The sequence below is a fragment of the Ekhidna lutea genome, from assembly GCF_900188325.1.
Classification (GTDB): Bacteria; Bacteroidota; Bacteroidia; order Cytophagales; family Cyclobacteriaceae; genus Ekhidna; species Ekhidna lutea.
Genome location: NZ_FZPD01000001.1, coordinates 344,608 through 575,293, shown reverse-complemented (window position 1 = coordinate 575,293; position 230,686 = coordinate 344,608). Strand labels below are relative to the sequence as shown.

General features: G+C 41.1%; 202 protein-coding genes and 1 tRNA gene (2 of these 203 running past the window's edge). 114 read left to right on the top strand and 89 right to left on the bottom strand.

Features of this window, described 5'->3' with window-relative positions:
* Positions 1-135, bottom strand: the beginning of a protein-coding gene (mutS, locus tag CHB71_RS02500) for a DNA mismatch repair protein MutS (protein WP_089355295.1). It extends 2,487 nt beyond the left edge of the window; only the first 135 of its 2,622 coding nucleotides appear in the window; its start codon is at positions 133-135; its stop codon lies beyond the left edge, outside the window.
* 56 nt (positions 136-191) lie between these two features.
* Here mutS and CHB71_RS02495 point away from each other — a divergent pair, with 56 nt between their 5' ends.
* From CHB71_RS02495 to CHB71_RS02485, 3 genes are read left to right on the top strand one after another with little or no spacing between them, the layout of a single operon-like run.
* On the top strand, positions 192-722 hold the full coding sequence (locus tag CHB71_RS02495; RefSeq protein WP_089355294.1) for an RNA methyltransferase: 531 nt from the start codon (positions 192-194) through the stop codon (positions 720-722).
* A 48-nt stretch (positions 723-770) separates the two neighbouring features.
* The gene (locus CHB71_RS02490; protein WP_089355293.1) at positions 771-2,369 is read left to right on the top strand and encodes a L,D-transpeptidase family protein; all 1,599 of its coding nucleotides are present in this window, start codon (positions 771-773) and stop codon (positions 2,367-2,369) included.
* A gap of 4 nt (positions 2,370-2,373) precedes the next feature.
* Positions 2,374-3,285: a D-Ala-D-Ala carboxypeptidase family metallohydrolase gene (locus CHB71_RS02485; protein WP_089355292.1), complete on the top strand. Its 912-nt coding sequence runs from the start codon at positions 2,374-2,376 to the stop codon at positions 3,283-3,285.
* A gap of 86 nt (positions 3,286-3,371) precedes the next feature.
* Here CHB71_RS02485 and CHB71_RS02480 read toward each other — a convergent pair whose 3' ends face one another.
* From CHB71_RS02480 to CHB71_RS02435, 10 genes are all read right to left on the bottom strand, one after another.
* Entirely contained in the window at positions 3,372-3,899 is a 528-nt protein-coding gene (locus CHB71_RS02480) for a ferritin (protein ID WP_089355291.1), read from the bottom strand.
* A gap of 44 nt (positions 3,900-3,943) precedes the next feature.
* Positions 3,944-4,279, bottom strand: coding sequence for a hypothetical protein (locus CHB71_RS02475; RefSeq protein WP_089355290.1), 336 nt, complete (start codon positions 4,277-4,279; stop codon positions 3,944-3,946).
* Between the two features lie 305 nt (positions 4,280-4,584).
* Positions 4,585-5,037 (bottom strand): hypothetical protein, encoded by a 453-nt coding sequence (locus tag CHB71_RS02465; protein WP_089355288.1) that lies wholly within the window; start codon positions 5,035-5,037, stop codon positions 4,585-4,587.
* Complete coding sequence (locus CHB71_RS02460) at positions 5,034-7,511, bottom strand: TonB-dependent receptor (protein WP_089355287.1); 2,478 nt, start codon at positions 7,509-7,511, stop codon at positions 5,034-5,036. The genes CHB71_RS02465 and CHB71_RS02460 overlap by 4 nt, the downstream gene beginning before the upstream one ends.
* Positions 7,492-8,919: an HTTM domain-containing protein gene (locus CHB71_RS02455; protein WP_089355286.1), complete on the bottom strand. Its 1,428-nt coding sequence runs from the start codon at positions 8,917-8,919 to the stop codon at positions 7,492-7,494. Before CHB71_RS02455 ends, CHB71_RS02460 begins: the two co-directional genes overlap by 20 nt.
* Before the next feature lie 64 nt (positions 8,920-8,983).
* Positions 8,984-10,105 (bottom strand): imelysin family protein, encoded by a 1,122-nt coding sequence (locus CHB71_RS02450; RefSeq protein WP_089355285.1) that lies wholly within the window; start codon positions 10,103-10,105, stop codon positions 8,984-8,986.
* Positions 10,106-10,164: 59 nt separating this feature from the next.
* The gene (locus tag CHB71_RS02445; RefSeq protein ID WP_245811204.1) at positions 10,165-11,385 is read right to left on the bottom strand and encodes a DUF4856 domain-containing protein; all 1,221 of its coding nucleotides are present in this window, start codon (positions 11,383-11,385) and stop codon (positions 10,165-10,167) included.
* A gap of 189 nt (positions 11,386-11,574) precedes the next feature.
* Positions 11,575-12,810, bottom strand: a complete 1,236-nt coding sequence (locus CHB71_RS02440) for a tetratricopeptide repeat protein (protein WP_144017306.1) — start codon at positions 12,808-12,810, stop codon at positions 11,575-11,577.
* Positions 12,811-12,890: 80 nt separating this feature from the next.
* The gene (locus CHB71_RS18780) at positions 12,891-13,052 is read right to left on the bottom strand and encodes a hypothetical protein (protein WP_179213286.1); all 162 of its coding nucleotides are present in this window, start codon (positions 13,050-13,052) and stop codon (positions 12,891-12,893) included.
* A 57-nt stretch (positions 13,053-13,109) separates the two neighbouring features.
* Positions 13,110-13,745: a response regulator transcription factor gene (locus CHB71_RS02435; RefSeq protein ID WP_089355283.1), complete on the bottom strand. Its 636-nt coding sequence runs from the start codon at positions 13,743-13,745 to the stop codon at positions 13,110-13,112.
* A gap of 135 nt (positions 13,746-13,880) precedes the next feature.
* Here CHB71_RS02435 and fumC point away from each other — a divergent pair, with 135 nt between their 5' ends.
* From fumC to CHB71_RS02405, 6 genes are all read left to right on the top strand, one after another.
* Positions 13,881-15,284 carry a class II fumarate hydratase gene (fumC, locus tag CHB71_RS02430; RefSeq protein ID WP_089355282.1) on the top strand — a complete coding sequence of 468 codons (1,404 nt, stop codon included), beginning with the start codon at positions 13,881-13,883 and terminating at the stop codon, positions 15,282-15,284.
* A gap of 76 nt (positions 15,285-15,360) precedes the next feature.
* On the top strand, positions 15,361-15,978 hold the full coding sequence (locus tag CHB71_RS02425; RefSeq protein ID WP_089355281.1) for an SPOR domain-containing protein: 618 nt from the start codon (positions 15,361-15,363) through the stop codon (positions 15,976-15,978).
* An 82-nt stretch (positions 15,979-16,060) separates the two neighbouring features.
* Positions 16,061-16,852, top strand: a complete 792-nt coding sequence (gene map / locus CHB71_RS02420; protein ID WP_089355280.1) for a type I methionyl aminopeptidase — start codon at positions 16,061-16,063, stop codon at positions 16,850-16,852.
* Between the two features lie 48 nt (positions 16,853-16,900).
* Positions 16,901-18,694, top strand: a complete 1,794-nt coding sequence (locus tag CHB71_RS02415) for a chloride channel protein (protein WP_089355279.1) — start codon at positions 16,901-16,903, stop codon at positions 18,692-18,694.
* 399 nt (positions 18,695-19,093) lie between these two features.
* Positions 19,094-19,564: a TlpA family protein disulfide reductase gene (locus CHB71_RS02410; RefSeq protein ID WP_089355278.1), complete on the top strand. Its 471-nt coding sequence runs from the start codon at positions 19,094-19,096 to the stop codon at positions 19,562-19,564.
* Between the two features lie 15 nt (positions 19,565-19,579).
* Positions 19,580-20,203 carry a thioredoxin family protein gene (locus CHB71_RS02405; RefSeq protein ID WP_089355607.1) on the top strand — a complete coding sequence of 208 codons (624 nt, stop codon included), beginning with the start codon at positions 19,580-19,582 and terminating at the stop codon, positions 20,201-20,203.
* 71 nt (positions 20,204-20,274) lie between these two features.
* On the opposite strand, the gene hpf is transcribed toward CHB71_RS02405, so the two are convergent.
* The 4 genes from hpf to CHB71_RS02385 form a co-directional block, all read right to left on the bottom strand.
* The gene (hpf, locus tag CHB71_RS02400; protein ID WP_089355606.1) at positions 20,275-20,574 is read right to left on the bottom strand and encodes a ribosome hibernation-promoting factor, HPF/YfiA family; all 300 of its coding nucleotides are present in this window, start codon (positions 20,572-20,574) and stop codon (positions 20,275-20,277) included.
* Positions 20,575-20,600: 26 nt separating this feature from the next.
* A complete protein-coding gene (locus CHB71_RS02395; RefSeq protein WP_245811203.1) occupies positions 20,601-21,488 on the bottom strand; it encodes a tyrosine-type recombinase/integrase in 888 nt (295 codons plus the stop codon).
* A 63-nt stretch (positions 21,489-21,551) separates the two neighbouring features.
* Positions 21,552-21,746, bottom strand: a complete 195-nt coding sequence (rpsU, locus tag CHB71_RS02390; protein ID WP_089355604.1) for a 30S ribosomal protein S21 — start codon at positions 21,744-21,746, stop codon at positions 21,552-21,554.
* Between the two features lie 52 nt (positions 21,747-21,798).
* Entirely contained in the window at positions 21,799-22,959 is a 1,161-nt protein-coding gene (locus tag CHB71_RS02385) for an acyl-CoA dehydrogenase family protein (RefSeq protein ID WP_089355277.1), read from the bottom strand.
* A gap of 129 nt (positions 22,960-23,088) precedes the next feature.
* Between CHB71_RS02385 and CHB71_RS02380 the strand changes: the two genes are divergently transcribed.
* Positions 23,089-24,399 (top strand): UDP-glucose dehydrogenase family protein, encoded by a 1,311-nt coding sequence (locus CHB71_RS02380; RefSeq protein ID WP_089355276.1) that lies wholly within the window; start codon positions 23,089-23,091, stop codon positions 24,397-24,399.
* A gap of 75 nt (positions 24,400-24,474) precedes the next feature.
* On the opposite strand, the gene CHB71_RS02375 is transcribed toward CHB71_RS02380, so the two are convergent.
* Positions 24,475-25,218, bottom strand: a complete 744-nt coding sequence (locus tag CHB71_RS02375; RefSeq protein WP_089355275.1) for a DUF547 domain-containing protein — start codon at positions 25,216-25,218, stop codon at positions 24,475-24,477.
* Between the two features lie 171 nt (positions 25,219-25,389).
* Here CHB71_RS02375 and CHB71_RS02370 point away from each other — a divergent pair, with 171 nt between their 5' ends.
* Genes CHB71_RS02370 through CHB71_RS02360 form a run of 3 tightly spaced genes read left to right on the top strand, consistent with a single transcriptional unit; the run spans position 25,390 to position 29,066 of the window.
* Complete coding sequence (locus tag CHB71_RS02370; protein ID WP_089355274.1) at positions 25,390-26,937, top strand: glycine--tRNA ligase; 1,548 nt, start codon at positions 25,390-25,392, stop codon at positions 26,935-26,937.
* A complete protein-coding gene (locus tag CHB71_RS02365; protein ID WP_089355273.1) occupies positions 26,934-27,725 on the top strand; it encodes a zinc-dependent peptidase in 792 nt (263 codons plus the stop codon). The genes CHB71_RS02370 and CHB71_RS02365 overlap by 4 nt, the downstream gene beginning before the upstream one ends.
* A 9-nt stretch (positions 27,726-27,734) precedes the next feature.
* Positions 27,735-29,066: a deoxyguanosinetriphosphate triphosphohydrolase gene (locus tag CHB71_RS02360; protein ID WP_089355272.1), complete on the top strand. Its 1,332-nt coding sequence runs from the start codon at positions 27,735-27,737 to the stop codon at positions 29,064-29,066.
* On the opposite strand, the gene CHB71_RS02355 is transcribed toward CHB71_RS02360, so the two are convergent.
* The 4 genes from CHB71_RS02355 to CHB71_RS02340 form a co-directional block, all read right to left on the bottom strand.
* A complete protein-coding gene (locus CHB71_RS02355; protein ID WP_089355271.1) occupies positions 29,063-29,428 on the bottom strand; it encodes a hypothetical protein in 366 nt (121 codons plus the stop codon). The genes CHB71_RS02360 and CHB71_RS02355 overlap by 4 nt on opposite strands.
* 94 nt (positions 29,429-29,522) lie before the next feature.
* The gene (locus CHB71_RS02350) at positions 29,523-33,701 is read right to left on the bottom strand and encodes a LamG-like jellyroll fold domain-containing protein (protein ID WP_089355270.1); all 4,179 of its coding nucleotides are present in this window, start codon (positions 33,699-33,701) and stop codon (positions 29,523-29,525) included.
* 97 nt (positions 33,702-33,798) lie between these two features.
* A complete protein-coding gene (locus tag CHB71_RS02345; RefSeq protein ID WP_089355269.1) occupies positions 33,799-34,548 on the bottom strand; it encodes a LytR/AlgR family response regulator transcription factor in 750 nt (249 codons plus the stop codon).
* A gap of 18 nt (positions 34,549-34,566) precedes the next feature.
* Positions 34,567-36,516 carry a tetratricopeptide repeat-containing sensor histidine kinase gene (locus tag CHB71_RS02340; RefSeq protein ID WP_089355268.1) on the bottom strand — a complete coding sequence of 650 codons (1,950 nt, stop codon included), beginning with the start codon at positions 36,514-36,516 and terminating at the stop codon, positions 34,567-34,569.
* A 215-nt stretch (positions 36,517-36,731) separates the two neighbouring features.
* On the opposite strand from CHB71_RS02340, the gene CHB71_RS02335 reads away from it, so the two are divergent.
* The 6 genes from CHB71_RS02335 (at position 36,732) to CHB71_RS02310 (ending at position 44,963) form a co-directional block, all read left to right on the top strand.
* Positions 36,732-39,056 carry an efflux RND transporter permease subunit gene (locus tag CHB71_RS02335; protein ID WP_179213285.1) on the top strand — a complete coding sequence of 775 codons (2,325 nt, stop codon included), beginning with the start codon at positions 36,732-36,734 and terminating at the stop codon, positions 39,054-39,056.
* 5 nt (positions 39,057-39,061) lie between these two features.
* On the top strand, positions 39,062-42,421 hold the full coding sequence (gene ileS, locus CHB71_RS02330) for an isoleucine--tRNA ligase (protein WP_089355266.1): 3,360 nt from the start codon (positions 39,062-39,064) through the stop codon (positions 42,419-42,421).
* Between the two features lie 30 nt (positions 42,422-42,451).
* Positions 42,452-43,078 (top strand): lipoprotein signal peptidase, encoded by a 627-nt coding sequence (locus CHB71_RS02325; RefSeq protein ID WP_089355265.1) that lies wholly within the window; start codon positions 42,452-42,454, stop codon positions 43,076-43,078.
* A gap of 3 nt (positions 43,079-43,081) precedes the next feature.
* The gene (locus tag CHB71_RS02320; protein ID WP_245811202.1) at positions 43,082-43,828 is read left to right on the top strand and encodes a DUF1835 domain-containing protein; all 747 of its coding nucleotides are present in this window, start codon (positions 43,082-43,084) and stop codon (positions 43,826-43,828) included.
* Positions 43,829-43,896: 68 nt separating this feature from the next.
* Entirely contained in the window at positions 43,897-44,619 is a 723-nt protein-coding gene (locus CHB71_RS02315) for a hypothetical protein (RefSeq protein ID WP_089355263.1), read from the top strand.
* A 41-nt stretch (positions 44,620-44,660) separates the two neighbouring features.
* On the top strand, positions 44,661-44,963 hold the full coding sequence (locus CHB71_RS02310; protein ID WP_089355262.1) for a hypothetical protein: 303 nt from the start codon (positions 44,661-44,663) through the stop codon (positions 44,961-44,963).
* 3 nt (positions 44,964-44,966) lie between these two features.
* Here the strand turns inward: CHB71_RS02310 and CHB71_RS02305 are convergent, their stop codons facing one another.
* Complete coding sequence (locus CHB71_RS02305; RefSeq protein WP_089355261.1) at positions 44,967-46,172, bottom strand: bifunctional alpha/beta hydrolase/OsmC family protein; 1,206 nt, start codon at positions 46,170-46,172, stop codon at positions 44,967-44,969.
* Positions 46,173-46,251: 79 nt separating this feature from the next.
* Between CHB71_RS02305 and CHB71_RS02300 the strand changes: the two genes are divergently transcribed.
* Both CHB71_RS02300 and CHB71_RS02295 read left to right on the top strand, forming a co-directional pair.
* A complete protein-coding gene (locus CHB71_RS02300) occupies positions 46,252-46,887 on the top strand; it encodes a DUF6134 family protein (RefSeq protein WP_089355260.1) in 636 nt (211 codons plus the stop codon).
* Between the two features lie 67 nt (positions 46,888-46,954).
* Entirely contained in the window at positions 46,955-48,142 is a 1,188-nt protein-coding gene (locus CHB71_RS02295; protein WP_089355259.1) for a GAF domain-containing sensor histidine kinase, read from the top strand.
* Positions 48,143-48,148: 6 nt separating this feature from the next.
* Here CHB71_RS02295 and ftsY read toward each other — a convergent pair whose 3' ends face one another.
* The 7 genes from ftsY to CHB71_RS19245 all read right to left on the bottom strand — a co-directional run bounded on the left by ftsY (position 48,149) and on the right by CHB71_RS19245 (position 53,363).
* Entirely contained in the window at positions 48,149-49,102 is a 954-nt protein-coding gene (ftsY, locus tag CHB71_RS02290; RefSeq protein WP_089355258.1) for a signal recognition particle-docking protein FtsY, read from the bottom strand.
* Positions 49,103-49,198: 96 nt separating this feature from the next.
* The gene (locus tag CHB71_RS02285) at positions 49,199-49,348 is read right to left on the bottom strand and encodes a DUF4295 family protein (protein ID WP_089355257.1); all 150 of its coding nucleotides are present in this window, start codon (positions 49,346-49,348) and stop codon (positions 49,199-49,201) included.
* A gap of 2 nt (positions 49,349-49,350) precedes the next feature.
* Positions 49,351-49,533: a 50S ribosomal protein L33 gene (gene rpmG, locus CHB71_RS02280; RefSeq protein WP_089355256.1), complete on the bottom strand. Its 183-nt coding sequence runs from the start codon at positions 49,531-49,533 to the stop codon at positions 49,351-49,353.
* Positions 49,534-49,658: 125 nt separating this feature from the next.
* Positions 49,659-51,299 (bottom strand): M1 family metallopeptidase, encoded by a 1,641-nt coding sequence (locus CHB71_RS02275; protein WP_089355255.1) that lies wholly within the window; start codon positions 51,297-51,299, stop codon positions 49,659-49,661.
* 27 nt (positions 51,300-51,326) lie between these two features.
* On the bottom strand, positions 51,327-52,772 hold the full coding sequence (locus CHB71_RS02270) for an aminopeptidase P N-terminal domain-containing protein (protein WP_089355254.1): 1,446 nt from the start codon (positions 52,770-52,772) through the stop codon (positions 51,327-51,329).
* A 150-nt stretch (positions 52,773-52,922) separates the two neighbouring features.
* Complete coding sequence (gene rpmB / locus CHB71_RS02265; protein WP_089355253.1) at positions 52,923-53,162, bottom strand: 50S ribosomal protein L28; 240 nt, start codon at positions 53,160-53,162, stop codon at positions 52,923-52,925.
* Positions 53,163-53,222: 60 nt separating this feature from the next.
* Positions 53,223-53,363, bottom strand: a complete 141-nt coding sequence (locus tag CHB71_RS19245) for a DUF5522 domain-containing protein (protein ID WP_179213284.1) — start codon at positions 53,361-53,363, stop codon at positions 53,223-53,225.
* Positions 53,364-53,425: 62 nt separating this feature from the next.
* On the opposite strand from CHB71_RS19245, the gene rocD reads away from it, so the two are divergent.
* The 16 genes from rocD (at position 53,426) to bioA (ending at position 72,326) form a co-directional block, all read left to right on the top strand.
* Positions 53,426-54,703, top strand: coding sequence for an ornithine--oxo-acid transaminase (rocD, locus tag CHB71_RS02260; RefSeq protein ID WP_089355252.1), 1,278 nt, complete (start codon positions 53,426-53,428; stop codon positions 54,701-54,703).
* Positions 54,704-54,779: 76 nt separating this feature from the next.
* The gene (locus tag CHB71_RS02255) at positions 54,780-56,636 is read left to right on the top strand and encodes a tetratricopeptide repeat-containing sensor histidine kinase (RefSeq protein ID WP_089355251.1); all 1,857 of its coding nucleotides are present in this window, start codon (positions 54,780-54,782) and stop codon (positions 56,634-56,636) included.
* Positions 56,637-56,726: 90 nt separating this feature from the next.
* On the top strand, positions 56,727-58,511 hold the full coding sequence (locus tag CHB71_RS02250; protein WP_089355250.1) for a tetratricopeptide repeat-containing sensor histidine kinase: 1,785 nt from the start codon (positions 56,727-56,729) through the stop codon (positions 58,509-58,511).
* Positions 58,512-58,617: 106 nt separating this feature from the next.
* Entirely contained in the window at positions 58,618-59,235 is a 618-nt protein-coding gene (locus CHB71_RS02245; RefSeq protein ID WP_245811201.1) for a response regulator, read from the top strand.
* Positions 59,236-59,445: 210 nt separating this feature from the next.
* Entirely contained in the window at positions 59,446-61,359 is a 1,914-nt protein-coding gene (locus CHB71_RS02240; RefSeq protein ID WP_089355248.1) for an outer membrane protein assembly factor BamB family protein, read from the top strand.
* A 69-nt stretch (positions 61,360-61,428) separates the two neighbouring features.
* The gene (locus CHB71_RS02235) at positions 61,429-64,617 is read left to right on the top strand and encodes a caspase family protein (RefSeq protein WP_089355247.1); all 3,189 of its coding nucleotides are present in this window, start codon (positions 61,429-61,431) and stop codon (positions 64,615-64,617) included.
* A gap of 65 nt (positions 64,618-64,682) precedes the next feature.
* Positions 64,683-65,447: a hypothetical protein gene (locus CHB71_RS02230; RefSeq protein ID WP_089355246.1), complete on the top strand. Its 765-nt coding sequence runs from the start codon at positions 64,683-64,685 to the stop codon at positions 65,445-65,447.
* Positions 65,448-65,450: 3 nt separating this feature from the next.
* A complete protein-coding gene (locus tag CHB71_RS02225; RefSeq protein ID WP_144017305.1) occupies positions 65,451-66,623 on the top strand; it encodes a CHASE2 domain-containing protein in 1,173 nt (390 codons plus the stop codon).
* 160 nt (positions 66,624-66,783) lie between these two features.
* The gene (locus CHB71_RS02220; protein ID WP_089355244.1) at positions 66,784-67,272 is read left to right on the top strand and encodes a hypothetical protein; all 489 of its coding nucleotides are present in this window, start codon (positions 66,784-66,786) and stop codon (positions 67,270-67,272) included.
* A gap of 109 nt (positions 67,273-67,381) precedes the next feature.
* The gene (bioB, locus tag CHB71_RS02215) at positions 67,382-68,371 is read left to right on the top strand and encodes a biotin synthase BioB (RefSeq protein ID WP_089355243.1); all 990 of its coding nucleotides are present in this window, start codon (positions 67,382-67,384) and stop codon (positions 68,369-68,371) included.
* 47 nt (positions 68,372-68,418) lie between these two features.
* Positions 68,419-69,519 carry an aminotransferase class I/II-fold pyridoxal phosphate-dependent enzyme gene (locus CHB71_RS02210; RefSeq protein ID WP_245811200.1) on the top strand — a complete coding sequence of 367 codons (1,101 nt, stop codon included), beginning with the start codon at positions 68,419-68,421 and terminating at the stop codon, positions 69,517-69,519.
* Positions 69,520-69,521: 2 nt separating this feature from the next.
* Complete coding sequence (locus CHB71_RS02205; protein WP_089355241.1) at positions 69,522-69,725, top strand: hypothetical protein; 204 nt, start codon at positions 69,522-69,524, stop codon at positions 69,723-69,725.
* The gene (gene bioD / locus CHB71_RS02200; protein WP_221406662.1) at positions 69,722-70,324 is read left to right on the top strand and encodes a dethiobiotin synthase; all 603 of its coding nucleotides are present in this window, start codon (positions 69,722-69,724) and stop codon (positions 70,322-70,324) included. The genes CHB71_RS02205 and bioD overlap by 4 nt, the downstream gene beginning before the upstream one ends.
* Before the next feature lie 31 nt (positions 70,325-70,355).
* The gene (locus CHB71_RS02195) at positions 70,356-70,628 is read left to right on the top strand and encodes a DUF6364 family protein (protein WP_089355239.1); all 273 of its coding nucleotides are present in this window, start codon (positions 70,356-70,358) and stop codon (positions 70,626-70,628) included.
* The gene (locus tag CHB71_RS02190) at positions 70,621-71,040 is read left to right on the top strand and encodes a type II toxin-antitoxin system VapC family toxin (protein WP_089355238.1); all 420 of its coding nucleotides are present in this window, start codon (positions 70,621-70,623) and stop codon (positions 71,038-71,040) included. Before CHB71_RS02195 ends, CHB71_RS02190 begins: the two co-directional genes overlap by 8 nt.
* Complete coding sequence (gene bioA / locus CHB71_RS02185; RefSeq protein ID WP_179213283.1) at positions 71,037-72,326, top strand: adenosylmethionine--8-amino-7-oxononanoate transaminase; 1,290 nt, start codon at positions 71,037-71,039, stop codon at positions 72,324-72,326. Before CHB71_RS02190 ends, bioA begins: the two co-directional genes overlap by 4 nt.
* 6 nt (positions 72,327-72,332) lie before the next feature.
* On the opposite strand, the gene CHB71_RS02180 is transcribed toward bioA, so the two are convergent.
* Complete coding sequence (locus tag CHB71_RS02180) at positions 72,333-73,724, bottom strand: DUF4403 family protein (RefSeq protein ID WP_089355237.1); 1,392 nt, start codon at positions 73,722-73,724, stop codon at positions 72,333-72,335.
* A gap of 120 nt (positions 73,725-73,844) precedes the next feature.
* Positions 73,845-74,942, bottom strand: a complete 1,098-nt coding sequence (locus CHB71_RS02175) for an aminotransferase class V-fold PLP-dependent enzyme (RefSeq protein WP_179213282.1) — start codon at positions 74,940-74,942, stop codon at positions 73,845-73,847.
* 114 nt (positions 74,943-75,056) lie between these two features.
* Between CHB71_RS02175 and CHB71_RS02170 the strand changes: the two genes are divergently transcribed.
* Both CHB71_RS02170 and CHB71_RS02165 read left to right on the top strand, forming a co-directional pair.
* On the top strand, positions 75,057-78,299 hold the full coding sequence (locus tag CHB71_RS02170) for a S41 family peptidase (RefSeq protein WP_089355235.1): 3,243 nt from the start codon (positions 75,057-75,059) through the stop codon (positions 78,297-78,299).
* A gap of 21 nt (positions 78,300-78,320) precedes the next feature.
* The gene (locus CHB71_RS02165; protein ID WP_089355234.1) at positions 78,321-78,650 is read left to right on the top strand and encodes a hypothetical protein; all 330 of its coding nucleotides are present in this window, start codon (positions 78,321-78,323) and stop codon (positions 78,648-78,650) included.
* A gap of 130 nt (positions 78,651-78,780) precedes the next feature.
* Here the strand turns inward: CHB71_RS02165 and CHB71_RS02160 are convergent, their stop codons facing one another.
* On the bottom strand, positions 78,781-82,077 hold the full coding sequence (locus tag CHB71_RS02160; RefSeq protein ID WP_089355233.1) for a VPS10 domain-containing protein: 3,297 nt from the start codon (positions 82,075-82,077) through the stop codon (positions 78,781-78,783).
* 206 nt (positions 82,078-82,283) lie between these two features.
* Between CHB71_RS02160 and CHB71_RS02155 the strand changes: the two genes are divergently transcribed.
* The 17 genes from CHB71_RS02155 (at position 82,284) to CHB71_RS02075 (ending at position 99,189) form a co-directional block, all read left to right on the top strand.
* Positions 82,284-82,679 carry an endonuclease domain-containing protein gene (locus CHB71_RS02155; protein ID WP_089355232.1) on the top strand — a complete coding sequence of 132 codons (396 nt, stop codon included), beginning with the start codon at positions 82,284-82,286 and terminating at the stop codon, positions 82,677-82,679.
* A gap of 9 nt (positions 82,680-82,688) precedes the next feature.
* A complete protein-coding gene (locus CHB71_RS02150) occupies positions 82,689-83,420 on the top strand; it encodes a DUF6090 family protein (RefSeq protein ID WP_089355231.1) in 732 nt (243 codons plus the stop codon).
* A gap of 40 nt (positions 83,421-83,460) precedes the next feature.
* On the top strand, positions 83,461-85,308 hold the full coding sequence (locus tag CHB71_RS02145) for a potassium channel family protein (protein ID WP_144017304.1): 1,848 nt from the start codon (positions 83,461-83,463) through the stop codon (positions 85,306-85,308).
* A 154-nt stretch (positions 85,309-85,462) separates the two neighbouring features.
* Complete coding sequence (locus CHB71_RS02140) at positions 85,463-87,259, top strand: ion channel (protein WP_089355229.1); 1,797 nt, start codon at positions 85,463-85,465, stop codon at positions 87,257-87,259.
* Between the two features lie 142 nt (positions 87,260-87,401).
* Positions 87,402-89,099 (top strand): potassium channel family protein, encoded by a 1,698-nt coding sequence (locus CHB71_RS02135; protein ID WP_089355228.1) that lies wholly within the window; start codon positions 87,402-87,404, stop codon positions 89,097-89,099.
* A 154-nt stretch (positions 89,100-89,253) separates the two neighbouring features.
* Positions 89,254-90,993, top strand: a complete 1,740-nt coding sequence (locus CHB71_RS02130) for a potassium channel family protein (protein WP_089355227.1) — start codon at positions 89,254-89,256, stop codon at positions 90,991-90,993.
* 72 nt (positions 90,994-91,065) lie between these two features.
* Complete coding sequence (locus tag CHB71_RS02125) at positions 91,066-91,806, top strand: DUF6090 family protein (RefSeq protein WP_089355226.1); 741 nt, start codon at positions 91,066-91,068, stop codon at positions 91,804-91,806.
* A 45-nt stretch (positions 91,807-91,851) separates the two neighbouring features.
* Positions 91,852-92,562, top strand: a complete 711-nt coding sequence (locus tag CHB71_RS02120; RefSeq protein ID WP_089355225.1) for a hypothetical protein — start codon at positions 91,852-91,854, stop codon at positions 92,560-92,562.
* A complete protein-coding gene (locus tag CHB71_RS02115; RefSeq protein ID WP_089355224.1) occupies positions 92,559-93,305 on the top strand; it encodes a hypothetical protein in 747 nt (248 codons plus the stop codon). Before CHB71_RS02120 ends, CHB71_RS02115 begins: the two co-directional genes overlap by 4 nt.
* A 42-nt stretch (positions 93,306-93,347) precedes the next feature.
* Positions 93,348-94,028 (top strand): hypothetical protein, encoded by a 681-nt coding sequence (locus tag CHB71_RS02110; RefSeq protein WP_089355223.1) that lies wholly within the window; start codon positions 93,348-93,350, stop codon positions 94,026-94,028.
* Positions 94,025-94,753 (top strand): hypothetical protein, encoded by a 729-nt coding sequence (locus CHB71_RS02105; RefSeq protein WP_089355222.1) that lies wholly within the window; start codon positions 94,025-94,027, stop codon positions 94,751-94,753. Before CHB71_RS02110 ends, CHB71_RS02105 begins: the two co-directional genes overlap by 4 nt.
* Before the next feature lie 45 nt (positions 94,754-94,798).
* Positions 94,799-95,323, top strand: a complete 525-nt coding sequence (gene yjjX, locus CHB71_RS02100; RefSeq protein ID WP_089355221.1) for an inosine/xanthosine triphosphatase — start codon at positions 94,799-94,801, stop codon at positions 95,321-95,323.
* Positions 95,324-95,417: 94 nt separating this feature from the next.
* Positions 95,418-96,170 carry a DUF6090 family protein gene (locus CHB71_RS02095; RefSeq protein ID WP_089355220.1) on the top strand — a complete coding sequence of 251 codons (753 nt, stop codon included), beginning with the start codon at positions 95,418-95,420 and terminating at the stop codon, positions 96,168-96,170.
* Between the two features lie 35 nt (positions 96,171-96,205).
* A complete protein-coding gene (locus CHB71_RS02090) occupies positions 96,206-96,916 on the top strand; it encodes a DUF6090 family protein (protein ID WP_089355219.1) in 711 nt (236 codons plus the stop codon).
* Between the two features lie 32 nt (positions 96,917-96,948).
* Entirely contained in the window at positions 96,949-97,677 is a 729-nt protein-coding gene (locus CHB71_RS02085; protein ID WP_144017303.1) for a DUF6090 family protein, read from the top strand.
* Between the two features lie 6 nt (positions 97,678-97,683).
* Positions 97,684-98,442 carry a hypothetical protein gene (locus CHB71_RS02080; RefSeq protein ID WP_089355217.1) on the top strand — a complete coding sequence of 253 codons (759 nt, stop codon included), beginning with the start codon at positions 97,684-97,686 and terminating at the stop codon, positions 98,440-98,442.
* A 3-nt stretch (positions 98,443-98,445) separates the two neighbouring features.
* Positions 98,446-99,189 (top strand): DUF6090 family protein, encoded by a 744-nt coding sequence (locus CHB71_RS02075; protein WP_089355216.1) that lies wholly within the window; start codon positions 98,446-98,448, stop codon positions 99,187-99,189.
* A gap of 95 nt (positions 99,190-99,284) precedes the next feature.
* Here CHB71_RS02075 and CHB71_RS02070 read toward each other — a convergent pair whose 3' ends face one another.
* Positions 99,285-100,745 carry a helix-turn-helix domain-containing protein gene (locus CHB71_RS02070; RefSeq protein ID WP_089355215.1) on the bottom strand — a complete coding sequence of 487 codons (1,461 nt, stop codon included), beginning with the start codon at positions 100,743-100,745 and terminating at the stop codon, positions 99,285-99,287.
* 92 nt (positions 100,746-100,837) lie between these two features.
* Here CHB71_RS02070 and CHB71_RS02065 point away from each other — a divergent pair, with 92 nt between their 5' ends.
* The 5 genes from CHB71_RS02065 to hemB all read left to right on the top strand — a co-directional run bounded on the left by CHB71_RS02065 (position 100,838) and on the right by hemB (position 107,768).
* Positions 100,838-102,736, top strand: coding sequence for an aldolase/citrate lyase/malate synthase family protein (locus CHB71_RS02065; protein ID WP_089355214.1), 1,899 nt, complete (start codon positions 100,838-100,840; stop codon positions 102,734-102,736).
* Complete coding sequence (locus tag CHB71_RS19120) at positions 102,733-104,997, top strand: isocitrate lyase/phosphoenolpyruvate mutase family protein (protein ID WP_089355213.1); 2,265 nt, start codon at positions 102,733-102,735, stop codon at positions 104,995-104,997. Before CHB71_RS02065 ends, CHB71_RS19120 begins: the two co-directional genes overlap by 4 nt.
* 142 nt (positions 104,998-105,139) lie before the next feature.
* Positions 105,140-105,766 (top strand): hypothetical protein, encoded by a 627-nt coding sequence (locus CHB71_RS02055; protein WP_089355212.1) that lies wholly within the window; start codon positions 105,140-105,142, stop codon positions 105,764-105,766.
* A complete protein-coding gene (locus tag CHB71_RS02050) occupies positions 105,763-106,797 on the top strand; it encodes a beta propeller repeat protein (RefSeq protein WP_144017302.1) in 1,035 nt (344 codons plus the stop codon). The genes CHB71_RS02055 and CHB71_RS02050 overlap by 4 nt, the downstream gene beginning before the upstream one ends.
* Positions 106,794-107,768, top strand: coding sequence for a porphobilinogen synthase (gene hemB / locus CHB71_RS02045; RefSeq protein ID WP_089355210.1), 975 nt, complete (start codon positions 106,794-106,796; stop codon positions 107,766-107,768). The genes CHB71_RS02050 and hemB overlap by 4 nt, the downstream gene beginning before the upstream one ends.
* On the opposite strand, the gene CHB71_RS02040 is transcribed toward hemB, so the two are convergent.
* The 4 genes from CHB71_RS02040 to CHB71_RS02025 form a co-directional block, all read right to left on the bottom strand.
* Positions 107,719-108,555, bottom strand: a complete 837-nt coding sequence (locus CHB71_RS02040) for a hypothetical protein (RefSeq protein ID WP_089355209.1) — start codon at positions 108,553-108,555, stop codon at positions 107,719-107,721. The two genes, hemB and CHB71_RS02040, sit on opposite strands and share 50 nt — an antisense overlap.
* A gap of 76 nt (positions 108,556-108,631) precedes the next feature.
* Positions 108,632-109,009 carry a co-chaperone GroES gene (locus tag CHB71_RS02035; protein ID WP_089355208.1) on the bottom strand — a complete coding sequence of 126 codons (378 nt, stop codon included), beginning with the start codon at positions 109,007-109,009 and terminating at the stop codon, positions 108,632-108,634.
* A 29-nt stretch (positions 109,010-109,038) separates the two neighbouring features.
* On the bottom strand, positions 109,039-110,388 hold the full coding sequence (locus CHB71_RS02030) for a DNA recombination protein RmuC (protein ID WP_089355207.1): 1,350 nt from the start codon (positions 110,386-110,388) through the stop codon (positions 109,039-109,041).
* 39 nt (positions 110,389-110,427) lie between these two features.
* Positions 110,428-111,144 carry a pyridoxine 5'-phosphate synthase gene (locus CHB71_RS02025; protein WP_089355206.1) on the bottom strand — a complete coding sequence of 239 codons (717 nt, stop codon included), beginning with the start codon at positions 111,142-111,144 and terminating at the stop codon, positions 110,428-110,430.
* Positions 111,145-111,196: 52 nt separating this feature from the next.
* On the opposite strand from CHB71_RS02025, the gene CHB71_RS02020 reads away from it, so the two are divergent.
* The 10 genes from CHB71_RS02020 to CHB71_RS01975 all read left to right on the top strand — a co-directional run bounded on the left by CHB71_RS02020 (position 111,197) and on the right by CHB71_RS01975 (position 120,311).
* Positions 111,197-111,646: a GatB/YqeY domain-containing protein gene (locus CHB71_RS02020; protein ID WP_089355205.1), complete on the top strand. Its 450-nt coding sequence runs from the start codon at positions 111,197-111,199 to the stop codon at positions 111,644-111,646.
* A 1-nt stretch (position 111,647) separates the two neighbouring features.
* Positions 111,648-112,205: a CvpA family protein gene (locus CHB71_RS02015; protein WP_089355204.1), complete on the top strand. Its 558-nt coding sequence runs from the start codon at positions 111,648-111,650 to the stop codon at positions 112,203-112,205.
* Positions 112,206-112,208: 3 nt separating this feature from the next.
* Complete coding sequence (locus CHB71_RS02010; RefSeq protein WP_089355203.1) at positions 112,209-112,871, top strand: CBS domain-containing protein; 663 nt, start codon at positions 112,209-112,211, stop codon at positions 112,869-112,871.
* Positions 112,868-113,743 carry an NAD kinase gene (locus CHB71_RS02005; protein WP_089355202.1) on the top strand — a complete coding sequence of 292 codons (876 nt, stop codon included), beginning with the start codon at positions 112,868-112,870 and terminating at the stop codon, positions 113,741-113,743. The genes CHB71_RS02010 and CHB71_RS02005 overlap by 4 nt, the downstream gene beginning before the upstream one ends.
* Before the next feature lie 159 nt (positions 113,744-113,902).
* Positions 113,903-115,000, top strand: a complete 1,098-nt coding sequence (locus tag CHB71_RS02000) for a hypothetical protein (RefSeq protein ID WP_089355201.1) — start codon at positions 113,903-113,905, stop codon at positions 114,998-115,000.
* 3 nt (positions 115,001-115,003) lie between these two features.
* Complete coding sequence (porG, locus tag CHB71_RS01995) at positions 115,004-115,693, top strand: type IX secretion system protein PorG (protein ID WP_144017301.1); 690 nt, start codon at positions 115,004-115,006, stop codon at positions 115,691-115,693.
* Between the two features lie 84 nt (positions 115,694-115,777).
* A complete protein-coding gene (locus CHB71_RS01990) occupies positions 115,778-116,497 on the top strand; it encodes an isoprenyl transferase (RefSeq protein WP_089355602.1) in 720 nt (239 codons plus the stop codon).
* Positions 116,494-119,148: a BamA/OMP85 family outer membrane protein gene (locus CHB71_RS01985; RefSeq protein ID WP_089355199.1), complete on the top strand. Its 2,655-nt coding sequence runs from the start codon at positions 116,494-116,496 to the stop codon at positions 119,146-119,148. Before CHB71_RS01990 ends, CHB71_RS01985 begins: the two co-directional genes overlap by 4 nt.
* 24 nt (positions 119,149-119,172) lie before the next feature.
* Entirely contained in the window at positions 119,173-119,706 is a 534-nt protein-coding gene (locus CHB71_RS01980) for an OmpH family outer membrane protein (RefSeq protein WP_089355601.1), read from the top strand.
* Positions 119,707-119,777: 71 nt separating this feature from the next.
* Entirely contained in the window at positions 119,778-120,311 is a 534-nt protein-coding gene (locus CHB71_RS01975; RefSeq protein ID WP_089355198.1) for an OmpH family outer membrane protein, read from the top strand.
* 52 nt (positions 120,312-120,363) lie between these two features.
* Here CHB71_RS01975 and chrA read toward each other — a convergent pair whose 3' ends face one another.
* The 6 genes from chrA to CHB71_RS01945 are packed head-to-tail and all read right to left on the bottom strand — an operon-like array spanning position 120,364 to position 126,269.
* Positions 120,364-121,545: a chromate efflux transporter gene (gene chrA / locus CHB71_RS01970; protein ID WP_089355197.1), complete on the bottom strand. Its 1,182-nt coding sequence runs from the start codon at positions 121,543-121,545 to the stop codon at positions 120,364-120,366.
* 3 nt (positions 121,546-121,548) lie between these two features.
* The gene (locus tag CHB71_RS01965; RefSeq protein ID WP_089355196.1) at positions 121,549-122,511 is read right to left on the bottom strand and encodes an isopenicillin N synthase family dioxygenase; all 963 of its coding nucleotides are present in this window, start codon (positions 122,509-122,511) and stop codon (positions 121,549-121,551) included.
* Between the two features lie 53 nt (positions 122,512-122,564).
* Positions 122,565-123,242 carry a DNA repair protein RecO gene (gene recO, locus CHB71_RS01960; protein WP_089355195.1) on the bottom strand — a complete coding sequence of 226 codons (678 nt, stop codon included), beginning with the start codon at positions 123,240-123,242 and terminating at the stop codon, positions 122,565-122,567.
* Positions 123,242-125,410, bottom strand: coding sequence for a type IX secretion system anionic LPS delivery protein PorZ (gene porZ, locus CHB71_RS01955; protein WP_144017300.1), 2,169 nt, complete (start codon positions 125,408-125,410; stop codon positions 123,242-123,244). The genes recO and porZ overlap by 1 nt, the downstream gene beginning before the upstream one ends.
* Positions 125,361-125,948, bottom strand: a complete 588-nt coding sequence (locus CHB71_RS01950; RefSeq protein WP_089355193.1) for a thymidine kinase — start codon at positions 125,946-125,948, stop codon at positions 125,361-125,363. Before CHB71_RS01950 ends, porZ begins: the two co-directional genes overlap by 50 nt.
* Complete coding sequence (locus CHB71_RS01945) at positions 125,949-126,269, bottom strand: 2Fe-2S iron-sulfur cluster-binding protein (protein WP_089355192.1); 321 nt, start codon at positions 126,267-126,269, stop codon at positions 125,949-125,951.
* Positions 126,270-126,287: 18 nt separating this feature from the next.
* Here CHB71_RS01945 and CHB71_RS01940 point away from each other — a divergent pair, with 18 nt between their 5' ends.
* Positions 126,288-127,550, top strand: coding sequence for a hypothetical protein (locus CHB71_RS01940; protein WP_089355191.1), 1,263 nt, complete (start codon positions 126,288-126,290; stop codon positions 127,548-127,550).
* A 77-nt stretch (positions 127,551-127,627) separates the two neighbouring features.
* On the opposite strand, the gene CHB71_RS01935 is transcribed toward CHB71_RS01940, so the two are convergent.
* Complete coding sequence (locus CHB71_RS01935) at positions 127,628-129,844, bottom strand: TonB-dependent receptor (protein ID WP_089355190.1); 2,217 nt, start codon at positions 129,842-129,844, stop codon at positions 127,628-127,630.
* A gap of 200 nt (positions 129,845-130,044) precedes the next feature.
* Between CHB71_RS01935 and CHB71_RS01930 the strand changes: the two genes are divergently transcribed.
* The 3 genes from CHB71_RS01930 (at position 130,045) to CHB71_RS01920 (ending at position 131,802) form a co-directional block, all read left to right on the top strand.
* Complete coding sequence (locus CHB71_RS01930) at positions 130,045-130,599, top strand: RNA polymerase sigma factor (protein WP_245811199.1); 555 nt, start codon at positions 130,045-130,047, stop codon at positions 130,597-130,599.
* Positions 130,596-131,405, top strand: a complete 810-nt coding sequence (locus tag CHB71_RS01925; RefSeq protein WP_089355189.1) for an anti-sigma factor — start codon at positions 130,596-130,598, stop codon at positions 131,403-131,405. The genes CHB71_RS01930 and CHB71_RS01925 overlap by 4 nt, the downstream gene beginning before the upstream one ends.
* Positions 131,406-131,556: 151 nt before the next feature.
* A complete protein-coding gene (locus tag CHB71_RS01920) occupies positions 131,557-131,802 on the top strand; it encodes a hypothetical protein (protein ID WP_089355188.1) in 246 nt (81 codons plus the stop codon).
* Positions 131,803-131,815: 13 nt separating this feature from the next.
* On the opposite strand, the gene CHB71_RS01915 is transcribed toward CHB71_RS01920, so the two are convergent.
* From CHB71_RS01915 to CHB71_RS01835, 17 genes are all read right to left on the bottom strand, one after another.
* Positions 131,816-132,208, bottom strand: coding sequence for a DoxX family protein (locus CHB71_RS01915; protein ID WP_179213281.1), 393 nt, complete (start codon positions 132,206-132,208; stop codon positions 131,816-131,818).
* A 47-nt stretch (positions 132,209-132,255) separates the two neighbouring features.
* Positions 132,256-133,122 (bottom strand): LytTR family DNA-binding domain-containing protein, encoded by an 867-nt coding sequence (locus tag CHB71_RS01910; protein ID WP_089355186.1) that lies wholly within the window; start codon positions 133,120-133,122, stop codon positions 132,256-132,258.
* Between the two features lie 77 nt (positions 133,123-133,199).
* A complete protein-coding gene (locus CHB71_RS01905) occupies positions 133,200-133,718 on the bottom strand; it encodes a hypothetical protein (protein ID WP_089355185.1) in 519 nt (172 codons plus the stop codon).
* 16 nt (positions 133,719-133,734) lie between these two features.
* Complete coding sequence (locus CHB71_RS01900; RefSeq protein ID WP_179213279.1) at positions 133,735-134,580, bottom strand: tetratricopeptide repeat protein; 846 nt, start codon at positions 134,578-134,580, stop codon at positions 133,735-133,737.
* Positions 134,552-135,664, bottom strand: a complete 1,113-nt coding sequence (locus tag CHB71_RS01895; protein WP_144017299.1) for a hypothetical protein — start codon at positions 135,662-135,664, stop codon at positions 134,552-134,554. Before CHB71_RS01895 ends, CHB71_RS01900 begins: the two co-directional genes overlap by 29 nt.
* 364 nt (positions 135,665-136,028) lie before the next feature.
* Positions 136,029-137,315: a tetratricopeptide repeat protein gene (locus tag CHB71_RS01890; protein WP_089355182.1), complete on the bottom strand. Its 1,287-nt coding sequence runs from the start codon at positions 137,313-137,315 to the stop codon at positions 136,029-136,031.
* An 83-nt stretch (positions 137,316-137,398) separates the two neighbouring features.
* Positions 137,399-138,214, bottom strand: coding sequence for a DUF4331 family protein (locus CHB71_RS01885; RefSeq protein ID WP_179213278.1), 816 nt, complete (start codon positions 138,212-138,214; stop codon positions 137,399-137,401).
* 30 nt (positions 138,215-138,244) lie between these two features.
* Entirely contained in the window at positions 138,245-138,979 is a 735-nt protein-coding gene (locus CHB71_RS01880) for a DUF4331 family protein (RefSeq protein ID WP_089355180.1), read from the bottom strand.
* A gap of 217 nt (positions 138,980-139,196) precedes the next feature.
* Positions 139,197-140,120 (bottom strand): DUF4249 domain-containing protein, encoded by a 924-nt coding sequence (locus tag CHB71_RS01875; RefSeq protein ID WP_089355179.1) that lies wholly within the window; start codon positions 140,118-140,120, stop codon positions 139,197-139,199.
* A gap of 3 nt (positions 140,121-140,123) precedes the next feature.
* Positions 140,124-142,496 (bottom strand): TonB-dependent receptor, encoded by a 2,373-nt coding sequence (locus tag CHB71_RS01870; RefSeq protein ID WP_245811198.1) that lies wholly within the window; start codon positions 142,494-142,496, stop codon positions 140,124-140,126.
* Positions 142,497-142,607: 111 nt separating this feature from the next.
* Positions 142,608-143,108 (bottom strand): thiol peroxidase, encoded by a 501-nt coding sequence (tpx, locus tag CHB71_RS01865; protein ID WP_089355178.1) that lies wholly within the window; start codon positions 143,106-143,108, stop codon positions 142,608-142,610.
* A complete protein-coding gene (locus tag CHB71_RS01860; protein ID WP_089355177.1) occupies positions 143,101-143,667 on the bottom strand; it encodes a 5-formyltetrahydrofolate cyclo-ligase in 567 nt (188 codons plus the stop codon). The genes tpx and CHB71_RS01860 overlap by 8 nt, the downstream gene beginning before the upstream one ends.
* Before the next feature lie 12 nt (positions 143,668-143,679).
* A complete protein-coding gene (locus tag CHB71_RS01855; protein ID WP_089355176.1) occupies positions 143,680-143,874 on the bottom strand; it encodes a hypothetical protein in 195 nt (64 codons plus the stop codon).
* 120 nt (positions 143,875-143,994) lie between these two features.
* Complete coding sequence (locus CHB71_RS01850) at positions 143,995-144,531, bottom strand: transposase (RefSeq protein WP_245811197.1); 537 nt, start codon at positions 144,529-144,531, stop codon at positions 143,995-143,997.
* 46 nt (positions 144,532-144,577) lie between these two features.
* Positions 144,578-146,116: a YifB family Mg chelatase-like AAA ATPase gene (locus CHB71_RS01845; protein ID WP_089355175.1), complete on the bottom strand. Its 1,539-nt coding sequence runs from the start codon at positions 146,114-146,116 to the stop codon at positions 144,578-144,580.
* A gap of 93 nt (positions 146,117-146,209) precedes the next feature.
* Entirely contained in the window at positions 146,210-146,566 is a 357-nt protein-coding gene (locus CHB71_RS01840) for a hypothetical protein (protein ID WP_144017298.1), read from the bottom strand.
* Positions 146,567-146,676: 110 nt separating this feature from the next.
* Positions 146,677-148,317, bottom strand: a complete 1,641-nt coding sequence (locus CHB71_RS01835) for a hypothetical protein (RefSeq protein WP_089355173.1) — start codon at positions 148,315-148,317, stop codon at positions 146,677-146,679.
* 97 nt (positions 148,318-148,414) lie between these two features.
* Here CHB71_RS01835 and CHB71_RS01830 point away from each other — a divergent pair, with 97 nt between their 5' ends.
* The 10 genes from CHB71_RS01830 (at position 148,415) to CHB71_RS01785 (ending at position 156,080) form a co-directional block, all read left to right on the top strand.
* On the top strand, positions 148,415-148,660 hold the full coding sequence (locus tag CHB71_RS01830; protein ID WP_089355172.1) for a type B 50S ribosomal protein L31: 246 nt from the start codon (positions 148,415-148,417) through the stop codon (positions 148,658-148,660).
* 91 nt (positions 148,661-148,751) lie between these two features.
* A complete protein-coding gene (locus CHB71_RS01825; RefSeq protein WP_089355171.1) occupies positions 148,752-149,933 on the top strand; it encodes a GlmU family protein in 1,182 nt (393 codons plus the stop codon).
* Between the two features lie 3 nt (positions 149,934-149,936).
* Entirely contained in the window at positions 149,937-151,052 is a 1,116-nt protein-coding gene (locus CHB71_RS01820) for a DNA polymerase III subunit (RefSeq protein ID WP_089355170.1), read from the top strand.
* Positions 151,045-151,470 carry an ATP-dependent zinc protease family protein gene (locus CHB71_RS01815; protein ID WP_089355169.1) on the top strand — a complete coding sequence of 142 codons (426 nt, stop codon included), beginning with the start codon at positions 151,045-151,047 and terminating at the stop codon, positions 151,468-151,470. The genes CHB71_RS01820 and CHB71_RS01815 overlap by 8 nt, the downstream gene beginning before the upstream one ends.
* Positions 151,471-152,397: a hydroxymethylbilane synthase gene (hemC, locus tag CHB71_RS01810; RefSeq protein WP_089355168.1), complete on the top strand. Its 927-nt coding sequence runs from the start codon at positions 151,471-151,473 to the stop codon at positions 152,395-152,397. It begins immediately after the preceding gene.
* Between the two features lie 76 nt (positions 152,398-152,473).
* Positions 152,474-152,917, top strand: a complete 444-nt coding sequence (locus tag CHB71_RS01805; protein ID WP_221406661.1) for a nuclear transport factor 2-like protein — start codon at positions 152,474-152,476, stop codon at positions 152,915-152,917.
* A gap of 76 nt (positions 152,918-152,993) precedes the next feature.
* A complete protein-coding gene (locus tag CHB71_RS01800; protein WP_144017297.1) occupies positions 152,994-153,842 on the top strand; it encodes a peptidylprolyl isomerase in 849 nt (282 codons plus the stop codon).
* Positions 153,839-154,741, top strand: coding sequence for an SDR family oxidoreductase (locus CHB71_RS01795; RefSeq protein ID WP_089355166.1), 903 nt, complete (start codon positions 153,839-153,841; stop codon positions 154,739-154,741). Before CHB71_RS01800 ends, CHB71_RS01795 begins: the two co-directional genes overlap by 4 nt.
* Entirely contained in the window at positions 154,734-155,630 is an 897-nt protein-coding gene (locus CHB71_RS01790; RefSeq protein ID WP_221406660.1) for an ATP-grasp domain-containing protein, read from the top strand. The genes CHB71_RS01795 and CHB71_RS01790 overlap by 8 nt, the downstream gene beginning before the upstream one ends.
* Positions 155,631-155,705: 75 nt before the next feature.
* Complete coding sequence (locus CHB71_RS01785; RefSeq protein WP_089355164.1) at positions 155,706-156,080, top strand: hypothetical protein; 375 nt, start codon at positions 155,706-155,708, stop codon at positions 156,078-156,080.
* A 1-nt stretch (position 156,081) separates the two neighbouring features.
* Here the strand turns inward: CHB71_RS01785 and CHB71_RS01780 are convergent, their stop codons facing one another.
* The 7 genes from CHB71_RS01780 to CHB71_RS01750 all read right to left on the bottom strand — a co-directional run bounded on the left by CHB71_RS01780 (position 156,082) and on the right by CHB71_RS01750 (position 162,912).
* Positions 156,082-158,076, bottom strand: a complete 1,995-nt coding sequence (locus tag CHB71_RS01780) for a choice-of-anchor B family protein (protein ID WP_089355163.1) — start codon at positions 158,074-158,076, stop codon at positions 156,082-156,084.
* Positions 158,077-158,153: 77 nt separating this feature from the next.
* A complete protein-coding gene (locus CHB71_RS01775; protein WP_089355162.1) occupies positions 158,154-158,996 on the bottom strand; it encodes a 5-oxoprolinase subunit C family protein in 843 nt (280 codons plus the stop codon).
* Positions 158,984-159,673: a 5-oxoprolinase subunit PxpB gene (gene pxpB / locus CHB71_RS01770; protein ID WP_144017296.1), complete on the bottom strand. Its 690-nt coding sequence runs from the start codon at positions 159,671-159,673 to the stop codon at positions 158,984-158,986. Before pxpB ends, CHB71_RS01775 begins: the two co-directional genes overlap by 13 nt.
* On the bottom strand, positions 159,639-160,388 hold the full coding sequence (gene pxpA, locus CHB71_RS01765; protein ID WP_089355160.1) for a 5-oxoprolinase subunit PxpA: 750 nt from the start codon (positions 160,386-160,388) through the stop codon (positions 159,639-159,641). The genes pxpB and pxpA overlap by 35 nt, the downstream gene beginning before the upstream one ends.
* Before the next feature lie 123 nt (positions 160,389-160,511).
* A complete protein-coding gene (locus CHB71_RS01760; protein WP_089355159.1) occupies positions 160,512-161,711 on the bottom strand; it encodes an Nramp family divalent metal transporter in 1,200 nt (399 codons plus the stop codon).
* On the bottom strand, positions 161,708-162,145 hold the full coding sequence (locus CHB71_RS01755) for a PaaI family thioesterase (RefSeq protein WP_089355158.1): 438 nt from the start codon (positions 162,143-162,145) through the stop codon (positions 161,708-161,710). Before CHB71_RS01755 ends, CHB71_RS01760 begins: the two co-directional genes overlap by 4 nt.
* A gap of 8 nt (positions 162,146-162,153) precedes the next feature.
* Positions 162,154-162,912: an NRDE family protein gene (locus CHB71_RS01750; RefSeq protein WP_089355157.1), complete on the bottom strand. Its 759-nt coding sequence runs from the start codon at positions 162,910-162,912 to the stop codon at positions 162,154-162,156.
* 60 nt (positions 162,913-162,972) lie between these two features.
* Here CHB71_RS01750 and CHB71_RS01745 point away from each other — a divergent pair, with 60 nt between their 5' ends.
* The 3 genes from CHB71_RS01745 (at position 162,973) to CHB71_RS01735 (ending at position 165,244) form a co-directional block, all read left to right on the top strand.
* Positions 162,973-163,911: a CPBP family intramembrane glutamic endopeptidase gene (locus CHB71_RS01745; protein WP_089355156.1), complete on the top strand. Its 939-nt coding sequence runs from the start codon at positions 162,973-162,975 to the stop codon at positions 163,909-163,911.
* A 104-nt stretch (positions 163,912-164,015) separates the two neighbouring features.
* Entirely contained in the window at positions 164,016-165,149 is a 1,134-nt protein-coding gene (locus tag CHB71_RS01740) for a hypothetical protein (protein ID WP_089355155.1), read from the top strand.
* 20 nt (positions 165,150-165,169) lie between these two features.
* A tRNA-Pro gene (locus CHB71_RS01735) sits at positions 165,170-165,244 on the top strand.
* Positions 165,245-165,799: 555 nt separating this feature from the next.
* Here the strand turns inward: CHB71_RS01735 and CHB71_RS01730 are convergent.
* Complete coding sequence (locus CHB71_RS01730; RefSeq protein WP_089355154.1) at positions 165,800-166,246, bottom strand: SRPBCC family protein; 447 nt, start codon at positions 166,244-166,246, stop codon at positions 165,800-165,802.
* A gap of 89 nt (positions 166,247-166,335) precedes the next feature.
* Here CHB71_RS01730 and CHB71_RS01725 point away from each other — a divergent pair, with 89 nt between their 5' ends.
* Complete coding sequence (locus CHB71_RS01725) at positions 166,336-166,833, top strand: dioxygenase family protein (RefSeq protein ID WP_089355153.1); 498 nt, start codon at positions 166,336-166,338, stop codon at positions 166,831-166,833.
* A gap of 1 nt (position 166,834) precedes the next feature.
* On the opposite strand, the gene yaaA is transcribed toward CHB71_RS01725, so the two are convergent.
* Genes yaaA through CHB71_RS01695 form a run of 6 tightly spaced genes read right to left on the bottom strand, consistent with a single transcriptional unit; the run spans position 166,835 to position 172,612 of the window.
* Complete coding sequence (yaaA, locus tag CHB71_RS01720) at positions 166,835-167,611, bottom strand: peroxide stress protein YaaA (RefSeq protein WP_089355152.1); 777 nt, start codon at positions 167,609-167,611, stop codon at positions 166,835-166,837.
* A 4-nt stretch (positions 167,612-167,615) separates the two neighbouring features.
* Positions 167,616-168,518 (bottom strand): alpha/beta fold hydrolase, encoded by a 903-nt coding sequence (locus CHB71_RS01715; protein WP_089355151.1) that lies wholly within the window; start codon positions 168,516-168,518, stop codon positions 167,616-167,618.
* A 25-nt stretch (positions 168,519-168,543) separates the two neighbouring features.
* The gene (locus CHB71_RS01710; protein WP_089355150.1) at positions 168,544-169,509 is read right to left on the bottom strand and encodes a polyprenyl synthetase family protein; all 966 of its coding nucleotides are present in this window, start codon (positions 169,507-169,509) and stop codon (positions 168,544-168,546) included.
* A gap of 37 nt (positions 169,510-169,546) precedes the next feature.
* Positions 169,547-170,635 (bottom strand): chorismate mutase, encoded by a 1,089-nt coding sequence (locus tag CHB71_RS01705; RefSeq protein WP_089355149.1) that lies wholly within the window; start codon positions 170,633-170,635, stop codon positions 169,547-169,549.
* On the bottom strand, positions 170,632-171,795 hold the full coding sequence (locus CHB71_RS01700; protein ID WP_089355148.1) for a pyridoxal phosphate-dependent aminotransferase: 1,164 nt from the start codon (positions 171,793-171,795) through the stop codon (positions 170,632-170,634). The genes CHB71_RS01705 and CHB71_RS01700 overlap by 4 nt, the downstream gene beginning before the upstream one ends.
* Complete coding sequence (locus CHB71_RS01695; RefSeq protein WP_089355147.1) at positions 171,788-172,612, bottom strand: prephenate dehydratase; 825 nt, start codon at positions 172,610-172,612, stop codon at positions 171,788-171,790. The genes CHB71_RS01700 and CHB71_RS01695 overlap by 8 nt, the downstream gene beginning before the upstream one ends.
* Positions 172,613-172,875: 263 nt before the next feature.
* On the opposite strand from CHB71_RS01695, the gene CHB71_RS01690 reads away from it, so the two are divergent.
* Positions 172,876-173,067: a hypothetical protein gene (locus CHB71_RS01690; protein WP_089355146.1), complete on the top strand. Its 192-nt coding sequence runs from the start codon at positions 172,876-172,878 to the stop codon at positions 173,065-173,067.
* On the opposite strand, the gene CHB71_RS01685 is transcribed toward CHB71_RS01690, so the two are convergent.
* Genes CHB71_RS01685 through CHB71_RS01675 form a run of 3 tightly spaced genes read right to left on the bottom strand, consistent with a single transcriptional unit; the run spans position 173,053 to position 176,148 of the window.
* Positions 173,053-173,400, bottom strand: coding sequence for a hypothetical protein (locus tag CHB71_RS01685; RefSeq protein ID WP_144017295.1), 348 nt, complete (start codon positions 173,398-173,400; stop codon positions 173,053-173,055). The genes CHB71_RS01690 and CHB71_RS01685 overlap by 15 nt on opposite strands.
* 52 nt (positions 173,401-173,452) lie before the next feature.
* Positions 173,453-173,638, bottom strand: a complete 186-nt coding sequence (locus CHB71_RS18915) for a hypothetical protein (RefSeq protein WP_089355144.1) — start codon at positions 173,636-173,638, stop codon at positions 173,453-173,455.
* A gap of 50 nt (positions 173,639-173,688) precedes the next feature.
* Positions 173,689-176,148, bottom strand: a complete 2,460-nt coding sequence (locus CHB71_RS01675; RefSeq protein WP_089355597.1) for a zinc-dependent metalloprotease — start codon at positions 176,146-176,148, stop codon at positions 173,689-173,691.
* Positions 176,149-176,198: 50 nt separating this feature from the next.
* On the opposite strand from CHB71_RS01675, the gene CHB71_RS01670 reads away from it, so the two are divergent.
* Genes CHB71_RS01670 through CHB71_RS01660 form a run of 3 tightly spaced genes read left to right on the top strand, consistent with a single transcriptional unit; the run spans position 176,199 to position 178,387 of the window.
* Complete coding sequence (locus tag CHB71_RS01670; RefSeq protein WP_089355143.1) at positions 176,199-177,053, top strand: alpha/beta hydrolase; 855 nt, start codon at positions 176,199-176,201, stop codon at positions 177,051-177,053.
* A 7-nt stretch (positions 177,054-177,060) separates the two neighbouring features.
* The gene (locus CHB71_RS01665) at positions 177,061-177,861 is read left to right on the top strand and encodes an alpha/beta hydrolase (RefSeq protein WP_089355142.1); all 801 of its coding nucleotides are present in this window, start codon (positions 177,061-177,063) and stop codon (positions 177,859-177,861) included.
* Positions 177,851-178,387, top strand: coding sequence for a 2'-5' RNA ligase family protein (locus CHB71_RS01660; RefSeq protein WP_089355141.1), 537 nt, complete (start codon positions 177,851-177,853; stop codon positions 178,385-178,387). The genes CHB71_RS01665 and CHB71_RS01660 overlap by 11 nt, the downstream gene beginning before the upstream one ends.
* Here CHB71_RS01660 and CHB71_RS01655 read toward each other — a convergent pair whose 3' ends face one another.
* Entirely contained in the window at positions 178,388-178,873 is a 486-nt protein-coding gene (locus tag CHB71_RS01655; protein ID WP_089355140.1) for a DUF6702 family protein, read from the bottom strand.
* A 104-nt stretch (positions 178,874-178,977) separates the two neighbouring features.
* On the opposite strand from CHB71_RS01655, the gene CHB71_RS01650 reads away from it, so the two are divergent.
* The 5 genes from CHB71_RS01650 to CHB71_RS01630 all read left to right on the top strand — a co-directional run bounded on the left by CHB71_RS01650 (position 178,978) and on the right by CHB71_RS01630 (position 184,431).
* Entirely contained in the window at positions 178,978-179,565 is a 588-nt protein-coding gene (locus CHB71_RS01650) for a HupE/UreJ family protein (protein WP_089355139.1), read from the top strand.
* 24 nt (positions 179,566-179,589) lie between these two features.
* Positions 179,590-181,827, top strand: a complete 2,238-nt coding sequence (locus tag CHB71_RS01645; RefSeq protein ID WP_089355138.1) for a M1 family metallopeptidase — start codon at positions 179,590-179,592, stop codon at positions 181,825-181,827.
* Between the two features lie 91 nt (positions 181,828-181,918).
* Positions 181,919-182,716 carry a hypothetical protein gene (locus tag CHB71_RS01640; RefSeq protein WP_245811196.1) on the top strand — a complete coding sequence of 266 codons (798 nt, stop codon included), beginning with the start codon at positions 181,919-181,921 and terminating at the stop codon, positions 182,714-182,716.
* 12 nt (positions 182,717-182,728) lie between these two features.
* Positions 182,729-184,105, top strand: a complete 1,377-nt coding sequence (locus CHB71_RS01635) for a sensor histidine kinase (RefSeq protein WP_089355137.1) — start codon at positions 182,729-182,731, stop codon at positions 184,103-184,105.
* Positions 184,106-184,149: 44 nt separating this feature from the next.
* Positions 184,150-184,431 carry a DUF427 domain-containing protein gene (locus CHB71_RS01630; RefSeq protein ID WP_221406659.1) on the top strand — a complete coding sequence of 94 codons (282 nt, stop codon included), beginning with the start codon at positions 184,150-184,152 and terminating at the stop codon, positions 184,429-184,431.
* Here the strand turns inward: CHB71_RS01630 and CHB71_RS01625 are convergent.
* Entirely contained in the window at positions 184,428-185,627 is a 1,200-nt protein-coding gene (locus CHB71_RS01625; RefSeq protein WP_089355135.1) for a lipoprotein N-acyltransferase Lnb domain-containing protein, read from the bottom strand. The genes CHB71_RS01630 and CHB71_RS01625 overlap by 4 nt on opposite strands.
* A gap of 145 nt (positions 185,628-185,772) precedes the next feature.
* Here CHB71_RS01625 and CHB71_RS01620 point away from each other — a divergent pair, with 145 nt between their 5' ends.
* Genes CHB71_RS01620 through CHB71_RS01605 form a run of 4 tightly spaced genes read left to right on the top strand, consistent with a single transcriptional unit; the run spans position 185,773 to position 189,445 of the window.
* On the top strand, positions 185,773-186,081 hold the full coding sequence (locus CHB71_RS01620; RefSeq protein ID WP_089355134.1) for a nucleotidyltransferase family protein: 309 nt from the start codon (positions 185,773-185,775) through the stop codon (positions 186,079-186,081).
* Entirely contained in the window at positions 186,071-186,406 is a 336-nt protein-coding gene (locus CHB71_RS01615) for a HepT-like ribonuclease domain-containing protein (protein ID WP_089355133.1), read from the top strand. Before CHB71_RS01620 ends, CHB71_RS01615 begins: the two co-directional genes overlap by 11 nt.
* Before the next feature lie 9 nt (positions 186,407-186,415).
* Positions 186,416-187,438, top strand: a complete 1,023-nt coding sequence (locus CHB71_RS01610) for a radical SAM/SPASM domain-containing protein (RefSeq protein ID WP_089355132.1) — start codon at positions 186,416-186,418, stop codon at positions 187,436-187,438.
* Between the two features lie 33 nt (positions 187,439-187,471).
* Positions 187,472-189,445: an alpha-ketoacid dehydrogenase subunit alpha/beta gene (locus CHB71_RS01605; protein WP_089355131.1), complete on the top strand. Its 1,974-nt coding sequence runs from the start codon at positions 187,472-187,474 to the stop codon at positions 189,443-189,445.
* On the opposite strand, the gene CHB71_RS01600 is transcribed toward CHB71_RS01605, so the two are convergent.
* From CHB71_RS01600 to CHB71_RS01585, 4 genes are all read right to left on the bottom strand, one after another.
* Positions 189,442-199,707, bottom strand: a complete 10,266-nt coding sequence (locus CHB71_RS01600) for an FG-GAP-like repeat-containing protein (RefSeq protein WP_089355130.1) — start codon at positions 199,705-199,707, stop codon at positions 189,442-189,444. The two genes, CHB71_RS01605 and CHB71_RS01600, sit on opposite strands and share 4 nt — an antisense overlap.
* Positions 199,708-199,941: 234 nt before the next feature.
* A complete protein-coding gene (locus CHB71_RS01595; protein ID WP_144017294.1) occupies positions 199,942-204,810 on the bottom strand; it encodes an Ig-like domain-containing protein in 4,869 nt (1,622 codons plus the stop codon).
* A gap of 12 nt (positions 204,811-204,822) precedes the next feature.
* On the bottom strand, positions 204,823-205,920 hold the full coding sequence (locus CHB71_RS01590; protein WP_089355128.1) for a hypothetical protein: 1,098 nt from the start codon (positions 205,918-205,920) through the stop codon (positions 204,823-204,825).
* A gap of 148 nt (positions 205,921-206,068) precedes the next feature.
* Positions 206,069-206,683 (bottom strand): outer membrane beta-barrel protein, encoded by a 615-nt coding sequence (locus tag CHB71_RS01585; RefSeq protein WP_089355127.1) that lies wholly within the window; start codon positions 206,681-206,683, stop codon positions 206,069-206,071.
* Between the two features lie 99 nt (positions 206,684-206,782).
* Between CHB71_RS01585 and gldB the strand changes: the two genes are divergently transcribed.
* Entirely contained in the window at positions 206,783-207,760 is a 978-nt protein-coding gene (gene gldB, locus CHB71_RS01580; protein WP_144017293.1) for a gliding motility lipoprotein GldB, read from the top strand.
* A 3-nt stretch (positions 207,761-207,763) separates the two neighbouring features.
* Here gldB and CHB71_RS01575 read toward each other — a convergent pair whose 3' ends face one another.
* Together CHB71_RS01575 and CHB71_RS01570 are read right to left on the bottom strand one after the other, a co-directional pair.
* A complete protein-coding gene (locus CHB71_RS01575) occupies positions 207,764-208,555 on the bottom strand; it encodes an aspartyl/asparaginyl beta-hydroxylase domain-containing protein (RefSeq protein ID WP_089355125.1) in 792 nt (263 codons plus the stop codon).
* 98 nt (positions 208,556-208,653) lie between these two features.
* A complete protein-coding gene (locus tag CHB71_RS01570; protein WP_089355124.1) occupies positions 208,654-209,856 on the bottom strand; it encodes a glycosyltransferase family 4 protein in 1,203 nt (400 codons plus the stop codon).
* A 112-nt stretch (positions 209,857-209,968) separates the two neighbouring features.
* Here CHB71_RS01570 and CHB71_RS01565 point away from each other — a divergent pair, with 112 nt between their 5' ends.
* Positions 209,969-210,487 (top strand): hypothetical protein, encoded by a 519-nt coding sequence (locus CHB71_RS01565; protein WP_089355123.1) that lies wholly within the window; start codon positions 209,969-209,971, stop codon positions 210,485-210,487.
* Here the strand turns inward: CHB71_RS01565 and nth are convergent.
* The 3 genes from nth to CHB71_RS01550 form a co-directional block, all read right to left on the bottom strand.
* Entirely contained in the window at positions 210,484-211,128 is a 645-nt protein-coding gene (gene nth / locus CHB71_RS01560; RefSeq protein ID WP_089355122.1) for an endonuclease III, read from the bottom strand. The genes CHB71_RS01565 and nth overlap by 4 nt on opposite strands.
* 107 nt (positions 211,129-211,235) lie before the next feature.
* A complete protein-coding gene (locus CHB71_RS01555) occupies positions 211,236-211,463 on the bottom strand; it encodes an anti-sigma factor (protein WP_089355121.1) in 228 nt (75 codons plus the stop codon).
* Positions 211,438-212,037 (bottom strand): RNA polymerase sigma factor, encoded by a 600-nt coding sequence (locus tag CHB71_RS01550; RefSeq protein ID WP_089355120.1) that lies wholly within the window; start codon positions 212,035-212,037, stop codon positions 211,438-211,440. Before CHB71_RS01550 ends, CHB71_RS01555 begins: the two co-directional genes overlap by 26 nt.
* Before the next feature lie 179 nt (positions 212,038-212,216).
* On the opposite strand from CHB71_RS01550, the gene uvrA reads away from it, so the two are divergent.
* The gene (gene uvrA / locus CHB71_RS01545) at positions 212,217-215,009 is read left to right on the top strand and encodes an excinuclease ABC subunit UvrA (RefSeq protein WP_089355119.1); all 2,793 of its coding nucleotides are present in this window, start codon (positions 212,217-212,219) and stop codon (positions 215,007-215,009) included.
* On the opposite strand, the gene CHB71_RS01540 is transcribed toward uvrA, so the two are convergent.
* Complete coding sequence (locus CHB71_RS01540) at positions 215,010-215,411, bottom strand: tellurite resistance TerB family protein (protein WP_089355118.1); 402 nt, start codon at positions 215,409-215,411, stop codon at positions 215,010-215,012.
* A gap of 174 nt (positions 215,412-215,585) precedes the next feature.
* Here CHB71_RS01540 and tpiA point away from each other — a divergent pair, with 174 nt between their 5' ends.
* The 9 genes from tpiA to CHB71_RS01495 all read left to right on the top strand — a co-directional run.
* Positions 215,586-216,350, top strand: a complete 765-nt coding sequence (gene tpiA, locus CHB71_RS01535) for a triose-phosphate isomerase (RefSeq protein ID WP_089355117.1) — start codon at positions 215,586-215,588, stop codon at positions 216,348-216,350.
* A complete protein-coding gene (gene prmA / locus CHB71_RS01530) occupies positions 216,350-217,174 on the top strand; it encodes a 50S ribosomal protein L11 methyltransferase (protein ID WP_089355116.1) in 825 nt (274 codons plus the stop codon). Before tpiA ends, prmA begins: the two co-directional genes overlap by 1 nt.
* Before the next feature lie 53 nt (positions 217,175-217,227).
* Complete coding sequence (locus CHB71_RS01525) at positions 217,228-222,201, top strand: hypothetical protein (protein ID WP_089355115.1); 4,974 nt, start codon at positions 217,228-217,230, stop codon at positions 222,199-222,201.
* Positions 222,202-222,530: 329 nt separating this feature from the next.
* Entirely contained in the window at positions 222,531-223,898 is a 1,368-nt protein-coding gene (locus tag CHB71_RS01520) for a dipeptidase (RefSeq protein ID WP_089355114.1), read from the top strand.
* Between the two features lie 3 nt (positions 223,899-223,901).
* On the top strand, positions 223,902-225,842 hold the full coding sequence (locus tag CHB71_RS01515; protein WP_089355113.1) for a protein-disulfide reductase DsbD family protein: 1,941 nt from the start codon (positions 223,902-223,904) through the stop codon (positions 225,840-225,842).
* 18 nt (positions 225,843-225,860) lie between these two features.
* Entirely contained in the window at positions 225,861-227,168 is a 1,308-nt protein-coding gene (locus CHB71_RS01510) for a peptidoglycan DD-metalloendopeptidase family protein (RefSeq protein ID WP_089355112.1), read from the top strand.
* 97 nt (positions 227,169-227,265) lie between these two features.
* Positions 227,266-227,943 (top strand): OmpA family protein, encoded by a 678-nt coding sequence (locus CHB71_RS01505; protein ID WP_089355111.1) that lies wholly within the window; start codon positions 227,266-227,268, stop codon positions 227,941-227,943.
* Positions 227,944-227,953: 10 nt separating this feature from the next.
* Positions 227,954-230,002 carry an OmpA family protein gene (locus CHB71_RS01500; protein ID WP_089355110.1) on the top strand — a complete coding sequence of 683 codons (2,049 nt, stop codon included), beginning with the start codon at positions 227,954-227,956 and terminating at the stop codon, positions 230,000-230,002.
* Positions 230,003-230,062: 60 nt separating this feature from the next.
* Positions 230,063-230,686, top strand: the 5' end (the start) of a protein-coding gene (locus tag CHB71_RS01495; protein WP_089355109.1) for an aldehyde dehydrogenase family protein. Its footprint extends 777 nt past the window's final position; 624 of the gene's 1,401 nt are visible here — the first part of the coding sequence; its start codon is at positions 230,063-230,065; its stop codon lies beyond the right edge, outside the window.

Sequence of the window (230,686 nt, the reverse complement as noted above, 5' to 3'; positions counted from 1 at the left end):
GACTGCATCTTCACCGAAGGTCTCATAAAAGTCACCCACTCTGAACAAAAGCAATGCGCCCGGGTATTTGGTTTTGATGGCATTGTACTGCTTCATCAAAGGGGTTTCTTTCGCTTTCGTCTTGGTGCCTGCCATGCAGATCGTTCGGTTTAATTTTGAGGTTTAGTTTGCAATATTAACTTGAATAATTGATGCGAAAAATTAAGAACGAAGAGCTTAACCGTCTATCTCCGGAGGAATTTAAGGAAGCAGAAAAAATACCGGCTGTTTTGGTACTGGATGATGTGCGCAGCGCTATGAATGTAGGCTCGGCTTTTCGTACTTCTGATGCTTTTCGCTTGGAGAAAATTTATCTCTGTGGGATTACGGCTCAGCCACCACATCGGGAGATTAACAAGACGGCCCTTGGCGCTCAGGATTCGGTCGAATGGGAGCACAAAGAAACCATTATCGAATGCATTGATGATTTGAAAAAAGGAGGCTATCAGATTGTCGCCGTTGAGCAGGCTGATGAAAGCACTTCACTTCTCGACTTTCAGGTTGAGAGTGATGCAAAGTATGCATTTGTGTTTGGCAATGAAGTTTTTGGGGTGAATGATACGGTAGTGGAAATTGCTGATACCGTCTTGGAAATACCGCAGTATGGCACCAAGCATTCGCTGAATATCTCGGTAAGTATCGGGGTTGTGCTTTGGGATTTTGTGAGTAAGTATAAAAAGTAAACTTATTCTCCAATCAAAAGAATATCTTAGATCTCTACCTTTAGAGGTATGAATCTATTTCTCAAATCCTTTCTCTTCTTCTTATTACCTTTTTTGAATTCTCCTCCTCAGGACGAATTCTTGAGACAGAAAGTGGAAATGATCTCATCCGGAATACCAGTAACCATACAGGGAGAAGCTATCTATTGTAAGACAACACTTCCGGCCTTCTATCAAGAGAATCAATTTCTAAAGGCTTGGAATGAACAAAATACTAAGCAACTAATTTCAGTATTGGAAAATGCTGATGACGAGGGGTTAAATTCTGCTAACTATCACTTAAGTGTCATTAAAGATTTACGGATAAGAAATAAAGATTCAATAGAAGAAGCCGAATTAGATCTGTTGCTTACTGATGCCTTTCTTCTCTATTCGAGTCATTTACTCAATGGTAAAGTGAATCCGGAAACTGTAGATAGTGAATGGCAGGCCATACGCAGAGAAGGTGACGCAAAGGCAGTACTGATTGAAGCACTGAAATCAAATGATATAAGTGACGCACTTAAGGATCTGGCTCCTGATCACGTAGGATACAAGGGTTTAAAAAACGCTCTTAAAGAATACCGGAATATTGTTAAAAATGGAGGATGGGAAGAGATTCCATCAGGTGAAACATTGAAACCAGGGATGACGGATAGTGTCAGGGTTCCTCTTTTGATTAACCGACTCCAAAAAACTTTTGACCTAAATAAAAACTTTTCAAAAAGTTATTCGTATTCGGATCAACTCGCTGAAGCTGTGAGAAAGTATCAAGTCAGAAATGGACTGGAATCCGACGGAAACCTCGGCAAACTAACCACTGCATCACTCAATATCACAGCAGAAAAAAGGGTTGAGCAAATAATTACAAACATGGAACGCTACCGCTGGGCGGCAGAAGAGATGGGAGATCACTATGTGATTGTCAACATCGCAGATTATCAATTACAGGTTTACAACAACCGAAAGAAAACATTTGAGGAAAAAGTAATTGTCGGAAAGCCATTTAGAAAAACTCCTGTTTTTAGCAGTAAAATGTCATATCTGGTATTCAACCCCACATGGACAGTGCCTCCTACCATACTTTTCAACGACATGCTTCCTGAGCTGAAGAAAGATCCGGGTTATGCTAAATCAAAAAATATCCGCGTACTTCAGGGTCAGGGGAGTAATGCGGTAGAGGTCGATCCATACGTTTTGGATTGGTCATCATTATCAAAGACGAACTTTCCATATACGCTTCGTCAAGATTCAGGCCCCCCCAATGCTCTTGGAATTGTGAAATTCATGTTTCCAAACAAATACAACGTTTATATCCACGACACGCCAAGCAAGGAGCTGTTTAACAAAACAGATCGAGCATTTAGTTCTGGATGTATCCGAGTTAATAACCCATTAAAGCTCGCTGAGTACATTTTAAAAGAACAGCAAGGGTGGAATAAAGACAAAATTGATCAGACTATTAAAGATGGCAAGGAACAATCCGTAATTCTTAAACAGCCTTTTCCGGTTCACATTTTGTATTTGACATCCTGGGCAAGTGAGGGGCAAGTACACTTTAGAAATGATCTGTACGATCGTGATGCCGCAGTAATAAAATCCTTAAACTCAACACCTCCTAGTATCTAAATCGATGAAAAAATTATTACTTCTCATCTGCATTTCATGGCTTTCAGTGCATGCCTTTGACTCACAAAGGGCTGGATTTTCGGTCACAGTCAATGGCGAAATAAATCCATATAAGCTTTTTTCAACTTTCATCATGCCAGGGGCAGAGATCGTGATAAGTAGCACTGAAGCAATCACTGTAAAAAGCTCAGAGGTCACTGTAAATGCTACTGCTTTTAACACTCGCTGGAAGTTATCGGCTCCCATTACACCCGGGGTATATGTAGCTAATGTTACCAATAAAAGCGGAAACGTGATCACGGTAAATGTTTTGGTGCTTACTCCGCTCAGTCAAATGAGTGGTGAATATTTAAATAAATACAGGATAGGAAGTTACCCTTCTCAACCGTTAAGAGGTAATCAAATATATAACCCTCCAAAAGGACTGTTTGAGGTAACTCAAAAAAACCTACATTTAAAGCTGACGCCACATTTTACCCTGAGTCAATTCCTTTGTAAACAAGCAGGCGACTTCCCAAAATATGTAATGGTCAGAGAGCGGCTTCTGCTCAAACTCGAATTCATTCTGGAACGAGTAAATGAGAAAGGGTATGAAGTTGAAACATTTGGGTTTATCAGCGGATACCGAACGCCTTTCTACAACAAATCAATAGGAAATGTTCAGTATAGCCGTCACGTTTACGGTGGCGCTGCAGATATCTTTATAGATCAGAATAAAGATGGTAGGATGGATGATTTAAACAAAGATGGAACTGTCGATGAAAAAGATGTTCGGATATTCTATAACATTGTTGAGAGTGAATACTCGAAAGATCGTTACAGCTACTTTGTTGGGGGTCTTGGTTTCTATCGTAAAAACAGCCGTCACAGTGGCTTTATTCATGTAGACGTGAGGGGTAGCAAGGCAAGGTGGTAGCTACAAAAAAAGCTTCCTAAATAGGAAGCTTCAAGCTATCAACGCTGTTAGGGTTTGGAACCCCTAACAGCGTTTTGACTAAGGGGTTATCCCTCGTCGTACTTGATCTCAAGGATTCTTTCCTCGAACATGCCAAGAGCAATTTTGTCTTCGCCAAGCACATCAAATAATTCGAGTGCACGTCTGGCTACATACTCTTCTTCAATCTGCTCCTGTACGAACCAGCGCATGAATTCTTCCGTTGCAATGTCATTGTATTTTCTGCATTCGCCTACAATCTCATGGATCGCGTCAGAAACTGCGATCTCGTGCTCCAATGCTTTTTCGAAAACTTCTCTCAACGAACCAAAGTCATGCTGGCTTTCACCAACCGTTGGAGAAACAGCATCGCACTCCATGTCGCATAAGTAATGAAACAATTTCATCTGATGCTTCCGCTCTTCATCTGATTGCTGGAAGAAGAAGTCAGCGCTATTATCATACCCTCTCACATCACACCATGCCGCCATTGCCAGATAAGCTGCGGATGAGTGTGCTTCCATTTTTATTTGTCTGTTAAGCACATCAACAATCTCGTCTTTCAATACGTGATGTCTTCTTAAGATATCTTTCATGTGAATTGTCTTTTTCGGTTTTTGACTTCCTTTAATACAACTGATCAAAAGTTGAATACGTTCTTTCGTAGAATCCTCTGAACAGCACTATTAAGTGCTAAGGTATCGAACGTTCCGTTTAGAAGCTCTCTAAATTCCAGTATCTCACGAAGAGAAAGAACCAAAAAACGATCACAGTGAGGAAGGTGCACAATCTCTACATCAGGAGCAGAACTTTCCAGCAATTCCATAATATCAAAACCCATGATGCTCTTGCGGAAAACATACAAATCACACAGCTTAAATGCGATCTCTTCCTGATCGTACATCAGCAAAAACGAGTCTGTATGCTCGCATTGCGCGATTGAAGCGCTTTTCGTTTTATATATCTCTTCCTGCATTCTTGCACATTGCGTGTAATGTTGGACATGACTTGCAGTATTTTCCTTTCTTTTTCATGTACTTGAAACAGCACTCAGCTTTCAACTTTTTACCCTTCTTTTTATTCTTTTGAAGGTGCTCTTCATAGAGCTTGGAAACCGGAAGCTGTAAAGGGATACTACTCATTCAATTAATCCTTATTTAGAATCTATCTAAATACAACGCAAACGTAAATCCAGTTCACCAATGTTCCAAGCTTATTTAGAATTATTCTAAAGTCGCCAGCGGCGACAGGCACTTATTAGAACATTTCTAAAAAATACATTTAGTCAAGTGAAAAATTCTGATTCCAAATCGAGGAATCATTGGGCGTGGTGATTTTGATGAAATTGTGCTTTGTGGTATTGTGGCACAGGTTACAGGAGCTGATCATTAGCTTGTAATTGTCTAAAAAGAGTACTTCGTCTTTTTGTCGAATGGCCTCCTCTACTTTCTCAATTTTTGGTAGCAACATTTGTACTGTGAGATTGCTGAGATTGTAGTCATCGTGAATTACATCTCCCTCAATTAAATGCTCCGTCACCTCCTCCAGTTCATGGGTATAAAAGTCAGCCAATTCCCAGTTTTTATTGATGCCTGCAAGCCAAAGCTTTTGAGAAAAACGCTGATAATATCCCATGGTTTCGAGGACAGGATATGCCTCCACTTCCTTTTTCTTCTTTTTTTGAGAACAGGAAAACAGGGATACTACCAGAAACAAGAGACTTGCATATTTCATAACTTCAATTGCAGCGTTAAGTAATAATTTCTTGGTTCAGATGGGATAATCCCCGGGCCCGGATAACCTGTCGCTCTCCGAGTAAAATACTTCTCGTCCAATAAATTGTTTACTCCTGTTTCGATCTTGAAACGATCAATGACATAGGAAAGTGATAGGTCCATTATGCTGTAAGCCGGAATTTCTCCAATCAGTCCATTCCGATTATTGCTCCCATCAGGAATCGGTGAATTTTCTACATCCGTGTATTGCTCAGACAAGTAAGTAAACTGAAAACTACCTAACAAATTCCTGTAGCCAAATCTCAAACCTGTTTTCATATTGACCTGTGGAATGAATTCCACTTTCTTGCCAGCCACATTGTTGTCGTCAGATTGCAGGTATTCTGATTCTGTTGCCGCAGCATTCACAAACAAGTTCAATTTATAAGTGTCTGTCGGAAGTTTAATCGGTTTAGCCAGGTTTACGTCAGCAAAAAATTCCAGGCCTATAATCAGTGCATCTCCAATATTTCCCCGAACTCTTTTAGCCCGATCATCAAAAATTACTCCTATTCGATTTTTGTAGAGCATGCTGAAAAGACCCACATCATAGGAAATTAATTCATGCCATTTTCCACGAATACCCATATCAAATGTGTAGCCCTCCTCATCGCTGATATTAGGGTCAATCGAGAAGGTAGGATTTGTGATTCTGATATCGGAAAATGTCACGGATCGATAGTTCTCAGACACGTTTGCGTACAATTCAAAATTATCAGAAGGTGAGTAGCTAAGTCCTATTCCCAGTAATACAAAAGATCGTTCAAATGTGCGATTATCCGTACTATCTCCTAAAGGTGTCACATTACGAGCCAGGTCTATATCCTCTACATTGTAGGTTCCCTTGCTAGCCGTTCTAATGAACTCATATCGAAAACCTGGTGTGATTGAAAGACGGTCGTTGATGAAGAGTATATTTTCTCCGAAAATGGCCAGGTTTCTATTTGGAAACTCAAAATCTGATTGGTTAACATAATTTGGATTCTCCTCGAGAGTAAAATCAAAATCTGCGCCAGTGCCTCTGCTTCCCGGCCCCTGTCGACTCGTGTTATTTGCATGATAATACTTGGAACCTAAAAGCAAAACCGCATCTTTTCTTCCTAGGGCGTAACGGGTGAGAAAGCGCGCTTCTGCACCCCAATTTTGAAATTGTCCCCGGATCAGATCTCTGGAATACACATAGCTTCCATTGGGCTCTTGTTCATCTTCCTGAGTGATGGGGTTCGCATTGAGTTCACGTGGATCGCCTCTGAATCCAACCGCATTACGCTCGGCATCCAAACCAAATAAGGTGAGACTCAAATCGGTTCTAGTTGTCAGTTTGTGTTCAAGCTTTAGCGCGTAAAGCTTCCAGTTTACCTCAAACCAGTTTCGGGATCGGTTACTGACCGTATAGGCAGAATCTGACTGAAACCACGGATCAGTAAGTCCGCCAGGCTGCTGAGCAAGGTAATTCAGTGAGGTAAATTCCAAGGTGGCAGATGTACGCTCCGAAAACGCATAACCAAAGCTTCCAAAATAATTTTTAGAATCGAATCCTGCGTTGGACCTGAATCCATCCCCGGTCTTGTAGTTGAAATAAGTGTAATAGGAGAAGTTACCCATAGTACCGCTCAGTGAATTAAACGAATTGAACAGTCCGAATGAACCTACCGATTGCCGTGATACCAACTCAATTGGCTTGTCGGCCGGTTGCTTCATTTTGAAGTTGATCAGGCCACCAAATTGGGTTCCATACTGTAAGGATGCAGCCCCTCTTACCACTTGAATTTCACTAAGTGCTTCGGCCGGTGGAGTGTAGTAGCTTTCGGGATATCCCAGCACATCTGCACTGATGTCATATCCATTTTGCCTGGTATTGAAATTGGATGTTCGGTTTGGATCCAGCCCCCGCCCTCCAACATTCAATTGTAATCCCGCGTCGATACTTTCGTAAATGTTCAGCCCAACCACCTGCGAATAAATTTGTCGGGCGTTGTTAGTTGCTGCATTTCCTACCATCTGATCAAGCAGCACAACTTCCGATTTCTTTCCTGCATAAATGGCCGTTCCTTCTACAGGCTGAAGTCGATTCAATGCAAAAATTTCTTCCCGCTTTCGACTGATCACCACCTCGGAAAGTTCTTGCTGAAAGACTTCCATCGGAATAGTGATTTCACGATCTCCATTTAGGACAATTTCACTTTCCAGTGTTTGATATTCCAGAGACATCACTACTATCTGATGATTCCCCGGCTCGAGATTGTGAATCTCAAAATATCCGGATCTGCTGGTGCTGGTCAGCTGGCTGGAGTTGCGATCATAAACCTCCGCTTTGCTTATTGGATTTCCGCTCTCCGCATCTACGATGGTTCCTGACAAAGTAAACTGAGCCATAAGTGGGCCAGTCATCAAAGTCCATACAAATGCCAGCTTAAATCCCTTTAATCTCATCCTTGAATGGAAGTATCCAGTTTTTGTGTTTGAAAGATTTTTTTTGGTTTGCCAAATCAACTGAAGGGTCGATATATGGTTGGCTCCTACGTCCATTTAATGCAACATAGCTTTCCACATAGACCTCCACTTCCTTTCCCTGCGCAGCAAAATGATCGCGAAGATAGTGCGCATAATCCAGGATAAAATCCGGCTGAAATGACATTTGTTTCTCCTGAAAAGAGGTCAAAAAGTCACTGTTGTCAATGTAAAAAGTTTCATTGTTTGTCCGATCTACTATTTTGAAGTTGGCATAGCCTGCCTTTTCCATCAGCATCACTCGCCATGAAAACCGAAAGCCTTCTTCGGTCCAGAATAGCTCTCCCGGATACATAAGGTATCGCCAGGGAAGGAGGAGTTGGATGGTGAAGAAAATAGCGAGGATGGTCAGTTTCCATTTTGGAGACTCCTTTTCTTTTTCAACCGTCATTTCGACCGAAGGGAGAAATCTTTCTTGGGATTGATAATGTTTTTCCAATGGAATGGGATTTCTCACCTGACCAGCCTGACGGCTGGTCAGGTGAGAAATGACGTTAAAAACAACACTGATCTTTCTAATAATCCACTCATGCACGCTCGCATCAAAGAAGATGAGTGCGCTAACGATCATAATATATGGGAACATGCCGATTGGGAACAGCACTCGGGTGAGAACATGAAAGACAACCACTAAAACAAATGCAAAGAGTCTCGACCGCTTCCAAAGCAATAAGAATGGAATGGTTAGATCATATAGAGCTCCTCCCCAGCTAAATGCATAGATGACCCATTCCTGATGGAGAAAGTCTCCCAGTATAGGTATGTCGTATCGTCCGGGCAACCATATCTTCAATGGCATGGCTCGAAATAACCAGTCTGAGTTCAATTTGGCTAAGCCTGCATAGAAGTATACAATTCCTAACAGTAGTTTGACGCTATCGATACTCCATTTCGGAACTAATTCTGATGCTCCACCTTTTTTAGCATCCCATGAAAAGTATTTTTCTGCGGGCAAAAAGATCATCAGGAAGCTAAGCACACTTACAAAATAATAGTGATTGAGATAGGTGGTTTTATCCATCAGCTCGATGTAGGTGAAGCTGAGGAAGAAGATCACAATGGCTATTCTATAGCGAAAACCAACCGCAACCGCCAATGCAGATATGCCGCATAAGGTGAACAGTACATAAGTGAAATCACCCAGTGGCTTCACCCACTCAAAACCGTAATAGGAAAAGAAGAAGGTCGGTTCTATGTATAGTTTTTCAATCCATCCATTCGCCCAAAATCGAATGATACTGATGAACATCATCAAGCCAAAGAAAATGCGAAAGACTGCCAGTGGGGCAGCCTTTGTTGTTTGGTTGATATATGTTTGAATTGATGTCATTTGTTAGGGCCAATTGTCGGACTTGTTCCGGCATCTTCCGAATACCTTGCAATAATGTGATGAGTTAATCACCATCGGCATCCACATAGTCCACCCGAATATTGAGTGCTTGCAGCATGTCCACCTTCATGTTAATGACATTCTTTTGGAGCTCATCGTATGCTTCCAACATGAGCATGTTGTCACTCTCAATCTGCTGAGCAAAATCATCATTCAATGCTTCAGCTTTGGTTTTTGCCAAATCAAATTGCGCGTTAATCAATTCTCCAATATCCTCTCCTTCATTTATGCCCTGTACAAAATCCAGATACGTTTTTAGCCCTTCTCCTTCTACTGCAAGGTTAGAATCCGGCGACTTTCCATTAAAAAATGCACTCATTGCATCCAATCCGGCCATGAAAAGCTCTTTTGATTTCCCACTGTAATAACCTTCCACTTTTTCTGGAGCAACAGTTCCAGTGAAAACACCAGCCGGAATTCCGATTTTACCTGCTCTTAGATGTTTCTCGTAATAGAAGATGTAATCGTTTACCAGCTTGTTGACCGAAGAGGTTGCTTCTGAACCACTATTGTTAACGAAGGTGTCTCTGTAGCCATTTTTCCAGTCATCCAATACTGATTGGGCAAGTGTCTCTAACCGATTAGTGAGATCAAGTAAAAAGATCTTATACGGATGATTGACCATTTCCTGAGCATACAAATCCACTATGGCCTGATCAGTATCACGAACTCCATAAATCAAATACTCAATGGCTGGAAATCCTTGTTCATCCTGCTTGCTGATGGATGTCAGGTCGTAATCCCCTGATTCTATGGTTTTAAGTAGGTCTTCAGTGTTAGTCGGATAAATATTGGTGAAATTGATCAACGTGATTGCCTCTGCCTTCCCGATCTCGAACATAGCTACCTTTTGCCAAGCAAGATTTGAGTTAAGCCATGCACCTTTTAAAGATGTCAAATTTTCAAGTGTTGGAGTAGTGGTGAAGGTTTCAGCCTTTGCATTCAGCTCCCCTAAAGATGAAACATACGATTCATAGCCCGGGACAATGATATGATCTGCCCAGTTTTCCAACATGGCCTTGCGATCAAAATTGTCTGTTGCCGGCCCATTTTCATCTTCGGAGCATCCGATTAGTATCATGCCTGCAAGAGCAATCAGTTTAAAAATCACATATGTTTTCTTCATTCTTCCCAATTTTCTAAAACACTTAAAGGGAGTCTTTCAACCCCCCTATCATTCTTTTTTTAGCTCCCGGCTTCCTCCACAGTGAAGGAAAATTTAGCAGCAATGTCGTTTGAAATATCATCGAGTGTGGTTGTTGACACGTCCCAGAATCCATTTCTTGTCATCAAATCGTCCATCATTGCATTTACTTCCGCATTGGTGAAGTAGGGCGATTCGCTATTTGGCTGACGGGTAAACTGAAGACCGTATACAAACCCAAGACCTTCTGACAAACTGTGAAAAACAGAAGCGTAATCAACCGTTTCCTGTTCCAGTCCAGCTTTTCCTTGCTGCAGGTAGTAAACCGCTCGAACAGCAATCACAGTTGATATTTTTTCCCGGATTATTTCAGCCTGGACATCTCTTACCTCATAGTCACCGGCAACAATTGCCGCTCGACCGAGCTTGAAGGCATTGTAGATTTCGTCCGCAATTCCTGTAAAATCTTCGTCTCCTTCAACTCTTCCAATGTATTTGTACAGGAAGCTGTCATTCTCACCAAGAGTAGCATTTGGATCTGTTTCGTCCGCGGCTTTCGCATAGGCATAACCATAGGCTTCATCCCACTTGTGCTCCATGTTGGTGTACGATTTTCCTTCGGACAAGACTCCAGCGTTATTCTCAGGAACATTGTTACCTGCATCAAGTACCGAAGTACTCACATAATTGTTGACAATCTGATCTACGAACAATGCACCGATCAATCCTTTGTTAAAAGCCTGATTTAGCTCAAGCCCCTTTCCGTTCACATATCGAATAGAACCCCCGCCAGCCTCTTGAATTTGTCCGGCCACCCCGACACTTGCTTCAAGTTCCCAGTTGGGAAAAACTGTATCTACTTGCTCTGCAATCCAGCTATCAAAATCAGACTTTATTTCAGCTGATAATGCTGTGTTTGAAGAAAACAAGTCACTAGATGCAGCTGTTTTGCTGCGAACGCTTTTATCTGAGACATTAAGGTCAGCATTGGTAAAGTCAGCGCTTCCTTCCGTATGAGCAAACATTGCATCAATTGTCTGCTGAGACTTGGTTGGATCCTTGAATGCAGACAAAATCTCTTCTGCCATTAAAGTTCTTGTTGTTTGCCCACTAAAAGAAACTGTTGATTCACCATTTCTCTCAAAGACATAAGTCGCAGGCTCATTGATGACGATACCCGGATCATCATCCCCACAGCTAGTTAATATTGTAATTGAAAAAAGGGCCACCGCCCAGTTTTTTATTGTAGTAATGTTCATCATTATTTGAGTTTGCAAAAATATGTTAGTCAATTCTATTTAGAACGATTCTAAACAATGCAAATGTGGTTGTAGTGGCGATTTCAGACAATCGCTATAGATGGGGAATTTTTACTCACTAAAATTGGCGAGTATAATCACTACTTATAGTGAGGGGTTCATTACTACTAGTGATTAGAGGAATGTATAAATCTATATATTAAGTTCTCCTTCGAGAGCACTCATTGCTTGTCTGATTGTCCGCTTTAGCATGATTCTGCGGATATAAAGAAGAGATACCGTAAACAAACTCATAACCAACAATGCATAAATCCAGGTAAGCATAGCAGCTCTCTGCTCTTCTGCTCGCAATTCCTGCTCAAAACCCGCCACGATCAAATCTGTTTTAAATTGGTCTTTTAGTCTTATCAGTGTGTTCTGCTTATCAAAAAATAACTTAGATTCCTGAACGTACTTGCTTGAATATTGCTGAGCTTTCTGGTAATCCCCTTTAGAGTAGTAAATGGTATCCAATAAATGGAAAACTTCAAAGGCATCAGGTTGATTGACAATATGTTTATACAGTTTTTCACTCCTTAAAGCAAAGATTTCAGCCTGGCTCCAATCTTCTGTGTAAATATAAAGTCTGGCCAACTCTTTGGTAGTTCGAAATGTGGACTCTGGATTCTCATTCTCTTGTTTAAGTGAAAGCGATTTGTGGTAAAGATTGCCTGCTTCGTCATAATTATTCTCTAGAAAATAAGTGACCGCTTTATTATGATATGCCTTGGCTATCATTTCACTTTGCGCTTGTGGGAATTTGATTATTTTATTGTAATAAAATCTGGACTGATCAAAGTCTCCATTGTCCTTTAGAATCCAACCCAATAAGTTCCAGGATTTAACTAGCATCCAGTCGTATTCATGAGTTTTAGCCAACTCAATGGACTTTAAAAGGTAGGAAGAGGCAAGTGCTAAATCCCCTTTATCATGCAATGCTGAGGCAATATTGTAGTATAAATTCATCCTACGTTTTGGGTATGAATTTTCTGTTGCCAGCTGCAATCCTTTTTGATAATACTTTATTGATTCATCATATTTATTATTTCGTCTTAAGATGCTTCCTATGTTTACAATAACCATCATATTGCTTTTTACGGCATCATGATCTTTCAATTTATCGTATTCATTCGAAGCTTTCAGATAAAACAAAAGCGCTTCATCTAATTCATTCTTTTCGTCGTACAGATAAGCCTTTATGAAAAAAGAATTTGCGACACCCTTTGCGTATGAAATCTGATTCGACATTTCCAGTGCCGAATCAGCTAGAGACATTGCAAGACTTGGATTTGTCTCAAGAAACTCATAAGCACTCTCATGTAATTCGTCCACTTCTTTCTCTCCAAAACCAAAAATGATGGAGAAAAGGCCAAAAAATAAATACGTCACGAAAGCATACACCTTTCAAACATAAAAAAAGACAGATTAAAATCATCTGCCTTTCCTGAAAAATTACTGATAACGCAAGTTCAATTTGAACCGGGCTTTTCTTTTACATCATCCTTATCGCCATCCGGATCCATCCTTGTATCTTCCACTACTACATCTTCAAGGTTTGAGGTTGTTTCACATGAGATAGTTGCCATTCCTAGAATAACAATTGCTCCTACTGTCCATAGTGCTCTTTTCATAACGTTAAAATTTTATTGGTTTTAAAATTGAAAGATAACGAAATGTAAGAGGTGATATTAGGAATTTTTAACTAATCCTGTCTCTAAAGCGTAGACAACCAGCTCAGTAGGTGAATTGAGATTTAATTTTTTTAGTGTGTTTTTCCTGTGTGAATTAATGGTGTGGATACTCAAATGTAGGTGATCTGCTATTTGAGCAGTCGTGAGCCCTTTGGTAATCAATTCAAGCACTTCAAATTCCCTGGGGCTTAATGTAGTCGGCTCACAATTGTCTTCTTCGGAAGGATGCTCCACTACCAAATCCAGAATATTATTGCAAAAGAAGCGGTTGCCCAGAGCTACTGCCCGCAATCCACTAATAATTTCCTCCTCACTGCAGTTTTTAGTCAGAATGCCTTTAATACCCATTGTTAACAACTCCTGAATCGAATCTTTTGTCTGGCTATTGGAGATAACCAGGAAATGACTGGACAGGGAATCTTTCAGTAATCTTAATTTGGGAATGAGCTCTTTATCCTTATCTGTAATATCAATTATAATCAGGTCAGGATTGATTGATTCAGCTTGTTCAATCAATTGATTTTGTGTATCAACCATCTTTATAAGCTCAAATCCAGGCATTGCTTTGATCAATGACGCAATTCCCTGGCGGGTTAAATATTGAAAGTCTGCTAAAAGAACAGAAGTTGCCAAATGCTATTATTTAGAATGATTCTAAACAAAAGTATCCCGAGAAATTTGATTACGCAAAATTCATTTCATTTGAAATTGAAAAGAGTCCTCAGGTGTTAATTTTGTAGATGTAAATCAGAATAAATTAAAAACAAGATGGAATACCGAATAGAACATGATACGATGGGTGAAGTAAAAGTACCTGCCGATAAATACTGGGGAGCACAGACGCAACGATCCAGAGATAATTTCAAAATCGGTGGAGAAAAAAATCAGATGCCTATTGAAATCACCAGGGCCTTTGCCATCCTCAAAAAATCTGCTGCTGAAACTAATGCAGAGCTAGGTGTTCTTTCAAAGGAAAAAGCTGAGTTGATTGGGAAAGTTTGTGATGAAATTCTTGAAGGTAAGCTGGATGATCAGTTTCCGCTTGTTGTTTGGCAAACAGGTTCGGGTACTCAATCAAACATGAACTCGAACGAGGTAATCGCCAATCGTGCTCACGTATTGAATGGTGGCTCACTTTCTGATGATAAAAAAGTCATTCATCCGAATGATGATGTAAATAAGAGCCAGAGTTCAAATGACACTTTTCCAACTGCCATGCACATTGCCAGCTATAAAATGGTTGTGGAAAACACAATTCCAAAAGTTAAAAATCTGCGGGAAACGTTAGACAAAAAATCTAAATCATTTGAGTCTTGTGTTAAAATTGGACGTACGCATTTCATGGATGCAACTCCACTTAGCCTTGGACAAGAGTTTTCAGGTTATGTTTCTCAGTTGGATCATGCCCTGAAGGCACTTAATAATACACTAGATCACCTTTCTGAATTAGCACTGGGTGGAACGGCTGTAGGAACAGGACTAAACACCCCAGAAGGATATGATGTCCTTGTAGCTGAAAAAATTGCCAAGTATTCCGGTATGCCAATGCGAACGGCAGAAAATAAATTCGAAGCGTTAGCCGCTCATGATGCTATAGTGGAAACACATGGTGCGCTGAAGCAACTCGCAGTAAGCCTAATGAAAATTGGAAATGACATTCGAATGCTTTGCTCCGGACCAAGAAGTGGTATTGGAGAAATAATTATTCCTGAGAATGAACCCGGCTCCTCAATCATGCCCGGTAAAGTGAATCCTACTCAGTGTGAAGCTCTCACCATGGTGTGTGCTCAAGTGATTGGAAACGATGTAGCCATCTCTGCCGGTGGAATGACCGGCCACTTTGAATTGAATGTATTCAAGCCGATGATGGTGTTCAACCTACTCAATTCTGCCAGATTATTGGGCGATGCATGCGAATCATTCAATGATAATTGTGCAATAGGAATCGAGCCAAATCATGAGGTAATCAAAGAAAAACTCGAAAATTCATTGATGCTGGTAACTGCTCTCAATACTCACATCGGTTACGAAAATGCAGCTAAAATTGCCAAAAAGGCTCACAAAGAAGGTACAACTCTCCGAAAAGCAGCTATTGAATTAGGACTTGTTACGGATGAACAGTTCACGGATTGGGTTAAGCCTGAAGATATGATTGGGTCGTTAAAAAAGTGATTCATTATCCATTATCAAGAGATTTTTGTACTTTAGTAACATTAATGATTGCAGAAAAAACCAATTTCACAGGAAGATGAAAAAATCAATATCACTTATCGCACTGGCACTCTGCTGTGTGTTTGCTTTTGAAGCAAATGCTCAAATGGATAAAAAAGAAAAGAAAGAGTGGAAGAAAAGAATTAAAAAATTAGAGCCGGAGCAGTACAAGCAGCTTCTGGATGAGAATAAATCTTTGAAAGGTCAGGTTACAAGTTTAAAAACTGAGCTTGGTAATATAGATGACAGGATTGCAGATAAAGATGAGCAAATACTCACTTATCAATCTCAAATTGGAGATTTAAGGGAGGAGCTCTCAAGATTGCAGAGCGCAAAACCTGCTGAGAATATTGCAAGTAATAATACGGGTGGAAATATTGAGGAGAATAAGGGTGTAGTCTTCAAGGTACAACTTGGAGCTTATGGCAAGAAGGAAGATCTATCTAAGTATGACAACTCAGCAAATTTTGGAGCTGAAAATAAAGACGGCTTGCAAAAATTTACCATCGGCGTATTCAGAGATTATTGGGAAGCTGACACATTCAAGAAACACTTGAGAGCAATGGGTGTGAAAGACGCTTGGGTTGTATCATATAAAGATGGTGTCCGAGTACCAATCAAAGAAGTACTTGAAGGAGTGACTAAAAAGTCGTAAAAAATCCAATTAAGTTAAAAAATATAACCCTGGTCAAAGCTAAGCCTTGACCAGGGTTTTTTGTTTGTATTTTTGCGGAAGCATGATAAAGTATAAGACTAGAGAAGAGATAGAAATAATGAGGGAGAGCGCCCTCATTGTATCCAAAACTCTTGGAGTGATGGCTGAAAAAATAGAGCCAGGTGTTACTCCTCTGGAATTGGATAAAATTGCAGATGAGTTTATTAGGGATCATGGAGGAGTGCCCGCTTTTCTTGGATTATATGACTACCCCAAATCAATAATCACCTCGGTAAATGAGCAAGTGGTTCATGGAATCCCAACAGATAGGCCACTAGAAGAAGGTGATGTTGTAGGTGTGGATATTGGGGTGCTAAAAAATGAATATTATGGAGATCATGCCTACACATTTGCTGTAGGTGAGATAGCTGACGATGTGAAAAAATTGTTGCGTGTCACCAAAGAATGTTTGGATAAGGGCATTGAACAACTTGTCGTTGGCAATAGAATCGGTGACCTGAGTTTTGCAATCCAGCAGCATGCAGAAAATCATGGATATGGAGTTGTAAGAGAGTTGGTTGGGCATGGGCTAGGAAGAAAAATGCACGAATCTCCTGAGGTACCGAATTTTGGTAAAAGAGGACGTGGCAGTAAAATTCAAGAAGGTCTTGTAGTCGCAATTGAACCAATGATAAACATGGGTACCAGAAGGGTTATTCAGCTTAATGACGGCTGGACGATTATAACAGCAGACAAAAAGCCTTCTGCACATTTTGAGCATGATGTAGCAGTTGTTGATGGCAAACCGGAGGTGTTATCTACATTTAAGTACGTAGAAGAGGCGCTGGAAAAGAAAAACGCTGTGATCGTCTGATGCTTTTTGCAGGCTGGATCTTAGGTATACCTTTGCTTCAAATTAATAATGGCTAACCAAAGTAAAGGCACCTTCAGTACTGTAATGATGAAGTTTCTGGTATGGCGTATTAAGCATATCAGTGATAATAACTTTTTGCTCATTACCGCCGGCCTGATAGGTCTTTTTTCAGGTCTTGCAGCAGTTATTCTTAAAAGCGCAGTACATGCTATCATTCACTACCTGGAACTCAATTTAAACCTCTTCGGCTTTAACTATCTATACCTGGGCTATCCGCTTGTCGGGATTCTTCTTACCGTTTTTGTAGCTAAGTATCTATTCAAAGAAAGCCTTGGACATGGAATCACTCAAATACTATATTCGATTTCCAAGAACTCGAGTATTATGAGACGGACCAGAATGTACTCCAGGATGGTCACGAGTGCAATTACAGTTGGTTTTGGTGGGTCTGTAGGCCTGGAGGCACCAATTGTTGTTACCGGATCGGCCATTGGATCAAACCTGGCCAAGCTTTTTCACCTGGGTTATAAAAACAGAACTGTGCTTCTTGGGTGCGGGGCTGCCGGAGCAATTTCCGCCATCTTTAACTCACCAGTGACGGGTGTCATATTCGCCATGGAAGTTATTCTCACTGAGGTCAAAATAAGTCGATTCATTCCATTATTAATTGCCTCTGTCTGTGGGCAACTGGTAGCGCTTGTTTTGTTAGGCGAGGACATTTTGTTTTCATTCAAACTAACAGAAAGCTTTATAGCTGGTGAGACGGGTTATTACCTGATTTTTGGAGCAGCTTGTGGCCTGATATCACTTTACTTTACTCGAATTATGTACGTATTTGAGGGGGGGATCAAAAAGCTTAAGAACGACTTTGGAAGAGCAGCAGTTGGTGGTCTTTCATTGGCTTTAATCATCCTTACTTTTCCACCCATATATGGAGAAGGATACGACACGATCAAAAGTTTGCTAGTGGGTAACACTGCTGATGTCTTTCATCATAGCTTTCTTTATGAATTTTCAGAGTATCAGGCTTCAATAATAATCTTCCTAATCCTCATTCTGCTAGTTAAGCCAATGGCTACAGCATTGACCATCGGCGCAGGAGGTAGTGGAGGAATATTTGCACCGTCATTATTCATGGGAGGCCTATCTGGATTTGTATTTAGCACTACTTCCAATTCACTTCTTAATACCTCTTTAAGTACAAGCAATTTTACGTTAGTAGGAATGTGTGGAGTTATGAGTGGTGTTTTACACGCTCCACTTACCGCAATATTCCTTATCGCCGAGATCACCAGCGGTTATGAATTGTTCGTTCCGTTGATGCTTGTATCGGCTATCTCATTCAGCACCATTTCATATTTCGAAAAGCATAGCATCTATACAAAGCGATTGATTGAAACGGGTGATCTAATCCAGTACGATAAAGATCAAATTGTCCTGAGTTTGATTGACCTCAAGAAAATAGTAGAGAAAGACTTATTAATCATTCATCCTGAAGCAACTCTTAATGATCTGGTTAGTCTGGTTATGAAGAGTAAAAGAAACATATTCCCAGTAGTGAATGATCAAAAGGAACTTGAAGGAATTGTAACCCTTGATGATATCAGGGAGATGATGTTTGATGATGAATCCAGGCAAAACGTGATTGTAAAAACGATAATGCAGAAACCTCCTGCAAGAGTTTCACCTCAAGAAAAAATGCAATCGGTGATGAATAAGTTTGAAGTCACCCAAGCATGGAATTTGCCAGTTATCGATAATGGAAAATATGTTGGTTTTATTTCAAAGTCACGCATATTCAATGCTTATCGTAAAAAGCTGATAAGACAAACTGCTGAATAATTTATCATCTGATAAGCTGCTGGTATTCAGTGTTTTAAATGCATTCATCTATAGTTATCAACAAAATGAAATTATTCATAATTATTCATAATTAATTGATTGTCAATTAATTACAATGAATCAGTAAATAATTGTGGATAAGTGGTCGGTTTTGTGGATAAGTTTAACTAGAATCATTTGGAGGCCTGGTATCTGCTAAATCGAGAATTTTCGTAACTGGCAATTACTGCTGCTACTCGTGAAATTACTGTATTACCAAGTTCATTCTTTAGAATATGACATGTCATGCGTCATATGGCGATTCATGATGGTAAATTCGAATGATCATCTATGATTTGTTCAATTTAAAAAAACAGCAGGACTTCTAAAAAACCTGATTATAGTAATTTCGTATGTAGAATGATGAAGAAAGCAATTTTTACAATCTTCGTGTTGATCTCATTGCAACTATCCGCTCAAAATGTTGAAGTGGTGAAGTTTTCAGACCTGCAAAAAAAGATGCTATACACTGAAGCACCTTTAACTGTTTTTAATTTTTGGGCAACATGGTGTGGGCCGTGTATCAAAGAATTACCACATTTTGATAATTTAGAATCGAACAATAATAATGTCAAGGTTTACCTTGTAAGTATCGATTTTCAGAATGAGCTGGAAAGGGTGCAAAAATTTGTAAGCAAAAAATCCTTACAATCGGATGTTCTCTTCCTGGATGAGAAAGATCCGGATGACTATATGGGAAAGGTTAGCCAGGAATGGTCCGGAGCAATACCTGCAACATTATTTGTTACTGACCTTGGGAAAACGTATTTCCATGAAAAAGCGTTTACAAAAGAAGAACTAGAGAAAACTGTTAAAAAATATTTGAATTAATCAATGTCTAAAACCATGAAACGAACTTTTATTTTACTCGTGGGAGTGATGGCTGTTGTTGCTGTCCTTTTTATGAATGCGTCTGAACCAGTGGCTGGTTATGACGTTGGTGATTACGCCAAAGATTTTAAACTCCCCAACATCGATGGGAAAATGGTGTCAATGTCTGACTATTCTGATGCTAAGGGATTTGTTGTCATTTTCACGTGCAACACCTGCCCTTACGCAAAAGCATATGAATCCCGTATTGTGGATCTGGACAAAAAATATGCAGCCCAAGGTTTCCCTGTTATTGCTATCAATCCAAATGATGTTTCTCAGCAGCCAGGTGACACCATGGATGAAATGAAAAAAAGAGCGAAAAATAAAGGCTATACCTTTCCATATCTTAGAGACGACAGTCAGGAGGTTGCTAAAGCATTTGGTGCTACAAAAACGCCTCATGTCTATGTTTTAAGCAAGGAAGCTAATGATAAATATAAGGTTGAGTTTATTGGTGCAATTGATAACAGCCCTAATGACCCATCTGATGTTTCAGAAACTTATGTTGAAGATGCGATTGATGCAGTTATGGCAGGGAAGTCGCCTGAAATTACGGAAAAGAGAGCGATCGGCTGCACGATCAAATGGAAAAGCTAATTTAAAAGAATAAATAAAAAGCCCCATCCGCAATTGCAGATGGGGCTTTTTATTTGGGTTTATGTTGTTACTTAATGCGCCAATACTTTCTCTTTATGTTTTTTAAGCTGTCGCCTGAGGGCTTCAACCGCAGCGTCTGCACCTGCCTCAAATGAGCGTGACTTTTCCTTCGAGAAAAACTGGTTTTTCGGACCATTCAGTTTAATCTCTACGATTTTATTTTCCTTGGAATCGTCTTTTTCAACTCGGAGAAATACCTCCCCGTCGATGATTCTGTCATAAAAAGTCTCAAGTTTATCAACTTTTTTCTGGATAAAATCGAGCAGCTTAGCGTCTGCGTCGAAGTGAATGGAATGCATCTGTAACTTCATGTCTGTCACGTTTAAAAGGTTATACATTAAGCTTTAGGGTGTGCCTGATCAAAGGCAGCCTTAAGCTTATCTATTGAATTGTGGGTATAGACCTGTGTTGCTGCTAAACTGGTGTGACCCAGTAAATCCTTCACAGCATTCAAGTCTGCCCCTTTGTTTAATAAATGAGTTGCAAAAGTGTGTCTCAGTACATGAGGACTCTTTTTGCTAAGCGTAGTAACCGCACTTAGGTACTTTTTGACCTTACGGTATATGAACATTGGGTATAGAGGAGTTCCGGCATCTGTAACCAATAATATATCCCCACTAATGCCCATTTGATCTTTTTGGTTTTGATAGATTCGTATTAATTGTACTAACGAATTTCCAACCGGTATGATACGTTCTTTATTCCTTTTTCCTAATACTCGAATCGTATTTTCATAAAAATTAACATCTGTCTCCTTAAGACCCTGGAGTTCGGCCAATCGTATTCCAGTAGAGTACAGTAATTCAAGTAATAGCTTATCGCGCTGACCAGCAAAATCATCTGAAAATTCGATTCGATCCAAAAGATTGGTTATCTCATCTTCCTTAACAAAAGTCGGGAGCTCCTTCTTGGTTTTTAAGGGTTTAATCTGGGCTGCTGGATTCTGTTCAATGTACTCTCTCCCCAACAGAAATTTGTAGAAGGATTTTAGGGTAGCAATTTTTCTATTTACAGATTTAGCTGATATTCCTAAATCCATTAAAGAAACAACCCAACCTCGAATTTGAATGTGCTTGACTTCCAACAAGTCGCTAATTTCAAATTCCGCAAGAATGAATTCTGAAAACTGTAGTAAATCTTTCCGATAAGCCTGTACAGTGTGGGGACTGTAGCGTTTTTCGAAGGAAAGATATTTTAGGAAGGTCTCCACCATAAGCAGCACCATCCCGATATTTCGGGATGAATACTAAACTTATTAAAATCTTAGGTGAAGAAGAAGGAGATGAGGCTATTTATTTTCCTCGTCTCTGATTTGCTGGATATACCTTGCTTTGATAACCTCTTCTCTTCTAGCAACTGAAGGCTTTTTGAAGTGGGTTCTAGATCTTAGCTCTCTAAGTACGCCAGTCTTCTCGAATTTCTTCTTGAATCTTTTAAGTGCTCGGTCTATTGACTCGTTCTCTTTAACGTTGATTATTAACATTTCAGAATTTTTAATGGGCCGCAAATATAGCAGCATTTTTTATGCATTACAATTATTGATTCAATAAGGTTCTAGCAATTACAACCTTTTGAATCTCTGATGTTCCTTCACCAATGGTGCAAAGCTTAGCATCACGATAGTACTTTTCGGCCGGATAGTCTTTCGTGTATCCATATCCACCAAAAATTTGTACTCCGTCATTTGCTACCTCAACAGCTATTTCTGAAGAATACAGCTTTGCCATTGCTGATTCACGATTCACATCCTTACCTTGATTTTTAAGTTCCGCAGACTGATATGTCAATAATTTTGCCGCTTCTACTTTCATTGCCATGTCTGCTATTTTGAATGATATGCCCTGGAAAGCTGATATTGGTTTACCAAATTGTTCTCGTTCCTTTGAATAGGCTATAGCCGCTTCAAGAGCTCCTTCAGCAATCCCACACCCTAATGCTGCGATTGATATTCTTCCTCCATCAAGAACTTTTAGTGCCTGGACAAATCCCTGGCCCACTTCACCAATCAGGTTTTCAGAAGGAATTCGGCAATCTTCAAAGATCATCTCTGAGGTTTCAGAAGCTCTCATCCCCAGTTTGTCCTCTTTTCTTCCTTGTTTAAATCCAGGGTTTGTTCGTTCCACTATAAATGCACTAGCATTCCTTGACTTGCCTGCCTCTCCGGTCCGGGCAATTACTACAGCTACATTTCCGGAATTTCCATGAGTGATAAAATTCTTGGCGCCATTAAGAACCCACTCGTCACCATCTTTTTCAGCAACAGTCTTCATATTCCCAGCATCAGAACCAGTATTTGGCTCAGTTAACCCCCAGGCTCCTATCCACTCACCTGTTGCCAGTTTTGGTAAATATTTTTTCTTCTGTTCTTGACTACCATGCTGCAAGATGTGACCTGTACATAATGAATTGTGTGCAGCCATAGAAAGACCAATCGACCCATCCACCTTAGACAACTCTATGATTGCAGTCACATATTCATGGTAGCCAAATCCAGCTCCACCATATTCCTGAGGAACCAGCACCCCTAGCAATCCTAATTCACCCATTTTTCGAAACGTCTCAATTGGGAATTCTTGTGATTCATCCCACTTCATTTTGTTAGGCTCTATTTCCTTGGCACAAAAATCTCGTACCATTTGGGCGATCATCTCCTTATTCTCATTCACTTCCTCGGGTTGGGTCGTTGCTGTTGACATGCTGTTTTTAATATTTGCTTATTTGGGAACGCAAAATTACTAATCTTGTTCGTCTAAAAATAACATTAACCTGTTCCCATCTAAAAATCCCTCGTTACTTTTGCGCCCGTTTAGATTAATTATATACTTATGAAAATAGCAGTTGTTGGAACTGGGTATGTCGGATTGGTAACTGGTACCTGCTTTGCAGAAACAGGCAATCATGTTACATGCATTGACATTGATGAAAAGAAAGTAGAAAAGCTTAACAATAAGCAAATCACCATATATGAGCCCGGCTTGGAAGCTCTTTTTGAAAGGAACATCAGACAAGGGCGTCTTGAGTTCACAACTAGCCTCGAAGAAGGTATCAAAGGAGCTCAAATAATCTTCCTTGCACTTCCTACTCCTCCTGGAGAGGACGGGTCAGCTGATTTGCAATACGTACTTAGGGTAGCAGAGGATCTTGGCCCTATGCTGGAAGACTACACGGTGATAGTTGATAAAAGTACAGTCCCGGTCGGAACGGCTGAAAAAGTAACCGCTAAGGTCAAAGCTGGAGCTAAGGTGGATTTTGAAGTGGTTTCTAATCCTGAATTCCTTAGAGAAGGTGTGGCAGTTGATGACTTTATGAAACCTGATCGTGTTGTGATCGGAGCAGAATCAGAGAAGTCGATTAAGCTAATGGAGAAGCTATATGCTCCATTTGTAAGACAAGGAAACCCAATCATTTTCATGGATGTACGCTCTGCTGAGCTCACTAAGTATGCTGCAAATTCATTCTTAGCCACAAAAATCACCTTCATGAATGAAATCGCCAATCTATGTGAGCTCCTTGGAGCAGATGTAGATAAAGTGAGAAAAGGAATAGGAACAGATACACGAATTGGGAATCGTTTTTTGTTTGCAGGAATCGGATATGGTGGCAGCTGCTTTCCGAAAGATGTTCAGGCCCTAGCCAGGTCATCAAATGAAGTAGACTATGATTTCAGAATTCTTAATTCCGTAATGGAAGTCAATGAAAACCAGAAACAAAGGTTAGTAGACCCTTTGAAAAATTACTTTGGTGGTGATCTAAAAGGAAAAACCATCGCTGTTTGGGGTCTGGCCTTTAAGCCATACACAGATGACATCAGAGAAGCACCAGCTCTTGAAAACATCAAGACACTTTTGAGCCTTGGAGCAAAAGTGAATGCATATGATCCTGAAGCTATGGAAAATGTAAAAGGAGTATTTGGAGATGATATTCATTTCGCAGATGATCAATATGATGCATTGAAAGATGCAGATGCACTCATGATTATGACTGAGTGGCCTATTTTCAGGACACCTGAGTTTGACAAAATCAATTCAGCATTAAAGAATAAAGTGATCTTTGACGGTAGGAACCTTTATGACCTCCAACAAATGGAAGAGCTCGGTTTTGAATACCACAGCATCGGAAGAAGAATTGTTAAGTAAAAGCGATAAACTTTTTTTTTTAAAAATGCCCAACCATGATGGTTGGGCATTTTTTTTTGGTGTTTTTATGTCTACTTATTTCTGTTCATTGAGCGCCCAATCATAATCTTTCCATTCAATATCTGCGTCTTTGCTCAACTTGGTGGAAGAATACTGATTGATGTATTCAATCAGTGTACCATTATTGTTAAAGTCACCTCCATACCAATTGAAAAGTTTGGAGAGAGTGGCCTGATTTGAGTTCTTGAATTCGTTCTTAGCAGGATTTGCCAAAAACTCTTTGGCCGCTTTAGTTAACTGGCTATCAAGCTGTTCAGGCGTATACGCACGATTCTGCAATTTTGGACAGGAAACTGCTGCACAAACCAGGGCAAAATGAATTCGAGGTTCGTCAAATTCTTTTCGTATAATTCCATGCTCGAGGTTGTTCAGGTCATATTCTTCATCACCGATATTGATAAACTTGATATCCCATGCGGTACTGACAAACGGTATCTTAATTGTAGAACCAATATCTTTTATGCTAGCTACCGGATAATGTTCCAAAATCAGCTCAAGGGTAAAAGCATTATATGCATTGATCCAATAAGCCAATTTTTGATCTCTTGTCCAGGACTTTTGCGGAGGATTGTTTTCAAGTATACTTAAATAGGATTTTAGCTTAGAACGGTCAGCCTTTAGCCCTTTGTAATCAACCATTCCTTCCTCATCAACATATTTCTGAAGTAGTTCATCGTATGATTTATGCGATACCCCTCTTTGAGCAAATAGGCTGATCGTAAGAAAAGTTGTAACTATAAATACGGCTAGATTCATCATATTAATTTGTATTTAATGCTTAACAAACGTCATTGACAGATGTTTAGATTCCTATCTACACTCAAGATATGCAAGATGTACGCCAAAAGACACATGAAGAATTTTTTGCCAGCCAGAAAAAGCTAAACATCGAAAGCTAAAAGATTGGCTGGAAATATATCTTTGCGGGCTATGAGCAATACACCTGAAGGAGGATCACTTAAAAACATTGTTTCTCACTGTAAAGAGTACGGGTTTATCTACCCATCAAGCGATATTTATGATGGTTTGGCAGCTACCTACGATTATGGTCCAAATGGATCAGAGCTGAAGAACAACATCAAGGAGTACTGGTGGCAGGCGATGGTGCGCATGCATGAGAATATTGTCGGAATTGATGCCGCTATATTTATGCATCCAACCACGTGGAAAGCATCTGGCCATGTAGATGCCTTCAATGATCCTTTAATCGATAATAAAGATTCGAAAAAGCGATACAGAGCAGATGTACTGGTTGAGGAATACATAGCGAAGATTGAAGGGAAGATTGCGAAGGAAGTAACAAAAGCAGCAAAAAGATTTGGAGATTCTTTTGACGAGGCTCAGTTTGTTTCTACCAACCCAAGAGTAGTAGGATACAAGGAAAAAATCGAGTCCATTGAGAACAGACTAGGTACAGCTTTGGGGTCTGGTGATCTTGCTGATGTAAAGGCACTAATCGAAGAATTAGAAATTGCTGATCCTGTTTCAGGCTCTAAAAACTGGACCGATGTTCGCCAGTTCAACCTAATGTTCTCAACGGAAATGGGATCGTTAGCAGATGGGGCAGATAAGATCTACCTACGTCCAGAAACGGCACAAGGCATTTTTGTGAATTACCTAAATGTGCAGAAAACGGCCAGAATGAAGCCTCCATTTGGTATCGCTCAAATTGGTAAGGCCTTCAGAAATGAGATCATTGCACGACAGTTCATATTCCGAATGCGTGAATTTGAACAAATGGAGATGCAGTTTTTCGTGAAGCCTGGTGATGAGATGAAGTGGTATGAGCACTGGAAGCAAAAACGCATCAACTGGCATAAAGCTTTGGGCATGAAAGAGGAAAATTACCGGTTTCATGATCATATAAACCTGGCGCATTATGCAAATGCAGCTGCTGATATCGAATTCAATTTTCCAATGGGCTTCAAAGAGCTGGAAGGAATCCATTCTCGAACAGATTTTGACCTGAAAGCACATGAGGAGCACTCTGGCAAGAAACTTCAGTTCTTTGATCAGAATACGAATGAAAGCTATGTACCATATGTAATTGAAACCTCAATCGGTCTTGATAGAATGTTCCTGGCAATAATGTCAGCAGCATATACGGAAGAGAAACTTGACGATGGAAGTGAGCGAACGGTGTTAAAAATACCTCCGGCACTCGCTCCTAATAAAGTTGCAATACTCCCATTGGTAAACAAAGATGGCCTTCCTGAAAAAGCTGAGGAAATCCTGAATGAAATTCGATTTGATTTTTCTTTTCAGTATGATGCTAAGGATGCAATTGGAAGACGGTATCGACGACAGGATGCGATTGGAACACCGTATTGTGTTACCATTGATCATCAAACATTGGAGGATAATACCGTGACTATTCGAGAAAGGGATTCGATGAGTCAGGAACGGGTGTCAGTTCCAGAACTGATCCAAAAACTACATGATAAGGTAGATATGAAGCATCTGCTAAAAATGCAATGATTATCCTGATAATATTTATTGGGTTCATTGCATTTCTAGTGATGGGAATATTTCGTGATCTGATTGTCTTTTTCTTTCTTGAAGCAAAATCTTACTTATCACCCTATTTTTTCCCTGAAAAGCATGTTTCTTTTCTAGAAAATCATTTTGAATACTTTCAAAAATTACCTGAAAAATCGAAGCGAATATTCATCCATAAAGTAGCCCGTTTTATGTCGAGTAAGGAGTTTATTGCTCGTAATATGGAAAGGGTAACCGATGAAATGAAGGTTTTAATATCAGCTTCTGCGGCTCAACTTACTTTCGGGTTTAGAGGGATTACGTTTCCATATTTCTATAAAATTTTTGTCTTCCCGGAATCATTTTATAATCGTTCCAACAAGGCATTTCATAAAGGTGAAGTCAACCCTCGCGCAAAGGCAATAGCTCTTTCATGGAAAGATTTTGTTGAGGGGTATTTGAAGAATGATGGCAGAAATCTTGGCCTTCATGAAATGGCGCATGCGCTCAGACTTGAAAATCGCATTATGAACGATCAGTATAATTTTCTGGATCAAAACCTCCTCCATGAATGGGAGGTACACGCTAAAAGAACGATGCAGGAAATTATTGATGGGACAGAAACTTTTTTTAGAAAATACGGCGGTGTTAACAATGAGGAATTTTTCGCGGTAGCAGTAGAAAATTTCTTCGAAAGACCTGGCGAATTTCTTACTAAACACCCAAAGACTTATCGTACCTTGTGCAAGCTTTTGCACCAAGATCCGGTATTACTAGAAAACAGCTAATTTTTCGTCATGAACTGGCTTCAACTACTTTCTCACAAACGACCGGGCGAAACAAAGACAGTAGCTCATGATCAGACCAGGAGTCGCTTTGAGCAGGATTATGATCGGATTATTTTCTCACATCCATTCAGAAAACTTCAAGACAAAACACAGGTTTTTCCACTCCCGGAAGATGATTTTGTCCATACAAGGTTGACCCATAGCTTAGAAGTCTCTGTAGTAGGCCGGTCACTGGCTAAAATTGCCGGAAATTATCTTTTAGAAAAGTATCCTGAACTTCAGGAAGAAGGATATTCAGTCAACGACTTTGGTGGTATTGTGGGCGCAGCTTGTCTGGCACACGATCTTGGCAATCCTCCATTTGGTCATTCGGGTGAAGATAGTATTTCATCCTTTTTTCTAACTAATAAAAAAGGGCAATTCTTCAAGGAAAAGGTCACCTCAAAAGAATGGCAGGACTTAATCACATTTGAAGGGAACGCACAAGGGTTAAGGATTTTGAATAGCAAAGGAAATGGCGGATTAAAGCTAACCTACGCAACCCTGGGAGCCTTTACCAAATACCCGATATCCTCCTCCTGTGAAAAAGAGGAAGGGAGGAAGAGTCAAAAAAAATTCGGCTACTACCAATGCAATGCGAATCTTTTCAAAGAGATGGCAGATGAAATGGAACTGGCATCCAATGGAGAATCAAAGTGGTGCAGGCATCCATTGGCATTTTTAGTCGAAGCAGCAGATGATATATGCTACCATATCATTGATCTGGAAGATGGTTGCCGGCTAGGGTTGGTTCCTTTTGAAACCGTGAAGGAGTTGCTTGCTGAAATCATTGGTGACTCTTACTCTGAGGAAAAGGTTCAGAAAATCGCTTCGCAACATGAACGATTAGGCACTCTTCGAGCCATGGCTATAGGACAATTAATTCAAGAATGTTCTGAAGCATTTATAGCTAATGAAGAAGCAATGCTGACAGGATCTTTTGATACTGATCTAACCAGCACGATTCCCTCTGCAAAAGCAATGGATAAAATCATTAAGCTATCTATTGATAAAATATATCGATCGAAGCTGGTTTTAGAGAAAGAGGCAGGTGGCTATGAAGTAATCGACAACTTGATTGACGCATTTGCCACGTCTGTTTATGCAAAGTATTTTGATCAACCATTACCAAAACATAAGTCTATTCTACGGCTTCTACCTGAGGAGTATGAAGTTCAACTGCAAGGTGTTAATTCCGTATATGATGCATTACAAATCGTTATCGACTTCATAAGCGGTCTTACTGATTCACATGCAGTAAGACTGTACAAAACCATAAAAGGGTATCGACTTCCCGTTTAGTCATCGACTGACTTACCATCCTTATCCAGTATTTCCCAGAAAAGCAGATAGCTCGCAGTGCTATTTCTCTCTAGGAGCGTCATTGAAGTTGAATATTTCCCCGGACTGGAATCCACCTTGAATTTAAAGACTCCTAACTTATCATTCAGACTTACAAAATCAAAATCCCAAACCTCCACTTCATTCCAGCCTTCCTCAACTTCAAGTGTTAGTCCAACCTGCTCCACATCACCAGTATCTACCCGGTGATAGCGCTCACCTTCAGGCCAGATTTTATGACCGTCTTTCTTCAAATACATTTCATCTTTATCTATTTCGTCCGGAGTGGTGCACTGGACGGAGTTTATTCTGATTTTGGGCATAGCTGTACTTTTCGTTTATTAAAAATAGCCAGTATAAAATAAAAAAAGCGACCCCCTGGGAGTCGCCTTTGCATAAGCCTAAGCTAATGCTGCCTTAGTTTGCCTTTATAAATCGCTTTGTAATTTTTTCGTCCTTAAGTACAATCTCTACTATATAACTGCCCGGAGCTAACTCCGAAACATCAACCCTCCCCATAGTAATACTTACAGCCTTCTTCATTTTCCCATCTATTGAGAAGATTCGTACTGTTGAAATTTCAGATTGGCCAAAATATAGATAGTCCACAGTAGGGTTTGGATAAACTTCAATCTGTTTAGCATTCTCGGTTCCAAGCGGTAGCGCTACATTAAATGATACACTTGCTGTCGCTTCATTGTGATTTATATCACCTGCCTGAGAAACTGTCAATGATACAACTCCCTCTTCACCATTCAATGTAATAGTTGTCCCAGAGATTGATGCTGGACCATCTACTTCGAATGTCAGCGGTAAATTCGAATCCACGCTCGCCACCACATCGAAGGGACCATCTGTTGGTTCTTTATCAGCAATTGGATCTAAACTTATAACCTGATCAACTTTATTAATGGTTAAAGTCCCGTTTACGTAAACGAATTCATAATTCTCCGACAAGCCACCGGATACTACTATATCATAAACTCCGGCATTTGGTTGTTCTTCCTGACCTCCCAAATCTGCAAATGTAGATGGTAGTCCATCAAGGTTTTGCTCTGTATCACCATTTACAAAACCCGCGTAAGTAATCGTTAGTGCAGGGATAGCATCACCATACGTTAGAGTATGATTGTCCGCGGTGACAGTCAGTGTTGCTTTAGACACCTCAAAGCTTTGCTGCACTGTTACTGCTTCTGCATAAATCGCATCTCCTTCTTGATTCGCGTTTACTATTACTAAACCAACCCCAGTAATTGTGAGAGTGTTATCAGAGAGAGTGGCTGGTCCACTTTCGATAGAGAAAGTAACAGGTAATTCTGATGTAGCGCTTGCAGAAAGTTCTATTGGTGCATCGCCATACACCTTGGATGGGAGTGATTCAAACGAAATTGTTTGTTCAATCTTGTATTCAAGAACTATAACAACTGCTGATGCGGTGCTGATGTTTCCAGACTCATCTGTGACTGTAAGTGTTACATCATTTTCACCTAAATCAGCTTCTGTAAATGTAACAGAACTGGCGGTTGTTGTCCGGCTTAATGATGAAGCTCGTTCAATTTCTAAAGTCACCTCACCACAATTATCAGATGACCCATTATTTATTTCAGAGGCTGTAACGACTACTTCATTATTCTCATTTAGACGAACTTCAAGGTTCTGAGCTACTACTAAAGGAATAGAATTGTCTACGACATTGACAGTTACAGTGCTTGTTGCTGTGTTACCACTTTCATCCTCAACAGTGAAAACAACTGAATTTGCCCCAATATTTGTACATGTAAAATCACTTTGAGATACACTTTTCAACAGATTCGCCGTTGCTGTACAGTTATCTGACGAACCATCGTCAAGATCATCTGGACTTAGTGATGCATTCCCATCTTCGTCCAACTCAAGATCTAAACTGCCAATTGTGGCTACTGTTGGTGCTAGATTATCAACAACGGTAACAATTGCAACAGCGGATGCTTGATTCCCTGAATCATCTTCTACTGTTAAGGTGATTTCATTCTCTCCTAAATCAGCACATGAAAAATTGGATTGACTAAGAGAAAACGTCATGATTCCACAATTGTCAGTGGAGTTGTTATTCATTTCAGCAGGGTTAAGGGTTGCCTCTCCATTAGCGTCAAGTATAAGTGTAATGTCAGTTGCAAAAACGTCTGGAGTGGTGTTATCTTCAACTGTTATTAACACTTCCACAGAATCAATATTACCTCCGCTATCCTCCACTTTGAACATCACCTCGTTGGTGCCTAAATCATCACATGTAAATGTCTCCTGGCTTAAACTTAAGGTTAGAGACAGAGAAGTACAGTTATCTGATGATCCATTGTCCACATTTTGAGGATTAATGCTTGCTTGCCCGGAATTATCTAATGAAATAGTAAGGTTTTGACCTATTGCTTCTGGGGGGGTATTATCTCCAATAGTCACTTCTGTTGACATTTGAACTTCACAAGTTGGTGATGAGGTTGTTGTCACACCTTCTATTATGTTTGTTGAAGTATATGTCCCTTTCATTGTTCCATTATTCCCATTAGATGACCGGTCCGGAATAACCATATTTGAAGATTCAAATGTCATATCGTCAAAATCATAGTAGGCAACCAAGCCTGACTCACTTCCAGAAAGGGTTACATCTTTAGCGTTACTAATTTCTTGGGCTGATCGTTCAATATTCCAAATCCTCACCTCATCCTGATACATTCCCTGCTGAACCTGATTGTCATCGCCTCTTGCACCTAGTTTTATGGTATGTGTACTGCCACGTTGATCAATGGTGGCGTTTGCATTTGTTGCATTCAATACACCGTTAATATAAATCTTCAATTCATTGGTCGTTTCATTGAAAGTAGCTGCTACGTGGTTCCAATCCTGGTTTACTAATGGGGTACTTGAAGTGACAGTGTGATAGCTGCCTGAGCTAAACATGGCATATGCCTGAAAATACCCAGAGGTAGTAGTTCTTAAGATGTATCCACCACTAGAATTATAGGTCTCCACAATGCTATAGAACTGATTTCCCTCCATCGGCTTAACCCATGCCTCGATAGTCCAATTTTCGTTCAATTTTAGTGACTCTGAATTGGGTATTTCTACATAGCTAGTTGTGCTTGTAAAACCACCAACTGCAAGTCCTTCACCATCCAAAGACTGAGTTGAATTAAGTTCTCCAATTACGTTAAAAGTGGTAGTTTCAGAAAGATTGCCAGTACTAAAATCCAATGAACCACCTGTTCCAGTAATCGGGCCATCAACAACAGAATTGTCTTCGCTGTTTCTTAGATAGTAATCGATTCCGGAAACGGATGAGCCTGTAGAAATTGTTGTCCCTGTAGTACCATCTAAACAAAACTCAGTTTGTGCTGCTGTAACCGTTTCGTCTTCAATGATTGAATTGATGGTGATAATAACATCCCCTGTAGCAATATTTCCGTGCTCATCTTCAGCAGAAAAAGTAATTGTATTTTCGCCAATATCTTCACAGGTAAAAACTGATTGCGAAATCGCTAAATCCAAAGATGCGGTACAATTATCAGTTGTTCCATTATCAACCATTACAGTGGTTATCTCTGCTACTCCGGTTGTCTCATCAAGCTGCACCGTTAGATTTTGGGCATTGATTGCTGGGCTTGTACTATCATAAACATTTATACTCATAGAAGAGGTATGAGTTAAACCCGAGCCATAGGTTGCTGTAATGCTCACATCATGAAATCCTGTCTCGGTACAATCAAAAGTTGATTGATCAAGTGAATAGGCAATTGCAGAACATATGCTTGATCCTGTTTTATCGATATCATCAATGGCAATTGTTACACTGCCAGTTTCATCAAGATAAAGATCGGTCGCAGCGAATAAAATTGTTGGTTTTACAGTTACTGTGGCACTCGATGAATGGGTATTCCCTTCAGTATCTTCGGCAGTTAGTACTACTGTATTATCTCCTAAATCATCGCATGTAAATGATGAAACATCCAAGCTTAGTGTAACAGGATCACCACATGAATCTGCTGATCCATCATCAACATCTTCTGGAGTAATTATCACTTGTCCAGTTTCATCAAGAAAGACGGTAATATTTTTAGTTACTGCGGTTGCTCCTGTACTTGATGCACACTGACTCCTGTAGTATACATTATCAAAATTTGCACGTCCTCCGGAGTTATACCCTGGAGATCGCAATGCGATGTATTGATTGGAGCCGGTATAGCTCGATAGATCAAACGTGTAACTGGTAGGTGTTGTCTCTGTTGGAGTAAAACTTGTGATCGTCTGAAATGACGGATAACAGGTGGGACAAGGCATTGTTCCAACATCAATTGTACCTGCTCCAAAGAAAGAATTAAATCTTCTTGCATCAAGTGTCAAAACACCTTGAGCATTATTTACAGCTGGTAGTACTGCTACTTGCTCAAAGTTTCCAGACGGCCACATCCTTAATTCACCTGTACTGACATAAGCTCCACCGGCTAAATTCCAGCATGGGTCAGCAGTGCTAAAGTCATCTTCTACAACAGGACTAACCGTACATTGCGAATTGCCTTTAATCGAAATTGTGATTAGAAAGGCAGCTATAAGTAAATGTTTCATTTTGATCTTTTTTTAAGGCTTCAGATCAAAAATGAGAGATATATATAGGCAATTTTTACCTCAACTTCCGAACCACATGACTGAACTTCCGAATGAACTAAGTATTCTGCATTACCTCAAAAAACTCATCCTTCTTATCCCTGGAGATACTGACATTTTCATCGTTATCCATGACAATGTAACCTCCATCCTGAGTGACATACTGTTTGATGAATCTGAGGTTTATGATAAAAGATCGATGAGGGCGATAAAATTCTTTGGCATCCATGAGCATGTCTTCGAAAAATTTCATGGGCTTACTTACAAGAATTGGGTCTTTATCCTTTAAATGTACTTCGGTGTACATTCTGTCTGCTTTTAGTAAAACGATATCGTCAAACTTCACAAATAATACCCCATCAGCTACCGGGAGACCTATTTTTCTAATATTGGATGACTTAAGGGTATTCCTTAGCTCTTCTAGTCGTTCACTCACCTGAGATTTGCCGTGGTGCACGCAAGCCTTCTCGACAGCTTGAGCAACTTGTTCATCACGCAGCGGTTTTAACAGGTAGTCAATCGCATTGAGTTGAAAGGCTTTGATTGCATACTCACTATAAGCGGTAGTGAAAATGATCTCAAAATTGATTTGGCTAGGCGCAAAGAAGTCGAGCAATTGGATGCCGGAATACCCTGGCATTTCGATATCCAGGAACACAATTTGAGGCTGAAACTCATTGATAAGTCTTACGCCTTCCGGAAGATTGCTGGCTTCTTTAAGTTCTTTGATTTGTGGACAGTTTTCTTCCACTAAAACTCTAAGAAGTCTTTTAGCTTTTTCTTCATCATCAATGATCACTGCTTTCATTGCAAATCAAAAATATATTCAGTCAATCACTTTTTGAGTTCCAACTTCCGAAGGGTCACTTTGGGCTTCCATAGCCAGTGGTATCCTTATGATGACTTTTGTACCCTCCGCGTTACCTTTTTCATCAACCAAATCGAATACTTCCTCCTCAATTGGTTTTTCCCTATCTAAATTCAAAAGCCCTAACCGATTAGTAGTTGCTTGTGTTGCAAAGGATTTATGTCCGGGGTTTCGCATTTTATTGATTTCCTGAGATTTCTTTCTGCCAACCCCATTATCGATTATCTCGCAAATCAAGACCTCTTGATGGTCTGATTTAATATTGATCGTCAAAACTCTTTCCAATTCTTTGTGTAGCAGCCCATGCTTCACTGCATTTTCAACATATGGCTGCAATAGCAGAGAGGGTATCAGTTGTTCCGTATTTACATTATCGCCAATATTGATTGAATAAGTAAGCGAATCCTCAAACCTCAATTTTTCCAGTTCAAGGTATAGATTTAGCGCCTCAGTTTCTTCACGGATTGTTACGGTTTTTACCTGGCTATGCTGAAGGTAGATTCGCATCAGGTCGGCGAATTTTCCCAAATATTTCCCGGCAAGTTTGCGTTCGTTGGTCATGATATACTCCTGGATGGAATTCAACGCATTGAACACAAAGTGTGGATTCATTTGAGAACGTAATGCTTTCAACTCAGATGCTCGATACTGACGCTCTAGATCCAATAGTTTTTGTGTTTCCGCAAGTTCCAGATCAGACAGTGTTTTTTGCTTTTTCAGTTTTCTCTGGCGATATACCAGAGCCAGAGCGACAACTAATAGGAAAACGATTACAACCATTCCAAAAATCAAATAACGCTGCTGATCCAATTCCGCTTTTTGAAGGCTTGTCAGTTGTTTTTCAGCTTTTAACTCCTGATCCTTTAGGTTAGAGTCAAATTTAGCTTCTAAGGTAGATAGCTTGGATTCATTTCTTCTTCGTTGAACTGAATCAGTTTTAGCTTTGTATGCCTCATATGCCTCTAGCGCGCTTTTGTAATTGCCCTGATCTTTATAGACTAAATACTTTAATCTGAAATGATCAAAACTTTGTGGTCTCATCTTGGAGGCAACCTCCATAATGCTAAGCGCAGAATCGTATTTACCAAGTTCCTGATAAGCAAAAGCCTGATTAAGGACTAAATAATACCTTGTTTTTAGTGAGAAGTTATACTTATCAGCATAGTTAAGAGCTTCTTTTGACAACTCCAGTCCTCGCCTAAATTCACCCTTTCTAATAATAGGCGCACTGGCGATAGATATAGCATTTGCATAGCCAAATTCATAATCAGCCTCTTTTGAAACGTTAATCGCTTTTTCACCATAGTAAACTGATGAATCCAAGTCTAATGTGATCCATCCATTATAAACCTTGCACATTTGAATGTACGCTCTAACCTCTAAATCAAGGTTCTTAATCTCTTGTGCTTTTTCAATAGCAAATCGATAATACTGTGTGCAATTTTTAAGATCATTATTCTCTCTTAACACCCCAGCTAATTCAAAATAAATTTCTGGTACCAGCTGTTCTATTTTATTGATCTTACTTAACTCCAGTGCCTTGTACAATTGCACTAATGCCTTATCGTTTTCCAATCGTTCGTTAAGTATTCGTCCACGTATGCGATGTAGATGGATTTGATCAACTTTACCTAATGGGTCTTCGACAAGATTCGCGACACTATCCGCCTTGCTAAATGAGTTAAAGTTGATGAAAGCATAAGCTAATTTTATCAACACCTCATTTTTGAGAAATGCATTTTCTGAACCCTCGATCTCTTGAATTATGTATGCTGAATGGGTAATAGCAGAGTCAAGGTTACTTGTACTAAATGAATCTAGCTTATTTAGAAACTCTGAGCTACTTTGATCTTGTGCTGAAGTAATAAGCATGATCAAAAAGGCTGCTATAAAAAAAACGGCTTTCATTCGAGTTGGTCATATTTACTAAGTCAATTTACTACTTTAGGAATACTTCACATTTCAATTGCATAAAGTGGCCATGATAACTCCCTGAAAATCTTGCCCCTAAGCCTGATCTCATTACCTTTGCGCACTATTTTATTATGTGGTCCAAACTAGCTCATAACATCCTTCGATTTCGTGTTCCCCTGATGGTCCTTCTTGGGCTTGTAACTGTGTTTATGGGGTACAAGTCTCAAAACATTAAATGGTCATATGACCTGGCCAATATTGTTCCTGAGAAAGATTCAGATATGGTCTACTTCAGGCAGTTTCGGGAGACCTTCGGCGAAGATGGAAATATCATGGCCATTGGGGTTAAAGATAGCGCTATCTATAAGCTTGAAACCTTCAAAAAGTTCAGTGATCTCACATACAAGCTAGAAGCACAAGAAGGTATAAGAAACGTTCTAGGACTACCTAACCTTCAAAAGCTGGAAAAAAACAATCAAAAACGAGCCTTTGAGTTAAAGCCAATTTTTGATGGGGTACCGGAAACACAAGATGAACTAGATAGCCTATTGAAAGGTGCTGCCAGTCTGAAATTTTATAGTGGACAGCTGATCAATTCCGACAATGGTGCCACATTAATTCTGATAACTATCAGAAAAGAAGTCCTTAATTCAAAAAACCGGGACCAACTTGTCAATGATATCATTGATGCCGGCAAAGCATTCGAAGAGGAGTCCGGAGTAGATGTTCATTTTGCAGGGCTCCCGTACTCACGTTCGATCACTACAAGCAAAGTAAAGGCCGAACTAAACATGTTCCTGGCGCTTTCATTAGTGGTTACAGGGATCATCCTTTTTCTTTTCTTCCGATCTTTCAAAGCAGTATTCTTCCCTTTAATAATCATTGGTGTAGTGGTGATTTGGGTAATGGGTACGCTTGCTTTATTAGAGTATAAAATCACACTGCTAACCGGGCTAATTCCGCCAATCATAGTTGTCATAGGTATACCAAACAGTGTATACATGCTCAACCGGTACCACCACGAGTTTAGCGAACATGGTGATCAGATGAAGGCACTGAGTAGAATCATTAGAAAAATTGGTGTGGTAACCTTCATCACCAACCTGACAACAGCGGTTGGGTTTTTTGTTCTGGCTACCACCCAGATCAATGTATTGGTAGAGTTTGGCATTGTGGCAGGCATCAACATTATGGCCACTTTTGTCGTCAGCATCATTCTTATCCCAGGCGTATTCTCACTCTATAAGCCGCCAACTCAAAAGCATTTAAAGCACTTGAAGTTTAAGATGCTAGACTCAGTCATTAAGTGGCTGGATGTGATTGTTCATAAATATAAGCCGGCTATTTTCATTGTTACAATTGTTGTTGCTGGTGTATCTGCATATGGGCTCAGTCAAATAAAGGCTGTATCATATATGGTTGATGATATCCCTGAGAACAGCCCGCTGAAAAAAGATCTCCGCTTTTTTGAAAATAATTTCAGTGGGATTATGCCATTAGAAATCATTGTGGATACTGGGGCCAAAAAAGGAGTTCAAAACCTGAGAAATCTCCGAAAAATTGATGAGCTGGAATCCTTTGTTTCTTCCATCGATTATATCTCTCAGCCCGTTTCCGTTGTTAGCTTCGCCAAAGCTGCCAGACAAGCATTTTACAATCAAAGCCCGTCTTTCTATTCTCTTCCTACCAATCGAGATATGGCTTTCATCATGCGATATCTAAGTGAAGGAGAAACAGAGGAGCTATCACAATCTTTTATAGATTCAACTGGAAGATATGTAAGGGTGTCATTAAAAATTGCCGACATAGGATCCAACCGATTGGATTCACTCGTTAATGGTGTAATAGCACCGAAAATCGATTCCATTTTCGTTGATTCCAAAATGGATGTAAATCTGACAGGCACAACGTTGATGTTCATCAAGGGCAATAAATTCCTGATCGAAAACCTACTGACTTCAATGATCATGGCTTTTTTCATTATTGCCATAATAATGGGATTGCTTTTTAGAAACCTGAAAATGATCATCATTTCGATCATTCCTAATATCATTCCACTGTTGGTTACAGCAGGTATCATGGGCTATTTTGGGATTCCGTTGAAGCCAAGTACAGCTTTAATATTCAGTATCGTTTTTGGTATATCCGTTGATGATTCCATTCACTTTTTAGCGAAGTACCGGCAGGAGCTTTTCGCAAATAAATTCAACGTATCAAAGGCCATCAGTAAAAGTATCCGAGAGACCGGGTCAAGTATGATCTATACCTCTATCATCTTGTTCTTCGGTTTTATCATATTCGTTTTATCAGAGTTTGGAGGAACCATTGCACTGGGAAAACTTACCTCCATCACACTCTTTTTTGCCATGATCACAAACGTGGTGGTATTGCCTGCGTTGATTTTACAGTTTGATAGTGGTAAGCGTGACAAAACGAAGCATCCGTTGATCGAAAGTGTTCCTGAGCTTGCGGAGGGAATTGATGAAGATGGAAAGCCCAAAAAGAAAAAGAAGTCAAGTAAAGTAAGTAATTAAGGACCGTGAAATATCCTGAGTTTAAAAAAGTCAGCTATTCAGAAATCGCCAAAGACACCCTCAAATTCTGGGAAGACAATAAGATTTTTGACAAATCTGTGAGTACCAGAGAAGGTAAAGACACATTCACCTTTTATGAAGGGCCGCCCTCAGCGAATGGCACTCCCGGTATTCACCATGTGATGGCTCGTACGGTAAAAGATATTTTTTGCCGATACAAAACCCTTCAAGGTTTTCAGGTAAAAAGAAAAGGAGGGTGGGACACCCACGGCCTCCCTGTTGAATTGCAGGTGGAAAAGCAACTAGGTATCACTAAAGATGATATTGGTAAAAAAATCTCGGTTGAGGATTACAATGCCAAATGCCGAGAAGCAGTAATGAAATTCAAAGGTGAGTGGGATGACCTTACTCGCCAAATGGGCTACTGGGTTGATTTGGACAATCCATATGTGACTTTCGAGAAAGAATACATTGAGTCGGTTTGGAATCTGCTGAAAAGACTATTTGACAAGGACCTTCTTTACAAAGGGTATACGGTACAGCCCTATTCTCCTGCAGCAGGTACCGGACTTAGCTCACATGAGTTGAACCAGCCCGGCACCTATCGAGATGTCAAAGACACCTCAGTAATTGCCCAGTTTGAGGTAAAAAATGATGATCGCTCATCATTTCTTTTTGATGATGACAATGAAGATGTAAGAATCCTCGCATGGACTACCACTCCATGGACGCTTCCATCCAACTGTGCATTAGCTGTTGGTGAGAAAATCACATATGTCAAAGTTAAAACCTTCAATCAATATACAGGAAAGCCCATCTCAGCGGTGCTTGCAAAAGATTTAGTTGGTAAGTTCTTTTCAGAGAAAGCTAAAGACATTGCGCTGGAGGACTATAAGTCAGGTGATAAGTTGATCCCCTTTGAGATTGTTCAGGAATTTAAGGGCACTGACATTTTAGAGGTTCGATATGAGCAATTAATGCCATATGTAACCAATGCTGAACTGGAAGAAAAAGCATTTCGGGTGATCCCGGGAGATTTCGTCTCAACTGAAGATGGTACTGGAGTTGTACATACTGCTTCTGTTTTTGGAGCTGATGACTTTAGAGTGACACAGCAAGCGGGTGTGCCATCGATCATGGTCAAAGATGAGAAGGATCAGGATGTGCCACTTGTTGATAAGCAAGGCCGATTTGTTGAAGAGGTCACTGATTTTGCCGGGAAGTTTGTCAAAGAAGAGTACTACAGCGATGAAGAAAGGAGCAACCCTGACTTTAAGCCCACCGATGTGCTTATCGCCATCAAACTAAAAGAAGATAACAAGGCATTTAAAGTTGAAAAATACGAGCATTCCTATCCACACTGCTGGAGAACGGACAAGCCGGTGCTTTACTATCCATTAGATTCCTGGTTTATCAAAACCACCGCTCTAAAGGATCGGTTGGTTGACCTCAACAAAACCATCAACTGGAAGCCGGCCTCAACAGGTACTGGACGTTTTGGGAACTGGCTAGAAAATCTCGTAGACTGGAACCTCTCGAGATCCAGATTTTGGGGTACGCCTTTACCAATATGGGTGACTGAGGATCGTACAGAGATGAAATGCATCGGTAGCATTGAAGAGCTTCAAAATGAAGTGCATAAATCAGCAGAAGCTGGTTTTATGAAAGCTGACCTACCAGAAGATTTTGATCTGCACAGACCTTACGTGGATGATGTGGTATTAGTGAGTGATTCCGGGCAGAAAATGATGCGCGAGCCAGACCTTATTGATGTTTGGTTTGACTCTGGCGCCATGCCTTATGCCCAATGGCATTATCCGTTTGAAAATGAGGAGACCTACAAGGCAAATTACCCGGCAGACTTTATTGCCGAAGGAGTAGACCAAACACGTGGATGGTTTTTTACCCTCCACGCCATTGCTGTACTGCTTAATGACTCAGTGGCTTACAAGAATGTAATTGCGAATGGGCTTGTGCTTGACAAGAACGGAAACAAAATGTCCAAGCGATTGGGCAATGCGATCAATCCGTTCGAGACTTTAGATAAGTATGGTGCTGATCCTACCAGATGGTACATGATCGCCAATGCAAATCCATGGGACAACCTTAAGTTTGACCTTGAAGGGGTAGCAGAGGTTCAACGAAAATTCTTTGGTACGCTAACCAACACCTATTCCTTTTTTGCTCTTTATGCGAATCTTGACGGGTTCCAAATGGACGAATCGAATGTGCCTCCAGTTTCTGATCGTCCAAGATTTGATCGATGGATTATTTCTGAGCTTCAGATTTTGATTAAGGATGTGACTTCATTCTATGAAGATTACGAGCCTACAAAAGCTGCTCGGGCGATCCAGGATTTTGTCAATGACCAACTATCCAACTGGTATGTTCGCTTATCAAGGAAACGGTTTTGGAGGAGTGAGCTAAATGAAGACAAAAAAGCAGCATACGAAACACTATATGAATGCTTGTCGGCCGTAGCACAGCTCATGAGCCCAATTGCTCCGTTTTATGCGGACTGGATGTACAAGAACCTTTCCAAAGGAAGTACTTCAAATACGGAAGAATCAGTTCACTTGAGTTTGCTTCCTAAGGCTGACGAAAGTAAAATTGATCAGGCTCTTACGGAGAGTATGCACTTTGCTCAGAGCATTTCTTCTTTGGTGCATTCATTGAGGAAGAAGGAGAAAATCAAAGTTCGGCAGCCGCTTCAAAAGGTGCTGATTCCGATTCTCAAACCTGAAGTGAAAGAGCGAATCGAGGCAGTGGAAGAGTTGATCAAAACCGAGATCAACGTAAAAGAGGTTGAATATGTAGATGATGCATCAGGAATATTGGTGAAAAACATCAAGCCTAACTTCCGTAAACTAGGACAACAATACGGCCCTAAGATGAAAGCTATTTCCGGAATCATCAATGGCTTTAGCAAGGATGACATTGCGGCAATCGAACAAGATGGTAGCTTTGAGATAGAAGTTGACGGAGAAAAAATCAACCTTTCACTGGAGGATGTGGAGATTACATCTCAGGATATTCCAGGATGGTTAGTGGCTTCTGAGGGAGCCTTAACTGTGGCATTGGACATCACCATTAGCGAAGAGCTTAAGAAAGAAGGATTGAGCAGAGATATGGTAAATCGTATTCAAAACCTGAGAAAGGATAAAGGCCTTGAGGTTCAGGATAAAATTGCGATCAAGTACGCCACAGGGGACGATATGATGAGTGCAGCACTTTCAGACTTTGCAGATTATATAAAAACAGAAACGCAAGCAACATCTCTAGAATCGAACGGTGCAGCGGGTGGTGAGAAGTTTGATATTGACGGTATTGAAATAGATGTTAAAATAGAAGTGGTAAAAAGCTAAGCCTGCTATTTTGCAGACAAAAGGATATTAATGAAAAATCAGATACTTAAATACTTCCTGATCACACTCCTAATAATCATTATTGATCAGATTGTAAAAGTGGTCGTCCATTACAATATGGATATGGGCACTAAAGGTCAGATCATGATTTTTGGTGATTGGTTTAAGCTGCATTATCTGACCAATCCTGGAATGGCATTCGGGATGAAGTTAAATTTTGAATATGGTAAGCTCATACTTACAGTATTTCGAATTGGTGCAATGTTCGCGATAGGATACTATCTATATAGCCTCATCAAAACAAAGGCGAATTCAGGTTTAATCATTTGTATTGCCTTGATTTTAGGAGGTGCCATCGGCAACCTAATCGATTCAGTTTTTTACGGTATTTGGTTTGATAATGCGCCGTATGACGCACCCAGTCCCTGGTTTCACGGACAGGTAATCGATATGTTCTACATCGATATTTGGGAAGGATATCTGCCCAACTGGATTCCACTCTTAGGTGGAGATTACATGGCACTTTGGCCGGTCTTCAACATCGCTGATGCGTCCATTTTTGTTGCCATTTGCTTTATTATTATCTTTCAAAAGAGGTATTTCAAGAAAGAAGAAGAAAGCGCGGAAGCCAGCAAACTGGAAACTGAAAACGCATAAATTTTGGCTACATATCACATTCTCAATGGGGACGCACTAAAGGATCAATTTCCTTCTGATCAAATTGGTGGTGAAATCCTTGTGGCACGGGAGTGTTTGATAGATGGCCCGGTTCATGGAGGCACACTTGACGAATTCTTCAAAATCAGATCAGCTTTTATTGCAGAAGCTTACGGTGATCCTGAAGACCGATATACCAATTCGACCATTACGGAAATAAATAAAATAGCTCAGATTCAATCAGGTGAAGTCAACCTTTGGTTTGAAGACGACCTCTTCTGCCAGGTCAATTTTTGGTTTGTTTGCAGTCTCCTTTATTCAAAAAATGTAAAAGTATTTCTAGTCCGACCCAATTCATCTCTTCAGTATGGGTTTGGCGGTTTAAGTAAACAGGAGCTGGTCGAAGCACTTGATCAAAGGCAAGCGCTTACGCAGATCAATGTGAATCAACTTGCTATCTTATGGTTTGCTTATAGAAAAGATAACATTGAGAGACTTTTAAAGTTGGGTGTCCAACTGCATGGTGGTTTCCCCTTTGTGATGGACGCAATAACTGCTCATTTCGAGCGACTTCCTGACGGGGATAATCCTGGAAAACCTCACAAGCTGATCGAAGGAATTTTAAAGGAAAATTCCTCTGCCGATTTTGGAATGGTTTTTCAGGAATTTACAAAAAGAGCACCAATCTATGGATTTGGAGATCTGCAGGTAAAGCGGATTTACGATCAGGTACGAAAATCTAATCAGTAAACAAGTCGATTTCCATTTTCACTCCTATTTAGTTCTGAAGATATATTTTTGGATAAAATCCACAACGTATGTCTAACAACAAAATCAACTTAAAGCATATCCTAATAGAGGCCATCTTGATTGTGTTTACAGTCTCACTTGCGCTGGCGCTCAGTGAGTGGCGACAACAAATCAAAACAGAAAACCTGGTAGATCGAGTACTTATTAGTCTCGGAGAGGAAATGAAAAAGAATGTTGAAAGTCTGAAGACTGCTATCGACTATCATGACACGCTCTTAAATAATCTCCGTTCTGGTAGACATCCCATGGTTGCCGCGTCCCTCGAGGGAATTCCTTTTGATCCACGAAATGACAACCAGTTGACCTCCTTTGTGAAAGATGCCATTGTCTCCTCTTCCTCTACTTTTATTGAGCCTATTGAGGTCATTCATTCGAATGAAAAAAGGTATTTACGGTTAGATAAAACAGTCGGAGAAATCATTGTCACTGATGACTCAGTTTTTGTTTATGGAAACGGAAATATCATTCTGAGATCCGCAGATGTTAGCATAAATTCCTGGGAGCTTGCACAAGCTACAAATACACTTATCGAGATGGACTATGAGATGATTAAGCTGCTGGGAGAGACAACTTCAGCGGTGATTCAATATCAACAGACCACAGATAAAGCCGTAGCTCTATTGTATGGTGATGGAAGTGGTATTCGGTCAGCACTGGAAGATATGTTTTGGATGGAAAAAAATTTACTCGCGAAATGTGAAGAAATTTTGAATTCTTTGGAAGTCAATTAGAGATGCATCAAATTTTTCAAAAAAATTTCTAGATTAGTCCCATGAACAATAAGCCGCGTGTCCTCAAAGCTTTTGAAGCGTTAGATATTGAAATTCAGGAGCAGATCAAATTAGCTTACCCAGAAGGGTTCAAAGAGCACCTCATTAAATTCGTGAATAAGGATGGTGAATATCAAAGCGGCCTTCCTTTTGAGACCGAAGAAAAATATTACCTGGTAAAGATGACCTCAGAAGAAGCCCGTACACTCATCGCTGAAGATGATGATTACGACGATGATGGAAATCTCAGGGATGAGGTTAGAGAGGATTTTGAGGATAAATACGAAGATGATGATGACTTGTAGACGTTAAGCCTCCTCCGTCAAAATCTCAGGTTTCCCTTCTAATGTCTTATGCACAGGACACTTGTCCGCTATTTCAATTAGCCTCTTACGCTGCTCATCAGTTAAATCACCCGTCAATTTTATCTTCCGCTTGATCTGATCAATCTTCCCTTTCGAGCTTTCGCTATTTTCACCATCCTGCTGATGAATTTTATCATGAGTCAGCTTCACTTCTACTTCCTGGAGATCTATTTTCTTATGGTCCGCATACATCCGTAACGTCATTGCTGTACAAGCTCCCAGACCCGACAATAAATAGCCGTAAGGCGTAGGCCCTTCATCCGCACCACCGACACTTGGTGGCTCATCAGCAATCATCTGGTGCCGACCAGCAATTACCTCTGTTGTAAAACCTTTCTCGCCTACTCTTGTCCAAACTTCCCCTTCAGGTGCTTCTTCTTGTACTTTCACATCGATGTATCGGCTTGCCCAACTGGCAATCATAGATCCAGCATACTTAGCATCCGCTTCCTTCATCATGAGGTGATCAGCACCATCCAATGTGATAAAGCTTTTTGGGTGCATGGCCTCCAGATAGATTTCCTGGGCGTTATTGATCCCCACAATATTATCTTGAGGCGAGTGTAGGATAAGAAGTGATTTTCCTAAATTCTTAATGACTCCTTCATCTTTCTTATTTTGAATGTCATCCAGAAATTGTTTCTTCATTTTAAACGTTCGTCCTCCAATATTCACTTCAGCCTCTCCATTTTTTTCCAGTTCTTCTCTACCACTATCGAGCAGATGCGCCACATGATCCGGGGTAGACGGAGCTCCAATAGTTGCCACTGCCTTCACATGCTCGAGTTCACCCGAAACATGCAAGACTGCTGCTCCTCCCAATGAATGACCGACCATGATTTGAGGTGCTTCAAAGTTTTTCTCAAGGAAAGTATAAGCATCTTTCAAGTCAGAGAGGTTGGAGGAAAAATTTGTGTCTGCAAAATCACCCTTACTCTGCCCCAGTCCGGTAAAATCAAAGCGAAGAATCGCCATCCCTTGCTGGGTAAATGCCTGACTAATGTGGTCTACCGATTTCAAATTTTTTGAGCAGGTGAAACAGTGTGCAAAAAGCACAAAAGCCTTTGGTTTTCCGATTAATGGGAAGTCCAGGCGTCCGGAAAGTTCTTGTCCGTCTGTATTTTTGAAACTAACTTTTTTAAATCGCATGAGTTGGGTGTTTTTAATCTATCTTAATGCGGAAACAATTTGAAACCATTTGTGTCATTAAACTAATGATTTCTACTCTGTGAAAAGAATCTTTACCATAGTATACTTATCGATTGTCTGCCAGGCAGCTCTTGGACAAACACTTCATTATGACGTGATAAAGGGCAGCAAAAACCTTGGGAATATGACGGTAGAGCGGATTCAGAAAGAAAATGCGGTCAAGTACGAAATTAAAAGTGAAGTAACTTTTAGGATTCTCTTTTCTTTTACGGTGGACTATGAATCATCCAGTGAATATAAACATGGAAAGCTGATCAAAGAATACACCCACAACGAGTTAAATGGATCTACACAAAAAGAATCAACCATATGGTTTGATGGTGAAAAATATACGTTGGACCTGAATGGAAGCAGGTCAACATTTAAAGGGCCCATCAAATATTCAGTAGCAACCATTTATTTTCAGGAACCAAAAGATGGCCAGAAAGTATATTCCCCCCAGTTTGGCGATTACCTGACCTTCAATGAAGTTGGCAACCATCAATATGAATTAGAATCACCTGACGGCATGAACCTTTACTCGTACCGCAATGGACTTTGTACTGAAGTGAAGGTTTCCAGAGATTTTGCCAAGTTCTATTTTAAGATGACCCCTGAGTCACTGAAAAAAGTCGAAGATAAGAATATCGTTGGCGGCTCACCTGTTGTAGATTAATTCGCTTCCAAGAAAATTTTTCTAACAAGTTTTTACGTAGGTTGTTTAAGCTATAACCAAACAGCATATGTCAAAACCAGAAACGCCTGCTAATGAGCAGGAAAGATTGGAGGCCCTGAAGGAGCTATCCATTCTTGACACACTTCCCGAAAAACAATATGATGACATCACTAAACTGGCATCAGAAATATGTGAGACACCTATTTCTCAAATTACGCTGGTTGATTCCAAACGGCAGTGGTATAAATCCAATTATGGAATAGATGTCAAAGAAGTCTCGAGAGAGATCGGTTTTTGCTCCCATACAATAAATCAGCCAGACCAGATCCTGGTAGTGCCAGACATGCGAAAAGACGATCGCTTTGCCGATAATCCATTTGTGGCAGGGGACCCACATGCTAAGTTTTATGCAGGAATTGCCCTTACTACGCCGGAAGGTCATCCTGTAGGGTCTATTTGCGTCATTGACATGGTGCCAAAAATGCTCACCAAGAATCAGCTCGATTCACTGAAAACGCTCTCTTCCATCATCATTGATTTGTTTATTCTAAATCGCACCAGACAACAATTAGACCTCCATACTCAGGAGTTAAAAACCAGAAATAATGAACTTGAAAAATTTGCCAGCATCGCAGCTCACGACATTAAGTCACCACTGAATAACATTTCTTCTGCCTCAAATCTTATTCAGGTAAAGTATGGTGATGAGCTGAATGAGGGTGTAATTGACCTACTCAATTTAATAAATCGATCATCGCAAAGCCTCTCTGATATGATCAATGACATACTCGAGGTAAGCAAGAATTCATACTTGCTGCAAAATAAACGAGAAATCATCTTCCTCGATAAGTTTGTTCCGGCTGTATTTGAATTGATCGGTGACTCTGAAAATATTTCCTATTCATTTCCAGAGGGTAAGCTGATCTTCACCAATAGAACCGCACTTCGACAAATATTTATCAACTTAATAACCAATGCGCACAAGCACAATGATAAAGATCGAACGGAAATCAAGATTGCTTTCATTGAAAATGAAACCAGCTATAAGTTTAGTGTAAGTGACAATGGGCCGGGGATTGATCCAACGGAATCCAAAAAGATCTTCGACTTATATAGAATGGCGGGTAAAAAAGATAAAGGTCACGGAATAGGTCTGGCTACCGTGAAAAGGCTGGTTGAAAATATGGCGGGTTCCATATCGGTAGATTCGTCTCCTGAAAAAGGAGCGACTTTTACTTTCACTATTGGGAAGTAAGCTTTGCTAATTCTTGAAGAAAGAGTCTACAAACTCCGTCTTATTAAAGACCTGCAGGTCTTTCACTTTTTCACCTACACCAATGTATTTCACAGGGATTTTAAATTGATCCGAAATACCAATCACAACTCCACCCTTGGCTGTTCCATCTAATTTGGTTACAGCAAGTGAAGTAACTTCTGTCGCTTTGGTAAATTCTTTGGCCTGGATAAACGCATTTTGACCAGTGCTTCCATCGAGCACCAGCATTACATCATGAGGAGCTTCAGGAATAAATTTTTGAACCACGTTTTTGATCTTCGATAACTCATTCATCAGGTTCACCTTGGTATGAAGTCTCCCTGCAGTATCAATGATAACAACATCGGCATTTTCTTCTTTGCCACGTTTTGCAGCTTCAAAAGCAACCGCCGCAGGATCGGTGTTCATTCCCTTAGAAACGACAGGCACATCTACTCGCTCACCCCACATAATCAATTGCTCCACCGCAGCAGCTCTAAACGTATCTGCAGCTCCTAAAATAACATTCTTCCCTAATGCTTTGAACTGTGCAGCCAACTTGCCGATGGTTGTGGTCTTACCCACACCATTTACTCCAACTACCAGAATAACATATGGGCCATCTACCTTGGGGATGTCAAAATCCACTAAGTCTTTGGTGTTGTTTTCTGAAAGGAGTCCTGCTATTTCTTCCCGAAGTATTTGATTCAATTCCGAAGTATTCAAATACTTGTCCTTGGCCACTCGTTCCTCAATTCGATCGATGATCTTCACAGTGGTTTCAACACCCACGTCGGAGGTGATCAGCACTTCTTCCAATTCATCCAGCACATCAGCGTCGACAGTAGATTTTCCAACTACTGCTTTATTGAGCTTAGTGAAAAAGTTCTGTTTTGACTTTTCCAGTCCTTTATCAAGAGACTCTTTTTTGTCTTTAGAGAAAAAGCTTTTTAGACCCATAGGATTTACTGGATAAGATGTAAGTGGTGAATATAAAAAAAGCCACTCTGACGTGTGCGTCGGAGCGGCCTTTCCTTTCTTTTAGGATTTAATTTCTTACTTCGCCAATGTATCCTTCACATCACCTTCGAGAACCATCTCTTCCCGGTATGTATAAGATCCATTGTCGCCTTTGATCGCTTTGATCACCTTAGCGTATTTCGCTCCACCTGGTTGCTTAAGGGTTGCTACTACTTTCTTTGCCATGGTTACTTAATTTCTTTGTGTACGGTATACTTTCTCATGATCGAGTTGTATTTCTTCAACTCAATTCGATCAGGAGTATTTTTTCTGTTCTTGGTAGTGATGTACCGGCTTGTACCAGCAAGACCACTGTTTTTGTGCTCTGTGCACTCAAGAATTACCTGGACTCTATTTCCTTTCTTCGCCATTTTATTTTGTCTTTTCCAAAAAATGCCTTCGCAAATGCTACAGCTTTTAAAAAGGAGTGCAAATGTAGAAAATTTCAAGCTTCTAAAGAAACATTAATCGAAATTAATATTTTGACTCCTGAACCCTACATAATCCGATTCGCATAGATGTAAAAATTATTGTCTACATCTAACTCCTTACTCTCAACCTCCATGACCTGATGACTCGTGGTAGGTTTAAGCCACACCTCTTCTTCACCGATTAAAACCTTGACAGGCATATCAAATGATTCAATACAATTTGTCCATCGGTAGATCATTTGGTTTTCTCTTATTGCATATTCCAATACCGGCACACGCGCATCTCTCAAATATTGGTCAAATACATCCGAAAGGTCTACACCAGATTTTTCAGAGATATATGATTCAACCTCTTGAGAGGAAACCATCTGATGATAAAAGTCTTTGTTCAATCCCCTTAAAACAGAACGCCATTTTTCATCGTCATTGACTAACTGTCTCACAGTGTGAAGCAGATTGTTTCCTTTCGGATACATATCCTTGGATCCTTCACTGTTCACATCATAATCTCCAATAATCGTCTCCCGATTGTTTATTCCCAGTCTCAATCCACGGGTATATTCGGATGCAGCTTCCTTGCCATAGAAATACTCCACAAATAAGCTTTCTGAATAGGTAGTAAAACCTTCATGCACCCACATGTCGGCCATATCTTTATAGGTGATATTATTTGCAAACCACTCATGGCCCGTTTCGTGAATAATAATGTAGTCCCATTTTAGGCCCCAGCCAGTACCACTAATATCTTGTCCCAGATATCCTTTTAGGTATTGGTTACCATAGGTTACCGAACTTTGATGCTCCATGCCCAGATATGGAACCTCCACTAACTTATAGCTATCCTCATAAAACGGGTAAGGCCCAAACCAATGCTCAAAAGCTTCAAGTGTTCTGTATGCGTCCTCAAAGTGATCTTTCGCTTTCTCCTTATTGTAGCTCAACACCCAAAAGTCAACATCCAGATTGCCTTTCTCTCCTTTATATTTTGAAGAAATATTTACGTAATCACCAATGTTTACATTCACTCCGTAGTTGTTGATTGGGTTCACCACTTTCCAAATAAAAGTACGGGTGCCGTCCTTATTCTTCTTGATTTTTTCAAGGCGTCCGTTTCCCACCGCAGTAAGTTCTTCCGGAGCTTGAATGCTTAAGGTCATTCCATTGTCAGGTTCATCATACATATGATCCTTGCATGGCCACCACAGACTTGCACCTATCCCTTGATTTGATGTTGCAATAAAATGATTGCCATTCTCATCTTTCTTCCAAGAGTAGCCCCCATCCCATGGCGCACGAATCGCTTCTCTAGGATTACCTTCAAAGTGAATGGTCACACTACCAGTGGTGCCCTTTGTTTGAACAGGTAGCTTAATGAAGTGAGCATTTCCTTCATGTGTAATCTCAAGCTCCTTTTCACCCTGAGTCACTTTGGTTATTTGCATTGGCTCTTGCAGATCAATTTGCATTAAATCAGCTTCTTCCAACACTGCATAAGTTACTTTATTGGTGCCCGAAATAAACTTCTTCTCAGGATCCACAGCAACAAATAAATCGTAATATTTCAGATCCCACCAAACACGCTCAGGCGTAATCGATCCCCTCAATGAATCTTGTCTTGTATAAGATTCTTGCTTGTCAAAAAGTCCTGTTTGAGCACTTGCCTGAATACAGACTAATATGATCAAAATGCTGAGTGATTTTTTCATATTGACAATTTAGCGATCAAAAACCTTTTAATCCTTACCTAATTCGGGCAGAACGAATGACCCTAATGGACTGGTCTCCTGCATCATTTTTTCAATTTCTTCGCTTGTGCGAGGAGCAATATCTGATAGCAGTTCGAATCCATCTTCTGTTATCAATACATCATCCTCTATTCGCACGGCAATCCCCCACCATTTTTCATCACATTTCGCTCCTTCGGGAATATAAATACCCGGCTCAATGGTAATGGCCATATTGGGTTCCAGGTACTCATAGTTGCCTTTATCATGCACATCCAGGCCTATATGGTGGCCCAGTCCATGCGGATAATATAGGTGACGCTGATCAACACTGTCGATGATTCCCAATTCAACCAATCCCTCATTGATGATTCGTCTTGCAATGCCGGCATCCAAATCTCTGGCTATGTTCACGCCAGGCTTACACGCTTGTATTGCCGCCTCCTGAGCCTTATAGACCAAGTCATAAATGGCCTTTTCTTCCGGTGAGAACTTGCCGTCTACAGGTATGGTTCTGGTAACATCTGCAGTATATCCATGATACTCAGCTCCCAAATCCATCAGGATCATTTCGTCGCTATCTATAGAAGGCTTATAATTTTCAATGTAGTGTAGGATGCATCCGTTGTGGCCGGCACCTACTATTGATGGGTATCCTTCATACTCAGCCTGATATTTCTTAAAAATAAACTCATGCATCCCCTGCACTTCAAATTCACTCATTCCCGGACGCATCGCTTTCATCACTTCTACCTGAGCAATACACGAGATATCTACGGCCTTTCTCAAAAGATCCAACTCATCTTCCGTTTTTATCCCTCTCAAATCCTTCATGATCTGGTCGAGGGTTTCCATATCCAGGTTATTCGCCGTTGATTCGATGGTTAAGTCTCCTTCTGTTGGGTAACCTGCTTTTTGCTTAAATGAAACAATCAGGTCGTAAAGATCTCCTTCGGCATTTGTGTCTCTTACATCATTGAAGAAGTCATAAAAAAGCACCTTATCAAATTTTGAAAAATCAATATTGTAGTCTTCAAACTCAGTGTTATTGAAAACTTCGTTGAATGCGAGTTTTTCTTTCACTCCACCGATTCCCATTCTTCGGCCGGTCCACATCTCGGCCATTGCATTTCTAGGCTGAATAAAAATGATTTCATCGTAATTTCCTTCAGGGCCTTCTTGCTCACTTTTAAAAATCATTAAAACAGCATGAGGCTCCTTGTACCCTGTGAGGTAATAAAAGTTCGGGTCCTGATGGTAGATGTAGTCCACATCGTTGGCTCGGTTTCTTACCGGATTGGCGAAAAATACTGCAACTGAATTATCAGGCATTTTTTCTCTTACAAGAGATCTTCTCTCCTGGTGAAATTCACTTGACAAAAAGTCATCTGGTTCGTTTTGACCGTAGGTGGCGAATGTAAATGCTGCTAAAATCAGGGTAAAAAACTTCTTCATCTTGCTTGTGATTTTTTTGGAAGGTTAAATATAGCAAGCAAGCGATCGACAAGTGCAACTTCAATCCAACACTGGTTGGATAGCTGGATAAAAGGCAAAAAAAATCCCGGCGATTAATCGTCGGGATTAAAAATTCTTTTCTAAATCAATTTACTTGATCACCATGCCATTGGCACGTGCTTTTTTCAGCACAGAAGTGATGCCGTTTTTGTTGATCGTTCTAATCGCTGAAGTAGAAACCTTCAACGTAATCCACTTATCCTCTTCAGGAATGTAGAAACGCTTCTTTTGAAGATTCGGATTGAATCTTCTCTTTGTTTTATTATTAGCGTGAGAAACGTTGTTTCCTACTTGTGGTCTCTTACCGGTTATATCGCAAACTTTTGACATCTTTCTAGTCCGTTTTCAAAAATGGAGTGCAAATATCGGGATTTCAACCCAATATGCAAACTATCTCTGCACATTTTCATGATTATATGGACAGTGTAAACAAGCATTGCCACAGCAGTACCCTCTTTTGCGATGATACATTTCTGTGAACACCAGCAGCCCATCTTTGTTAATATAGTAGTCCTCTGGGTGTAATTCCACTTTAAATTGTGCCTCAGCGGTTAAATTATTAATCTTGTAATTATTAGATAAACAGCAAAATTATGATAGAAAACAAAACACTTTCGAGTGAAGAATTAATAAAACTGGAAGATAAGCATGGTGCCCATAACTACCATCCGCTACCAGCAGTATTGGCGAAGGGAGATGGTGTGTATGTCTGGGATGTAGAAGGAAAACAATATTTTGATTTTCTATCTGCTTATTCTGCTGTAAACCAGGGGCATTGTCATCCTGCAATCGTGGGAGCTATGAGCAAGCAAGCTGAGACGCTCACGCTAACTTCAAGAGCTTTCTATAATGACGTGCTTGGACCTTATGAAAAATTCATAACTGAGTACTTCGGTTTTGACAAAGTACTGCCCATGAATACAGGCGCTGAAGCTGTTGAAACAGCCATTAAGCTTTGTAGAAAATGGGCGTATGAGAAAAAAGGAATTGATGAAAATAAAGCCCAAATCATCGTTTGCGACAACAACTTCCACGGAAGAACGACCACAATTGTCTCATTCTCAAACGATCCGGTAGCAAATAAAAACTTTGGGCCATTTACCCCCGGGTTTATCCGAATTCCCTACAATGACCTGGCAGAGGTTGAGCGAGCCGTTCAGGGCGAAAATGTGGCTGGTTTCCTTGTTGAGCCTATCCAGGGAGAAGCAGGAGTAATGGTGCCAGATGAAGGGTACATCAAAAAAGTGAAAGAAATTTGTGAAAAACACGGTGTGCTGTTCATAGCTGATGAAGTTCAAACAGGAATTGGAAGAACAGGCGCATTGCTTAGGGTTTGTGGCGATTGTTCATGCGAAGGCCATTGCGAAAAACAATCAACTTACACTGAGCCTGATATTCTCATTTTAGGCAAAGCACTTTCCGGAGGAGCCTATCCTGTTTCTGCTGTATTGGCAAATGATACCGTGATGGAAGTGATTAAGCCTGGTCAGCACGGCTCTACCTTTGGAGGAAATCCAGTAGCAGGGGCTGTTGGGATGGCTGCTTTAAATGTCATTAGAGATGAAAAATTAACTCAGAATGCCAGAAGGTTGGGTGATATTTTCAGAGATCGCATGAATAAAATGATCGAGAAATCAGAGTTGGTGAACCTGGTGAGAGGAAAAGGCTTATTGAATGCCATTGTGATCAACGACGGTGAAGAAAGCTCAACAGCATGGGATATTTGTGTGAAGCTGAAAGAAAATGGACTTCTAGCTAAACCTACTCATGGTAATATCATTCGATTCGCCCCTCCTTTGGTCATGACAGAAGAACAGCTACATGAATGCTGTGATATTATAGAAAAGACGATACTGGAATTTGAGAAGTAAATCTTTAGTGCCATTAAATACTGAGAGCGAATGTCTTAATTGACATTCGCTTTTTTATTTTTAATAGTTTTAACCCATGGCAAAAAAGCTGTTAATATTTCTTGCTCTCTCTGGACTGTTTTGGAGCAGCTTTTCTCAGGACAATAGCACCTCAGAGATAGAAAAAGAATTAGCCAATTTGTCAGGACTGGATTTGGTTGACTATATCAACAATAATTTCTACGCCATTTATAGTGCTGACTTTGCCCATTCGCTTCAGCTTACACGCAAAGCCGTGAAACTCTCAAAAAAGCTAAACTCTCCCCATAAAGAAGCGCTGGCTCAAAAAAATTATGGAATCATACTGTATCTCATAGGTGACTATGAAACAGCATTACCTGCATATTTACGGTCATATGATCTGTATGACTCGCTAAATGATAAAAGTGGTTTGGCTCAGCTATGCAATGAAATGGCCAACTACTACCAAAAACAAGGAGAAATTGAAAAAGCACTGAGCCTCTGGACAAAGTCGGAACATCTCGCCAAAGAATCAGGTGACTTAAGGACGCTAGGAACTTCCTATGGCATGCAGGCTGCTTTTCATTGGGTTAGAAAAAATTACAAAAAATCAGATCCCCTTTATCTGAAATGTCACGCAATCAGGCTCCAACAAAAAGATAGTGTTGGATTGGGTTATACCTACCTTGATCTTGCTGATATGGAAAGAAGAAAAAGCAATTTTGAAAAAGCAATTTCCTATTTCGATCAATCCACTGAAATAAGAAAAGCCATTAATGACAATCAAGGAGTACTGGAAAACTATAAGGCAATAGCTGATTTTTATTTTCAGACCAAAGATGTTCAATCTGCTATTTCATTCTACACTAAAGCCATTAATGAAAGTAGGGCTTTCGGATACCCGGATTTAGTTCGCAAGTCATTAGACTCATTATCATCGGTACTTGCCATGGCGGGTGATTTTGAGAAATCGTTGTTGGTAAAAGTGCAAGCCGAAAATCTCGAGGACAGTTTATTCAACCTAGAGCGAGCCAAGGTGATTTCGACGCTTCAGGCTAAATACGAAACACAGAAGAAAGAGCAGCAGATTGAACTGCAACAAGCACTACTTGAAGAACAAGAAGCTACCATTTCCAGAAATAGAATCGCTTTAATAGCTTCAGCCACAGTACTTGCGCTCCTAATAGTCATTGGAGCACTTTGGAGAAATAGAATTCGAAAAAAGCAGGAGCTCAAGCTCCAGCAAGTGAAGCTACAAACAAAGGAAGCTGAAATCACAGCTACTATTTCATCACAAGAAAAAGAAAGGGCCAGATATGCCAGAGATTTACATGATGGATTTGGGCAGATGATCTCTATTCTCAATATGAATCTCAAAAGCCTCGAAAACGGATCAAAGCCTGATGAACGACAAAAAGTTTTTGCCTCATCTTCTCAGGTAATTGAGGATATGTATAAAGAACTTAAAAACATCTGTTTTGACCTAATGCCACAAACTTTAATTAAACACGGATTAGAAAGCGCATTAAGGGAATTTGTAGATCGGATCAATGAAACGAGTAAAATAAGCATCGAGCTAAATGTCTTCGGGCTTGATGAGCGCTTAATAGACCTACAAGAAATTTCACTTTATCGTATATCTCAGGAATGGATAAATAATATTTTGAAGTACTCCGATGCAGAAAAAGTGACTTTGCAGATCACAAGAGATGAAGATGAAATTACTTTGTTGATCGAAGATAATGGGACTGGTTTTGATTCCAGATTACTCACCGCCGGAAAAGGTAACGGGTGGAAAAATCTGAATACGAGAGCAAATTTGATTAAGGGAGAGTTGACTCTTGAAACAGAGCATGGAAAGAAGGGTAACGTTTTAATCGTAAACGCACCAAGCAAACTATTAATAAAAAATCAGGAAGAGGTTATTGCTTAGTCATCATCAATTATCCTAAAAAATCCTTATTTAAACGAAAAGACCGAAAGTGGACTTCTACCCAAGAAATTATTTTATCATCTTAGGTAGATGAAACCGTCCGCCTATTTTACACTTATCGTATTGTCAGTCAGCGTATTCGCTCAGGAAATAGATCAAAATCTACTTGAAAAAGTAGCAGAAATCCGCAAAACCAATTGTGACAGTGCACTAGCACTAATCCTTCAGACGAAACTGAAATCCATGCCTGATAGCCGGCTAAAAGCATGGGCATTTCTTGAACTCGGATACACCCACTATTGTCTGGGTTCATTCGATAGTGCTCTAGAGAGCTATCAAACTTCACTAGATTTGTATGTTAGTCTCAATACAAAATCAAAGCCTTCTGAAATTCTCAACTTAATTGGCACATTGCAGAAAAAGCAAGGTGATTTTGACCTTGCTCAAGACTACTTTAATCAAGGGTTAGATTATGCGATTGCTCAGAATGATTCGATAGGTATTGGAAACAGCCTCAACAACATTGGAGTACTGTTATTTCAGCAAGAAAAATTTCAGGAATCCCTTGACTACTACCTCCGCTCTACGGAGGTTAAATCTGCCATTAGCGATACCATTGGCCTAAGTTACAATTATGATAATTTGGGTATGGCCTACACCAAGCTGAATAAAATTGACAGTGCTCAATACTATTTTGAGTTGGCAGCAGAATACAAGCTGCTGATTGGAGATGAAGCAGGCTATGGAATTGTCAAAAATAACATCGGCGAGATGTTCTTCGAACTACAAGAATATGATCAAGCAGAAGTTTATTTCTTGGAAGCGTTAAAGATTGCTCAGAAAGTTTCATACGCTGATTTCGAACAATACGTACTTTCGATGATCGCTACTGTGCAAGAGCAACGAGGTGATTACAAAAAAGCCCTTGCCTATTTTAAAGATCACGTCTCACTAAAGGACAGCCTTTTTAATGACCGCAGAAGCAAACAGGTAGCCGAGCTGGAAACTAAATATCAAACCGAAAAGAAAGAAGCTGAAATTCAAACACAACAAGCCGAAATTCAACAAAAAAATAGTTTTCTCATCGGTGCAGGAACAGCTATTTTCCTCCTTATACTTCTCTTCCTCCAAAATCGACAGAGGACTAAACTGAAAGCTGAAAAATTAGTGGAAGAACATAAGCGGATGGCACGTGAAGCAGAAATCAGAGCAACCATTACATCGCAGGAAAAAGAGCGATCCCGTTATGCCCGTGACCTTCATGATGGATTTGGGCAAATGATTTCAATTTTAAACATGAATCTGAAAAATTTGAACGATGGAGCCAAGCCCAACGAACGCCAAAAGGTGTTTGAAGAGTCTTCAAAAGTGATCGATGACATGTACGGAGAACTAAAAAACATCTGCTTTGATCTAATGCCTCAAACCCTGATCAAAAATGGATTGGAAAGTGCTCTTCAAGAATTTGTAGGTCGTATAAATCAGGCTGGAAATATGAGCATAGAATTAAATGTGTTTGGGCTAGACCAACGCCTTTCCGAGCTGCAGGAAATTTCGCTTTATCGCATTTCTCAAGAGTGGATCAACAACATCCTGAAATACTCAGATGCTAAAAAAGTAACATTGCAAATCACTAAGGATGAAGATGAAATAACACTACTCATCGAGGATGATGGTGCAGGTTTTGACAGGAACCTCCTTACGTCTGGCAAGGGGAATGGATGGAAGAATCTTAATACCAGGACAAACCTCATTAGAGGTAAGTTGGAGCTTGAAACACACCCTGAAACCAGAGGTAATTCCTTAATCATCAACATACCAGTTCAAACTGAACTTCAGAAAGAGGTAGAGCAAAATACCATGGAGATGGTATAGCTTTCAACTCATTCCTTCAACTTCTTTGAACTTATAATTATTGAGGGCTTAGAAGGGAAACCCAATGAATTTGCTATCTTTCATGGGCAGAGACAAACCTGCCAAAATGAACATATTTTTAACCGACGATCACGCCATCCTATTAGGTGGGTTAATTAAAATTCTTTCCGCTGAAGATGATCTTGAAGTCGTTGGCTCTGCTGGCACAGTTGGTGAGACTCTTGATGATTTAACTCGAAAGAAGGTTGACCTACTCATAACCGATTACAACCTGCCGGATGACGATGGACTGACATTAGTTCGGAGGGTGAAGCAGAAATACCCCAACACAAAAATCATTGTGCTGAGCATGCATGATGAAGCACATCTTATCAAAGAAATCCTGAAAGAAGGCGTGGATGGGTACATCCTGAAAAAGGATTCACACGAAGAGTTAGTAAATGCAGTTCGGGCGGTGAAAAATGGAAAAGTGTACCTAAGCTCTGATGTGAATACCATGCTCATGAAAGGTCTGAATGGTACTGAAGAGCAAAAGCTTTTGACCGACAGAGAGCGGGAAATCCTCAAGCTCATCGCTAAAGAATTTACCAACAAACAAATGGCCGAAGAGCTGTTCATCAGCGAACGAACGGTAGAAACTCACCGCAAAAACATCTTTCGCAAAACCAAAACCAATAACCTGGTTGGGCTCATCAAATTCGCCTACGCAAACAACCTTATCTAGTACCTTTTAAAAATCTGGCAGTATTACCTGGGAGGACTAACACAGTAGCCCGAGTCACTCGAAAGGGGATAAGGAATACTCCTACTAGTTATTTATCCATCTACGGGTTTCACGGTATATAAATATCCCATCTGTAGTGGATTTCATGGAAGGTCATATTCGATAAACTTTGATTTAATAAAAATTAACCGCGAATAAACTCGATCAGACATGAAACAATTATTCAAAACAATTTTAAGCTTATTGCTACTTGTAGCACTAAGTCACACAAATGCGCAAGATGCCCTCTGGCAACTTGACTTTGACAGTGAAGTAGAGTGGAACAGTGTTACTGAAAGTGGAATTCTACTAGTAGGCACCAAAGACTTCAAACTTCACGGCGTAGATAGCCGGGATGGTAATATTTTATGGACCAGTGAGGCATTTGAACAAGCCAAGAAGATGAAAGGTCCTGATGGTAAAAAGGTAGAGCCTAAATATGCCTTTGAAAACTTTATAAGAGTACTTACTGATGATGAATATGAGGAAGTATCCGATTATGTGGAACTAAAATTCACCGATGGATATCAATACAGACAATATGCTGTGATCAATATCCAGACAGGCGAAGAAGTAATAAGTCCTCAAATCGCTGAAATGCCAATTATTAAGGTTCCATTATTCGGAGAAATGGCTCAGTTTAACTTTAATGGAACAGGCTACATTCCTGAACTAAGAATGGTGATCATCTCTACCAATTTCGAAGATTACTCTCAAAAAGGAACCCCTACGATTACAATTACAAAAATGGTAGATCTCCTTTCCCAAAAGATCATCTGGACCAATGAAGAAATTGCCGTTAATGGTTTTCCTGCACTACTTGAAGATGGTGATATCGTACTTCCAGGAACTACTCAGATCGCCAAAATGGACCCAAAGACAGGAGATGTAAAATGGGCTTACAATACAGAGCATAGAAAGCAAGTATTCGAAAGTTTCGATTTAAGCCTGGATTTATCAACTGGATATTTCTTTGAAAAAAAGAAAAATAGTGGAACACTATCTGCATTGGACATGAAGTCTGGAAAAAAACTATGGGAGCAAGAATTAAAGCTGAAAGTAGTACCTACCATGTCTGCGATGAGTGATGGAGTAGTTGTGATTGATGACAAGTGGTTCACCATGTATGATCTTCAAAATGGAAGCGTGAAATGGGAGGTGAAGAAAATTGATGGGTATGTTGTTGATCTAGGTGAAAAAGGGATTTTAGCCACATCGAAAGGCAAACAGCTTTTACTTCTCAACAGAAAGAATGGTAATGTTATCTGGGATCAGAAAATCAAAGGGATCAATATTGATCAGATTGCTGCTACAGGAGTTATGTACACCGATATTAAAGGTAGACTTGGCTACATACAATACGATGGAGAACTGATCTGGGATAAGAAAGGGATGCTAGAAGTGCCATCACTTCGATACAAGCCAGAGCTCACAAAAGAGATCATGGTTGTTGATGGAGATCTTTTCGAAATCGATCTTTTGACCGGTGACTATAAGGTGCTCCACAAAGGACTTGCAAAGAAGTTTGAAGGTGAAAATGCTTCACCAGAAAGTGTAGAATCGGTTGCCGGTGGATACCTCTTCATGGATGGCAATAACCTTGTCATGCTTGAGCCCGATGGATCAGTGAGGTTTGCTAAATACTGGGAAGCACCCGGACTGAGTCTGGCAGCTAAGATTGCGTTGAGAGCTGCTCAGGTATCGGTTATGGCAATGGGAGCTGCGGCTCAAATGCAATCTTCTCATGTGGCAGCATATTCAAGGTACGGGACAAATGACTACTACAGTAAAATGTATGCTCAGCAAGCTCAAGATCTTTTTAATGCTGCAGGCCAGGTAGGCGCTGAAGCGAAGAAAAAGTTTCAGGCTACAGTTAGCAAGGGAGACATTCGAATGATCTTAACACGCGTTGGTGAAGGTGGTCAGGGTAAAAGTGCTGGATTAGTGAAAGTAGATCGAAGAACGGGCGAGGAGCTTGGCACTTTATTACTAAGCGACAAGGAGCCAATTTATGACTATGATCAGGTTTCCGGTCAGGTTTTCTTCAAAGCTGACAAAAAGCAAATCATTAGTTATAGTTTCTAAGATTCTCATTAGGGTTAGCGATCAGTCATTTTCCGGCTGATCGCTTTTTATTCTAAAGTCTCCACTGCCATGAAAACCATTTTAGCACTTCTATCCATTCTCATTTCCTGGACTGCTCTCTCACAGCAAAGTGAGTTGATCATCCGACAGGGGCATACCGCAGGGATCAACATGGTTCAATATTCGCCAACCGGTAAATATGTCTATTCTGCCAGCGATGACAAGTCTATCAAAATGTGGGATGTACAAACTGGTATTGATGTAAACACTTTCAATGCGCACGAAGCTCCCGTCAATTCTATCCATTTGTCACAGGATGGAAAGCTCTTGGTAAGTGGTGACCGTAGTGGGACCATCATTCTGTGGGATGCCATTACCGGTGAGGTGAAAACCCAAATTCAGGCGCATGAGGGTTCCGCTAATACGGCGAAGCTTTCAAACGATGCAACTATGATTATTTCAGGAGGTGAAGATGAGATTTTGAAGTTATGGAATACTTCGGGAGACACCATTAAAACCATTTCAGGATTTACTGCACCAATTATGAACCTGGCCATTTCTCCAAGCGGAGACCGAATTGTCACAGGTGGAGGCAAAAACAATGGGGTAGAGGTAAAGCTTGTAGATCCAGAAAAAGGAAAAATTCTTGCTGATGCACTGGATAATGTGAAAGGATCCGGAGCAGCTATCGCTTACACTAAAGCGATCATGACCGGATTTGCTGTGATTGGAAATGTAGCTAACGGGCGGATAGGCAAAGAGTCAACCACCATTTTTGTAATGACCTACTCCAACATTGAGTTCACCAATGATGGAAAAAGAATTCTTTTCTCTCAAAATGTTTTCACACCATTTTTAGCAGAAAAAGGTGAAGAGGAAGAAACCGGTAGCGCCAGTGTTTCCCTTGTGGAGCTAAGCGAGAACCGGAATCATTTTGGTGAAGTATCCAAACCTATCCGATGGCAAATCAATAACCCCAGAGGAGTAGCTGTTCTGAGTCAGGATCAAACCAAAGTCATTGTAAATGAGCAACGATCCATAAAAGTCTATGATATTGAAAATGCTGATTTTCCCGAACCGGGAAATAAAGAGGCCATAAACTATGTGCCTCCGGTCGTAAAAGAAATCAAGAACATCACCAAAAACACCAACTGGCTTGCCTTATCTCCGGATTACCGAACCATTGTTACATCAGATCAAAAGCGACAGCTCAAGCTTTGGGACTATGAAACCGGACGAAAAATCAGAGACATGGAGGGCTATGTTCAGCCGGCACTGGCTGTAGACGTGATGCCTGACGGAAAACACATTTTAGTTGGATCGCTGGATCGGGACATGACCATGTGGGACATTACAACAGGTACTTTGGTCAGAACTTTCGACAGATCATCCGATATCAATCACATCGATGTATCCAAAGATGGAAAGTATATGGCTACCACTGCCGTTAACACGTCCTTTATGAAAATTTGGAATTTCAAAACCGGACGACTTTACAAGACATTAAAAGAGAAAAAAGACAACATCGTATGGGTGAAGTTCAACCCTGAAGATGAAGATAAAATCTGGGCACTCACCGACGCGAATGACCTAAATGAATGGTCTGTCACGGATTACAAAAGCAAAAAATCAAAAGAGGATTTTCAATCATTAGAAGACAAATTCAGTCGAGGAGACTACTCTATTCGGTTTGATGGATATGATGTGACCATCAAAAAAGGCAATCAGAAAATTATCAACGACACTCAGCAAGGTATAATTACCGATGCTGTTTTTAGCATGGATTCAAGGTTTGCCATTACCACCAATGAATCAGGAGAAATAGCACTCTATAACCTTCAGCAAGGCAAAAAAACCATAAGCATGGCTCTTATTGAAGAGGGTGGATTTATCGCTTACACCCCCGACTTTCATTATACTTCTTCAAAAAATGCTGCTAAGGCGATTGCATTCAAAGAAGGGAACAACGTATTGCCATTTGAGCAATTAGAGCTCAAACACAACCGACCTGATGTCATTGCTAAAACACTTGGCTATGCTTCAGAAAAACTTATCGCCTCCTACGAAGCTGCATATAATAAACGCTTAAAGCGATTAGGTTTCAACCCGGCCGATCTATCTACTTCAAATGAACTACCAAAAATGGATGTTGATATGCTTTCCATTCCGTTGGAAACAGATCAGCGAACACTGACTTTTTCGGCTAAAGCAACTGATGAAAATCAATCCATAAATCGACTACAGGTTTACATCAACGATGTTCCGGCTTTTGGTTCGAACGGTATTTCGGTTGCACCATCAGCCTCTATTACAAAAGATATCTCCGTCGAGTTGGGCAAAGGGCTGAATGAAATCAAAGTCACAGCTATTAACAGTAAAGGATTGGAGTCTCTGCCAGAAACTTTCGAAGTACAGCTAACCACCGATTTTGATAAGCCGGATCTTTATCTGGTTTCCATTGGAGTATCTCAATATCAGCAATCCCAACATAACCTGGCATTTGCTGCCAAGGATGCAGGAGACATCATTTCAACCATGAAAGGTTCATCTGAATATGAAAATGTGTTCGAAAAACTCATAGTCAATCAAAATGCAACGGATGCCAACATTCAGGCCATCCGAAGTTTTGTAGAGCAAGCGCAAGTGGATGATGTAGTTATGATATTCATTGCCGGGCATGGCGTGTTGGATAAAGATTATACCTACTATTTCGCTACCCACAACATGGATTTTAACAATCCATCAAGTGGTGGGCTATCCTACGAACAACTACAAGCATTGATTGACGGGATCAAATGCAGAAACAAACTCCTGATGATGGATACGTGCCATGCAGGTGAATTAGATGAAGATGACATAGAGGAAGCTGAAGAATCCATTAGCTCCGTGGGTTCTGTAGCCTTTCGCTCTGCCGGATCACTTGTGAAGTTGAAAGAAAACAGCTTTGGACTGGACAATACCCTGGAGTTATCCAAAGCACTTTTTAGTGACATGCGAAAAGGAACAGGAGCAACAGTCATATCTGCTGCTGGAGGTACCGAGTTTGCTGCTGAAGGAGTAAACTCTGAGAATGGGCTTTTTACCAGCTGCCTGATTCAGGGTTTTTCAACCAGACGTGCTGACATCAATAGAGATCGTGACTATCGGGTATCGGAAATCAGGCAATATGTAGGTGAGCAAGTAATCTTATTGAGTAATGGCAAACAGGTGCCTACCTCAAGAGAAGAAAATATTAGAAACGATTTTAAGGTTTATTAAAAATGAAATGAGTCCCGAGCATTCGGGACGAATTCCATGTGACCGCTGAAAACAAATAACTACACATGAAATACACATTCGTCATACTTGTACTAATTGCCTTTCAAGGCCAAAGCCAGTCGTACACGGTCATCCATACTATCGGAAAAATCTATGATACCCAGTCAGGTTCTTATCTTTCTAAGGGGACCAAAATTTCAGAGGATGCGAATCTGAAATTTGAAACGGATGATGCAAGAGCTGCAGTTTTAAGCTCGGAAAGAGGTCGCTTTGTGATCCAACAAAACAGCTCTTCCACCTCACAAAGTGATGCGGTTTACGCTTTGACTTCAGTGATCTCACCGGTGAGAGGACGCTTGAGTACCAGAGCCGGATCCATCAACAACACATTAGATTTTCAAAAGCATTTCAATGAAGGCCCGATTGCACTGCTTGGCGATTCATATTTCGTGAGTGTTTCTTCCTCTGCTTTCCCAATGTCAGAAAGCAAGTTCTTCTATGTACAGTATCAGTATGCGAATGAAACGATCAATAAAAAGCTTGATAACGATGGAGAAAACCTTGTATTTGATTTGAAAGAATTCTTTTCCATAGATGGAAACTCTATCAATCCTGAAATGGTGAAAGATGCTAAACTCCTCTATTACAATACCGAAGAGCAAGCTTCCACTTTCATTACAAAAATGGATTTGGCTTATGTATCAGATGAGCAGCTCAAGTCACTAAATGAGCAGTTTCCTGATGATGCAAACGCCTTACTGGAAATTATCAATTCGATATACGGAAAGTGCACAGAAGAACAGCTTAAAAAGGCAATCTCCAATTTCTAAATTTTGAAAAAGCCGATACTCATATTGCTGATTGTGGTGAATACCATCATCATGATGGCTTTCACATTCTACTTGATGAAGCTACCGTGGCTGGCCGGAGATGAGAAGTTTCTAATATGGAGCACTACGGCACTAAATTTTGCCAATCGTGAACGTCCGGATTCGGAAGACTTTGCATTAATTAATACTTCGTATGATTTACAGTTAATTGATCGATACGATGAATTTGGGTTCCCTGTCGGCAATCAGGCAATCACAGATCGTCAAAAATTAGCCCAACTTCTCAAAGTGATTAATGATGGTGATTCCAAGCCCAAATATGTCATCATCGACGTTCATTTTGTAGACTCTTCATCGTACGATGATGAACTGGAGCTAGAGCTAAACAAGCTGGACAATGTCATTCTATCTGCTCATATCAACGAATACGATGAGGTGGAAAAGCCATTATTTCAAGACGTCAATTTCGGAATCTCAGACTACCTGATCGGGAGTGCTTTTGATGGAGTTTATAAATACCAACTCATCTACAACGATACTTCCAAGCTACTCCCTCTTAAGGTCTATGAGACCATTAATAATATAGAGGTCAGCAAAAGAGGACCATTTCTAAACGTGGGACGGGAATGGACGCTAAATAATTTTATCATGAACTATCGTATTCTTCAAAAAGATATTTACGATCTCGAGGCTGGATTCAATCCGGTAAGTCTTGGTGAATTACTCTATCTCACTGACCAGGACATTCAGCAGTTCGTTGCTGATAAAGTGATCGTGATTGGTGATTTCTTTGAAAACGACATGCATGAGACGGTGCTGGAAATAACTGCCGGCCCTCTCATTCTCCTTAATGCCTTTCTTTCGTTAATCCACAACGATACCATCATCAATCCATGGTTTTTTCTCCTTCTCGCTGCTGCCTATGGCTACTTAAGTTACATGGCCTTTGCCGAAGGAGACCTAATTGAACAAAAAATTAAGAAACTTAAAAGTTTAAAAATGACCCGGTATCTGGCAGGTTTTGCAAGCTATTTTTTGATTTTGACGATCACCTCAATCCTTACCTTCTGGCTTTTCAATATTCACATCAATGTCTTCTTCATTGCCATCGCATTTTATATCCTGGATCGATTGTCAGCACTAATTTTTTACAGAACCAGCCCCTCAAAAAGTTAATCATGAATTTTTGGTGAGACTGATTCATGACTGAGGCCCTGGTTCCGAACATTGTGGAATCGGGGTTTTTCATTTCATATACCAATTATCACGGATATTCAAATACCGTCTGAAAGGGATTGAAAAACCTATCCATTGGTTTGACATTTGAAATAAAAAAATGAATTGGAAAGCAATAACGTTTATAGCGTGTGCTCTTTTTTTCGCTTGTGGAGAAGACGAGTCATGCGGTGAAAAAGGAAATGCCAATGGAGAGTGTCTTGATGTAGCCATTGATTATGATGTATTCGATTTAGGTGGAAATAGACCTACACCAACAAGCTCAGAATACATGCTGATAACGTATCAATTTGGACCAGGAAGCCCGCGATTTAGTTTTGCAATATGGGCGAATCAATACAACGATAATACCTTCGATTCCGAAGGTGAGAATTATGTGTTTGAACTAGGTAAAGGATACAATTCTGCCACTATGACATTTAATGGTGATTTCAATACAACAGGAAAAGTAACCACTACTTTTTCAAAAATAGATAGAGGTCAAGGGCTTGTGTCAGGGTCATTTACCTGGGTTCAGGATGCAAATGATTTTGTGGATGCAGATTCCTTTACAGGAACATTTACGGATGTCTCTGTGAGCTTTGATTAGCGACCAATTTTAAAGTCACAAAATAACTCCAACCCTCATCAAATTTTGAAGAGGGTTTTTTATTGCTCTGCCTTGAGTATTATTGCATCTAATCACAATTTGAAGATTTATGGCAGACGTAAGGCACAACTGGACACTGGAGGAAATCTCTGAAATTTATCATAAACCACTCATGGAATTGGTATTCGAAGCAGCTACCATGCATCGAAAATATCATGATCCAAAAGAGGTGCAAGTAAGTAGCTTGATCTCCATCAAAACCGGTGGGTGTCCCGAAGATTGTGCTTACTGTCCACAAGCAGCTCGTTACCATACAGACGTGAAAGTGCACAAGCTCATGGAGGTAGAAGAAGTGCGTGCTCAGGCCGAGTCTGCCAAAGCAAACGGTGCTTCCAGAATGTGCCTGGGTGCGGCTTGGAGAGAGGTGAGAGATAATAAAGACTTTGATAAAGTACTGGACATGGTGAAGACCGTGAACAGCATGGATATGGAGGTTTGCTGCACACTGGGAATGGTGTCTGAAGAGCAGGCAAAAAGATTAGCTGATGCAGGCCTCTTCGCTTACAATCACAACATAGATACCTCTGAAGCATTTTACGATGATATCATCAGTACACGGGAATATGATGATCGTTTGAAAACCATTGATAATGTGCGTAAAGCGAAGATTAGTGTATGCTCAGGCGGTATCATCGGAATGGGAGAGTCTGCAGAAGACCGAATGGGAATGCTATTGACGCTAGCGAATATGGATCAGCACCCTGAGTCTGTTCCGGTAAATGCATTGGTACCGGTAGAAGGAACACCACTTGCCGAACAGCCACGAGTTGCCGCTCACGAATTGATCCGCATGATCGCAACCGCACGATTAGTGATGCCGGCTTCTGTGGTAAGACTTTCTGCTGGGCGAGAAGGCATGAGCCTGACCGAGCAAGCGCTGTGCTTCATGGCCGGAGCGAATTCCATTTTCGCTGGAGACAAATTGCTTACCACTCCAAACCCTGACTTCAACGACGATAAGGAAATGTTTGACCTATTAGGATTGCAGCCAAGAGAAGCATTTAAAGAAGTCAAAAAAGAAACTGAAGTCGAGGCATAATTCCCCCTTGAGGGGACAACAGGGTGTCAACAAAGGAGGGTTAAATTTTGAACAACTACCAAAAAGCACTCGAAGAACGAAAACAGCAACACCTGTTGCGCACCCTTCCGCTCCCGCCGGAAGGAATTGATTTCTATACCAATGACTATTTGGGGCTTGCTCAATCTCAAAGCCTGAGTCTGGCTATCGAGGATGAATGCAGAAATGCACCTAAACTCAACGGAGCTACCGGATCACGTTTACTCGGTGGCAATAGTGAATACGCAGAACAGGTAGAACAAGAAATCGCAGAATTCCATCAGGCCGAAAGCGCTTTAATCTACTCATCCGGATACATGGCCAATCTTGGCTTGATCTCCAGTCTGGCAACTAAAGAAACCACCTTCATTTGTGACGAGTTGATACATGCAAGCCTGATCGATGGAGTACGATTAGGACATGCCAAAAAGATTCGCTTCAAGCACAATGACCTGGAAGACTTTACGGATAAACTAAAAAAAGCCGAAGGTCAGATAATTGTATTGGTAGAGTCCGTGTATAGCATGGATGGTGATATCTGTCCATTGAAAGAGGTGGCTGACCTTTGTCACAAAAACGAGTCGCTCCTAATAGTGGATGAAGCACATGCCTTTGGCGTATATGGAGAGGATGGAGAAGGCTTGGTTCAAAATCTTGGATTACAGGATCGGGTTTTTGCTAGGATTATGACATTTGGAAAAGCACCCGGTATTCACGGGGCAGCCGTTGTGGGGCCAAAGTGGCTTAAAGATTATCAGATCAACTTTTCAAGATCCATGATTTTCTCAACAGCCCCTTCCAATCATCATTTCGCAAGCATTGCTGCGATGTATAGCCACATATCCAAGTGTGTTCCTGATCGGAATGAACTCAAAGAAAACGTGGAATATTTTGTGCAAAAAAGAAAGGAGTCAAATGGTCAGTGGATTGATTCGGAATCACAAATTCAATCGCTCATTGTGCCTGGAAATAAAGAGGTCATAGATCTGGCTGAAAAATTAAAAGAGGTCGGTATCAACGCCCTTCCGATCAGAAGACCAAGCGTGGCTGAAGGAAAAGAACGCATTCGTTTCTGCCTCCACTCCTACAATACCAAAGAGGAGATAGATTTGTTATTTAAAGAACTCTAAAAATGAAATATACTTTTGAAGGCAAAACAAAGCCTTGGAATCAAATGGAAATGTCACTTAGGGATGAAAAAGAATCTCAAGGGATCGATTTCAAAGCAATTGAGCAAAATCAACCAGAAAAAGGAATTTTTCTTACACTTGATTTAAAGGAGGCTAAAGACCTTTATAATCATTTGGGATTTCTAATTCAGAAATTAGAAGAGTGAAAATCATCATTGCAGGCATTGGCACAGACACTGGAAAAACAGTGGCCTCAGCAATCTTATGCAAAGCGCTCAAAGCAGACTACTGGAAACCAGTGCAAGCAGGAGACCTGGAAAACACCGACTCGCATAAAGTCAAAAAATGGTCGCCGGAAACCATTATACATCCAGAAGCTTATCGCTTGACACAGCCTATGTCGCCACACGCTGCAGCTACAATTGATGATGTAACAATCGAGGAGTCAAGACTTCAAATACCAACAACCGATAATAACCTAATCATCGAACTAGCAGGCGGGCTCATGGTACCAATTAGAGAGGATTATTTAAATATAGATTGGGTTGCCTCTACAGGGTTGCCGGTTATTCTCGTTTCTAATTATTATCTGGGAAGTATTAACCACACGCTGCTTTCACTTTATGCTTTGAAAAGCAGGAATATTCCTTTACTCGGCCTCATCTTCAATGGAGAAAAGAATCCATCTACCTTTGATGTAATCATGCAACGGTCAGAGGTTAAGTGCCTATTAGAGATAGAGAAAGAAGAGGAAATAACTTCTAAAATGATCGAAAAAAATGCCGCCAAGCTAACTTTTGTTTAAAAAACACGTATTTTTATTAAAACACGTATAAATGAAAACGAAGGATAAAAAAACAAAACTTACATTAACCGTAAGAAAGGATATTATCCTACTAGCTAAGAAGAAAGCCAAGCAGCAAGGGGTATCCGTTTCAAGGCTTTTTGAAGATGTATTCAAAGAAAAATTAAAATCTAAAAATAAAAGTAAGGAACAAATTGCCGGAGAAGCGCTTATTGAGTTTTTAGACAACCAACCCTACACTGAACCGAATGAGCAGAGTGATAAAGAATTAATTGTTGAGCATTTAAAAAAGAAGCATGGTTAATATTTTTCTCGACACCAATGTTGCGGTTGACATTATTACTAAAAGAGCTCCCTATTATGATACTTCAATAAAACTCATTCAATATTCCAACGAAAATGATGTTCAGCTTTATCTTTCTGAAGGCAGTGTATACACATTGATATATTTGGTTTACGAGTCGTTTCCTATAAAAAATCCTGAAAAGGCTCTTTCATTGATAATTTCTAAATGCAATATTCTTACTTCCGAAAAACAGCTGCTTTTGAGAGCAATTAAGTCCTCATTCAAAGACAAAGAAGATGCTTGCCAATACTACACAGCGCTTAATCATGAAGTAGACTACTTTATCACCAGAAACAAAAAGGATTTTGTTTCCCATGTTTCATTGGTACCGGTTTATACCCCAAATGAATTTTTAGAAATCATTTCATGATAATACAAGAAGACCTAGCCTTCGACCAAAGCAACATTTGGCACCCCTATACCTCGCTAACCAATCCCTTGCCCACCTATCCGGTGGAATCAGCTTCAGGTGTGAGGCTAAAACTTGCAGACGGCACAGAGTTAATTGACGGAATGTCCAGCTGGTGGACAGCCATCCATGGATACAATGTACCTGAGCTGAACGAAGCAGCTAGTGATCAGCTATCGAAAATGTCTCATGTGATGTTTGGAGGCATTACCCACGAACCCGCTATCAAGCTTTGCCAAAAGCTGGTGGAAATCACACCAGAAGGACTGGAAAAAGTTTTCCTGGCAGACTCAGGGTCTGTATCCGTTGAGGTGGCTATGAAAATGGCCATCCAATACCAGCATGCAAAAGGGAATGCTGGCAAAAGTAAATTCATGACCATCCGAAACGGCTATCACGGAGATACCACGGGGGCCATGTCCGTGTGTGATCCAGATGGTGGCATGCATCATTTGTTTGCTGAGTTTCTTCCTAAACACTTTTTTGTAAATCAGCCGAAAAAGCGATTTGAGGAAAAGTATGTGGATGAAGAACTGGGTCAACTCGAGCAATTCTTCCGACTCAACAGCGACAAGTGTGCCGCATTTATTCTCGAGCCTATAGTTCAGGGTGCCGGTGGCATGTGGTTTTATTCACCCGACTATCTAAAGAAAATCCGGCAGCTCTGCGATGAACACGATATGTTGTTAATTGCTGATGAAATTGCTACGGGATTTGGAAGAACGGGGAAGCTTTTTGCATGTGAACATGCTGCCATTACACCCGATATCATGTGTGTGGGAAAAGCATTGACAGGTGGCTACATGACTCTGGCAGCAACGCTCACCACCCAACATGTGGCGGAAACCATTTGTAACGGCGAGGCAGGGGTGTTTATGCATGGGCCAACCTTTATGGGTAACCCGCTGGCATGTGCCATTGCAAACAAGAGTCTGGAGCGTTTGCTTTCATCCAATTGGCAGGACAGAATCCTGGCTATTGAAAAGCAATTAAAAAGAGAATTACTCCCACTCGGAAATGCCTTAAATGTAAAAGACGTACGTGTACTTGGTGCGATTGGAGTAGTGGAAATGAAAGAACCCGTAGATGTCCCTAAAGCACAGAAATTCTTTGTGGAAAATGGCGTGTGGATTCGACCGTTTAGAAACTTGATTTATATCATGCCTCCTTATGTGATTATAAGTGCTGATTTGGGTAAACTAACAGCTACCATTGGTGAATATGTGGTCGGTGAAAAGGTCCGCTAATAAATCTCAATTATTCACAATCTCATCAGTTAGGTATGCATGAGCATTTCCATCCACATCAAATAGCCACTGTAAGCCATCATCTGTGAAAATAAGTGTATCTGATTCCAACTTGCTAAAAGCTATATTCAAGTCTACCTTTCGACCGATCTTAGATTTGTTCAAAGCTTTTACAATTTTGAAATCGAGAGAATCTAAAATATGTGATAAAGGAATGGTCGCATTAGATTTAAGAAATTCAGTGAGTCGGTCACTAGCTACCCAGTTGGCCAGGTGGACAAAACTATTTTCACTGTTGATATCATAGTCAATACTGTCTATTATCAGATTTTTCTCTTCATCCAAAATGGGATAAGCATAAGCATCAATTGTCGCATTAAAACTACCAAGCACGTCAAATTTCAAATGAAGCTTACCATTTTTAGTATCGGCCAAAAAATTGGCAGTTATGATGGACGCACCTTCAAATGAAAACGCTGTGCTGTCGAACTTTGATTTTAGCAACTTATTTATTTGATCATATGGTAAGTAGACATCTACCTTAATATCCAGTTCATTATCTGAATCAGTTGGAGTAAATGAATTTGATGGCATTGGCTTTTCTTGGTATTCCATCCCTTCCAATGGTGTGATGAATATCTCAGACTCTGTGTGAATAATTACGCGTAAAGTGTCGTTCACTTCTTTCGAAAAATGAGCTGAAAAAAAGCTTGGATTACCTGACAACCAGATGTCTATTGGCTTCTTCCCAATTCTATGCGGCTCACTCAAAATCGTCCAGATTTTCTCCACCTGCTGTCTTAATGGAACCAGACTTTGAACGGCTGTACAAACTTTGTTCTCGATTACTCCCGCTTTTTCTAAAAGTTTCTTTTCGATCTTTTTTTCAAGGTTAACCTTGATCCCAAGCAGTTCAATTACCGGCGGTTCTATCCAATGGATTTGCTGAATTTTGCAATGACTGCTTAAATTCCAATTCTCTGCGATAGATAGCTGTGTATGCATATCCACACGAACCAGAAATTCAATCGGTTTATGAACCTTTATGCCCAACACCTTCTTTTCAATCTCTGCTGTAATCTTCATTGGGATGGATGCATCTAAATTATCAGCATAAGATGCCAGTAGCATATCGCCAATCGGTTCAATTTTAATCGTTAGGTATTCTCCCTCTTTTTTTAACTGAAGGGTATCATTCAATAAAACATCAGGCAATGATTCATTGATTAAGTTGGTTAATTCATTGATTGGGAAATCAAGTGGGAAAGTAAGCCTTGATGACTCTATGCTCTGAATATTTTCAACAGCGGTCTTACCAATAGCTTCTTGAGGCTGTTCTTGAGACTTCTGCTGGCAAGACCAAACCAGACCCAATAAAAATAGCTGTTTCCAATTCATACGATCTGTGGAATACCAGTTTCAATCCTAAGTATCTAAATTTCAACAAAAATTCCCCTAAACGAAAACATGTTAGGCTGCTTTGTGAGTATCAATCCAAAATTCGGCTCATATGACAATTTAGATTGCTGACATTTCTTTCAACAAAATTTTTACCTCCTCCTCCGTATTCATTGGCCCTACGCTTAATCGAAAGGTGCCTGCCTCTTGCGTGCCCAGTGCTTCATGTGCCAGCGGTGCACATTGGAATCCGGCGCTCCCCAGGATTTCATGATCGTTCCACAGGGTTTCTTTCAGTTCTTTGATAGAAAGAGAAGCACTTCTGATGGAGACCGCTGCTGTATATCTACCATAGGTCTGGCTGCCAATAACCTCAATATCATCGATGGATGCAAGTCCGCTCCTTAATTGGGACACCAGCTTCTGTCGATGCGCTATTAATTGATCCCATCCCTTACTTTCCAGCCATTTTATCCCGGCCGTCAAGCCGGCTATCGTCATCATGGGTGCTGAACCGACATCACAGTACGTTGGAAAAACAGATGATTTTTTATCACCGGGTGTGATTTCACACGCCGCACTTGGACATGTCATCGGGACCCGCTCGGATATGTATAATCCTCCGATTCCTTGCGTTCCAAACGGGCCCTTATGGCCTGCAAAAACAAAAATGTCCGGATCCAGATCCGCAATATCTATCGGAATAATCCCTGCAGTCTGTGCTCCATCCAACAAACAGAAAGCGCCGTATTGTTTGGACAGTCGCACAATATCTTCAAAAGGAAGAATCTCTCCACTCACATTGCTTGCCATGGATACTGCCACCACGCGTGCACCTTTCATGAGTTCACTTTCAAATAGCTCCAGATCAAACGGACTGTCGGCTCCTCGGGGAATAATCACTCCCTCCACTCCCCGCTCTTGCTGAAGCTTATAAAACCATCGAGATAATGCGTGATGCTCCATCGTGCTCATAATCAACCGATCGCCTGGTTGCCAGGCAAAATCACTAAAAGTTGTAGTCAGTGCCTGGGTACAGCTTTGAGTAAACAAAAACCGATCAGGATTTGAGATGCCAAAAAAGGAGGAGACTGTTTCGATTCCTTCTTCAAAAACAGCTAGCCATTGACTTGGAGGAAGTTCATTAAACCTGACGATTGCTTCGGCTACTGCTTCGGGCTTTGGCCAGGTCGTGCCGGCATTGTTGAGGTAAATCATTGATGTTGAATTAAATCTTAATTTAAAAACTTTCCTTGTTCCGCTTATCAAATCCTTCATTGAAACTCACATCAGATTAGTTTAAATTGAGATACTCAATTAACCTATCCGATCATGCTAAAGAAAACCAACCTCCTCCTGATTTGTGTAATCATTTCATTATCAGCAATCGCTCAGGGAACTCAGCTCCTGCGTCAGCCAACTATTTCCTCCACAGACATTGTATTTGTATACGCCAACGATCTCTGGAAAGTGAGCAGGGAGGGCGGAGATGCCATTCGAATGACGACCAATGAAGGTTATGAATATTCGCCTCACTTTTCACCCGATGAAAAGTGGATCGCTTTTTCTGCGCAATATGATGGCAACACGGATGTGTATGTGATTCCATCAGATGGAGGCTCTCCAAAAAGATTGAGCTTCCACCCTCGTGCTGATATTGTACAAGGGTGGACACCAGATGGTGATATTATTTTTAGATCTACCAGAGATGCCTACCCAACAAGACTGAACCGATGGTACACCATTGGCATGGATGGTGGTCTTCCAACACAGTTTGAAATTCCAAGAATTGCGAGCGGTGAGCTTTCACCTGATGGCAAGTTTGTAGCTTATGAACCAATCACCTATTGGGATCCGGAATGGAGAAACTATAGAGGTGGACAAGCGCAACCCATCTGGATTGTTAATATGGATAGTAAAGAATTGATTCGTACCCCGCGTACAGATAATGAAAGACATTTAAATCCAGTATGGTACGATGGGAAAGTGTATTACCTCTCGGAGAGGGATTTTCTCAGCAACATCTGGTCATTCGATCCGGAAACGAATGAAGAGAAACAAGTAACCTTTCTCAAGCAGTTTGATGTAAAATCAATGGATGCTACTGAAGATGCAATTGTGTATGAAATGGGAGGATACTTACACGTGTTAGATCCTGTTTCAGGTAATTCAACCCAGCTGAAAGTCAATGTTTCAGGGGACATGAACTTTGCTCGCGCCCGATGGAAAGATGTGAATGGAAATAGCCTCAACAATCCGAATCTCTCTCCAAATGGAGAGCGTGCCATTTTCGAATACCGTGGAGAAATTTTTACTTTCCCTAAAAAGGAAGGGAGCTGGAGAAACCTGACAAACACACCAGGCATAGCCGACAGATACCCAATATGGTCGCCAAAAGGAGAAAAAGTAGCATGGTTTTCAGATGCCAGTGGTGAATATCAACTTGTGGTTGCTGATCAATACGGGGGTAGCCAAAAGACATACGCTTTAAATAACCCAACTTTCTATTTCCAGCCCGACTGGTCTCCTGATGGAAAACACATTGCATACACAGATACCGATTACAACATCTGGTACATAGAGTTAGCAACAGGAAATGTGAAAAAAGTAGACACAGATAGATACGCACACCCAAACAGAGCCATGAATCCAATCTGGTCACCCGATAGTAAATGGATCACCTACTCCAAGCAACTCGAAAGTCACTTCAAGGCGGTCTTTGCCTATAATATTTCTACAGAGGAAAAAATCCAATTGACGGATGGTATGGCGGATGCCATTACGCCAGTATGGGATCAAAACGGAAAGTATCTCTACTTTCTGGCAAGCACAAATTATGGACTGAACTCTGGCTGGTTAGACATGAGCTCCTACGATCCACAAGTGACCAGAAGTCTTTACTGCCTGATTCTGTCCAGCGATACGCCCTCTCCTACCATGGCTAAAAGTGATGAAGAAGAATCGGAGCAACCAGAAGGTGATAAAAAGGAAGATAAGAAAGACGACAAGGCGGAAAACCTGAATGTTGTGATTAGCAAAACAGGCCTTGCTGATCGAATCGTTTCGTTGGCCATGCCAAACAGAAACTATGTTGGTCTAATAAAAAGTTCGGAAAAATCAGTTTTAGTCTTAGAGGCTATTCCAAATGAAAGTGGAGTAAAAATTCACAAGTATGATCTGGAGAAAATGAAAGCTGAAGACTATGCAGATGGGGTCAATGAAGGTGTCTCATCTTACAATGGAGAATATATTTTGCACAGAAAAGGAGGAAGCTGGTCTATTTCAGGTACCAAAGGAAACCCTTCGGGAGATGACAATATCAGCACTAGCGGAAAGATTAAAATTGATCCGCAAGCAGAGTACAAACAAATCTTTAAGGAAGGTTGGAGATACATGCGTGACTTTCTGTATGTTGATAATGTTCATGGAGCTCCATGGGAAAAAGTGTATGAATGGTATGCACCATGGATTGAATCCATTCGACACAGAACGGACTTGAACTACGTTGTAGATATTCTCAGTGGTGAAGTTGCTGTAGGTCACAGTTATGTTTCCGGTGGTGACATGCCTGATATCGATCGCGTTCCTGTTGGGTTGCTGGGATGCGATTTTACCCTTTCTAACAGCTATTATCAAATCAGTAAAATCTATGATGGTGAAAGTTGGAACCCCAACTTAACAGGTCCTCTTAGTGTTCCGGGTCTGAATATCGATGTTGGAGACTATATCACCAGCATCAATGGACAAACACTTTCATCGGATGACAACATCTATCAGCTGCTGGAACAAACAGCCGGGAGAGCTACCCGCTTAACCGTTAACAATCAACCCACACCAGGCGGCAGAGATGTACTTGTTGAACCTGTAAGCAACGAGTACCAGTTGCGAACCGCTGACTGGATTGAAAACAATCGAAGAAAAGTCTCTGAGATGTCTAACGGTAAACTGGCATATGTCTATATTCCAAACACCGGAGGAGGTGGGTTCACCAATTTCAACCGATACTATTTTGCGCAACAGGATAAAAAGGGTGTGATTCTGGATGAACGAAACAATGGAGGTGGGTCTGCTGCTGATTATATGATTGACATCATGGCTCGCGAACTATTTGGTTATTTCAATAGCAAAACCAATGACAACCGACCATGGACTACTCCGATGGCAGGCATCTGGGGACCAAAAGTCATGTTGATCAATGAACGGGCCGGATCCGGCGGAGACTTACTTCCTTATATGTTTAGAGCTAAAAATTTGGGGCCACTGGTTGGCACATTAACCTGGGGAGGCCTGGTGGGAACCTGGGACACCCCACGCTTTATTGATGGTGGTCGAATGGTCGCTCCACGTGGTGGCTTTTATGATGTCGATGGAAATTGGGCGGTAGAAGGAGAAGGAATTGCACCGGATATTGAAGTTATTCAGGAACCAAAAGCATTACTCGAAGGGCGTGATCCCCAGTTGGAAAGAGGCGTACAGGAAGCATTGAAGTTATTGGAGACACAGGAATTCCAGATGAAGCCTGAACCGGATGCTCCAGTAAGATGGAAGCGGCCGGAAGGCTGGGATAAGAATTAATTAAATATAGAACTTACTACTATGCCTAAACTAAAACTGGTTTCAATCACCTGTATGCAAACCGATGAAACCGACAAAGATGAGATTTACCTAAAGGTGCACGACAAAAAAATCTGGCCGGTAAAGCAAAAGTTTTACCCCATTGATACGGATGAAGAAGCAAGCATCGGACTCAGCTTCAATGTAACACCTGGAAAAAGTACCATCGACCTATGGGAATACGACTTTATTGGCAGCAATGAAATCTTAGGGTCATTCATTTTCAAAATCGATCAGCCCGGCAGCTATTCAGAAATGATGAGCAACCTGAAAGGAGAGGCTTCCTACATACTGAATTATGAAGTAAGCTGATACCAAATGAAACGTATCCCTGCTTTCGGCAGGCAGGCTCACCACCCTCTCCCAAAAAATGGCTCGAATACCCTGTTGATAAGCACTACAAAAAATATAGCAGCAGGATATGAATCCTGCTGCTCATCAATTAGTCTTTGTTTTCAACAATTCTTCCAGGTGTCCATGGTGCTTGATTTGCATCCAGCTCTGCATTGATCGCCGGAACGTCCTCGCTCATGATTGTTTTCAAACTAGCAATTACAGGTTCCAGATACTTCTCGGCAATATTTTTTACCTGCTTCGAGGTTTCCGTAGGGTTTGACAAACTAGAAGTGCCTGTCCATATAGCTGTGTTTACTCTACTCGCCAATGATGGTGCCTGATCTATTTCCAACTGCCGCTTGATCGGATCTCCGAACATGATGGTCCGAACTTCTTCAAGCTTTCCTTCGAGCTCATCCAGCCTTTCATTCAATGATTGGCTGTCTACAACCCGAGCTGCTGCTCGATAATATTTCAATGCCTCTTGCAATTGATTATATGCATTCCTTGCACCGTTTGCTGATTTTGACAGCTTCATTAGCTGTTGGTGAAAGGTCAACATGGCAGCCGGATCAGAAAGAGGAACGGTTTGATTATCTAGCGTTTTCACTTCAAACAAAACCGGCTCCACCAGCTGTGTTACCTCACCATTGATGCTTTTTGCCAACTCCACAGTATAAGTTCCAGGAAGTACCATAATGCCAGAAGAAAGGTTTTTCGTTGGATCCGCTAAGTTCGTTTTTACTTCATCTATCGCAGGATATTTCAAATCCCAGTGCACCCGGTTAATTCCATCTGATGCGCTGCTTCTTATTTCGTTTACGAATTCCCCATTCGCATCTTTTATAGTAAAAATTAAGAAGGGCTTTTCCTCGTCTTTCTCAGCCTGAAGTTGTTCATAGCTTGGGTAATAAACGGTCTCCCCATCTTTTCTTTTCTCGCCTTCCTCTCTTTCTCGCTTGTCTTCAAGCGTCTCGTATTTTTCTTTTAGATAATAGGTAAAAGCTGCACCGAACGGAGGGTTTTCTCCCAGGTAATAGGTCTCACCCTGAAATCCTTTTGGCCCCAACCATGAGATGGTTTTGCTTGCGGCAATCGGACTGTATGGATCATACTGCAAGGCCTCTGAAACTGGGAAAATATGTGCTTCTTTATTCAATAGCTCATTGGATAGCTCACGAAGAGCAGAGTAATCATCCATGATGTAAAAGCCACGTCCGAAAGTACCCAGTACCAAATCCTTTTCTCGTTTCTGGATATTGATATCACGAACCGCAATGGTTGGTAATCCTTTGGATAACTTTTGCCAGAATGCTCCTCCATCAATCGTGGCAAAACAACTAAACTCAGTACCCACAAAAAGCAGATTCCGAGCCTCGGGATCCTCAGCAATCGCGTAAACCGACCCTCTTTCAGGCAAATTGGCATTGATAGAGGTCCAGCTACCTCCAAGATTGGTACTTTTCAATAGATACGGCTTAAAATCACCTCGCTTGTGATTATTGAAGGCGACATAGACGGTATTTCTATCATGGGCCGAGGCAATGATTTCATTCACATATGTCATATCAGGTACTCCCGGAAATGAGCTATACCGCGTCCAATTCTCGCCTGCATCCGTAGAGATGTGTACTAGCCCATCATCCGTACCAGCAAAAAGAAGGTTTTCATCCAATGGCGACTCAGCAATAGCAACAATATTTCCGTACTCGGTAGTTGATTGATTCTTCGCTACCGCATCCATCGGCCAAACTTTACCCATGACCGGCAGCTTGTTTCTATCGAGTTGCCGGGTCAGATCTCCGCTTACTTCTCTCCAGGTTTGCCCCATGTCATCGCTGCGATGCAAGCGATCAGAAGCATAATAAAGTCGTTTGTTATCGTGATTACTTATAAGGAGCGGAGCATCCCAGTTCCAGTTATAGGAATAGTCTCCATCAGGTGGCTGAGGCACAATATTCTGGGTCTGTCCGGTCTTCCGGTCGAAGCGCGACAGGTTGCCGTATTGCGACTGACTGTAAATAATATCCGGATTTTCAGGATCCACATGTGGCTCAAAACCATCACCTAATGTCGTCACAAACCAGTTTCGGTTGGTTATGCCTGTGGTCTCCGTCGTTTGAGAAGGGCCGCCTAGTGTAAAATTGTCTTGCGTACCACCGTACACATAGTAAAACGGGTAATCTGTACTTACGCCCAGCTTATAAAACTGTGTGACAGGAAGGTTGGGGAAGAAGCGCCAGGTTTTTCCCTGATCCCACGATTCATAGACGCCACCATCATTGCCGTTGAGCAGGTAGTTGTTGTTAGTTGGATCAATCCATAAAGCGTGGTTGTCTATGTGCTTATTCTTTTCTCCAACATTCTCAAAGGTTTTACCCCCGTCATCAGAAACGCCGGCAAACGTATTCATCACATACACTCGATCCACATCTACCGGATCGGCAATCACCTCCTGATAGTAATTCCCACTGCTAGAATAGTCACTTCGTCGCTCCCATGATTCCCCAAGATCCATGGATCGATAAAAACCTCCCTTATCCTCCTGTGCTTCAACAACTGCGTAGATCACATCCGGATTGGCAGGAGAGATGTCCAGCCCGATTCTACCCAGATCACCGCCCGGAAGTCCCTTGACAATTTTTCTGAAGTTCTTTCCTCCATCGGTTGACTTATATACCGATGACTCGGGTCCGCCACTGATGTAGGTGAAGACATGGCGTCTTCGTTGGTGTGCCACAGCATAAATGACGTTGGAGTTTCTGGGATCGAGATGTACCTCATGAATTCCGGTATGCTCACTAATATCCAGAATCTTCTCCCAATTTTCACCACCATCGGCGGTCTTATACAATCCGCGATCACCTCCTGCGCTCCAAACCGGTCCGGTAGCAGCCACATAAACCACATCCGAATTGGTTGGATCAATGGCAATCATTCCGATGTGTTCCGAATTTTTCAATCCCTTGTGCTCCCAGCTTTTTCCACCATCCATACTCTTATAGATGCCATCGCCATAAGCCACACTTCGCTGGTTGTTATTTTCACCGGTACCTACCCAAATAACATTGTGATTGTTAGGGTCCATCTCTACCACGCCAATGGAGTAAGAGCCCTGGTCGTCAAAGACAGGGTCGAAGTTGATCCCACGGTTGGTTGTTTTCCATACTCCGCCTGCCGCAGTGCCTACATAAAACTCACTTGGGTTGTCAGGGTTGACAGCAAAATCTGCTATCCGTCCGGAGGTAAAAGCCGGGCCTATGGAACGGAAGGATAAACTGTTCCAGGCCACCTCATAAACAGGAGGTTTCTTTTCTTCGTCTTTTTTCTGAGCATTTACACTGACAAAAGACAGGGTTAGAATGAATAACAGTGCGGGGGTAAAAATCGATTTTCGTAACATGGAAATAATTCGGGTTAGTTGGATTAAGAAAGGTAGAGAAAAACCGAGAAAGTAACAGACCTGCTTACATGAATGGCACAGTCAGGTTGACATTGGCTATATTTATTTCAGCCTATGAAACGAATCTTATCCACCCTCTCCCAAAAATGGTGTAACCAATTCCCCTCCTTGGAGGGGTTAAGGGTGGGTAATTACTACTAACGATCATGAGAAAAGTAATTCCATATAATCCTCGACTAGTCCCTCTAGCGAAAAAACTCAGAATGGACATGACTTTTTCTGAGGTATTACTTTGGAATGAACTGAAGCAGAAGCAATTAGGGATTCGATTTAGCCGTCAGGTTCCAATTGACGAATATATTGTGGATTTTTATTGTAAAGATTTAATGCTGGCAATTGAAATCGATGGAGAAAGTCATTATCACGATGATCAGCCGGCAAAGGATTTGGTACGCCAGGAAAGACTTGAGTTTCTAGGTGTTAATTTTTTACGGTTTGACGATATTGATATCAAAAGAAATATAAACTGGGTTTTGGAACAGATTATTTATTGGATGGCTGATAACAAACCCACCCCTGACCCCTCCAGGGAGGGGAATTAATTACTCAAAATGAAACGCATCCTAACCACCCTCTCACAAAAATGGCCGGAATACCTCCTTGAAATCCTCGTGATCACCATCGGTATATTAGGCGCTTTTGCACTCAACAGCTGGAATGAAAATCGAAAAGAAGCACAACTTGAACGGCAATTCCTTGAACGACTCAGTGATGACCTGACCAAGGATATCGAGGAAATAGATGTTTCATTGAAATCGGTGATAGCCAGAAAGGAATGTACGGAGTTTTTGATGAAGGTTGTAGAAAATCCAATGTTGTTGGAAGAAAACCCACATTACTTCATCACTTCCATAGAATATGCCGGGTACACCAATAAGCCCAGTATATCCGATCACACATTCGAGGAAATAAAATCAAGCGGACGATTGTCTGCTATCTCCAACATTGAGATTCGAAATGCACTTGCTGTCTATTATGACGAAATCGAAAACCGTAAACAGTATGATTTCATCAGTCAGGACATACAGCTACAGTATTTAAACAAACGGTATGGAATTCTTTCTCCGGAGCAACAAATCGCAGTTGGTAGTTTCTCATTTGAAACAGATTTCACCCTGGAAGACGCGCTACCAGTTTATGATCGTATGATTGGGAACAAAGCTTTCGTTGCATGGCTCCCGGCAATCGCTCAATCTCAAACGCGGAGTATTCAGGTCTTCAGAGCTTTACATAAAAGAGCATCGGAGTTGAAGTCTCAGGTAGATGAGGAATTAGACAAATAGTAATTTCCTGATTATCTTAAGCTAACCAACCTGACCGCCGATGAAATACCTGCTTGCTTGCTGCTTGTTGTTTACGCTCATGCTTTCAGCTTATTCCCAGAAGGAAATCGAATTTAAACGACATTCCTATTCGGAGTTTCTTCAGATGATTCAGCAGGAAAAGGATACACTTTTTGAGTATTCGGATGCGATCATTGAATTTAACCCGGAAACCGATCAACGATTCAAGATCTTTTATAAATCCAAAGATTCGGTGTGGACAAAGCAGCCGGTTGATACGATCCGGATCGATAAGTATGTGATGCTTGAAAATGTACATTTCGACCATACCTTGACAATGGACAGCCTGAACGGAGAACTCGTCAATGCTTTAGGCGGGGTTTGGTACAAATGCCGGTTTGATGGAATGGTGGACATGCAACAATCTGTATCCTTTCGCATCTACAATTCGGCCATTGATAACCATTTTAGGGTAATTACAAGGGGCTTTAAAATGCCTGATCCATTAAGGTTGGAACTGACAGAACCACGATTGGAATTTCGAAACAATCGGGTGGTAAAAGATTTCAATGTTAATTCCGGATGGGTGGAAAAGGATAATAGAAGCAGGGTCAATGTCGATTCCAACGAATTTCATATTGAAGATCATAAAGGGAATTATGCTTTTAGTATTTGGGTGGAAAACTGCTTTCGGATTTCTATCGCTGACAATACGATATGGAGTGTTGCCCCTAATGAAGTAGAAATTAAAAGTGCGCAATGGGCTAACATTCAGAACAACCGCTTTTTAAGTTATATAATAGTTGATCTGACTGAATTTTATGGGTTGGAAAGGGTTCAGTTTACCCGTAATTCATTCGACAATTTCATGCAGTTCAGCCTGACCCCTGACCTTCCGCCATCTGCATTTATTGATTGGAGTCAATTCAAGGGAAAAATGATTTCTGATAATGGTTTTGGTCCATACATAAGTGTTCTGATGCTGAAAGATCAGGCCTACCTAGAGGCTAACCAACACAAAAAGGTCTTTTTGCAACAGTATTACGATTCGGTCCGCATCGCAAATGCTGACGCATTTTTAGGTGAGATGGCCATAAGAGGTAGGTTACGTGAGCACTTCAAGGCCAAATACGATACAGAACAGGCCAATGCAGTTTTCATTGATCTCAAAGATCTTGAAACGAAGAGACTGGCCTATCTCTATGGACAATACCCCACATTCAAAACGTATTTTAAATGGAAGATCAATCAGTTTCTTAAGCTCTTTGTAGACTATGGAACCGAGCCAGCAAAAGCCATCGTCTTTGCCGTTTACGTCATAGCCTTCTTTGCACTCATCTACCTCTTCTTCCCCAACTCCTGGGATAGCCATGGTCGCACCCGCATCATGGATCGGTATCGGTTTTTCCTGAAATATCTGAATCGAAACGAAGGCGCTAGTGAGGTCTATCAGGAAGAAAAGGAAAAAGAGCTGATGCCTTTTCATGAATTCAGAGAAGTGCTGGAAAGAGAAGGCAAAACAGCGCCTAAGTTTTTCTATGCCACCGCTTTGCCGCTTTACAAATGGTCAGTATCAGGCTCACGACTTTCAGGTTGGTTTCTCTCTAAGATTGATGTGCTTAATGGCAAGTGGAGTGAAGTGCCTGAAAAAGGAAGATTCTTTAAATCAGCGCTTGTTATCGGCGCGTTTCTCATCGCTCTGCTCTACGACCTCTTCATCAAAGTCCTGAACGCTGTGATGCTCTCGATCAATACCTTCACCACACTGGGGTTCGGTGAGATTCCGATCAAAGGCTTGCCTAGATATTTGGCGATTATTCAAGGGTTTATTGGGTGGTTCATGTTGACGATCTTTAGTGTGTCATTGATTAGTCAGTTGCTGAATTAGTCTGAAACGCTGATAAACCGGATTAGCGGATAATCGCGGATTTCAATCAGTCTCCATCAGTGCAATCCCATATCTGCCAAATCAGTGGTTCAGACATTAGGTTAATTGCCCGTCTCACCCTTTTTCGGTATCTTCAGGAACTAACCTGATCACTATGCGCCTATTCTTATTGCTATTTTTATGGGGAATTGTTTTCCCTGCTTTTTCTCAAAAAAATCAGATCAGTTTTACAGAATACTCCTTTACAGAGTTGATAGAACTGATAGAAGCTGAAGAATCCGAAGTTTTCACTTTAGAAAATGCACTAATTAGGTTTCAGTTGACTGATACTTCAAAATTTAGTTATTCAAATACCGGAGACGGAAAGAATGTCAACCGAGATACTATACATATTTATAAAAAACTGGACTTTAAAAATGTTCAATGGAGTAATCGGGGATTTAGAATTGGAAATGGATGGATTCATGTAGACTTCCGCCTTTTTCGATTTCACGAGACAGTACGTTTTGAAGATGCAATAAGCCTTAGCTTTTCAAATTCGGTCTTTGATAAGATCGTCCGATATCTATTCACTTCTAAAAGCCCTCAAATTATTTACAGCGATCCTGAAAAAATAATTACTCCAATGGTAGCTGTTGACAGTTGTGTTTTTAAGGAAGGAGTTTATTTGTCACAAAATGGCGTATTTGATTGTATTGATTGTTCAATCTATTTCACCAACAATAAGTTTTACGGAAATATTGACCTTCCAGGTAATGATGGTTTTTATGGAAACATATTCCGATTTGATTCTTTTGGATACTTAACAATAAATAATTGCTACTTCGATAAGCAAGGAGTTGTTTGGTTGCAATACTTAAAAGGAGATCTACTCTCCATCACCAATAATACCTTTAATGGTACGGTTGTATTAATGCTGCCAGCAGATGCACGAGAACTAGAAGTTTCAAAGAATCATTTCAAAGAATATATCTCGATGGATTTTTTAACTCTCAACGTTAATAATTCCATTGATTGGACTGATTTGGAGAATAAGCTTATTTCTTTTGATCTAGTATACAACTATCTACCATTTCCAGCTGATATTGATCATTTCAATACATATTATAATGAAGTCAGAATTCAGGATTCACGATTCTATAAGGCGGAGATCAAACTCATGGGACAGCTGTATCAACTATATAAAAGCCAGCATGACAATGAATTTGCAAATGGAGCCTTTCTTGGTAAAAAAGATTTGGAAACAAAAAGATTGGCTTATGTATTTAGTCAAAACCCCTCTTTTGACACCTTTTTTACGTGGAAAATCAATCAGTTTTTAAGGCTATTTTCAGACTATGGTACAAAACCCTCCAAAGCAATCATATTTGGATTCTATGTAATTCTATTTTTTGCCTTGATCTACCTCTTTTTCCCTAACTCCTGGGATAGTCACGGGCGCATGCGCATCATTGATAGATACAAATTCTTTTTAAAGTACCTGAATCGAACCGAAGGAGCCAGTGAAGTATATCAGGAAGAAAAAGAAAAGGAACTACTCCCATTTCATGAGTTTAGAGATTACTTAGAGCAGCAAGGCAAAACTGCGCCTAAGTTCTTTTATTCCACCGCATTGCCGCTTTACAAATGGTCTGTTTCCGGTTCACGACTCTCCGGTTGGTTTCTATCCAAGATCGATGTACTCAATGGCAAATGGAGCGAGGTGCCGGAAAAGGGGAGATTATTTAAATCAGCGCTGGTTATTGGCGCTTTTCTTATCGCACTGACATACGATCTCTTCATCAAAGTGTTGAATGCCGTGATGCTCTCTATCAACACCTTTACGACGCTTGGTTTTGGAGAGATTCCGATCAAGGGGTTGCCCAGATATCTCGCGATTATTCAGGGCTTTATCGGGTGGTTTATGCTGACGATCTTCAGTGTGAGTTTGATTAGTCAGTTGTTGAACTAGAACCCACCCCTGACCCCTCCGAGGAGGGGAATCGTTGAATTGAATGAGAATCCAATCCCCTCCCGGGTGGGGATAAAGGGGTGGGTCACAAATTGCCCTTCTCCCCATTTTCCGGTAATTTCAAGACACTAACCTGATCACCATGAGAATTACCGCATTGCTCGCATTGCTGTCACTGGGACTTGTATGCCACGCCCAGGACGAAGAATATCGAGTCATTCCTTCCTTAACAGACTGGATTGAAGAGATCAACCACTGGCCCGATTCGATTTATCAAGTTGAAAATATCAAGGTCATCATTGATGGGGAGAAAGATTCCCTGATTGCTGAAAACTATTTTATATCCCATGATACGGTTGAAGAAATAGCTGCAACGGTACATAAACCTGTAGAAATCAACGGCTTGATAATTGACAATGATTTTGGTAGGCATAATGGAAGTTATCTCACAGGCAACTATAGACTAAAGAACATACGATTTAAAAAGAGGTTCAGAATTCAGGATTACCAAAGTCTTGTCCTGCACACCTACCATTTGGTTTTTGAGCAAGAATTCATTATTTCCTATCAACAAAATCCCTCTTATTTTAATTTCATTTCCTGCCACTTCAAATCCTGGGTGGCCTTCTTTGATATACAGGATGAACTATTTGTGAACATTCAGGACTCCAAAATCAACGAACATATTCAATTTACCCGAACCCCCAGTTTGCCCTCCTTGATTGTGGAAAATAGTGATATATATCGGGCCGACTTGGGCTGGAGTAAGTTCTCTCAGTTGCACATAAGAGATTCCAGGCTATCCGAAATATCTCTACAAAGCTCGCTGTTTGATGCGTCCGTTCATTTGGTAAGGAATCAGATAGATTCGATAGAAGTTTCTGGTGCTCAATTTCCCGCAAATAATACCTACATACCCTTTGATCAGGTGAGCGAAAAACTGTTTGTTCTCCCTATTTCAATGACAAATCCAAACAGAGCAAAATATTTCGCAACGGACAACATGGATTTTGCGCTTAGCGAAGAATATGACAACTTAATTGCTTCCTATAAACTTTTGCTGAGTGGTTACCAGAATCGAGGAGATCGTCAGAGCTATGGCGCCTGTTTTGTGGAAATGAAGAATCTTGAAACCCGGCACCTTGCCTATCAATATGAAAACAACCCAAGTTTCAAAGGTTTCTTCACCTGGAAGATCAATCAGTTTCTGAAAATCTTTTCTGCTTATGGCACAGAGCCTGCCCGGGCGATCATTTTTTCTTTCTACGTCATCATCTTCTTCGCACTCATCTACCTCTTCTTCCCCAACTCCTGGGATGCCCACGGCCGTACGAGGATCATGAACAGGTATCGTTTCTTTCTAAAATATCTAAACAGAAACGAAGGAGCCAGTGAAGTGTATCAGGAAGAAAAGGAAAAGGAGTTGATGCCATTTCATGAGTTTAGAGATTATCTGGAGCAGCAAGGAAAAACAGCTCCTAAGTTTTTCTATGTCACAGCACTTCCCCTTTACAAATGGTCTGTTTCCGGTTCACGACTCTCAGGGTGGTTTCTATCCAGGATCGATGTGCTGAATGGCAAGTGGAGTGAGGTGCCAGAGAATGGTAAGTTCTTTAAATCAACTCTGGTCATCGGAGCATTTATCATGGCTCTCATCTACGACATTTTCATAAAAGTATTGAACGCTATTATGCTCTCGATCAACACCTTTACTACACTCGGTTTTGGGGAGATTCCGATTAAAGGTTTGCCGAGATATTTGGCAATTATCCAGGGGTTTATTGGGTGGTTTATGTTGACGATTTTTAGTGTGTCACTGATAAGTCAGTTGCTGAATTAGTCTGAAACGCAGATGAACCGGATTAGTGGATAAACGTGGATTTCAATCCGGTTTAAATCTGCGCAATCCCATAATCAGCCTAATCAGTGGTACAGAATTGATATTGCCCTTCTCCCCGTTTTCCGGTATCTTCAGGACACCAACCTAACCGCCAATGAGAATAGCCGCCTTGCTCATATTGCTGTCGCTACGTCTTGTGTGCCATGCGCAGGAAGAAAACTGGCGTACCATACCATCCGTCACCGACTGGATCGAAGAGATTAATAACTGGCCGGATAGCGTTTATCGACAGAATAAGATTGAGGTTCGCATTGATCCTGTCAAAGACCGACACATTGCATGGCAGACCATGGATGTTTTTGATTCTATATTGGCCAGTTCGGTTAAACGAACTCATATTACGAAGCATATCGTGGTTTATGATATTAGATTTCGATGGGCGGACCTAGGCAGTTTTAATCCCATTGTAATTGGCAATCTGCATTTCGAGAAACCATTTGAAATGTACTATTTAGAAAACAGCCGGTTTGCGTTTTTCAACAGTGTTTTTGATGATATTTATCAGCCCAGACTAATGAAAACACGTTTTTTTCTCAACCATTACCATTGTAAATTCAAACGAATAAACCTTAACAATCCTGTTGCCCCCACACCCATTGGCTTTTTCAATTGTCAGATCGAATCTGAATTACATATCAGCGCTATTGACGACACACCTTCCTTGAGGTTAGAAAATTGTGACATTCCGTATCTCGAGGTACAAAATAAAGTATCCTCCATTTACATTGACAGTTGTCGTTTCCTAATAGGCGTGAATCTGGTGCGATTGAACATAGAGACGGCCATCGATATTTACAATTCAGAGTTGGGCAGTATCAGCATACAGGGAACTGAACTGCCATCATCCAACACCTACATTCCATTCTCCAATCTTGAAAATAAACTGGCACTATACTGGTCATCCGAGGTTGGGGATGCACTGAATGAATTTAAGAAAAATCCAAAAACGCTTGATCTGGATTCCATGCTCTCCTTATTCTATTGGGGTCGATCGGATGAGGAGTTGCTGAGAAAGGAAGCCTTTGATCAATTGATTGCCAGTTACTATAAACTGCTCAATATTTATAAAATCAGAGGGGAGTCAGATTCCTATAACACAGCCTACATCGAGATGCGGAATAAGATGACGGCCCGTTCGCTGCTGCTGTATGAACGAGACCCAACCTTCAACCGATACTTCGATTACCAAATCAATCGATTCACCAGAGTGTTTAGTGACTATGGAACCCGCCCTGCTAAGGCCATTGTCATCTTCTTTCAGGTCGTCCTCGCCTTCAGTATTTTCTATTTTTTCTTCCCTAGTAGCTGGAATACAACCAATTCAAGGAAACTGATGGGGCGGTTGTCCTATCTGGGTAGCTATTTCAAATCTAACGAGGGACTGTCTGACCTATTTGAAAAAGAGACCAAAGATCAATACCGAGATTACGAAGAATTCAAATCTTTCATGAGCACCAGTGAGAAGGAGCTTCCAGTCTATTTCAAGTGGTTGAGTAAGCCGCTTTACAACGCATCTACCAGTCGATTTAACCTGACCCGGAGCGTATTGAAGCGTACCGATATTCTGGATGGAAAGTGGGCTGATTTGCCAGCCGGTAGAAAGGCAACCACCAGTTTCCTTATTGGAATATACTTGTTTGTTTACCTGATCTGGGTACTGATCATCCGCTGTTTGAACGCTATCACCCTTAGTCTAAATGCTTTTTCCACTTTAGGATTTGGAGAAATCCCGACCCGAGGTTTGGCCAGATACGTGACCATTGTTCAAGGGTTCGTTGGTTGGTTCCTTCTCAGTATTTTTTTAGTGAGTTTAATTGGACAAATATTGAATTGATATGAAACGCATCTTAACCACTCTGTCCCAAATCCCGATAATTATCGGGAGGCCGGAATCCAATGATCTACTATGAAAAAAATAATTGAACATCTTCATGCTGAATGGTACAAATACCTCCTCGAGATTCTGGTGATTACCATAGGTATTCTTGGGGCTTTTACTTTGAACAATTGGAATGAAAACAGAAAAGATCGTAATAATGAAGTTTATCTTCTCAACCGACTTCATAAAGAAGTGGTAAGTGATAGTTTAACGTTGGCAAGATATATAGACTTAAACAAGGGACATGAAGGCCGAGGAGATTACCTCTTGAATAACTTAGACAATCCCGCGGCTAACATGGACTCGATAGTCAGCTGCGTTTTCTTCAGTGGTAGATTCGTCTGGTTTCAGAGCAGTTCACCTACTTATGATGAAATCGTGTCTTCAGGTCGACTTGGTATCATTCAGAATGACTCCTTAAAAAATCTGATTAGTTCTTACTATGGAAGACTGGAGAGCTATGTGAATTTCCAGTTTTACGAAAGCCGCGAAATAAAGGCCGAATATAACCGACATAAGAATCGATATTTTGATCTCTCAATGATGACGGACTATTGGAAGGCAAAAGGAGCTTTTATTGCTGTAGATTCCATGTCACAATATCTTTTGGATTGGGATGGATTTAGACAAGATCCGGAAACGCCGATACACTTAAGAAACTCCAGGGGAGTAAACCGGGAATTATCGTATCAATACGCTACCGGGCACATGAATAGATTGCATAATTTGCTTACTGCCATACGAAAGGAGATAAAGGAAGTACAATGAAACGCATTCCTGCCTGAGCCAGGCAGGTGGCTCACCACCAATAATATGAAAAGAATAATAAATACCCTCTCTCAAAAATGGCCGGAATACCTCCTCGAGATTCTGGTTATAACCATCGGTATATTGGGGGCCTTTGCTTTGAATAATTGGAATGAAAGAAGAAAGGCATCTTTGGAATCGCATACGATGGTTCTTCAAATCAGAAGCAATCTTTATCGGGACAGAATTTCTCTGGAGGAAGGAATAGAAACGATTAATCGAAGAGATTCTGCGTACAATCTTATTCTTAAGAATAAAGCTTCGGCGGACTCTTTATCCCTGAGATTTGCATCTTTTACCTCACTTGCCAGCGCGGCTGTTGATTTTGATCAAAGTGCATTTGAGCAAATAAAGTCCTCCGGCCAACTTGGGCTTTTGGATGACTCGTTAGTCCAGCGTCTTCAAAGTTTGTACTTGGATTACGGAAAAAACGAAGAGAACCGTGCGTTCTATATTAAAGTTGTAGAGAACGAGATTAGACCACTCTTTACAAGGCTTTGTTACAACATGAATCCTGAGGAACCCGTGGATATTTTACCCAATGGTAATCTACCCGTCAAAATGGATGACATGCTAAAGTATGTGAGTCACCCGAGTCTTCGTAAGCCCTTGATAATGCAAAAATTCACCTCCAAGCAGATGAAAGAAGAATATAAGAATCATTTGATCAAAATAGAAGAAATATTAGAGCTGATCAATCAAAACCTATCTAAATGAAACGCATCTTCACCACCCTCTCCCAAAAATGGCCGGAATATCTCCTCGAAATTCTGGTGATTACCGTCGGTATTCTTGGAGCTTTTGCGCTTAATAACTGGAACGAGGAACGAAAGGAAGATCAGTTAAAAAACCGGCTGTTCAAAGAACTTCATTCCAGAATTAGAAGCGATACACTCCATTTCATTAATACGCTTGAGGATAATGAAAAAGCAGGAGCGAGTGCAAGGTTTCTCAAGGATATTATTAAGAATAACGAGCCCTATTCGGAGGGACTGGATACGGCTCTTGCTCAACTTCGGATGTTAAAATCGCCAGAATCTGATTATGTTGCTTTCGACCGTTTGAATAACGTGGGTATAGAAATCATAGATAATGATTCTCTGAAAAACGAGATCATTCATTACTATCAAGATTCCCGGCGTTTTGTGACTTTTGATGATCATCTCCATGATCAGTTAGATAAATTGTATCCCAAATATTTTACTCGAAAGTGGGGCGTTCACAAAGCAAAACCAGAGGATTTTGAAACCCTTAAAAGAGTTAATGAATTCACGATCATCCTTGATGACGTTGATCGTCTCACTAATGTTCTTAGAGACAGAACCAATCACAGAAGAGTCCTGGCAATGTTGATTTTAAGGCTGATTGAAGAAGAGAGCACGCTCAATTTTTCGATTGAGAAAACGCCATACAAGAAGGTGATGAAAAATGACTCGATAATATTAGAACGAATAAGATGAAACGAATCCCTGCCTGCGGCAGGCAGGCTCACCGCCAATAAAATGAAAAGAATAGTTCAAACCCTCTCCCAAAAATGGCCGGAATATCTCTTAGAAATTCTGGTGATCACCATAGGTATCCTTGGGGCTTTTACGCTTAACAACTGGAATGAAAATAGAAAGCAAAGAGCTGATGAACAAAGAATGCTATATGAGATTCTGGATAATTTAAAAGAAGACAGATCCCAACTATTAAAAGCAGAAACTCAGTTAAGCAATTCAGTAAAAAGTATTTCATATATGAGGAGTGGTGACTTACAAAACATGAATGAAGATACGCTCTCCAAACATCTTGCACTTTTCATCAACTTCTACAAGTACTACCCAATTGATAATGCGTATGAAACATTAAAAACCTCAAGCATTTCGATATCAAACAATGAGTTGAAAAACGATATTTCCAAGTATTACGAGTATACCCAAAACCGAACTCAATCGGGATTGCTGGATGTCGAAAGTCAATTTAATGTTCATTTAATTCCCTTCGTTCGGACTTACATTAAAAACTTCGAATGGCTCAATAAAGCTCAACCTAAAAAAAGAAGTGATGAATTCTTTACCGCACTTCAAACAGAACTTATTGGAGCCAAGGACAACAATACACAAACACTTGCCGCACTCAGGAGGTTTCTTGAGAATAATCGTGAGTTGCAAAAAAAAATTGAAACAGAGCTGAATCAATGAAACGCATCTTCATCACACTAAAGGAAAAATGGCCGGAATACATCCTTGAGATTCTGGTTATCACCATTGGTATTCTCGGAGCTTTCATGCTTAACACCTGGAATGAAAACAGAAAACTTCAAAATACCGCTGAAGTGCACAAGCAAGTCCTGATTCAGGACATGAAAGCGGACTTGGTTGATCTAAAAGAGTTGAATGACCAAATGGAGGCTAACATTAACTCGTGCATTCGTCTGTTTCGCCAGTTTAAAACACTGGAACCGATTGATTCGAACACAAGCAACTACATCGTCTCACTCATTCTTGAGTACAATTTTTCTCCCAACAAAACGGGATTTAATGCCCTTGATAATTCCGGCGGTCTCACGTTGTTTGAAAATGAATTGCAGCAAAAAATCAGAGAGTATTACTCGCTAACGGAGAAAATCATCGCCAGAGAAAATATTTCCAACAACTTCATACGTGATAAATATGAGCCATTGATTTTTGATAAATACGCCTACTTATGGAGCCAATCCAATACCTTCAGTTTTTCCAGTGAGCAATATCGGGATGACCCCAGGCCCATACCTACACTTGACACGGAATCCTTACTTTCAGATCGTCCGCTGGAGGTATTGATCATCGCACGTCAATATCAGTCTGACACACAAAAAAGCCTGTATCAGTCGGGCATAGAGTCGATCAACCAAATGCTGGAGCAACTTGAACAAGATAAGCTCTGAGGTCATCCATATTTTAGGAACTCACACCTCTCAAATTAGTTTAATATGAAAGTCATCGTTGCATCAAAAAATCCGGTTAAGATAAACGCAACACAACTTGGGTTTGGTCAGGTGTTTCCCAATGAGCGATTTGATATTGAAGGCATAGCTGTTCCCTCTGGTGTCTCCGATCAGCCCATGACCAATGGAGAGACGCTGCAAGGAGCTAAAAACCGAGCAGAGCAAGCAAAAATTGAGATACCTGAAGCAGGTTTCTGGGTAGGTATTGAGGGAGGAATCGAAGAAACAGTGGAAGGCATGGAAGCCTTTGCCTGGGTGGTCATTCTTGCAAAGAACCAAAAAGGTCAATCCAGAACGAGCACCTTTTTCCTGCCTCCAAAAGTCAGAACGCTAGTCCTTCAGGGTGCAGAACTTGGTCATGCAAACGATCAGGTTTTTGAAGATCATAACTCGAAACAAAAAGGAGGTGCAGTTGGCTCCCTCACCAATGGATTGCTGGGAAGAACCGCATATTACGAACAAGCAGTCATTTTAGCCTTGATTCCTTTTGTGAAAAAGGAGATTTATTGAGCATAGTATTACCATGGAAATTCAAAGGGGTGAATTAGAATTTATTATCTTCAATCAATTAAATCCATCAATCGCCTAATCTTCAAATCGTAACATGCTCTTCCTCCTACGTAAAGTCCGCCGAAAGCTTCTGCAAAAGAATAAAGTCACTACTTACCTGCTCTATGCCATTGGAGAGATCGTATTGGTAGTGATCGGGATCATCATTGCTGTTCAGATCAATAGCTGGAATGACGCCCGCCTAAATCAAAAAAAGGAACGTGTGATTCTGAAAGATCTCCACCAGGAATTTCAAATCAATAAAACCAAGCTTGATGCTGCCATCCGGCATCACCAGACTCTAGCCGAGGCAACAGGTAAAATCATGAGCCTGATAGGAGAACCAAAGGCTACACTTGCACAACACAACCTTGACAGCTTGATATACCTTTCCCTGGATTATACAGATTTTAATGCCAGCCAATCCGTAATCATGGAGCTGATCTCCTCGGGCAGGTTGAATTTAATTTCTTCTGACGAACTGCGTTCCCTCATTTTTGAGTGGGTGAGCGAGATGGATGAAAAAAAAGAAGGCTATGAAACAATGGATGAAATCAGCCAGTCTCAAACACTCCCATACCTCACCCAAAATGCCACAATGAAGGATATTGACTTTTATGGACTTGGTAGAACCAATGGTCGCTCAAAGTTTGCATCTAAAAATCATCCGTTGTTTCAAGACTTGGTTTTTGAAAATCACATGGATAATCAATTCTGGGGGATTACGAATTACATTGCCAAGCTAAATCGCCTGGAAACAATCATTGATAGGATCCTGAAACAAACAAATACCCAAGCCATCAAATAATGCTCTTCCTCCTTCGAAAAATCCGCCGAAAGCTTATGCAAAAGAATAAAGTCACTACTTATCTTCTATATGCCATAGGAGAGATCATCCTAGTCGTAATTGGGATTTTGATAGCAGTGAGTATCAACAACAGAAATGAAGAAATAAAATCCAGGAATAAATTAAAAGAAACGATCACTGCCTTGCGAAGTGATTTAATACAAGACACTTTTTTAATCCAAGATCGATTACCTGAAGTCAAACGTCAGTACCTCCTAAATGAATCTCTGAGAGGTCGAGTGGCAAAGCCATCTGCGACCATTGACACATTATTAAAAATTGTACGGACTGAGTTTAATCCTAACTGGACCGAGCCTTTAAGATATAATACCAATAGCTACAATAGCTTGGTTAATTCCGATTTGATTGAAATTTTACCTGACTCGATCAGGTCACAAATTAAAAATTTTTACAATCAGAAGTTTTCTAAAATCAACCTGGTAGAACGGATCACCAATGATTACAGAGGGAAACTTGCCACCTATGTAAATACCTATACTTTCGGCTCCACATCCTTGCATGATCAAGGTCCACTGATTGATTCGTTGGTTTGGAGTAATGTAGATCATGGTCATCTAGCCGCTTCCTTTCAGGGATTGAGCAACTTCAAGCGGATACTGTTTGACCTGACTAACGATGAAATGGAGTTCAGTCATAAATCTTCAAAAGCACTAATTCTTCACTTAGATCAATACCTATCAAAATGATCTTCCTCTTCCGAAAAATCCGCCGCAAGCTTATGCAAAAGAATAAAGTCACTACTTATCTTCTATATGCCATTGGAGAGATCATCTTAGTCGTAATTGGGATTTTTATTGCAATACAACTTAATAACCTCAATGAAAACCGAAAGCTTCAGAATAAGAAAAATGTCTATTACTGTAAACTGCTAGAGGATGTGAGACAGGACCAGCACCAGCTTGAGAGACTTGTTCACGAAACAGATGAACGTATTTACCACAGCAATAAACTATTGGGATTACTGCAACAAGAGGCATTGGACCCTCTAGAAATCGCAAACGAAATGCTCGCTTCTGTTTCCCTTGTAACATTCACGTTCAAACCAAGTGTATCTGCTTTTGACGACATTAAATCAAGTGGAAATATTGGATTGTTGGATGAGGAAATCAAGGAAAAACTACTAGCCTATTATTCAAATATTGAAGGAATAGTGGACGTTGTGGATATCAACTCTGATCAGGCCGTCCGGCTTTTTTATGATACAGAGAGTTATTCCAAAATTGGTTGGCCATTGATCTCATTTGTGGATGAGGCTATTGATTCTTCTTTGGTTGACAAAAATCAGTTAGTCAAACTGGTGAGAGCAGATCAATCGTACCGGGATGAGCTGATTAGCGATGCGGTCTATTTTATTGGGTCGGGGGCCCGGGTAAAGATGCTCTATGAAAATCTGAGTACAGATATTTCCACAATGGAGGAATCTCTTAAATTGAAATGTCAAAACTAACCGCCTATGCTCTTCCTACTCCGAAAAATCCGCCGAAAGCTCTTAGCTCAAAATAAAGTTACTAGCTATCTATTTTATGCCATTGGTGAGATTCTATTGGTGGTGATTGGAATTTTGATAGCTGTGCAGATTGACGGTTGGAACGACCAGCGAAAAGTAATGACAGAGGAAGAAGGCTACCTCAAAAGGTTGATTGCAGAAAACAAGCAGGACATTGGTAATTTCTCTAGGCTGATTGAGGACTTAAATGTAGCAATGCAGTCCATAGATATATTTTGTGCGACACTAAATGATAAATCAGCCAGCGATTCGGTAATTCTTTATACCGCACAGGAATATATGAACTACGGGAGTATTGTCCCTTTATTCAGCTCGTCCCGCTCCACCTTCGATGATCTTTCAAATACAGGCAATCTTAAAGTGATCTCGAATATCACATTACGAGATCAAATCATCCATCATTATGCTGAAGTACTGGAAGTTCAGAAACGAATGAACATCAACTCCGACTGGGCGCTGGCTTTGGATATGGCCTTTATCAACGAAACCTATGGCATGAAATATGTCCCCATCACCGCCCATCTTTTTCCAACAAAAACAAAAAGGCAACTAGCTAATGAGCTGAGGAAAAACAAATTTCAATATATCAACAATGCTGCGGTCGGGTATTGGGCAGATACTGATGCTTTGAACTTGCTAAATGCACTTAAGCAAAAATCCAATGAGCTGATCATTCAAATCGAAAATGAATTAAACCAAGATTAACAAATGCTCTTCCTCCTTCGAAAAATCCGCCGAAAACTCTTAGCTCAAAATAAAGTTACTAGCTATCTGTTTTATGCCATTGGTGAGATCCTATTGGTGGTGGTCGGAATCTTGATTGCCGTGCAGATTGATACGGCCAAAGACTATGCAAAAGCAAGAATACTAGAGAAAAAGATACTTGCAGAAATCCGAAGTAATCTTCAGGCAGATCTCCTAGAAATTGATTCCGACTTAGGCATAATGGATGAAATCAACGAGGCTTGTATCGACATAGTGGAATTCCTTGATCGGAATGAAGCACCCAACGATCGTTTTCAATTTCTTGCCACAAACCTTCGGGTGACGCCACATTTTAGTCCCAATAAAAGTGGCTTCAGTTTGCTGCTCTCTAAGGGATTAGAGCTTGTTTTAAATGATAGCTTGAGACTTAACATATCCACACATTATGAAAGTTTATACCCCTACTACAAGAGGTATGAAGAAGAGCGAATTAGGTTTAATTCTCAGCATGTCCAACCTGTTTTGCACAAGTACTTCCAGATGCATCAGGATCTAAGTAAGCGGTTTTACATGAATTTTATGATTTCAAACGAAGATTACAGTACTCTAAAAACGGATCCTGACTTCATCAAAATTGTAAATGTCAAAGGTCTGGAAAACGGCTCAGTAGAGCTCAGGGCTCAGCGTGTAAGAGAAAGTATTATTGCACTCATTGAACAGATCAATCGTGAATTAAAAGAAAACTGATGCTCATCCTACGCCGAGAATACAATTACTTCTTACCTTTTCTATACCATTTGGAGGAATTATTCTTGTCGTGGAACAATAACTACCTCCCTTTGTTAAAGTTTCTTCAATTCCTCTTCCAGCTCTTCCTCGAGCCTTCTTTTATTAACGATCGTAGGTGGTGCTACACGATGTTCACAATCGGGAATGGAACACTGCTCACAGGTAGTATGTACCGTTCTTCTACGCAAATCAGGATCTTTCATAAAATTAAAAGCCCCCCTCAGCGATTCATTCATCGATAGTCCTAGTGTAACGCTGGTTCCATTATGATTGTCAAACCGGTCCGGCTCTGCAATAGAAATACAGAAGTAGGCATTATCCGTTTGCCAGTATTCAGAAACCTGCGCGTCAATCACATAATTGGATTTGACACTGTTTAATTGTTTGATGCTACTGATTGAGACCCATCGATGACACAGGTGTTCTTCCAGTTGATTTTGATAGGGTTTATGCAAACCTGAAAGATGCAATTCCTTCGTAATACGATAATTGACTAGCCCCTTTGTATTATCCAGTCGGATAAAAAACAGATTGTCTATACCAAAGTGTTTCGGTAAAATATTGGTGAGCCTTTGAAGTAGTGTTTCAGGTGTAACCTGAAACTTTTTTAGTAAACTTTCAATTAATTTGGGATTCCAACTAGTGGCTACAGACAATTTTTGTAGGTCCTTAACTAGTTCATCTGAGCTCATGAGTAAAGAAGCTGCAAAGTAGGAAGCTCTGAAATTATTTAAGAGCTTTTCAAAAGATGCTTCTTTATTCAGCGTTGTTTCATGTGGTCGTTCTCCAATACCTAAATGCTGAAATCCCAATTCTTTCGCTATCAGAAATTTTTGTTGTTCCTCGCTAAGCTGGCTATTTACATAGAGCTTATTTGCTGATTCAGAATAGTATGAACGAAAACGTCTCAGCTTTTCATGATTACCCAGTTTGGTATCATCTGTTTCAATCGAGAATTTATCATACAATAATTGCTTCAAAGAAGTCAGAGAAGGAATTCCTTTTAGTTTGGAAGTTGTTCTAAAATCTTCTGCCGCTTTTTCCAGGGAGGGGAAAAAATTGTCATGCATATCCTGATACGATCGCAGTGCTACCCGGTAAAAATGCTCCTTTTCAATCTGGTAGCTCCTGACCATTTTCAAAATGGTGCTGATAAAGGCACTGATCTTATCCGGTGAATTACTGAATATATCTATCAGCTTTTCCAGATTCAAGCCAAACTCTTCGGTAGGAAAGTATTTAAAAAACCCGGAGTTTAATAACTCCACCACTGGACGTAGCTTTTTATCTGCCTGGGTACTTACCAACTCATCATAGCTTACCTCAAAAGCCTCTGCGAGCATTCGAATCTTATCCGGTTTCGGATATTTCTTCCCTTTTTCAATGTCATTGAGATAGGAAACAGATAGTCCTGTTCTATTAGAAAGCTCCTGATACGATACCCCCACCCTGGATCGAAGGTGCTTCACCTTAAACCCCATAATCAACTTCAAAACGTCATTATCCGAAATCATGCGGTGAATTTAGATATTAAAAGAGTAAAAAATAATATTAGCGGAATTTCCGCTTTTAGATTATTTTAATATATTTGGCAAAAATTCAACCTATGTCACAATTACATATTCACTCGGATCGACTAATTGATTATCGAGATATCTACACAGATGATGCACTAACTGCTCTTGAATACCTGGCCAGTTTTAATGCACACCAGAAGGAGTTAATGAAACTTCGATCTGATCGAAGAAAAATTCGGATTGAGTCTGGTGATACGCCCCATTTTCTTCCGGAGGAAAAAACCATTGGCAACAGTTCACTCACTGTAAAAGATGCGCGTGAAGGAAACTTTGAAGGAGCAACTATCCCTAAGGACTTGCAATGCCAGTGGATTCAGGGTACCGGACCGGCAACCAAACCAAATGCTTCTTTAAAGTCAAGCATTCGAAATGTGGCCTACGCTCTTCTTTCTGGTGCAGACGGCTGGATGTTTGATGGAGAAGATGCGCTTGGGCAAATAGACTCCATGTCTTTGGATAATATTCGAAATCTCAAATTAGCCATTCATCAAGATCCGGTTTTTCTTGAAGTTGCCAAACAAGTTGCTCAGGAAATGAACCACTGGTCAAATGGCTTTTTCGGAAAAGAAATTGTAGCTGACTTACAACAACAACTTGACTTTACTACTATCATTTACCGGGTGAGGGGACTTCACCTGGATGATCGACACATTACCATGGAAGGCGGAGCTTCTTTCTCTGCCTCTATCACAGACTTATCGCTTTATGTTGTCAACAACTATAAAAAATTCCTCTCAAGTGGTCGTTCTGTTGTGCTGTATTTGCCCAAAATTCAAACAGCAGATGAGGCCGCTTTTTGGAACGAATTAATTACCGCATTGGAAACACACCTCGAGCTTGAAATAGGCACGATTAAAACGTATGTGCTTGTTGAGCAGTTGGAGGCCGCCATGCAGCTCATGGAAATTCGAGCCGCCCTCGGAAAGCATTTTGTGGGGTTCAATACCGGCCGATGGGATTACATAAATAGCGTATCCGATGCATTGGCTGGTGTACCTGACTTCATAAACCCAAACATCGAATCCATCACAATGGATTACAGCTATATGGCTGCCTATGAAGATCTGGTTCGACGAACGGTAAACACACCTGATAAGAATGGAAACTTTGCGTTATGGCAAGGAGGAATGGAACCAAATATTCCTGTAGGTGGTGAAAAGGGTGTTGAAGAAAGCATGAAAAAAGCTGTTGCCGGAGCTGAACGAGAACAGCAGGCCGGAGCATCAGGAAAGTGGGTTGCACATTGGAAAATGGTGCACATCATTCGCCCTGTCTGGGAAAAAGTTGGAGCTAAAAATCAGCTGGGGAGTTCTTTTGAACCACTGAGGTACTCCGATAAAGACGAGCAAGCACTGATCCATTTAGCCGAAGCACCACGTACCATTCGGGGAGCCAGAAACCTACTCAGCGTTGCGTTGCAATATGGTAATGCATTCTTGCAAGGCTTTCAAGCTGCAGCACTTAAGCCGGCTGACTTCTTCGGTGATGACAACATACTCTACCTCATGGAAGACATGGCCACCGGAGAAATTCGAGTGGGTGTGCTTTGGGAGTGGGTGCATAAAAAAGCCAAAATAACGGAAGCAGATAAAGAGGTCAACCTAGTAAAGGGTGAGCCTTTTACAAGAGCATTATTTGATCGCATACTCGAAGAGGAGTTTGAAAAGCTGATGAAAGCGAACAATCGTGATGTTCATAATGACTCCAAATTGACAACCCTTCCGATTTCTAAGATGATTGTCTCACGGCTGGTTCATGACTCAAACAAAGCTCCGTGGTATATAGACCTGCTCAATTTGAACTTAAACAACACAGACTTCAAGATTGCTGAGGAACGTGTTGACGCATATTTCCAACAATTAAAAACTACTGGCCATCGAATCACAGCTAATCTGGATTTGGTGACGCTTAAACCAATTCACGTATGAAAAATGAATCAACCGTATTCCAGGAGACTGTTGCCGGAGTAATTAATTTTTTCGAAAAATCCAGATTTGACGGAATAAAGAGACTTTATACTGCCAGACAAGTAGCAGAGCAGCAAGGAACCATCTTTCAGGATTATTCAATAGCAAAAGCAGCTGCAAAAGATTTTTTCCAAAAGCTTAGGGAAAAATATTCAGAAAAGTCTTCCATAACCACTTTTGGCCCTTATTCACCTGGCCAGGCGGTCATGATGAAGCGTGCAGGAATCGAAGGAATATACCTTGGAGGCTGGGCTACCTCCGCCAAAGGTTCCGCAGATGAGGATCCGGGTGCCGATCTTGCAAGCTACCCGCTAAGTCAGGTGCCAAATGAAGCCGCCTCAATAGTTAGGGCACTACTTGCAGCAGATAAAAATCAACGATTTCATCGGTGTAAAATGACTGAGAACGAACGTAAGGAAACGCCCTTGATAGACTTTTCGCCATACATCATTGCGGATGCGGACACAGGTCACGGAGGTGATGCACACGTCCGAAACCTGGTTAGAAGATTTGTGGAGGCAGGTGTGCCAGGCTATCATATTGAAGACCAGAAACCGGGCACCAAAAAGTGTGGACACCAGGGAGGGAAAGTGCTTGTTCCATGCGATGAGCAAATCAAGCGATTAAATGCAGCTCGTTTCCAATTGGATGTAATGCGTGTAGAGGGAATAATCGTGGCACGAACCGATGCTGAGGCGGCCACTTTGATGGAATCTATCAGTGATGAACGTGATCAGCCATTTGTACTAGGCGTTACGAATCCAAACATCCCAAGCTACAAATCGGTACTTATAACGCTACATGCCCTTTTAAATGAATATGGCATTGACACCTATGGGCATATGCTTTATAGTGAGCAAGTCATTGCTTCACAGGCAAGAAAATGGCTAAATGGCATTGGGATAGAACAAAAAATTGAGGAGTATTCAGAGATTCTTAAAACAGATGAGGCCATCACTTTTGAGAAAGCACTTAATGAGTTGATTGACTTTGTTGTGGGAGAATGGGAAAAAGATGCTGTAATAAAAACCATTGGTGATGCTGCAAAACAAGCCATCGTACTTGCCATGAGCGATGGCCTTGAATTGGACATTGCCCTTGGATGGGAGTGCGAGATAGAAAAATTGTCCATCGCTGATGTTAAAGCATATCTTAAAGAATTGGGGATTTCTTTTTACTGGAACTGTGATGCGATGCGATCTCCGGAAGGATATTTCCAGATCAAAGGTGGCATCCCATTCGCCATTGCGAAATCTTTGGCTGTGGCACCCTTTGCAGATATTTTATGGATGGAAACAAAAACCGCAGACTTAGCAGACGCGAAAAAGTTTGCAGATGCCATTCATGCTGAGTTTCCGGATAAAATGCTGGCTTACAATCTTTCCCCTTCATTTAATTGGGATTCTACTGGTATGACGGAAGAAGAGATGATTGCATTTCCATCAGAACTTGCTAAAATGGGCTTTGTCTTTAATTTCATCACTTACGGAGGTCACCAAATTGACGGATTGGCTGCTGAGGAATTTTCAGATTCATTGAACAATGAAGGCATGCTCGCACTGGCGAAAGTCCAGCGCAAGCTTAGATTGCTGGATTCGCCATATAAAACTCCTCAGACCTTAGTTGGTGGAACCCGATTAGATGGAGCCCTTGCAGCTTCATCCGGGCGAACTGCGACGACAAGGGCCATGGGTAAAGGCTCCACGCAATTTCAGCATCTGCTGCACACCGAATTGCCCCTTTTGACTCTTAAAAAATGGCTACACGAATGGAAAACGATCAATGAAATTAATGCGGAACTAAAAGTGAAATTAAAGCCCCAAAGCATGGGATCTTCAACACTTGAACTTTCCGTTTCATCTAATAAAGAAATGATAGCCAATATCGTCTTCAGTACATTGGTTGATCGTAACAAGGTGGCTATCCTTTCAATCAGAGATCAAAACACGTTTGTCTCCAACTATAGAAGAAAAAGATTGATGACACTGATCCATATCTTCTTGCTGAATCGATTCCGCTCGGATAAAGTCCACTATCTCACACCAACAGCAGATAATGTAAAACAATGTGAGGCGATGGCCAAACGTGACATTTACAGCAATGTCCATGAGGAAGTTGGGAACATCATCGTCGCTGAAGTTCAAAGAGATGATGTGGTTGCCTATGTAAATCAGGAAAACAAGATCAAAGATTTATTGCAGATCGGTCAGCTTGTACTTTGATTTAAATTCTTAATCCCTCTAAAAAGGAGTGCCGTTTAGCGTGGGGCACTCCTTTTTGTTTCATCGTTCCTTACAATTAGATTCATTTCTCTGTTCTTGTTTTCGAATGCCACATTAGCTTTGAATTTTTAACAGGAGCTATATGGAATTAAAAGCACTCATCAAGCAAATTGTATCCTCACCTGAACTGCACGCCAAATGGCTGAACTCCCTCTCCATGATGGAGAATACAGGAGCCAGGAAAATTTCTGCTAGTGAACATGATCAGCTTGTAGATGAGATTGTACTCAAACATGCTGCTGAAGAGGCACGACATGCTTATTACCTCAAAAGTCAAATCAAGAAGACCGGATATGAAGGATGCAAAACCTATCTATCTCATGAGCTCCTTGCCCCCATCCAAAGCTTTCAGTATCTGCACGCACTCGATGCGTCTATCAGTCGGTATTTAAAAAATGAAATGGGCTTTGAAGGAAATGAGCTTAAATATGCTGCCTATCTTTTGGTGACATACGCTATTGAAGTTAGAGCCGACGATCTGTATCCGGTTTATGAAGAAGTGTTAAGAGAAAATGATAGTAAAATCAGCGTTCGCATGATCGTCGTGGAAGAGCAAGGCCACTTGGAAGAGATGATCCAACAGATGGATGAGTTTTTTGTGGAGTGGAAACATCACGCTGAGTTCGTTGAAAAACTGGAAAATCAATTGTTCGAAAAGTGGATCGAAAAAGTAGACGAGATGGTAAAACCTCAACCTGAATTAATATGAAAAGTCCTTTTATCGTTCCCTTATTTCTGACCATGATTGGATGCACTCAGAAACCAATCCAACCTCAAATTGAGCCATTGGACAGTCCTACTAGTTCGCTTCTACAAGCCATCAGTATTGTGAATGAAAATACGACCTGGATCAGCGGGCACGATGCAACATTTGTCCTTACAAAAGATGGTGGTGAAAGCTGGGAGTTGTTTAATCATCCAACAGGTGATTCTCTTCAATTTAGAGATGTACATGGATTCAATAATGAAAAGGCTGTTTTAATGACCGCTGGATCAGGTCCACTTTCCAGAATTTTAACATTCACCGCGCCTGATCAATGGGAAGAAAATTTTGTAATGCAGGACTCTCTTGGCTTCCTGGATTGCATCGATTTCTGGGATGATCAAAGAGGTATCGCGTATGGAGACGCTATTGACAATTATCCATACATTCTGCTGACTTATGATGGTGGAAAAAGCTGGAATCGAGCTGACTCTACAAACATGCCCAAAACAGGAAAAGGTGAAGGTGGGTTTGCGGCAAGTGGCACATGCGTCACTACCGGAGAAAATGGGAAAGCCTGGATCGCAACAGGTGCAGGCGGCAACTGCAGATTCTTAATTACAGGAGATTATGGGCAATCCTGGAAAGAAATAAATTCTCCTTTAATTTCAGGAGATGCAGCTGGAAACACGTCGGTATCATTTGTTGGTGACATTGGGGTTGTTACGGGTGGAGATCTTATGATTGCCGATGACTATACTGAAAACTGTGCCTTTTCAGAAGATAGTGGAGCTACATGGAATCTATCGAACCAGCCACAGACAAGAGGTGCTTTTTATGGAAGTGCAATTACAAAAATGGACGGACAAATATTTGCTTTTGCATGTGGGCCCAAAGGACTTGACTATACATCCGATATAGGACAAACCTGGAATACATTAGATACGCTCAACTACTGGGCGTTGAGTATGAAAGGAAGTTTTGGATTCGCTACGGGCACAGAAGGCAAAATTTTGCGAATATCTTTGCAGCCATGAGGCGACCAAGAAGAAATAGAGCATCATCTGCGATAAGAGACCTGGCACAGGAAACCATTCTGACAACTAATGATTTTATCTTTCCATTGTTCCTGCTTGAGGGAAAGAACAAGAAGTCAGAGGTGGAGTCTATGCCCGGCATCTTCCGTCTGTCAGAGGATTTGATACTAAAGGAAATCGAAGCTTGTTTGAAAATGGGCATTAAAGGATTTGATGTATTTCCGGTAGTGGATGAGAAGTACAAAGACAAGACGGCCACCAGAAGTTACGATCCTGATTTCTTCTATCTAAAGACATTAACGAAGATAAAAAAGGAATTCCCTGAAGCACTCATCATCACAGATGTGGCTATGGATCCATACAGTAGTGACGGACATGATGGAATTGTGGAAGATGGCCAGATCTTGAATGACGAAACACTCGACATTCTTGGTCAAATGGCTTTAGCTCAGGCAGAATCAGGTATCGATATGATCGGCCCATCGGATATGATGGATTTTCGTGTTGGGTATTTGAGAAATGTATTGGATGAACAAGGGTATACCAATACGGGAATCATGAGCTATACAGCCAAATATGCATCAGCATTTTATGGCCCGTTCAGAGATGCGCTAGACTCTGCACCTAAATTTGGTGATAAGAAGACCTACCAGATGAATCCTGCAAATAGCGATGAAGCCATGATTGAAGCAGAGCTTGATTTTAATGAAGGTGCTGATGTATTAATGGTGAAACCGGCACTAGCTTATCTTGACATTATTCAACGATTAAAAGCCAACTTCAATATCCCTATTGCAGCTTATAATGTGTCCGGAGAATATGCCATGATCAAAGCAGCGGGTGAAAAAGGGTGGCTGGATACCGATAAAGCGATGATGGAATCTTTACTTTCAATCAAGCGCGCGGGAGCTGATATGATCCTTACTTATTTTGCGAAAGAAGCTGCTGCACATCTTGCCCTGCAGCGCTAAGTAATCGTTTATTTCTAATTAAAAACTTCTCATAAAGAGGTTTAAAGAACTCTCCATTAGGAAGTGATAAAGCTTCTTGCCATACCGGTAGCGCCAGATCAGGACTCAGTTCCAGCTCCAATGCTTTCAATACCAGGTCAGAAGCCTTTTTTTCATATACAGGCCCGGGTTTTAATTGAACCGTATAGGTTTTTGACTCTATTGTTTCTCCGGCAAATGTGCTGCTTATCGTGAATTTAAATGCTCCCTCCTTGAGGCCATAAGTTGTTGGCTTTAAGGTATAGTTGTGAAGCTTTGTTCTAAAGTCCTGAATCTTCGGACCTGCATTATCATGAACGGTTAACACATAATTCAATACTGGCTCGTCGTGCAAATGCCAGTATAATTCAAATGGATCGTTTTCATTCCAAATCAGGTATCCGGACCTATCAAACACTGGGTATAAGACCGTGATCATTTTTGTTGGATCCAAAACAGTAGAATCCATATACAACAATTCTAACCTTGGTCGTTCTTGTCGTTCTTTCAGCTCTTGTGGCTTCAAGTAAAACGTAAAAATCTTTTCAGTGTGTTCATAAGTAGTCCCTCCTTTATGAACCAGACTCAAAAACCCACCGTCTTTTACCTCTATCGAGGTTACATCATCTACCATCTGTAATGGTTCAACAGGAGAGCCATATACAGTCGCATCTTTGGCCACTAAAACCTGGAAGGGTAAGTCGCTGGTATTCTGTGCTGGTAGGTGTAGGTAAGTCGATAGAATTAGAAGGCTAACAAAAAATCGCATCTTCTCATTCAGTTAATCTTCTTTAAAAGTACAGATTAACAAAATATTATCTTAGAAAAAACGAGAAAAATACGATTTAACCAAATAGGTCTTCCTCTCTCTCAAGCATTAAAATGGATGATTGTGGTACTATGAAATATTTCTCTTTATTGTATTGCACCTCAAAAGCTCCTTTTTGCAAGAAAATAGCCAAATCTCCTTCCTTTGCCTGTAGCGGAATGTATTTGATTTTTTCATCCTCCGGTTTCCAGTCTTCTTCCTCCACAGAATGAGGAATTGGGTATCCAGGGCCTGCTTTTACAATGTAGCCACTTTGTACCTTTTCTTTTTCCTGCACTCCCGGCGGAAGATATATTCCGCTTGCCGTTTTCTGAGTCTCCTTCATCGGCTTAATGAGTACCCGATCACCAACGATAATAATGTTTTTCAGCTTGTTATCTGAAGTCAATTCCATCTCAAAAAATTAGAAAAGTAAAATTAAGATTAAAACAACTCAGGACTATCATCCTCGTCTTTTGCTCCTGCCCGATATAGCAATTTTTCATCCATCGATCTAGAAGTCTTCGAGCCAAGCTCTTTTAGACGCTCAGTCTTTCGGATCAGATTATCCTTTCCTTCAACTAGTTTGTTCATTGCCTGCCCATACTGTTGTTTAGATTTATCAAGTGACTTTCCTACTTCAATCAGATCATCTACAAAAGCCTTGAATTTGTCATAAAGTGCCCCTCCCTGACGAGCGATTTCCAGTGCATTTTTATTTTGATACTCATGTTTCCAAATACTGGAAACTGTGCGAAGTGTGGCTATTAAAGTGGCAGGACTTACTATGATGATACTCTTTTCATGCGCATCATTATAAAGTTCTCCACCATGCTGAACCACTAATGAAAACGCAGATTCAATTGGCACGAACATAAGGACGTAATCCAAAGACCCGCCATCGAATAACTGATGATAGTTCTTTTCAGCCAACCCTTTTACGTGTGCCTTTACAGAGAGAATGTGATCTTTTAGATATTGCTCTTTCTTGAGCTCATCCTCCTCATTCATGTATTTTTCGTAGGCCACCAATGACATTTTAGCATCTATCACCAGATTCTTGTTGTCCGGCAGCTTGATGATCACATCTGGGCGTAATCGTCTTCCAGCTTCTGAGTGTAGAGTCTCCTGTACTATGTATTCCCGATCTTTTTCAAGACCAGACTTCTCGAGTATTCGCTCCAGAATAACCTCTCCCCAGTTTCCCTGCATCTTCACATCGCCTTTCAATGCCTTCGTCAAGTTCTCTGCTTCTTTTGTCATCCGATCATTAAGCTCCCGAAGACCGATAATTTGCTCTCGCAGAGCCGTGCTTCTTTCCAGGCTTTCCTTATTCGTTTGCTCAACCTTCTTCTCAAACTCCGTCAGTTTTTGACCCAAAGGATTTAATAACTCGTGAAGATTCGTCTTATTCTGATCGGTGAATTTCTTGCTCTTCTCTTCGAATATTTCGTTAGCCAGGTTTTTAAACTCTGTGGTGAATTTTTCCTGCAATTGACCCAACTCTCCTTTTTGCTCCTCAAGACGCGTTTGAAGGTTTTGATAGTTGGCCTTCAAAGTAGAGTTCTGATTATTTAGGTGGATTACTTCTTCTCGCTCACTTCGCAGTTCATTGTTCATTTGCTGCAGTTCCTCAGCAAGTTTCTTTGAGCGCTCCATTTCAAGCTTCAACTGGATCTTCAATTCTCCATTCTCAGGAACATTTGAGCTACTTCTTACTCGAAACAGCAACCATCCCATTGGCACACCAAGAGCCAATCCCACAATCAAAAACATCAAGCTTGATAATTCCATTAATCAAAAATAATCATTTTACTAAAATGTTTAGCAAAATCAAACATCTAGTTCACGCAAATACATCTGTATCGTATTCTCCAGTCCATAATAAAGCGCATCACAAACCAGTGCATGCCCGATTGACACTTCCTCAAGATAAGGAATTTGCTGCTTTAAATAATTTAAATTTTTCAAGTCCAAATCATGTCCGGCGTTCAGTCCCAAACCGATATGATTGGCATGTTCCGACGAAGTTTTATAAGCTTCAATAGCTTTTATTTTATCCTTATGATAGGAAGATGCATACATCTCTGTATATAGTTCCACCCGGTCTGTTCCGCACTTTTTAGCTCCATCCATCAACTTATTTTCGGGCTCAATGAAAATTGAAGTTCGTACTCCCCAGCTTTGGAGTTGAGAAATAATCTCAGAGAGCATTTTCTCATTATTAATGGTATCCCAGCCGGCATTTGAGGTCAATACATTTGGTGGATCAGGTACCAGGGTAGCCTGTACAGGTCTTACTTCCTCAATGATTTTCATGAACCGATCGTCCGGATAACCTTCAATATTGAACTCGGTAGTCACGACATCCTTAAGGTCATAAACATCCTGCCTTGTGATATGACGTTCATCAGGTCGTGGGTGCACAGTGATGCCTTGGGCTCCAAACCGTTCACAATCCTTCGCTATCTGAACCACATTCGGGTTGTCGCCTCCCCTTGCATTTCTCAGCGTAGCAAACTTGTTGATGTTAACACTTAGTTGGGTCATAACTTAAGAATGTTTTTCTTCGCAAAGTTGTTCATTCTAAAACAATGTTACCATGAGTTTAAAATCAACTATTGAATCAGAAATAAAAACAGCAATGCTTGCCAAAGACAAGGATCGTCTGCGTGCATTGCGAGCAATCAAATCACAAATCCTTTTAGCTGAAACAGATAAAGGCGGAGGCGGTGATCTGTCAGAAGATGCTGAAATGAAACTATTGGCCAAAGCGGCCAAGCAACGTAAAGATTCCATTGAAGTATTTGAGCAGCAAGGAAGAGATGATCTGGCTGCAACAGAAAAATCTGAACTAGCAGTAATAGAAAGTTTCTTACCTAAACAACTCTCTGAAGAAGAAGTTGAGGCGGAGGTGAAAAAAGTAATTGAAGAAGTTGGAGCTAGCGGACCACAGGATATGGGAAAAGTAATGGGAGCGGCGACTAAAAAATTAGCTGGAAAGGCAGACGGTAAACTAATATCAACGTTGGCTAAAAAACTTTTAAGCTAAGTTGAGTACGTTCGACATCATTTTATTAATCCTTTTGGGTTTTGGAGCTGTAAAAGGCTATATGAGAGGTTTCATTGTTGAGATTCTTTCTTTTGTTGCTTTTTTCATTGGTCTGTTTCTTGCTTTAGAGCTTACGGTTCCTGTATCTACCAGCATTTTTGGAGATACCAGCTATTTCGAAATAGCAGCAGTGCTTGTTTTTATAGCACTTTTCGTGCTGTTAAGTTTAGCCATAAAAGCCGGCGCAAAAGCGCTAAAAAGCATGGTTGATATGACCATTTTTGGGGCGGTCGATAATTTGGTAGGAGCATTTGCCGGATTATTTAAGTGGGCGTTTATATTAAGTGTTTTGTTTTGGGTTTTTGAATCTGTAGGTTTTGATATCAGCAACCGTTATGCAGACAATACTATCATTTTTCCGTATATTGTATCTATTGGGCCTACTGTGTTTGAGTGGCTCGGAAACGTGCTCCCGTTTATCAGAGACTTAATTGATTCAATGGAAAACTTACCAAAAGGTAAAGGAACATATATGACTTATTTGGACTTAAACCCTTAAGTAATGATAGCAGAACAGCTCATAAATTATATGGTACCTCCGCTTAAACCCAACGATGATATTGCCAGAGCTAAGCAATGGATGGATGAGTTTAGGGTGAAGGAATTACCTGTTGTGAATGGAAGCCAATTATTGGGGTTTGTATCGGAAGAATTGCTCTACGATGAGGAAATCATGCACCCTGAGGTTGGAGCATATCCTTTGATGGGGCAAACATGCATCGTTCCATCAAACAGCCACTATTACGACATCCTGAAGGTGCAAAACGAGCACCGTATGGATATGGTAGCTGTAATAAAAGATCAGCAGTTTAAAGGTGTGGTTCTAATTTCTGATATTCTCAGAGAATTTGCTAAAACAGCTATCGTGAATGCCGAAGGAGCTATCGTCACACTGCAAACTAGCCTAAATGATTATTCTCTTTCAGAAATATCCCGTGTAGTTGAAATGAATGGCTCCACGATTTTAGGTGCCAATATTAAGCCAGACCTGGACGATCCGGCATTGATTGAAATCGTCCTTCGGATCAACCATCAGGACGTCAATCAAATTGCTACTGGTCTTTCTAAAAGCGGATATAAAGTCACTTCTTCATTCAATACAGAAGACAATTCCTTTGACGAAAAAGACAGGTATGGAATGCTGATGAAATTTCTAGATCCATGAGCGAGATAAAAAAAATAGCTCTACATGGACTGGTGATTGAAAAAAATTCAGAGAAGTATCTAACTCAGATAATCGATCGCTTAAAGATGGAGGGGATTGAGATTTGGTATACCTCACTATTCCATTCAAGAAATACCGAGCTCATAGATGAATCAGCGAACATTGCGACTGAAATCACACCCGACTTCTATGCGGTTTTTAGTTTGGGTGGAGATGGTACTTTTCTTGAATCGCTTTTATGGGTCGGTGAAAATGAAGTTCCGATTCTTGGTATTAATATGGGTCGGCTTGGGTTTCTGGCTTCCATTGCAAAAGAATATATCAAGGAGTCCCTCTATCTTTTGTTTAAAGGTGAATATGAAATTGAAAGCAGGTCACTTTTATCACTAGAAACCAACATGGACCTTTTCAAAGGCAAAACATACGCCTTGAATGAGTGTGCCATTCTTCGTAAAGACTCATCAGCCATGATCATGGTAAAGTGCTACATCAATGATCAATATTTAAACACCTATTGGGCAGATGGGTTGATGGTGTCAACACCAACAGGCTCAACAGGCTACTCCCTCAGTTGTGGTGGTCCGCTTATGATGCCAGATTCTAAAGATTTTATTATCACACCTGTAAGTCCACATAACCTAAATGTGAGGCCGCTAATTGTCTCTGATGATTCAGAGTTAAAATTTGAAATACAGACTAGAAACAGAAGTTTTCTAATCTCACTTGATTCCAGATCTGAAACGATCGAAAATGACGTTCATATAGTTGTAAAAAAAGCTTCATTCCAGGCTAAGCTTATTAAGATAGAGGGGATCAATTTCCCTGATACCATTAGAAATAAGCTCGGGTGGGGCTTTGATAAAAGGAATTAAATTTGATTTTAAGCTGAAATTTTGTTGAATTGGCAGTTTTTTCAGACGAAAAAGAACTTTCTTTTCCTACTTTTAAGCCTTGAGAATTAGTCTTTTATAACAGGAAGGCAAACAAAAGAATAATCAAACACATATTTTTGTGTTTATAAAGAGTGAATTATGAAACTCAAAAGCCTATTAGTAATTATCCTTTCTGTAGCCATGTTGGGGCTAGCGGATAATGCTGAAGCACAGCGAAAAAATAAGTACAAAGCAAGAAAGAAAACTAATCGAAAAGTTTCGCACTACAAAGGTGGTATTAGAGGATATGGTAGATTTGAGCCTTATCTTTTTGTGGGAGCACAGGTAAATGCCGGAAACTACTTTGGAGATTTGGCTCCTGTGAATAAAGCAGCAAGTACAGATGTTTCTTTCACCAGACCAGGATTTGGATTGTCCGGGGGTTATAAGTTTCATCACTCATTAGCTATAACAGCAGATATTAATTGGGTTAGAATATTTGGAGATGATTTTACATCTGACCCTGGGACGGAAGATGGGTTCCCCAGGTATGCCCGAAATTTGAGTTTCAGAAACGATATTAAAGAGTTCAGACTTGCGTTGCAAATATTTTTGTTCCCAAACCATGGAGGACCCAATCAAAGACTTCCATTCAATGCCTACCTGTCACTTGGAGGAACGGTGTTTCACCATGAACCTAAAGGAAAAGTGCCTGAGTTTGACCATCAGGCTGGTGGCACAGATTCAACCACCCCGGCCCCTCAGGCTGGTGAATGGGTTAAATTGAGACCTTTGGGGACAGAAGGACAGAATTTGGGCATTGTTGAACCGTACAAATCAATCGCCTTCTCACTTCCAGTAGCTCTTGGTGCTCAGATCAGGCTACCCAATACACAATTAAATGCAGGAATTGAGCTTGGCATTAGGTACCTCTTTACAGACTATATCGATGACGTTAGCACTGAATATGTTAGCCTGCAAACACTTGAAGATAATGATGGGGTTTTAGCAAGAATCATGTCTGACCGAGGTTCAGTCCCTGTTAGTTCCAAAGGGGAAGCTAGAGATATAACTAATTTGAGAATTCTTAATAACCATAATCAGGGTCATAGTTATTATATCGAAGGTAACGTCGGAACTGGAATTGATGGGTCAAGGCGTGGTAATCCAGACGATAATGACATGTTCTTCGTTACTCAACTCAAATTGAGCTATGTTCTGGGAAGCACTACCAGAAAAAGAGCGAAATACAGATAAAAATTGAAGAAACTATTTTTAAGCTTTCTTGTAATAATCAGCTTCAGTGCCAATTCGCAATTTATGGAGTTCGGTGGTGGAGTTGGATCAATGAACTACTCGGGAGATTTAGTGCGCGGGTTTAGTTTCAGCACTTCATCCATTGCGGGAACGGGGTTTTACCGCATGAATTTCTCTGAAATTTTAACTATTCGACTTGCATTAACGGTTGGGAAAGTTCGAGGCTCTGAAACGCCAATCGACGCATTTGCTGTCGAAAGAGGTCATTCCTTTAACTCTACTATTCTGGAATTCTCATCTGTTTTCGAGTACCATTTTCTCGATTTCAAAACGGAAGATTCAAGAGTAAACTATTCACCATATATTTTCGGAGGAGTTGGTTTCTTTAATTTTAGCGACGCGCCTGCAAATGAAGATGTAGGGTCTATACAACCAGTCCTGCCTGTTGGAGTTGGTTTCAAATACCTAATACAAAAAAAATATACGATCGGATTTGAAGCAGGAGCAAGGAAGACTTTCTTTGATCATTTAGATGGAATTTCTGATGGTGATCAAACGATCAAAGATTACCAATATGGCAACCCTAAGGATGATGATTGGTACTTCTTTTCAGGCATCACCTTTAGTATCACCTTGTTCAATGTTCCTTGCCCATTCCCTTATCGACCTAATCAGTCAATTCTTTCTCGTTAATAGAAGTTAAATCATTGGTTTTCATTCCCTTTAAGTAAAAAAAAGTCCATTTTTGTAGCCTTTTTGAAAATGGCGTTGGAGGAACTGAAAAATCAAATAGAGCAAAGCAACATCCCTGAGCATATAGCTATAATTATGGACGGGAATGGTAGATGGGCGCAGAAGCAGGGAGTGAAACGAATTTTCGGTCACCAAAATGCTATTGAAGCGGTACGATCTGCTACCGAAGGATCTGCAGAAGTTGGTGTAAAGCACTTAACACTCTATGCTTTTTCAACTGAAAATTGGGAAAGGCCCAAATACGAAGTGGATAGTTTAATGACCCTTCTGGTAAATACGATCAAGGATGAACTCCCAACGCTTCAAAAAAACAACATTAGGCTAAGTACGATTGGTGAAACTTCAGGTCTTCCAGCAAAAGCGCAGAACAGACTGCAAGAGGCAATAACATGCACAAAGGAAAATAGCGGCATGAATTTAATACTGGCTCTTAATTATAGTGGAAAATGGGATTTGGTAAACGCCATGAACCAAATTTTACAAAAAGAAATGACCTGCATCGAACCTTCAGACATAGATGAGCATCTATCAACTGCAGGAATACCGAATCCAGACTTGTTAATTAGAACAAGCGGTGAGATGCGGATAAGTAATTTCTTATTGTGGCAAATGGCCTATACAGAATTACACTTTACTGATGTACTTTGGCCCGATTTTAGAAAAAAAGATTTATACGAAGCGATTCTATCCTATCAAAAAAGGGAAAGAAGGTTTGGAAAGACGAGCGATCAAGTGAAAGCATGAAAAAAATATTACTAGTAGTTTTGGCCATTTTGGCCATTTGTGAATCTTATTCACAAGTTGTTTTCGGAAGAAATCAGGGCCAATCGAATGGAGGAGTGTCGATAAACTATTCCAGCCCAAAGGAATACGAAATCGCAGATATTGAAGTACGAGGCGTTCAATTTTTGGACAATAATGCGCTGATTTCTTTGTCCGGCTTACGTGTAGGAGATAAAATAAAAGTTCCAGGTGATGAAATTACCCAGGCAATCAAAAAGCTTTGGAATCAGGGCATCATTGGCAATGTTTCAATCTTTGCATCCAAAGTTGAAGGAGATAAAATCTGGTTAGTTATTGAGCTCAGTGAGCGGCCAAGATTGACCAAGTATATCATTGAGGGTGTGAGTAAAACCAAGCAGGGAGAAATTGAAGATAAAATAGGTCTCATAAGGGGTAAAGTTCTCACCGATGTAGTAATCAAAAACACTGAGCTTGCTGTGATGAAGTACATGGAAAGCAAAGGTTTCCTAAACGCGGAAATTGATGTTTTCCAACAAGCAGACACCATTCTTAGGAATAGTGCCTATCTGAAAATCGTTATCGATCAAGGCCAAAAAGTTAAAATTCGGAATATTCGATTTGACGGTAATGAAGCATTTACTTCTGCGAAGCTTCGGTCAAAGTTTAAGAAAACAGGAATGGTGCCTAAGTTTTCATTGCCTACTGAGATCATAGAAACCACTGCCAAAATGATTTGGCCACCTAATCTTTTCAATTTCATTAAGAACTCCAGGAAGGTTTCCAAGGAAGAGATGAGAGAGTACATGGCCACTCATGTTAATCTGAACTTCTTCAAAGCTGCCAAATTCGTCAAGGAAGATTATGAAGCTGATAAAGACTTCCTTATTGGATTTTATAACTCCAAAGGCTATAGAGATGCCGAGATCATTGCTGACACAACCTACGACATCTCCAATAAATACATGAATATTGACTTGAAGGTGGATGAAGGGGACAAGTACTACTTTAGAAATATTTCATGGACTGGAAATTACGTGTATTCAGACGATCAGCTTTCCAGAATATTAGCAATCGAAAAAGGAGACGTTTACGACCTTGACCTGGTTAATAAAAAGCTGAATTTCAATCCTAATGGAGCAGATATTAGCTCACTCTACATGGATGATGGCTATTTATTCTTCAGTATTAATCCAGTGGAAGTAGGTGTGCAGCAGGATTCGATAGATCTTGAAATGAGAGTCTACGAAGGTGCACAAGCTACCATCGATAAGGTGATAATCAGCGGAAACAATAAAACGAACGACCATGTAATCCTACGCGAGCTTAGAACCCGTCCGGGAGACAAGTTCAGTAGGGCTGAATTGATCAGAACGCAGCGAGAACTTTCTCAACTTGGATACTTCGATCCGGAGCAAGTGAACCCTGTTCCAATTCCTGATCCAATCAACGAAACAGTAGATATAGAATGGCAACTTGTCGAGCGATCCAATGACCAAATCGAGCTTTCCGGAGGATGGGGAGGTGCCTTTGGTTTCGTTGGTACTTTCGGAGTTACATTCAATAACTTCTCAGTAAGAAATATTACAAAGCCTGAAAACTGGAGAGGCTTGCCAGTGGGTGATGGTCAAAGTCTATCACTTAGATTCCAGGCCAATGGTCGAAACTTCCAGAGTTACTCATTTAGTTTCGTGGAACCATGGCTGGGAGGAAGAAAGCCTAACTCCTTCGGATTAAGCTACAGCAAGTCCATACAACGATCGATCAACCGTTTTAGCAATGAAACCTTGGGTTGGCTAAAAGTTACGGGTGTTTCAGCATCACTCGGAAGAAGAGTGAAATGGCCGGATGACTTTTTTACAGTAAGTACGGGTGTTTCTTACCAACGATATGACCTTTTCCAGTTTGGTAGTCGCTCACTTGGATTTAACACCGGAGACGCCAATAGTTTCACTTTAAATACCACAATTGCAAGAAACTCAGTGAATCAGCCAATGTATCCACGTAATGGATCAAGTTTATCTCTAAGTGCATCATTCACGCCTCCATTCTCACTTTGGAGAGACCTGGATTATGAGAACGCAACACCAGAGCAGAGATACAAATGGCTAGAATACCATAAGTGGAATTTTGATAGTAAATATTATCTGACATTGGCAGGTAAACTGGTACTAGCTGCAAGAGCGCACTTTGGCTACATTGGGTCGTACACCAGCACCGCAGACGTGGGACCATTCGAACGGTTCCAGCTTGGGGGAGACGGACTTACGGGTCAAAACTTCCTGCTTGGTACTGATGTTGTAGGATTAAGAGGCTATCCAAACAACTCCATAACCCCATTCGATCAGGAGAATAATATTGAGGGGGGTACACTCTTCAATAAGTATGTGATGGAGGTCAGGTACCCGATTTCACTAGCTCAGTCAGCCACAATCTATGCACTAACATTTGTTGAGGGGGGTAATAACTGGGATCGATTTGCAGAGTTTAACCCTTACAACATAAAAAAATCTGCGGGTGTGGGCCTTAGAATCTTTATGCCAGCGTTTGGACTAATGGGAATTGATTGGGCATATGGATTTGACAGAGTACCCGGTACACTTCAAAATGCAGGTCCTCAGTTCCACTTCTCCATTGGCCAACAGATACGCTAATGTGTGGGTCTAAATAACAACGCTATGAAAAAGATATCTCTACTGTTTTTTGGTCTGATTCTTACCACGACTACATTTGCGCAAAAATTTGGGTATGTAGATACTCAATACATTTTAGAGAAAATGCCTGAGTATAAAGATGCACAGGCTGAAATTGAAAAGTTAGCAAAAGGCTGGGAGGGAGAAATCCAGGACATGTACCAAAAGGTAGAAGCTATGGAAGTAGAGTTAAAAGCTGAAGAAGTCCTGTTGACCAAAGAAATGTGGGAAGAGCGGAACGCGGAGATTGAACGAAAGTGGAACGAAGTAAAGGAATACCAGCAATCGATTTTTGGCTTTGATGGTCTTTATTTTCTTAAGAAAAAAGAACTTGTGAAGCCCGTTCAGGATCAAGTGTTCGAGGCGGTAGAGCGTGTTGCTAAGAATAACAGACTACAAATTGTTTTTGATAAGTCAGGAGATCTGGTGATGATCTATACGGATCCTATCCATGATTACACTGATTTCGTGCTTGAAGATCTTGGATTGGTAGAAAATCAAAGTGTAGATAATAATTGAGCATAAAATTTGAATCTTAATTGAACCAACGGACGAAAGTCCAAACCATAAAAACGAAAAGTTAATTAGATATGAAAGCTAGAATTTTACTAAGTACTGCCCTTGCTGTAATCGGTTTTGGAGTAATGGCGCAGTTAAAAATAGGCTATACAAATGTAGAGTACGTTTTGAGCCTTATGCCTGAAGCAAAACAAATTGAAAGTGAGCTATCCGCTTACGACAAACAGCTATCTGCTCAGCTTGAAGCAAAGTATGCAGACTATCAGGCTAAAGTTGCAGACTATCAGCAAAATGCACAAGGATATACTGACGTTGTGAGAGCTGATAAAGAAAGCGAAATTGTCAATCTGCAAACTTCCATTCAGGAATTTGAGCAAAACGCTCAAAACTCTATGTTAAACAAAAGAAATCAGCTACTTCAGCCAGCTTTCGAAAAAATAGGGACAGCTATTGAGCAGGTTTCTAAAGAGAATGGATACTCGCATGTATTCAACATGACAGCAAATGGGCAGAGCATCCTTCTTTATGCTCGTGAAGAAGATAATGTAACGAACCTTGTGTTGAAAAAACTTGGTATTGATCCACCAGCAGGAGGAAACAAATAAAAGCAGAGCATTAAAATTCAGCCCCACTTGTCCACTGACTTGTGGGGCTTTTTTATGCTATCACGATACCGAACACGAGCCCACCAACAATAATAAGCGGAGTAGGAATTTTTGTAAAGTGCATCATACCAACTGTCGCAAACAAAAGGATAAAATTTATAGGCTTCTGCTCCATAGGCATGAAGAGTAAAAATGCAGCGGCTATCACCATTCCGGCACTTACTGCTACAATTCCCTCCAGAGAAGCTTTAACTATTCGGTATTTTTTTAGTTGTTCCCAAAAACGGATGACAAAAAATATCAAAAAGGTACCCGGCAAAAACACTCCAATAGCTGCCATGCCCGCTCCCAATAGTTGACCTGCCATACCCAAATCTCTGGCACTAATCGCCCCAACATAAGCACTAAATGAAAACACAGGACCTGGGATCGCTTGTACAAAACCATACCCAGAAACAAATTCCTGGGATGTCAGATACTGCTTAAACTCCACAAATTCAGTATAAAGCAACGGCACCAACACCTGACCTCCACCAAAAATCAAACTGCCATTACGGTAAAAATTCTCAAAAAGCTTGATGGGTTGATACTGAGTTACTCCACCTAACACTGCAGCAAATACCAGAACCGACACCCACAAAATAAGGTTGGCCCATTTGACTTTGATGCGTTCTTTTTCTTCGATCGGTTGCTTCTTATATTTCCACGTGGTAGCCAGCCCGCCAAACAAAATCAAAATCGGAAAGGCATAAGGAGACTTAAAAATAAATGACGCAAAAGCCGACAGTATCATTAATCCAACGCCAACTTTGGTGTTGACCACCTTGATTGAAATACGGTAAGATGAATACGCCACAATGCCAACGGCAATCGGCTCTATGAACCGGATAAAATCAAGTGAAAAATTCAAATCCTGGGCGGTGGTGACCAAAATAGCCAATGTGGTCATGATACAAAAGGCTGGAAACATCCAAACCAGCAAGGTGAGGTATGCAAGATTTGGACCTCCTATTTTATAGCCTAGCGCGGTGATGGTTTGTGTGGAAGTAGGTCCCGGAAGAATCTGGCACAAAGCATATAACTCAATAAGGTCTTCCTCTGTTAGATAGCCTCTCTTCCCCACCAAGAGATCAAGAAACATCCCAAAATGTCCCTGAGGACCACCAAAAGCAGTTAGGGATAAGATGGAGACATCTTTCAAAAAAATGATATTTCTAACTCTTCTAATAGACATTACCTAGGCCTTCAGTCCTATTTCTTTAAGTCTTTCATCCAGAAACTCACCAGCTGTAATGTCTTCAAATGATTTTGGGTTTTCTTTATCAATACATCCTTCCAAACAGGAAAGATCCATCTCAGAAACGGGGTGCATAAAGAATGGAATAGAGAATCGAGAGGTATGCATTAGCTCCCTCGGCGGATTTACCACACGGTGAATTGTTGACTTCAACTTGCCGTTGGTGTGACGCTCAAGCATGTCCCCCACATTCACCACAATCTGATCAGGAAGTGCCGTGATTGGAATCCACTTCCCATCTCTTCGAAGAACTTGTAGTCCATCAGCGCTTGCGCCCATCAATAAAGTGATCAAATTGATATCTCCATGTTCGGCAGCTCTAACTGCATCGGGTGGAAGTGAATCCGGGTCATCAATTGGGAAGTAATGGATTGGCCTAAGAATGCTATTACCCTCCTGTACCTTATCATCAAAATAATTTTCCGGAAGCTCAAGGTAAAGTGCAATGGCCCTAAGCATATGAATACCTGCTTGCAATAAGGTCATATAGGCCTCTGAAGTGTGTTTTTCTAATTCAGGAACCTCCTCAGGCCAAATATTATCGGGATAATCCGGGCGCTGATTTTCTGGTGGCTGGCCAACATGAAAAAACTCTTTCAAATCACCCGTATTGTGACCCTTGGCTTTCTCCCGACCCTTGCTTATATAGCCTCTCTGCCCGGCAAGCTCAGTCTTTTCGTACTTTTTCTTTACATCATCCGGCAACCTGAAAAACTTCTCAACCGTCTCATAAAGATTTGTGGTTAGCTCATCGGACAGACCATGGTTTTTGATAGAAACGAAACCAATATTGGTATAAGCTTCACCAAGTTTAGCCACAAATTGTTTCTTCTGTTCAGGTGTTCCATTGGTAAAATCAGCTAAATCAAGCGATGGAACCTTATCATATAATATTTCTTCCATGTCAAGTCAAATTTGCCTAAGCAAGATAAATCAGAATAAAAACATAGTGAAAATCAATGTAAAATACTCCTCAGAACTTCTAGTGATTTAGGTTTTGGAATATGCGCGTGATGTTGATAGTAATCCAGAATGACGTTAAGTTTTTCATTTCTGGATTCATGATTCAATGGAATTTCTGCCCCATATTTTTCATTCATGAGCCGGTCCATGACATGATGCGTTTCAACAGATGGGGCCAATCTTTCTGTTGAGCTAAAGAGGTTGTCAATTTCATCCACTGCATATCCTAAAAACGGACCAAGCTTCAATAAAAACTGCAAATGAAAGTTGGCCACTCCGTGCTCTAACAGATCCAGTGCTTTGATTGATTCTTTAGCAAAATCAAATAACTGTGGATTTGGCGATTGTTCAGACTGGAGCAGCTTAGAAAATACTTCAGATAAAAACATCGTAATCGCGCTTTTAGTAAGGTCACTATGGATTGTATGCAGTGGGTAATGATTTTTAAACTCCGAGATTCGCTGTAGGTCACGTGTTTCCTTCACATACAAAATCAACTCTAAAATAGAAAAGGGTTGAAAATACCCAATGCTCTTTTTTGATTTCGCACTTCTGATCGAGTTTACAATGTATGACCCGTATCCGTTTTCTTCAGTGAAGATTCGGGCGATAATCGAGCTATCACCATATTTCATATAGCTCAAAACAATGCCGTTTGATTTGACAATCATTAGCGTATGACGGCTATTTTACCAACATATGTCTCTTCTCCCGATGATGTGGAGCTGAAGAATAAATACACACCGGTACTTACTTTTCCGCCATTTTGATACGTCAAATCCCATGATGAAGAGCCTCCATTTGCATCCAACTCCTGCACAAGGTTCCCATTGATATCCGTTACTTTAATATTTACATTGTTTGCGAGACCCGTAAGACCTACAAGTCCATCATAATTTGGCCTTACCGGGTTTGGAAAAATGTTCACATTTTGATGCACTTCCTGTCCTATAGAAGAAGCACTTCGATAAGAAACCATTCCATTATCAGTAAGCACAAACACTTCGCCATTTCTGGAATTATAATCCAGCTGAATTATCCTATTTGATGGTAACGGGCTGTTAGACTCATTAAAAACGGCTACCTGTTTTGAGACGTTTTCATCAAATACCCAGAGGCCATTATTAGTCCCAAACCAAATCCTATTTCCTCCGTCGGTCAGCACAGCATTGATTGATTGATCCTCAAATAATGTTCTGCCTTCAAAAGAGGGTCTAAGTGCTTCCGAAAATGAAAAAATAAATGATGCATTGTCAAAAACCGCAGGCCCTTTTGAAGTGCCAACCCATGCATTATCCTCTACGCTGATATCGACATCTATAAAAGCAGAAGGCAATCCATCAGAGGTACTGATGATATCAGCATTTTCTTCAAATGGTTCGAAAACAGTAATAGTGCCTGATGAAGAACCCAGCCATGCTACCCCAAATTCTGAGATATCAATGGTGAGAAATTCATTGTCAAAAAGCTGCGTGCTGGTAAATGAGCTCCAAACATTATCGCTTCCAAGTATATGAAGCGGATTGTTGTTGCTAAAAGAAGAAACCCACAGTTGATCACCCCCAGCAAGTGCCGTTATCACCGTATCCAATGACGAGGAACTTTGAGGAATATCCGTAATGATCTCCTCATTAAATTCATCATATAGACCATCACCTATAGATGAAAAATAGCGATTGCCGTTCATAATGGCGACATCCGATACATTAGTAAATCCCTCGATGCTGGTGATTTCCCACCTTCCATTACTAAAAAAAGAGTAAAAAGGATATTGAACATTACCAGCATATGAAAAGGGAGATGGGGCGTGAAAACCGTAAAGATTATTTTCTAACACTCGAAAATTGGAGAATATATCGCTGATTGGTCCATCCGGCGAAAGACTGTTGCCTTCTACATCCTGAAGGCCATCCATTCCATCTGCCAGAAAGAACTGACCGTCTATACTGACGATGGCATTCACAGCGCTGCTCTGAGTAGTTGCCAGCTGATCAAACCCAGAACCGCTGAATTCGTAAAGAATTCCATTCTTATCGCTGGTGACCAATTGATTATTAACGTTAAATATCCTGGTCGCTGAAGCTGGTAAATCCACGCCTGTATCGGCCCATGAAGAATTTAATTGCATCAGGCGCTCACCGGATAGGGCAAATAAATTATCTGAAGCTAGCGTTAAGCTGCTAAAGCCGGCGGTTCCGACATACATGTTCCAATTACTAAAATCCAGCAGGTTTTGATCAAGGTTACCGGATTGAATCCCTTCATCTGTTCGAATTATGAGTGAATTATTTTGGGAAATGATTTCTAATACCCGAACCTCATTACCTCCTGCTCCAATTTGAATGAAATTCTCAACAATTTGCCCACTCGCAGTATTGACAACTATAACACCCAGGTCGGTCGCGAGATACGTTCTTGTTTGTGTAAACGCTATGTCGTTTATGGTTTTATCAACATTCAAACTACTTTTCGCTAAGTCTGAAATAGATCGTATTCTATCCTCAAATACAAAATCCACAAACCCGGAACGATAGCCAAGTACCAGTACATTTTGATTGTCATTATAAGCCATCGCTGATATTCCGACATCCGACAACCCATCGACCTTGGAAAGCTTCCTCGTTTCCCCCGATAGTAGATCCCTGCTAAATAGTCCCGTCTCTGAGGCACAAAAGATTTTATCAGGTGTGGAAACAAGGTGCTGGGCGTTTTTATAACTAAAGTGCGTTCGCCAGGTCCCCACGGCTATATCCTGGGCAAACAAGCCTGAAAGCAGCATGGCCACCAGGCTACTTAGTGCCAACCGCCTCAAAAAAGCAAGATCTGCAAAGCGCTTCATAAACATCCTTTTCTCCTAAAACTATTGTCTGCTTGGATTTAGTGCGCCGATGCGAGTATGAAGCCACATTTCCACACTTCATACAAACCGCATGTACCTTGGTGATATATTCCGCAATAGACATCAATGCATCCATAGGTTTAAACGGCCGCCCCTTAAAATCCATATCCAGACCTGCAACAATCACACGCATGCCTTGATTGGCCAGCTGATCTGCAACACTTACAATCTCATCATCAAAGAATTGCGCTTCATCAATACCCACTACCTCGCAATTTCCCGCACGTAGTAAAATGTCATTCGCAAAATTCACTGGAGTAGAAGGAATCGAGGAATCTTTGTGTGACACGATCTTTACTTTGTCGTATCGCTTATCTACGGCAGGCTTGAAAATCTCCACATGCTGGTTTGCAAGCATTGCACGATTCAAACGCCTGATCAGCTCTTCGGTTTTACCGGAAAACATGGACCCGCAAACAACTTCGATCCACCCGCCTCTACGTAGGGTTCCTTTGCCAATATGTGGTTCTACGAACATCTATTTTGAATAAGTCAAGTGTGGTAATTGTGTTTCTTTAGGCACCTCTATGGTTACATCTCCAATAGGAATGGTTTGGCAGGTAAGGCGCTCATCTTCTCGCAATTTATTCAATTTCGCATACTGCTCCTCAGGTCTTGTTCGTGGAGTAAGGTTTTCCATTCCACTCAAGATTTTTGCTTTACAGGTAGTGCACCGACCCTTGGCTCCACACGCGTGCATCCAGTCTGTCGCTGAAAGCAAAATATCCAGCAAACTTTCCCTTTTATCCTCACAATGAATAGATTTACTTTGTAGGTTAGCTATTACGACTGTTGGCATCCTTATCAAATTTCAAGAATGCAAAAGAAACTAAACGAAGACTTTATAGACGATTATTGCGAGAAATTTGCTTCCAAAGTGACTGCCGAATTTTTCAGCAATGGAAAAGAGGTCATAACCGGGAAGGAAATTTTAAAAGTCACCCCATCCAAGCAGGTCAATTTCTTTGTTATTAAACTGCTATTCAGATATTGGCAGGAAGAAACAAAAAAACTGGAGAGCCCATTCTTCAACTACAAGCACGATGAAGTACGGCAAGCAATGATCCAGTTTATGAATGTGCTGTCACAACACATTGAGATCAATCGTGAGAAATTTGAAACGCTATTAAATCATGCGGTAAAGGACACACTTTACCTGGCTGCCATGCCACAAGCTTATGTGGAAATAGATTTGGATAGCAGGGGTATAGAGTTAATCAAAGAAAAGACTGTCGAGGGTACTGTCAAATACCTCAAAATCCACAAGCAGGAGATTCAGAATTTCATGTCTGACATGAAAGGTCTCACAATCGATGATGTAATCGACGAGCTTCCGGAAGAGTTTGAAGACTTTGACACCACAGAAGCGGTGAGTGAGGAGTGCAAGCTCTTAAGCAAAGTGTTGGAAATCACCGTTGATAAAATTTTCTCTGATGATCCTAACATTGATGAATTTGATGAAGATGATCTGTTTGCACCCGGAGAGGAAGACCTGGTAGATGAAAGACCTGTTGCAAAAAAGACAGCCCCCGATGCTCAAGCTGAAAGTGAGGGAGTAGAAATAAGTAAGGAAGACGAGGCAATGTCTGAAGAAGACATTCAGGAAGAAGAAGCACAAAGCAATCAACCTGAAGAAGAGGACGAGGAAGATGATATTCCACAGTCCCAAAAGGAAGAAGAAGAGCCGGAAGAAGATGAAGAGGAGGAAGAACCTAAAAAAGAGGTTCGTTCGCCGGTAATGCTGGAGGATGACGATAGAGAAGATGACTTCCCCGAAGAGACGATCAACAAGCAATTTGAAAAAGAGGAAGAAACCCTGGCTGAGCACCATGAAAAAGCGCCACAAGAAGGGAGTATATTAAGCCTTATCTCACTCAATCATCGCTACATGTTTATCAAGGACTTGTTTCGAAATGATAAAGATGAATTTGAGAAAGCGCTCGTTGAGCTGGAAGGGTACGACAGCTTCGATGCATCCGTTGAATTTTTAGTGCAGGGCTATGCCAAACACAACGAATGGGATATGCAATCCGATGAAGTAAAAGAGTTTTTGAAAGTACTATTTAGACGGTTTAGATGATCTTCAATGAGACCCTGAAATAAATTCAGGGTGACTCTATTCTGAATTTCCTGTCATGCTGAACTTGTTTCAGCATCTCAAAACTTCACCGCCAACCCTGCCTTAAAAAAGAAAGGTACACCCGGAGTGAAATGAATCTCAGAAACGGATTCAGTTTCATTTGCCAACCTCGACTCTGTATCAAACTGGGCCTCTCTCCAGTCTACATCAAAAACATTTTCAATAGCTAGCGATATCGTCCAGGCCGGACGATCGTAAGCAATATTTACATCCGAGAGGAAATAGCCTTCAGCGATAACCGAGTTATCTTCATTTGCCGCACGATCTTTAATATATCTATATCGAATGCTGCCACTCAAATTTTTTCCCTGATAGGTTAAGCCTCCAATACTTGTGAAAGTAGGTGCCAGCGGAATAAAATCGTTTCCTTCTGTTTCATCCAGAGCACTTGGATCGGCATAGTTCAAATTGGAGTAGATGAATAACTGATCCGATAGCTGATAGTTGATACCTACATCTACCCCCGTCCGTTTCGTCCGACCACTCGGCTCTACGATACCTGCGTCTCCCACGTATACAAACTCCTGCTCCAGGTATAATTCCCAGTAAGCCACATCTATAAATAAGCGATTGAAGGGCCGATAAACCGTTCCAAAATCATAGCCCCATGCAGCAGGAAGTGTGTTCTGGCCTTGTTCTCTTAAGACCACCCGTGTATCGTTGCTGTGAAACCCTCGGCCAGACTTGGCATAGAGCTGCCAGTTATCCGTAGGCTTGTATACAATATTGAGCTTAGGAGAAATAATTGCCTGGCTCGCCGACTTTCTACTATATGTCGGTTGCAAAAAGTCGACCTCCTCCATACGAAAGTGATCTGCCCGCACTCCAAGGTTGAACATCCATTGGTTGAGCTCCCAGGTTGCATTGGCAAAAGCAAACCCGTTGAACTCATCAATGTCTGCCAGTGCAATGGAGTCAAGGGTTTCTGTTCGGTTTCGGGTATGTGACAACTCTACGCCATCAATGTCATCATAGCGAAACCCTGCACCTGCAATGAGTGTCAGATCTCCGGAAGCCATCTGAGTGCCGTGATTATATGATGATTGAATGCCATAAATCGTTCGAGATTCCTTTTGTCTGATCTGATCCCCGTTAACAGGGTCATCCAGGAAGAAAGTGAAGTTGGAATACAATTCGAAATCATATTTGGATACGAATGCTTTGGTTTCCATGAAATCACCATTATCAAACGAAGAAGTATAGTCAATCAGGAAATTTTGACGTGAGGTCTCCCCTCCCTCCGTATCATCAATAGCGCCAAAACGGTCAATCTGCCCTGACTCCACCGCCCGGATCGGGATTTGGCCTGACGCATCCCATTTGCTCTGAAAAGTGGAAGCCTGCATAGTGAGGAAGTCATTTCCCATTTTCACATGGTATTTTCCAAAAAGATTGAGTCGATTAAAATTTTGTGGTGAATCAAATGGACCATCAGATAACAAATATTCGGTGGCAATGTATGCGTCACTGTTCTGATTTCCTTTGATCAGGTCAATCATGCTCACGGTTCGCATCGTATTAAATCGACCTCCTTCTATTTTTACATTGCTTTCACTTATGCGATCAAAGGTGTTGAAGTCTACATAGCCTGCTGTAGTGAAATTGCCTTTTTCTGCATAGTATGGTCCTTTCCCAAAATCAACCCCCTGTACTGTTTCCGGAATAAGAAAATGCAAATCTGCATAGCCTTGTCCATGCGCATGCGAAACCATATTCACCGGAATTCCATCGGCAGTAATCTGAATATCAGTGCCATGGTCAATGTCAAACCCTCTTAAAAAAATCTGCTCCGCTTTCCCTCCACCTGCATGCTGCGCAATGAACAAGCCCGGAACTTTTCTGAGAATCTCCTGTGAGGAGTTTACGGGGTTGAGTTTAAGGTCAACTTGCTTAATCTTATTAAGTGTGTTGATCTCGGGTGTGATTACAACCTGTGACAATTCAACAGGAGCTGAAGTAAGTGAGATGTTCCAATCGGTTTCCGTTTCAACAACAAACTGCCTCCGTTCATAGCCCACCATCGAAACGAAAATGGAATCTCCAATTTGAGTGTCTTTCAGTTGAAATTTACCGGCTACATCTGTATGCGCATGAATGTCTCGTGTGAGGTTATAAACGGTTACAAACTCCACTGGCGTATTGGAGTCTGCATCCATTATTTGCCCCGAGGCTACCTCTTGAGACCATCCACAAAGGACATACAGTATAAAAAAAATAGTGAGAACTGATTTCATTGAATAAGTGCTGTTTGGAAATTGCTTTCCCTACTTACGGTATTTACGACGGGTAAAGATTTGATTTCCTTTCCCCGAATAAAAAACCGCCAAACAAACAGTCTGAAAGAAAGTTATGAAGCCAGAAGGGTGCGAGGATAAAAGAATCGTTTATCTAACTCTAACCTCACAATAAATTCATAATTTTAGCTCTTGCAAAAATGAGTCTGCCTAAGCAACAAATCGATCAAGACCAACTGGTCAACCGCCTGCGGGCAAAAGAAGCGGATGCATTCAGCTACCTATACGATAATTATTCTGCAGCTATATATGGTTCGATCTCCCGAATAGTCAATAATGAGGATGTGGCACAAGAGGTGCTCCAGGATGCTTTCATGAAATTTTGGGATAAAATCGAACAATACGATTCTTCAAAAGGCCGTTTTTTCACCTGGATGGTGAATATCAGCCGAAATCTGGCGATCGATAAATTGCGATCAAAAGAAATGAAGAAGGTTGGGAAAACCGATAATATAGAAACCTACGTAACTGGTATTGAGCGATCGAAATTAAACCACCTAAATGTCGATGGTATTGGCTTGAAAGAGACGCTTACCAGCCTCCGCGATGAAGAAAAATTCATCTTAGAGATGGTGTATTTTAAAGGTTATACCCAATCAGAAATTTCGGACGAATTTGATATTCCGCTCGGCACGGTAAAAACGCGCCTGAGAATGGGATTGAAGAATATGAGAAAAGTATTGCAAGTAGAGTGAACATAGAAGAATACATATCGTCAGGCATATTAGAAGCCTATGTGATGGATCAGCTGTCCGCAGCTGAGCGCGCAGAGGTGGAGCAAACTGCCGCACAGCACCCGGAGATCAGGGAAGAACTCGATGCTATTGAGCTCTCTATGGAAACCCTTGCTTTTGCTACCGCTGTGAAACCACCCGAAGGCATGAAAGATAAACTCATGCAGCAGATAGGTGAGTCAGAAAAAGAAACTAAAAAAGAAGCTCCAGTGGTGCCTATGCAATCAGACAAGAGCTTTGGTGTGCTGAAGTATGCTGCTGCCGCATCAGTATTTGTCGCACTGGCTTCTGCAGTGATGGCATTTACTTACTGGAAGAAATGGCAGGGAGCTGAAGATCGACTGGCAAATATGATTGCGCAAAACCAGCAATTTGCCGAGAACTACAATCAGGTGAACCAGCAATTGGATAACATTCAGGATGCGGTCGCCATCATGAACAACACTTCCTATAAACGAGTGGTGATGGCCGGAACGGACAATTCACCGGAAGCGCAAGCAACCGTATACTGGAATGAGGCAACAGCAGATGTATACCTCAGTATTCAAAATCTTAAAGAACTTTCACAAGATCAGCAGTACCAGCTGTGGGCCATCATTGATGGCAAGCCGGTAGATGCAGGGGTGTTTGATCCGAACTCGGGCAACTTCCTGGTTCAAATGAAAAACATTACTTCCGGAGCAGCAGCCTTTGCTGTGACCATAGAGCCTCGTGGCGGTAGCGAAAACCCATCGCTGGAGACCATGCAGGTGGTGGGGAATGTGTAAAGGGTTGATTTGTCCTTAGTTAATTGGTAATTAGTACTTCACTATCCCCCTGCCTACCGCAGGCAGGCTTGCGAAGCGACAAAGGAGCGAGACTTGGGGATCTCAAATCAAATCTTCAACTAAAAACATAAATCATCTTATCATTGCAGCCATGCTCAAATTCTTCAAAAAGAAACCAAAAGAAAAACAACCGCCGCAGCTGTTGGATATAGATGGCCACCTCATCATGGAAGGAGATGAAGTAATCGCTCAACGATACGAATTGGGTAAATGCAAGGTGGAGCTGGAAGGATTGCAGTACTTCTATGTCTCACAGCATTCAGGACAAAAGGTGAGCTACGTGAAAATGATTGACGCAATCACGGGACATCAGAAAGTAAAGAAAGTGGGGTCTTAATAGCTCCTGCCTGTCATTTTTTCTTGATCATTCCATACCATTTCGTTAGCTCCTGATCCATTCCACGCTCAAGAGAAATGTAAAGCAACGTGACCATGGTAAACCCAATCCAAATCACATCATCGAGGCTAGTGCCAAACACCGTGCGGGTTACAATGGCTCCAAGCATCACCACCGCTAAGGTGAATGCTGCATATTTATTGGCCTTGGGTATGAGAATACCTATGCCTCCGAGGAATTCAAGCACTCCAATAAAATACATAAAATAAAGGCCGTACCCCCAGCGCTCAATAAATGCGGTGGACCAGAACCCTTCTGCATCAAATTTTTCCCAGCCATGCGGAATGAAGGTATTCGCATAGTTTGCAGACATCAGAAACAATAGAACCTTTTTGAAAATAGTCATCTTTTTATTCTTAAAGATGAGGTATTCTGACGTAACCAGGACTGACGCTAGGCCAATTTGGGATGAACTATTGCTGAAATGGGATCATTTTCCATTTCGGAATTCCCAATTAAATCGGTCATTATTTTGTCAATAGACTCCCGATGAGATTTGCTTGAGGTTAAGGGCTTCCCATCGTTCATGACCACCAGGTATTCACCGTTTCGCCAGTGACTTAGCTGTCGAATGTAACCTGGATTTACGATGGTCGATTTGTGAATGCGCAAGAATGGTGTGCCAAGCCGTGCAGCCAGCGACTTCAGAGTCTTGCGAGTACGATAAGTACCGTTTTGTGTTTGAATGTTAAGGTAGTTGCCCTCCGACTGTAGGTAGCAAATCGAATCTTTTTCAAGTACATGGTAGACGCCATCCCGCGTACGGATGGTTAGCGTTTTATGATTTGATTGGCGAAGCAAAAAATAGTATACGATAGCTGCTATAATCAATATTCTCAAAAAGGCACCAGGGGATGTAGATATGACCACAAGCCATACATCCGCCAAAACAGAAAAGGGATTAGCATCCATCATTCCAATCAGATTTTTTAAGCTGAAATCAATCAGGATATCAAACATGCGGATGAAAGGGCTGATCAATAGTGCAATGAAAATGACCTGAATTATGATTCGATTACGATTAATATTTTTTCGCTGAGTGTAATGGATCATCCCAATGGTAATTGCCGTCCAGCTCACTATCGGGGTAAGGAAATAAAAAGAGATATCTAGCAATTGATAGGGTGTTGGTGCTTCGTTCGTGTGGATCAGCATGAGCCAGTTTGAGAAAAACGAAATCAACGCAAGAAAGAAGGAAATCAGTATGGAAAAACCAATGACTTTTCGGTGTTGGGCTATTGTATCAATCACACGCATCATCCTGATTTACGTCATCGGCAGTTTCAAGTAGTTAAAAATACACGAGTGGTGAGAGTTTTTTAACGCTTTGGGAGTATCTAACTCCACAGATCCATGGATGAAGAAATTTCCTTTACTACCTCTTTCACCTGGTCATCCATCTGTTTTCGGGATTTAAAACGAAAGAGGGGAATTCTCTTTCCCTTATCAGGAAGTTTGATTTCAAAAGTGTAATAATGATCCTGGTACCCTTCCTGAAATGGACTTACAAAAGCGGTTCTTCTGTGATAGTCTACAGATAGCTCCGGTGAATCACCACTTTCAATCACCAATTTATCAATGGCTTTTTGAACGATAATTCTATTAGTATCTCTATTAAATACGACTGAAATCGGATCTGATAAAATGTGAGAAGTAAAAGGAACGCCAACCAGAATAATTGCTAAAAGACCAAGCTTCCATGATCCTGTCTGAAAAGCATAAAACCCAAGAATTCCTCCTCCAATTAAAGCGAGAATGAACCAAACGATCATTCCGCCATTCGAATTATTGATTTTAAAACCCCATGGATAACGATCTAATTTATAGCCGTTTTGCTTTAATAAATCGAGCAGCATATTACAATTTAGCGAATTAACTAGTAGAAATCTCTTTTTTCAATTCCAGAATATCCTGCAAATAAATCTGCTCTAAAACTTCAACATAGGGCCGCTGATGATAATATCCTTTTTTGAAGTATTCCTCTGCTTTGTCCAGCGCTTTCAATGCCAGGTCAAACTGCCCCCTGGCTATATAGATGCGTGCTTTGTGGTAAAAGCAGTCAGACAGGTTGGGGTAGTACTTCAATGCCCGATCAAGTTCAATCATCGCTTCGTCCAAACGCTCCAGCTTAAGGAGTGCAAGTCCTTTGTATAGAATAGCATAAACATCCACCCACGACTCACCTTCTTCATCTGTCACCTTTTGGATGTAACGATTTAAAAATTCAAGAGCCTTTTTATAATCCTTCAAACCATAGTAGCAAATGCCACGCATGTAATCATGGCTTTGCCCTTGAGAGTATGCTACCTCGCCTATTTTTTGATCGTTGAGATTAAAGTCTGCAATGGCTCGCTCGTAATCCCTGTAAAAGTACAGATACACATATCCCCGAAACCCTGACCATTTTTCGGGTTTCAATCGTACTGCCTGTACATAGTTGGTGTAAAACTTGTCTGGAATTCCACGCTTGAGATATGCAATAGCTGCCTCACGCCAGGCATCCCCATTTGTAGAATCTAACCGCAGTGCTTCCTCCAGCTGAAACTGGTCTGCCACTGAACCCTGATAATGATACCAGTAGCCTCCAAGCCATAGTCGATCTGCATACTCCACCTTCTGCTCCTCCGTAAGGTCCTTTTGGTACCACGCTCTTTGTTCACAAGCAGTGAACGCAATAATCATGATCGTGCTAAGGAAGTATATCGATGATTTCACCATTATCAATATTAAATGTGATGTAGAAATAGGCATCCCGAGCTTCGTTTCTTGTTGTTACTGATCGCCAGTCCTCCAACTTTTGCAAAATGCCATATAAATGATCGATGGTCTCCTGACGAAACTCGATCGGTTGATAATTCAAATCATATCCATCCACTACAAACCGTCCCGCTTTTCCCTCGCAGTTTACTACGAAACGGAATACCAGTCTACCACTTTGATCAAAGAGCTTGGCCTTGTCAAGATTGGAATAAATGGTATCTAACATCGCTTGCTTGCTATGCAGATATCTTCCATCAGGGGTAGAATTATAATAATCAGCTATTCGTGTTTCATGCCCACAAATTTTGAAATCTGCATCATCGCTAATTGTGTTTTCCGGATCGATATACGCAACACGCCTTTTATTGTGATTTGACAGCTTTTCAAATTTTGAAAGGGGCATCTGTTCAATCAGTTCGGTTTGGTACGTAGATTCATCATATATCCGTTTACCTCCGTAATAGCCTAATTCTTCTAAATAATACGACTCACTGACATATTGATTGACAATGGAATCAAGCTCATGATCTTTTATTACCGCTTTCGACTTAAGTATTTTTCCTGCTATTCCTGAGATGATGGTATCGGAGACACTAAGCTGCGTGTCTACCTCCTTATAGATTTTCCCGTTTGATTCGAATACTTCCTCAAAAACCACATCCTCGTTGTTGATAAAATCCTGTAGAAATGGTTTTCTGATGTCAGCAATAGTTGTGTCAGCTCGCCAAATACGCATCCCACTATCCAGCCTCATTGAGGTACCGACGATGCTATAATATCGTTGACCCGTAAGCTCAAATCCGGCATTATAAAATCTTGCTGTGTATTTATCAATGCCAGTCTTTTCATATACTGAATAGTTAATTCGAGTTCGCTTGGTTCCATCCGTATTTTTTGGCAAATAATGCGTGTAAAACTTGCTGGCATACCCTTCTTCAAATACATCATCTGGTGGGTAATATTTAAATACCGGATGATCTTCGGATTGCTTGCTGCACCCCAGAAGGAGGGGCACGAAAATCAGGATAATAAGTCTCTTCAAATGGCAGGTGATTTTGTAATACCCGCCAAAATACAAAAGTTTGTTTAAAGCATACGAGGTAAGATTTTTCTATCCATCTTCAAGCTACCCCCTCCCTGAAGGGTGTTGCGAAAAACTGCCCTTTAGGGAATTTAAAAGGGTAATATCTAACTTGAACTACAATCTCGAAAAATCTTCCTCGATTTCAGAAACCTTAAATCCGCTTTTTGAGAATCATTGACATTTTGTTAAATACAAAACCCCGACCATCCTCATGACCGGGGCATCTATCACCAACCAGCTATAAATCGCGTGTGACGCGAGATATAATTGTTCTTTAACCTACGCAGTGTTAAATCATTTTGGATTTCACTATTAAAACTATTTATCCGTTTATGGTTGATTTAATTTTTTTCTTCGTCATCGGTCCTAATTCGTAGCTCGCCTCAAGAGATTCCTCCAGGTACTTTTCCGCCTTTGAGTCTCCCGCGGCATGATACACTGTGCCCATGTGATAAATCACATCCGGCTCGAAGGTCTTACCCTCCACGTTTCGCTGATAAATCTCCAGCGCTCCATTGGTGTTTCCTTGCTTGTGAAGTGTCCAGGCCAGCCAGTCGTAAGCTGCAGGAGTTGGCCTATTGGTTATCTCTTCCTGAGCCAGCGCCAAAGCCTTATCAAACTGCCCACGATCGCTATATATTTCGATGAGGTATTTATTGTACATGCCCCCATATTGAGGCTTAGAAGATTCCGCCACAAATTGATTGATAAGTTTCTCCGCCTCAGCTTCATTGCCTTCATACTCATATATTTCAGCAAGAGGCAAATAGTAGTCAGGCATAGCCGTTTTTGCTTGCAGATTCTCCAGAATTTCACGTGCTTCATTTGTTTTTCCGTCGTGGGAAAAGGCCACCCAGGCAATACCTTTTAAGGCATAGTCATACGTGGAGTCCATGGCAAGCACGTCTAAATATTTTTGATAGGAATCCTGAATTCGGCCTGCATGACCATACATATCTCCAAGGTTAGCAGTAGCCCAAAGCAAGCGTTCTTTTTGATGTCTTTTAATGAGGCTGTGAGCTTCTTCCATGTAGTAGATGGCAGAGTCCAGATCACCTTCATAGTCTTTGTACTTAGACAATCGAACCAGATAATCGAATGATTCCATTCGTCTGTTTTCTTTGAGAATTGCATATGCCATTTGATAGTTGCCAAGCTCCATTTCTGCATCAAATTGCATCAATAGTGGACCAAATTTTTCGTCGGTCAATTCTCTGGCTTCTACCGCATATTTAGCAGCAGATTCGAAATCATGTTTCTTGATGGAAATGCTACTCAGGCTTAATAGGCTTGGAACCTTCCACTTTTGTTGGGTTAGCTTTTGAGAAATAGCGAACGTGCTATCCGCCTTGTGCAGGTATTGCACCTCGCCGGTTTTTTCGAATAGCTCACTGTACGCTGCACCTAGTTTTTCATAATAGATAAACCCTTTTGGCTCCTCCTTGATCTTACCTTTCCAAAGAATGATGTTCTTATTTATGTGAGATAAGTCCGATGGTTCAACAGCAAGGAACACCTGATAATCAGCTGAATTGCTGATGGGTTCGCTCTTTTGTTGTGTGCAGCTGAAAATCGGCAGCAACGTCATGAGGTATAATTTCTTAGTCATAGCTTTTTGGTTTTGGATAGAGAAGAAAGAACCACCCTTGATCCCGGAAGACCAAAAGGCGGTTCATTTAACTTAATTACTTATCAATGAGGATCAGCCAGGTATGGGAAGCTGTTGCTGAATGATTTGTCGTTTGACTGTACATTGTCAGAAACAAGTCCTGCTTTTACCTGATTGTCAGCCCCTGCCGCAGACTGGTCGTCAAAGGCAAGAATCAACGTCACATCAACTACGTCATCGCCTAGTGCTCGACCGTTTAGTGAGCCGTAAGCTGTAGCAGAGTTTTTGTTTGACTGCAATACATCTACTGCAAGCACACCTGCAAGGGCATCATTGCCAATTCCAAGAATATTCTCAAACTGTGCCGGATCAAGGTAGATATAGGTCTGCAATGCATTCAAAATGCCAGCAAAAGCGTCAGCATTCGCACTACCTTCAGAAGGAAGCGTCATGTTATAACCATTCTTTACTTCGGCAGAACCAAAGAAATTGAATACCGTGTTGATCGCCGGACGTCCCATCTGATCGGATGTCGCATATGTTGGGCTCTCTACTGTTACTGAACCACTAACCATAGACTCCAATCCAGTTGCGGAAGTCACTGTAAGATCGATACTGTAATCGCCTGCTTTAGTAGCCACGAATGATGGCATGGCGCTAGACTCATTTTCTAAGGTTACTTCAGCGCCATCCGGATCTGTTACCATCCAGTCAAACGTAGCAATAGTACCTACTGATGCGCTTGCATCTAGCGATACGGTAGATTCAACATCTACTGTAGCAGCTGCACCAAGGTTTGCTTGTAAATCTTCAATTGGTGCCGAATCATCGTCTCCACAACTAGAAAGTAGGATACTTCCAGCGAGGAAAAGTGTGAATATTTTAAATATATTTTTCATTGTCATATCTTTTTTAAGGTTCTCAATCAATTACTGACGCACTTTGGTTTCTACCCATGAGGTGAATGCTCCATTCGTATCGCCAATAGCGCTTTTAGGAACCTCCACTACAATTGAAAGCACGTTGCTTCCTGCAAAAGTGTCCGTAGCTTCTCCTTCAGCTTTGAATGCCGCCGGGTATGGCTGAACGCCTTCAGTATCAGGGTCAGAATCACGGTTCGGATCATATTCTCCGGTGTTTACATCATCGCTTAATGAAGCGCCAACTCCATTTACTATATCTACAAACTGGAAGAAGTCCATGAAGAATGGGTCGTCTCTCAAGCCAGCGAATAGCTGAACTCCACCTACCGTAGCAGACGCAGAAACATCTGTTGCCACACGGTTGTCTCCAGCAACAATCTCACTGCTTAGTCCCGTTTGTGCGGAAGCTGCAACTACGCCATACGTAATCGCCTGTCCATCTCGGAAGAATACCTGGATCAATTGATCTTCTACATTGTCAGCATCTGAATCGATGTTGAACTCATACATTACGTCATCACTAAACTCAGTAGCTGAACTCAAGCCTGCCACATTACATACAAATACATAATTGTCTGCATTTGCAGGGCTTTCGAATGCATAATAATCGGTGATATCTTCCACCGTACTACCGTCTGAAAGTGTGCCTACAGCCGGTGCGTCAATGTGGTCAGCGGCCACCAAAATAATCACCAAGGCAGCTGATATTACAAGGCCTAGTGACAGTATTAATTTTCTCATAGTGCTTAAAACTTTTAATTTTTAAATTCTAAGCTACCTACGAGGCTATCCTACCAACTGGATTTATTTAAGTTGAAATTGTAGTTTTTGTGGTGGGAATAATGATCGCTATCCCCTTGCGAACGAGGCACGAGTGAGACTTGGGGATCTTTGAGATTCCCATGATTCGAGCATTCTGATTACTCTCCCTAGGAAACATCGACAAAAAATTGTTTGCCTATTCCGGTACTTCTCGTATGGCATCCTCGGTGAACTTTCTGCCAAGTGATTTTACTGCTGATACGCAGAAAAAGCCGACTACCTTTTCATCATCCTCTGCCTGGATATTTGACTCTACGTTTGCAAGGCTGGGGGCAAACAGCTCACCGAAGCTACCCGGTCTGTCTGTTTGAATGATCACCTGATTCCAGAAAAACCAAGCTTCCGGTGTTATGGAGCTGATTTCCACAAAAACACTATCCTCACCAGGCGCTGTAAATGGAGGGACAAACTCATCATTCTCATCAAATTCGATTGGATTAATGCCATCTCTGATTGGTTGTATAAATGTGAGTCCATCTGCGTTACCCCCTGGAGAGAATGCCCCATCAAAAGACACATTGATTTCTGTGGGTTTATTCAAATACGTTCCATTCACCCAACTTTTAATCCAGTAGGCATCTCCCTGCCCTTCAAAATCTCTCGACCAGAATTCTGCCACGTAAAAATCATCGAGACCAAAGCTCCCCTCCTCAAAGCGCCAGGTAATGCTATCTATTTCCGGCACACGGCCCATTCTGCTGACAGAGCCGTATTGCTTGCCATCAATTTGTACATCCAGGAAATAGGTTTTGCCTACCGTGCCAAATGAATCCTTGGCACTGGCGGGGAGCCAGCTATACACTCCCGGGCTTTCTTCGTTGAAAGGAAAAACCGTACCATCTTCATCTACAACAAGAACCGAAGCACCTGTAATACCTTCAGGATTTGAACCATCAAAATAGGTATTGGTTCTGGTGATATTTATGGTTTGTTTCTCTGCTTTTCCATAAATCCAGGCATCAAATGCCAGAACAGGGTCTGCTTCATTTAGGTCCACATTCACATCGTCCTCGCACGAAAGAAGGATAAGAACTGATAGTATTGCTGCTAATTTTTTCATGGCTTAAAACTTGAAATTGTAGGTGATGGATGGAATGAAAGAGGCGAAAATGGAAACCTGCGTCGCACGGGTATCAGCGCGCTCGCCAACATTTACCCTATCTGCTCCCTGCCAGAAATAAATAGAAAACGGATTGGCGCGGTTGTAGATGTTATAAACAGTGAAAACCAATTCATCCCTGTTTTTCCGAGGCGTCCCATCTTTTCGTACTGCTTTTCCTTTCCGTATGGCAGAAAAATCTAGCCTGTGATAATCCGGTAGCCTTACATTATTTCTTGAATCGTTCGAATTGTGGGGGATTGTGATTCCCTGCACCTCATACCTATGTGTCGGGAAGGTAGTCGGAGTTCCACTCAAATAAGAGAAGGTAGAGGATAGCGACCATCGGTCATTTATTTCATAAAACCCGGTGAGTTTGAGGTTGTGTGTTTGATCGTATCGCGTAGGATACCATTCGCCTTGGTTTATCCCGGTCGTCTGTAGCTCTGTCCGTCCCAGGGTATAGCTGAGCCAGCCGTTGAGTCTCCCCGCATTCTTCTTTACGTATAGCTCTACTCCATAAGCTCTCCCATCTCCTGAAAGCAGGTCTGCCTCCAGTGCTTCGTTTATCAGCAAGTCAGCTCCATTGATGTATTCCAGTTGTTGATCCGTTTCTCGGTAGTATACTTCAATGGATGTTTCATAAGCGTTCCCTTTGAAATTCTTAAACAACCCGACGGCCCATTGCTGGCCAATTTGTGGCTTTAGATTATTACTACTTGGAGTCCATACGTCCAAAGGATTTGATGCGGTGGTATTGGAAATCAAATGGATGTATTGAAGGATACGATTATAACTAGCCTTCACAGACATTTCTTTATTTAGCTGATATTTAACTGACACTCGAGGCTCCCATCCGCTATGACTTGCAATGGATGATCCTTTACTCACTTCTTCTACATTTTCAATAGGCCTTCTTCTACCCGGAATGGTGTCGCCAAGAATAAACTTGTTTCCCTCTCCAAGCAAGTTGAAATACGAAAACCTAAGTCCATACTGAATGGAGAGGTCGTCATTGATCTTTTGGTCATTGTTTATGTACAATGCCGATTCAATGGCGCGCTTGTCTGGTAAGCTAAGGTTGATTGTTTCTCCATCACTGATACCACTCGCTCGAGCGGGCTCAAAAACGTAATTGAATATTTCTCCGCCAAAAGTCAACTCATTCTTCTGGTCTATGAAATAGGTGAGTGACGGTTTAAGCGCCAGCGTATTTATGTCAGAATTCCACTTAAACTTGTCTTGTGGGTTATCTCCGAAAGCCAGTTCATATTCATAATCACTGAAGAAAAAAGTGAAGTTTGAAAACAGTCTGTCATTGAACAAATGATTCCACCGAACCGTGGACGTTCGGTTGCCCCAGCTAAACCCCTGATCTTTGTCAAACATGAAGTTGTCCTGACCAAAATATCCTGAAAGGAAGAGTTGATCTCTGTCCGAAAACTGAAAGTTGGTCTTTGCTGTAAGGTCATAAAAATTAAGTGCGGCTCCATTTCTAAGCTCCTCCACGAATGGTTTTGCAAGGATATCTGCATAAGACCTCCTCCCTGCCAGTATGAATGAAGACTTATCTTTTTTGATGGGTCCCTCAATGGAAAAGCGACTAAAAATCGTTCCGATACCACCATTCATTTCAAGTTCCTTTTTGTTCCCTTCCTTCATTCGAATATCAAGCACCGAAGAAATTCGCCCTCCATACTGAGCTGGAATGGCCCCTTTGTAGAGTTTCATATCCTTAACTGCATCAGGATTAAATACAGAGAAGAAACCCAACATATGTGAGGAATTGTAAACAGGAGCCTCATCAAGCAACACAAGGTTTTGACCCACACTACCACCTCGAACATTAAATCCGGAAGAGCCTTCGCCTACTGAAGTCACTCCAGGCAATAATTGTAAGCTTTTTATGATATCTACCTCTCCTAAGATTGCAGGCATTTTCCGAACGGTCTGAATGTCCATTTCGGCCACACTCATTTCGGTAGAAGTCACATTCTCGTCTTCTGGTTTTGCGGTGACTACCACTTCTTCCAGTTGAGTTTGCTCCTCAGACAATTCCATGTCTAGCCTAATATTTTCACTTAGTGAAACAGACTTTGTTTCAGTGACAAATCCGAGGTACCGAAATTCAACGGTATAATCTCCCGGTGGGAGGGTAATCGAATAGAACCCGTAGACATTCGTAATGTTGCCGGAGCTGAGTTCCGTAATCAGAACTGTGGCACCAATAAGCGCTTCGCCATTGGCAGCATCTGTCACATAACCATTAATGGTGTACTTTTCCTGAGCTATAAGGAAGGTGGGAAGGACTGCTAATAGCAGTAAAAGTTTTTTCAAAACGGTGATTGTTTAAATGAATGAACAACCGAAAGACGCACAAATGGCAAAATAGTTTCGGTGTTAACAAACACTTAATGCAAAAACATGGCGAATGGTTGCTTTGACTACCTAAAGGGCAGCCAAAGCTTTTTCATAATCAGGTTCCTGACCTACTTCCGGTACCAACTCGGTGTACTTGACCGCACCTTGTTCATTAACAACGACTATTGCGCGAGCATTTAGCCCTTTGAAGGCACCATCAAAAATTTCCACACCGTATTGCTTGCCAAAATTTCCACCATCCCTAAAGTTGGTTAGGTTGTCCAAGTTTTCGATATTTTCCGCATCGCAATAGCGCTTTAATGCAAAAGGTAAGTCCTTTGAAATACAGACAATCCGTGTATTCTCAAGCTTAGATGCTTCCTCGTTAAACCTTTTGGTAGACATGGCACATATACCAGTGTCTATGCTTGGATAAATATTTAAAATCACTTTTTGACCATGGTAACTTGCAAGTGTTTTTTCCTGCATATCCTTGCTCACAAGTGTAAAATCCGGAGCTGCGGCTCCAACAGCCGGAAGGTCTCCAATCGTGTTTGTTTCTGTACCTCCCAAAGTAATTTTAGCCATAATTATAGGTTTTAAATGGTGTAATTAAATAGTCTAATGGAATATCCCAATCCTCCTTTTGTCTGATGTTATCCACCGGAGGAGATAAAGATAACCCAACTTTCAGCGCTTTTGTTTCGGCAAGCAGGCGATCATAGTAGCCTCCTCCATAGCCAATGCGAAATCCGTTCTTATCACATGTAAGTAGTGGCACGAAAATGACATCTAAATCATCAATTTTAGTTTCTTCTGCATCTTGAGGTTCCGGGATGCCTTTATTATTGGTTACTAATGCTGTATTCGCTTCTAAAGTGAAGTGATCCATCGTGCGCTTCTGGAAATTTGTACGAGAAACCACAATTTCTATATTCTTTCCCCACATTGACTGGAAACTATTAGAGACATCAGGTTCGTTGTTTTTATCTATAGAGAGGAATGTGTGCAGTTTATTAATTTTTCGCTCCTCAATAAACGTCAAAGCTGACTCACATAAAAGTTTGTTTCGCTGATCATACAAAACCTTGTCCAGTAACATTCGATACTGCAGGATTACCTTTCGTATGTGCGATTTTGAAAGCATTGTTGGCCTGGCTTACTTTCTTTTCCTCAGAAAAAGCCCGACAATCAGGACAACAGCACTTATAATTACTGGGGTCCAGTCGGCACTGCTCACGGCAACATCCATACCCAGAAAGCTGAAACTTTCAGAGTTTTGTATAGCTTGCATACCATAGAAGACTGTACCTGCTAAGCCAAGAATTGTTAAGATTAAACCGATAGTTTTCATAGCGCTTTGAAGTTTATATTGTTCAATAAACTAATAAGTCAGAAAGTTTGAAACCGTCTGACGATTTATTTTTAATACATTTCATTCTGCTTCTCTTCTGAAATAATTTGATAAGATTGATCATACAATGATTTGCAAGTCTAGATCCAATAGCTGAGCAGCCAATGTTTTATCGCAAAGTGTCCCTTTTCTAATTCCGGTATAGTCCCGAAAAGAACTGAATTCCCAATCTTCCATTTTCGATACCAAACCAGCTACCATTGGGTTCTGATGGATATAGTTAAAACAGATAAAAGGATAGTTTTTGCTTTCATCCAGGAGTTTTGACTTGGTGCGCTGACGAAAAAGTGAACCCGTTCTGTTGATTTGTTTATTAAACGCTTGAACATATGAACTAAGAAGCATACGGAACCCATTATTAAGAGCCGTAACATTCAACGCCCCTACTTTAATTTCTCTTGTTGAAGCTTCTGTTGTACTAATTAGAAAGTGGAAGTGATTCGGCATTAGACAATACGCCAAAACCTTGCAGTGTGGAAGTACAAACTTCCGAAATTTTTCAAGAAAGAATAATTGATTTTCTCTATTGATAAAAATCCTTTCTTTATTGTTTCCTTGATTATAAAAATGATAAAGTTGGTTCTCTTCTAGCTTCATACTATATCGCCTTTAAGCGTCAGACGGTTCCAAACCGTCAGACGCTTTACCCTGCCCAGCCTTCTCGATCAAGGCTTCTATATTGGATGGCTTCCGCCAGGTGTTCGATGGCGATTTCATCTGTTCCAGCCAGATCTGCAATGGTTCTGGAAACGCGCAAGATCCGATCATAAGCTCGGGCAGATAGTCCCAAGCGTTCCATCGCGGTTTTAAGCAGTGTCTTTCCTGCTTCGTTAATCTGACAAACATCTTTGACCATGTTCGAGCTCATCATGGCATTGTTGAACACTCCGGCCTGGTCTTTAAAGCGAGCTTCCTGAATTTTACGGGCTTTAATCACTCGTTCTCGGATTTCAGAACTCGATTCTGTCTTCCTCGTCTCGGTCATTTGATCAAATGAAACTGGAGTCACCTCTACATGCAGATCGATCCGATCCAAAAGAGGTCCGCTGATTTTGTTTAGGTATCGTTGAACTACCCCTGGTGCACAAACACATTCTTTCTCCGGATGATTATAGTACCCACATGGACAAGGATTCATACTGGCGATAAGCATAAAATTGGATGGGTAATCTAAAGAAACCTTCGCTCTGGAAATGGTCACCTTTCGTTCTTCCAGTGGTTGACGCATCACCTCCAGCACTGTTCGTTTAAATTCCGGAAGCTCATCTAAAAACAGTACGCCATTATTAGCAAGTGAGATTTCTCCCGGCTGGGGAATGCCTCCTCCACCTACCAGGGCCACATCGGATATGGTGTGGTGTGGCTGTCTGAATGGACGATTAGAAATAAGTTTTGCATCTGTACCTAGCTTACCCGCTACGGAGTGAATTTTGGTTGTTTCTAAAGCCTCATGTAAAGTCAATGGTGGAAGGATGGAAGGTAGCCTTTTAGCAAGCATCGTCTTACCCGCTCCCGGTGGCCCAATCATTATCACATTATGACCACCAGCTGCAGCTATTTCCATCGCGCGCTTGATGTTTTCCTGACCTTGAACATCTGCAAAATCAGAAGCATATGAATCCAGCTCATTGAAAAACACATCACGAGTATCATAGGCCATTGGCTGTATCACTTCCTCTCCTTCCAGGTGATCGATTGCTTCTTTGATGGTGGAAACACCGATGACATCCAACCCATCAACAATGGCTGCTTCAGATGCATTTTCTTTGGGGAGGATAAAGCCCTTAAATCCATTTTTCCGAGCCTCAATTGCAATAGGCAATGCTCCCTTGATCGGGCGCAATTCACCATCCAATGCCAGCTCCCCCATTACCACATATCGGTCAAGGTCTTCAGCAATGATCTGCTCGGAAGCTTTAAGTATTCCCAGCGCAATGGGGAGGTCGTAGGCTGACCCTTCTTTTCTGATGTCGGCAGGGGCAAGATTTACAACCACTTTTTGCCTGGGCATTCGATAACCCAAATTTTTAATAGCTGATTCTACTCGTTGTTCACTTTCTTTCACCGCAGAATCGGGCAGGCCAACCATAAAAAACTTGGTGCCCTGACCTACATTTACTTCAACAGTGATTGGGTGTGCATCTACGCCATAAACAGCGCTTCCATTGGTTTTTGCGAGCATTATAGTCCTGGTCTGGTCTTATTAATGCGCTAAAGATATGAATTACATGAAATTATCAAGCAGACAAATCCCGTGAAGTGAAACTAAATGAGATTAGTCCTCATCCTCCTCATCTTCATCACTAATATCGCTATCCTCAAATGACATATCTGGCTCTTCCAGCGACTTGTCATAAAGCTTGGCTTTAAGATCCTTAACCTCGTCTTCCAAATCCTCAATACCCCCTTTAATGTTTCGGATTCTAAGCTGCTGCATTACAAACTCTATAGCCATAAGAATGGAAACGAATAAGAAAATGCCCATTACATATCTAGGAAACTTGATATAGGAGGAAAGCTTAATCTTAGACAGATACTGTTCTGTATTCAGTAAAATATCCACAGAAAAGTACATGAGAACCAATGTAAGTACTACATATACGATGTGGAAAATGAGTTTAAACCTTTGCATAGAGTTGTTTGAGAGTGGGCGGAAAGTTATGAAACTTTTGAAGTTTTAAATAAGGATATTTTTCCTAAGATTAATTTGACCATATAACTGTTGTGTTCCTAATTACCCTACTAAAATAAATACCTCCTTGAAGGAACATTCCATCGCAAGGATAACCCAAAAACAGAAGTTGAGGTGTCAATTTGACCTAAAGAGTCAGACTCTTTTCTCAGGGTAATATCAGCATCCAGAAAAAGATTATGCCTGGCCATGAAGGAAGCACGGAAGAACATCACAACTAAATCGGTCTTATTTCCTTGTAAGTGCTCATTGCCAAATTCAAGACTTCCTCCATTGTCAGCAGGCCTGCGCATTGTATAATCTTTAAGAATATCCCTGCCGTAGTTCACGTCCCCAATATCATTTCCGTATTTAGCCGCCATTATCATTCCCTCAAAACTCCACTGGTCATTCATTCGATAGCTAACACGACCTAAATATTCTGTAAAATTTGCTCCTAATGGATGCGCAAGCGAAAGATTGTAATGACTATAGCTGGTGAATCCGTCCTCATGTGCATACATGTATGGACGCACCCGGTTCACTTCGCCCTGGATCATTAGGTTTTCCACTCCGAACGGGTCAACATACTTTACCCCAAGTTGGAAGCCTTGCTTATTACCCCACCAACCATCTCCTGAGAATACCTCTCCAATGATCATTTCATCTATAACAAGTTGACCATATAATGAAACATAATTTTTAATGTTCCATTTAAAATCTAGTCCAATGATTGCATTGTCTTCGCTTCCATTTTGCTGCTCTACTGCACGATAGAATATAACTGGGTTCAAATATTCCAGCTTGAGCCCGGAAGTAGAATCACCATACATCACAGACTCAAACAGTCCAATGTGCAGATTGGGTTTAATCTTCACATTAAGGTGATGAAAAGCCATATATTTTTTCTGAAACCCTCCACTTCCTTCAACCCCAAAGGTTCCTCCACGAACTCCTGCAATCTGCTCGGCAAAAATGTTGGTGTAGTCAAAAATCTTAGTGGTTGTGTTTATCCGCAGATATGGATAGTTGTTTGAATAGTTGGACAAAATCAGCGACCGTATCCCATTGCCAACAAAATGCTTTCCAAACCCAAGCTGAGCCGAGATACTCTGAGACAATCCAAAATCAATATATCCCTGAGCCCTAAAAAAATCAACTCCCGTTTCGTCAAACTGCTTCCAGAATCCTTCATAAGGAACAACCAGTGTACTATCTCTTACATCATTTACATACTCAGGGTAGCGGGCCTGATTCTCCGTTAGCATAGAATAAAAAGCTACTTTCTTATCTACTCTCCCCCGTATCTCTATTCCTCTACTATTGACATAACTCGACCCTAGAGCATCATTTGTCTTTCCATAAGAGAATTGAAGTACAGGATTTACATGCAAGTCCAGCTTTTCATCTTCATAGTAGATTAAGTCCGCAGGGTATTGAAAAAACCTGCCAAGGATAGGCACGCTTGATCTGGACGAATCAGCTGTGTATTCTCTCAACTCTTTATTTAGGTATAAACCACCATCATTACCAAAAAAATCATAGACTGAAACCCTAGAAACAGGCTTTATAGTTGTATTAAAGGCTTTAGATGCCTTTATCTCCTCAAGTTCTAAGATGCCATAAACCGGATGTCCCAATGTAAAATCAGTAGATTGCGCCACTAAAATGCTGGTACAGAGCAGACTAATAATCCAGAGTGTTTGTCTCATAAATCAAACATATTCGATTTTAGTTGAATGAAGGGGTTTGAAGAAGATAAAATAATACCTATCTTTGCCATCCTTTTTGAAAAAGAGATAGATAGCGATGAAAAAAGACATACATCCAGAGTACAAAGAAGTTGTTTTCCTTGACACCACTAGTGAGTTCAAGTTTCTTACAAAGTCAACGATGACTTCAAAGGAAACAATCAAGTGGGAAGATGGAAATGAATACCCTGTGATCAAAGTAGAGGTTAGCTCAGCGTCACACCCATTCTACACCGGTAAGAAAATCTTCTTGGATACTGCTGGTCGAGTGGAGAAATTCAACAAAAAGTACAAGAAGAAGTAACTTTCTTCACAAAGATTTCAATGAAAAGTCTTCGGGTACACCTGAAGACTTTTTTTGTGTGCTTTTGCCAAAACCAAGCTAAGTTTGATCCATGCAAATCACCTTCATAGATACAGAAGAAAGCTGGAAGCAAATGCTCCCATTAAGCTACACACGCCCAGTAGCTGAAGTCAGAGTAGGCATACTAAAAGTCCATGAAAAGTGGAGTAAACGATTTTCCACTGAAAACATTTTCTTCCGATCGGAAGACTACTTTCAAAATATCTTCCTTGCGCCTACTGAAAAAACGTTAACCATACTGGGGAATGTACTACCCACAGAAAAGGTCTTTAATTCAATTAAAGAGTTAAAAGAAGACGAGGCGCTTAGCTATCAGGATCAAATTATCGCTGGCTATTATGATAAAGATGAATCTTTTGATCTAGGAAATCGAAAAGCTGTTCAACTTGACGAACTTCATCAAGTCGCTTATCCCTGGGATATTTTCCGTGTGAACGGTTCTGAGATCAAGAAAGACTTTGACCTGCTAACTAAAGGCAGAAAGAGCGAGCCTATAAATGATCAACATACAAAGACCTACGGCGATCAAATATTCCTGGAAAAAGGAGCCAAAGTAAAAGCAGCAGTCTTGAACGCCGAAAACGGACCGATCTATATAGGCAAGGATGCTGAAGTGCAGGAAGGAGCTTTAATTCGAGGACCGTTTGCATTATGTGAGCACTCCACGATAAACATGGGTGCGAAGATCAAAGGTGACTCGACCATAGGTCCTCATTGCAAAGTAGGTGGCGAAGTGTCTAACTCCGTCATTTTTGGTTATTCCAACAAAGGCCATGAAGGGTTTTTAGGAAATTCAGTCATTGGAGAGTGGTGCAACCTGGGTGCCGATACCAATAACTCCAATCTTAAAAACAATTACGCCAATGTGAAAATGTGGGATTTTGCCACTGGTGGGTTTAAGGATACCGGCCTCCAATTTTGTGGATTGATCATGGGAGACCATTCGAAGTGTGGCATCAATACCATGTTCAACACCGGTACCACGGTGGGCGTTTCTGCCAATATCTTCGGAGATGGATTTCCCAGAACCATCATACCTTCTTTTGCCTGGGGTGGTTCCTCCGGATTCACCACCTACCAAACACGAAAAGCATTTGAGACCGCTGAGCTGGTTATGAAACGAAGAAGTAAAGACCTTACAGAGGCTGATAAAGCAATGCTTTCTCATATCTTTGAAATCACTGCCGAAAATCGGGTCTGGGAAAAAAAGTAATCCATGCAGTTTTCAGAAATACCGGGTCTTGAAGACTTAAAGAAACAGCTAATATCTGCTCACCAAAGAGGCAAGGTTGCACATGCACAACTATTTGCCGGAAGGCCGGGAACTGCTGTTCTGCCAATGGCACTAGCTTACGCTGGTTACTTAATGTGTGAAAACAAAAGTGAAACCGACTCGTGTGGTACTTGCCCAAACTGTGTACGTATAAAGAAACTTGTCCACCCGGACCTTCACCTGCATTTTCCTAAAATATCTGCAGCAGAAAGTAAATACGATAAAGTGTTGGCAGAGGCTATCCCAAGGTTTCGGGAATTTGTTATTGAGTCTCCTTTTGGTGATCTGGAAGCCTGGACCAGAAAATACGGACAGGAAAACAAGAACCTCCTCATAAGCAGAGAAGATAGCCGTCAGATGCTCAAGAATGTGAGTATGCGATCGGTAGAGGGAGGCTACAAAATATTGCTAATCTGGATTCCGGAATTAATGAATCCAAGTTCTGCAAACGCCATCCTGAAAATTTTAGAAGAGCCACCAGAGCAAACACTTTATCTCCTTGTTTCATACAATTACGACAACCTTCTGGCCACTATTACCTCTCGAACTCAATTGGTGAATGTGTCGCCTAATACAACAGAAGAGGTAGAACAGTATTTGTCACAAAAAGACGTTGATCAGAATAAAGCAACTCAAGCAGCTAAATTATCGGAAGGAAAAATCGGATTGGCCATGCATCTTGCTGAGGTCGGGGAGTCCCAGGAGCATGAAGATTTCCAACAGTGGATGCTGGAATGCTGGAATAAGAACCTAACAGGCTTGGTTCACCGAAGCGAAGACTTTTCTAAATCAGGCAAAGCTGCACAGAAATCAACATTAAACTTTGCCAACGCACTTGTGAGAAATGCTGTTGTTCATGCTTCCGGACAGAAGCCATCAACGTTTAGTGAATCAGAAGCTTCATTTATCGGTAAATTCTCGAATAAGTTAGGCTTTGAAAAGCTGGAGAAAGTCTACATGCTTACCAATGAAGCAATGATTCACCTGGAACGAAATTCGAACCCTCGGATAACTCACTTAAATTTGTCGCTCGATATCACGCGAGTATTGAATGGCTAAAGAAAAGCAAAAGTATGTGATTGGCCGGCTGGATGTCATTGACCTTCCGGATTTAGGAGTGGAAAACATCCATGCTAAAATCGACACGGGAGCATATCGATCTTCTCTGCATTGCAAAAAGGTACACGAAGAAGAAGGGGTGCTATATTTCACACTTCATACCGATACTGGTTACAAAGAATATGCGACGAAAGATTGGCTGCAAAAGGTTGTGAAAAGTTCCAATGGTAAAGCACAGAAGAGATATGTGATCAAAACAAGGATGAGGATATTCGGTAAAAATTTTAAGGCATCCATCTCTTTGACAGACCGAAGCGAAATGAAAAATCCTTTATTGATTGGACGTAAAATTCTAACTAATAAATTCATCGTGGATGTCTCTCAAAAGAATCTTTCATACGATCAAAAAAAGAAATGAATGGAGCGTAGGGTAATTAAAATCGGAACCAGAAAGAGCAAACTCGCCATGTGGCAAGCCAATTATGTGGCAGACATGTTGGATGCTGCAGGGTTTCAGCCTCAGCTTGTGCCCATCGAAACTAAGGGAGATAAAATTCAGCATGTGGCACTTTCAAAAATTGGAAGCAAAGGGGTTTTTACTGAAGAGTTGGAGTCCATGCTACGAAGAGGTCAAATAGATGTCGCTGTGCACAGCGCTAAGGATTTGCAATCCAAACTCCCTGATGGATTCAAGGTCCTTTCCTTTTGTGAACGTGAGTCACCGGATGATGTAATTGTCTCTGACAAAGAAATTGATCTGAATGATCCTAAACTTATTTTGGGAACTTCCAGCACACGCCGGATAGCCATGCTCAAGCATTACTACCCGCATATCACCACTGTGGATGTTCGCGGCAATCTGCAAACCAGGTTGGAAAAAATGAAATCCGGAATTATGGATGGACTAGTATTGGCATACGCCGGAGTACGAAGAATGAACTATGATGATCTGGTGAAGTATTGGTTTGATACCGAGCGATTCATACCTCCTGTTGGTCAAGGATCGGTCGCAATCGAGATTCATGAAAATCTTCCAGTTGAAACTGCATCCCGTATAAAAATGGCAACAAATCATCCGCTCACGGAAAAGGTGTTGCTGGCAGAGCGCGCCTTCTTAAGGCGAATGGATGGCGGCTGCAGCATCCCTGTCTTTGGTCATGCTGAAATGGAGTCTGATGGCCAAATCATATTGAAAGGTGGCATTGCCAGCTTGGATGGAAAAGAGCTGATTCAACGAACAATGTATGGTTCCGACCCTGAGGAGCTTGGTACCTCACTGGCTGATGAAATCCTTCAAAGCGGAGGGAAAAAGGTGCTGGAGGACATTAAGTCTGCGATGAGTTAATGAGTTGTTAACAGCTTCCAAATTTTTTTGATCATCCAAGGTGTTGATCATTTTTGAGATAAACCAAATGCTCAAAATGAAACACTTACTTGTTCTACTTTTTTGTTTAATAGTATCTAGCGGATACTCTCAAATGTCCCATCAAGATTCTCTTGCTGTGATCGTTGATGAATATTATCGACTCAATGTGAAAATCTTTCAAAGAGGATCTACTAAAGCTGAGATAGATTCTTTGTTCAACCTTTTCTCAGAAGACTTTACCTACAACCACCCTAAGTATGGTGGTACCTATTCGAAGCAAACACTATACGATGGCTACATTAATAATCAAAAAAATGGAAGGTATAACGGCAGCATTGCGGATATCAAAATCACTAATCGAATCATTGGATTAAATGCAGTTTCTGCTGAGAAGAAATTTATAAAATACCAGGATGGTAAACTTGCTGAAGGTGAACCTCAAATGACGTTGTTTGAATTTAAAGAGGGCAAGATTCATCGGATTCATGAGTTCTGGTAATTTGTGTTCGTATCCATGATTGCTTATAGTCTGAGTGACCTTTGATACTTTTGCGACTCAGGAAAAACGAAGCAACATGAAAAAAATACTAATCAGCTTATTAATCCTTGCGCTGTTTGCCGGATGCGGTGATAAAAACAAAGACTACCTCGTAAAAATCAAAACGAAGTACGGTGACATGACGGTAGTTCTCTATGATGAAACTCCGCTTCATAAGAAGAATTTTTTGGAGCTAGCCAATTCAGGTCGTTACGATAGCACAACTTTCCACAGAATTGTGGAAGACTTTATGATCCAGGGTGGCAATGTGGCTGAAAAGGAAAACATTCGAGAAAAAGAAGAAGACCGCATTCCTGCTGAAATAGTAGATGGTATATATCACACCAAGGGATCATTAGCTGCTGCTCGCCAGGGTGACGCTTCAAATCCGGAAAAGAAATCTTCTGCTTCCCAATTCTATATCATAGATGGTATGTCATGGGAATTTATGACCACAGATGTTCGGCAACTAAATCAACGAATGAGTGCCTTACTACAAGACACTGCTTACAGTGATCTTCTTAAACAATTTCAAGACCTGGCGCAAAAAAGAGATAATGCCGGCATGACAGCCTTGTCATTAGCCAATAAGGAGTTGGTAGAAGAAAAATACAATATTGATTTAAGTGTAGATCCCTCACAATACGCTGATGCATATCATGGCATAGGAGGCTACCCACCTCTAGACGGAGAATACACTGTGTTTGGTAAAGTTGTTGATGGACTTGACGTCATTGATAAACTTGCTGCGATAGAAACAAAAAGGAATCCAGCAAGTGGTGAAAAGTCTCTTCCTCTTGAAGATGTCTATCTTACAATGGAGGTGATTGAGATGAAGAAAAAAGAAGTAACTGAGAAGTTTGGTTATACGTACTCAGAAGAATGACTAAAGTCTTAATCACCGGTGCAAATGGTTTACTGGGCCAAAAGCTGGTGCAGCTTTATGAGGAAGATCAGGATGTTGAGGTCATTGCCACCGGTAGGGGCGAAAACCGAAATCTTGCTGGTACATATTCCTATGAACAAATGGACATTACTTCGCAAGAAGAAGTAATGCAAGTGATCAAAAAGCATACACCTGATGTGGTGATCAATACAGCTGCGATGACTCATGTAGATCAATGTGAGTTAAACCCGGATGACTGCTGGAAGCTGAATGTAGATGCAGTGAACCACCTCATTGAGGCGTGTGAAAAAACAGATAGTTTTCTGATTCACCTTTCTACTGACTTCATCTTCGATGGAGAAGATGGTCCATACATTGAAGAAGATTTGCCCAACCCACTTAGTAAGTACGCTGAGAGTAAACTGGAATCTGAGAAGCTGCTAAAGGCTAGTGGAATTAGGCATGCAATAGCGCGAACGATGCTGGTCTACGGTATTGTCCATGACATGAGCCGTTCTAATATAATTCTTTGGGTGAAAGAAAGCCTTGAGCAGAAAAAACTGATTAAAGTGGTGAATGACCAATGGCGCACTCCAACCCTCGCAGAAGATTTGGCAAAAGGATGTGCATTAATTGCTAAAAATAAGGCAGAAGGAGTCTTCCATATCTCAGGAAAGGATTTACTTACCCCTTATGACATGGCTGTTGCTACAGCTGAATTTTTTAATCTGGACAAGTCATTGATTGAGAAAGTGGACGCTTCCATTTTCACTCAACCCGCGAAACGACCTCCGAAGACCGGATTTATTTTAGATAAGGCAAGGAAGGAATTAGGGTATGAGCCTGTTACTTTTACAGAAGGATTAGCCATCTTAAAATCTCAGCTTGCCCATGCTTGATGTTGTTATCCTTACCGACGAGCGGTACGTCAACCCAAAAAAAAGAAACGAATACGTTAATAATGTAATTACCGAGGATCAGCTGGTGATGGATGCTTTGGAAAAGCTGAAACTCAAAACAAAAAAGGTTGCATGGTCAGACAAAACGTTCGACTGGACTCAAACTAAAGTGGCATTGTTTCGGACCACCTGGGACTATGCAGAGCGATTTGACGCTTTTAGCGACTGGCTGATGGAAGTCTCTCTAAAAACAAAACTGATCAATGATTACGACACAGTAATATGGAATCTGGACAAGCACTACCTCACCGAACTGAAGGACAAAGGTGTGAATGTTGTGGAGACCTATTTCGTGGAGCCGGGAGATAAGCGATCACTTCAAGAAGTGTATGAAGAGACCGGGTGGCAGGATATTATCCTCAAGCCAGCTATCTCAGCAGCTGCTAAAGACACCTTTAAACTCTCGCCCGATACGATCAGCAATTTAGAGGATCGGTATGCCTATCTGATCAAAGATGAGTCCATGATGATACAGCCTTTCCAGGAGGATGTATTGAAGAGGGGAGAACTTTCCCTCATGCTCATCGGAGATGAATACACTCATGCCGTTCTCAAGGCTGCTAAGCCGGGAGATTTCCGAGTACAAGATGATTTCGGTGGTACCGTGAAAAATTACAAACCCACAAAAGCAGAAATAGATCTGGCAAAAGCGGCTGTGGGAGCATGCGATACACTTCCTCTCTACGCCAGGGTAGATATCGTGAATGATAATAACGGCAACCCAGCAGTATCTGAACTTGAGCTTGTAGAGCCTGAGATGTGGTTTAGAAAAAATGAGAAAGCAGCCCACAGATTAGCAGAGAGGGTAAATAAGATTGTTTTTAGTTAGTTCCCGACAACAAACTCTTAGGGATTAAACCCCCTAACACATAAGAAATTCCTCTTTTTATTGTATCTTTTATTCATGCCTATTGATCAAACCACATATAAAGGCAAGAAAATTATTACGGTGAGCTACGAGGATTTTCAATCCAAAGAATTGATGATTGAGTCTGCAAAGCGACTGGCTGATTATATCCTTTCACAGCCTGAAGATCACATCCGTGTTTTTATGGATTTAAATGAAGCACTTGGTAGTCGTGAATTTATGGCCGCTTCTAAAGCAGCTCGGCTCAGGGTATACGCTGAGAAAACAACCACCAGTGCTGCCATTGGTGTTACAGGTATGAAAAAAGTCCTATTGAAAGGATATAATGCTATCAGCAAATCGAAAGGTGTTGTCCCTTTTGATACAAAAGAGCAGGCTCTGGAATATTTAATCTCTGACGGAGAGGAATAGCCTATCGCTCCACCACTATCTTCCGCGAAATGATCCTGTTGCCTGACTGGATGTTTAGAATATAAAGTCCCTCAACCAGTTTAGATAAATTTACTTTTTCAGAGCTTCCATATACTTGCTTTTTCATAAGTTGGTTGCCCTGAAGAGAGAATATACCGTATGTGAATCCTGACTTGCTATTGCTTTCAATCGTGAGAACTTCATCCACTACAGTAGGATAAATATTGTAGTCTGATAATTCATCTGATGCAGATAGAATCACCAGCTCTATGGATTGAGTCAAGGTATCGCTTGTGCACCCATTTGTTGCAATTAGGATTACCTCATACATTCCTTCTTCCTGGTATTGGTGCATCGGAGTTTCTAAAAACGAATGACCTCCATCGCCAAATGCCCATTCAAAATCAGTAGCATGAAGCGAGCTATTGGTGAATATAATTTCGCCTGATATATCATCTAGCTCATAAGTAAAATCAGCCTTCGGGGTGTCAAGCACATGCAATGTCATCACATCAGAAGTTAGCTCGGATTCTCCATTCGAAATAATGCATCGATATTGATTTCCGCTCTGCGATTGCTCCAGTGTATGGGCGTGCATCATAGTGGTTTGAGTATTCTTATATCGTTCAAAATCATCAATGTTTTTAAATCCAGATCCATCATCTACCTGCCACTGAAATTCCAAATTAGTTCCAACAACATTGATTGGAATATCTAAGTGCGCACCAACACATGTCTCAACATTTGTTGGCTGATCAACTATATAAAAGGACTTTTGCTTTAGCACAAACAACCCATTAGTGATATCACTTACCGCAATATTTCCAGACGGAAAATATGGATAGTTACTCCATGTGCCTATAAAATCGGTCACGTCACTGGAAACAAAGGTGTCAAAAAAAGCCTCTTCATGCAGACTCCCCTGGCTGATACCAGTGGTATCAAGTATTCTCAACCCATTTGCATAGTTTGATTCATACACATAATTGTCTTTCACATATAAATTGTGGTCTATGGCCTGAGTTCCATGCTCATAATATCCCAGTAGTGTAGGGTTGTCAAGATCCTGCACATCCCAGATAAACGTTCGGGTATTTCTGCTCAGGTAGTACTCATCCAATTCATCATTGGAAAGAAAATATTTATGGTCTTCCGTTAGCCATCCCTGGTGCGTGTATTGAGCATCATATTCACCCTTTGATACTATACTTATGTCGCTTTTATCGTTCACATTGACAATGGTCACCTCGTCCTCATTCGAGTTAAAACAGATCTCCATCCCTTGGTAATCAGGATCAGGTCCATTGTAAATCACACACTGTGCATCATGCGTGTATCCATCCTCATCAAAGCAGCCGGCAAAAACCGGGTTTTTAGGGTCTGAAAGATCGATGATGTGCAAACCACCACCAGAACATTGGCTCCCTTCATTGGCTCCTACAGCATAGGCAAATCCTGTCTCTTCATTTATCACAATGTTGTGCGCTTTACCAATACCATCATAATGACCAGCTTCAGCGAATTGGTGGTCTTTAGACGGACTAGCCACATCACGAAGATCTGTTAGGTCAAATACCTGCAACCCATGACCCGAATCTTCACTCACGATGTAGGCGTGGTTTTGGTATACCTTAATGTCTCGCCAAACAGATTTAGCCTCATCGTGTAAGGTCTGATTAGTCGTAGTATTTTGAGAGTTATGCTCTATGAGAACACCCATGACAACCGGGTTGACCGGGTCAGTAATATCTACAAATGAGGTGCCGTTGGTCATTCCTACCAGCGCATATTCCCTGCCATTATCGGGATCAACCCAACCCCATATATCATTGATCCATCGGCCATTATGTTCTTCCGCGCCAAGATCTGGAGCTGTGATGTGTGACTGAAGGTCTATCCCAAAGCAGTCGTATTGGCCGGCTTTGCCATCTTCGCAGGGGGTTTGACTATAGGAAAAAAATGAAATTAAAGTGAAAAGGGTGAGAAGATTTTTCATAATCACGAATTTAACGGATCAAGAGATTAATGCTCTTTTTTACAACAAGATTAATACCAAAACTCTCTATTATTCAGTTATTCACTAAAATTCAAATTAAAAACTACCTCTGACAAAGGTGCTAATTGAGCAAGCTTAGGTAGGTCTTCATCAACTACTTTCCCGATTCTTGGGTATCCTCCCGTGGTTTGACAGTCATTCATCAGCACAATAGGGTGGCCATCTGGTGGTAATTGTATTGTTCCGGGTATCACTGCAGACGATGCTATTTCCTGTGCATCAATTTTGAGTTTTTCACCAGAAAGTCGAACACCCATTCGGTTGCTTGCTGCATCAATCGTAAATGTTTTTGTTTCCGGTAGTTCTTTGAGAAGATACCACTCAGGTCCTTTCAAAATGTGAATCAATTTCGTTTTTTGTAATAATTGCTCAGGGACTACCACTTGTTGGAGTAGGGTATGCGTCTTATCTGTTTCAAGCAAATCACCCTTCTGCAGCATCCTCCCTGCCATCCCACCAAAACCTGCCTGAACATAAGTGGAATAGCTACCAAAATCGTGTTTAGCATCGAGCAATCCACCAATTGAAATATAAGCATAACGCTTTTCTGGTTTGGAAACTTCAATGACATCACCTGCTTTAACATGTGCATTTCCATTCGTTTGGATTTCGCCATTTTTAGTCAGAGTAGCTCCTGTTACACCTAAAGAAGTGTCGGAGTGTGATTCAAAAGCTATTCCACCTAAGGCAATCTCAATGGTAGGATAATGGTTGGGATTGCTTACTAACTGGTTGGAGAGTTTCATAAGTGCTGGATCCATCGCTCCGGACTGTGGAATACCAAACCTTCGATACCCAAATCGTCCCAAATCCTGAATGGAAGAATGAGGACCTGCTTTTATTACTTTCAACTTCCCCATGTCTCAAACGCTTTCTGTGAAATTCTTACGAATCGATATTGAGTACCCACATCAATTAGAATGGGAGGCTTTCGATTTAGGTCAAAGATTTTAGTAGGCGTTCTACCGATGATATTCCAACCTCCAGGACTCTGAAGTGAATAAATGCCTGTCTGTGTACCAGCAATACCTACTGCCCCAGCGGGAAGAAGTTTCCTGGGTGTGTCAAGTCTGGGACAAGCAATTTGATCAGCAAGACCATCAGCATAAATAAACCCAGGAGTAAAGCCCATGAACAATGATCGATACGTACCACTTAAATGAATGTCAATGACTTTTTCTATCGGGAAGTTGGCATGTTCAGCTACTCGCTCCAGATCAAAGCCTACTTCATAACAAATCGGCAACTCAATGATATCATCGCCTTTCCCAGGTTGATTAATCTTTGATTTCTTTCCATTCAAAACTTTACGAACATCAACTATCGAGAGTGAAGTGAAAATAGCAATCGAATGATAGGCCGGAACGATATCATTCAGATCATCGGCAAGTAGCTTTTCAATCAGGTGAGTGCTATCATGAATCTTATCAATCGGGATATCTGGTGCACATTCCATTAGGATCACCTGTTCACCCAGAAGAGAGACTCTCCATGAAATATCATTAAACTGCAGCGATCCGGACTCCTTTACTGACAAGATGTTGATTGATTTCTTTCGCTAAAGTTACAGCTCCTTCCGTATCGCTGTGAAGACAAATGGATTGGATTTCCAAAGGCAACCACTCTTGTGCCTTAACCCTATGGTTAATCACCAATTCATCCACCTGCTTCAACACATCCGCAAGCTTCAGTACAGCCCCATCTAACGTTCGGGATCGTAGGGTGCCATCCGACTCATATTGCCTGTCAGCAAATCCTTCAGAAATGAAGGTATAGCCTCGCCTTTTAGCAACCCTTTCACTACTTGAGTTTGCTAATCCCATCCACAGGGTGTTGGGACAAACCTCTTCAATCACTTTTAAAATCAATTCCGAAATGAAAGGATCTTTTGCGGCTTGATTATAGAGTGCTCCATGAGGTTTGATATGGTGTAAAGACGCACCTTCTTCCTCACAAATCCGCTGTACTATTTCGATCTGATCCTTGATACTAGCAGCCAGATCACCCAGCTGGATCAGCATGACTTTACGTCCAAAATTTTCCTTATCCGGATAAGATGGATGTGCACCTATTGCTACTTCATGCTTCAATGCCAGTCTAACTGTTTTTCTCACAGTAGTCTCATTACCCACATGACCTCCACAGGCAATATTGCAAGAGGAGATGTATGGCATGATTTGCTCATCCAGGTCACTATCAGGGTGTTCACCCAGGTCGGCATTGAGGTCGATTGTTCTTATAGTGGCAGACATTTCGAACGCAGTGAGAAATCTTTACTTATTCGTAAATATCTCTCCTTTCACTCGAGATGACAAAGTGATGCTTATTTTTAGACGCTAAACCTTAGTGATATGAAAAAGCTTGCATTAGGTAACCTACAAAAAGCTAAACACGCTATTCAAACTTCTGAAGCTGACGATTAAGCTGATTGCGATTACGAGAATAGCAAGTCCATTTTGCCATGGTTTATTCACGTATTGGTTTAACAGTGACTTCTTATTGCAGAGGTAGATCAAAAAGAAAACAATCACAGGTAGCAGAATTCCATTGGCTACCTGGGCGATTTGGATTACCTCGATTGGTTTATATCCAATCATCGAAAAAAGAACACCTATTGCCAGTATCAGCATCCAGATGATCCGAAACTTCAGGCTTTTCAAATTGGAATTCCATCCAAAAATTCCCTTCGCAGCATAAGCGGCAGCAAGCGGAGCGGTAATGGCAGAAGAAATGCCCGCCGCAAACAACCCAAGCCCAAGAAAATATCTGGCCCAACTCCCTAAAAGAGGCTCTAACTGGATGGCCATTTCATTTAAGCCTGATACGCCCTTTCCAAAAATCGTTGCTGCACTGGTGATGACAATCGCCATGGATATTAATCCGCCCAAACCAATGGCAACTCCATTTTCCTTCTGTAAATCCTTCAAATCACTAGCCGACTTCCACTTCTGTGATACGGAGGAAGCATGCAGAAATAGATTATATGGCACAATGGTGGTTCCGATCAATCCAAGAATGGCCAATTGATTTTTTTCGGTGAAAGAAGGAATGAATAGCCCATTGACGATGGCAGAAAAATCCGGGTTAACGAGAATAGCTGTAATGACGAAAACCAAACTCATCAGGATCACCAGTCCAATGAGTATGCGTTCGATTATTTTAACCTTTCCAATGAACAAAACTCCGAAAGCAGAGAGCCCGATAACCAAAGCCCATGAAAAATCAAACTCGAATATCCCTGAAATGCCTAATACTGCACCAGAGATATTGCCGGCTTCATAAGCGGCATTTCCAACTATGATTGCTGCGAAAACCAGCATAATTGCAATGGTTTTCGCAATCGGATTTTCAATCTGAGATCGGATGGCTTCACCCAAACCATTTTGAGTGATCAGTCCGAGTCTGGCTGTCATTTCTTGTAAAATGATGGTTGCAATGGTTGCAAAGAGGAGCACCCATAACAATGAGTATCCAAAATTTGCTCCACTCAACGTGCAAACGGTCAAGGTGCCCGGGCCAATAAAAGCCGCCGTGACCAGCGTGCTGGGACCAAAATATTTTTTAAGAAAACTCATACATATCCGATCTCCGGCGTTAAGGGCACTTTGCTTTTTGCAAACTGTCCGGTTCCAAAAGCGATCTCTTTGCCGGCTTCATTGTACAGTTTAGATTCTGCTACAAACAGGCTTTTTGACTTAAACCTGACTGTACCAATTGCATTAAGCTTTCCTTCTGTAGCAGGCCTGATGATATTGATATTAAAAGAGGTGGTGAGTACAAATACATCAGACACAATTGAATTCACGGAAAAAAAAGCCGCATCGTCCAGCAATTTGAAATAAACCGAGCCATGAATTGCGCCTAGTGCATGGAAGTACTTTTTGTCAATCGTTAATCCGATTTCTGCTTTCTCCTCACTGATTCTTGCTGTTGTACTATCAAATATATCTGTGTTGACGTTTGCATTGAGGTACATCTGTTCAAGCTTTTTAAAGTGCTCTTTATTCATGGTGCTGCTTAATCCACTTTAAAGTTGAATGATACCGCATCTTCTTTTCGGTTGCCAACCGCATAGCTTTTCTCCATAAATGACACATTCCCTTCATAGTCAATAGTTAGTGCAGTGGAGCAGCAAGTTCCATAGTCCGGTGTTTTTATGCACATGGCGGACACAGCCTTCTCTCTATCATAATCCAACCCTGTTTCAGGTAGCTGATCATCCGGAGCTGTTTCCGTATCCTGCATCATCTCAATGAGTTGTTCAAGTTTAAATGGCTGCTTTATCAGTGTATTGAATTCACGCTTTGATTTCTCAACCTTTGGCCAGGGTGTATCCAAAAGGGCATTACTTAATCCATAAACTCCGGGATCAATCATGTTTACCTGTTTGTCATAATTGCTTACATGTGCGAGCTCTTGATCGAGCGTAATCAGATTAAATCCATTGTATTTATCTCCCGATGAAAATACGTCGCGGGAATAAGTTGTAGGTCGCTCTTTACTAAGCAGAAAGTTGACTGGCAGATCACCTCTCGACTGTGCATCAGATTTAATGTTTTGGATATCCCTGAAGTTTGTGACAGCTGCAAACCGACCATTTTTATGAATAGCCATCCAAGTTCCTTTGGCCTCCAAGTCTCTTCCTCCTAATATTTCAGGGTGGTCTTCCCACCAATGGGCAACTGCTGTAGGTCGAGCATAGAATTCGTCCCTGTTTGCCGCAAGGATAAACTTGTATTTTGGGTGGGCCTTATACGCATATGTGATTAGACACATGAATGAATCTGCTTTGAAATGAATAGTCTAATTTAGGATTTTCATACCATAAACTGACCAATGAAGAAAGTTCTTCAGTACCTCAAAGAATATCAGCGCTCACATTTCGATTGGAAATTATACCTGACGATACTCCTTTTCACTACGATCTGTATCATCTTCAACTATCGCTTTGATTTTGAAGATGGAGTCATAGATTCATACAATGGACAACCTATCAAGTGGTTGTGGATGTTTCTTTTCCATGGATTTCCATTCGTTGTTGTCTGTTTGATCTTATATTTCTTTGGTAAGAAGAAAGACTGGCTAAGTAGCAAAAGTTACTGGATAAAGTTCATCATTGGCTTTGGTCTACTGTCACTGGATCGTTCGTTTTATGGATTTGACGAATGGCTGAAGGTGCTACCCAGAATGGAGTATCACTTTATCATCCGGTGTGTGCATTGGGCATCCAGTTTGATTTTGGTGGTAATCCCCATGCTGATTTTATATCCCTTTTTGGAAAAGGATGAAACCAAAAACTATTACGGACTCAGCTGGAAACGATTTGATCCAAAACCCTATTTAGTCTTATTGGGGATTTCAGCTCTTTTTATCGGAATCGGATCTTTTATTGGGGACATCCAGGAGTTTTATCCGCGTTATACCGGTTCGGGCGCTAATCTTTACCTAAGCCAAAATCCCGATCTTGCAGAAGGCTGGCTGGTGGCTGCCTATGAGCTATGCTATGGAAGTAATTTTATTTCTGTTGAGTTAATATTTAGAGGGTTTCTAATCTTTGCCTTTACCAGAACGCTCGGTGGGTATGCTGTTCTACCCATGGTGGTAACCTATGCGTTCTTGCATTTCGGAAAGCCTTTAGGAGAAACGATCAGCTCAATATTCGGCGGGTATGTTCTGGGGATTATATCCTACAATAGTCGTAATATTTGGGGAGGTATATTTATTCATTTAGGTGTGGCCTGGCTAATGGAGTTGTTTGGGTGGTTGCATAAATAATGTCTAGTTATCATTCCTCTTCATCTACAAAAAATAGGAATTCGTGGTTTTTTCATTTTAATGGCTTAATCTTTGAATCACCTATCTGAAAAAATCATTCAGCCATGAAAAATCTTAGCTATATCCTCATATTGGTTGTTTTATGTGCCTGCTCTAGCGGTAAAAAGCTGTTTGAAAAGGGTGATTACGAAGCAGCTGTTTCAACCGCAGTTAACCGATTGCAAAAAAGCCCCGGCAACAAAAAGGCTCGATCTACACTGAAAAAAGCCTATCCTATGGCTCAAAAGGTTCACCTAAATAGGATCAAACAACTGAAGTCATCACAAGATCGATTTAAGTGGGACAGGATTGCCTCCTCTTATGGAAGGCTCAATCAGATGTATGATGAAATATGGAGATGCCCGGCGTGCATGGAAGTTTTCCCAAAGGTTGAAAACTATCGGAATGAATTTAATGATGCGGCAGTTTTGGCGGCAGATGAGCGATATGATGCGGGAGTGCTGGAGTTGGCCAAAGGAACTCGCGAGTCTGCTATTGATGCGTACCGCCATTTTCAACGAGTACAGGAGCTTCGCCCAAACTATAAGGACACTCCACAAAAACTTGAGGAGTCTAAATACTATGCTACACTTAAAGTAGTCATTGATCAAATCCCTGTGCATTCGCGTTCGCTTGGGCTGAGTCATGAATTCTTCCAGAATCGGCTCTATGAGTTTGTTGAGAGAGGGCGATTCAATGAATTTGTTCGATTCTACAGCCCTGCAGAAGCCAACAACGAAGGACTGGATCAACCAGATCATATCGTGGTAATGCAGTTTGATGATTTCGTGGTAGGCCAATCATTTATGAAAGAATCCACCAAGCAGCTAACCAAAGACAGTGTGGTGGTTGGTCAGGTCGAAATTGAAGGGGTAACAAGAGATGCCTATGGAACGGTGGAAGCTGAGTATACTGAGTTTTCTAAATACCTTGATTCCAGAGGTTTGCTCGACATGAAAATCTTTGATGCAAGAACCAATAAGATTTTATTTCAGCGAAAGATGTCAGGGGAGTATCGGTGGCTTTCTGAATGGGCGTCTTTTCAGGGTGATAAGCGTGCATTAAGCAATGAACAACTTCTGCGATCAAAGCAACGTGAGGCGCCTGCTCCACCTCCACAGTTCCTTTTTGAGCAATTCTGTGCTCCCATTTATGATCAGGCGGTAGGACATATCAGGAGTTTCTACAGAGGCTATTGATTATATATTTTTGCACTGTTCGGGATGTGGCTCAGTCCGGTTAGAGTACCCGCTTAGGGTGCGGGAGGTCGCTGGTTCGAATCCAGTCATCCCGACTTCATTGCATTTCGTCGGGCAGGCCCGACATGTTAAGCCACCTTAGGGTGGCTTTTTTGTTATGGTTTTGGATGAGAACCAGCGAAGCGGTTCAAAATCGAGGAGGTACGACGAAGATTCACGAAGGGTCGTGCGGCAAGGGTGTGCGTTTGAGTAATCCAGTCATCCCGATATAGGATCAAGCACTTCGAAGGGCTGGAGGTCGCTGGGTGGAACGCCACTCCGATCGATCCAGTCATCCCGACTTCATTGCATTTCGTCGGGCAAGCCCGACATGTTAAGCCACCTTTTTAGGTGGCTTTTTTGTTTACGCTTTTGGATGAGAACCAGCGAAGCGGTTCGAAATCAAGGAGGTACAACGAAGATTCACGAGGGTCGTGCGGCAAGGGTGTGCGTATGAGCAATCCAGTCATCCCGATATAGGATCAAGCACTTCGAAGGGCTGGAGGGCGCTGGGTGGAACGCCACTCCGATCGATCCAGTCATCCCGACTTCATTGCATTTCGTCGGGCAGGCCCGACATGTTAAGCCACCTTTTTAGGTGGCTTTTTTGTTTAACTGTCCTGAGCTTCTACGAATCGCTTAAAATTCTCCATCCATCTACGGACGGGTTTTTTGTACATCCCGGGAAAAAGAATTGAAATCAGCTTGGGCATGAACCAATCAATACGTGTGTATTCAACAAAGGTCTGATACCTGGTTTCATTTTCACCAAGTGAAGTGAACGCACATTTCATTGTGTTGTCCATGTGTTTATGATGATAAAATGCCTCAAAATATTTTGGTAATTTGTTTGAGATGATGGTTTCTGTTAGCGCCATTTCATATTTTCCATTCTTGTAGTACATCTTCGAAACAGCCCCATTCTGGCCCTTCTCTCCCTCTTCTAAAACCTTCTTTACAAAACCCTCCTGATATTCGCCAAGATATTTTGGGTCTTCAAAATATTTTGCAACTATACCAATGGGTTTATTAATATCAATGTGACCTTCAAATTTCATAGCAAATTGTGTTTGGGTGAAATCAAGACTTTCTTAAGTTAATCAACCCTAATTAACACCTGTGCGTAAACTCTAGAAATTTCACTGCTATGAAATCAACATCCTACCTCATTTTTCTACTTATACAATTATTCGCCTTTTCCCAATCAGAAATTAAAATCATTGAGGATGATGAGCCTGGCATTCCTTTCACGTATGAGCTATTGGTAATGGATTCCGAAACAAAGAAACCAATATCGGGTGCTGAGGTGTATACCTACCAGACTAACCATATCGGTGACTATGAAAGTGAGCGACCAAGAGATGCGAGAATCAGTGGTACACTATATACGGATGCAAATGGAAAAGGAAAAGTGGTGACCATATTCCCACGAGGGTATAATGATGCAGAGACTGGTGAGCATATCCATTATACAGTGAAGGCTGATGGATACAATGACACTTCGCCCACACTCATTTTCGCAGACTATTACAATAATCGATATGATTTTGATAATCCTTACACTTATAAAGCTTATCTAAAAGAAATGAAAGAGAAAGAGGGAAAGCGAACCGGAACAATTGTTCTTTTCCTTGCTAAAGAGTAAGCTATTTCCCCTTAGAATCTCTCTTAAAAGCCAACTTGTTTTCCGTAGAAGCCGCCTCATCAAAGTAGTAGCCTTCATAATCAAACGCTCTCAAATCTTCCGGATTGGTAATTTGGTGCTCAATCATGAATCGGGACATCAAACCGCGAGCTTTCTTCGCATAAAAAGAGATGATCTTGTACTTCCCATTCTTTAAATGCTTGAATTCGACATCAATTACCCGTGCAGGCATATCCTTTTTATCAACAGACTTGAAGTATTCGTTGGAAGCAAGGTTCAATATGATATCATCTCCTTGTTCTTTCAAGTCATAGACAAGTAAGTCCAGAATTTTGCGATCCCAGTATTCATAAAGCGTATTATAGTCATCAAATGCAAGCTTCGTTCCCATCTCCAATCGATAGGGTTGAATGAGGTCCAATGGCCGAAGTAACCCATAAAGCCCGGATAGAATTCGAAAATGCTTTTGGGCAAACTCCATTTTCTTTTCATCAAAAGTCTCTGCTTGCAGTCCCTGATATACATCTCCATTAAATGCAAGAGCGGCAGGTTTGGCATTGTCAGCTGTATGCGCGGGATCAAACTCTTTGAATCGATGAACATTCAATCCTGCAAGCTGTCGGCTGATGGTCATCAACTCTGAGACTTCATCGACAGACTTTTTCCGCATCACATCAATCAGCTCATTGGTACACTCCATTAATCTTGGCTGAGAGGTAGGTGTATCAAATTTTGTTTTAAAATCAAGATTTTTGGCTGGAGAGACTACTGCAATCATGAGTTCAATTGTTTACAAATTCTAAAATCGTACGTTCAAATTTTTCAGGCTGCTCAATAAATGAAAAATGTCCAGAATTAAAAATAATCAACTCCGCATTTAACGCGTCCGCCAATACTGAGTCTGCTTCTAAAGCAGTTAAGTCATTAACTCCATGTATTATCATAGAAGGAATTGATAATACTGAAAGTTCCTTTATATAATCTCGATTCGGCGATTTAAAACTTCTGATAAGTTTCTGAGATGCTATAAAGTTTTCGTTAAGCTTCAGATTAATTTCATTGGCTGTCTCTGGGTTTTCAAATGTTAATGAAAAAGTATTCTGGAAAAGCGCTTCATAGGCACCCAATTCTTGATTAATGAAGGCTTCAGACGACATAATTGAATCTCTTTTAGCTAAATAAGCACTGTCGAAAGCGAGAATTTGCTTTTGTTTAACCAGCTCATTAAACTGTGTTGTCAACGGGATCGGGTGGGCATAAATTATACCTGATATATTATTGGGGTATTTGAGCATATAAGAGGACGCAATGTGAGCTCCCCAAGAATGAGCTAATAAATAGATTTTTTTTGTTCCAATTTTTCTTCTTAATTCTTCAATATCCTCAACAAACATGGGCATATTCATTGATTTTGGATCTACCTCAATCGATGATCTGCCGGAAGCTCTCTGATCATAAAAAATCAGTTGAAAATCGTTGGACAATGGCGCTAAATGGGGAAGAAAATAGTCGTGGCTCATGCCTGGACCACCATGTATTACAATTAGTGGTTCGCCAGATCCCATAATTTTTACATAAAGGTCAGTATTGTTTATCTCCATGAGTCCCTCAAATTCTGTTTTTTCAGGACTACAACCAATGACCAGAAGAATTATGAAGAAAATAGTGTTAATTGATTTGTTCATTTCATAAAATACTAAAATAGAAAGGTTACTGTTCTCTATTCATTAAGCGTCTTAAGAACTCAGCTAATTGGTCCTTCCCATCTTTTCTTGCATCAAATTGATTCAATAATTCAAAAGCTTCATCATAATAGTCGTTCATCTTCTTCTGAGTCAACTCGAATATGCCGATCTCTTCATAAATGGACTTTACAGCTTTTACCTTATCATCAACCTCATAGTCCGATGCGGACAGCCATTTGTCCAGCTCTTTTCTTTGAGCGGGAGCAGCTAATTCGAGGGCCTTGATTAGTAAATAGGTCTTTTTGTTTGAAGCAATATCTCCACCAACTTGTTTGCCGAATTTGGCTTTATCTCCATACACATCCAGTAGATCATCCATCAGCTGAAAGCCAATGCCTGCCTTCACTCCAATTGCATTCAGTTTGGCTAACTGGTCAGTTTTCATCCCTGCCAACAGTCCGCCATACTCAAGACTAAAACCTAGCAACACAGCCGTTTTCAGTCTGATCATTTCAATATATTGACCCTCAGTGACCGTTTCAAATTCTTCAAAATTCATATCAAGTTGCTGCCCCTCACATACTTCTACCGCACATTTATTGAACTTTTGAATGGCTAATGGAAGTGATTGATGTGGACCAGTCAATAACTGATCGTAAGCTTTGACCATCATCGTGTCTCCGCTGAGTATTGCGACCGTATTGTTCCACTTTTCATGTACGGTTGGTTTGCCACGACGAATAGGAGCCAGGTCCATAATGTCGTCATGCATCAAAGTGAAGTTGTGAAAGATCTCAACTGTGAGGGATGGGTCAATGATTGATTCAATGTCCTCGTTCTTCAATCCATAACCTAGGAGCACCAACATCGGTCTGAGTCGCTTTCCACCCAGTGACAGGATATATCTTATTGGGTCGTATAGGTTTTGAGGATGCTCACCAAGTGGTAAATTGGCAAGTGATGAGTCAATTTTTTCGAGCAGATCTTTCATTGGCTGCAAGATAAAACCACAAACGCATTCGGTTGTTTTATTCTTTCTCTAACTCGGTACGATTCATAACTTCGTTTTGGTGCTCGATTGATTCCTGGTGAATGGCATTGAGGTAGCGAATCATAAAGTTCTTAGATAGCCCTTGCAGCTTTCCGGTTTCAGAGGCTTTTTCAATGATTTCTTCCCATCTATTCGTTTGAAGGATTGTAATTCCTTTTTCTCTTTTCACCAGACCGATTTCTTCGGCCACCTTCATTCGTTCGCCCAGGAGTTTAATCAAATCATCATCAATAAGGTCTATCTGACTTCTTAGCATGGACAGTTTCTGAGAAAGATCTTCATCCGAAATATTGGGTCGCCTGACCACCAAATTATCAATGATGATCTCCAAATCTTTGGGCGTCAACTGCTGGTCTTTATCACTCAGCGCATTGGATGGATCAATGTGAGATTCCAGCATGAGCCCGTCAAAATCCATGTCTAGCGCCTGCTGCGAAACGGCATGAAGCAAATCCCTTTTTCCACAAATGTGGCTTGGATCACAAACCATGGGTATCTCAGGAAACCTTCGCTTCATCTCAATGGCAAGCTGCCATTTCGGATCGTTTCGGTAAACGCTGTTTCCATATTGGGCAAAGCCTCGATGAATTAACCCCAGCTTAGTAATACCCGCTCCATGTAATCGCTCCAATGCTCCAGTCCACAACTCAATGTCAGCATGAACCGGGTTTTTGATCATCACCGTTGCATCCGTACCCTTCAGCGCGTCTGCAATTTCCTGCACCGAAAAGGGATTCACGGTAGTTCGAGCGCCCACCCAGAGAATATCTACTCCGTGTTTCAATGCCTCAAAAACATGATTAAAATTCGCCACTTCTACAGCCGTGGGTAAACCTGTTGCCTCTTTCGCTTTTTTCAGCCACTGCAGACCTTCAACCCCCACCCCTTCAAAACTATTGGGTCGGGTTCGGGGCTTCCAAATGCCTGCTCGCAGGATATCAACCTTCCCGGATTTTGCAATGGTAGTACAGGTTTCAAGGACCTGCTCTTCGGTTTCCGCACTGCAAGGGCCGGATATGATAACCGGTCGTTTTTCTTTAAAAATTGCTATCGGTGATGTCTTCATCTTGTTTCGTTTAGGCGGTTTAGTGTTTCATTCCACACGCTCTCCGGACTACAAAGTGAAAAGCGAATGTACCTTTTTCCATTGGATCCGAAAATCGAGCCTGGCGGGACAAAGATTTTATGTTCCTCCAATAGCATATCTGAAAAATGCTCCGCATCCACTTCAGTATCAGGAATTTTGCCCCAAACAAACATGCCCGAGGAATTGGTACAATAGCTGCAATTCAAATTATCCAGAATTTTATACACCATGTGTTTTCTTGAGAGATAAACTTCATTTAACGCACCAAACCAACTTTCATCAAGGGTCAGTGCCTTTATCGCTGCTTTTAGCATCGGCTTAAACTGACCCGAATCTACCTGACTCTTAAAAGTTAAAACTGTTTCTAAGAGCCCCTGGTTTCCTACCAGCATCCCCACGCGCCAACCGGCCATATTGTGTGACTTAGACAAGCTATTCAACTCAAGTACGTGATCATCTGGAGAGCAGGCTGACAGAATACTCATCGGACGATCAGTCAAAATGAAAGCATAGGGATTGTCATTGATCAACACGATGTTGTTCTTTCGGGTGAAGCGAATCAATTTATCAAACAATTCGTGTGACCCTGACGATCCGGTAGGCATGTGCGGATAATTCACCCACATGATTTTTACCGAAGTAAGATCCATTTCTTCCAACACATCAAAATCTGGTTGATATTGATTTTCCTCCTTCAGGTCATAGTGGATTATGTCAGCTCCCGCCATTTTGGAAGCCGTTTCGTATGCAGGGTATCCGGGGTTGGGAATCAAAACACTATCGCCATCATCCAGCAAGGACATACAGATATGCGTAATGCCTTCCTTAGAACCAATCAGAGGCAGAACTTCTCTGTCAGGATCAAGTTGGCAGTCAAAGAAGCGCTGATACCAATTTGCAATGGCCGACCTAAGCTCCGGAAGTCCTTTATAGCTCTGATATTGGTGGGCGCCATTTTCAAGAATGGCACTATTAAATTCGGCAATCACGGAAGGATGCGGTGGAAGATCCGGACTTCCGATACCCAGGTTTAACACCTCCATTCCTTGCTTCCGAATGGCATCAATTTGTTGAAGCTTTTTGGAGAAATAGTATTCACCAATACCTCGTATTCGACGCGCTGAAACTACATTATTCATAAATTTTACCCTTTTTGTAAACCCCTAAATTTTCGATCACCTCAGACAGGCTTGCTAGTTCATGAAAGACCTTGCTTTTTTGGCCAGAATCAGAGAATTCCAAATCCATGAAGAAACCATAGGTTCGCTCCCAACCCGAAACCGGATGTGATTGCAGCTTGCTAAGGTTAACCCTCAGATCGCTGACTGCCGTTAGCACTTTGGCTAAAGCTCCCGGCTCATGCTTCGTTTCCAAATAAATGGATGCTTTGTCTGTTTCTTCCTCAGCCTGGTTTGATGATTTGGTTAAGACGAGAAATCGTGTGAAACTCTCCTTATTTTCAATACCGCTCTGAAGAATGGTTAGGTCATAGGTTTTGGCAGCCAGGGAACTTGCTATAGCTGCCACCTGACTCAACTTGTTTTCTTTAATGTGGCGAGCACTTCCTGCGGTATCAAAAGATTCCACTACTCTCAACCTTTCATGATTGTCCAGAAAATTGGAGCACTGACGAATTGCCATCTGATGAGATTGGATCTCTTTCAGGTCTGAAATACTTGTTCCATTGTAGACCATCAGGTTCATTTTGACCTGAAGGATTACCTCTCCACAGATCGTCAATCCACCCTGACGAAGCAATGCATAATTTGGAATGATGCAACCGGCTAATGAATTCTCAATGGCCATCAAACCAAAGTCAGCTTCGCTCTCAAGCACTTGATTGACCACACTTCTGAATGTCTCACATTCATTCAGCATGATTTGATCTCCGAAGTGGTGGAGTGCAGCTTCATGATGAAAGCTGCCTTTTAATCCCTGGATCGCAATTCGTTTCATTTTTTAACCTTCTTCATTGGCTGTCGGCCCTGCCGACAATAAAAAAGGCCTCCCTTTTGGGGAGGCCTCTGTAAAATTTCTTATACAACAGATATACTAAAGCCACCCCATTATCCGCTCTGGATAAAAGAAATAGTAGCTAAAGTAAAATGATACCTGTGCGTTCATATGTGAGTAAATAGAAGTGAGAAATTTTTTAAATGCAAGTCATAAAAGAAATTAATTTTGAAACAAGTGGACTTCTTTGAAAGGAAAATAAACTAATGGCACAATCAAATACCATTGATATCGAAAAGCTAAAACGATCTGAATACGTTAAATCTTACCAAGATCTTGGCCAAGATGAGTACATAATGAATATAGCAGAGGAAGGAATTGAGGATTACTTAAAACAGTTAGATGAATATCTGACAGGTTTTGAAAACCTGTCAGATATAACTTCAAGTGAATTCTAACTCCAGTTTTTCTAACCCCTTTATGGCCTGATCATGAAATGTCTTAAAGACTTCATTTGATCCAAACCAGTTTTGCACTTCTTTCCGCTTAATTCTTGTAAGCTTATCAGACACAATTGCATGATAGCTACTATGCTCCCAATCAGCTATAGATTTAGTGAATCCATGATGCAAAGGATTGTGGTGGATATAGAAAATTACATTAGTCAAATAAGACTCATTCTCAATTGCTTTTGCCTTAAATGGTCGGTTGAATAAAGAGCCTCTTCTGTCATACATTTTGTTGTACGCTTTCGCATAGCTCACAAACAGATTGCTGAATTTTTTAGACAAAAAATCAGACAGGTTTTGGAAACCTGTCTGATTTAGTTTTTCTAGTTCATTCTCATCCTTTATTCAGAACCAAAAAGTGAAAATGATTTGGCATCAGGCAATACGCATAAGAGTCAGCAATTGGCTCAATATGATGACTCCATTTTCTTAAAAAGAAATTGTAATTCTCCTCATTTCGAAAGAGGTTCTCGCTTCCATTAGCATGATTGTAGATATGGTAGAATCTGCCCGCTTCCATCTTATTTATAAATCCGACAGGTCTCGAAGACCTGTCAGGATTGAGTTCAATCAAAAATCACAACTCCCAATCGGAGAACCATCCGGTGCTTTGATTGGATCTGGAATTTTAAACTCGTCTGGTTCCTCTAAAAATCGATCGATTTGACTCACTACGTATTGATAATAAGTCCCGTCATCATTGGTACTTCTACTGGTTCGGCCGGAAGCATATGATTTGATCTCTTTGATTTTTGCCAGCGTTTTAGCTCTCACCTCATCATAAGCTCGATCACTAACCGCAAGTCCCATAAGCTGTTTCAACATTTCCATTTCCACCACTTTTTGAATAGTTCGATCCGAAGCGGTTGTTGAAGGGCTCATCCATGTTGCAGACGTAACCCGATCTAATACTGCATCTACACCAGGCTGTTTTGCGTCTCTGGCTTTATATGTCAGAAGCCTATTAAATCGATCCGCATTGAAAATGAAACCAAATGGCAAACTTGCTGCAGTCTCCACTGCTGCCAGGTAATCAAATGCCGGACCTGTTCGCGACTGGAATGTCTCGCGCGATCTTCCATAACCAAATGCTCGTGGTGGAATTTGACTTAACAGCTGTTCTGGCAGTTTTAAACTCTCTGGCTTCACTGCATTCAGCAAAGCCTCTAGTGCCGCCATTTGCTCATTTGCAGAAATCATTTCAGTTATTACCTGATCACTACCACGTAGTGCATAGCTATAATTCAGTCCGCCAATCAATTTAGAAGTACCATCAACCTGATATCGATGGAACAAATACATTGGTACCAACACCTCCTCGATGGAGCTCATAGGCATGCCGGTTTTGATTGCCTTTTCTGAGAACTTATCCAGAATGGTTCTTCTGATTTTCATCATGCGGTTCAGTTCCACAGCAGCATTGGAGCCATTGTCCCACAGGTGAGCCTCAGGATGTAAACCACTAGCCGGGCGAGCATCCTGATCCGTGATGTATCTCAAATCACTGTCAAAAGCTTCATCCAAAATGGCTCTGAGTTTTTCCTCATTTTCGCCCTCCGGAAAATCGCTATATCCATAGGTTATCGTTACTTTATCCCATGCCCCAATTTTATCATCATAAGCCTCGCTTAAGTCTATGTTCCCCTGATCATCCATCTTCACGTAGGGATGAGGATAATCCATCACTGATGCCCGATCATTGACACTTGCTGCAAAATTGTGAGCCAAACCAATCGTGTGACCCACCTCATGCGCAGAAAGCTGACGCAATCTGGCTAGGGACATTTCGGTCATGGCATTGGGAGTTTCATCGCCATTTTCATACGGTTGTAATAGACCCGTGGCTATTAAAAAATCTTGTCTTACTCGCAATGATCCCAAACTTACGTGCCCCTTGATCATCTCCCCTGTTCGTGGATCAGTGACTCCTCCTCCGTAACTCCATCCTCTGGTAGATCGGTGAACCCACTGAATCACATTGTAGCGAACGTCTAAGGGATGCGCTCCTTCCGGCATAACTTTCACCTGAAAAGCATCCTTGTACCCGGCTGCCTCAAACGCCCGATTCCACCAGCTTGCTCCTTCGATCAAAGCAGAACGAACAGGCTCAGGAGCTCCTCTATCTACATAATAAATGATAGGCTCCACAGCTTCACTTACTTCTGCATTCGGATCTTTCTTTTTCAATCGGTGGCGTACAATGAATCGCTTCACCAAAGGCTCTTCGATAGGCGTGGCATAATCCTGATATGAGATATTGAAGAAGCCACTTCTCGGGTCAAATACTCTTGGCGTATAGTCATCATCCGGTAGCTCTATAAAGGAATGATGGGTACGTACAGTCACCGCATCCGGGGTGGGGGTCACCGACCGAAGGTTCCATCCTTTTGCATCTCCGCTAAAAGTAAGTAGCGATTCGAACTCGGTGTTTTTGGGAAAGTTAAAAGTTGCATCCATGTAGAGTGCGGATCTGGATTTATCAACCGAGAAGTTTCCTTGATTTGAACGTTGAAGTGTCCCGCTTACATCATGAGAATCTCTTAACAACCAATCCGTGATGTCGATCAGGTAAGCGGTCTCACTTTTTGTGTTGATCTCAAAGCCACCAATTACGGAGCTAGCAAAAGCCTCAGCTACCGATTTTACTTCATCCTGATTGTCGCTGACTGCCCGATAATCATAATTCGGCTGAATCAATAACAATTTATTTCCATGTTTTTCGAACTTCACTACTCGTTCTCTTCCCAGCTGTCCACGGTCGAGTCCAATGTCATTGGATCCAATCCCAGCAGCAAGGGAATTCACATATAAAAATTCCTGACCTAAGCTGCTTACCTCCAGGAACACTCTTCCTACTTCTTCATCGTAATAGAAATTGAAAAAGCCCTCCTGCTTTTGCATGCCTGAGGTAAATTCAGCAATACTGTTTGATGGTGCCTTAGATTGTGAAGTTGCGGGAGTGTTAGATGATTGGCAACCGGTGAAAATGATCGCTAATAATAAAGTGACCAGAAAAGGGTAGGTTCTCATTGTTGTATATTTATAATCTGTTCGAATTATCAATTCATTAAAGTAAAACATTGATCACCACAATCATATTAATAATTGTATCAATCTATGTTATCGTTAATGTAGCGGCATATTTCTTACAGGAGAAGTTTTTGTTCAAACCGGAAAAACTCCCAACTGACTTTCAATTCAAGTACGATGAGCAACATGTAGTAGAGCACAACCTCTACATTGGGGATGATGTACGGATCAATGGCGTACACTTCAGCGTACCTAAACCTAAAGGGGTGGTCATTTACCTAAAGGGTAACTCCCGGTCGATCAAAGGATGGGGGAAGTTTGCCATTGATTTTAACCGTCTCGAATTTGATGTGGTGATGGTGGATTATCGGGGATTTGGAAAGAGTACAGGAAGAAGATCTGAAAAGGAGATTAAAAGTGACCTGCAAAAAGTCTATGACATCCTGAAAGGCAAAGTGGATGAAAAGTACATCACCATCTATGGGCGGTCGATGGGTTCGGGATTTGCGGCTAAACTAGCGAGTAATAACAACCCGAAAATGTTGATTCTTGAATCTCCATATTACAGCATGCGGAAAGTTGCCAAACGATACATTCCCTTTCTCCCAGCATCGCTCATTCTTAGGTTTCCATTGACTACATACAAGTGGATCAAGTACGTCAAGTGTCCCATCAAAATCATCCATGGAACGAAAGATAAGCTTATCCCTTACAAGTCAAGCTTGGCTCTTGCGGAAATTAACCCAACACTCACCCGGTTGTATTCTGTGATTGGCGGTGGGCACAACAACCTGCATACCTTTGAAGAGTATCATCGAATGCTCGAAGAAGCATTAAGCACGTCGGAGCTAAAACCGATTGATCCCGAACGATCTAGTTTGAATTTTGTGAAAAAGAAAAATTAATTAGAAAGTGTCTGCATTTCGAATACTTGTTGTTGCGTTGCTATGTATCTATGTGCTGATTGGATTAGGTATATACCTTTTGCAGGAAAGCCTCATTTTCTTGCCGCAATCTCTGCCTGAAGATTATGAATACTCTTTCGAAAAAGATTTTGAGGAACATGATCTAACCATGAAAGATGGAGCAGTCATCAATGCATTGTACTTCAAACAACAAGATTCCAAAGGGCTGATCGTATACTTTCATGGGAATGCCGGCAATCTTGCCAGATGGGGAGAGATTGCTATACCTTTTGTTGATTTGGGCTATGAGGTGCTTATAACAGACTATCGAGGGTATGGCAAAAGCACCGGAAAACGGTCAGAGAAAAAGATGCTTCAGGACGCAGATGAGATATATGCTTTTGCAAACAAACTGGAGATAGAGGAACGGATCATTTTATTTGGGCGATCCTTAGGTTCTGCTTTTGCTTCTTATCTGGCGGGTAAAAACACACCAACTAAACTCATTCTGGAGAGCCCTTTTTACAGCCTGCCCGGAGTGGCAGGTAAAATGTTCCCAATCTATCCTACGTCCACGTTGTTGAGGTTTCGGTTTCATAATGCCCGCTATTTGAAAAATACCAAGACACCAATTTACATTTTTCATGGAACAGAAGACGAGGTAGTGCCTTATGAATCTGGAAAAAAGTTAGCGACAAAATTTGAAGAACGATCAACCTTCATTTCTATACCTGGCGGACATCATAATGACCTTGCTGCATTTGATGAATATTGGAGAGAGATAGAAATCGTATTGAATGATGAGTGAAGCACTTTATTTCATAGCCGTACTACCTCCTCCAAAAATTCAGAATGAAATAACTGGGCTGAAGCATGAAATATCCGAAAAATATGAAAGCAAACATGCACTAAAATCACCTCCTCACATCACGCTTCATATGCCCTTTAAGTGGAAAGAAAAACGATATGATGAACTAGCTGATTTAATGAGAAACCTGAATAGCGATTTAGAACCTTTTGAAGTACAGCTTAAAGGTTTTGACTTCTTTGAACCACGTGTGGTTTTTGTGGATGTGGTGGAAAATCAAATGCTGGAGGAGGTCCAAAAGAATGTGGTTAATGCCTGTAGAAAACAGCTCAAGTTGGATAATGCGAACTACAAAAACCGACCCTTCCATCCACATGTGACCATTGGGTTTCGTGACCTGAAAAAGCGAATGTTTTATGAAGCGAAGAAAGAGTTTGAAAAAAGAGAAGTGAGTTTTGAATTTCCAGTGAATGAAATCGCACTTCTTAAACATGATGGCAAGAAATGGAATATCCATAAGTTTTAATCACTCCCACTCAAAAACCACCGAATCCTCACTTTCAAATAACCTCGCACTCTGTACATCATCAAAGGCACGAAAGTGAACCAGGTTTTCCTGATCACCCCACACCTCATGCAGGATGCTGTTCCACACTTTCACCTGCTTTAGTTTCTTCACTTTTTCAATCTCGATGTAGCACCACATCACATCCTCCTCGATCTCCGCTCCGATATAGTTTAGCTCATACGCTCGTCCCTTTTCATCCCAAAGCTTCATCCGATCTAGCATGTATTTTTCAAGATTTTCATTGACAAAATCCCAGCTTTCCTCTGCCAGGATATCCAGTTTTTCATCTCCGGAGAAGGCACGCAGTGCCAACTCCAGGTCATCCAGAAATATGCGGGTGCTGATCTGAATCGCTTTCTTATCCTCTTTGTACTTAATATCTGATACACTTACATGGAACGGATGAAATAGTGATTGAAAAAAGATGAGTGACAGTGTAATCATGACCCAAATCTAGACAAACAGCGTGCCTCAGTGCAATACCGCTCATCAAATCATCCGGTTAGTTAAATCGTGAGATCAAATCCTTGTTTTATATTCGCTCCCCCATGAGTGAGTTTAGCTTGTATTACGGACTAGGCTTTGACCATATTTTGGATGTCAATGGCTATGACCATATCCTCTTTGTTGTAGTGCTTTGTGCATTATATCAGTCAACAGACTGGAAAAAGGTATTAATCCTTGTCACTGCATTCACCATTGGTCATTCGATCACGCTTGCATTAGCGACCATGAGAATCATTAAGATCAATGCAGATCTGATTGAGTTTTTAATTCCAGTCACTATTTTGATAACAGCCATTTCTAACCTTTTCACCAAAGAGGACAGAATTGCGGAAGGAAAAATATGGAGAAACTATGGATATGCTGGTTTTTTCGGGTTGATACACGGGCTTGGCTTTTCCAATTACCTAAGAGCACTTCTTGGAACAGATAAAACAATCATACTTCAGCTTTTTGCCTTTAATGTAGGATTAGAGGTAGGTCAAATAATAGTCGTTGGATTATTCATGATTGTTAGCTTCATTTTCGTCGGAATTGGAGGGGTGACCCGCAAAGACTGGAAGATGATCATATCATCAGCCGTTGGGGGTATAGCTCTCATGCTGATGCTGGATACAAATTATTTAAACTGAAAACATTATTAACTAAAACGTACTATGAAGAATAGCATTCTACTAATCGTAGCGTTTTTGGTCAGCACCGTTACAATGGCGCAGGATCGAAAACAAAAAGACACAGAGTGGGAGCAGAAGTTTGAGCAGCTAGGTACAATGCTGCCAACGCCCAATGTGTACCGCACTGCAAGTGGAGCTCCTGGTCATCAGTACTGGCAGCAAAAGGCGGATTACAAGATGAATATCGTTTTGGATGATAACAACCAAACAATTACCGGGAGTGAAACAATCACCTATTACAACAACTCTCCTGATGATCTGGAATATTTATGGGTGCAACTTGACCAAAACATGCGTGCCAGTGATTCTGAAACTCCACTTATTGGGACTTCAAGTATGAAAGATTCACTAGATGCAATTGAGGTTTTTCGCTTAACCGGCGATCAGGACTATGATGGAGGATTCAAAATCAAATCAGTACAAAGTGCTGGAAAAGATATGACGTATTTCATCAATAAAACGATGATGCGAATCGACTTAGCAAAGCCATTAAAGGCTGGCGAAAACATGACATTCAGCATCGACTGGATGTACAACATCAACAACCGTATGACCGATGGTGGACGGTCCGGACTAGAGTACTTTGAAGAAGAGGACAACTACTTGTACACAATTGCTCAGTTCTTTCCGCGAATGGCCGTTTACATTGATAATGAGGGGTGGCAGAACAAGCAGTTTTTAGGTGATGGAGAGTTTGCCTTGACATTTGGAGACTATGAGGTTGACCTTACAGTTCCTTCAGATTTTATCGTTGGTGCCACCGGTACTTTGCAAAACCCAAAGGAAGTTTTGACTGAGGAGCAGCAAGAGCGATTTGAGCAGGCAAAGAAATCTTATGATAAGCCAGTAATCATCGTAACCGAAAAGGAGGCGAAAAAGAATGAAAAGTCTAGAGCTTCAGGCACAAAAACGTGGAAGTTTAAAGCGGAAAATGTTAGAGACTATGCATTCTGCGCTTCAAGAAAATTTATCTGGGATGCGATGGCTGTGAAGCTGAGTGAAGGAAATGAGCCTTTAGCTATGTCCTATTATCCGAAGGAAGGAAATCCCCTTTGGGAAGAATGGTCAACTGTGGCAGTAGCGCAAACCTTGAAGACTTATTCGAAGCACACGATAGAGTACCCATATCCGGTAGCGATTTCAGTTCATACGGCTTCTATTGGTATGGAATATCCAATGATTTGCTTCAACTATGGACGCCCTGATCCTGACGGTAGTTATTCAGATCGAATAAAGCATGGAATGATTGGAGTAATCATTCATGAAGTAGGACACAACTTTTTCCCGATGATCATCAACTCAGATGAACGTCAATGGACATGGATGGATGAAGGGCTAAACACGTTTGTTCAATATCTAACTGAGCAGCAACTAACAGACAAACTAGGGTATGAATTCCCATCCAAAAGAGGTCCTGCACATAAGATCGTTGATTACATGAGTGGGGAAGATGGATTGGTTCGTCCGATCATGACCAACTCAGAGCAAATTCGCCAGTTTGGAGCAAATGCTTATGCCAAACCAGCCACGGCTTTGAACATCCTAAGAACTACAGTAATGGGTCCGGAGCTTTTTGATAAAGCATTCAAAACTTATTCTGAAAGATGGGCATTCAAGCACCCCACTCCAGCTGACCTTTTCCGCACGATGGAGGATGCCTCTGCAGTAGACCTTGATTGGTTCTGGAGAGGGTGGTTCTACGGAACTGACTATGTGGACGTAGACCTTGCAAATGTTAGGTGGTTTCAGATGCAGACAGAAGAAAATGGACTTGAAACAAGAAACATCAAAGGGTCAGCACAAGGGATCGATGGTGATGGAAGCAATAGCTTCGGCAGTGACCCTCAAGCGTTTATTTTCGAGGAAAGCACTGGTAAGTACCGAGAGTTTAATGAGACCGTAAAAAATGATAAAATAAAACAATCTGCCGCTGGCAAGAACTTTTATGAGCTCACACTTAAGAATCAGGGGGGTCTGGTTACGCCCGTTTTAATTCAGTGGACTTACGTCGATGGGTCGGTGGAATTTGAGAAAATTCCTGCAGAAATCTGGAGAATCAATGAAAGAGAAGTGAAAAAAGTTTTTATGAAGAAAAAAGAAGTAGCTAAAATTGTGATTGATCCAGATCGTATGACTGCAGATGCATACACGGACAACAATGTTTATCCTCGATCAAATGAAGGTGATCGGTTTGAGCAGTTTAAAGAAGGAAGAGATTAATAATATATAACCAACCTAAACTATAAAGGGAGGCCGCATCGGTCTCCTTTTTTTATTTCATATATTTATAAATCTAGTTAAGAACCTAACAATGAAGAATCTATTATTTATTACATCTTTAGTTGTCGTATTGTCCTCCTGCAGCAAAGGCTCTTCGTCTGGAGAAGCCGCCGATAGTGTAGCTGTAGAAAGTGAATTTATCGAGTATAGCAATCCTCCGGCAGAGGGGTTCAATCAGGAAGACTCAGACTTGCTTGCAACATTGTTAGCAGATAAAACAATGCAAGCAATGGGTGGCAGAGAGGCCTGGGATAATACCAGATATCTTAAGTGGAACTTCTTTGGCAGGAGAAGTCATACATGGGATAAATGGACAGGAAACGTGCGCATAGAAGTTCCGGATAAGGATTTAACAATTTTGATGAACATCAAATCGAAAGAAGGAAAAGCCATGCGAGCAGGGCTGGAAGTAAAAGATTCACTAGATCATTACCTACAAAGGGGATATGAAATGTGGGTTAATGATGCATATTGGCTAGTGATGCCCTTTAAACTCAAAGATTCGGGAGTAACATTGAAATACTTAAGAGAAGACACCACTCAGACTGGCTCTTCTGCCGATGTGGTTAGTTTGTCCTTTGAGGATGTAGGAGTAACTCCGCAAAATGTATATGAGGTGTGGATTGATACAGACTCCAAATTAGTCACTCAGTGGGCCTACTATCCAGACTCATCGACGTTAGAGCCTCGATTCATTACACCATGGGTTGACTATAAGAAGTATGGTGACATCCTCCTCTCAGGAAACAGGGGTAAAAATCAATTGTCAGATATCGAAGTGTTGGATGAAGTACCTGAAGGGACATTTGAGGAGTTTCAGTTAAACTAGCTCTCAGCCTACATGCTTCCACAGCCGGTATTAATCGTAATTGTTCAATATGTCATCCAGGCCCTGATGGCAATGGTAATCATGCTGATTTTACGGAAGTTTTATCGGCAATACCAAAATGAGTTTTACCGATTTTGGTCAATTAGTTGGCTAGCGCTGTTTGTTACGATGATTGGGTCCTGTATTGCATTGGCGAATGCATTTTTACTTCCATTAGATCACCCTTTTAGACTGCTGGTCTCAGTTATTACCTTATATGCTGGTTTTCTTCAAATAGCCTGGCTCTATGCAGGTACGAGAGAAATTAGTCGTACAACAAAGGTTGACAAAAGTAAAATGAGAGCCTTCTTGTTAGTTGCTGTGCCAATCTGCGCAACACTCGTCATTATCCAATATGATGATCCAAATGCAGGCGATTATCGCATTTTTTATCGAGTAGGTATTAAGTCGCTGTTGGCTGGGGGAGTCTTCGTCACTTGTGCCCTGATGCTCAAGAAGATCAGCAAAGCGGGGATTGGAATCCGGTTTATCATCTTTTCATTTATCCTTTACGGGCTCATGCAGCTTAATTACTTTGTTGTTACGCTTTGTGAAATAAATAACATCCCCTATGGTGCAGAGCTTCCCTTTTTTATGGGTGCATTTGAGCTTTTTTTACAATCTCTGATGGGTCTTGGCATGATCATTAGTGTACTTGAAATAGAACAGCATAACCTCAAGAAGGCCAACATCGAACTCGATACCTTTCTTTATCGGTCATCACACGATCTCAGAGCTCCTTTGACGACTATTTCAGGAATCATTTCAATGATCAAGGGTACGGATGATCAGAAGAAAATTGATGAATATCATGAAGCCATACAAAGTAGAATTGATCAAGTAGACAATGTGATCAGAGATATCATAACCCTTAGAAAGGGGCAAAAGTCAGATCTCCGCTTGATTGAAATAAACCTTGAAGATGAGATAAAGAAAGAGTTCGAGCACTTGATTGATCCAAATGTAAAATACCCAGCACTCCATGTCAAAAGCAATAGAAAGCCAATTATTCGTACCGATCCTGCAAGACTACATACCGTCCTCACTAACATTTTGTCTAATGCTATTAAGTATCACGACCTGGAGGGTGATAACCCTAAAATTAGTGTTCAAATTAGTTGCGTCGATGATGGCATAGATTTTTCAATTACGGATAATGGCCAGGGAATCGATCAAAGGCACCTCCCTAAAATTTTTGATATGTTTTTTAGAGCAAGCCAAACTTCACAAGGTACCGGACTAGGATTGTATCTGGTCAGAGACGCTATTGATAACCTGAAAGGTACTATTGGAGTAAAGTCAGAAAAAGGAAAAGGAACGACATTCGACATCCATTTACCAAATTTGTAGGAACCCTTTAATCACAAAATGTCATTATTGTAAAAAACAATATTATGAAAGCAATTTGGAATGGCAAAGTAGTCGCCGAAAGTGATAATACAGTAGTTGTGGAAGGAAATCACTATTTCCCACCTTCAGATATCAAAAAAGAATTTTTCAAAGAAACAAACACACACACTCATTGTCCATGGAAAGGACAAGCCAGTTACTACACGCTAGAAGTAAATGGCGAAGAAAATAAAGATGCAGCGTGGTATTACCCCGAAGCAAGTGAGCTTGCGAAAAACATAGAAAACTATGTGGCTTTCTGGAACGGGGTTAAAGTAGAAAACTAAGCCTTTCCATTTATAGGAAGATTCACCCTTGCTTTTCTCAGATCATAGCTGATGTAAAAGCATCTCAAAACCATTGTCAACACAAGTGGAACGAGAGATTGGTGCAATGGCTGAGGTAGAATAGCCCATATCACCAAAAGCACACAATACCAATAAGCCATTATTTTAAAATACTTATGGAAGAAGATTCGATATTTCTCCATGCTTACCATAAAGATTAAGGGCAAATGGATCGGTATAGCCCAAAGAATATTAAGATTACCCTGTGACAGGTGCTCTGTGCCAAACCATAAGAATGTAACCCACCATCCGGCAAAACCCACTAAAGAAAACAATAACACATCAACCCATTTCGCCCGCTTGCCACTTTTTAGATTACGATGAGTAACAAGTCCGATGACAAAAAACAGAATAACGAAAGTGTTGAATGGTGTGAACAATCCATTCGACTGATTTTTGTTTTTGGGCATAAAAGCGGTCTCCGCTTCTTTCACCAATGGTACACTAACACTGTCGCGTGAAATAGTAGCAGCTCCGAAAGCTTTGTGAATATACTCAGGAAGAAACATGTACTCGCGAGCAGTGGCTTCCTTATCCACTTGCATTCCAAGACCAATATCAATCCCAAGATCACCCCAAGGTTGATAATCGAGATAGTCCTCCATGAGGTCCCGGATCGTTTTATCCTCCTCTTTATAAGTCAAGTCAAATGAGATTCGATCCTGATAAAGGTCATCAACCACGTCTCGAATTTTCGTAGCGCAGTTATCATAAACATAGTTATAGAGATATTCTGCATTCTCCGGTTTTACATTATGCTGAAGAAAATCAAATAGGGCCTGCTTCTCTTCATAGGTAAGATTTAGGTATTGGAGTTTGATATATCGGTCAAGGCTCTTTTGCTGAGCAAAAGCGCGATCCCACTTACGCACACCTACGCGATATTTTAGTAGTCCTTTGGCGAAATTCAGGAAGAAGTTTTTTTGCTCAAAGTCAAACAAACCATAATCATAAAACCAATCTATACGATTCTGAGGGTCATAAATTCTAATGCCATTGTGGCCAAAAGCAGACCACACCTCTCCCTGATAAGGTCCAAAAGTAACAACGGCAATCTCTGCATTCTCAGATAGTCTATATTGGGCAGAGGAAATTGTAAAGCAGAAAATAAGAAGGCTCAGAAATACGAATCTCATGATGCAAGTGTTTACTTTGTTATTGCAATGTTGATTAATCTTCACGATAGCATCTCGCTTGCTTCAAAGCTAACGCCAAAAATGGAAGTATCTATTAAGAAGGAATTTGTGAATCATTGAATGATACATATGGTATTTTTGAACTATGCTTAATTTGGAAAAAGACATTGAGAACTCTATCATGAGACTTTGCAAGAAGCACTATGTGGAATCCTTTGCCCTTTTCGGTTCAGCAGTGCGTCATCAAATGATGAAAGATAGTGACGTTGATTTTCTGGTTCGATTCAATTCAAAACTGAAGCTGCTTGACTATGCAGACAATTACTTTGATCTAAAGAGAGCGCTGGAAAATATCCTTAATAAGGAGGTAGATCTTGTGTCTGAAAGGTCACTAAAAAATCCAATTCTAATCAAGAATATTGAGGAATCTAAAGTCATGCTCTATGAGGCCTGAGGTTCTTAAGTATTTGTTGGACATTGAGTCCATAATATCAGAGATTGAAGAGATCAAAATTCAATTGGATAATGATTTCAAAAAATTTGAAAGCAGTTTCATTATCCGTAGAGCTGTAGAAAGAGAATTAGAAATAATTGGGGAAGCCATCAATAAGCTTAGTAAGCTTGAAGGGAATATTAATATCTCTGGTATTCCAAACATTGTTTCTTTAAGGAACTTAATTATTCATTCATACGACTCCATTGAACCAGAGCTTATTTGGGCGATAATTCATAGGGATATTCCTAAATTAAGTGGGGAAATAGAGAAGCTGAGGAGGTAATTAGATGTTATGTTGATTAATCTTCACGATAGCATCTCGCTTGCTTCAAAGCTAACGCCAAAAAGAATATCCAATGCATGGAGAACCTGGAGAAGCTATGAACGGTCATTGAAAAGTGGTGACCCGGTTATTAAAGGGCTTCCCATTAGCATGGCTATTGAACCTACAACTGCCTGCAACCTAAGGTGTCCTGAGTGCCCAAGTGGTCTACGCTCCTTTACTCGTCCCACTGGAAAATTGGATACCCGGCTTTTTGAGAAGATCATCGAAGATGTAAGTGACCACCTGCTATACCTCACCTTTTACTTTCAGGGAGAACCTTACCTGAACCCTCAGTTTCTGGAAATGGTGGAAATTGCCAATCAACATAAAATCTATACTACCACCTCTACAAATGCTCATTTTTTAGATGATGAAAATGCAAAACGTACAGTAGAATCTGGGCTAAACCGGTTGATTATTTCCATTGATGGTGCTTCCCAAGAAACCTATGAATCTTATCGCAAAGAAGGCGATCTGACTAAGGTGCTGGAAGGAACAAAGAACATTCTGAAATGGCGTAAGAAACTAAAGTCAAAAAGCCCTAAAGTGGTTTGGCAGTTTTTAGTAGTAAAGCCGAATGAGCATGAGATACCTAAAATCAAGCGATTAGCAAAAGAATACGGAGTAGATAAAGTGGCCTTCAAAACAGCTCAAATCTATGATTTTCAAAATGGTAACGAGTTAATACCTACCATTGATAAATACAGTCGATACCGGCTTAATAATGATGGTTCTTATTCGATCAAGAATTCACTGGAAAATAAGTGTTGGAAGATGTGGCAATCTTGCGTTATCACCTGGGATGGTCAGGTAATCCCATGCTGTTTCGACAAAGATGCTTCTCATAGTATGGGGAATGTTTCTAAAAAATCATTTGAAGAAATCTGGTTTTCCAGTCCATACCAAAATTTCCGTAATGCCTTATTAAACGGACGTTCAGAAATAGAAATTTGTAAAAACTGCACCGAGGGGCTGAAGGTTTGGGCCTGATGTACTTATTTCGCACTTCAATTCACTCTACTTATGAAATTTGACCGAAAAGACCGTACTGACGAAGAGTTGCTGGCAATACATGAAGCCTTGGTGACACCAAGATTGATTGAAGATAAAATGCTGATTCTTCTGCGACAGGGAAAAATTAGCAAATGGTTTTCCGGAATCGGTCAGGAGGCCATTTCTGTTGGGGCTGCTCTAGCGCTGGAGAAGGAAGAATACATTCTTCCAATGCATAGAAACCTAGGCGTCTTTACGACCAGAGGAGTTCCTTTCCAAAGGCTATTCTCTCAGTTTCAGGGAAAAATGAATGGCTTCACAAAGGGTAGAGATCGAAGTTTTCACTTTGGTACACAAGACTACAACATTGTAGGAATGATCTCGCACCTAGGTCCTCAACTCGGGATTGCTGATGGGATTGCACTATCTCATTTATTGAGGAAAGAAGAGAAGGTCAGCTTGGTATTCACCGGAGATGGCGGAACCAGTGAGGGGGATTTTCATGAAGCTGTAAACGTAGCATCCGTTTGGAAGCTTCCTGTCATTTTCGTGATTGAGAATAATGGCTATGGTCTTTCTACTCCGAGTCGTGAACAGTTCAATTTCGATTCGTTTGTTGTGAAGGGTCCGGCATATGGCATGGAAGCTTACAGTGTCGAAGGCAATTCCATCCTGGAAGTATTGAATGAGCTGGAGCCGCTGATTGAAGACATCCGTAAAAATCCGCGACCGATCATATTTGAGGCCAAGACCTTTAGAATGAGAGGGCATGAGGAAGCCTCAGGAACCAAGTATGTGCCCAAAGAATTGATGGAAAAATGGGCAAAGAAAGATCCGGTAAAAGGATTCGAAAGCTATCTAATAAAGGAAGGTGTCTGCACTAATGATCAGATTACTGACATTAGAAAAGGCATACAAAAAGAAATTAGTGACGCAGTAAAAGAAGCGTTTGCTGAAGATGCAATAACAGCCAATACCGAAACGGAAGAAGCGGATGTCTATTTTCCGTACAAGCAAAGTGTGATAGAACCAAAAGGTAAGGAATCTGAAAAGCGATTGGTTGATGCTATTTCAGATGGTCTTAGACAATCTTTGGAGAAACATGATGAGTTGATCGTTATGGGTCAAGACATTGCCGACTATGGTGGGGTTTTCAAAATCACCGAAGGATTCATGGAGCAGTTTGGCAAAGAACGCATAAGGAACACTCCACTTTGTGAAGCGGCTATCGTTGGTACCGGGCTTGGCTTAAGCATTGCAGGAATGAAGGCTGTGGTTGAAATGCAGTTTGCAGATTTTGTGACTGAAGGTTTCAATCAAATTGTAAATAACCTGGCCAAGATTCACTATCGCTGGGGCCAAAATGCAGATGTAGTTGTACGGATGCCAACTGGTGCAGGAGTAGGAGCTGGCCCATTTCACTCGCAATCCAATGAGGCCTGGTTTTTTCATACTCCCGGATTGAAAATCGTATATCCTTCCAATCCGCATGATGCGAAAGGATTATTAGCCGCAGCTATCGAAGATCCCAATCCATATTTGTATTTTGAGCACAAGGCGCTTTATCGATCCCTGTCTGGAAATGTACCAGATGCCTACTATACGACGGAGGTCGGTAAAGCTGTAGTCAATCGAGAAGGATCAGATCTTTCTATTATAACATATGGTATGGGTGTCCATTGGGCCAACAAATTAGCTGATGAGTCAGACGCATCAATCGAAATAGTCGATTTAAGAACATTACTTCCATGGGATAAGGAAACTGTTCAGCAGTCCGTTCAAAAAACAGGTCGTGTAATTGTATTACATGAGGACTGTATGACAGGTGGAATTGGGGGCGAGATAGCCGCATGGATTTCAGAAAATTGCTTTGAATCCCTTGATGCTCCAGTGATGCGGGAAGCGAGCCTTGATACTCCTGTACCCTTTGCTGCTGACCTTGAGCGAAATTTTCTAGCCAATTCCAGACTTGAAGCAACAATAAAAAAAGCACTTGAGTATTAGTTTTTTCGAACAATAATCCGATAGCTCACTACATGCCCGTTTCTATCTTCTTTATCATAGATATGTAGCATGTAGATACCTTCTCTATATGCGGAAACATCGATTTCCTCATATCCCTCATAGCCACTTCGGATGTCTTTGGTCCACAATACATTTCCAGATAAATCAACAAGCTGTGCAGCTACATCTTTATCTTTTAGGTGGCGATACTGCATTTTGATCACATCTGCAGTTGGATTTGGATATACCTGTAGATTTTTGAAATATTCAAGTATTAGGCCCAGCACCCTTTCGATACTAACCTGAACCCCATCTTCTGTTACAAAGGCCTCCAACTTGAAGTCTGTATCAGATATTCCTTCTTCTCCAACCTCAAACTGTACAAATGAGCTTTCATCCAACGGAATACCTGGATACTCTACGAAAAAGCGATAAACTCCCTCAGGCAAAGATCCGAACTTAAACTCTCCATTTTGATCCGTCTCTCCATATGCTATGAGTTCAAAATCATCATCGTCCTGTCCGGTTCTTCCTCCAGACCTTTTCCTTCTCAATCCGCATTTTCTCTTGGCTGCCCTTCTTCGAGCATCAATCCTTCCACTGGTCTCACCAAAATCTTCTTCTATTAAAACCTCCAGGGTTCCGGGACCTTCTGTTTCACCAGGAATAAGTGTCATACTAACTTGAAATGCCGTGTCTTTCCTAAAAAGAACCGTATCAGCCTCTACCCACTCAAATGCATCGGCATAGTAGGTAGGCACATATTTTGCCGGATCAGAATCTATTGAGATTAGGTAATCTCCCAGAATTACATCATTGAAAGTGAATGAGCTAGGCTGATTGGTGGCTACTGAAAGTGTATCAAAACCTCTTTCTACCTGAGTGGTCAAAAGCAAATAACCATCAACATTATCTGGTATTAGCTCACCATCATCGTCATTCACATCCACGGAAAAGTCTGCAACAGCAAATACAAACATAGAGTCTACTCTAAGTGTTAAATCCGGAAGACTGTCATTCGTAATTTCAGCTTCAAACTTGCCCATATTGGTATAATCAATTGCTTGAATTTGAAGAATGGTGTCTCCGACCACAAAGTCTTCGCCACTAGTAATGGATGTTTTATTTAACAACCATTGATAGGAATTGAACTCCCCACCAACTGTAAACGTGAGTGAGGTATCATTAAACACTCTAACTAGGAGAGAGTCAGCTACTTTTGTTTCTTCAAATGAAATCTGCGTTTTCTGGTCAGCATAGGTGAAGTTTTGAATACCTCTAAGCGGTTCCAAATCATCAAACTCGAACAAGTTTTGAGAAACGTTCAGGTCATTCAAAGAAACCAGTTCCGACAAATTTCCAATTCCTGTTAGCTCATTATCTGAAATATCAATGACCTCAACTTTAGTTAGAGAATCTGTAAGCGGAAAAGTACCCGTTAGATTATTGTCAGGAATGAGTATCTCTTTCACCCGCTGATTTTCTAAGGTAACGAACTCCCAGTTCTGCAGCCTTGGTTCAGTGGTCCATCCACCATCATTTGTCCAGTTTTCTCCACCGGTGGCATTGAAAATGGTTTCAAGTGCGTTGAAATCAGAAATGGTTTCGAGCTTGATTTTAGTCAACACTGTTGTATCGTTCGAATAATCGGAAGTTTCACTTGCTGAGTTTACAAAGCGAACCCTGTAATAGTATGTGGTACTAAAATCGAGGTTATCTACTATCTTTTTTTGGCTAGTGGTTGAGAAATCCTCATAGCCATCAACAAAGGTTGTGAACTCTGCGTCTGTGGCAACATCAAGTAGATATTCCTGCACATCAAGAGCTTCACTCCAGTTGGCCTGAAATGAAGATGAAGTGATTTTTGACGGAACAAGGGCCAATAACTCTTGTGTAATTGTAACCTCTCCTACCACATCATCTACCCCCACATTACCATTTTGATCAGTAGCCTCTAGTGCTACATCATATACCCCATCGTCAAGGCTTGGGATAGTGCCAGCAGGTAAGGACCAGGTGCTGTCTGCATTTATATTAGTTACGAGATAGGTGCTGTCATTAATTGTTAACTCCAATGTCGCATTGATATCATCAATTAATCCCGTTAGTTCAGGGCTGGTAACGGAAGTACCAATTACATCAACCTCTACAACCGGAGGTGTCACATCTTCTACATATGTAATGGTCTGATTTGCTGCTATATCTGTAAAAGTATTTACATTCCCTGAGGTCCATCTTATCTCTACAGAATCAACGGTTGTCGTAGTGCCAAGACCAAAATGTGTCGTGATCTCGTTTGAGCTCCATAGTCCATTAACTCCTGTCACCTGTTTCATATACCATTGACCTCCATGCTTTATTCGAATTTGTGAACCAATGGCCAATCGGTTTGATTCAGTTCCTTCAAGGTCTATTCTCAAATGGTTATTACCATTTCCATTGTTAGAATACAATGAATTGCTCCTTGAATCATCCGTACTTGAGATGAAAACATCAATAGCCCCATCCTGATTAAAGTCAGCCGTACTTATAGAAGAGAAGATAGATGTTTCCGCAAAAATTTGCTCCGTCTCAGAAACCCGATTAAACGTACCGTCTCCATTACCTGTAAATAAATACGGTTGGCCTCCATCTAAAATCCAAAATAAATCTTCATTTCCATCATTGTTATAGTCCGCTACAGTCAACCCTCTTTGTGCATGAATCTCTTCGCCAAGGAATTCAATATCATCCAATATTTGAGCTATCCCGGTACCATCAAAAAGGAACAACTTGCTTTCCTGGACATTAGCGACAACAATATCCAAATATCCGTTGTGATCAAAGTCTCCAAATGTAGCCCCCCTTGCCGGGAGCATATCAGGATCAATGGCGTTAGATATTTCATATATCCTTTCATATAGGAAATCTCCTTTATTTTCAAATATTTGAATAAACCTGTCTCCACTGGAGATTAAATCCGGCAACCCGTCATTGTTGAAATCCGGAGTAAGGTTTGTCCACCCTGTTAAAAAATAATCTCCATTAATTATTGAGGAGCCATCTCTTATTACTTCAAAATTGCGGTCCCCTTTATTTTCGAGGATAATATCAACATCAGTAACATAAATATCCAATAACCCATCACCATTAATATCAACAGGCGTACTATTAAATGTGAGGGCGTTAAATTCATATGGTGCATCAAAACCACCAGACCCATTTCCGTAGAATAAATAACTACTCGCTTCATTGATGTAATCGCTAACTCCTTCACCGTTCACAAAAGCATCCAGATTGCCATCATTATCAAAATCACCCCAAAATGTTCCTCTGCTTGTATACTCTGCATCGGTAAGTTCATTTGATAATGATACACGGCTAAATACTCCACCATTGTTTTCATACAGATAGTTCTCCTTAGTTACTTTCACAATGTCTATTCCAGCATGCCAGTTTGTGACATATAAGTCGGGATCGCCATCAGCATCGTAATCACCCCATGATCCAGCGTATGAATTTGATGGTTGGTCATCGACAATTGGTCCCGAAGTGACCATATCAAATAGAGGAGCTATGGCTTCAATCGAAACTTCGTCCGATGGCTCAGAATCTAATCCGCCTGAACGAGACAATACTCTATAGTAATAAGTGTTCCCTGACGATACCGTATTATCAATGTATCTTTCAAATTCTCGGAAACCGGTTTCTGATTGAGGATTTGGTACTATGACATCAATTTCGAGATAATTAAGATTATCTCCATCAGAGCGCTCAATCACCCATTCATCTTCATTGGTATTATCTTCCCACATTAACTGAATGGCGCTGCTGCTCACAGTACTAGCGGTGAGGTTTGTCGGTGGATCTTGTGCAGGCTCAGATGCATTCTTTGTGAAGGTCATTCGGATGTCTCCTCCGCAATCCCATGTAAATTCAATGACAAGTGAATCAGAGGCTGGGTAAAACTCTACAATATTGGAAATGACAGTGTTGTTACCGCATCCGGCAACCAGCTCGCCTTGAAAATTAAGTCCATTACACCCTTCTCCCAGTGTCCCAATATTCGGATCCTGGAAACCAAAACCATCACTTAAATAGCTAGCCATGAAATCATTTATTGTATACGTCCCATTGCCATTATCAGTGATTTGAACATTATCATCAAACCCTGACACACCAAAAATTGGGGTGATTTCTTCCACTATTCCTGTCCAGGAGCCGACTGGAAAGTCTGTGAGATTGCTTGGACAATTTTCAATAATCAGTACTTCAGAATATTCTGATTCTATTGACCCCCGGATTGCTTTTACGCGGTAGAAAATACTATCTGACGCGGGTACTTCCCTATCAGATAGTCCTGTGAAGCCTGCCTCAACTAAAGCGACTTCTGAAAAATTTGTGCCATCAACAGACCGCTCAACTGAAAAGCTTGTAGAGTCGTCATTGTTGTGGTGACTCCAGCCAATATTAAAAATAGAATCGGTCACCTTTTCACCCAAGAAAAGATTGAAAGGCGTTGAAATCTCAAGTCCATTATCACCAATTGCAACAGCATCTATTGAATTGAAAGGACCATACCCTTCATTAAAAGGTGCGCTAAATACATTTACTCTGACCTCCGAAACATCATACGCCGTTGTAGGAAAGTTAACTTCTGTTTCAGAGCCATTATTGGCTATGTTAAAGAAATTACTGATCACCTCATATTCACCTGTGTTCGAGTCTTTGGCCTCTATTGAGCTTACGGATCCACTACCAAAAACCCAAACAGTATTGATTGGAGCCGGACTTCCAAAATTTACTTCAATAAATGGTTGATTATCGGCTGCTGCGGGCGCCCAGCCTCTTTCTTGCGCATCAAGCCTTGAAATCTGGTCGGTTGGGTTATCATCCGAGTCAGTCCCTCTATTTGGCAAACCCAATATTTCACTAGCCTGGTAGTCAATAATTTTTGCTGAACTAGTGACCGAATCAACCGCCGAAGCATATCGCCTATCAGTCTCGTTTAGATCAATGCTTACACTTTCCGATGGAATCCCTGCATATAGAAAATTATCTTCCGGCCGATGAACCAGGCAAGTATATACTCCATTGTGCGACTCGTCCAGATTGGTTAGTACCAAAGACGGGCTGACTTCTCCATCTAAAATTTCAGTATCCTTGATCCATTGAAATGCATTGTCCCCTAAGTCACTATTTGTAACAGTCAGAGTTACCGCACCACCGCCGGTAATAACACCACTTACATCCAACGAGTATCTTTCATTTTGCTCATCATATCCGTTTACTGAAACTGAATCATTGTTTACAAGATCAGCATATAAAAGCCTATTCTTTCTTAGATCAATGAATGCGAGATTACCAAGCTCTGGAACAGATGTGATTGCATTACTAAAAAGGTAGACATTTGTAAAAGAGCTTAAATTCTGAAATGAATCAGGAATCGCTCCTGAAAACTGATTCCCCTGAAGGCTAATATGGTAAGCGCTGGTGTAGTTACCTATAAAATCAGGAATGGTGCCACTTAGTGACAAATTGTCAAGCGAGAATTCCTCTATTGAAGTGAGGGCGGCCCACTCAGGCGGAATATTCCCAGTGATACCAGGCATATCCCAAACTCTAAGTCCCTGTAGTTGTGTCAAGTTCCCAAGCTCCGGTGGAAGCTGACCCTCATATTGGTTTCCACCAATATTTAGAAATTTAAGGGTCGTCATTGTACCGAGCTCTGGCGGGATTGGACCACTTAATTCATTACCACTAATTAGTAAAGTATCAAGAGAAGGAATGTTATATATGGCGAGTGGTAAATCTGTAAAATTGTTAAATGCTATTCCCAGATACTTAATTTTTGACAGAGCGCTGATAGCGTCCGGCACACTTTCAAGTTCATTGAAGGTAAAATCGAGTTTCTTCAATTCAGTCAAGCTCCCTATCGCTTCAGGTATCGCTCCTGATAGTTGGTTTTCTGCCAACCCAATAAACTCAAGTTTAGATAGGTTGCTTATTTCGGATGGAATACTCCCAGTAATCTGGTTGCCTCCGAATCCCTCCTGACCTAAATTCAGCACTCTAAGTGAATCTAAATCACCAATTTCAGGTGGAAGAGTGCCAGATAAACCATTCCCTCTCAAATCAAGCCCAATCACTCTGTTATTTTCGACAGATACGCCCAACCATTCTTCTACATATCGACCTGGCTGTAACCAATTGTTATTATCAAACCAGTTATCCCCATTAGTGCTTTGATAAAAGGCGACAAGTGCCAGAGAGTCACTTGCCTGTACAGGCTGAGCCACAATGAAATTCCAACCTGTGACATTGCCACTATCCAGAGAAGAGATGGCATTGAATGTGGCGCCTCCGGTGGCTATGTTATTTTCAATCGTAGCAAAGCGAATATTTACTTCCCCGGAAGCTTTACTGAAAGTACCCGCCAGGCTGTCAACTGTTGAGCTAATTAGTATCGGATCTTCATTTGTGCCATCTGCAATTAAATTATTGACGAACTGAGTGTTATCTGGTGATAATCTTACTCCGGCACCTGGCAAAATTTCAAGCGTCTGATATATATTGCTATGACCTAGCTCAATTGTATCCGCTGCGATTACATGATTGAAATCCGTGCTTTGCTGCACATTTCGTGTACCTCGACTATCACGAATTGTAATTGTCGCATCATCATCAATAAATTCTCCTGATTGAATGACTATGTATCCTAAATCCACATTAGATCCGGAGACATCTACCGTAGGGTTGCCTCCACCCCAAAGCCAAAAGTAGTGGTTAGGCTGACCAATAATCTGATATCCATTGGAGTTGACACGTCCTTCAGCGGCAAATAGTAAGATGTTATTTACATCGCTTTGAATATTGCATGTAGAACTAAATCGCTGCTCGCCAGAGTGACCTGGCAACCCAAATGTGACAAAGGCGTCTTCACCCATGTAATGACCTTTAGGATCCAGAACATAATCTGTGGGAGAATTAAAGTAGAACTCCGCATGATGGAAGTCGAGTGTCATATTCTCATCAAAAATCAAAGAGCCTCTCACATCATTGACAATCCATGGGGAACTATCAGCCCTGACCCTGAAGGTTGGATTATTTGTGACGCCAGTCCAGTCCATATTGGAAAACATAGTTCCACTGGTATTGCCACCATCAGGAACTTCAACTACCTGGCCGGATTGTGTAAATGAATTTTCATCAAAAATGACATTATCATAAAGTCCCGGAATGAGACCTGTGGTGTCTATAACACCCGAAGTAAGGCTCCAGTGTGTTGAATCATACCAGCTTCCACCATCGCCTACCCAATAATATATGCTTCTGAAATGAACATTGTAAGACGATGAAATTAGTTCAATCCCTGGAGCCGATGAGTTCGTCACAAAGAGTTCATAAAGCCCCTCATCTGACTTTTGAAAATCAATGAAATCAAGGATCTGTGTTGTTTCTCCAGCAACATCTACACCGTCTTTTCGCCATTGAAATTCATTCCCTGCATTATTTCCAAAAGCAGATATATCGATTGTAAGATTGTCGCCAAGGAGTAATGTGGTATCGAGCCCAGGATCGTCAAGGTATTGAGGACTTGCATCTATGCCCGGGACACTTAGGTTGGGAATAATATCATCGAAATCAAGGTTATTGCTTGCAATAAACAGATTTGATAATGAGCTGAGACCAGATAAATCTGGTAAACCTGTAAAATTATTATTGCTTATGATTAGCGAGAATAGGTTTGTCAAAGAAGTAAACTCCGACGGTATACTACCCTCCAGATTATTGTTATTTAATTCCAGTTCAGCAAGGTTGCTTAGGTCTCCCAGCGATACCGGTATTTCACCATCTAAATTATTGGAGCTTAGAAAGAGTGCATTTAGATTTATAAGACTTCCAATTTCAATAGGTATTTGATCATAAAGACCATTCCCCTGAAGCTCCAGCCTTGTCAATGCATCAAGGTCACCTAACTGTGGAGGTATCCTACCATTTAGGTTATTATTGTTGAGCTTAAGTTCTAATACTCGCCCTCCAACTGCTGTCACTCCATACCAACTATCTACAGGTCCGGATTTCCAATTGGCATTGTTTCCCCAATTGTCTCCACCGGTTGAATCATATAAAGCTATTAGCGCAAGTGAATCAGCTGCCATCACTGGGCTTGCCTCTTCGGTTATCGTTAAGGTTTGATTTATTGACTGACTTCCAAAGGACTGATGAATTCCTGATGGCCACTCTACAATTACACTATCGATAGTGATTGCATCTCCTATTCCAAAATGAGCAATTAAGCTGTTTTGAGCAAATAACCCGGTTTGAGCTGAAATTTCTCTCATCTGCCAGATATCTCCTCCTCCGATATTTGCTTTGACTCTGATCTTTGCTCCAATAGCAGAGAAATTAGATAGCTGACCTTCAAGTTTTACTTTCAAATAGTTGTTAACATCGTGAGTATTCTCATAAAGAACCCAATCACCATTTCTGGTCACAAAATCCAGCTGACCGTCATTGTTATAATCCGCAAAACTATTTCCATAAAATCCTGAAGCATTCCTGAAAGATCCATCAGTAACCTCTGTGAAGGTGCCGTCTCCGTTATTGAGATATAGGTGATTTGCGGGCTCAAAACTTGTTAACATTAAGTCCAACAAACCATCGCTATTAATATCGCCCCATGAGCTACCAACAGCATTGCCGATCGAGATAACGCCTGTATGTCTTATGAAGTTACCTGCACCGTCATTTTCAAAAAGGACTGGGTCATTAAAGTTGTTGACTACAAAAAGATCTATCGCGCCATCATTATTATAATCGCCCCACGAGCTGCTAAACGAACCGAACGTATCAAAAACAATTTCATTGTCAAAAACTTTACTGAACGAACCATTTCCATTGTTTCGGTAGAGACTATTTGGCTCTGGTGAATTTTGATTTAAAACATAAAGGTCCTGATCTCCGTCACCATCATAATCGGCCCAGGAAGCATGAACTGACCCTTCAAAGTCTGTGGCTATCTGACCAAATGTAACTGCAGACAAGGTGCCGTCTTGATTATTTCTAAATAAGTAATTGACTTCACCTCCTATATTAGCTCCAGCAGTTACATATAAATCAAGGTAACCATCATTATCAAAATCTGCCCATGAATACCCCTGAAAATCACCGGATATTGTTGAAAGCTCTCCTGCATCAAATTCATTAAAATTTCCGAATCCATCATTGGTAAATAGCTTGCTACCTGCAGCTGATGCAAGATAGATATCCAGGTCTCCATCATTATCATAATCCCCAATAGTCGGTCCAAAACTAGTAATATCATTTGAAATTGGGTCTCCAGTTCCCGGGGTGAAGGTTCCATCCCCGTTATTATAAAAGAGACGTGTGTCGCTCAAAGCAAACAAATCCTCAAAACCGTCATTATTAAAGTCACCCCATCCGGATGCTAAATTGGAACCATCACCCTGAAAAGCACTTACTTGAACAGCTTTAAAATAAGTTGTATCCTCTAGTGCAACATTGATATCATTGCTTGAAAGTGTCAATGATGGAGCAGAGGAATTGGTAACTATGAGGTTGTACCTGGCTGAGTCTCCTGCAGAAAAATTCAATATTTGTAAGGTCTCAGTGGTGTCTCCGCTAATATCTATATCGTCTTTTTGCCACTGGTAGGTATTTCCAGCACCAGGGCTTGTCCGAACGATTGTAAAATTATCTCCGACTACTACAGCTGTATCAAGCTGAGACCCAAATTGCTTTTGTGGGCTATAGGTAAAAGCTGAAATACCAATTAATGGGATAATGTCGTCGAATTCAAAATTATTATCTGATATATCAAGTTCAATCAGACTTGACATTACCGTAAGATCCGGAGACCAATAAAGTTCGTTACCCTGCAACTGTAAACTAATCAGTGAGTTAACGTTAGTAATTTCATTGGGGATGCTATCTCTCAGGCTATTTGCGGAAAGATTCAAAGTGTCCAAAGCGTCAGCATTTCCAATCTCACCTGGTATCTGACCAAATAAATTATTGGATGAAAGGTCTAGTTTGGTTACCCTGTTTCCGCTCATGGAAACACCATACCAATTATCGAGGCTTACAGAATCTGTCCAACCAGCACTGTTAATCCATCCGGGACCATTAGTTTCATCATACAATGCCACTAGTGCCAGTGAATCAGCCGTTCGATCTTGGGCCAAACTAAGTGCATTAAAAAATAAGAAGGAAAGAAGTACAAGGACTGACTTCAGGAGGGTAGGTGATAGTGGTTTCATACGTAAGTTCTTTTGGTGAAAAAGTGAACTAAGCCAAAAATTGATTTATGGCTATTTTAAAGGTAGGAGACTTAAACTTTCAATCCAATACCCACAAAGGGGTATATTTCATAATAGTTGAACTATTTGAATAGTCAATTGAACAAATTCAATGAATCGAGGAGCTATTTTTAAAAATCTAAATTGATATGAATATAATGAGCTAAATATCAGACACTTCCGGTGTATAAATCTTTATTCCCTAACGATGATCCGATAGCTCACTACATGCCCATTTCGATCCTTTTTGTCATAGACATGAAGCAGGTAGATCCCTTCTTCATAGTTGGATACATCTATTTCTTCATAACCTTCATAACCACTTCGTATGTCTTTGGTCCACAATACATTTCCAGACAAATCGACCAGCTGGGCGGCAACATCTTTATCTTTTAGGTGTCTGTACTGCATTTTTATCACATCACTTGTTGGATTTGGATATACTTTCAAATCTTTAAAATATTCCAGTATTAAGCCCAATACACGATCAATGGCTACCTCAATGCCTTCTTCGGTCACAAATGCCTCAAGCTTAAACTCAGTGTCACTTATACCAAGCTCACCAACTTCAAACTGAACCACGGATGATTCATCAAGCGGAATTCCCGGATATTCAACGAAGAAGCGATAAATACCTTCCGGGAGGAAGCCAAACTTAAACTCCCCATTCTCATCAGTTTCTCCATAGGCAATCAACTCAAACTCATCATCGTCCTGCCCGGTTCTTCCTCCGGATCTTTTTCTTCTCAAACCACACTTTCTCTTAGCTGCTCTTCTTCGAGCATCGATTCTGCTACCTTCCTCTGGAAAATCTTCCTCAATTAAAACGTCAAGTACTCCAGGACCTTCGGTATCACCAGGTACTTCTGTCATTATTACCTGTACAGATACCGCTTCTCTAAATTCTAATGTGTCAGCGAAAACCCATTCAAACGCATCTCCAAAATAGGTAGGAATAAATAGTTGCTCATTACTCGGTTCAATACCGCATAGGTAATTTCCCAGCACAACTCCTGGAAACGTAAATGTGCTTGCAACATTTTCCGCTACTTCGAGAGTGTCAAAGCCCTGCTGTCTTCTCACAGCCTCTAATAGATACCCAGATACTTCATCTACCAGAGGATCATTGTTTCCGTCCACAATGGTCATATCCAAATCCGCGATGGCATAAACTATTTGTGGTATAACTTGAAGTGTGAGTTCAGGGAGTTGTGAATTTGTTACCGTCGCAGAAAACTCTCCCATATTGTCATAGTCAATCGCTACAATGGTAACGGCCGAATCTGCAATATTAAAATCTGTACCTTGTGTTATTGCTACTCCATTTCTTAAGAAACTGTAGGTGTTGTTAGATGAGCCTTCTACACCAACTACCAGGGTTATATCAGCAAGGTGAGGGGTTTTTATAGGATCTCCACCTGTGGCTTCCTCAAAAAGTACGTCAGCTTGAGGAGCATATGTGAGACTTGTAATTCCTATTAGTGGCTCAAGATCTCCAAAATCAAGTGCGTTTGTAGATACATCTAAGTCTGAAATGCTTGTGCCGGTAAAGTCCATCAATCCGGAGATTAGATTATCTCTCACATTCATTGAAGTCATTGCAGTTAATCCCCCAACTGCTCCATCGATAAATGGGTTAGGCATAGCTCCATCAGCACCCCTTCCACTGATATCTATCTGCTCAACTCTCAATTTCGACGCATCTAAAGTGATTCCATCCCAGTCCCTCATCCTGGCAGATTCCCAATTGACCGGGTTCGACCATCCAGATCCATCCAGTGCAGAATAAATCTGGACAAGAGCAGTAGAGTCAGCAATAGTTTCAGGATCAATTGATGACTTTACTGGTACTGTATTAGAATTTGAAGAAACCTCATCTGCCGTATTTACCAGTCTAACCCGATAGTAATAGCTAGTCGCAAAATCTAATCCACTAACAACTGCTGAGGTGGCAGTCGTCTCGAAACTTTCAAACCCCGAAACAAACGTTGAGAAATCGCTGGTTGAAGAAACATCTAATTCGTAATTAAGCACATCCTCACCCTGGCTCCATCTTGCATTGAAAGTATTTGAAGTAATCGCAGTGGCTGAAAGGGCGAGTAGTGTGGAAGTGATGATCAACTCATCATCAGAAGCATCTACTCCTTGATTTCCAAGTGAATCAGTTGCTGTGACAATAACAGAATATGTACTATCTACTAGTCCCGGTGTAATGGTTGCAGCAGCTAAGGTCCACGTATTATCTCCATTATTGACTGCCGCATAATTATTCCCGTCAACGCTCACATCAACGGTGGCATCCGGGTCGTCCACCGTTCCTGATAATTCAGGGCTGGAAATGGATGTAGCCAAAAAATCAACCGCTACAGTAGGCGCTGTTCCGTCAATTCTTAGCTCATTTATTGTCGAATCTGTGCCCGAATTACCAGCAAAATCTGCTAAAACATCCACGTCATAAATCCCGTCCACTAGGTCAGGGGTGATAGTGCCAGCAGCTAACGTCCATGTACTATCTCCATTATTTGTAGCGCTGTATGTCGATCCATCAACGGTAACATCAATTGTGGCACTAGGGTTGCTAATCGTTCCTGACAGCTCGGGACTTCTGTTATTTGTGGAAAGAACATTTACACTTACATTGATGTCTATGATTACCGTCAACTCATCAATGGTTTGATCGACTACCGGGCCTTCAATGCCTCGATCTGCCGATGCAATGATATCGTAAGTCCCCGCAATCAGAGGCGGACTAATTGTCCCATCAGGCAAAGTCCAGGTACTGTCTGCATTTACCGTAGCACTGTAGGTGTTTCCATCAACGATTACATCAACACTGGCGGTAATATCCGATACCGTCCCGGTTAGTTCAGGGGTAGTATCAAATGTTGTAAGTGAATCGATCGTAATTGTCAGTATGTCAACAATAGTTAACTCGTTTGCAGTTTGATCATTTACGGGACCTTCAATCCCTCTATCAGCAACGGCCTGCACTTCGTATATTCCAGTGGCTAATGCAGGGTTGATCGTACCCGCTGAAACTTGCCATGTTTTATCCCCATTCACAATGGCAGCATACGTCGAACCATCCACGGTAACATCAACTGTAGCTGTGGTGTCAGTCACCGTGCCTGTTAGCTCGGGGGTGCTCTCAGAGGTAATTAGTGCATCAACTGTTACCTCAAGCACATCTATTGTCAGCTCATTGGAGGTTGCATCTGTACCTACATTTCCGGCTGAGTCTGTTGCCTGCACTACCAAATCGTAAACACCATTGGTCAATGGGGGCGATATAAGTCCTGCATTTAAGACCCAAACGCCTGCAGCGATACTGGATGCAGCATAGGTAGATCCATCGACAGTAATATCAACTGATACACTATCATTATCCACCGTTCCTGTTAATGCTGGACTTGTATCAACAGTAGTTAACGGATCAATGGTAACTACTGGTGCGGTAATATCATAGCGTATTTCAAATGTATTTGCATTAGGAGATGGAGTGCCATCTGATTGGGCAAAAGCTGCACTATCAGCTATATCTATCGTGATTAACCCTTCAGTGGACAAATCCAATAAGAAAGTATAGGTTGAATCGTTAACCGTATTGAATGACCCGCCCTGAACCGACCCTCCGCTTGAAACTGAAATGTCGGTCTGGTCAAACGAATTAACCGCCTCCCCAAAAGTAACTGTCATATTCAATGGGCTGGTGTTTGTTGGCAATGGCTCTGCACTAGTAATTGTTGGAGGATCCATATCAACCACCTGCAGTGGTCTTGACTCTGTTAATCCCCATTCTCCATCTGCATTTCTGGCTCTGAAATGAATTTGATAATTACCTACTGATACTGTATCCGTATCCAGAATAACATTCTCATTTACTTGCTGACCAGGAGTAGCGACCGTAACAGGTGAGGCATTACCAACTCCAGGATCAGTACCAATAAAATATTCAAACTCCACTATATCATTCACAGCTCCTGCTTCGTCTACAAAAATTAATCGTGTTTCTGTAGTCCCCCAGGTGCCACTCTCTGACCTGACCCGCATCCCCAAAACATGAAATCCTGGCAACAATCCATTTGTGGTTAAATTTTCAACAATAGATATAGAATTGCCCGAAGAAAATCCCGTGATTTGGTTGGCACTCCCTACGCCCGGATCTGCGTCAAAGAAATACTCGATTTGATCAACGTTAATCACACCTTGGGTTTGATCGACAAAGATCAATCGTGTTTCTGTAGTCCCCCAGGCTCCCCCTTCTGATCGCGCACGCATACCTAATGTATGAAAACCAAATGACAGAGTGTCTGTATTAAGCGACTCTACAATTGACACACTATTAGTCGCTGAAAATGGAGCGACTTGTGAAGCACTTCCAACGCCCGGATCCACATCAAAGAAATATTCAATTTGATCAACATTTATAATGCTTCCTGCATCAGACTGATCAACAAAAATCAACCGTGTTTCAGTAGTCCCCCACGCACCTCCAACAGCCCTGGCTCGCATACCCAATAGGTGAAAACCAAAGGACAAGGTGTCAGAATTCAGAGATTCCACTATTGCAATGCTGTTCCCGGCTGTAAATGGGGAAACTTGAGATGCGCTTCCTACACCAGGATCAACATCAAAGAAATACTCGATTTGATCAACATCTACTATTGAACCTGCATCAGATTGATCAACAAATACTAAACGTGTTTCCGTGATTCCCCATTGGCCGGCAGAACGCAAAGCTGGGTCTATCATAAGAAAGGGACGAACGATTTGAGTGCCAGTATCCAACACATTATACTTCGGATTGGTAGCAACATTTCTGGCCCTAACTCCCAGTGTATGAAAGCCTGTTGATAAGCCAGATGTTGATAACAGTTCAACCAGGGAGATTGTAGAATCAGGAGTACCAATGATGATCGGTGATGCGCTTCCGAAACCCGGATCCACATCAAAGAAATATTCCATATCAAATATTTCCAATGTATCCTGGGCGTTGATCTGATGCGATGCAAAGAGCATCAGGCTGGCTATAAATAGCTTCGATAAATAGTTAGACAATCTCATAAGAGTGTCTGATTAATTACCCTCTGCCTCTATGGTAGCATTGGTATCCGTACCTTCCTGAATAATCTCTGGTAACCTCAGAACCTGTATCACGGGCAATGGTGAACCTGTAGAGCTATAGGGTATGGTACCTCCCGATACACCAATGTCGTTTCCATCGTTTCCAGCACCAATAGCAGGTGATCCTGTATCCGGGGACGGATCATAGGTGAAATCCCAGTCATCCACGATTGGCACATTAACCAATAGCGGGTCTGTATTGATTAAATCTCCGTTAGAAGTATTCCCATTTCCAGTTGGAATCGTGTCATTGACAGCTCCAAAAGTTATGTTATTGTTAAAAGTACTATTCCCAACATCCCCACCAGTTGCATCAGTGATCGGTTGTCTTCCTAAAAAGATATTGTTTGAAATGGTACTGGTTTGCATATCATTAAAAGCAAAATCTGTTGTAGAGCCATTACCTAAGAATAAATTGTTTTTAATAATAGCATCAGTAACACTGATTGAGCCATATCCTCCACTAGATGTAGTATTGGAACCCATGATAATATTATTAGTAATTACTACTGAAGTACTACTTACATAGGTGTCTCTGAGGTTAATAACATGATTTGAACCTTGCAAATTTTGACCTAGGATACAATTTCTAATGATGATACTGCTAACCGTTGTTTGACCACAACAATTGCTCCCCTCAATTTCATCAATCTCTCCATTTTCAATGAAAATATTTCCAAGAGAACCGGTTGCACTCGTTCCTATGAATAATGTGGCAATGTTAATTCCAGATAAACGTGTTCCAAATACACCTACATCAATTGTGACATTCGTAACAAATACTACACTTGGCTGCTCTTTATTCGGGTTATATCCTATCCCGAAAAATGTGAGACTATCCTTAGTAACAGTGAAGTTTGGATAGGTGAACTGACTAGGTATTACGTGTATAATATCTCCAGGACTTGCTGCTGCTATAGCAGACGTTACGTCCGCAAAAATGTGCGCTCCAGTGGGGGCGGTTGGTCTGTTATCGGCAATCCAGATGTTTTGAGAAAATCCAGCAAAAAATGCAACCAGAAGGAAACTAAGGCTTATTAATCTTTTCATGATCGTAGTGGTTTGAGTGGGAAGACTCCTATCAATTTACTAATAAAGACCCATAAGAAGTCCTTATTTCCCGATCATTCGATGAAATACTGTAAAAAATGTAATAAAGCCCATCCAGGCCTTGTAGACCAGAATAATGGTGGGAATATTAGAATTTCACACCAAAATCAATTGAAAATATGGTGTTTAAAATTTGCAAATCTTCATTACCAGCAGCTGCTTCATTTACGGTATTGACTAATCCTCTTTGATATGAAAACCCACCAAACAGTGTGGTATTTATACCTGCCCGAAACTCCACGCCACCTCCAAGGATTACCGGAATATCAATGGGAGTGAAACTTTCAACTGTATCATACGAAGGATCACCTGCCTCATCAAATACTTTTATTTCCAGCCCTGAACCGATGAGCAAAAATGCCTTTAAGTCAGGTGCCATTTCGTTAGTAAATAACTTGAGCGTAGCTGGTATTTGAAGGTATTGAAGCTTGTACTCCTCTTCTAGTGTATTATCCGCCGAGCGAAAGGCAGCCCTTTTGGGCAAGTATACCAACCCGGTACTCAGGTAATAGGTGTCCGATAAGGCTTGATCTGCGATAAGCCCTACGGAAAACTTCATTTTCGTCCCGTCGTTCTCAACAGTTTGAGCATCATTTTTAGCTCTGTTTGCTGTGACAATTGGGGCTAGTTTTAAGCCTAGCTTTATCTGTGCCAGTGATCCAATTGATGCAAGTAGTAGAAGTGAGAAAATAAATTGCTTCATGCTTGTTATTCATTATTAAGATTCACATTGAGACAAAAACCTGGCTCAATGAATAAAACAGCTAATGCCTGTCTACATTTGCCGTCAAAAATAGATAGTATGCGAGCAGTCCTCCTAATGATTTGTATTGTTTTATTAGCCTCCTGCACTAGTCAACAATGTAGAGAGTCTGTAGAGCCTGAAACTATAGCTTTAAAAACGGAGAGATTGGAGCTGGAACTTTTTGAAAGCAAGTCTGCAACTGATGTTGAAGGTTTCTTAGAGAGTCACCCGGATTTTGCCCAGCTCTTTCTTCATGCAGATCAATATCCAGCGGATTCTATTTTAGCAAAACGAATGTTTGGGTTGATCCAAAACCCTTCAATTGATACTTTATATGAGGAATCTGTTAATGCCTTCGAAGACTTTGACAAAGTTGTTAAAGCACTTGAAGAGGGTTTAGGCCGACTCAAAGTTTACTATCCTAATGCTCCTTCTCCTGTGATTCAGACATGCGTCACTGGTTTATACAATGACCTGTTTATATCAAACGAGCATATTATGATTGGAATGGACTTTTTTGTTGGTCCTGAGGCAACCTATAAGCCACAGCAAATTCCTAACTATATACTTCAGAGATACACAACCGAACATCTTGCTGCCAGCATCCTACAGTTTATTTCAAGTCAATACATTCAAAATACCAAAGGGGAAAGTATGTTAGCTGAAATGATTGATTTCGGAAAATCATATTATCTGTTAAGTAAAATCCTTCCATGCACTGAAGAAAACATTCTGATAGGATATACCGATGAAGAATGGGGTGATATTTTTGAGCATGAGAATATCATCTGGGCAAACTTTGTTGAAAATGAGCTCTTATTTGAGACCAGTCACCAAATCAAACAGAAATTTATAGGTGAACGGCCGACTGTCTATGAAATTGGAGATAAGTGTCCTGGGCGTATAGGGAGATGGGTTGGCTGGCAAATAATAAATGCCTATGCACAAAATACCGGAGCAACGGTTAAGGAAATAATGGCCGAAACCGATTACAATTTAATTTTTTCAAAGTCAGGCTATAAACCCGGAAGGTAGAGTTTATGTCTCGCTTTTCGCTGGAATCTTTACAACTGCATTTTTAGCGATATTTCGTGCCTGCTTCGTTTGATATGCAAGTGTTAACAAGAGCCTGTTGAACCAGTCGAGCCAAAATGGAAATTTTCTGACTACATCGATAAATAGCACCACCCTGATCTTATCAGATTCATTTGACGCCTCATGAAGATAGTTGTCGTTGAACATAATACCTTCTCCTTCCTTCCAAAAATATTTTTCACTCCCCTCCATACTTACATCCCTAATCTTTTTCTTGTTCTCTGCTATATCGTCGTTGATTCGGATCCAGCAGCTTTTGTCAAGATTATTATCAGGAATAATAAGTCCGAGATGATAACGAAGAAACCCTTGATAATATCCTTTATGCGGTTTGATATACTGATTCGGGTCAAGAATTGAAAAGAAGGCTTGCTTCACACGGGGTGTTTTTCTGAGTAATCTGGCTGTTTCCGGGCACTGATCACAATTTTCCCCAATAAATCGGCCGGACTTCAACATAAAAGTCTTCCACTTAATCGCATGCACTCCTCCCTTAGTTTTATTTTTCCCATCTAACCCTCCAATGTCAGTGATGTGCTCTTTGTATTCGAGAACTTTCAAACACTCCTTTTTAATAGCTTCAGCGTTTTCTTCCAGTAGTTTAAAAGCCGGGTAGTCTTTGTTATAATCGTAAATGAATGCTGGTGTGCGATTGATCCATCCTCTCCTTTCAAGCATCAGCATGAAATTGTTTACTCTTTTGAGTGGATCTTTTTTTTTCTTCTTTTTGGTCATTTACACTGAAAAAATATCACTTAGAACAATGATTACAAAAGTGGGGATAATATAGCTAAAAAGAGATGGGAAATAATCTAAAGATAAACCATAGTTGCCTAGGCAGTAAGGATATACACCTCTGAATCTGTCACCTCAAACTTGTATTCGTTGTTGAGGATTTTCAGAAGCTTGGTGATCTGAATGTCTTTGTCGTAGTAAAGCTCTGCGAGTTTTCGGCCATTTCGTTGATACTTGGCTAGTAGTTCAGGAGAATCCAAAAAGACCTTTAGCTTTCGGACAAACTCCGTTTTGGAATATGGGTTGTGGTGGAAGCCGCATTTGTTCTTTTTGATCAGGATTTTGATCCAGCCATCAAAATTGATGATGGTAAGCTTACCTGCTGCAAGAGAATCAAATAGTTTATTCGGACTACCCGTGCCCAACACCTTCACATCTTTGAAAGAAACGTATACAGCATCGCTTTTGGCTAGTAGGTTTTTCACGCATTGCTTGCTGGAATGCGGATAGAAAGAGACATTCTTTAGTCTTTTTGCTAATGACTTCAATCGCTTCAACTCAGAACCATACCCAATAATGTTAAAATGCACTGGTAGATTTTCTTCTCTCGATTGCTTTGCTGCATCAATAAAATACTCCAATTGATTTGCCTTCCCCAGCGCTCCACAATAGGTGATTTGAAACTGGTTATTTTCACTGAAATCTCCTACACTATAATCTGCGTCAAAAAATGAACAATCCGCCATATTAGGTATTACATACACTTTGGTGTGTGGACTGACACGCTCTATATAGTTGCGAATAGCGGGAGAAAGTGCGATAACCTTATCCGCTTCAAAGTAGAATCTTTTTTCGAGAGAATAGAGCCACTTCTTTACAAAATGGTTTTTGATAACCCCCATTTTAACAGGCGCTTCCGGCCACAAATCACCTACCTCAAAATAGTATGGAAGATCTAGTTCTTTTTTTAGATAGGTTGCAATAAACCCTGTTGTCAGAGGAGTGGTCATCACATAAGCAAGGTCGTGTTTGGAAAGTTTTTTAGCTTCCTTTCTGGCAAACCTTACAAAGAGATAAAACGCCCAGATTCGTTGAAAAAAGCCATAACTATTATCGTAAAGGACAGGTAAGTAGTGTACTTCTATACCATCTATTTTTTTGACTTCATAGGAGGCATTATGTGCGGTAATCATCGTCACCTCATGACCAGCATCTACTAATCCTTTAGCCAGATAGTAGGATCGGATAGAACCTCCCTCCTCGGGAGTTTTGAAATATTGATGGACGTAGAGAATTTTCACACCTTAAAGATCATTGATTATTAAAAAGAATTTTTTTCTTTTCGAGTAACTGTCTTATTCATTCGTTTACTTTAACTATAGAACAGTTCGACCTCTGGATCCCCAAAATAATATGAAAAAAAACATAACTCTTCTATTCGTTACGTTAACAACGTATTTTGCTTTCGCGCAGGATGTCACCCAAAAAGGCTCCTGGCTTTTAGAATTGGGAACGTCTCCCTTTCAAAACAACAACCTTAAACAGGGAGGTTCTACCGGTTTGAATCTGTTTTCATCCGAAGGAATTACACTTTTTTCTATTGGGGCCGATGCTGGATGCTTTATAGAGGACAGGGCTGCATTGAAGTTTGGACTTGGGTATACTAAAATTGAAGATGCCGATTATATCACTTACAAAACGGGCTTTAAGTACTATACGAAATGGAACACCCCTATTCAAATCGATATTAATGGAAGCACCACCGGATCCAAGGTTGAACCATTGTGGTTGGGTTTTCAGCTAGGATATGCTGCTTTTCTAAATAAGAATCTTTCTTTTGAGCCTACAATGAGATACAACGTAAGCTTAAATGAACAATTTTCAGATCAGGGAATATTTGAACTTAATTTCAATTTTGTGATCTTTCTTTAGAGTTTGTTCTTCTCAAAGTACTTACAGAAGTGAATAATCTCACACTTTTCACATTGAGGTTTTCTGGCCAGACAGACATATCTGCCATGCAAGATCAGCCAGTGATGCGCTCGTGAGATGTACTCTTCAGGAATATGTTTTACAAGCTGCCTTTCAACCTCCAGAGGAGTTTTGGCTGTTTGGGTAACTAACCCCAATCTTTTTGATACTCTAAACACATGCGTGTCCACAGCCATCGCTGGCTGATTGTACAGTACAGACACTATTACATTGGCTGTCTTCCGTCCAACTCCTTGAAGAGAAGTCAGCTCTTTGATCGTTGTGGGAATTTCTGAGTTGAATTCCTCCACAAGCTTCTTACTTAATGCAAGGAGGTGCTTCGTCTTATTGTTCGGATAGGACACGCTGCGGATATAAGGGAACAACTCATCAAAGTGGCTGGAGGCCATATACTCTGGAGTTGGAAAATCACGGAACAGAGCAGGCGTAACTTTATTGATCCTTGCGTCTGTGCACTGTGCGCTAAGCACGACTGCAACAAGTAGCTCAAACGGATTGGAGTATTGCAACTCGGTTTCCGGTTGGGGATAAGATTCTGAAAAGTATTTGACGAATGCTTCGTACCGCTCCTTCTTGGTCATATAACCAAAAATAGAGTAGAATAAACTGTCAGGTTGAGCCTGTCGAAACCTTTTTTATATGAAAGACACTTCGACAAGCTCAGTGTGACACTGAGTTTTATTCTACACTAAATCGACTGAAGGTTTTTCGATGCGTAAAGAATCCTGGAAACAACATCACTCGGCGCTTTAAATGTCACAGCATCCAAAGCAAATTTTGCTTCTTCCAATTCATCCAGTCTTGCTCGGAGTTCCATGTCAGCACACAGCGATTCTCTCATCTCCAATCGCTCGTCCTCATTTAGCTCGTCGTATAGAAATCTTACTAAATCATTTTCTGTAAAGGTTTTTGTCATACGCGTTTTGGGTTTGCTCAAACTTTTTTCTCAAGTTTATCAAAGCATACCTCATCCTTCCTAGCGCCGTATTGATACTTACATCTGTTGCATCAGCAATTTCCTGGAAGCTCATTTTCATGTAGTGTCGCATAACCAACACCTCACGCTGTGAGTCCGGTAAATCTTTGATGTAGGCTTTCAGAAGGTTGTAGGTATCTTGTTTGATATGTTCTTCTTCAATAGACGACTCTGAGAAATCAAGCGTATTAAACACGCTGCTTCCATCCTCCATCACGATCATCGGATAGCGCTTCGCTTTTCGAAAGTGGTCTATGGACAGGTTATGAGCGATTCTGAGAATCCATGGAAGAAATTTTCCTTCCTCATTATACCTGCCGGATTTGATGGTACGAATAGCCTTAATGAAAACCTCCTGCATGAGATCTTCGGCAGTGTACCTGTCTTTTACTATTAAATAGATAGTGGTAAAAACCCTGTCTTTATGACGATTGAGGAGTTCCTCAAATGCCTCTTCGTTTCCTCCAATGTAGAGGGATAGCAATTCGCTATCATTCAAACTTGTCTTATTCATGTAATTCACCTGTTTGTTAACGTAGAGGTCTATATCATATTGTGGGGTTTAGGGTTAGAAATAATTTATCGCGGCAAGAATATAAAATTTCAACAACTCAGAAAAGTATGCACCTTATTTTTGCGGCTGCTGAAACTGAATTCCTTAGTTAGTGTTTCTTAGACAAGCACACCCCTAAAATGGTTGGAAAAATCGACAAACTAGATCCCAAAGAATACATCATCATCAAAGGTGCACGGGTGAATAACCTGAAAAATCTGGATGTCGCCATTCCTCGCGATCAGCTTGTAGTGATCACAGGATTGTCGGGTTCTGGCAAGTCATCACTGGCATTTGATACGCTTTTTGCAGAAGGCCAAAGAAAATATGTAGAGAGCCTGAGTTCCTACGCCCGCCAGTTTTTGGGAAGAATGGAGAAGCCTGAAGTGGATTACATTAAAGGCGTAGCTCCGGCCATCGCTATTGAACAAAAAGTTTCTTCACGGAATCCAAGATCTACTGTTGGTACCACTACGGAGATCTACGATTATCTCAAGTTGTTATTTGCCAGAATTGGCAAAACCATTTCTCCTGTTTCCGGCAAAGCAGTAAAAAAAGATAGCGTCACAGATGTTGTTGACTACATGCTTTCCCATGAGGAAGGGTCAAAGCTGATGATTACCACCCCGCTAAAGCAAAAAGACAAGCGCACCCTTACAAAGGAGTTTCAGATTCTGATGAGCAAAGGGTACAACCGGGTGCTTATTGATAATGAAGTTGCATATATCCAGGATGTCCTTGACAGCAAGGAAAACCCAAAGGGAAATGTTGAAATCCTCATTGATCGGGCCGTAGTTCAAAACGATGAGGCAACACAGTTTCGATTAGCTGATTCCGTTCAAACCGCCTTCTTCGAAGGGGAAGGGGATTGTTTAGTCACAATAGTTGGTAAAGGGAAAAAGAATTTTTCGGATCGTTTTGAGCTGGATGGAATCGTCTTCGAAGAGCCTTCTGTCAATTTTTTTAGCTTCAATAACCCGTATGGAGCATGTAGAAAGTGCGAAGGTTTTGGTCGAGTGTTAGGAATCGATCCTGATTTGGTGATTCCAGATCGCAACCTTTCTGTGTATGAAGGGGCCATCGCTCCATGGAAAGGGGAGACCATGAAAAAGTGGGCCGAGCCTTTACTTCGTGATGGTATCCGATTTGACTTTCCAATTCACCGACCAATAGCGGAGCTTACTCAGGAGCAATACGATCTCCTCTGGACAGGCAATGAATATTTTGAGGGGCTTAATAAGTTCTTCGCTCACTTGGAATCGAAGCTGCACAAGATTCAGTACCGGGTAATGCTTTCCCGGTACAGAGGTAAAACGACCTGCCCTGATTGCAGAGGAACTAAGCTGAGGAAGGATGCCAGCTATGTGAAGATTGATAAGCGATCCATCACAGATTTAGTGTTGATGCCGGTGACAAAACTCCGTCCGTTTTTCGACTCAATAAAGCTGAGCAAGCATGATGAAAAAGTAGCTAAACGGATTCTGGAAGAAATTAAAAATCGACTTTCCTATCTCGATCAGGTAGGACTTGGATACCTGACATTAAATCGATTGACCAGCACGCTTTCGGGGGGAGAATATCAACGAATCAAATTGGCGACATCTTTGGGTAGTGCGTTGGTTGGCTCCATGTATATTTTAGATGAGCCAAGTATCGGTCTTCATCCTCGCGATACTGATCGATTGATTGATGTATTGAAAACGTTACGAGATGTTGGCAATACTGTGATTGTGGTTGAGCACGAAGAGAAGGTGATGGAGGCAGCAGATCAGATCATCGACATTGGTCCCGATGCTGGGGTGTTTGGAGGAGAACTTGTCTTCCAGGGCAAGACCTCCGACATGAATGGAGAGACCAATTCCTACACATCTAAGTACCTCCAAGGAAAAGAATCGATTCCGGTTCCGGAAAGACGAAGACCATGGCGCAGCTCGATTCAAATCGAGGGAGCGAGAGAGAACAATCTAAAAAATATCGATGTGGAAGTACCCCTTGGGGTGCTGACTGTTGTTACGGGTGTAAGTGGTTCGGGTAAGTCCACATTGGTTCGCAAGATCATTCATCCTGCTATCGGGAAGCAGCTTGGTCTGATCGGTGAAGCTTCAGGAAAATTCACTAACCTGACCGGCAATTACAAGAAGGTGACTCAGGTCGAGTTTGTGGATCAAAACCCGATCGGAAAAAGTTCTCGATCTAACCCAGTGACGTATGTGAAAGCCTATGATGCTATCCGTCAGCTTTTCTCAGATCAGCCACTATCTAAAACCAACAACTTCAAACCTGCTCATTTCTCTTTCAACGTGGATGGTGGTCGTTGTGAAGTCTGCGAAGGCGAAGGCACGGTAAAAATAGAGATGCAGTTTATGGCAGACCTACACCTGACCTGCGAGAACTGTGGTGGTAAGCGGTTCAAAAAAGAAATTCTGGAAGTCAAATACAACGACAAGAACATTGCCGATGTACTAAATTTATCCGTTCGAGAAGCACTTGAATTCTTCGAAGGAAACAACTCCATCACTAACAAGCTGCAACCACTTTTTGATGTGGGACTTGGGTATGTGAAATTGGGACAGGGATCAAACTCTTTGAGTGGTGGGGAAGCTCAACGAGTAAAACTTGCCTCTTTCCTTTCCAAAGGAAGCAAAACAAACAATACCGACCACATCCTTTTCATCTTTGATGAGCCTACAACCGGCCTCCACTTTCATGACATAAAAAAGCTTTTAGATGCGATAAATGCTCTGGTAGATGGAGGCAATTCAGTGGTGATCATTGAGCACAATACCGAGGTAATCAAAAATGCGGACTGGATCATCGACCTTGGACCAGAAGGTGGCGAAGAAGGCGGTAATGTGTGCTTTGCCGGATTACCTGAGGATTTGGCGAAGTTGAAAGACAATTATACTGCTCAGTATCTGAAGGAGAAACTTTAACTACTCTATAATGTACTTTCTCATTCGGTGTTTGATACTGCCGAAGTTTGGTGTGTCTGTTGGGTTGCCTTCAATAATTCCTGATAAAAACCCGATTGATTTTTCTTCAAATCCAAGTCCTCTGGCAACCTTTTCACAAAATTTAATTTCACTAATGAGGACCTTCCCATCGATTTTCATAAGCTTCACCATGTAGGTAAGGATGTCTATTTTATCATCAAAATCCAGATCTTTGACAAGGTTGCCGGTTTTGTCTGCGGTTTGAAGCAGCTCTTTTAGCTCCTTCATGGATAATCCTTCCAGCTCAGCCAAATTTCGAATAAATTCCTTTTCGGCACTATCAAAATCCCCGTCTGCCTGAGCGATTCCAATAAGCGCCCTGAATTTTACAACATCTTTCATTAGGTCAATACATTAATCTTCCACCAAGTTGCCAAGAATTGATTGATTTTTATCAATAAGTGAATTACTAATCGATGAGACAGACTTCTATGCCTATGAGCTAGAAAAGCTGCATTCTAAATGTGTTAATGACACTCCGTTAGTATCATTGCAGTCTGAAAAATTAACATTGGGATGAGAAAAAATATTGTAGCTGGAAACTGGAAAATGAATTGCACCCTTCCCGAGGGGAAAAAATTGGCTTCTGAAGTCATTCACATGGTAGAGGATGAGGTTAATAACGATGCTGAAGTCATACTTATTCCTCCATTTATTCACCTGACAGGAATCCAAAGCCTTATTGGGTCTTCGGAGCGGATTTTCCTTGGAGCACAAAATTGCCATCAATCTAAAAGCGGTGCATACACAGGCGAAGTTTCTGCCGCTATGTTGGTATCCTGTGGAGCTACTTATGTCATTCTTGGACATAGCGAACGCCGCGAATATTTCGGTGAAACGGACGAGCTTCTTTCTGAAAAAGTGGCATTTACTCTTGAAAACAATTTGAAACCTATTTTTTGTTGTGGGGAACGACTGGAAGTGCGTGAAGCAGGAGATCATGAAAAGTTTGTTGGGTCACAGGTTGAAAAAGCATTGTTCGGTCTTTCGGAAGAAAATATCAAAAATGTTGTAATCGCTTACGAACCTGTTTGGGCGATTGGAACAGGGAAAACCGCCAGTGCAGAGCAAGCGCAGGAGATGCATGCATTCATCAGAAAACAAATTGCAGATAAGTATTCTCAGGCGGTAGCTGACGGTATCTCCATTTTATATGGTGGTAGCGTAAAGCCTGATAATGCAAAAGAAATTTTTTCTCAACCAGACGTTGACGGAGGCCTTATAGGAGGTGCAAGTTTGAAATCACGTGATTTTACAAATATTGTAAAGGCATTTGACTGATGGATTTTATAACCATCAAAGTAACATGTGACCAGGCACTAATAGACGTGCTAATAGCCGAGCTTTTTGAAGTAGGATTCGATTCCTTTCAGGAGTTTGATGATGGATTTGAGGGGAGCTGCGAGCAATCGCAGTTTGATGATGGTAAGGTTGAAGCATTGTTTAGTCAATATTCCAACGTCGCATTCACTGTTAAGGAGCAAGAAAAGGTCAATTGGAACGAAGAGTGGGAAAAAAACTATGACCCGATAATCGTTGGAGACAAATGCATAGTGCGAGCTTCTTTTCATAAGCCTCAACCTCAGTTCGAGTACGAAATCATCGTTACTCCAAAGATGTCCTTCGGTACAGGGCATCACGCTACAACTTACCAGGTACTAGATTATCAGATGACACTAGACCACAAGGGGAAAAGAGTCCTGGATGTGGGAACCGGCACGGGCATCCTGGCCATCATGGCGGAGAAAAGAGGAGCTTCTAACATCGCTGCTACAGATATTGATGATTGGTGCATTGAAAATAGTGAGGAGAATTTTTCGTTGAATGATGTAAAGGATGTAACGTTGATCAAGGGACAGATTGCTGAGGTCAAGGATTCCGATTATGATATTGTGATAGCCAACATCAACAAAAATGTGTTGATGGATCAGATGAATGATTATGCTGAAAGACTAGTTGACAAAGGGCATCTGATTTTAAGTGGTTTTTACGAATCTGATATTGAAGATTTGGAAAAACAGGCCAACGAAATAGGGTTAAAAAAGATCCACTCCACTACCAGAGATAAGTGGGCAATGCTGGCCCTGGAAAAACGCTCCATCTAAAACCATCGTTTATTTACGGTACAGTGGGGACTTATAAATATCTTTAACGCTTGATGCGACCGCTATTACTTTCCGTTTTGGCTTTTGTGCTAGTCATTTCAAATGCTCAGGCACAGCGATACTCTGATGATAAGACAGAATTTCGGGCACAGGCTATTGCCAAATTAAAAGCTATTGGCACAGAGTCAGCAAACAAAATTGCTTTTGATTTTCAAAATGCATGGGACAGTAAGTTTACATCAGCCCAGCAAGACAAAGCACACAAAATAGCTTTGACCATGCAGCAAAAGGGCTATAAATTTTACCCTTACTTCTACCATTACTTTACCTATCTGGCCTACTCAGTAGCACAAGAAAACCTGCAAAGAGATCAATTGGATAAAGTTCTGGAAATCAACGAGCAGGTAGTACGCACATTATCCAGATCCGAATACAAAGATTTTTTGTTTGGACTTAATATCTACTTCGCACGTAGATATTTAAGTCTTGATAAGAACCTGGCAGTTTTGGCTCCCGAAGGATCTTATGAGTTTAAGCTTTTGGATGAGTACGTTGCTATTGAAGAAGAGATACCTGAAGAAGAGGTTGTGAATGAAGATAGCATTGTCTTGATCTCCGAGGATGAAATACCAATAATAGAAGATGAACCCGCGGATGATTCCTGGGGTAATAGCTCATGGGACACCAATGACAGCTGGGGCAACAATGATGACTCATGGGGAAATGATGATAGTTGGGGAAATTCCGACGATTCGTGGGGTGATGATAGCTGGGGAGATAACGATGATTCCTGGGGTAACAATGATGACTCATGGGGGGATAGTTCCTGGGGGGATTCAAATGATAGTTGGGGTTCCGAACCAGAGGAGCCGGTATATGAGGCCCCTAAAGCAGTGCGCCCAAGTTATTCCCCTTCCGTTCCAGACTATCTCACGCTAAAGCAGTATCAATATGTGCACCCGGAAAAAGAAGGACCGGTTATTGAAATTAAAAATGCAAGGCTGGTTGTAGCTACCCCCTATGATTCTCTTCGGGTTAAAAGTGTTAACGGAGCATTCCTACTTAAAAACAGAACATTAACAGCCGAACAAGGCTCACTTGACTGGCCTGGCCAAAACAAAAAGTTCAGGGGTGCGGTTGTCCAGCTAAAGGAATTCCACCTGAAAAAAGACCGTTCTGACTTTTGGACTCCTAATGCAACACTTCAATTTGATCAGCTAACAGGTGATCAGGTAGAGGGAGTATTTGAATATAAAAGTGTTCCTCGCCCTAAAAGGGCCCTAAGCAGCTACCCCATATTCACATCTAATAAAGCTGTTCACACAATCAACTTACCAAATGAAAACCTAAGCTACACAGGCGGCATTCAGTTGAAAGGCAATGAGCTTTTTGGTAAGTCTGTCTCGAAAGAAAACGGCACCCTAAAGATTTTAGATGGAAAAGGAAACACAGTAGTGCTGAAGTCTAGGGAGTTTAGCCTTGGTGATTCACTTGTTTCGATGGACAAGGGCTCTATTACAATTCTTCATGGAAGCGACTCAATCTATCATAAGTCAGTAAGAGCAAAATATGACCTGACTACTCGTGAACTAAAAGTGCTTCGTAATTCAACCCTAACTCCATACAAGTCTTCCTATTTCGATCTTTCAATGAATGTGGACCTTATCACCTGGGGTTTTGATGAAGATTCGATTGCTCTTGAAATCATGAATGGGAAAGACTTACTGCCCGCTTCATTTGAATCAGATGATTTCTTTGATGTTATAAGGTATCAAAAGCTAGGACGCTTTCTGGATTTTCATCCGATCAATGCAGCAGTATACTATTCCAGAAAATATGGAGTAAAGGAATTTTATGTTGGTGAACTGGCTCTTGAATACGGGATAGATGAACGCTTTGCTCAGGGAGCCGGCAAGCTATTATCACAATATGGGTTTGCTGATTATACACCTTCGTCAGGTCATTTAAAACTACTCCCAAAGGCTTTTCATTACTATGATGCATCGGCCGAAAAGGTCGATTTTGATAACATTATGGTGCCATCGAAGATCAAAAATGGGTCAAACGCACACCTTGTGCTTGATAGTGGCCAACTAAAAGTCAGAGGTGTTAGCCGTTTTTACTTCACTACAGATTACAAAATATATGGCGAGCCAAAAGACAGTACTCTTACGCTCTTAAAAGGAAGAAACCTTGAGTTTGATGGTATGATTCATGCCGGTGATTTTCAATATAAAGGAATAGGCCATCAACTGGACTATGGTGAATTTCTGGTAAATATGCCACAGATCGATTCGATGCGGCTGACCGTTCCTCTACGAGATACTACAAGCGCTGAAGGAGGCTATGAGCAAGTAGCATTGAAAAATGAGCTTACTGAAACATCAGGTACACTCTATATTAATAGCAGCGACAACAAATCCGGTGTTAAAGAGAACAGACGATATCCATATTTTAACTCCGATAGTGAAGCAATTGTATATTTTGATGGGAAAGAGGTGCTTGATGGTGCTTATGATAAATCAGTGAAATTTATCATCCCTCCTTTTGAAGTAGATAGTCTGGAACGTAAGGATGGTGAGAGCATCAGCTTTGATGGTACATTCAATTCAGGCGGTATTTTCCCAACTTTCGCAGAAACCTTGCGAATCCAGGGGGATCGATCACTAGGTTTTACTCATCAAATTCCTGCAGAAGGTTACAATTTATATGGCACTGAAGCAAAAACTTATGAAGAAATCAGGCTAAGCAGTAAAGGGATGCGAGGGTTTGGACAAATTGATTTTTTAACAACAACCATTTATTCAGATGATTTCATTTATTATCCTGATTCAGTGACCACAGACGGAACAGGTGGGGTTATTTCACCAGGCACTTATAAAGGCGCCAGCTATCCTGAAGCTGTCTTGGGCTCCTATGATATGTATTGGTTACCAAGAAAAGATAGTATGTACTTGAGGACAGTTGGTGAACCTTTTAAATTTTACAACTCCACAGCAGAGCTGGAAGGCTATGCCAACATTACTACGAAAGGAGTTTATGGAGGAGGAACGATGTTCACAAGAGGCTCCAGAGCTGAGTCAAACGAAATGCACTTTGAAGAATTTGAATATGGTGCCAGACACGCACAATTTGAAGTGTTAACAAATGACCCGGAAAAACCTGCAATGGAGGGAGATGATATTCGGCTGGATTTTGATCTCACAGACAATACTGCAACCATTCATCCCGAACAAGTGGGTGTAGCTGCTATCTCATTTCCTTATGCCCAAATGAAAACATCCATTACGGAAGCCATTTGGGATTTGGAAGACTCCATTGTGACCATGACCAAACCGGAGAATATCGCCATTGAGGATTCCTATTTCTATACTACTCGTGAAGATTTAGATTCACTTGCTTTCAATGCGGAAAAAGCGATCTATGACATCAACACCCAGGAGCTCAACGTTCAGGGAATTCCTTATATAACAGTTGCTGACTCCCGAATTATTCCGGAGGGTCATGAAACCACCATTTTGGCCAATTCTGTTTTGCAACAATTCCAGAATGCAGAAGTGATTATTGACACGCTAAATGGTTACCATTATCTGGATCGTGCAAACATACGGGTGATTTCCAGAAACAAATTCGAAGGAAATGCCTACTATCAACAGATTGTTGGTACCGATACATTTGACATTCGTTTCGACAGCTTTGAGCTGCTGGAAGTACCGGTTGGGGAGGCGGATAGAAAGGGGAACTTCAGCACTCGTCTAATGACTGTTTCAGGTGGAGAGGTTTTAGAAAATCAAAACCTGGTTATATCTCCCGGGTTTTTCTACAAAGGGTCAGTAACCATGTATGCATCCAAACCAGCCCTTGAGCTGGATGGCTATGTAAAACTTGACCTGGCAGATCCGGACTATAACCAATGGGTGAAGTTTGATCGGCAGGAGGGTGAACGGGATGTTGAGCTTCCTTTTGATAACGCATTGTCAGAAAACGGGGAAAAGGTTTACGCTGGAATCCACACGAGCATTAGAGACGAACTATACTCTTCATTTATGGAAGTCAAGGAAAATGGGTCAGATCTTGATTTCTTCAATTCCAGCGGAGTACTCACATATACAGATTCTACTCAAACATACAGAATTGAAAATCCAGCAAAGACAGATGGCTCCTCGTATCAAGGTCACACCATGCTCTATGTGGACTCGTCTAAAGCAATTGTTTTTGAAGGAAAAGCCAATTTTATCAGCCCTATAAATACGCAAATCAAAGTGGATGCTTCTGTACTTGGAGTTGGAAATAAAGAATCTAATGAGTACACGACTGATGCCATGTTTGCAATGGAGTTCCCTACGCCAACCGGGGCTTTTGACATCATGGCAGCAGATTTGATCGATATCATCGAACGAATCGGTCCACCGCTTGCAAACGACATTTCCATTGAGCTGCTTTACAAACTTGCCAACCTCACAAACGATGGCACAGCAAAACTGTATGAGCAGTCCAGTCTCAAAGATTATACAGCCCTGGCTTCTGTTTCAGGAGAACTTCAAAAACAATTGCTTATTTCTGGAGTGAAAATGAAGTGGAATAAGGATCAAAAAGCCTGGCATAATACCACCAAACTAGCCATCTCTAATATTTATGATAATGACTTGAACGCCAAGCTTGACGGTTTCCTTGAAATCAAAAAAGATGAATCGGGTGCTGAAATTGTCAACCTTTTCATTCAGGCTGCACCGGGCATTTGGTATTACATTGGCTATACTTTCAATCAGCTTATTCTCTACTCTTCAAATGCCGAATTCAATGAGCTGGTTAAAGCAAAATCAAATGTTGAAAGTTCGAAACCAGGAGAATTGATCATAGCAATTGGAGATACCAACGAGACACTCGGTTTTATCAATCAATTCAGAGAAACCTATTTCGGTATCAAGGAACCTTACAACCTCGTTTCTCCTGACGAGATAAACGTTGAAGACGAAAACTTCGAAACTATCGAAGAAGAAGATGACGATGGGTTTGGGTTTGAGTAACTATCATTCGGGTAAGGGAGGGGCACATATTTTGCCTTCCTCAAACCTCCACTCAGGCTGTCTTGATTTGCAATGATTACTTCACATTGAGATCGCGTTTTGTCTCCAAAACAAACTTGCTGCCGGTCATTTTCATCATATCCAGCACACAAGCCAAAGCCCTCTTCGTCACACGAAAAAAGAATTAAAGTGACGATGAATAACAATTTTTTCACTTAACTAAGTTAGCTGCTTTTCTTTTCTGAGGTGCCATTATGGAAAGCATTGGAACCAATGTTATGGAATGCTCCTCCCCCTGAACTAAGTTTGCGCTTCAAAATATCATTACCATGAGTGCAGTATCCTACATAGAAGAAAACAAAGATCGATTTTTAAATGAACTTTTAGAATTGCTGAAAATCCCTTCCGTCAGTGCAGACAAAAAATTTGCAGGAGATGTGCGTAAGGCAGCAGAATATCTGAAAAGTCAATTTGAAAAGCTGGACACTCATGTGGAAATCTGCGAAACGGCTGGCTATCCTATCGTCTATGCGGAGCATATCAAGGACCCTAATCTACCAACAGTTCTGGTTTATGGTCATTACGATGTGCAACCGGCAGATCCGTACGAATTGTGGGATTCTCCACCATTTGAGCCTGTTATAAAAAATGAAAAAATCTACGCTCGCGGGTCTGCCGATGATAAGGGGCAGATGTACATGCATGTGAAAGCCTACGAAGCTCTTATCAAAACAGACAGCCTTCCCTGCAATGTGAAGTTCATGATTGAAGGAGAAGAAGAGGTTGGTTCAGAAAATCTGGAGGTATTTGTAAAAGGAAACAGAGAAAAATTAGCAGCTGATGTGATTCTCATTTCGGATACTGCAATGATCAGCAATGAGACCCCTTCCATTAATGTAGGATTGAAAGGCCTCAGTTATTTGGAGGTAGAAGTTGTAGGCCCAAATCGAGACTTGCATTCCGGAGTTTATGGTGGAGCTGTCGCCAACCCAATCAATATCTTATGCCAAATGATCGCCTCGCTTCAGGATGAAAAAGGCAGAATTACCATTCCTGGCTTTTATGATAAAGTGGAAGAGCTATCTGACGAGTATCGGGCAAAAATGGCTGAAGCTCCATTTGACCTGGAGGCCTTTAAAAAAGATTTAGACATTGATGATGTGAAGGGTGAGGAAGGATACACGACAATTGAGCGTACCGGTATCCGCCCAACATTGGATGTGAATGGTATTTGGGGCGGCTACATTGGAGAAGGAGCCAAGACCGTGCTTCCATCAAAAGCCAATGCTAAAATTTCTATGAGATTGGTCCCTGACCAAACAAGCGATGAAATCACAAAACTTTTCGAAGAACATTTTAAAAGCATTGCTCCTAAATCAGTAAAAGTGAAGGTCACTCCTCATCATGGAGGAGAGCCTGCTGTAACCCCAACGGATTCAATCGGGTATAAAGCTGCTGTGAAAGCGATGGAAAAATCCTGGGGGGTTGAACCAATTCCAACAAGAGAAGGAGGAAGTATTCCAATCGTTGCTTTGTTTAAAGAAGAGCTTGGGCTAGATTCTATTTTGATGGGTTTTGGATTGAATGAAGATGCGATTCACTCGCCGAATGAAAGCTATGGGCTATTCAACTATTATAGAGGAATTGAAACGATTTCACATTTTTATCAGTTTTTCACGGATATGTCTAAATCATAATCAATGAAGAAAACCCTCTTCCTCATATTTTTGTTTCTGGCTGCTGCCTCTGGAATCAGTCAGGTGCTCAAGCCCATTGAATGGAAAGTTGAACTCTCCAACGAGAACCCGCAGGTTGGTGATGAGGTTGAAATTCGATTTAAATCAAAAATTGAGGAAAACTGGTATTTATACTCCTCAGACTTTGATCCTGACTTAGGACCAATGCTTACGGAGTTTACATTTAATGAGAACGAAACGTATGAGTTGGTTGGAGAAACTGAGCCTGTTGGTGCTAAGAAAAAATACGATTCACTCTGGGAAGGTGAATACACCTACTTCAAAAAAGCAGGGCTCTTCGTTCAAAAAGTTAAAATACTTAAGGAAGATTTTTCAATTACAGGAAGCTACTCTTATCAGGTCTGCTCTGACATTGACGGCAAGTGCATTCCGTTCGACGATGAGTTCAGTCTGGGGAAGACCACAAATAAGAGTGATATAAAAAAAAAGGCTGAATCCACAGCAGAAGAAAGTGGAAGCCTTTGGTCAATTCTGATAACGGCATTTCTTGCCGGTCTGGTCGCATTGTTAACACCATGCGTTTATCCAATGATTCCGATCACGGTTTCCATTTTTCTAAAGCAAAGTAAGTCCAGGAAAGAAGGCATTGGAAAAGCACTTATCTACGGTGTTTCCATCATCGTTTTTTTTAGCCTTCTGGGATTCCTGATCTCACTCATTTGGGGCTTTACTGCGTTAAATGAGTTGAGTACTCATTGGCTGTTCAACTTGATTATATTTTCTGTCTTTATCTTATTCGCGCTTTCCTTTTTTGGCCTGTTTGAAATTACACTCCCTTCAGGACTAGTGACCAAAATAGACCGACAAGCTGATCGTGGTGGATTAGTTGGCATCTTTTTCATGGCAATCACATTGGTCCTGGTAAGCTTTTCCTGCACCTTTCCAATTGTTGGAACTGCGCTGATAAACACGCTTAGTGGTGGCAGCATCATTGAGGGAACCACCGCGATGTTTGGATTTTCGCTGGCTTTCGCGATTCCTTTTACCGGCTTTGCCATTTTCCCTGCGTGGCTAAAATCTATGCCTGAGTCCGGTGGCTGGCTCAATTCTGTAAAAGTTGTGCTTGGATTCTTAGAACTGGCTCTCGCTCTCAAGTTTCTTAGCGTGGCAGATCTTGCATATCATTGGGGCATTTTGGATCGGGAGGTATTTATAGCTCTTTGGATCACGATTTTTGGACTCCTTGGACTATACCTTATTGGTAAAATCAAACTGAAAAGTGATACAGATTCGAACAAGATATCTGTTGCAAGGCTCATCCTTGCCATTTGCACATTTGCCTTTACCATCTCGCTGATACCTGGTTTGTGGGGTGCGCCCTTAAAATCTCTATCTGGATTCTTGCCGCCAATGGCCACACACAACTTCAACCTCCTCGAGGCAGAAGCGGGGGGCAATACATGTGAAGAACCAAAATATGCCGACCTGCTACATTGGCCTCACGGCTTACAAGGTTATTTCGACTATGAGCAGGCAGTTGCTTGTGCGAAAGAGCAGGGCAAACCAATTTTCATTGACTTTACCGGACATGGCTGTGTCAATTGTAGGGAGATGGAACAGCGTGTTTGGTCAGATCCTGCTGTGCTTAAAAGATTGAGCGAGAATTTTGTACTTGTGGCCTTATATGTTGACGACCGAACTAAGCTGCCGGAAAGTGAATGGTACCAGTCATCCTACGATGGCAAAACGAAAAAAACCATTGGCCAGCAAAATGCCGATTTCCAAATCAACAGATTCAACAACAACGCTCAGCCTTTTTATGTCATCCTAAACGAGGATGAAGAGCTTCTTGTAAAACCAAAAGCATACAACCTGGATGTTTCCGCTTTTGTGGATTTTCTGGATAAAGCCTTGGAAAACCATCGAAAAAACACAGTTTTGTAGCGTCATCAAGCTAATTGCATGAGAAAAACGAGAATCTGGCTGGTAATCACCGGACTAACCATCGCACTTATTTCTGCACTGTATATCAATTTTCCGATCACTGAACCGGAAGAATATATCGGTGAGATAGAAATAGACTCGACCATATTTCAGTTACCAACACTATACTATGGCTTTCCCATCGATTCTTTTGAGGTGGTCGAAGGACGGGTAAAATGGAGCCAAAACCTTTCTGAAATTCTCTCAGCATTCAACATTTCCTTTCAGGATATTCACATTCTAGCAGAAAGATCAAAGGATGTTTATGATGTCAGGAAGCTTAAAGCAGGGTCTAACTACTCCATCATTCACGATCGAGACTCATTAAAAACTGCATTACAATTTATATTCGAGCCTTCTCCAGCAGAATTTGTGGTATACAATCTGAAGGATAGCATTTATGCTGAGCTTACCCAAAAGCCGATTAAAATCAGGGAACGCTCATTAGCTGCAGAGATCAACTCATCGCTTTACAACTCGATATTAGACCAGGGAGCGAGTCCACTACTTGTCCATCAGCTTGTGGATGTTTTTGCATGGCAGGTTGATTTTTTTAGGATTGCAAAAGGAGACAAGTTTAAATTAATCTATGAAGAAGAGGTGGTTGATGATCAGGTCATTGGAGTTAGAAGCATTAAAGGTGCATACTTTGAACACTGGGGTAAGCCCTATTACGCCATTCCCTATCAGGCTGAAGAAAAAGTCGATTACTTTGATGAAGAGGGGAACAGCCTGAGAAAAACATTGCTCAGAGCTCCGCTAAATTATTCACGAATAAGTTCTCGCTATTCCTTGAGAAGATTCCACCCTGTTCAAAAAAGATATAAAGCCCACCTGGGCACTGACTATGCTGCCCCTACAGGTACTCCCATTCGCACGGTTGGTGATGGAGTGGTTTTAGAGGCCAGGTACCACGGTGGAAACGGCAACTACGTAAAAATCAGGCACAACAGCAACTACACCACCCAGTACTTGCACATGTCCAAAATTGCCAGAGGAATCCGTCCCGGAACAAGTGTGAAGCAAGGTCAAACTATTGGCTATGTAGGTAGCACGGGGCTGGCAAATGGCCCTCACCTATGTTACCGTTTTTGGAAAAACGGCAGACAGGTAGATGCATTGAAAGTAGACATCCCTTCGTCCGGCGGAATCGATTCTACTCAAATTGCATCATTCAAATTAGTTAGTGATTCTATCAAAACACGCTTAGACGGAATCAATTATGTGGCAGAAGAAGTATTGCTTGCAAAAATCCCATCCGAATCTGAAGATAATCCTACCCCATAGAATGGCACTATATATGGATTAGGTTTAACGAAACGCTTAATTATTCTTTAGTTTTTGCATTTATTTGAGTTATTTTGGCTAAAATCATCCAATTACAATGCGAAAAATTTATTCGTTTGCCATTTTTTCGCTCGCCTTAGTTACCACAACATTTGCGCAAGTTTCAAATGATACTCTGGTGCTGGTGCAGGGCAAAATGCTAAAAGCCCAGGACTCAACGCCTGTAGCTGGCAATATCCTTTATGAAAAATTGCCTTATTATGATGACATGGGTATGGCTTCAACCAAACCTGATGGTTCATATGAAATCCAGCTAATAAAAGGTAAAACCTATAACTTCTCTGTTACAAAAAGTGGCTTCAAGAAATTTCAACAAGAGATAAAGGTTCTGGATAACCAAATCAACAATCTCTACATTGAAGAAGACATAGTAGAGTTGCGAAAACTTGAAAATCTTATTTTCGCTCGTGGTAGCGATCAAATCTCACCCAGCTCATTTTCAGAACTGAATGAGCTTGCTATTTGGATGAATGAAAATCCATCCATTGTTATTCAACTTGAAGGCCATACGGATTTTGCAGGTAATCCTGATGCCAACATGAGACTCTCTGAGGCAAGAGTGTTGGCGGTTCAAGAATACCTCATCGACCAAAAAGTGAAGAAAAGCAGAATTTTCACTAAAGCTTTTGGTGGCACTCAACCAGTAACCCAGGATAGATCTGATGAGGCGAAAGCACTCAACAGAAGAGTAGAAGTAAGAGTAATTCGTCGTTAACCCAAAACACATGAAAAAGATCTACTTTATTATCATTGGCTTACTTGCATTTAGCATTGCCAAAGCACAAGAGACAGTAGCCTGGGGTACACAGGTTGTTGATGTCTCTTCGGAGTATTCTCCCTATGAGTTTTCGGCGATTCAAACTTTGCATCGACCAAATGTCCTTCCAAATGGAGGTGAAAACCCGAACGCATGGAGACCAAAAAGCCAGGATAAGGAAGAATTCATTATGGTTTCTTTTCAAACACCTATCAAGGCCAAGCAGGTAGCTATAGCCGAGTCAGAAAATCCGGGTGCAGTCAAAGCAGTGTATGGGTATGACAGTGAATACAATGAATACACGCTTTTTGAGTTAACAGCCAGAGATCTACCAATTGAATCACGACTTTTAAATCTATTTTTTGAAGAAACACCATATGCTATAGAGGCAGTAAGAGTTGTATTGGATTGTAGTGTTTCGGAGGGGTACAATGCGATTGATGCCATTGGTATTTCAGCTTCAAACATTCCAATAAATGTCCTCTTAAATTTGGCTCCTGGTGTAAACAGCGCAGTGGATGCTGAAAAGCTAAGTACCAATGTAAATAGTGACTATGTTGAGCATAGCCCGATCATTTCTCCAGACGGAAAAAAACTTTACTTCTCCAGACAGTTTCACCCTGATAATGTTGGGGGAGTAAATGATGCTGAAGACATCTGGGTGTCGGAGCTAGATGAAGAAACTGGTGAGTGGCTTCCTGCTAAAAACGTTGGGCCTCCACTTAATACAAAGGGACCCAATTTCATTAGTTCCATGAGCATGGTAGATGGTAAGGAAGTATTGATCCTTGGAAACAGATATGGTAAAAAAGGCAGAATGTACACTGGGGTTTCAATGTCCACTAAGGAGGGTGATACGTTTGCAGACCCGACTTCAATTGAGATTGAAAATGAATACAATTACTCTCCAAATGCCGACTTCTTTTTAGCGCCAGGTGGGGAAGCAATGATAATGTCTGCTGAAAGAGATGATACGTATGGTGGAAGAGATTTATATGTGTCTTTCAAAAAAAATGATGGCACCTGGACTGAGCCAATGAACCTGGGTGATGATATCAATACACTTGGTGAAGATGAATCTCCTTTTATGGCTGAGGATGGTCGAACCCTTTACTTTTCCTCTGACGGATACACTGGCTATGGAGGAGTTGATATTTACGTTTCCTTCAAGCTGGATGATACCTGGAAACGATGGTCTGAACCTGAAAATCTTGGGCCTGGCATCAACAAAGAAGGCAATGATGAATATTTCAGTATCCCAACAACAGGGCAGAATCTTTACTTTACCCGTGGTGAAAAAGGGGAAGACACTGATATTTTCAGCTTCAAAGTAGAAGACCTGTTTGTTGATCAGGTATCACCGCTGGTTTCTTCAGTTGAACATTTGGTGCCAGAAGATATCATAGCTACTGTTTCTGGTACCGTACTGGATGCTAAAACAGAACAGCCGGTGAATGGAGCCACAGTTTTAATTGAAAGACTTCCTGATGGGCTGGATATTGGTCATGCAGCAACAAATGAAACTGGAACTTTCCGATTTACCGTTCAAGGTGGATGGCAATATGGGTTGGTTGGAGAGGCTGAAGGATATATATCTGAAACGGAACGGTTAAACTTTGTGAATTTGAAAAAGTCTGATACCGTTGAAAAATTCATCCGAATCTTCCCAATCCAAAAAGGAGAAACCATCGAGTTGAAAAATATATTCTTCGACTTTGATAAAGCAGAACTAAAAACGGCCTCTTATCCCGAGCTGAATCGAGTGCTTGATTACCTGACTCGAGGAACTATTGATAAAATCATGATTTCAGGTCATACTGATAGCAAAGGTGATCCCAACTACAACATGGGGCTCTCAGGAAGACGTGCCAAAGCAGTAATGGACTTCTTTATCAGAAATGGAATAAGTAGAGATAGATTATCCTACAAGGCATTTGGTGAAACCAAACCAAAAGCGCCCAACGACACCCCTGAAAACCGACAAAAGAACCGAAGGGTTGAATTCCAGATTCAATAGCAATAAGAGATTATCAACTATAAAGTCAACTTTCGAGTTGACTTTTTTTATTTTTAGAAGATGGATACAGCAACCCAATCCCACATCCGGAACCTTTTTGATGGTATAAAAACACACGCTGTTCGGTTAAGAACTTCAACCATTTCGGAAAGAAAATCAGCTTTAAAAAAACTTGAAGACTGGATCATGTCCCATAGGTGGGAAATACATGAAGCTGTATTTAACGATCTTCAAAAACCACATCATGAAACAGATTTAACGGAAGTATATGTTGTCTTAGCTGAAATAAGAAAGGCTCGAAAAAACTTAAAGAGCTGGATGGCACCAAAACCTGCTGCTACTTCACTTACTTATCTGGGCACAAAAGCAGAAACTTTCTATGAGCCGAAAGGAGCGTGCCTAATCATTGCTCCCTGGAACTACCCGTTTCAGCTGGCAACCGGACCATTAGTGTCAGCCATTGCCGCAGGAAATACGGCAATCATCAAGCCTTCAGAATTCTCAGAAAATACCTCAGAATTGATCCGGCGAATGTGTAACGAAGTGTTTAGACCTGGGGAAGTATCCGTTGTTCTTGGAGCGGTTGACGAATCGCAAGAGCTACTCTCGCTACCATTCGATCATATCTTTTTTACCGGTAGCCCACAAGTTGGAAAGATCGTGATGAGTGCTGCTGCTAAGCAC

What these genes read in the sequence shown, in the direction of transcription:
- CHB71_RS01935 (WP_089355190.1), bottom strand. Translation starts at nt 129,844, where the DNA reads ATGAAATCAGTTCTCACTATTTTTTTTATACTGTATGTCCTTTGTGGA.
- CHB71_RS01605 (WP_089355131.1), top strand. Translation starts at nt 187,472, where the DNA reads ATGAAATTTGACCGAAAAGACCGTACTGACGAAGAGTTGCTGGCAATA.
- CHB71_RS01730 (WP_089355154.1), bottom strand. Translation starts at nt 166,246, where the DNA reads ATGAAATTTGAAGGTCACATTGATATTAATAAACCCATTGGTATAGTT.
- CHB71_RS02365 (WP_089355273.1), top strand. Translation starts at nt 26,934, where the DNA reads ATGATTATCCTGATAATATTTATTGGGTTCATTGCATTTCTAGTGATG.
- CHB71_RS02240 (WP_089355248.1), top strand. Translation starts at nt 59,446, where the DNA reads ATGAAACAATTATTCAAAACAATTTTAAGCTTATTGCTACTTGTAGCA.
- map (WP_089355280.1), top strand. Translation starts at nt 16,061, where the DNA reads ATGATAAAGTATAAGACTAGAGAAGAGATAGAAATAATGAGGGAGAGC.
- CHB71_RS01975 (WP_089355198.1), top strand. Translation starts at nt 119,778, where the DNA reads ATGAAAGCTAGAATTTTACTAAGTACTGCCCTTGCTGTAATCGGTTTT.
- CHB71_RS01850 (WP_245811197.1), bottom strand. Translation starts at nt 144,531, where the DNA reads ATGAAGCTAGAAGAGAACCAACTTTATCATTTTTATAATCAAGGAAAC.
- CHB71_RS02115 (WP_089355224.1), top strand. Translation starts at nt 92,559, where the DNA reads ATGAAACGCATCTTCACCACCCTCTCCCAAAAATGGCCGGAATATCTC.
- CHB71_RS02380 (WP_089355276.1), top strand. Translation starts at nt 23,089, where the DNA reads ATGAAAATAGCAGTTGTTGGAACTGGGTATGTCGGATTGGTAACTGGT.
- CHB71_RS02465 (WP_089355288.1), bottom strand. Translation starts at nt 5,037, where the DNA reads ATGAAATATGCAAGTCTCTTGTTTCTGGTAGTATCCCTGTTTTCCTGT.
- CHB71_RS01755 (WP_089355158.1), bottom strand. Translation starts at nt 162,145, where the DNA reads ATGAATAAAGAGCACTTTAAAAAGCTTGAACAGATGTACCTCAATGCA.
- CHB71_RS01910 (WP_089355186.1), bottom strand. Translation starts at nt 133,122, where the DNA reads ATGATGCGTGTGATTGATACAATAGCCCAACACCGAAAAGTCATTGGT.
- CHB71_RS02485 (WP_089355292.1), top strand. Translation starts at nt 2,374, where the DNA reads ATGAAAAAATTATTACTTCTCATCTGCATTTCATGGCTTTCAGTGCAT.
- CHB71_RS01920 (WP_089355188.1), top strand. Translation starts at nt 131,557, where the DNA reads ATGCTCAAATTCTTCAAAAAGAAACCAAAAGAAAAACAACCGCCGCAG.
- CHB71_RS01900 (WP_179213279.1), bottom strand. Translation starts at nt 134,580, where the DNA reads ATGGTGAAATCATCGATATACTTCCTTAGCACGATCATGATTATTGCG.
- CHB71_RS02105 (WP_089355222.1), top strand. Translation starts at nt 94,025, where the DNA reads ATGAAACGCATCTTCATCACACTAAAGGAAAAATGGCCGGAATACATC.
- CHB71_RS02250 (WP_089355250.1), top strand. Translation starts at nt 56,727, where the DNA reads ATGAAACCGTCCGCCTATTTTACACTTATCGTATTGTCAGTCAGCGTA.
- CHB71_RS02170 (WP_089355235.1), top strand. Translation starts at nt 75,057, where the DNA reads ATGCTAAAGAAAACCAACCTCCTCCTGATTTGTGTAATCATTTCATTA.
- CHB71_RS01780 (WP_089355163.1), bottom strand. Translation starts at nt 158,076, where the DNA reads ATGAAAAATCTTCTCACCCTTTTCACTTTAATTTCATTTTTTTCCTAT.
- CHB71_RS02230 (WP_089355246.1), top strand. Translation starts at nt 64,683, where the DNA reads ATGAAATACACATTCGTCATACTTGTACTAATTGCCTTTCAAGGCCAA.
- CHB71_RS02295 (WP_089355259.1), top strand. Translation starts at nt 46,955, where the DNA reads ATGTCAAAACCAGAAACGCCTGCTAATGAGCAGGAAAGATTGGAGGCC.
- rocD (WP_089355252.1), top strand. Translation starts at nt 53,426, where the DNA reads ATGATAGAAAACAAAACACTTTCGAGTGAAGAATTAATAAAACTGGAA.
- rpsU (WP_089355604.1), bottom strand. Translation starts at nt 21,746, where the DNA reads ATGTTAATAATCAACGTTAAAGAGAACGAGTCAATAGACCGAGCACTT.
- CHB71_RS02425 (WP_089355281.1), top strand. Translation starts at nt 15,361, where the DNA reads ATGAAAAAATCAATATCACTTATCGCACTGGCACTCTGCTGTGTGTTT.
- CHB71_RS01635 (WP_089355137.1), top strand. Translation starts at nt 182,729, where the DNA reads ATGCTTCCACAGCCGGTATTAATCGTAATTGTTCAATATGTCATCCAG.
- CHB71_RS02475 (WP_089355290.1), bottom strand. Translation starts at nt 4,279, where the DNA reads ATGCAGGAAGAGATATATAAAACGAAAAGCGCTTCAATCGCGCAATGC.
- CHB71_RS02195 (WP_089355239.1), top strand. Translation starts at nt 70,356, where the DNA reads ATGAAAACGAAGGATAAAAAAACAAAACTTACATTAACCGTAAGAAAG.
- chrA (WP_089355197.1), bottom strand. Translation starts at nt 121,545, where the DNA reads ATGTCTATTAGAAGAGTTAGAAATATCATTTTTTTGAAAGATGTCTCC.
- fumC (WP_089355282.1), top strand. Translation starts at nt 13,881, where the DNA reads ATGGAATACCGAATAGAACATGATACGATGGGTGAAGTAAAAGTACCT.
- CHB71_RS01880 (WP_089355180.1), bottom strand. Translation starts at nt 138,979, where the DNA reads ATGAGAAAATTAATACTGTCACTAGGCCTTGTAATATCAGCTGCCTTG.
- CHB71_RS01505 (WP_089355111.1), top strand. Translation starts at nt 227,266, where the DNA reads ATGCGAAAAATTTATTCGTTTGCCATTTTTTCGCTCGCCTTAGTTACC.
- CHB71_RS01540 (WP_089355118.1), bottom strand. Translation starts at nt 215,411, where the DNA reads ATGAAAGATGTTGTAAAATTCAGGGCGCTTATTGGAATCGCTCAGGCA.
- CHB71_RS02055 (WP_089355212.1), top strand. Translation starts at nt 105,140, where the DNA reads ATGGAATTAAAAGCACTCATCAAGCAAATTGTATCCTCACCTGAACTG.
- hemC (WP_089355168.1), top strand. Translation starts at nt 151,471, where the DNA reads ATGGAGCGTAGGGTAATTAAAATCGGAACCAGAAAGAGCAAACTCGCC.
- CHB71_RS01630 (WP_221406659.1), top strand. Translation starts at nt 184,150, where the DNA reads ATGAAAGCAATTTGGAATGGCAAAGTAGTCGCCGAAAGTGATAATACA.
- CHB71_RS01890 (WP_089355182.1), bottom strand. Translation starts at nt 137,315, where the DNA reads ATGACTAAGAAATTATACCTCATGACGTTGCTGCCGATTTTCAGCTGC.
- CHB71_RS01615 (WP_089355133.1), top strand. Translation starts at nt 186,071, where the DNA reads ATGAGGCCTGAGGTTCTTAAGTATTTGTTGGACATTGAGTCCATAATA.
- CHB71_RS02450 (WP_089355285.1), bottom strand. Translation starts at nt 10,105, where the DNA reads ATGAAGAAAACATATGTGATTTTTAAACTGATTGCTCTTGCAGGCATG.
- CHB71_RS01800 (WP_144017297.1), top strand. Translation starts at nt 152,994, where the DNA reads ATGAAAAAAATACTAATCAGCTTATTAATCCTTGCGCTGTTTGCCGGA.
- CHB71_RS02075 (WP_089355216.1), top strand. Translation starts at nt 98,446, where the DNA reads ATGCTCTTCCTCCTTCGAAAAATCCGCCGAAAACTCTTAGCTCAAAAT.
- CHB71_RS01790 (WP_221406660.1), top strand. Translation starts at nt 154,734, where the DNA reads ATGCTTGATGTTGTTATCCTTACCGACGAGCGGTACGTCAACCCAAAA.
- CHB71_RS02405 (WP_089355607.1), top strand. Translation starts at nt 19,580, where the DNA reads ATGAAACGAACTTTTATTTTACTCGTGGGAGTGATGGCTGTTGTTGCT.
- CHB71_RS01985 (WP_089355199.1), top strand. Translation starts at nt 116,494, where the DNA reads ATGAAAAAAATATTACTAGTAGTTTTGGCCATTTTGGCCATTTGTGAA.
- CHB71_RS02495 (WP_089355294.1), top strand. Translation starts at nt 192, where the DNA reads ATGCGAAAAATTAAGAACGAAGAGCTTAACCGTCTATCTCCGGAGGAA.
- CHB71_RS02020 (WP_089355205.1), top strand. Translation starts at nt 111,197, where the DNA reads ATGAGTTTAAAATCAACTATTGAATCAGAAATAAAAACAGCAATGCTT.
- CHB71_RS01550 (WP_089355120.1), bottom strand. Translation starts at nt 212,037, where the DNA reads ATGAATAAGACAAGTTTGAATGATAGCGAATTGCTATCCCTCTACATT.
- CHB71_RS01620 (WP_089355134.1), top strand. Translation starts at nt 185,773, where the DNA reads ATGCTTAATTTGGAAAAAGACATTGAGAACTCTATCATGAGACTTTGC.
- CHB71_RS01725 (WP_089355153.1), top strand. Translation starts at nt 166,336, where the DNA reads ATGAAATCAACATCCTACCTCATTTTTCTACTTATACAATTATTCGCC.
- CHB71_RS02130 (WP_089355227.1), top strand. Translation starts at nt 89,254, where the DNA reads ATGAGAATAGCCGCCTTGCTCATATTGCTGTCGCTACGTCTTGTGTGC.
- CHB71_RS02125 (WP_089355226.1), top strand. Translation starts at nt 91,066, where the DNA reads ATGAAAAAAATAATTGAACATCTTCATGCTGAATGGTACAAATACCTC.
- CHB71_RS01515 (WP_089355113.1), top strand. Translation starts at nt 223,902, where the DNA reads ATGAAGAAAACCCTCTTCCTCATATTTTTGTTTCTGGCTGCTGCCTCT.
- CHB71_RS01520 (WP_089355114.1), top strand. Translation starts at nt 222,531, where the DNA reads ATGAGTGCAGTATCCTACATAGAAGAAAACAAAGATCGATTTTTAAAT.
- CHB71_RS02070 (WP_089355215.1), bottom strand. Translation starts at nt 100,745, where the DNA reads ATGATTTCGGATAATGACGTTTTGAAGTTGATTATGGGGTTTAAGGTG.
- CHB71_RS19120 (WP_089355213.1), top strand. Translation starts at nt 102,733, where the DNA reads ATGAAAAATGAATCAACCGTATTCCAGGAGACTGTTGCCGGAGTAATT.
- CHB71_RS02155 (WP_089355232.1), top strand. Translation starts at nt 82,284, where the DNA reads ATGAGAAAAGTAATTCCATATAATCCTCGACTAGTCCCTCTAGCGAAA.
- CHB71_RS02490 (WP_089355293.1), top strand. Translation starts at nt 771, where the DNA reads ATGAATCTATTTCTCAAATCCTTTCTCTTCTTCTTATTACCTTTTTTG.
- CHB71_RS02080 (WP_089355217.1), top strand. Translation starts at nt 97,684, where the DNA reads ATGCTCTTCCTACTCCGAAAAATCCGCCGAAAGCTCTTAGCTCAAAAT.
- CHB71_RS02000 (WP_089355201.1), top strand. Translation starts at nt 113,903, where the DNA reads ATGAAACTCAAAAGCCTATTAGTAATTATCCTTTCTGTAGCCATGTTG.
- CHB71_RS02385 (WP_089355277.1), bottom strand. Translation starts at nt 22,959, where the DNA reads ATGTCAACAGCAACGACCCAACCCGAGGAAGTGAATGAGAATAAGGAG.
- CHB71_RS02375 (WP_089355275.1), bottom strand. Translation starts at nt 25,218, where the DNA reads ATGATGAATCTAGCCGTATTTATAGTTACAACTTTTCTTACGATCAGC.
- CHB71_RS02160 (WP_089355233.1), bottom strand. Translation starts at nt 82,077, where the DNA reads ATGTTACGAAAATCGATTTTTACCCCCGCACTGTTATTCATTCTAACC.
- CHB71_RS01915 (WP_179213281.1), bottom strand. Translation starts at nt 132,208, where the DNA reads ATGACTATTTTCAAAAAGGTTCTATTGTTTCTGATGTCTGCAAACTAT.
- CHB71_RS01905 (WP_089355185.1), bottom strand. Translation starts at nt 133,718, where the DNA reads ATGCTGCTCGATTTATTAAAGCAAAACGGCTATAAATTAGATCGTTAT.
- CHB71_RS02270 (WP_089355254.1), bottom strand. Translation starts at nt 52,772, where the DNA reads ATGAAGAAGTTTTTTACCCTGATTTTAGCAGCATTTACATTCGCCACC.
- CHB71_RS02360 (WP_089355272.1), top strand. Translation starts at nt 27,735, where the DNA reads ATGAACTGGCTTCAACTACTTTCTCACAAACGACCGGGCGAAACAAAG.
- CHB71_RS01845 (WP_089355175.1), bottom strand. Translation starts at nt 146,116, where the DNA reads ATGCTCGCAAAAACCAATGGAAGCGCTGTTTATGGCGTAGATGCACAC.
- CHB71_RS01700 (WP_089355148.1), bottom strand. Translation starts at nt 171,795, where the DNA reads ATGAATAATGTAGTTTCAGCGCGTCGAATACGAGGTATTGGTGAATAC.
- CHB71_RS02065 (WP_089355214.1), top strand. Translation starts at nt 100,838, where the DNA reads ATGTCACAATTACATATTCACTCGGATCGACTAATTGATTATCGAGAT.
- CHB71_RS02120 (WP_089355225.1), top strand. Translation starts at nt 91,852, where the DNA reads ATGAAAAGAATAATAAATACCCTCTCTCAAAAATGGCCGGAATACCTC.
- CHB71_RS02245 (WP_245811201.1), top strand. Translation starts at nt 58,618, where the DNA reads ATGAACATATTTTTAACCGACGATCACGCCATCCTATTAGGTGGGTTA.
- CHB71_RS01585 (WP_089355127.1), bottom strand. Translation starts at nt 206,683, where the DNA reads ATGAAGCAATTTATTTTCTCACTTCTACTACTTGCATCAATTGGATCA.
- CHB71_RS02235 (WP_089355247.1), top strand. Translation starts at nt 61,429, where the DNA reads ATGAAAACCATTTTAGCACTTCTATCCATTCTCATTTCCTGGACTGCT.
- CHB71_RS01555 (WP_089355121.1), bottom strand. Translation starts at nt 211,463, where the DNA reads ATGACAAAAACCTTTACAGAAAATGATTTAGTAAGATTTCTATACGAC.
- CHB71_RS01795 (WP_089355166.1), top strand. Translation starts at nt 153,839, where the DNA reads ATGACTAAAGTCTTAATCACCGGTGCAAATGGTTTACTGGGCCAAAAG.
- CHB71_RS02095 (WP_089355220.1), top strand. Translation starts at nt 95,418, where the DNA reads ATGCTCTTCCTCCTACGTAAAGTCCGCCGAAAGCTTCTGCAAAAGAAT.
- prmA (WP_089355116.1), top strand. Translation starts at nt 216,350, where the DNA reads ATGGATTTTATAACCATCAAAGTAACATGTGACCAGGCACTAATAGAC.
- CHB71_RS01715 (WP_089355151.1), bottom strand. Translation starts at nt 168,518, where the DNA reads ATGAACAAATCAATTAACACTATTTTCTTCATAATTCTTCTGGTCATT.
- CHB71_RS01805 (WP_221406661.1), top strand. Translation starts at nt 152,474, where the DNA reads ATGAAACACTTACTTGTTCTACTTTTTTGTTTAATAGTATCTAGCGGA.
- CHB71_RS01710 (WP_089355150.1), bottom strand. Translation starts at nt 169,509, where the DNA reads ATGAAAGATCTGCTCGAAAAAATTGACTCATCACTTGCCAATTTACCA.
- CHB71_RS01610 (WP_089355132.1), top strand. Translation starts at nt 186,416, where the DNA reads ATGTTGATTAATCTTCACGATAGCATCTCGCTTGCTTCAAAGCTAACG.
- CHB71_RS02355 (WP_089355271.1), bottom strand. Translation starts at nt 29,428, where the DNA reads ATGCCCAAAATCAGAATAAACTCCGTCCAGTGCACCACTCCGGACGAA.
- CHB71_RS02175 (WP_179213282.1), bottom strand. Translation starts at nt 74,942, where the DNA reads ATGATTTACCTCAACAATGCCGGCACGACCTGGCCAAAGCCCGAAGCA.
- CHB71_RS01840 (WP_144017298.1), bottom strand. Translation starts at nt 146,566, where the DNA reads ATGCAAAGGTTTAAACTCATTTTCCACATCGTATATGTAGTACTTACA.
- CHB71_RS01855 (WP_089355176.1), bottom strand. Translation starts at nt 143,874, where the DNA reads ATGAAAACTATCGGTTTAATCTTAACAATTCTTGGCTTAGCAGGTACA.
- bioB (WP_089355243.1), top strand. Translation starts at nt 67,382, where the DNA reads ATGGCAGACGTAAGGCACAACTGGACACTGGAGGAAATCTCTGAAATT.
- CHB71_RS02395 (WP_245811203.1), bottom strand. Translation starts at nt 21,488, where the DNA reads ATGGTGCTGCTTATGGTGGAGACCTTCCTAAAATATCTTTCCTTCGAA.
- CHB71_RS02480 (WP_089355291.1), bottom strand. Translation starts at nt 3,899, where the DNA reads ATGAAAGATATCTTAAGAAGACATCACGTATTGAAAGACGAGATTGTT.
- CHB71_RS02345 (WP_089355269.1), bottom strand. Translation starts at nt 34,548, where the DNA reads ATGAAAGCAGTGATCATTGATGATGAAGAAAAAGCTAAAAGACTTCTT.
- CHB71_RS01835 (WP_089355173.1), bottom strand. Translation starts at nt 148,317, where the DNA reads ATGAGACAAACACTCTGGATTATTAGTCTGCTCTGTACCAGCATTTTA.
- CHB71_RS01965 (WP_089355196.1), bottom strand. Translation starts at nt 122,511, where the DNA reads ATGGAAGAAATATTATATGATAAGGTTCCATCGCTTGATTTAGCTGAT.
- bioA (WP_179213283.1), top strand. Translation starts at nt 71,037, where the DNA reads ATGATAATACAAGAAGACCTAGCCTTCGACCAAAGCAACATTTGGCAC.
- CHB71_RS01860 (WP_089355177.1), bottom strand. Translation starts at nt 143,667, where the DNA reads ATGCTTTCAAAATCGCACATACGAAAGGTAATCCTGCAGTATCGAATG.
- CHB71_RS01690 (WP_089355146.1), top strand. Translation starts at nt 172,876, where the DNA reads ATGGCACAATCAAATACCATTGATATCGAAAAGCTAAAACGATCTGAA.
- CHB71_RS02275 (WP_089355255.1), bottom strand. Translation starts at nt 51,299, where the DNA reads ATGAAAAAATCACTCAGCATTTTGATCATATTAGTCTGTATTCAGGCA.
- CHB71_RS02150 (WP_089355231.1), top strand. Translation starts at nt 82,689, where the DNA reads ATGAAACGCATCCTAACCACCCTCTCACAAAAATGGCCGGAATACCTC.
- CHB71_RS02180 (WP_089355237.1), bottom strand. Translation starts at nt 73,724, where the DNA reads ATGAATTGGAAACAGCTATTTTTATTGGGTCTGGTTTGGTCTTGCCAG.
- CHB71_RS02415 (WP_089355279.1), top strand. Translation starts at nt 16,901, where the DNA reads ATGGCTAACCAAAGTAAAGGCACCTTCAGTACTGTAATGATGAAGTTT.
- CHB71_RS18780 (WP_179213286.1), bottom strand. Translation starts at nt 13,052, where the DNA reads ATGAAAAGAGCACTATGGACAGTAGGAGCAATTGTTATTCTAGGAATG.
- CHB71_RS01825 (WP_089355171.1), top strand. Translation starts at nt 148,752, where the DNA reads ATGCAAATCACCTTCATAGATACAGAAGAAAGCTGGAAGCAAATGCTC.
- CHB71_RS01625 (WP_089355135.1), bottom strand. Translation starts at nt 185,627, where the DNA reads ATGAGATTCGTATTTCTGAGCCTTCTTATTTTCTGCTTTACAATTTCC.
- CHB71_RS01640 (WP_245811196.1), top strand. Translation starts at nt 181,919, where the DNA reads ATGAAGAATCTATTATTTATTACATCTTTAGTTGTCGTATTGTCCTCC.
- tpiA (WP_089355117.1), top strand. Translation starts at nt 215,586, where the DNA reads ATGAGAAAAAATATTGTAGCTGGAAACTGGAAAATGAATTGCACCCTT.
- CHB71_RS01950 (WP_089355193.1), bottom strand. Translation starts at nt 125,948, where the DNA reads ATGTTCGTAGAACCACATATTGGCAAAGGAACCCTACGTAGAGGCGGG.
- CHB71_RS01750 (WP_089355157.1), bottom strand. Translation starts at nt 162,912, where the DNA reads ATGTGTCTAATCACATATGCGTATAAGGCCCACCCAAAATACAAGTTT.
- CHB71_RS01600 (WP_089355130.1), bottom strand. Translation starts at nt 199,707, where the DNA reads ATGAAACCACTATCACCTACCCTCCTGAAGTCAGTCCTTGTACTTCTT.
- hemB (WP_089355210.1), top strand. Translation starts at nt 106,794, where the DNA reads ATGAGGCGACCAAGAAGAAATAGAGCATCATCTGCGATAAGAGACCTG.
- CHB71_RS02010 (WP_089355203.1), top strand. Translation starts at nt 112,209, where the DNA reads ATGATAGCAGAACAGCTCATAAATTATATGGTACCTCCGCTTAAACCC.
- CHB71_RS02145 (WP_144017304.1), top strand. Translation starts at nt 83,461, where the DNA reads ATGAAATACCTGCTTGCTTGCTGCTTGTTGTTTACGCTCATGCTTTCA.
- CHB71_RS02140 (WP_089355229.1), top strand. Translation starts at nt 85,463, where the DNA reads ATGCGCCTATTCTTATTGCTATTTTTATGGGGAATTGTTTTCCCTGCT.
- tpx (WP_089355178.1), bottom strand. Translation starts at nt 143,108, where the DNA reads ATGGCTAAAATTACTTTGGGAGGTACAGAAACAAACACGATTGGAGAC.
- CHB71_RS01945 (WP_089355192.1), bottom strand. Translation starts at nt 126,269, where the DNA reads ATGCCAACAGTCGTAATAGCTAACCTACAAAGTAAATCTATTCATTGT.
- CHB71_RS01655 (WP_089355140.1), bottom strand. Translation starts at nt 178,873, where the DNA reads ATGATTACACTGTCACTCATCTTTTTTCAATCACTATTTCATCCGTTC.
- CHB71_RS02035 (WP_089355208.1), bottom strand. Translation starts at nt 109,009, where the DNA reads ATGGAATTGACTTCAGATAACAAGCTGAAAAACATTATTATCGTTGGT.
- CHB71_RS02285 (WP_089355257.1), bottom strand. Translation starts at nt 49,348, where the DNA reads ATGGCAAAGAAAGTAGTAGCAACCCTTAAGCAACCAGGTGGAGCGAAA.
- CHB71_RS01650 (WP_089355139.1), top strand. Translation starts at nt 178,978, where the DNA reads ATGAGTGAGTTTAGCTTGTATTACGGACTAGGCTTTGACCATATTTTG.
- CHB71_RS01565 (WP_089355123.1), top strand. Translation starts at nt 209,969, where the DNA reads ATGAAAAAAAACATAACTCTTCTATTCGTTACGTTAACAACGTATTTT.
- CHB71_RS02085 (WP_144017303.1), top strand. Translation starts at nt 96,949, where the DNA reads ATGCAAAAGAATAAAGTCACTACTTATCTTCTATATGCCATTGGAGAG.
- CHB71_RS02255 (WP_089355251.1), top strand. Translation starts at nt 54,780, where the DNA reads ATGGCAAAAAAGCTGTTAATATTTCTTGCTCTCTCTGGACTGTTTTGG.
- CHB71_RS01930 (WP_245811199.1), top strand. Translation starts at nt 130,045, where the DNA reads ATGAGTCTGCCTAAGCAACAAATCGATCAAGACCAACTGGTCAACCGC.
- CHB71_RS02110 (WP_089355223.1), top strand. Translation starts at nt 93,348, where the DNA reads ATGAAAAGAATAGTTCAAACCCTCTCCCAAAAATGGCCGGAATATCTC.
- recO (WP_089355195.1), bottom strand. Translation starts at nt 123,242, where the DNA reads ATGATTGTCAAATCAAACGGCATTGTTTTGAGCTATATGAAATATGGT.
- CHB71_RS02455 (WP_089355286.1), bottom strand. Translation starts at nt 8,919, where the DNA reads ATGACATCAATTCAAACATATATCAACCAAACAACAAAGGCTGCCCCA.
- CHB71_RS01595 (WP_144017294.1), bottom strand. Translation starts at nt 204,810, where the DNA reads ATGAGATTGTCTAACTATTTATCGAAGCTATTTATAGCCAGCCTGATG.
- CHB71_RS01695 (WP_089355147.1), bottom strand. Translation starts at nt 172,612, where the DNA reads ATGAAACGAATTGCGATCCAGGGATTAAAAGGCAGCTTTCATCATGAA.
- CHB71_RS02445 (WP_245811204.1), bottom strand. Translation starts at nt 11,385, where the DNA reads ATGATGAACATTACTACAATAAAAAACTGGGCGGTGGCCCTTTTTTCA.
- CHB71_RS02190 (WP_089355238.1), top strand. Translation starts at nt 70,621, where the DNA reads ATGGTTAATATTTTTCTCGACACCAATGTTGCGGTTGACATTATTACT.
- pxpA (WP_089355160.1), bottom strand. Translation starts at nt 160,388, where the DNA reads ATGTCTGCCACTATAAGAACAATCGACCTCAATGCCGACCTGGGTGAA.
- CHB71_RS02090 (WP_089355219.1), top strand. Translation starts at nt 96,206, where the DNA reads ATGCAAAAGAATAAAGTCACTACTTATCTTCTATATGCCATAGGAGAG.
- CHB71_RS01815 (WP_089355169.1), top strand. Translation starts at nt 151,045, where the DNA reads ATGGCTAAAGAAAAGCAAAAGTATGTGATTGGCCGGCTGGATGTCATT.
- CHB71_RS02030 (WP_089355207.1), bottom strand. Translation starts at nt 110,388, where the DNA reads ATGGAATTATCAAGCTTGATGTTTTTGATTGTGGGATTGGCTCTTGGT.
- CHB71_RS02025 (WP_089355206.1), bottom strand. Translation starts at nt 111,144, where the DNA reads ATGACCCAACTAAGTGTTAACATCAACAAGTTTGCTACGCTGAGAAAT.
- CHB71_RS01590 (WP_089355128.1), bottom strand. Translation starts at nt 205,920, where the DNA reads ATGAAAAGATTAATAAGCCTTAGTTTCCTTCTGGTTGCATTTTTTGCT.
- CHB71_RS01660 (WP_089355141.1), top strand. Translation starts at nt 177,851, where the DNA reads ATGATGAGTGAAGCACTTTATTTCATAGCCGTACTACCTCCTCCAAAA.
- gldB (WP_144017293.1), top strand. Translation starts at nt 206,783, where the DNA reads ATGCGAGCAGTCCTCCTAATGATTTGTATTGTTTTATTAGCCTCCTGC.
- CHB71_RS01875 (WP_089355179.1), bottom strand. Translation starts at nt 140,120, where the DNA reads ATGAAAAAATTAGCAGCAATACTATCAGTTCTTATCCTTCTTTCGTGC.
- CHB71_RS02315 (WP_089355263.1), top strand. Translation starts at nt 43,897, where the DNA reads ATGTCTAACAACAAAATCAACTTAAAGCATATCCTAATAGAGGCCATC.
- CHB71_RS02005 (WP_089355202.1), top strand. Translation starts at nt 112,868, where the DNA reads ATGAGCGAGATAAAAAAAATAGCTCTACATGGACTGGTGATTGAAAAA.
- CHB71_RS01675 (WP_089355597.1), bottom strand. Translation starts at nt 176,148, where the DNA reads ATGAGAACCTACCCTTTTCTGGTCACTTTATTATTAGCGATCATTTTC.
- yaaA (WP_089355152.1), bottom strand. Translation starts at nt 167,611, where the DNA reads ATGATTGCAGTAGTCTCTCCAGCCAAAAATCTTGATTTTAAAACAAAA.
- CHB71_RS02305 (WP_089355261.1), bottom strand. Translation starts at nt 46,172, where the DNA reads ATGCGATTTAAAAAAGTTAGTTTCAAAAATACAGACGGACAAGAACTT.
- CHB71_RS01785 (WP_089355164.1), top strand. Translation starts at nt 155,706, where the DNA reads ATGCCTATTGATCAAACCACATATAAAGGCAAGAAAATTATTACGGTG.
- CHB71_RS01830 (WP_089355172.1), top strand. Translation starts at nt 148,415, where the DNA reads ATGAAAAAAGACATACATCCAGAGTACAAAGAAGTTGTTTTCCTTGAC.
- CHB71_RS01775 (WP_089355162.1), bottom strand. Translation starts at nt 158,996, where the DNA reads ATGGGGAAGTTGAAAGTAATAAAAGCAGGTCCTCATTCTTCCATTCAG.
- uvrA (WP_089355119.1), top strand. Translation starts at nt 212,217, where the DNA reads ATGGTTGGAAAAATCGACAAACTAGATCCCAAAGAATACATCATCATC.
- CHB71_RS01575 (WP_089355125.1), bottom strand. Translation starts at nt 208,555, where the DNA reads ATGACCAAAAAGAAGAAAAAAAAAGATCCACTCAAAAGAGTAAACAAT.
- CHB71_RS02325 (WP_089355265.1), top strand. Translation starts at nt 42,452, where the DNA reads ATGAAAAATCAGATACTTAAATACTTCCTGATCACACTCCTAATAATC.
- CHB71_RS02335 (WP_179213285.1), top strand. Translation starts at nt 36,732, where the DNA reads ATGGGGTACAAGTCTCAAAACATTAAATGGTCATATGACCTGGCCAAT.
- CHB71_RS01500 (WP_089355110.1), top strand. Translation starts at nt 227,954, where the DNA reads ATGAAAAAGATCTACTTTATTATCATTGGCTTACTTGCATTTAGCATT.
- CHB71_RS01745 (WP_089355156.1), top strand. Translation starts at nt 162,973, where the DNA reads ATGAAGAAAGTTCTTCAGTACCTCAAAGAATATCAGCGCTCACATTTC.
- CHB71_RS02205 (WP_089355241.1), top strand. Translation starts at nt 69,522, where the DNA reads ATGAAATATACTTTTGAAGGCAAAACAAAGCCTTGGAATCAAATGGAA.
- CHB71_RS02135 (WP_089355228.1), top strand. Translation starts at nt 87,402, where the DNA reads ATGAGAATTACCGCATTGCTCGCATTGCTGTCACTGGGACTTGTATGC.
- CHB71_RS02310 (WP_089355262.1), top strand. Translation starts at nt 44,661, where the DNA reads ATGAACAATAAGCCGCGTGTCCTCAAAGCTTTTGAAGCGTTAGATATT.
- porZ (WP_144017300.1), bottom strand. Translation starts at nt 125,410, where the DNA reads ATGAAGCGCTTTGCAGATCTTGCTTTTTTGAGGCGGTTGGCACTAAGT.
- CHB71_RS01525 (WP_089355115.1), top strand. Translation starts at nt 217,228, where the DNA reads ATGCGACCGCTATTACTTTCCGTTTTGGCTTTTGTGCTAGTCATTTCA.
- nth (WP_089355122.1), bottom strand. Translation starts at nt 211,128, where the DNA reads ATGACCAAGAAGGAGCGGTACGAAGCATTCGTCAAATACTTTTCAGAA.
- CHB71_RS01510 (WP_089355112.1), top strand. Translation starts at nt 225,861, where the DNA reads ATGAGAAAAACGAGAATCTGGCTGGTAATCACCGGACTAACCATCGCA.
- CHB71_RS02220 (WP_089355244.1), top strand. Translation starts at nt 66,784, where the DNA reads ATGAATTGGAAAGCAATAACGTTTATAGCGTGTGCTCTTTTTTTCGCT.
- rpmB (WP_089355253.1), bottom strand. Translation starts at nt 53,162, where the DNA reads ATGTCAAAAGTTTGCGATATAACCGGTAAGAGACCACAAGTAGGAAAC.
- hpf (WP_089355606.1), bottom strand. Translation starts at nt 20,574, where the DNA reads ATGAAGTTACAGATGCATTCCATTCACTTCGACGCAGACGCTAAGCTG.
- CHB71_RS02165 (WP_089355234.1), top strand. Translation starts at nt 78,321, where the DNA reads ATGCCTAAACTAAAACTGGTTTCAATCACCTGTATGCAAACCGATGAA.
- CHB71_RS01760 (WP_089355159.1), bottom strand. Translation starts at nt 161,711, where the DNA reads ATGAGTTTTCTTAAAAAATATTTTGGTCCCAGCACGCTGGTCACGGCG.
- CHB71_RS02410 (WP_089355278.1), top strand. Translation starts at nt 19,094, where the DNA reads ATGATGAAGAAAGCAATTTTTACAATCTTCGTGTTGATCTCATTGCAA.
- yjjX (WP_089355221.1), top strand. Translation starts at nt 94,799, where the DNA reads ATGAAAGTCATCGTTGCATCAAAAAATCCGGTTAAGATAAACGCAACA.
- CHB71_RS02050 (WP_144017302.1), top strand. Translation starts at nt 105,763, where the DNA reads ATGAAAAGTCCTTTTATCGTTCCCTTATTTCTGACCATGATTGGATGC.
- CHB71_RS02040 (WP_089355209.1), bottom strand. Translation starts at nt 108,555, where the DNA reads ATGCGATTTTTTGTTAGCCTTCTAATTCTATCGACTTACCTACACCTA.
- CHB71_RS02340 (WP_089355268.1), bottom strand. Translation starts at nt 36,516, where the DNA reads ATGAAAGCCGTTTTTTTTATAGCAGCCTTTTTGATCATGCTTATTACT.
- CHB71_RS01740 (WP_089355155.1), top strand. Translation starts at nt 164,016, where the DNA reads ATGAAAAATCTTAGCTATATCCTCATATTGGTTGTTTTATGTGCCTGC.
- CHB71_RS01705 (WP_089355149.1), bottom strand. Translation starts at nt 170,635, where the DNA reads ATGAAGACATCACCGATAGCAATTTTTAAAGAAAAACGACCGGTTATC.
- rpmG (WP_089355256.1), bottom strand. Translation starts at nt 49,533, where the DNA reads ATGGCGAAGAAAGGAAATAGAGTCCAGGTAATTCTTGAGTGCACAGAG.
- ftsY (WP_089355258.1), bottom strand. Translation starts at nt 49,102, where the DNA reads ATGGGTCTAAAAAGCTTTTTCTCTAAAGACAAAAAAGAGTCTCTTGAT.
- CHB71_RS01885 (WP_179213278.1), bottom strand. Translation starts at nt 138,214, where the DNA reads ATGAAAAATATATTTAAAATATTCACACTTTTCCTCGCTGGAAGTATC.
- CHB71_RS01820 (WP_089355170.1), top strand. Translation starts at nt 149,937, where the DNA reads ATGCAGTTTTCAGAAATACCGGGTCTTGAAGACTTAAAGAAACAGCTA.
- CHB71_RS02350 (WP_089355270.1), bottom strand. Translation starts at nt 33,701, where the DNA reads ATGAAACATTTACTTATAGCTGCCTTTCTAATCACAATTTCGATTAAA.
- CHB71_RS01940 (WP_089355191.1), top strand. Translation starts at nt 126,288, where the DNA reads ATGCAAAAGAAACTAAACGAAGACTTTATAGACGATTATTGCGAGAAA.
- CHB71_RS18915 (WP_089355144.1), bottom strand. Translation starts at nt 173,638, where the DNA reads ATGGAAGCGGGCAGATTCTACCATATCTACAATCATGCTAATGGAAGC.
- CHB71_RS01980 (WP_089355601.1), top strand. Translation starts at nt 119,173, where the DNA reads ATGAAAAAGATATCTCTACTGTTTTTTGGTCTGATTCTTACCACGACT.
- CHB71_RS02370 (WP_089355274.1), top strand. Translation starts at nt 25,390, where the DNA reads ATGAGCAATACACCTGAAGGAGGATCACTTAAAAACATTGTTTCTCAC.
- CHB71_RS01645 (WP_089355138.1), top strand. Translation starts at nt 179,590, where the DNA reads ATGAAGAATAGCATTCTACTAATCGTAGCGTTTTTGGTCAGCACCGTT.
- CHB71_RS02460 (WP_089355287.1), bottom strand. Translation starts at nt 7,511, where the DNA reads ATGAGATTAAAGGGATTTAAGCTGGCATTTGTATGGACTTTGATGACT.